This is a genomic window from Rhodococcus sp. 3258, assembly GCF_031456475.1.
In the GTDB taxonomy this organism is placed as follows: domain Bacteria; phylum Actinomycetota; class Actinomycetes; order Mycobacteriales; family Mycobacteriaceae; genus Rhodococcoides; species Rhodococcoides fascians.
On record NZ_JAVDUT010000006.1, the window covers coordinates 1 to 230,686 of the forward strand.

The window sequence follows — 230,686 nt, forward strand, 5'->3', positions numbered from 1 at the left end:
CTCACGCCGTTGCTGCGCGATCGGGTGCAGGCGCTGCTCGAGTTGGACTACTCGCCCGAGCAGATCTCGGCGACACTGAGGAAGGAATTTCCTCACTCGCCGGAGATGCATGTGTCGCACGAAACGATCTATCAGACCCTCTACGTTCAGAGCAAAGGTGGCCTGACCAAGGAGCTGACCAGGCATCTTCGGACGGGCCGGCCGGTGCGTCTCGCGCATCGCCGTACCACCGAACGGCGATCGAAAATCCGCGGGATGATCAACATCTCCGAACGCCCCGCCGAGGTCGCCGACCGCAACGTTCCCGGCCATTGGGAGGGTGATCTGATCATCGGCACCAAGGGCGGGTCGGCGATCGGGACACTGGTCGAGCGGACCTCGCGGTTGGTGATGCTGCTGCATCTGCCCATCGATCATTCGGCGGCGTCGGTGGCCGAGGCGATGACGGCGAAGATCGCGGAACTGCCTGCGGCACTGATGCGTTCGATCACCTGGGATCAAGGTGGCGAGATGGCCAAGCATGCCGAGATCACCGTCGCCACAGGGGTGCAGATCTACTTCTGTGATCCGCACTCCCCGTGGCAGCGGGGCACCAACGAGAACACCAACGGTCTGCTCCGTCAGTACTTCAAGAAGGGCACCGACTTGTCGGTGCACGGTCCCGAACGGCTCGACGAGGTCGCCGCTCTACTGAACAACCGCCCCAGAAAAACCCTGGGATGGGATACTCCACTCGAGGAGTACAACAAACGACTGCTCGTTGCGACGACCACGTGAACCCGTCACGAAGTTCCGCTCACATGCGGCGCAGCCGCTCAGATTGTCAGGTTCGCACCCGACGCCTGGTCGAACACCGAGATCTTGCCCGGGTCGAACCACAATTCCACCTGACCACCCTCGGCGGCCTTGGATTCGGCTGCCAGACGCGCAACCACCTGTGCGCCACCGAGATCGCCGATGCCGGCATCGGCGGCCAGCTCCTGGAGTTCGCTGGACTCGACCTTGGCACCCTTCAGCGTGAAGTAGACGTACTTGTCGCTGCCCATGGACTCGAGCACGTCGACGGTTGCGGTGAAGGTGGCACCGCTCATCTTCTGGTAGCCGTCGATCAGTGCCGCGTCCTCGAAGTGCTCGGGACGGATACCGACGACCACCTCGCGGCCCGGGTTCTTGGCCTTGATCGCGTCCATTCGCTCGAGCGGGATCTCGATGTCGCCGAGGGCCGTGGACACTCCGTTCGAGGTGAGCTGTCCCGGAACGAAATTCATCGAGGGCGATCCTATGAAGCCGCCCACGAACAGGTTTCGCGGCTTGTCGTAGAGCTCCTGCGGAGAACCGATCTGCTGCACCAGCCCGCCGCGCAACACCACGACGCGGTCGCCGAGGGTCATGGCCTCGGTCTGATCGTGCGTGACGTAGACGGTGGTGGTGCCCAGACGCTTCTGCAGCCGCGAGATCTCGGCGCGCGTCTGGACTCGCAGCTTGGCGTCGAGGTTGGACAGCGGCTCGTCCATCAGGAAGGCCTTGGGGGTGCGAACGATGGCGCGTCCCATCGCAACTCGCTGTCGCTGACCACCGGAGAGGTTGGCGGGCTTCCGGTCGAGGTGCTGACTGAGATCTAGGATCTTGGCAGCCTCTTCGACCTTGTCGTTGATCTCGGTCTTGGAGAGCTTGGCGAGCGTCAGCGGGAAGGCGATGTTCTGCCGGACCGTCATGTGCGGGTACAGCGCGTAGGACTGGAACACCATCGCGATGTCGCGATCCTTCGGCGCCTTCTCGTTGACGCGCTCCCCCGCGATCCGCAGCTCACCGGACGAGATGTCCTCCAGCCCGGCGATCATGTTGAGCGTGGTGGACTTTCCGCAGCCGGACGGTCCGACGAGGATGATGAATTCGCCGTCGGCGATGGTGATGTCGACGTCGCTGACGGCAGCGGCGCCGTCCGGGTAGAGCTTGGTGACTTTGTCGAGAACGATTTCGGCCATGACGGTTATCCCTTCACTGCGCCGGACGTCAAGCCCGCCACGATACGTCGTTGGAAGAAGAGCACAAAAATGATGATCGGGATCGTGATGACGACGGCGGCTGCCGCGATCGATCCCGTGGGCTCCTCGAACTGAGAGCTACCGGTGAACTGCGAGATGGCCGCCGGGACGGTGACCGAACGTTCCGTCGCCGTCAGCGAGATGGCGAGCAGGAGGTCGTTCCAGGCGAAGATGAACACCAGGATCGACGCGGTGACGATGCCGGGTGCTGCCAGCGGGGCGATGACCTTGCGGAAAGCCTGTGCGGGCGTCGCTCCGTCCATCTTCGCTGCCTTCTCCAGCTCCCACGGGATCTCGCGGAAGAACGCGGAGAGGGTGTAGATCGCCAATGGCAACGCGAAGGTGATGTACGGGATGATCAGACCCGGCCAGGTGTCGAACAGCCCGAGCGAGCGCGAGATGTCGAACAGCGGTGTCACCAACGAGATCTGGGGGAACATCGCGATCAGCAGAGCCGCACCGACCAGGAGCTTCTTGCCCGGAAAGTCCAGCCGGGCAACGGCATACGCGGCCATGGTGCCGATCACGACGGCGATCACAGTGGTGATCAACCCGATTCCGATGGAGTTCACCAGCGCCGAGGTGAACTGGTTGGTGGAGAAGATGCCCTTGTAGTTCTCCAGAGTGAACGACTGCGGGATGAACTTTCCGTCGGCGATCGTGGCCGTCGATTTGAACGACAGGCTGATGATCCACGCCAACGGAACGAGCGCGTAGAGGAGGACGAGGACGTTGACGACCGTCCAACCGACCTTCTTGCGAGGCGTAACAGTGGTCATTACTTGCGGCCTCCGTCGTCGGATCCCGGTGCCGAGGCACCGAACAACTTGATGAACACGAACGCGATGATCGCGACGCAGAAGAAGATCAGGATGCTGATCGCCGACCCGAGTCCGAGGTTGAACGCGCCGAACAGGTTGTTGTAACCGAGAATCGACACCGATCCTGTCTCGTTGCTCCCTCGGGTGAGGACGTAGATGTTGTCGAAGATGCGGAACGCGTCGAGCGTGCGGAAGAGCACCGCGACGAGAATTGCCGGCTTCATCAACGGAATGGTGATCCGCATCAGCCGCGTCCAACCACCCGCTCCGTCCACCTCGGCGGCCTTGAGCAGATCGTCGGGCACCAGAGCCAGGCCTGCCAGCAGCAGCAGAGCCATGAACGGGGTCGTCTTCCACACCTCGGCCAGAACCACGATCGCGAGCGACGGGAACTGCTCGGTGAGCGGCGCGCTGCCGTCGGGCAACAGGTTGGCGAGATAGCCGGTGCCCGGGGTCCAGGCGTAGTACCAGCTGTACGCGGCAGCGACGGTCACGATGCCGTACGGAATGAGCACCACGGTGCGGACGAGTCCGCGGCCGAAGATGGTGCGGTGCATGACCAGAGCCACTGCCAGACCGAGGATGAACTCGATGATCACCGAGATGATCGTGATGCCGGCGGTGACGCCGAATGCCGTCCACCAGTAGCCGTCGGACAGCACGGTCACGTAGTTGGAGATGCCGACGAATTGGCGATCCTCGGGGAACGCGAGGTTGTACTTCTGCAGACTGAGCCAGAAGGCGTACACGATCGGGTAGCCGGTGACCGCGAGCATCAGGATCGCCGCGGGTGCGACGAGGAGCAATCCCAGGCGTCGTTCGGCTTTCTTACCGTCGGAGATGTTCTTCAGAGCCGCCTGCCGATCGGCGGGCTGCGGCTGCGATTCGGTGGGATCGCTCATGGAATCAACCCTTCGGAATTGACGGCCTTGCTGACCAGTTCTGCGAGCTTGTCCACGTCGGCAACCGGATCGATGTTCTGCGGCGGGTTGAGGGCATCGGTCAACAGAATCGAAATGCTCTGGTAGGCAGGCGAAACGGGCCGCACTGCCGCGGACTCGATGGAACCGAGCACCCCTTCCCATGCGGGATAGACGGCCTGGAACTCCGGATCGGAGTACAGCGACTTCAGCACCGGGGGCACGCCGCCGTTGACGGCGTTGTTGCGCTGATTCTCCTGGTTGGTGAGGCACTCGACGGCTTCCCAGGCGAGGTCCTCGTGCTGAGTGGTCTTCGCGACGCCGATGTTGAAGCCGCCGATGGTGACCTTGGCGGGCTCCCCCGCGTTCACCTCGGGGTACGGAGCACTGCGGAAGACCTCGGCGATGCGTGCATCCTGCTGATCGGCAGGCACATTCGCCAGATCGAGGAACGACACTGCCCCGGCGACGGCGTTCTCCTTCAGGCCGGGAAGCACGAACGGGTAGTTGACCTGGAAGGCCATCCGCCCCGACTCCATCCCGAGTCGAGCTGTCGCCTCGTCGCTCTGCGAGACCGATGGATCGCGGCCGTCGGCCGTGGCCACCCGCTTGATGATCTCGAGGGCCTTCTCGGTGGCGGCGCGGTGCTCGGGAGTGTCGTTGAGGGTCACCGTCGTTCCGTCTTCGGCGACCACCGACCCACCCGCGCTCTCGAGCAGCGAGTTGAACCAGACCATGAAGCCCTCGTACTGCTTGGCCTGCACACCGATCTGAGCGGGCTTACCGGCGGCCGCGTTGGCCTCGGCCACGTCGATCAGCTGATCCCACGTCTGCGGCGGGGTGCCGCCCGGCACCTCGTCGGGCCGGTACCAGAGCAACTGGGTGTTGGAGTTGAGCGGAACGGCGTAGAGCTGGTCCTGCCATTCCGCAGTGGCGAGCGGACCTTCCAGGGTCGACCCGTCGCGCAGCTTCGCCGACAGGTCGTCCGGGACGGGCAATGCCCATCCCGCCTCGGCGAATTCGGCGGTCCAGACGACGTCGAGCGTCATCAGATCCAACGTCTTGTCGTTTCCGGCGAGACGCCTCGCGAGCTGCAGGCGCTGATCGTTGGCACTCTTGGGCAGTGTTCGCTGCTCCACTCGATACCGGCCGTTGGAGGCGTCCGAACACACCTGTGCCGCAGCGGCGTACTGCTCTGCGCCGTCTGCGGCAGTGTAGAAACTCAGAACCGGAACCGAACTGTCCGACGAACCACACGCTGCGAGCAACGGACTCGTCACCAGAGCCGCTGCCGCCAACACCCCTATCCTCGTTGCTTTCCCACGCCTACGACCACGATGTCTCGGCACTGTCCCGCCTCCGTACGTTCGGTTACTCGCGCAGCCCTTGTGTCGGCACTGCCGTGCACGAGAGAAACGTAACCGAACTCACTGGCCTCGAGGGCGATTTGGGGCTATTCCGTTACCTGTCGGTTGCCTGGTCGTCCAACCGGTGTGATCAAATCGACAGTTTGGCGAGCAGGTCCCGTGCTTTCTCCGCCGTCCGAGGCTCGCAGATGACGTCGTAACGTCCGGCGACCAACTGCATGCTCGACGCGAAATCACGCTGCCCCTTGGTGGCCGCGTACGGAATGGACGCCGAGATCAAACCGAAGATGATGCCGCCGCCGACGCCGATGAGCAGAGCGCCGAAGATGTTCTCGCTGAAGATGCCGAGGACCAGGCCGAGGAAAACCCCGAGCCACGCTCCCGAAACAATGCCTCCACCAATGACTTTAGGCCAGGTGAGGCGGCCGAGGACGCGTTCGACCTGCATCAGATCGACGCCGACGATGGTGACGTCCTGTACCGAGAATTCCTCGTCGGAGAGGAAGTCGACGGCGCGCTGCGCCTCGGCGTAGGTGGGGTAGGAACCGATGGGCCAACCGGACGGCGGCGTCGGCAGTCCTTGCCCTGGGCGGCCCGGCTGTGAGAGGGGATTGGTCATGACTCCATTGTGCCCCGAAACGGACTTTTCCGGTCGCTTCTGCAGGCTCCGCTCCGGCACCGTCACACCCATTGTTCTGTCGCGAACACGGGTTGGATCAGGAGGTGGGCGGCTCGAACGTCGTCGTGCGTGTCAGACCGGCCGCGCGGCCTTTCGCCGAGACGACCAGCGCCATCTTGCGGCTCGCCTCGTCGATCATCTCGTCGCCGAGCATCACCGCACCGCGAGCGCCGCCCGCCGCCGAGGTATGGAACTCGTAGGCGTCGAGAATCATCTCGGCCTTGTCGTAATCGTCCTGTCGTGGCGCGAAGATCTCGTTGGCCGCCTCGATCTGCGTCGGGTGCAGCACCCACTTGCCGTCGAACCCGAGGCCGGCCGTCCGTCCCGCGGCCCGGCGAAACGCGTCGAGATCGCGAATCTGCAGGTACGGGCCATCGATCGCCTGCAATCCGTGCGTCCGAGCCGCAAGCAGGATCGTCATCAGAATGTGGTGATAGGCGTCGCCGGTGTCGTATCCCACCGGCTGTTCTCCGACGACGAGGGTGCGCATGTTGACGCTCGCCATCAGGTCGGCCGGCCCGAACACCAACGTCTGCACCCGGGGGCTCGCGGTTGCGATCTCGTCGATGTTGCGCAGGCTGCGTGCGCTCTCGATCTGCGGTTCGATGCCGATGGCCCCGACGTCGAGACCGTGCTCCTTCTCGAGTTGAGTGAGAAGAAGATCCAATGCCTGCACGTGCGCCGCGCACTCGACCTTCGGCAACAGGATGGCGTCGAGATTTCCACCCGCCCCGGAAACGACGTCGATGACGTCGCCGTACGTCCACTGCGTCGTCCAGTCGTTCACGCGCACGACCTTGAGCTGATCGCCCCACCCGTCGGAGTTCAACGCGTCGACGATGCGTGCGCGGGCCTCGACCTTGGCGATCGGCGCGACGGCATCCTCGAGATCGAGGAAGATCGCGTCGGCAGGCAGGCCCTTGGCCTTGGCGATCATCTTGTCCGAACTGCCCGGAACGGCCAGTACCGATCGACGCAATCCCGAAGCACCCATCGAAAGCACTACCCCTGTCTGATTCACCCGCTGTATTGCCCTGCCTCTAACCTTGCCATCATGGCAGCACTGAGCAAGGTATTCGCGGCCAGGCTCGCCGGCCTCGGCGTCCTGGGCCCCGACGGCGAATCGATCGGGCGAGTGCGCGACGTGGTGGTCTCCATGCGCGTGGGCAGGGCACAGCCGCGAGTCCTCGGACTCGTGGTCGAATTGGCAACGCGCCGAAGAATTTTCGTCCCGATGCTGCGAGTGACCAGCATCGAGCCCAACTCCGTTCAGCTCACCACCGGAAACGTCAGTCTGCGCCGATTCACTCAGCGCGCGAACGAGATTCTGGTGTTCGCGCAGATACTCGACTCCAAGGTGCGCGTCGACGATCCCGAGCTCGACGAGTTGCACGACACCGATTCCGTCGTCGTCGATCTCGGCATCGAGCTCACCCGAACTCGAGACTGGAAGGTCGCACGCGTGGCGGTGCGTAAGCAGCGCCAACGCCTTGCGCGACGCGGTGCCATCCACGTCGTCGACTGGCAGCACGTGCAGGGGCTCACGCAGAACGAACTGTCGATGCCCGACCAGGGTGTGGCGCAGCTGTTGATGCAGTTCGAGGACCTGCGCGCCGCCGACGTGGCGAATGCGATGCGCGAGCTGCCCGTCAAGCGCCGCATGGAGGTGGCGCGGGCCCTCGACGACGAGCGCCTCGCCGACGTCGTCCAGGAATTGCCCGACGACGATCAGGTGGAGCTGATGCACTACCTCGGAGTCGACCGTGGTGCCGACGTGCTCGAGGCCATGGACCCCGACGACGCCGCCGACCTCCTCGGCGAGCTACCCGAGACCGAAGCGGAATCGCTTCTGCGACTGATGGATCCAGAGGACTCCGCGCCGGTCCGCCGCCTGCTCGAGCACTCCCCCGACACCGCCGGCGGTCTGATGACGCCCGAGCCCGTGATCCTCACCGCGTCGACGACGGTGGCCGAGGCCCTCGCTCGGGTACGCAACCCCGACCTGACGCCTGCGCTGGCCTCACTGGTGTTCGTGGTGCGGCCGCCGACCGCAACACCGACCGGCCCATATCTGGGCTGTGTTCACCTGCAGCAACTGTTGCGAGAACCCCCGGCGAGTCTGGTGGGCGGAGTCGTGGACAGCGCACTCCCGCGGCTGTCCCCCGAGGACAGCCTGACCGCGGTGACGCGGTACTTCGCGACGTACAACCTCGTCTGCGGCCCGGTGGTCGACGACGAGGACCACCTGGTCGGGGCCGTGACCGTGGACGACGTCCTCGATCACCTGCTGCCCGAGGACTGGCGAGATCAGGAAGTGGCCGGACAGTGAAAGAAACAGCACGCCAAAGAATGGACACGCCGCGCGGTTCGCGGCTGTTCAACGTCAACTTCGACTTCGATCTCGGCAAGTCGGGTGAGAAAGCCGCCAGGTTCTTGGGCACCGGACGCTATCTGGCGATTCAGACCGGCATCGTCATCGTCTGGATCTTCCTCAACGTCGTGGCCGTCAATCTGCAGTGGGACCCGTATCCCTTCATCCTTCTCAACCTCGCCTTCTCGACGCAGGCCGCGTACGCCGCGCCGTTGATCCTGCTCGCCCAGAATCGGCAGGACGATCGCGACCGCGTCTCTCTCGAAGAGGATCGGTCGCGGGCTCAGCAGACCAAGGCCGACACCGAGTTCCTCGCGCGGGAGCTCGCAGCTCTGCGTATCGCCGTCGGTGAAGTCGCCACCCGTGACTATCTGCGCCGCGAACTCGACGACATCAGGGCGTTGCTGGAACAAGCGACGGGTCAACCCGCCAACGCACCGAAGAAGGCGCGCAAGAAAGCGGCCGCACGCCTGGCCGACGACGCGTCGGGCGAGACCGACCCGCAATAAACCGCGCACCCCTCCGCGCCTGGTAACGGCCCGATAACGGAACAGTCTCGAATCAGGTACCCTCGATCCCGGTCATCAGGTCGGGCCCCGGAGATCATCCGGGGAAATCAGGAGGTAGAGCGCGCGTGGGTCGTCACAGAAAAGCATCGAATTCCAAGGTTCGACGGAACTCGGTGATTGCTCTGGCAGGCCTCGTCCCCGCAGGACTCGTCACGGCCGCGACCAGCGCCGGAGCCACCGAATACATCCCGTTCGTCACCGCCAAGACGGCCCCGGCCGCACAGGAATCGAACTCCGTGGTCGAGACCCCGCAGGCGATCGCCCAGGACCAGCAGGCGCAGCCGGTGGCTCAGGCCGAGCTGCCGACACCCGCCCCGGTCCCCGCGCCCGCCCCGGCTCCCGAGATCCCGCCCACACCCGAGCTGCCCACCAACCTTGCGGTCAGCCCGATCGCGATCCCGGTCGTCAACGTCTCTGCATACAAGAACGCCGAACGCATCCTGGCCCAGCAGCAGCCCGGCTGCGGCATCAGCTGGACCGTCATCGCCGGCATCGGCCGCGTCGAATCCACCCACGCCAACAACGGCAAGGTCGACGACTCGGGCGAACTGCACGAGCCCATTCTCGGACCGGTTCTCAACGGCACCCTCGCCGGCAATCAGGTGATTCGCGACACCGACGGCGGCGCGCTCGACGGCGACACCCAGTACGACCGCGCAGTCGGCCCGATGCAGTTCCTGCCCTCTACGTGGAACCTCTACCACGCCGACGGCAACGGCGACGGAGTCTCCGACCCACAGAACCTGTACGACGCGGCCCTGGCCACCGGCATGTACCTGTGCGACGACGGCACCAACGCCCGCGACCTGGCCTCGACCACCCGGGCAATCCTGCGCTACAACAATTCGATGGCCTACGTGGCGAACGTGCTCGCATGGTCGGCCGGTTACGCCACCGGCATCGTGCCCTCCTCGGACCAGCTGCCGCGGATTCACTGAATTCAACGCAGCACTAGATCGAGCTGCCCTGCTGTTCATCGGGACTCGGTGCACCGCATAGCATGAAGCAATGGCTGTACTGACCGAATCCGACGTTCGGACCGCGCTGACGAAGGTCATCGACCCCGAGATCCGTAAACCCATCACCGACCTCGGCATGGTCAAGAGCATCGACATCGCCCCCGACGGAGCCGTCGGCGTCGGCATCTACTTGACGACCTCCGGTTGCCCGATGAAGACCGAGATCAGCGATCGCGTGAAGAACGCCGTCGCCGACGTCGCCGGAGTCGGCACCGTGACGGTCGAACTCGACGTGATGAACGACGAGCAACGCACCGCACTGCGCAAGTCCCTGCGCGGCGATTCCGCCGAGCCGGTCATTCCCTTTGCGCAACCCGGATCGCTGACGCGCGTGTACGCGGTGGCGTCGGGCAAGGGCGGCGTGGGCAAGTCCAGCGTGACGGTCAACCTTGCCGCGTCCCTTTCCGCCCGCGGCCTGTCGGTGGGTGTGCTCGACGCCGACATCTACGGCCATTCCGTTCCCCGCATGCTCGGCAACGACGCGCGACCCACGCAGGTGGAGAAGATGATCATGCCGCCGCAGGCGCACGGCGTGAAGTTCATCTCGATCGCTCAGTTCACCGAGGGCAACACCCCGGTCGTCTGGCGCGGACCCATGCTGCACCGGGCCTTGCAGCAATTCCTCGCCGACGTGTTCTGGGGCGACCTGGACGTGCTGCTCCTCGACCTTCCGCCCGGCACCGGCGACGTGGCAATCTCTGTCGCACAACTGATTCCGAACGCAGAGATCCTCGTGGTCACCACCCCGCAGCAAGCCGCTGCCGAGGTCGCCGAGCGCGCCGGAGCGATCGCACTGCAGACGCGTCAGCGCGTCGCGGGCGTCGTGGAGAACATGTCATGGCTCGAGCTGCCCGACGGTACCCGGATGGATATCTTCGGATCCGGTGGCGGACAGGACGTATCGGATCGCCTCACCAAGGCCGTGGGTGCCAAGGTGCCTCTGCTGGGCCAGATTCCGCTCGACACCGCCGTCCGTGAAGGCGGCGACGCCGGCACTCCGATCGTGTTGGGCCACCCGGATTCGCCTGCGGCACAAGCGCTCGAGGCCGTCGCCGGAAAACTTGCGGTGCGCGAGCGCGGACTGGTGGGAATGTCGCTGGGAATCGACACCACTCGGAAACTGTAAGCAGGCGCTTATACCCGACAAACGACGCGGGGAACAGGGTTGGAGCCTTATGATTTGCCTTCAATCCTACTGTCGATAGAGAGTGGCCTTCATGAAGAAGCCGCATCGGGTCAGGCCGGTCGTCGTTCCGGTACTGATCGCACTGCTGATGACCCTGCTGGGATCCGTACTCGGTCCCGCGCTGGCGTCGGCACAACCTGCCCCGCCTGCCCAGAATTATTCGATCGCGACAGACACCACGTTCGCGCCCTTCGAATTCCAGGACGAGACAGGCAAACTCGTCGGAATCGACATGGACCTGCTCGCGGCCATCGCCGTCGACCAGGGCTTCGACTACACCGTCGAGCAGGTCGGATTCGACACCGCACTCCAGGGCGTCACGAGCGGCCAGTTCAACGGAATGATCGCCGGCATGTCGATCACCGACGAGCGCAAGGCCACCTTCGACTTCTCCGATCCGTACTTCGATTCCGGTGTCCAGATGGCAATTCTGGATTCGAACGACGAGATCAAGGGCTACGAAGACCTGCGCGGTAAGTCCGTCGCGGTCAAGAACGGCACCGAGGGTGCAACGTTCGCGACGTCGATCGCCGATCAGTACGGCTTCACCATCCGCAGCTTCGACGACTCCGCGACCATGTTCGAGGAAGTGCGTACCGGAAACTCCGCAGCGGCCTTCGAGGACTACCCGGTGCTCGCCTACGGCATCACCCAGGGCAACGGCTTCAAAACGGTCACCGAGAAAGAAGCCGGTGCCAGTTACGGATTCGCCGTCGCCAAGGGCACCAACGCCCAGTTGCTCGACCAGTTCAACACCGGCCTCGAAAACCTGCGCGCCAACGGCCAGTACGACGAAATTCTCGACACCTACCTCAACGCCGACGCGTCCACCGCCGACACCTCGATCCCCGGCCTGATCGCCAGCAGCTGGCAGTTGCTGCTCAAGGGTCTGTGGCTCACGATCGTGCTGACCGTCATCTCCATCGCCATCGCGTTGGTACTCGGCGGAATCTTCGGCCTGTTCCGCGTCTCGACCAACATCGTGCTCCGCGGCATCGGAACCACCTACGTCGACATCTTCCGTGGCACACCACTTCTGGTGCAGGCATTCTTCATCTACTTCGGCGTACCCGCGGCACTGAACTTTCAGATGTCGGCGTTCACCGCAGGCATCATCACACTCTCGCTCAACGCCGGTGCTTACATGGCCGAGATCGTCCGCGGCGGCATCCTCGCCGTCGACAAGGGCCAGATGGAGGCGTCGCGCAGCCTCGGCATCAGCTACCTCAAGTCGATGCGAAAAGTGGTGATGCCACAGGCAATTCGCACGATGATCCCGTCGTACATCAATCAGTTCGTCATCACGCTCAAGGACACGTCGCTGCTCTCGGTCATCGGCCTCGCCGAGCTGACGCAGACCGGTCGTCTGATCATCGCCCGCAACTTCGAGTCGTTCAACATGTGGCTGATCGTCGGCGTCCTGTACTTCATCATCATCATGGCTCTCACCAAGCTGTCGAACCGGCTCGAGAAGAGGATCAACAAATGAGCACCGAACTGACCAAGGACCTGCCGGTCGACAAAGGTCCGGGAACGAAGATCTCGATCAAGGCCCTGCAGAAGGCGTTCGGCGACAACACGGTTCTCAAGGGCATCGACGCCGAGATCGCCAACGGTGAAGTGGTCTGCGTGATCGGACCGTCCGGCTCCGGCAAGAGCACGTTCCTGCGCTGCTTGAACAAGCTGGAAGACATCACCGCCGGGTCGGTCGTCGTCGACGGAACCGACCTGACGGCGAAGAACGTGGACCTGGACAAGGTGCGCCAGAACATCGGCATGGTGTTCCAGCACTTCAACCTCTTCCCGCACATGACAGCCCTCGAGAACGTCATGCTTGCACCCGTCGAAACCAAGAAGATGACGAAGTCGCAGGCCAAGGACGCGGCCCTGCAGCTGCTCGAACAGGTAGGACTGTCCGAGCGGGCCGACTACAAGCCCGCCAACCTATCCGGTGGACAGAAGCAGCGCGTCGCCATCGCGCGAGCACTGGCCATGAACCCGTCGATCATGCTGTTCGACGAAGCCACCAGCGCCCTGGACCCCGAAATGGTCGGCGAAGTTCTGCAGGTACTGCGCGACCTCGCCAAGGGCGGCATGACGATGGTGGTCGTCACCCACGAAATGGGCTTCGCGCGTGAAGTCGCGGATCGAGTGATCTTCATGGCCGAGGGCGTCATCGTCGAAGAGGGAACACCCGACGAGTTGTTCGGGAACCCGCAGAACCCACGCACCCAGGACTTCTTGAACAAGGTGCTCTAGCCCCTGGCCCGCCCGCTCCTGCCGCCCGCCCCGCCGCGGATCAATGCGCCTTTGTTGCACTCAGAGCGACTGAATCCCACATTCATCCGACGGGGGGCGCAGCGGTCGGGCGGGCGCAGCCTGCAGACTGGGTGGTTCGTCGGGCCGGTTGGGGCTATGCCTACGTGGCGTCCGCGTCGATGGGCGGGGTATCGCCCGCCGCGAGTTTCGGTTCGTTCTTGCTCATCGACACGGCTCCCCCGGATGTACTGCCCGAGGACACGCCGTTCTGCGGCGTCGGTCCGCCCATGTTCTTGGGCTTGGTGTCGAAGGGCTTGCCCTTGAAGGTGTCGTCCAGCGGGTTCTTGAAGACCGAGTCGTCGCCGTCGAGCAGGTGTTTGGTGATCACGGCTCGGGGTGTCATGCCGCGGAGTTGGTTGAGGTCGGCGAGGGGCTTACGCAGGTCCTCGAAGTCGGTGCCGAGCTCGTCCTTGAGTTGTTGGCTCGCGCCGTTGGCGTAGTCCTTGACCTGGCGGAGCGATTTCGACACCCAGCTGATGGCACCGGGGAGACGATCCGGGCCGAGGATGACCAGAGCTGCTACGAGGAGAATGACGAGCTCTCCCCAACCGATGTTGCCGAACACGGGTGCCAGCCTACGTCGTCAGTCGGAAACCGGCGTGACGGACAGGTCCACCAGCCGTCCGGAGCGGACGAGTTGCACCGGCACCGCCTGGCCGATCGTGGTTTCCTGCACCGCGACGACGAGCTCGTCCGCGTCCCCCACCGAGCGGTCGCCGACCTTGGTGATGACGTCCCCTTCGACGATTCCGGCTTGCTGGGCCGGCCCACCGGCCCGGACGTTGGCAACTTCTGCGCCGGCCGAGGTTTCGTTGATCACCGAACGCGCGTTGATCCCGAAATCCGGGTGCCGCATGACGCCGTCCCGAATCAGGGCCTGCGCTACTTCGGTGACCTCGTCGACGGGTATCGCGAAGCCCAGTCCCACCGATCCGCCGCTCTCGCTTCGGATGGCGGAGTTGATGCCGATGACGCGACCTTCGAAGTCGATGAGGGGGCCACCGGAGTTACCCGGGTTGATGGCTGCGTCGGTCTGTACCGCGTCGATGACGGCGTTGGTGTCGGTGCCCTCCCCCGACAGCGCGACGGGGCGGTCGAGCGCACTGACGATGCCCGAGGTGACCGTCTTGTTCAGGCCGAGCGGCGACCCGACGGCGATGACGTCCTGGCCGACGCGGACGTCGTCGGAGCGTCCGAGCTGAGCCTCGGTGAGGTTGCCGACGTCGGTCTTGAGCACGGCGAGGTCGGTCTTGGTGTCGCGGCCGACGATGCGTCCGGGCACTTTGGTGCCGTCGGAGAAGGTGACTTCGAGGGTCGACTTGTCCTCGTCGGATGCGGCGAGCGAGATCACGTGGTTGTTCGTCACGATGTAGCCCTCGTCGGCGTCGATCACGACGCCCGAGCCGGTGCCTCCGGTCTCGCCGAGGGTCACCTGAATGGAGACGACCGACGGCAGGACCGCGTCGGCCACCTTGCTGATCTGGCCGCGTGGGACGTCGTCGCCACTGGACTGAGTCAGTGTCACTTTCTGACTGGTCAGAGCGCCGGTCACTTCGGCGGTCAGCCGGCCGAACAGACCACCGACCAAGCCGATGACGAGGGCCAGGATACCGAGTACGACGAGCGCCCGCACGGATACCGATCGCCCGAACAAGACGTCGCGCACGCCGAGCTTGGTTCCAGGAGGGAGTACAGGAGGTGGTGGGGTGTCGAGGGCCGCGCCGCCCAGCGACACTCGGGACGCGGGATCACGCCACGGATCGGCCGGAACCTGGGGGCCGGCGTCGGACTCGTCGACGGCGTCGGGGTCGCGCTGTAATGACTCGGTGGCGTCGTCGGGACGTCCGAAGGCCTCGGCCAAGACGGGGTCCGGCGGCCGGACCGACAGCCGGGAAGGCAGTTGTTCGTCGGGGCGACGTGGGGAGAACGAACCGCCGACGTCATCGGGACGTCCGAACACCGAGGCCGACACCGGATCGACGGTGGGTCGATGGACCGGACGCGGCGGCAACCGTGGACCTTCGTCTGCTGTGCCTGTGGTCTCGGTGCTGGTCGAATTCGATGTCACGCGTCCGGTTACCCCTCGCATACGTCGGTGTGAGAGTTCAGTATCACTCGAGCGGTCGGGGCAGCTCGATGCAGGTGAGGACTCGTCGGGCAGAAAACGCGGCGGTCAGCGTCGACGACGGCGCACGGCCTCGACGGACGCCATGAACGACCGCTTGGATCGAGCGGGCCCGTCTTCGCCTGCACAGGACGGAATCTGGCTCAGCAAACCGAGGAGCGAATGTGGCATCGACATCTCGCCTGCTCCGCGGAGCGCTCGACGCGCCTGCTGCTGCGCCTCGACCTCGGCCGAGCATTCCGGGCATTCGGAGAGGTGGTGAGCGGCGCGGAGGTGAGCGGGCATTCGTAGTTCACCATCGACGTAGGCTGCGACGGCTTCACTGGCCAGATGTTCGGTGGAGCTGAATTGCCGAGGCTTGCGTGCCTGCGTCATCCAACCCTCCTCGTAGCTAGTGGACACTTGCGTGACCCGAGTCGACCTTCCCGTGCACTCGAAGGTACTCCCGTAGCGCGTGACGGCCACGGTGAATGCGACTACGAACCGTTCCGAGCTTGACGCCCAGTGTCGCACCGATCTCTTCGTACGACAGTCCTTCGATGTCGCACAACACGATTGCGGCGCGAAACTCGGGTGCCAGCGAATCGAGCGCAGACTGCAGATCCGGGTCGAGGCGAGCGTCGTGGTAGATCTGCTCGGGGTTGGGCCGGTCCGACGGAACGCGGTCGTAGTCCTCGGGCAGTGCTTCCATGCGGATACGGCTGCGGCGACGAACCATGTCGAGGAACAGGTTGGTCGTGATGCGGTGCAGCCAGCCCTCGAACGTTCCCGGCTGGTAGTTCGACAGGGAGCGGAACACGCGGATGAAGGTGTCCTGAGTCAGATCCTCTGCGTCCTGGGCATTACCGGAGAGACGGTACGCGAGTCGGTAGACGCGGTCGCCGTGTTCGCGAACGAGCTCGTCCCAGGACGGCATGGTGGAGTTCTCGCCGGTCGCATCGAACACTGCGGTGCCGCTGAGGTCGTCGGGGGTGGGCACGGACTCGGGTAGACGAGCGATGTCGCGATCGCCGTTGATCTTGTAAATAGTTGGATCCTCCTGCTCAGGACTGCGTACGTCCTTCTGATGCAACCGACGACTACCCTCGGATGTTCCAGCTCACACTTCGCAATCGAGACGGACCTGCGATTCCTCCATAGCCTGACCGACCCGCGTGTGGGTCCGGTATGAATCACCTGAGGCCCACCTGAGAATGTGTGCGTGAGATCGAGCCCCGGGCACGATAACCTCGGGACGTGCCGACCAACGCCGAGAAGATGCTCGCTTATGCCGAAGACTCCGCTCAGGAGGACGAGGTTCTGATCGCAGCCAGAGAGCGAGCCGTCGACCTCGGTGCCGCTCCGGTGCCACCGTCCGTCGGTGCCATCCTGAGCATCTTCACTCAGATGCTCGGCGCGAAGACGGTCGTCGAAATCGGAACGGGCGCGGGAATCAGCGGCCTGTGGTTGCTCGACGGGATGCGAGCGGACGGTGTGCTGACCACCATCGACACCGAGCCCGAACACCAGCGGGCAGCGCGAGAAGCATTCCGGGCAGGGGGAATCGCGCCGTCCCGCACTCGGCTGATCAACGGCTGGGCGTTGGACGTACTCCCCCGATTGGCCGACGACACCTACGATCTGGTGTTCATCGACGCCAGCCCTGCGGACCATCCGCACTTCGTCGCCGAGAGTGTGCGGTTGCTACGCCCCGGCGGAGTTCTGGTGCTGCACAACGCATTGCTCGGTGGACGGGTTGCAGATCCGACTCAACGAGACGCAACTGCGGTGGCCGTTCGATCGGCCGCGCGAGCCATCGCCGAGGACGAGCGCCTGACGACGGTGCTGCTCCCTCTGGGCGACGGGTTGATCTGCGCGTCGCGGGCGTGACCATGTGAGTGGAAATCCGTAGCACGCTACGAACTTCCACTCACATGCCGCAGGCTCTGCTCTAGATCCAGACGCCCTTACCGACGGAGACGACTCCCCCGGCACTGACGTTGAAGCGTTCCCGATCGCGTTCGAGATCGACTCCGACGATTTCGCCGTCACCGACGACGACGTTCTTGTCCAGGATCGCGTGCCGAACGACGGCACCCTTGCCGATCCGGACTCCGGGCATCAGGACGCTGCCTTCGACGGTCGCGCCGCTGTCGATCATGACGTTCGAGCTCAGTACCGAGTTGCGGACGGTGGCGGCGCTGAGAATGCAGCCGGCACCGACGACGGATTCCTGAGCGAGGCCGCCTTGCACGAACTTGGCGGGCGGCAGATTCTCGGCCGATCCGCGGATGGGCCAGCGGCGGTTGTAGAGATTGAAGATGGGATGCACCGACACGAGGTCCATGTGGGCGTCGTAGAAGGCGTCGATGGTGCCGACGTCTCGCCAGTAGCCGCGATCGCGTTCGGTGGCACCGGGAACGACGTTGTCGTTGAAGTCGTAGACCGAGGCCACGCCTGCTTCGACGAGCGCCGGGATGATGTCGCCGCCCATGTCGTGGTCGGAGTCGGAGTTCTCGGAGTCCGCCTTGATGGCATCGACGAGCACCTTGGTGGTGAACACGTAGTTGCCCATCGACGCATACGTGACGTCCGGGTCGTCGGGGGTCCCGGGCGGCTGCGCCGGCTTCTCCAGGAACTGGGTGATCTTGCCGTTCTCGTCCGAGTCGATGCAGCCGAACGCGAATGCCTCGCTACGCGGAACCCGGATACCTGCGACGGTGACGCCCGCGCCGGAGTCGATGTGCTGCTGCACCATCTGCTCCGGATCCATTCGGTACACGTGGTCGGCACCGAAGACCACGATGTACTCGGGGTCCTCGTCGTACACCAGGTTCAGCGACTGGAAGATGGCGTCGGCGCTGCCGGTGTACCACCGGGGGCCGAGACGCTGCTGTGCCGGGACCGGAGTGATGTACTCCCCGGCGAAACCCGACAGTCGCCACGTCTGCGAGATGTGGCGGTCCAGGGAATGGGACTTGTACTGAGTCAGCACGCAGAGCCGGAGGTAACCGGCATTCACGAGATTGCTCAGCACGAAGTCGATGAGTCGGTAGGCGCCCCCGAAGGGAACGGCTGGCTTGGCTCGGTCCGCGGTCATCGGGTAAAGGCGCTTACCCTCTCCGCCGGCAAGCACAATCCCTAGTACGTGCGGTTGTGTCCTCACCCACCCAACCTATCCGCACCGAGAGAACCTTGCTACCAGTACACGCACAACTGCCGGGGAATGTAGGTTCGTTCACGTGCGAGTAGCGATGATGACCAAGGAATACCCGCCGGAGATCTACGGTGGCGCAGGAGTTCATGTCACGGAGTTGACTGCGCAGCTGAAGTCGCTGTGCGAGGTGGACATCCACTGCATGGGAGCTCCGCGCGACACCGCACAGGTGCACGATCCCGATCCGGCACTCGCCGGAGCCAACGCAGCACTGACGACGTTGTCGGCGGAACTGCGCATGGCCAACGCGGCAGCGGGAGCGGACGTGGTGCATTCGCACACCTGGTACACCGGCCTCGCCGGTCACCTCGCCGCCGAGCTGTACGGCGTACCGCACATCCTCACCGCGCACTCTCTCGAGCCCCGGCGGCCGTGGAAGGCCGAACAGCTGGGCGGCGGTTACCGCATCTCGTCGTGGTCGGAAAAGAACGCGGTGGAATACGCCGACGCCGTCATCGCCGTCAGCGAGGGCATGGCCAAGGACGTGCTCGACGCTTATCCGCGCCTCGACCCGAGTCGAGTCCACGTGGTGCGCAACGGGATCGACACCGAGCGGTGGTACGCCGATCACGGCACGTCGACTCTCGACGAGATCGGGGTGGATCCCAGCAAGCCGATCGTCGCGTTCGTCGGCCGCATCACTCGGCAGAAGGGCGTGGGTCACCTCATCGCCGCGGCACACTATTTCGATCCGTCGATTCAGCTCGTCCTATGCGCGGGCGCGCCCGACACTCCGGCGATCGCCGCAGAAACCGAACGCGCAGTGGCGTTATTGGCCGAGCAACGCAGCGGGGTCTTCTGGGTCAAGGACATGCTCCCCACCGACAAGATTCGCCAAATCCTTTCGGCCGCAGCAGTATTCGTCTGCCCATCGGTGTACGAGCCGCTCGGCATCGTCAACCTCGAGGCGATGGCCTGCGAAACCGCCGTCGTGGCGTCGGACGTCGGCGGCATCCCCGAGGTCGTCGACGACGGCCGCACCGGACGGCTGGTGCACTACAACTCGTACGAGCCCGACGTCTTCGAGCGAACCCTCGCCGACACAGTCAACGAGGTCGCTCTCGACCCCGCACTGGCGACGGCGATGGGCAAGGACGGCCGCGAGCGGGCCGTTGCCGAATTCTCGTGGGCGTCGATCGCGAAGCAGACCCTCGCCGTCTACAACGACGCGCTGGCGCGTCGGGGCTGAGACACCTTTCGGTAAGTCGACACCGTCACCGACGCCGTGACCGGGACGGTGTCGGGCAAATTCTTCAGCGCCGCGGACCGCGCGTCGGGGTCACCGTGCCGAATCGACGGCCCCATACAGATGAGTTCCTCGATGTCGTTGTGCGAGAGCATCATCGAGTACTCGAGCGGGGTCTCGGCCACCGACTCGAACAGACCCGACAGCGACTCACCGAGCCGACGGGTCTTGTCCTCTTCGACGCCGATCAGCCCCAGCGGCCCGCGCAGTTCTCGCTGATGCCGCGACGTCGGCGTGACGACCACCAACGTGCCGTCGTCGCCGAGAACCCGATGCAGTTCACCGGCATTGCGCGGCGAGAACACACACGTCACCGCAGACACGGCACCCGCCCGAATCGGTAGCCCGCTCCAGATGTCCGCGACGACGCACCCGAGCCGCGGATGCGACCGCGCGGCTCGGCGCGCCGCGAACTTGGACACGTCCACCCCGACCCCCAGCGCGGCCGGACGCGCGTCCAGGACACCCGCGAGGTAATACCCGGTGCCGACCCCGACATCGAGGACCACGTCCGACTCGGACGGAACAGCCGCCGACACCGCCGCCGCGATGTGCTCGAAATGACCGCCACCGAGGAACTTCTCACGGGCTGTGACCATCTCGGCCGAATCACCGGTGAACTTGCCGCCGTCGCCGGTCAACAGGCTGACGTACCCCTGCCGGGCCACGTCGAACGAATGACCACGATCGCACCACAAACTTCGATCGGTCTCCCCGAGGCCCAGGCCCGACTCGACCTCACGGACGCGGCACTGTGGGCAGACCAGCAGATCGACGACGTCGGTCAGCATCGAGCACCTCTTTCGTATCGAGACAGATTCTTCGGCACTCCCCCGGAAACGACCTGCCGATCACAACATCGCTGAAAACAACACCGCTGATGACAACACAAAGCCCCGCTGGCCGGTGCGGCGAGCGGGGCTGAGCGATGATCGATCGACGTGGCGATCAGCCGGTGACGCCCTTCAGTTCGTCACCGAGTGCCGCGGCCTCGTCGGGGGTCAATTCGACGACCAAACGGCCGCCCCCCTCGAGCGGGACACGCATGACGATTCCTCGTCCCTCTTTGGTTGCTTCGAGGGGACCGTCCCCGGTCCGGGGCTTCATCGCCGCCATCCTCTGCTCCCTCCAGATCTGCGCCCACCTGCTCGGCGCCTCGGCCTAAAAGATAAATTCGTCGCGGGGCGACGGAGTGTCCTGTGCCATTCTTCCCTATCGCCGTCGATGGGGGGAACCTGAGTCGGTATTCGTGACCTGCACCCAACACCTCGACAGGTGATCGTCGACCATTCCGGTGGCCTGCATCAATGCGTAGGCGGTAGTCGGACCGACGAACCGTAGCCCGCGGCGTTTGAGCTCTTTGGCCAACGCCGTCGATTCGGGTGTCGACGCGGGCACGTCGGTGGACTCCGTGGGCCGCTGTGACCTGGGCTCCGGCGCGAAAGACCACAGCAGAGTGTCGAGATCGGTGTCGTCGAGGTCGACGATCGCGCGAGCGTTGCTCACCGCCGCCTCGATCTTGAGCCGATTCCGCACGATCGACGCGTCGCTCATCAATCGCTCCACATCGGCGTCGTCGAAGCGGGCCACTGCGTCGGGATCGAATCCGGCGAAAGCAGTGCGGAAGCTTTCCCGCTTGCGCAGGATCGTGATCCACGCCAGGCCCGACTGAAACGCTTCCAGACACAGGCGCTCGTAGAGCTCATTGCGGCCGTGCAGCGGCTGCCCCCACTCCGTGTCGTGATAGGTGCGATACAGCTCGTCGTCGGTGGCACCCCACGGGCAGCGCAGCTTGCCGTCCGGCCCCGCGACTGCGCTCACCGTTCGTCCGACTCGACCGTGCCTGTGACGCCCGAACTATCCGTGAGGCCGGCACTGTCGGTGAGGCCAGAACTATCCGTGAAGCCCGCACTGCCGGGCTGCCCCGACAGCGGGGATCGAGAACCTGACTCCTGCGCCGCGGACAGCCGTGACCGCAGCATGTCTATCTCGCCGCCCAGGCGCTCGAGAGCCCAGTCGACTTCGCTGGGCTTGTAACCCCGCAACGTCTGCTGGAACTTCAACGCGCGCACATCGGCACCAGTGACTCCTTCGGCCGGCAGCACTGTTGCGGTGGTTCCCTCGGGCAACGGCCCCAGCTCTTCACCGCGACCGAACACCGCTGCGGCGATGAAGAACAACGCCGCAGCGACGACTGCAATGACGATGATGTAGATCAACAGCGTCAACATGCCACGATCTTGTCACGGCTGTCCGACACGTCGGCCGGACGCACCTGGTGGTCGGTCAGATCAGCGAGTTCATCGCCGGTCGATCGGCCAACGACACTTCGGTCGAGAACGGCTCGAACGAATCCCCTGCCACGCGGAACTGCATCAGTCCGGCACCGGAATCGACCATGCCGCACCGGTTCAGCATCGTTCCGACGATCTGCCGACTCATTGCCCCGAGTTCGACCAGCGGCCGATTGCGATGCTTTCGCACTCCCAGGTTCACCTGTCCGATGGCCTGCAGACCGAGCCGGTCGTACGTGTCGAGAAGCAGGCCGATCTCGACGCCGTAACCGGGCGCGAAGGGCACCGCGGACAACAACTCACGAGTGCCCGCGTACTCCCCGCCCAGCGGCTGAATCACGCCGGTCAACTCCGGGCGCAGCGCCGCGAGCAAGGGTCGAGCCACCAACTCGGTGACGCGTCCACCGCCGTTGGCGTCCTCGGTGCCACTGACTCGAAGTGGACGTCGGTAGTAGCCCTTGACGAGATGGATACCGTCGCCCATCAGTAGTGGTCCGAGCAGTTTCGGCACGAACGCGGGGTCGGGATTGATCAGATCGGAATCGACGAAGGCGATGAGATCACCCGTCGACGCCGCGACCGATCGCCACAGCACCTCGCCCTTGCCCGGTACCGGATCGAGCCCTGGTACTGCCTCCTCGCGACTGATGACACGGGCACCGGCCGCTCTCGCGCGCACTGCCGTCTCGTCCGTCGAGCCCGAGTCGAGCACGATCAGTTCGTCGACGAGGCCACCGAGCAACGGGTGGATGGTGTCGATGACGGCGGCCACCGTCTGTTCCTCGTTCAGCGCCGGAAGCACCACCGACACCGTGCGGCCCGCCTTGGCGGCCTCGAGCTCGGCGATGGTCCATTCGGGGGTGTCCCAGCTGTTGGTCTCGGACCACATTCGGGTCACGTCCGTTCGATCGGCCAGTGTCATGCCAGCCCCCTGACCGTCCGCGCCGGGGTTCGTCGTCCCTGGATCGCTGCCACCATGTCGACGACTCTTCTGGTCGACGCAACCTCGTGCACCCGGAACATCCGGGCTCCGCCTGCTGCGGCCAATGCTGTCGCTGCCAATGTTCCCTCCAACCGGTCGGCGAGCTCTACCCCTAGAGTCTCGCCTACGAAGTCCTTGTTGCTCAGCGCCATGAGCACAGGCCACCCGGTGTTTACAAGAACGTCCACGCGACGCAACAACTCGAGCCCGTGATAGGTGTTTTTCCCGAAATCGTGGGTCGGATCGATCAGAATCGAATCCTTCTTCACCCCCTCCGCGACGGCATTGTCGGCAGCTGCGGTGACTTCCGCGACCACATCGGCCACGACGTCGGTGTACCGAACCCGGTGCGGACGGGTCCGCGGAACGGCACCGCCGGTGTGCGAGCAGACGATCCCGACTCCCTCGGCAGCGGCGACGCGCACCAACTCGGGATCGGCTCCGGCCCAGGTGTCGTTGATCAGATCGGCTCCCACACCGCAGGCCAGGCGAGCAACCTCGCTACGCCAGGTATCGACACTGATCAGCAGATCCGGATACGCACCCCGGATCGCTTCGACGAACGGCACGACGCGGCGGATCTCCTCCGCCGCGTCGACGAGATCACCGGGGCCTGCTTTGACGCCGCCGATATCGACCATGTCGGCACCCTCGGCAACAGCCCTGTGCACGGACGCCATCGCTGCATCGTCGGAGAAATTCGCGCCCCCGTCGTAGAACGAGTCGGGGGTGCGATTGACGATCGCCATGACCAGAGCTCGATCGTCGGCGACCGGCTTACCGCACAGAGTGCTCATTCATCCATAGTGGCATTTCGGCGGAGGTGCCCGAGCGCGATGGTGTCGGCACCCACATTCGCCCAGTGCCGGGCACCACGTCCGTCGGCGTCGAGCTCGATGACGTGGAACTGTTCGAGCGCAACGGGCAGCCCCGAGGATGGCACGCCGAACAGAGGCGAGCCCGTGTGGGTTCCCTCCATCTCGACCCGCGCGGCGATTCGGTCTCCTTCCCCGAAAAGATCACCGATCGTCACGCGCAGGTCCGGCATCGCAGAACGGAACATCGCGATCGCACCTTTGAGGTGTGCCGCCATATCCGGTTCGTCCTGTCCGAAAGCGTGCCGGTCGACAGCGCTCGCTGCGAGTGCTGCATCCACCGTCGAGAGATCACCCCGCCCGAATCCGTCCTCGAAGACCCGTCCCACTCGATCTTTCGCCTGTTGGATATCCATGACGCCCCGATTCGTTCAAGTGGCACTCGGATCAATATGCATATACTCGACCCGATGACCGAAAACGTCAAGAGGACCTACAACTCCGCCGTGCGGCAACAGCAGGCCGAAGGCACCCGACTCCGCATCATCGAGGCCGCGCGCGGACTCTTCCTCGCCCACGGATACGGCACAACCTCGGTCCCGTCGATCGCCGCCGCGGCAGGTGTCTCGGCGGACACCGTCTTCCACGTCTTCAAGAACAAGCGCACGCTGCTCAGAGAAATGGTGGATCTGGACATCGGCGGAGACACCGACCCGACGCCGATCATGCAGCGCTCATCAGCATCGGCCGTGCGCGACGAACTCGATCAACGCACGCAGCTCCGCATGTTCGCGTCAGGAATCGCCGAACAGGTCGCGCGAATCAGAGCGGTCGACGACATCTTGCTCAGCGCGGCTGCCGTCGACGAGGACATCGCAGCACTACGACGCGATATCCAGGACCGACAACGCAGATCGGCGATGATGCAGATCGCCGAGTGGATCGGGGCACGTGGAGATCTGGCCGTTGACCTCGAAACGGCAGGAACCACCATCTGGGCCCTGACCAGCCCCGAAATGCACCGAATGTTGTGCGAGCGGTCGGGTTGGACGACCGACCGCTACGCACGATGGCTCGAGGCCACCCTCGCCTCGAGCTTGCTGGTTACCCCTTAGGGGCCTTGCCGGCGGCAACCTCGTCGACGTAGCCGTCGTAGAACTTCTCGTAGCCACCGGACTTGCCGCGCAGCACGTGGAGTTCGCTGTCACCGTCTTCCTGGAACCCCAGCTTGCGTAGAGCGACCTTCTGGCTCTTGAACGTCGAGGTTTGCTCGAGGCTGTCGACGATGCGTACGAACAGCGGCACCGCGTAGGTCGGCAGCTTGTCGTAGAGGTGCTCGGCGAACGACTTGCCGTCGAAGGACTCACCGTCGCGCAGGGTCACCGCAGCCATACCGGCCTTGCCGTCGGCACCCTCGATATCGACGCCGTAGACGACGGCACCGTCCACTGCCGGGTGGCTACCGAGTGCACCCTCGACCTGGGTCGTGGCGACGTTCTCGCCCTTCCAGCGGAAAGTGTCTCCCAGTCGGTCGACGAATGCGACGTGCATCCAGCCCTGCTTGCGAACGAGGTCGCCGGTGTCGAACCACGCGTCACCGTCCTTGAACCCGTCGCGCACCATCTTCTTCTCGGTGGCCTTGTCGTCGGAATACCCGTCGAACGGAGCCCGGTCGGTGATCTTGGACAGCAGCAGGCCCACTTCACCGTTACCGACCTTGCGGAGCTTGCCGTCGTGGCCGCGCTTGGCCTTGCCCGACTCTTCGTCGTACTGCACCACGGCATACGGCAACGGGCAGATTCCGGCAGTCTTCTTCATGTTCAGTGCGTTGATGAAGGCGATGTTGCATTCGCTGGCACCGTAGAACTCCGCGACGCGGGAGATACCGAATCGCTCGGTGAACTCCTCCCAGATCTCCGGTCGCAGTCCGTTGCCGACGATCAGCTTGACCGAGTTGTCCCGGTCGGAATCCTTCTTCGGCTGCGTGAGCAGGTACCGGCAGAGCTCACCGATGTAGGTGAACGCCGTGGCCTTGTTGACGCGAATGTCTTCCCAGAAGTTGCTCACCGAGAACTGCTTACCGATGGCCATCGTCGCGCCGCCGGCGAGCACCGAGGACAGCGTCACCGTCAGCGCGTTGTTGTGATAAAGCGGAAGGCAGCAGTAGATGACGTCGTCGCCGCGCAGTCGCACGCCCATGTTGCCCAGGCCCGACATCGACTTGAGCCAACGGAAGTGGCTCATCAGGCTGGCCTTGGGCATGCCCGTCGTTCCCGAGGTGAAGATGTAGAACGCCTTCTCCTTGGCCTGGATCTCCGCGGTGACCGACGGGTTGGCCGTCGACGCCTTCGCGGCTAGCTCGCCGAGCTCCTTCAGCGGCAACACCGACCCGACCTTGGGCTCGCCGTCCAGAGAATCCAGCGCTTCCTGCGCGTTCTCGTCTAGGACCAGCACCTTCGCTTCGAGAATTCCGAGGCTGTGCTCGAGCACGTCGCCGCGCTGGTTGTAGTTGAGCATGCCTGCGGTGGCACCGAGCTTCACGGCAGCCAGCGCCGCGAACAGCGCCTCGGGGCGGTTCTTGCTCAGCACACCGACGACGTCGCCGCGTACGACACCCCGGTCGGTGAACACTGCGGCGTACTGATTGACCAGCGCGTTCGCATCCTTGTAGGAGATCGACTCACCCTCGAAACGGACGAACGGTCGAGTGCTGTTCTTGGCTGCCGCGTCCTGGAAAATCAGTCCGATGGAGACCTTGTGGTCGGGCTTGCGGGTGAAGCCCGCCAGCCCCTTGAGCAGGCTCGGCACCTCCGTCACCATTTTCGGCAACGCGACCGCGAGGTCGGTCACTCCGATTTTCTGACGGGCATCGACAGCCATGAGCTCCCCTTTGAGACGATGTGAGATAACTAACCCTACTAGAGAGTAACAACTTCCAGCACTTCGTCAGGCGGGCTCGGTTGGTGAACTTTCACAACGCGCCGCACACGTCCAGGGCCTCGTCGACAGAAGTGGTGCGCACGAGCGCGTCGAGGGCTCGTTGCTGCACGAACCCGGTGGAGCTCAGACCGTCGATCCACTGCATCAGGCCGTCGAAGTGCCCGAACGGATCGAGCATCACCATCGGCTTGCTGTGCATGCCCAGATAGCCGGCCGTCCACGTCTCGAACAGTTCTTCGAGCGTTCCGATGCCGCCGGGCAACGTGATGAACGCGTCGGCTCGGTCCTCCATGATCTTCTTCCGCTCACGCATCGTGTCGGTGACGATCAACTCGTCGGCATCGACGTCGGCGACCTCGCGGTGCACGAGCGCTTTCGGGATGACACCGACGGTGTTGCCTCCGGCTGCGCGTGTCGCCGCGGCCACCGCGCCCATCATCGAGACGTTGCCGCCGCCCGACACCAGCTGCCAACCACGTCGACCGATCTCGGTACCGACCTCACGCGCCAGATCGATGAACGACGCGTCGACCGGTCCCGATGCGCAGTAGACACACACGCTGATCCCCGAAACGCCGACCGGCTGCACGCTCACTGCTGGGCCTCCCGGACGATGCGGACGGCCTCGTCGACGCTGTCGGTGCAATGGATGAGGTCGAGGTCCTTCTCGGACACCTTGCCTTCTTTCACGAGAGTGGTCTTGATCCAGTCGAGCAATCCCGACCAGAAGTCCTTGCCCAGCAACACGATCGGGAATCGTGTGACCTTCGCGGTCTGCACGAGTGTGAGCGCCTCGAAGAGTTCGTCGAGAGTACCGAAGCCTCCGGGCAGGCACACGAACGCTTGGGAGTACTTGACGAACATGGTCTTGCGCACGAAGAAGTATCGAAAATTGACACCGAGATCGACCCAGTCGTTGAGGCCCTGCTCGAACGGCAGCTCGATGCCCAGTCCGATGGAGTACCCGTCGGCCTCGCTCGCGCCGCGGTTCGCGCCCTCCATCACACCGGGACCGCCGCCGGTGATCACGGCGAAGCCTTCACGCGCCAGAGCAGCTCCGAGTTCACGCGCCCGCTCGTATTCGGGATGGTCGACGGGTGTGCGCGCCGAACCGAACACCGTCACCGCTCGCGGCACCTCGGCCAGAGCACCGAAGCCTTCGACGAATTCGCTCTGAATACGCAGCACGCGCCAGGTATCCGAATGAATCCAGTTTCCGGATCCGCGTTCGTCGAGCAGGCGCTGATCCGAGGTGGACGTCTCGGTGTTTCGACTGCGGCGCAGTACGACGGATCCCTTGTGTTTGGCCGGCTTTTCGCTGCCGATCTGTTCGTAACTACCTGGGTCGTCGACACTGTTCATGGCGTTCAGGCTATCCGGCGGAGAGGTAGCTCCGTAGAACCTGTGTGACGTGGGTGATCTGTTCGACCGGGACGCGCTCGTCGCGCTTGTGGGCGAGGTTGGGATCGCCCGGTCCGTAGTTGACTGCGGGTATGCCGAGGGCGGAGAACCGGGAGACGTCGGTCCAGCCGTACTTGGCCCGGAACTGTCCTCCCGCTGCCTCGATGAGGGCAGCGGCAGCAGGCTGGTTCAGACCGGGCAGCGCACCCGGTGACGAGTCGGTCACCTCGAACCCGAGATCGAGTCCGTCGACCACCTCACGGACATGCTCGACGGCCTCGTCGACACTGCGGTCCGGTGCGAAACGGAAATTGACGTCGAGCTCGGCGGCATCGGGGACAACATTGCCCGCCACCCCGCCTGCGATCCGAACTGCTTGCAGCCCTTCGCGATATACACATCCATCGATATCGACGCTGCGAGCGTGGTAGGCCGCCAGCCGATTGAGCACCGCACCGAACTTGTGAATGGCGTTGTCGCCCAGCCAGGATCGGGCACTGTGCGCTCGGGTTCCCGACGCCGTCAGCCGAACACGCAGTGTCCCTTGGCAACCGGCTTCGATGAACCCGCCGGACGGTTCGCCCAGAATCGCGACATCGGCGTTCAGCCATTCGGGTAGCTCACGTTCGATGCGACCGAGACCGTTGCGTGAGGCAGCAATCTCCTCGCAGTCGTAGAACACCAGAGTCAGGTCGTGTGCCGGGTTGTCGATCGTCGCGGCGAGGTGAAGAAACACCGCATCGCCCGACTTCATGTCGACGGTCCCGCAGCCGTGCAGGATGTCCCCCTCGGCGCTCTCGTGCTCGCGCCTCGACGGGACGTTGTCGGCTATCGGCACGGTGTCGAGATGACCGGCAAGCATCACCCGTGAACCCAGCCCGCGGTTGGTTCTGGCCAGGACGGCGTTGCCGCTCCGAATTATCTCGAAGCCCGTGGTCTGCTCGCGAAGTGCCTGCTCCACCTCGTCGGCGATACGCGCCTCGTCCTCACTGACACTGGGGATGTCCACCAGCGCTGCGGTGAGGTCTATCGGGTCGGCATGCAAATCGAGCGTCACGGCGACAACCCTAGGCTTTGGGCCCCGGAATCTCGCGGACCACGCCGTCGAAGCCTGCGCCGAACAATCTTCCGCTCGAAAACCCCTGCTCGGAGCGACCGTAGGAGACGACACTGGTCAACCGAGTGCCGGTACCGATCACGCAGGTGACCCCCGGAGCATCGATGCGGACGACGGAACCGCCTGCATTGAGCGGTACCACCGGACGGCCGGCGGCGTCGAGAGTGAGACCGTCCGGGGCAGCCAACGAATCGAGCCCCTTCAGATCGAGCAGGTCTTCCGGTGCCGACGGATTCGCAATCGGGATTCGACTGACGCCCGCGTTCACGAACGTCCGAGAGACGTAGAGATATTTCCCAGCGGCATCGAGCACCGCGCCGTTGGCGCTCGGCAAGCGCGCCCAGCTCGGGTCGACAGAACCGTCGGGGCTGATGCGACCGATGAGCGAACCGAAGTCGTTGGTGGCGTAGACGGTTCTGTCGGCCGCGACCGCGAGTCCGTTGGCAGCACTGAGTCCCTTCGCAAAGGGAGTGACGGCAAGGGTGTCGATGTCGAGTCGAACGATGCCGGCGGCCTTGACGACGTCTCCGACGAATACACGGGGATCGGCACCGTAACCGACCAGGAGCGTCCCGTCGGGCATCCACGCCAGAGCTCCGCCGCCGCCGCTGGGAACCTTCGCAATGGGGTACGCGGGCTGTCCAGGTGCGTCGATGCGGTACACCCGGCCCGAGACGATATCGGTGACATACGCGCGGCCCGACCCATCGACGGCAAGCCCCTCCAGCGCAGCCCCCGGAATTTTCGCGACCTCTGCCGACTTCCCGCCGACTCCGGCGCAGTTGGGTGCGGCAGCTGCGGTGCCGGAACCGGCAACTACGCCGGTCACCGCCAGGAGTGATGCAGCGACCACCGAGATTATCGAACGCATAGCTATTGACCTGCTCGAACTCACGGAATCCCCCGCCTACGGCGACCCCCTGTCAGCCGATGGGCATTTCTACCACGCCTCGGCGACAACCAAGCCGAAAGCGACTCCGAGAATGATGGTCGAAGCGAAGGTTGCCACCAACCCGGTGAACGACATCCCGTCGGCCATCATCGACACTGCTCCTCTTCCGTGCGAAATCCTGCGGGTGGTCATTGTCGTCACTCTGTCAGCCCACCGGCCCCGGGCCGGTCTCCGCGAATCCCGATGTGGTCACGCTCGTCAGTCGAACGGATAACGAACCGCCGTCGTGACCGAACCGGCGACTACCGCCGGTCGGTATGCCCGGAAATCACCTGGGAACCTGCGGCGCCCAGTCACCGAACCACGCACGACGCACCACCGCGTATTCTTCGAGCCGTGAGTGCACAGGGAGCAACAGCAGTAGGTATTGCCAACATCACGACGTCGGGCGTAGTTCTCGACACCTGGTTTCCGAGCCCGGAGTTCGGGTCGGGACTCGAGGCCGGCACGACTCGACTCGAAGGATCCGACATCCCCGCGGAGCTGGCCGCGCTGGTCGGTGCGGACGAGGCGCGCGGCGTCGAGGTCGTCGCAGTGCGCACCAACATCGCATCTCTGGACGATGCTCCGATCGACGCCCACGACGCGTACCTACGACTGCATCTGCTGTCGCATCGCCTGGTCGAGCCGCACGGTCAGAATCTCGACGGGCTGTTCGGACTGCTCTCCAACGTCGTCTGGACCAACTTCGGACCCGCAGCGGTCGAGGGCTTCGAGACTGTGCGTGCGAAGCTGCGTGCCCGCGGCCAGGTGACGGTGTACGGCGTGGACAAGTTCCCGCGTCTGGTCGATTACGTCGTTCCCACCGGCGTCCGCATCGCCGACGCCGACCGTGTGCGTCTCGGCGCGCACCTCGCGAGTGGAACGACGGTCATGCACGAGGGCTTCGTCAACTTCAATGCAGGCACGCTCGGTAACTCGATGGTCGAGGGACGCATCTCCGCGGGCGTCGTGGTGGGTGACGGTTCCGACGTGGGCGGCGGTGCGTCGATCATGGGCACGCTGTCCGGTGGCGGCAAGAACGTCATCTCCGTCGGCAAGAGCTGCCTGCTCGGTGCCAACTCCGGACTCGGCATTTCACTCGGTGACGACTGCGTCGTCGAGGCGGGGCTGTACATCACCGCCGGAACGAAGGTCAGTGGACCGGATGGAACTGTGGTGAAGGCGGCGACGCTGAGCGGCAAGTCCAACCTCCTGTTCCGTCGTAACTCGCTCTCGGGTGCGGTCGAGGTTGTGCCGTGGAAGGGCACCGGCGTCGAGCTGAACGCTGCGCTGCACGCCAACGACTGAGAGCCTGATCGACTCCAATCGATCAGACGGACAATCTCTCCAGCCCCGCACCGTGTTCTCGGTGCGGGGCTGGTGTATTTGTGTGGGGCTGGTGCGTGTTAGCGCGGACTTATGCGATGTGGGGGCCGGCTCGGGCGTGGGATGGCCTGGGTTGTCGGTAGGGGTCGACGGTGGCCGGGGGTACGAACCAGGGGTGTTGATCGCTGCCGATGAACACTTCCCAATCGGAGTGGTGGATGAGTCGGTGATGAAATCCGCACAGGAGGACGAGGTTGTTCATGTCGGTGGGGCCACCATCGGCCCAGTGCCAGATGTGGTGACCTTCGGTCCAGGCGGCGGGTTTGCCGCAGCCGGGGAACGCACAGCCGTGATCGCGGGCCGTCAAGGCGTGTTTCTGTTTCGCGGTGACGGTACGAGCGGTGCGGGCGAGGTTGAGTGGGTTGCCGTTCTCGTCCATGACGATGGCGGTGAGAAGGCAATCGCAGGCCAGTTGGCGAGAGGTGTTGCGGGAGAGCGGGCCCATCCACGGCAGCCAGCCGACGGTGGTGCCGTCGCCGAACAGGTCCCGATATGCGCCACGATCCGCAGTCACTGAACCGGCCTCGTTGTTGGTTTCTGCTGTGGTGTCGATGTCGACCGGGTCGACCAGGTCCGAGTCGAATTCTGTTGTAGCGCGGGTGGTTTCGTCGTCGGTGATGTCGTCACTGCTCTGGCCGCTCAGGCTCTGGAGGTCCTGCAACCGGATGTGGAGGTTGACGTGGGGTCTCTCTCCGCCTTCGGTGGGGCGATCCTTCGAGGCGAGGAAGTGGTCGAGGATCTGCTCGAATGCGTCGGCGCGTCGCCTCGCAGGACTGCGTTCGTCGGGGGTGCCGTCGGCTGCGGGCCGAGGTTCGGTCAGCGGTGAGAGTGCGGTGAAGAGCTTTTCCGCGGTGACGGCATCGAAGTCGGCCTTGAGGCACAGGCGTTGATTGAGCATCTTCGATGCGAACAGTTCGTTGCGGTCGGTGTCCTCAGGGGGCGGCTTGTCGCTGCCGTAGGTGTCTTCGAGTTTGGTGATCGCTTCTCGGATGTTGTCGGTGCGTGCCCCAGGCCCGGTTGCTGCGGTGATCATGGCTTTGCGGGCGATGTCGCGGCCCTCTTGCGGGAGGTTCTTCGGTGGTGTTTCAGCGAAGGTGAGGATCAGGGCGGCGTTGTCGACGGACATGACGCCGGTGTCCACTGCGTCGGCGATGTCGGGGAAGTTCTTCAGTCCGCGGGCGAGGGCAACGATCTTGGTGGCTTTGCTGGGGGTGAGGAGGGTGGTGGAGGTCAGCCACCCGGCGGGCCCGGGGAAGCCGAGTTTCTCCCGGCTGACGCGGGTGTCGATGTCGGCGACGAGGGCGATCCGCCGGGCCTCCAACAGTTGGATCTTGTGGGAGACATCAGCAGCGTCGGCGAGGAGTTCTGCCTCGCTCAGTTGCCAAATCTCCGTCGTCATGGACCAAGTGTATCGAACAAGTGTTCGACTGGCAACCATAGTGCAATCGAAAACTATTGCTGTGCATAAGGATTCGCGAGCCGGAACCTGTCGGTGGTACATGCTAAGAGGATGACCTACTGCACGAGGGACCCCTGGTGATACAGAATCGTCCACTCCCCTGCCTGTCGCTGCCAGAGTGTCGCTCGCCGGGTGCGTCTGTCCATCTGCAGCAGCGAGTACGTCAACAGGTACGTGTCCGAGGCGATCTCACGGACCTCGAAATCGCTGGTTTCCCAGTCGACGTCGTGGTCTCCTGACGGGTCCTGTCGATAGCGCTTCTCGAGAACGGCCCACACCTCGTCACGGTCGTATCGGGTACCGGACGCACCGACCTCCCAGAAATCGACATCGGTCAGACGATCGAAATCGTCACGCGTGATGCCGTACTCACGGCGGTGAAAGATCGGTTCCCGCCGTTCGAGCTCCGCGAGCACGGATCGCACGTCGACCACCGATCTGCCTGCGGCAGCGTCAGCCGATGGTTCCGAGCGAAGCCAGTGTCTTCACCACGGCGCGCGCGGCCTCGGCACCCTTGGTTTCGAGGTGCGCGGTGAAGAAGGCGTTGTGATCGGCGTGTTCGTGGAAGTGATGAGGAGTCAGAACCACCGAGAACACGGGGACGTCGGTGTCGAGCTGCACCCGCATCAGCCCGTCGATCACCGCCGTTTCGACGAAGTCGTGTCGGTAGATTCCGCCGTCCACGACGAGCGCTGCGGCGACGATCGCCGCATACTTTCCGGTTCTGGCGAGCCGCTGCGCGTGCAGCGGGATCTCGAATGCTCCGGGCACCTCGAAGACGTCGACCGCGGTGTCGGCATGGCCCAACTGCTCGAGTTCGGCGGAGAAACCCACCCGCGCACGATCGACGATGTCCAGGTGCCAGGTGGCATGGACGAAGGCAATGGATCCGGCGAGTGGAGTGGTCATGGATGCGATGCTAGCGGTATCGCTCGTCGAGCAAGTCGAGTGTTGCGCCATCGAATTCGCCGGAGAAATACTTCTGCAACACTTCGACGAAAACGGACTGCCCCTTGGTAGCTTCGGCGAAAAGCGTCATGGAGGACTGCAGCTTCTGATTGTCCGGGTAACCGAAGATCTCGTCGACCGTGCTGCCCTCGACCGCAAGAGTGAGCTGCGCGGCTTTCTTCAGGCGTGGCCCGAGAACTTCGTGGGACAGGTACAGTTCGGCCTCGGTCAGGTCTGCGATGCCGAAGTGCTGAGCGGTGGCACTACGGCCCAGGCCGGCCAACTGCGGAAACACGAACCACATCCAGTGCGTCTGCTTCCGACCTGCCTTCAACTCCTTGACCACGACGTTCCAGACGGGATCCTGGGCGTCGACGAAGCGTTGCAGGTCGTATTCGGTCATACCGACAACTTAGCGACACAGGAGTGGAGCCCGCGGAATGACCCGATGGTGGGAGTGGAGCCCGCGGAATGCCCCGATGGCAGGAGTGGAGCCTGCGGAACGACTCGGACGGGTGGGAGTGGAGCCTGCGGAACGACCCGATGGCAAGAGTGGAGCCTGCGGAACGACCCGGTCAGGTGAATCCGCGGAGCAGGGTGTCGACCGTGGCGTCGAGTAGGTCATCGGCAGGCATGCCGTCGAGGAGGTCGCCGGCGGCGAGCACGGCGAGTCCGTGGACGCTCGCGAACGCGACGCGGGCGAGGACGGCAGGCGATGCTTCGGTGATGACTCCCGCGTCCATCGCAGCGTGCAGCAAGGATTCCGTCGCCGCCATGCTTTCGTGCGCAACGTCTTTGAGTTGTTCGCTGGCCTCGGGGTGATGCTTGGTGCTGTACATGACGTCCAGTAGCTGTGGATGTTCGACGGCAAAACCCAGGTAGGCGCGGGCGACACCACGAAACTTGGCCAGCAGCTCTCCCGGACCGGTGGCCGCGTCGACCATTCGCCGATTCATTTCCTGAAAGCCGTGCAGCGCCAACGCATCCAGCAGTGCTTGCTTGTCGCGAAAGTGGCGCGCAGGGGCTGCGTGACTGACACCCACGTCTCGGGCCAACTGCCGCAGCGACAGCGCATCCACGCCGTCGCGGGCGATGCTCTGCTCGGCCTCCTCCAGGAGCACCGCGCGCAGATCACCGTGGTGGTAGCGCTCCGTTGCCATGGACTCACCCTAGGCGATGTTGGCGTTGACAACAATGCTGACAGTGCCTACATTTGCTCGCATGACATCCACAGCACTCATCACCGGGGCGAGCTCCGGCCTCGGCGAGGAATTCGCACATCGCTTTGCCGCACGCGGCGAGAACGTCGTCCTCGTGGCACGACGGGCGGACCGACTCGAGACACTTGCCCGCCGCATCGAAGCAGACCATGGCGTCACCGCGACCGCCGTCGCCATGGACCTGGGCGTACCGGGCATCGGCGAGTCACTACGAAAGAACTTGGCCGACAAAGGGATAACACCCACTACGCTGGTCAACAATGCAGGATTCGGGACCCACGGGCGCTTTCGCGACGAGGATCCGGCGCGGGTGGCGTCGGAAATCGCATTGAACGTCAGCGCGCTGGTGGATCTGACACATGCGTTTCTGCCGAATCTGACCGGCGCGTTGATCAACATCGCGAGTACCGCTGCGTATCAGCCCACTCCGAACATGGCGGTATACGGGGCGACGAAGGCGTTCGTACTGAACTTCACCGAGGCGCTCGCCTACGAGTACCGCACGTCACCGCTGAAGATCCTCGCTCTCTCCCCCGGCCCGACGCGCACCGAGTTCTTCGACGTCGTCGGATCCGAGGATGCCGCAGTGGGCAACTTCCAGACCTCCGAGCAGGTGGTCTCGACGGCCATGCGCGCCTTGGACTCTCGCCGTACCCCTGCCAGCGTCGTGTCCGGTCTTTCCAACAAGATCAGCGCCGGCAGTGTGCGTCTCGCGCCACGATCGTTGGCCGCGATAATCAGCGGTCGCCTACTGAAGGCCTGACCCCTAACCCCGCGGTCGACGCGAATCGATCACTCCCGTGTCGAATCCGGCCAAGTGCAGCCCGCCGTGGAAGCGGGCGTGTTCGATCTTGAGGCACCGGTCCATGACGACGTTCAGTCCCGCCGCCTCGGCGTCGTGGGCAACCTGCTCGTGCCACAACCCGAGCTGCAACCAGATCGTCTTCGCCTGCGCAGCAATGGTTTCGCTCAACACATCCGGGAGATCGTCGTACTTGCGAAAGACGTCGACCAGGTCCGGACTTTTCGGTAGATCCGCGAGAGTCGAATAGACGGTCGTTCCTTCGATGTCCGAGACCGTCGGATTGACGAGAAATATTTCGTAGTTGCTTGTCGAGGACAGATACCGATTGACGAAATAGCTTGCTCGCGACGGGTTCTTGGACGCACCGACGATCGCGACGGTTTTCGTCTCACGCAGGATCCGCTGACGGTCCTGAGCGGAGGGTCCCTGCCAGGTTCGTTCGCTCATGACCGCGCCTTCCCGGTTGCCAGCGTCAAGGCCTGATCGAGATCCCACAGCAGGTCCTCGCCGTCTTCGAGGCCGACACTGATCCGAATGAGTTCGGGCCCCACCCCCGCGCCGGCCAGTTGATCATCGCTGAGCTGTCGGTGGGTGGTGCTGGCCGGGTGGATGACCAGGGTGCGTACGTCGCCGATGTTCGCGACGTGACTGGCCACCTGGACGCTCTCGACGAACGTTCGGCCGGCGTCGCGACCACCTTCGATGCCGAATGCGAACACCGCGCCCGGACCCGAGGGCAGATATTTCGCGGCGCGATCGTGGTGCGAATGACTCTGCAATCCAGCCCATCTCACGTACTCGATGCGTGGGTCCGACTCGAGCCACTCGGCGACGACGCGCGCATTGGCCACGTGCGCGTCCATGCGCTGCGGCAACGTCTCGACGCCCTGGATCAGCGTGAAGGCAGAGTGCGGAGCCAGTGCTGCACCGATGTCGCGCAGTTGCTCACTGCGCAATTTGGTGAGAAATCCGTACTCCCCGAAGTTGCCCCACCACGACAGGCCCCCGTACGAGGCCACCGGCTCGGTCATCTGCGGGAACTTGCCCCGGCCCCAATCGAATCGACCGGACTCCACCACGACGCCGCCGAGCGTGGAGCCGTGACCGCCGAGAAACTTCGTTGCCGAGTGAATGACGATGTCGGCTCCGAACTCGATCGGCCGGCTCAACCACGGTGTCGCCATCGTCGCGTCGACCACCAGCGGGATCCCATGATCGTGCGCGACCGCGGCGAGACCCTCGAGATCGGCGATCTCACCGGAGGGGTTACCGATGACCTCCGCGTAGATCAACTTGGTCGAATCTGTTACCGCCGCCGCATAATCGGCCGGGTCCGTGCCGGGAACGAAGGTGGTCTCGACGCCGAAGCGCCGCAGTGTGACGTCGAGTTGCGTCACGGTTCCGCCGTAGAGTCCGGCTGCCGCGACGATGTGATCACCGGTGCCGGCCAGCGCGGCGAACACCGCGAACTCGGCCGCGAGCCCGCTGGCGAACGCGACCGCCCCGATGCCGCCTTCGAGGCTCGCGATGCGCTCCTCGAAGGCGGCGACCGTCGGGTTACCGATGCGGCTGTAGACGTTGCCGTACTTCTGCAGAGCGAACAGATCCCCTGCGTCAGCAGAATCCTCGAACACGTAGCTCGCCGTTTGATAGATCGGCACCGCACGCGAACCGGTTGCCGAGTCGGGCCGCGCGCCGGCGTGAATTGCTCTGGTACGCAGGCCGAATGTTCGCTCGCTCATGACGTCAGGCCGTTTCGAGGACGGTGTGGATCGGCGTGGGGTTACGCGTGAGATCCAGTACCGGGCAGTGATCGTCCACGGCCTGCTGCAATTCCTCGTACCGCTCACGGGTCTCGGGCCCGGTGACCGTCACGACGACGCGCACCTCACCGAATCCCGGCCGCACGTCGTCGTCGAACCCGAAGAAGCCACGTACGTCGAGGTCGCCCTCGGCCTTCGCCTTGATGTCGTCGACGACGATACCGAGCTTCTCGGCCCAGACGCGGTAGGTGACCACCTGGCAGGACAGCAGCGACGCGAGGTAGTACTCCACGGGATTGGCGGCCGTGTTCTCTCCGCCGAGGGCCGGCGGCTCGTCGACCTCGACGCTGAACTTGCCGAGTGTGACGGTGCTGGCGACGGCATCGTGCGCGGTGGCGGAGGCACGGAATACAGCGTGAGCGTTCTTCGCGTCCGCGCGTACTGCGTCGTCGGTGGCAGCGATGACGCCGCCGAGATGGGAGACAGATGTGGTCATGAGTGATCCTGTTCGTAGAAAGAGGTTGCCGGAACGACCCGAGGAGCGTGTGGAACTCGTCGGGGCTGGGTTCGATCGACAGTTACGAACAGGAAGAAGTGCAGACCAGGCACAGATCGATGGTGCGACGACGCACGAGCCTTCTGCCCGCGTCGGTCACATGTGTCTCGGTCACGGTGCCGACAATAGCCTAAGAGAACTGGTCTGCGCCGACGTCGGTTTCGTCGTCGGTGATCGCGGCAACGATCCGTGAGGCCACTGCCTCCGGCGTCAGGCCCTGCGGTAGTTTCGGTGCCTGCCCGGCGATCGGCCGCGTCGCCAGCCCCGTCTCGGTGTGCGGAGGCCGCACGTCGACGATACGGATCTTCGACTTCCGTGCCTCTGTGCGAACACTTTTCAGCAGCGCACTCGCCGCGGCCTTGCTCGCCGAGTAGGCACCCATGTTGGGCATCGGCTTGTCTGCGACCACCGCACTGATGTTGAGCACGAATCCACCCTGATCCAGAGTGGTCAGCGCTTCACGCATGATGCGCAGCGGTGCCAGGTAGTTGAGCAACAGCAGCTCGTCGACGGTGTCGTCGTCCACCTCGGCGACCGAACCGAAGGCCACCACACCCGCGGCGATCACGATCCCGTCGAGACCGCCGTGGTGTTCGACGGCCTCCGCGACTACCGAGCGAGCCGAATCCGGCAGCGTCAGATCGGCATTCACCGTGTGATGCTCCGCGGACTCGAGGCTGCGTCCGCTGATGGTAAGCCGCGCGCCGGCCTGGGCGAGTTGCTCGACGATCGGGCCGCCGAGTCCGCCACTGGCACCGAATACGAGAATGCGTGCGCCGTCGAGGTTCATGACTCGAAGCTAGCGCGTTGCACCCGACCCGCGCTCACAACGCGGAGTCAGCCGAGGAGCTTCTTCTGCACCTTGCCCATCGCATTGCGCGGCAGCGAGTCGACGACGCGAATCTCCCGGGGCCGCTTGTGGATCGACAATTCGGTGGCCACCAGGTCGATGAGCACTCGATCCTCGACCTCGGTACCGACGACGAACGCCACGATGCGTTGACCCAGATCGTCGTCGGGCAGGCCGACGACAGCTACTTCGTCCACGCTCGGGTGGCCCAGCAACACCGTCTCGATCTCCCCCGCGCCGACGCGATAGCCGCCGGACTTGATCAGGTCGGTCGAGGCTCGCCCGACGATGCGATGGAACCCGTCGGGCTCGATGAGGGCGACGTCTCCGGTGTCGAACCACCCGTCCTCGGTGTAGGTCTTCGCCGTCGCCTCGGGGTTGTTCAGGTAACCGTCGAACAGCATGGGGCAGCGGATCTGCAAGGCACCGATGGATTCGCCGTCGTGGGGCAGAATTTCGCCCTTCTCGCCCAGCAGTCGGGTTTCGACGCCTGCGACGGGCAGTCCTACCGATCCTGGTCGACGTTCACCGTCGGCGCGAGTGCTGATGGTGATGAGGGTTTCGCTCATGCCGTACCGCTCGATGGGAGCCTGACCGGTGAACTCACGCAGCTTCTCGAACACCGGAACCGGGAGCGGCGCACTGCCGGACACCAATAGTCGGGCGTGGGCCAGGGCGCGGGCGGACGTCTCATCCGCGGCGACGCGCGACCATACGGTCGGCACCCCGAAATACAGAGAACCCCGCGCTGCCGCATAGAGCTCGGGAGTCGGTTTGCCGGTGTGGATCAACGGGCTTCCGACTCGCAGTGGGCCGAGCAACCCGAGAATAAGTCCGTGCACGTGAAACAGCGGAAGACCGTGCACCAGAGTGTCTTTCCACGTCCAGCTCCAGGCCTGCGCCAACGCGTCGAGCCCGGCCGCGATGGCGCTGCGAGAAATCAGCACACCTTTCGGTGGGCCTGTGGTGCCGGAGGTGTAGAGCACGAACGCGATCGACGACGGCTGCGGCTCGGGGTAGCTGTGCCACGACCGTGCGTGCTGACGCACCGGCAGAACCGTCAGACCCGCGGTGTCCGGCGGCGCTTCGCCGAGCCACGCCTGCGCACCCGAATCGCGGAGGATGTGCTCACGTTCGGCCGAGCCTGCATCCGGTGGGACGGGAACAACGGTGACACCGGCAATCATCGCACCGACGACGGCGAGCACCGTTTTCACCGATGGCGTCGCGTGGATGGCGAGCCGATCTGCCCGGCCGATGCGCTCGGCTACGGAAGTCGCCGCTCCCAGGATGTCGGCACGAGAGAGCGAGATGCCGTCGATGGTGACGGCGTCGGGAATATCGTCTCCCCGCGCAACGGCGAGTGGGTTCAGTGAACGAAGCAGCACATGGCTACCGTACAGACATGGACGTGGACGGAATCGACACCGGCGACTACGCCGAGTACATGACGGTCGCCGCCGGTGACCTGCAGGCGGGTGTCTATCTGATCGGAACCGACGCCGAACAGGACGTCGATTCCGAAGACGACCTCGACCTGGACCTCGAGGACGAGGACTCCGACGACGAGGACATCGACCTCGCGCACGTCAGTGACGGAGCGCCGCGACTGGTCTACTCGGTGCAGTCCGACGATTTCTGGACGCGAGTGGAGTTGGCCGACCTCCGAGCGACTCAGCTCTACGAGGAGGCGCACGCGCGCAACCCCGAGGTCAACGCCGAACCGAAGCGGTTCACCACCGTCGAAGCCTTCGGCAGCAACGAATTGGTCTACATCCTCCGCATCAGGCGCGGCGGATGGGACGTCGGCGAGCCGGACCTCGACTGACGGTCCACCGCAACTAGGCCGAAGACGCCACCGTTCCGATTCCGAGGGCGACGAGGAATCCAGCGCTGATGCGGTCCAGCCAGTCGGTCACGGCCGGTTTACGCAGCAGCGTCACAGCGCGTGAGGCGAGAACGGAGAACACTCCCATCACCACGGCCGCGACAACCACCTCGACCAGCCCGAGCGTCATGGCACCGGTGAACGTGACCACAGTGAGGAACTGCGGCACCACCGCTAGGTAGAACAGTCCGACCTTCGGGTTGAGCGCGCACGAGAGAACTCCGGCACCGAACGCCGACCATGCGGATGCCGCCACCGGGACCAACGGCTCGCCTGCCACCTTGTTCTTCCGGCGGGCTCGAAAAGCCCTCACTCCTAGGTACAGCAGGTACAACCCACCGAGAACTTTGACGACGCGGTACGCCGTCGCGGATTGCTCGACGATCGCCGCCAACCCGACGGCCACCAGCACGGCCCAGAACAGTCCGCCGATCGCGACACCCATCGCCGCAGCGACGCCTGGCTTGAGGCCGCCGATGCTGTAGCGGAGCACCAGAAACGAATCCGGCCCGGGCAGAATCGCCAGCAGAAAGCACACACCGGCGAAGCTGAGCAGCAGGCTGAGGGTCATGGGTACATGAGAACACTCACGATGCGAGCCGTTCAAGTCAGCGTGGTAAGGCTCCATCGGCCCTGAACCTTATCCGCGGTAGACCCCATCGGAGTCGAGATGGTCCGCAAAATCGGCAAAGTCCAAGTTGGCGATGGACAAGTTGTTCTCCACGGAAGGCAACCTTTCCGGAGTCACGCGGAAACTTCGCACCCTTTCGGCCACATGCTCATCGGCCACATCCTCATCGTCGACGTCCTCATCGTGAGATTCCTCGTCGTCGACCATGTCCAACACGAGAATTGGATATTCCGGATTGTGGATGGTCACCGAGTCCGCAACGAACAAGTAGTGACTGTCGACGTCTAGGGCGAGCAGTTCCTCTGTGGTCCGATTTTCGAATCTGCGGTCGTCGACTGGGGTGAGTACCGCCTGCATATCGAACCCGCCGGGGTGACGATGAATGGCTTGCGCGTCGCGCACGACCGTGTGCCAGGCATCATCATCACTGAAGTCGGTGCGGACCAGAATGGACTGTCCGTGAGGGAGATCGAGAGCCATACCCGAACTCTAGCGACGCTGGCCTCCCTGCGGTGAGACTGCGAACAACGGACCGTCTTTCGCGGCGCAGCGTCGCCTCCGAGACAGAAATCGTCTTCGAGGGCGACCGGCTGAGTTCATCCTCGAAGTTGTCGAACATTTATGGACCGGATCGCGGGCGAACGTGTGGTGTGCGCCCAGGCGAGATTTGGCGCAGCGGTTGGTTCGTCCCTGGAACGGATGCTTCCGATGCCTCGTCACGGCGGGTAGTGTCCAGGGCACGGTGACCTGACGCCCGCAACGCCTCGTCGTGCGGACTCCCCTATTGCGTCGGGAATGTCATGACAGTGTCGACCCCCCGCTCCATTCGTGTTTTCGTTGCCGCTTGGGTTATCGAGGACGGCTCGTTTCCCAGAGCTTCCGTGGGCGACATCGCAGACGTCGTCCTCGAATACCATTCATCGGATGTTCGCTCGGTCTGCGACGAAAGCGTCACGGCCATAGCAAGACCCGCGTACGGGAGAGCCCCCGTCCAGTATCGAAACGGCCTGCGGTGGCTTCACCTCGTCTACGGCGACGGCTGGAGCAGCAGATGGTGGTCGACAGAATCCACCAACGGTCCGGTCACACTGACCGGGTTGTTCAGCGCCTGCCTCGACGACAGGGGGATCGACGATCCGCCTCATGCCCGCGGACGCATTCTCCGAATGCATCTGGTACACAAGCAAGTCCGACCGACCGACAACGGCTGGGACGGTGTCGACGGCACCGATCGACTCACCGAGACAGACAGAGTGCCGATCTCGATCGATTGGTGGCCGACCCAGGCCACGAAAGCGGGTGACCTCCTCGTATCGGGCATCTTGGTCGAACTCGATCTCGACGACGCACCGATACTGCCGACGCGGTTCGTCGCCGGAGCCGTGACGACCGACGGCGACACCGTCTGGGTGATGCACTCGTCGGACCCGGTCCTACTGCGCGTCGATACCGCCGGATCACCAACAATCACCAGGTACGTGCTGCCACTGACGATCGAGCCCCCGATCGACAGATGGGGTCGACGCGTCCATGCTGTGAATGATGGCTGCTGGATCACCTCCGAGCACGACATTTACCGGTGCATTCTGGATCCGAACGGCGTTCTGAGTATCGACCGGTTGTCCACCGAGGGCGGCGGAATCACCGCAGTCCACAAAGGTCGGCTGTACCTCCTGGGATCGACTCGGTCGTTCATGCGGGGCGACCGTCGACACGGGACCATCCGCACCTACCCCGATTCGCAACGACTGCGGGTGTTGAACGAGACGGACCGGCGCATCGAGCCGGTGGATGGGCCCGCGGACGTCAAAGCCACGCGCGCTGATCGAGCAACCGGAGCCGATGGCAATCGATGGTGCGTCGATGGAACGAACATCCTGCGTCGCATCGACGTCGACGGCTCGACGACAACTGTCGACCTGTCGGACGTAAGCGACACCGGCGTGGTCCGACAGACGACACCGGATGTGTTCACCGACCCCGCCAACGCGGACGTGGTAGGCCCGATCACGGTCGACGTCTCGCGACTTGTCCGGAAAGCGGACTAGAGGCAACAGTGGGGCCGAAGCCAACTGAGGTGAGTGTCCACAATTCGCATCGAGAAGCGGGATCCCGTCAGCGGAGGGAAATAGCGGACGCTCAGCGCACTACAACACTCAGCGCACTGAAACACTCAGCGCACCACGAAGCTCGGCTAACCGCGCAGGCGAGCCGCCGCAGCCTCGATTCGCTCGTCCGTGGCGGTCAGTGCGATGCGGACGTGTTTGCCACCGTTCGGTCCGTAGAACTCTCCCGGTGCGGCGAGGATCCCGCGTTCGGCGAGCCAGTCGACGGTGTCGCGGCATGGCTCGTCGCGCGTGGCCCACAGGTAGAGCCCGGCCTCCGAGTGGTCGACGCGGAATCCGGCTGCCTCGACGGCCCCCTTCAGTACCGTTCGGCGAGCGCGGTATCGCTCTCGCTGGATGTTTTCGTGCTCGTCGTCGGCCAGAGCCGCGGTCATCGCGGCCTGAATGGGGAGCGGCACCATCATGCCTGCGTGCTTGCGAACCTCGAGCAACTCGGCGATCAGGGCCACGTCGCCGGTGACGAAACCGGCGCGGTAGCTGGCCAGATTCGAGGTCTTCGAGAGTGAGTGCACTGCAAGGAGATTGGTGTGATCGCCGTCGCAGACGCGCGGGTCGAGCACCGAGACCGCGTCGGCTTCCCAGGTCAGCCCCAGGTAGCACTCGTCGGAGACGACGATGGCGTCGCGCTCGCGGGCCCACTCGACGACCTTGCGCAGGTGCTCGACTCCGAGCACCTTGCCGGTCGGGTTCGACGGCGAGTTGACGAAGATCAGCGAGGCGCGTTCGGGGCCGAGACGATTCAGTCCGTCTGCACGAAGAATTCGTGCACCGGCGAGCAGCGCACCCACTTCGTATGTGGGATACGCCAATTCGGGGATGACGACAAGATCATCGGCACCCAGACCCAGCAGACTCGGCAACCAGGCGATCATTTCCTTGGTACCGATGGCCGGAAGCACTGCGTCGGTCGAGATACCGGTGATCGAGTAGCGACGTTCGAGCGACGCCACCGCGGCCTCCCGCAGCGCGGCGGTACCGACGGTCGTCGGGTAACCGGGCTCGTCGGCCACCGAGTTCAACGCGACCCGAATCACCTCGGCGACCGAATCGACGGGCGTGCCGACCGACAGATTCACGATGCCGTCCGGGTGCGCCGACGCCTTCTCCTTGGCAGCGGTCAGCGAGTCCCACGGAAAGTCGGGCAGCGTCGCTGCCACCGCTCTGCGTGCCAAGGCGTCAGTTCTCGCCCATGGGAGGCAGAGCCTTGATGAACGGCGGGTCGTAGTCGGTCTTGCCGAGTTTCGCTGCGCCACCCGGAGATCCGAGATCGTCGAAGAAATCGACGTTGGCGCTGACGTATGCACTCCACTGCTCGGGCACGTCGTCTTCGTAGAAGATGGCCTCGACGGGGCACACGGGTTCGCAGGCTCCGCAGTCGACGCATTCGTCGGGGTGGATGTACAGCATTCGGTTACCCTCGTAGATGCAATCCACCGGGCACTCTTCGATGCACGCTTTGTCCAGTACATCTACGCACGGTTCTGCAATCGAGTAGGTCACTGCTGCTCTCCCCTCCTTGTATAGATCGTGGGCGCTCTCGCGCCCTCAGCATCCTAGTATCGCGGTCCGAACCTGGGGCAATCCGACCAGGGTGACCTCACCTGCTCCGGCCTGCTATCGCCGGAGCTGCTTCGCGGGCGGGGCCACCGAAGCCGACGCCGTCTTGTGGGCGGCGAGCCACTTGCGTCCCTGCTTGGCAGCGCGCGACAGTGCGCCCCGCTCACCGAGATATCCGGCGACGCCACCGACGAGCGGGATGGCTCCGAGTACCCGATAGAACCCGCGTGGATGCGGGCGCTTCTCCAACTCGCCTGCCACGTCGCGCAGCACGTTGGCGATCTGCCACATTCCGCGCAGCAGTGCGAACGGTCCGGATTTCGGCGATTCTTCCTTCTTCGCAGGAGCACTGTCGGCCAAGGACGTCAGATCACGCTTGCACAGCACCGACCCGAGCAGCGCCACATGCGTCTCGCGGTCGGTCACTCCGGATTCGCGAGCCACGGCGACGAGCACCATCGCCTGGTTGGCGAACCCGAGCAGATCCTGGATCGGCAGACGGTTGACCAGGATGCCGAAGACGCCGGGGAAGGCCACCGCGACAGTGTTGAGAGCTCCGATGCGATTGACCCACCACTGCGAACGAGCATCGCTGTCGAGCTTCTCCCAGCCGGCGGTGCCCGGGAAGTCGGTGGTGTCGAACGCCTTGGCCAGGAAGTCGATGACGTTGTCGAGGGTCGAATCGTCCGCGGAGGACTCGCGGAACGTCCGTCCCTTCAGTCCGATCGGGTCACGCGTAGCCAGGATGTCGAGCACGGGATGAATGATGGCGACGGCACTGCTCAGTACCGCGGCGACTCGACGGTCGTCCATGTCGGGCAAACTCCGTTTCGGGTAAAGACCTGAAGGTCAGATCAGGCCGGCGACCGACACCGCCGGTGCCGGGCCGTACGTGGTGGTGCGCTGACGAACCGGTCGTCCGATGCCGTCGGCGATCTCGTGCAGTTCCGCGACGGTCTTCTCCGAACCGTTCTGCGAACCCGCCATCCGCGAGATCGTCTCTTCCATCAGGGTCCCGCCCAGATCGTTCGCGCCCCCGTTCAGCATCGCCTGTGTACCCGTGATTCCCAATTTCACCCATGACGTCTGAATGTTGTCGATACGGCCGTGCAGCATGATCCTGGCCAGAGCATGCACCGCGCGGTTGTCCCGATTGGTCGGGCCGGGCCGCGAGGCACCCGCCAGATACAGCGGCGACGACTGGTGCACGAACGGCAGCGGCACGAACTCGGTGAACCCGCCGGTCTTGTCCTGGATCTTCTTGAGTACGTTCAGGTGCCCGACCCAGTGCGAGGGATTGTCGACGTGCCCGTACATCATCGTCGAGCTCGATCGCAGCCCCACCTCGTGCGCGGTGGTGATCACTTCGATCCATTCGGCTGCGGGGAGCTTGCCCTTGGTGAGCACCCACCGCACCTCGTCGTCGAGGATCTCTGCAGCAGTACCCGGAATCGAGTCCAGGCCGGCGGCCCGCAGCTCGGTGAGCCACTCGCGGATCGACTGGCCGCCGCGTGAGGCCCCGTTGACGATCTCCATCGGCGAGAACGCGTGCACGTGCATCGACGGCACTTTCGCCTTGACCGCACGGACCAGATCGGCGTATCCCGTCACCGGCAGTTCGGGGTCGATGCCGCCCTGCATGCACACCTCGGTGGCCCCGACGACGTGCGCTTCCCACGCACGGTCGGCGACTTCGGCGGTGGACAGCGTGAACGCGTCGGCGTCGCCCTTGCGCTGCGCGAACGCGCAGAAACGGCATCCGGTGTAGCAGATGTTGGTGAAGTTGATATTCCGGTTCACCACGTAGGTGACGGTGTCCCCGTTGACCTGCTTACGCAGATCGTCGGCGAGCGCGGCAACGGCGTCCATGCCGGGGCCCTCGGCCGTCGCCAGCGCGAGGTACTGCTCGTCCGACAGACCGGCCGGGTCCTTCTCAGCCGCCGTCAACGCCGACACGAGGTCGCGATCCACCCGCTCCAGCCCGGCGAGATCACGCACCTGCTCACGAATGGAATCCCAGTCGCCGAACGCATTCGCCAGATCCGAGCGCGTCTCGGTGTTGCGGCCCTCGGTGTCGATCTCGGTGTTCAGATCCACCCGTCCCGAGGACTCCCATTCCTCGTCCGGCTCCTGCCACGGCAGACCGGTCGGGTTGACGCCCTCGCGTGCCATCCCGGTCTCCGGGTCGGCCACTGCCCGCACGTGTGCCGAGATTCGCGGGTCGATCCACGGTGCACCGGCCAACACGTACTGCGGCTGCGCGGCAGTACGTTCCACGAGCGTGTAACCGGCGGCCGCCGACAACTCGGCGAGAGTGTCGAGGTTCGGCCAGGGCCGCTCGGGATTGACGTGGTCAGGAGTCAGCGGCGAGACACCGCCCCAATCGTCGACGCCTGCGCCGAGCAACGCGGCGGTCTCCTCCGCTGCGACGAGGTTCGGCGGGGCCTGAATTCGCATCGACGGACCGACCACCATGCGCGTCACCGCGATGGTCGCCAGGAATTCTTCGAGACCGGCGTCGGGCACCGACCGCATCGCGGTATCGGACTTGGCCAGGAAGTTCTGCACGATGATCTCTTGCACATGACCGAAAGACTTGTGCACCTTACGAATTGCCATGATGGACTCGGCCCTGTCCCGCAACGTCTCACCGATACCGACGAGGATGCCCGTCGTGAAGGGAATGTTGAGCCGGCCCGCGTCGGTCAGCGTGCGCAGCCGAACCTCGGGATCCTTGTCGGGACTGCCGTAATGCGCCTGCCCCTTCTCCTCGAACAGCCGACGCGAGGTGGTCTCGAGCATCATGCCCATCGAGGGGGCCACCGGCTTGAGGCGCGAGAGTTCCTGCCATGACATCACTCCGGGATTGAGATGCGGCAGCAGGCCGGTCTCCTCGAGCACCCGGATCGACATCGCGCGCACGTAGTCCAGAGTCGAGTCGTAGCCGCGTGAATCGAGCCACGCCTTGGCCTCGGGCCACCGCTCCTCCGGCCTGTCGCCGAGCGTGAACAGCGCCTCCTTGCAGCCCAACTCGGCACCCTTGCGGGCGACGTCGATTATTTCGTCGGGATCCATGAACATCCCGCGCCCGGCCGCATTGAGCTTGCCCGGCACCGTGACGAACGTGCAGTAGTGGCACTTGTCGCGGCACAACCGAGTGATGGGCACGAACACCTTGCGCGAATACGACACGGTCTTCGGCCGGCCCGCCGACTCCAACCCGGCATCGCGAACCCGGGACGCCGACGTCATCAGATCCACCAGGTCGTCACCGCGAGCGTGCAGCAACACCGTGGCTTCGTCGACGTTGAGCGACACCCCGTCGCGGGCGCGACGCAGGACGCGGCGCATGGCGGAGGCGGCTGGAGCGGTATCAGGCTGCGAAGTCACCAGTCGATCATGCGCCTTCTTGGTACGCACGTGCCACCCGCGGGTGGGCCTGCGGCCCTTGTGCGCGTTTTGCGTACCCGGAAGGGCGCACAACGCGCACGACGGGGCAGCGCTAGGTTTGTACCGTGACAACGATGACAGACCCACAGTGGCAGCCTTCTCCCCGTGCGCGTCTGCTCTGGACCCTGAGCGCCGGACTGCTGTGGCTACCGGTCTTCATCGCTCAGATCGTCTGGTTTTTCGTCGACTCGAACCGGACGTCGTGGCTGCACGTCACCGTCCTCGTCGTATCGGTCGCGCTGACCGCACTGCACCTCGCGATCGTGCCGCAGTGGCGCTACCGGGTGCACCGCTGGGAGATCAGCGATACCGCCGTGTACACCCGCACCGGTTGGCTCAGCCAAGAACGACGCATCGCCCCCATCTCGCGGGTGCAAACCGTCGACACCGAGCGCGGACCACTCGATCGTCTGCTCGGGTTGGCGACGGTCACCGTGACGACGGCATCGTCGGCGGGCGCGGTGAAGATCACCGCACTCGATCAGGCCGTTGCGGACGAGACCGTCACGCGACTGACCGATATCGCCGGCCGCACCGTCGGAGATGCCACATGACCGATCAGGCGGAGTTGCTGGCAGTCGAAGAGGAGCAGCCGTGGTTGCGCCTGGACAAGCGAATGTTGTTGGTGCATCCGGTGAACGAGGGCATCAAGATCCTGCCGGTACTGCTGATCTCGTTCTTCGTCGGCAGTCAGAGCGGTAATCACTACTGGAGTCTGGGCATCCTCGCGGTCGTCGTCGTGTTCGCGATTGCGCGCTGGTTCACCACCAGCTACCGGATCGGGCCGGTGCACGTACAACTGCGCACCGGCGTACTGCAGAAGAAAGTACTGTCCATTCCGCGCAACAGGATTCGGTCGGTCGACGTGGAAGCGAATGTACTGCACCGGGTGCTCGGCCTGTCCATTCTCCGCATCGGGACCGGACAGCAGGCGGGCAAAGGCGAGGCTTTCGAGCTCAACGCCCTCGACACGTCACTGGTGCCGGAGCTTCGCGGCGAACTGCTGCAGCGAGTGTCGGGCCGAACAACGCCGAGCGACGGAATGCCCGTTGCCGCAGCCGATCCCGGGGTCGAGATTGCACACTGGCAATTCTCGTGGGTGCGGTTCGCGCCGTTCTCCATCACCGGCATCGTCACCATCGCCGCGGCAGTGGGCGTGCTGTTCCAGTACGGCATCGGACAAACGTTGGCGGAGACGTCGGTGGTCTCGAACAGCGTCGAATCGGCGCAACGGTTCGGCATCGCCCTGTTCGTCGTCCTCGCACTGATTGTGCTCCTCGTGGTGTCCAGCATCTTCGCCTGCGTTCGATACCTGATCACCTACGGCAACCTGACCGTCACCGACCAGGGTCGCACGTTGCACGTCAGCCACGGGCTGCTCCGCACCCGTCAGTCGACCCTCGACCGCAAGAGACTGCGCGGCACTTCTCTGTCGCAACCACTACTACTGAGGTCGGTCGGCGGGGCGCGACTCGACGCCATCATGACCGGAGTGAGCGCTGAGAAGAAGGAATCTTCGCTACTGCTCCCCCAGGCTCCGCAGGCCGAGGCCCTGCGCATGATGACCACGGTGCTCGGCGACGCAGGCATGCACGGCAATGCCGACCGCCCGCTGCTGCGGCACGGCTCCGCCGCGCGCCGACGCCGCTACACCCGAGCTGCCGTACCGGTGCTGGTTCTCGCCGCGGGCATGGCGATCGCCACATATCTCGGAGCACCCGTTCCGATCCTCGCGTGGATCGCCGTGGCCGTGCTGTTCGTGGCCGCCGTCGGACTCGCTCACGACCGCTACCGCGGCCTCGGGCACGCCGTCCTGCCCGGCTGGCTGATCACCCAGCACGGATCGCTCGACCGCACCCGGCACAGCCTCGAAGCCGGCGGCATCATCGGTTGGACGGTGCGGCAGACGTTCTTCCAACGTCGCGCCGGCGTGGCCACCGTCGTGGCAGCGACACCGGCGGGCGTCGGGCACTACGAGGTGGTCGACATACCCATCGAGAACGCGTGGACCATGATCGACGCCGTCACACCGGGTGCCGGAGACATCTGGCTTCGACGCAGCACGTGAAGACGTAGCACGTGAAAACGTAGCCGATAAGGAAGGAGCCGATGAAGAAGGAGCGCCCGCAGACCATCGCGCAGCTCGACCTGGCGGTGTCGCAGTGTCGCGCCTGCCCACGGCTGGTGCGGTGGCGCGAACAGGTCGCTGCCGAGAAGCGCGCCGCGTTCGCCAACGAAACGTATTGGGGGCGAGCCGTTCCCAGTTTCGGCCCGGCCGATGCGTCGATGTTGATCGTCGGGCTCGCCCCGGCCGCCCACGGCGGCAATCGCACCGGACGGATGTTCACCGGGGACCGCAGCGGAGACGTGCTGTACCGAGCCATGCATGCCGTCGGGCTCGCCAGCCAACCGACCGCGACGCACATCGGCGACGGGCTGACGCTCAACGGAGTTCGTATTGCAGCCCCCGTGCACTGCGCTCCGCCGCAGAACAAGCCGACTCCCGCCGAGCGCGATCGGTGTCGCCCCTGGCTCGACGACGAATTGCGCTTGCTGCGTCCGCGACTGAAGTCGATTCTCGTGCTCGGGGCGTTCGGTTGGCAGTCGCTGCTACCGATTCTCGCCGCGAACGGGTGGGAAATACCCAGGCCTGCACCGAAATTCGGTCACGGCGCGCAGCTCGATCTGGGCTCGATCACCGTGTTCGCCAGCTACCACGTAAGTCAGCGAAACACGTTCACCGGACTGCTGACTCCGACGATGATCGAGGACGTGCTCCGGAATGCGGGTCGGCACGCACGCTTGCTGTGATGGCTTTCATTCGGAACATGAACAGCAGCACACCGGCCGGCCCGGCACCGGCCACGATGAGCAGCATCGTGCGCCAGTCGGCCAGCAGCAGAACATCGTTGCCGGGGCCGCCGAACATGCACAGCACTACTGCGACGAACCATCCGAGCAGCGGCGACGCCACCCAGATCGGCCGTTCGGCGACCTTACGCGCGGCCAGAACCAGAGCGACGTTCGCGATGCCCCCGAGCAACGCGCTGATGGGAAACTGCACCGACCCCACGTAGGTCGGGAGAAAGAAGACCGACAGGATTCCGGACAGGAAGCCGTCGAACACCAGTACTGCGACCGTCGCCCACGACACCAGGGCGACAGTATTGGATGCGGCCTTCGAGATCATGCGCCCAATACTGCCTTGGCCCGGGTCGTTTCAGTGCACCGCATTCGAAAACCGGGCATCGCATTCGAAAAACCGGGCACCGGCACTCAGGAAACCGGCGGATAGCCCAGCGAGGTGAGCAAGTTGCTCGCACCCATGGCGATCTGACCCAGAACGTACTGGTACAGATCTGCCTGTGCGCCGAACTGCGGCTTGAGAGAATCGACGAACGCGACGATTGCGTCCTGCACTACCCAGTTGTACATGTGTGTTCCGCCCCTGTTGTCATGAGATCAGTGATTCGGAACACAGCCTAGTACGCCCGCGAACAAGTCGTTCTCCCTGCCCGCCCCGTCGGAGCCGAGCACGCCCCGCACGAGTACGTACTGCTCGTCGAGCAGGATCGGCTGAACGATGTCGTTGGAGAGTGCGTACTCGGCACCCGAGGGCGCAACCGTCACCTGAGTTGCGTGCGCACGCAACGCGTCGGTCTTCGCGTCGAGCACACCGCGGACATCGATGCTGGTGGTGATCATGTCCTCGGCCACACTCGGCAACTCGCCGTCGAGGGGCATGCGCCACCCCTCGGGGATATCGGCGATCGCCCGGAGTCCCGCGTCCAGTTGATCGCGGCCGGTGACGGTCCAGTAGAACTTCGCCACCTCCCACGGAGCTCCGGCCGCGGGATGGGCGTCCGTTCCACAGACCTCGACCGCCTCGGTCACCAGGGAGTGGACCTGCTGATGATCGGGGTGTCCGTAGCCACCCTCGGGGTCGTAACCGACGACGACCTGAGGCCTGAGTTCGCGGATCACCGACACGAGCGCCCCGAGCGCCTCCTGCCGGTCTGCGTTGACGAATGCGCGCGGTTTGAGAGCAGCCGGGGTTCCGGCCATTCCAGAATCTCGCCAGCGGCCGGCACCACCGAGGAAGCGGGGCGGGTTGCAGCCCAACGCCGCGAGTGCGCGATGTAGCTCCAGAATTCGGTAGCCACCGAGCTGATCGGCTCGGTCGACCACGAGATCGGCCCACGTATCGCCGATCACTTCACCCTCTTCACCGAGCGAGCACGTGAGCACGGTGACGTCCACGCCCGCGCGCACGTAATGGGCGATGGTCCCGCCGGTGGTGATGCTCTCGTCGTCCGGGTGCGCATGGACCAGCAGCAACCGCTGCGGCTGCGTCATCGCTTGTTCTGTCACAACCTGCTCTGTCACAACCTGTTCCGTCATGCCTCGTCGCTCGCTACTCGCTGTGTCATCGTTTGTCTCGGTCTCTGGGTCGGGCAGCCGTTCATTGCTCGCCGCGTCGCACGCCGAGCATTCGCGCCACATCCGGTAACGACTGCGCTGTCACATCGGCAGGCACGAAATGGTCGGGATAGGGACGGTTCTCGCGATCGAGCCACGCCGTCGACAGGCCTGCCCGGTGCGCACCGTCGATATCCCAGGGGTGCACGGCCACCAGCATCGCGTCGCCGGGTTCGACACCGCACTGCTCCAACGCGTAGCGGTAGGCATCGGCGTGCGGCTTCCACCGTCCGGCGTCCTCGACCGACAGCAGCAACTCGAAAGCACTCCGCACGCCGGCTCGTTCGAGCAGAGACTGCGCGAGCGACGCGGACCCGTTACTGAGGGTGATCATCCGAATACCAAGCGCTGCAAGCGCATTCACTCCGGCGACCACATCGGGATGCACCTCGAGCTCGGCGAAACCGGCCATGATGTGGTCCACTGCATCGTCCAACCGGCGATCGATCGCGGCATCGGACAGCAACGCCTCGAGCACACCGGAACCGACCTCGGCGAACGGCCGAGCGGTACCTGCGACCGCGAGCGCGAACCCGTCCCGCAGCACTCCTGCGAACCACGTCGGGAACAGGTGCTCGGGCGCTCCGACGTCAGCGAATCGCGCCGCCATGGGAGCCATGTCGGACAGGGTCTCGTTCACGTCGAAGATGATCACCCGAGGCAAGCGCACGGTGTTCACCGGACCGTCCGGATCCACTTCGCGGCATCGGCGAAGATGCCGACCTCCACCGGCCCGGTCAACGAGACGCCGGTGATACCCGGCACCGCAGCCACCACGGACTGGTCCTGCATGATCGGCAGCGTCGACGCCAGAGACCACAGCTTGGGCTCGATCTCCTCGGCAATGATCGTCGCGTCGACGCCGGTTATCAGGGCGCGGTCGATCGTCGGCTGCAATTCCGGAACACACAGACCGGACAGATTGCGCGGGGCGTCCACGCTGCCGCTGCTCCCCGGAGCCGGCTCGACAACACAGCCGAAGCGCGAGGCCAGGGCCGTTGCCGGGTCCACGCCCGCACTGGTCCACCCGACCACGGCGTCGACGCCGCCGTCGGTCAGCGCCGTCGAGTACAACTCGTCCGCGGGCAGCGGAGTGACGGTCGCGTCGATACCCGCACTGACGAGCTCGTCCGCGGCGGTGCCGGCCACGGCCAGTGCGATGTCGTCGTTCTCGACGGCACCGATGACGAATCGCAGCGCGGTACCGCCGGCGTCTGCGAGTCGGGGCACTCCGGGAGCCGGCGCGCTCGTGGTCGGCGCGCTGGTGGTCGGCGGCGCAGCAGAGGTCGTGGATGCGCTCGCGCTCGGCGTCGAGGTCACGATCGCGTCGGGTGTCGGAACGAAGCCGGCGCGGCGAAGCAGGTCGAGGGCCGCGGTTCTGCCGATCGGGGCGGGTGCGGTCGCGGTGTAACCGGGGTCCGACGGCGACGACAACTGCGCTGCGGCTCGGCGATCCGTCGCCCCTCCTCCGGCCCCGACCGTGGCCAGCAGGTTCGGGTCCAGCAGACCCATGATCCCCTGCCGCACAAGCGACTCCGACATGTTCGGTGCCCGGCCGTTCACGGTCATCGACAACACTCGCGACTGGTGGATCGTGTCGGTGCGGACCCCGGGAATTGCCGACAGTTGAGCGCGCGTCGCAGACCCACCCCGAACCTGTGCGATCTGCGCATCACTCGACCGCAACGAATCGGCCAACTGTGCGGGGGTGCCTCCGCGCCGAATCAGGATCTGGTCGGGCGATGCGGGTTGGTCCCAGAAGCGATCGTTGCGTTCCAGCAGAATCTCGTCCCGGCCCTGGTCGACGGTCTTGATGTTGAACCGTGAACCGGAGACCGGCACGTTGTCGGTGAGGCCACCCTCGAAGCCGCCGGGCGAATCCTTGAGCAGGTGGGAGGGCACGAGGTCGGCGAACAATCGCTGCCACGCCGGATACGGCGACTCGAGGGTGACGTCGACGGTCTTGCCGCCGCCCGAAGAGGCAACATCGCTGATCAGTGCGTAGCCGGCCGGATCGACGACGCCCGGCTGCGTGATCATCTGCTGCCAGAGGTACCGAAAGTCCTCGGCCGCGATCGGTGCGCTGTCGGACCACTGGGCCTCGTTGCGTAGCTGGTACCGGATGGTGAACGGAGACTGAGACGTCACTTCGGCGGAGATCAACAGCGACAGGTCCGGCTCCCACGTGGTCACGCCGGTGTCGGGGTTCAGGGTGGGGCGGAACGGGCTGGGCAGCACGAGCGAACTGACCGCGGCGGTGGCGGGCGACTGGTCGGCCAGCAGGTGTGGGTTGAACCCGATGCCCACGTCGTCGATCGCCACGACTACGGGGTCGCCGGTCTTCGACGGCACGGTCGTCGTGGTGACCGGAGTTTCGACGCTCTCGATCGGTGGCGGTGGATCCGCGGTGCATGCGGTGAGTACCAGGGCAGTGGCGGAGGCCAGAACCACCGGCATCAGTACGTTACGCAACGAGGATCTCCTTCGTGATCGGCTACAGGTACGGCAGAAGCGACGTCCCACGATGGTGACACGTCGCTTCTGCCGTACAGGATCTGTCTTACAGAGCAGCCTTGTCGCGCGTCTTGCTGCGCGAACGCTCACGGGCGCGCTCGTTGGAATCGAGGTGCACCTTGCGGACGCGGACGACCTCCGGGGTCACCTCGACGCACTCGTCGCCTGCACAGAACTCCATGGCCATTTCCAGGTCCAGCTTCTTCGGCTTGGCCAGGGTCTCCATGACGTCGGCGGAGGACTGACGCATGTTGGTCAGCTTCTTCTCGCGAGTGACGTTGATGTCGAGGTCTTCCTGACGCGGGTTGATGCCCACGACCATGCCCTCGTACGTGTCTGCGCCCGGCTCGACGAAGAACGTGCCGCGGTCGGCCAGCTGGATCATCGCGAACGGGGTCACGGTGCCGTGACGGTCCGAGACGAGCGAGCCGGTGTGGCGGGCGCGGATCTCGCCGGCCCACGGCGCGTAACCGTGGAAGACGGCGTTGGCGATGCCGGTGCCGCGAGTGTCCGTGAGGAACTCGGTGCGGAAACCGATCAGGCCACGCGAGGGAACGATGAATTCCATGCGAACCCAGCCTGCGCCGTGGTTCGTCATCTGGACCATCTTGCCCTTGCGTGCGGCGAGCAGCTGAGTCACTGCACCGAGGTATTCCTCCGGTGTGTCGACCATCAGCTCTTCGAAGGGCTCGTGCAGCTTGCCGTCGACCTGCTGGGTGACCACCTGGGGCTTGCCGACGGTGAGCTCGAAGCCTTCACGACGCATCTGCTCGACGAGGATGGCGAGCGCGAGCTCTCCACGACCTTGGACCTCCCAGGCATCGGGGCGACCGATGTCGAGGACCTTGAGCGAGACGTTACCGATGAGCTCCTGGTCGAGGCGGCTCTTGACCATGCGCGAGGTGAGCTTGTGGCCGCTGACGCGTCCGACGAGCGGGCTCGTGTTGGTGCCGATGGTGACCGAGATGGCCGGCTGGTCGACGGTGATGCGAGGCAGCGCGACCGGGTTCTCCAGATCGGCGAGGGTGTCGCCGATCATGATGTCCGGGAAGCCCGCGACGGCGACGATGTCTCCTGCGACACCCTTCTCGCCGGGAACGCGCTCGACGCCGATGGTGTTGAGCAGCTCGGTGATCTTTGCCTTCTGGACGACGGGCTCGCCGTCGACCTCACGCATCCAGCTGACGGTCTGGCCCTTGGAGAGCTGGCCGTTGTGGATACGAACCAGGGCGAGGCGGCCGAGGAAGGCCGACGCGTCGAGGTTGGTGACGTGTGCCTGCAGCGGCGCGTCGACGTTGCCCTTGGGCGCGGGGACGTAGCTGAGCAGAACCTCGAACAGCTCGTCGAGGTTCTCGGCGTCGGGAGCGTGTCCGTTCTGGGGCTGGACCTTCGAGGCCTTGCCCTCACGGCCGGAGGCGTAGAGAACGGGGAGGTCGAGGGCGAGCTCGGCTGCCTCGGACGCTTCGTCGTCGAGATCGGACGCGAGGTCGAGCAGCAGATCGTGGCTCTCCGAGACGACCTCTTCGATACGCGCGTCGGGACGGTCGGTCTTGTTGACGACCAGGATCACCGGCAACGACGCGGCGAGCGCCTTGCGCAGCACGAAACGGGTCTGCGGCAGCGGGCCCTCGGAAGCGTCGACGAGGAGCACGACGCCGTCGACCATGGACAGGCCGCGCTCGACCTCTCCGCCGAAGTCGGCGTGGCCGGGGGTGTCGATCACGTTGATGACGGTGATGGTGCCGTCGGCATTGCGCTTGTGAACGGCCGTGTTCTTGGCCAGGATCGTGATGCCTTTTTCTTTTTCGAGGTCACCCGAGTCCATGACGCGGTCGATCGCTTCGGCACGTTCCTCGAACGCGCCGGACTGCCGAAGCATGGCGTCGACCAGGGTGGTCTTGCCATGGTCGACGTGTGCAACGATGGCGACGTTGCGAAAAGTAGTGGTGCTGTCGATGTTGTCTGCACTGCTTGGGGCGCTCACGCGAAAAATTCTCCTGGAGTCGAATGCGGGCTCTTGTTCGCTAGCGGGCTTATGTCGCTAGAGAAGCGCGCTGCACCGCGAGGTTCTCGCGACTGATCGAGTTTACCCGTAGTCCGGCAGTGCCCCGCGCCACCCTCAGGTCTGTGACCTGCGCCACCCATTAGTCTTGGTGCCCATGGGCAAGATAAAGGCCGCAGATGTCTCGGGGATGAAGCCCAAGAAAAAATGCTGCCGCAAGAAAGTTCGTTGCATCAAATGCCCCGTCGTGATCATGCGAATGAAGAAGTTGGAATCCGCGGGCGCGACCAAGAAAGACCTCAAGAAAGGTCTGAAGACCGCTCGGGCGAAGTGAGCAGAATTTCCTGTAGGTCCGGCAGCCAGAGTCGGTCCGCATCAACCAGATCCACCGTCGGCAGCGTCGCGGCATCGACCCACCGTAGAGCCGAATGCTCCAGCGGCGCAGGGGTTCCCGAGACGATCGAGGCTCGGTAGGCCCGCAACACCATGCCACCGGAAAGCTCGACGTCTCCACTGAGCGCGGCACCGATCGAACACTCGACCCCCAGTTCCTCGCGCAGTTCGCGAGCCAGTGCGGCGTCCTCGGACTCCCCCGGCTCGACCTTGCCGCCGGGCAGCTCCCACCGACCGGCCAACTCCGGCGGACGAGTTCGTTGCGCGAGCAGCAGACGACCGTCGTCGATCAACGCGGCCGCGACAACCACAGCGGTAGGGGTACCGGACATGCCACCATCTTTCTATGACCGAATTGCTGACCGACCGCGATATCGAGGACGCACAGCTCACCCACTGGACGGTGACGGAGAAATCTCTGACCCGCACCGTCGAGCTGACGTCGTTTCCCGCCGCGATCGAGGTGGTGAACCGCGTGGCCGACGCCGCGGAGGCGGCGGACCATCACCCCGACATCGACATCAGGTGGCGGACGCTCACGTTCACGCTGTCCACGCACAGCGCCGGCGGTCTCACGCAGAAGGACGTGGATCTGGCGCGTCGGATCGATGCACTGATCGCGCCTTCCTGACACGTCCTGCGTAGACGACCCAGCCGAGGAACAGAGCCGATCCGATCACGTCGACGGCACCGGCCCAGGCCTCGAGGCCGGGACGGGGAATGGTCCAGATCGATTCCTGGAAGAAGCTCAGCAACCAGGGCACCCCCACCGTGACCGTCACCAGCCAGTAGCCGGCGACGATCTTGGCTCCGGCGATATCGCGCAACGGCCCGTGCAGCAGCCAGATCACAATCGGAATCACCCAGATCCAGTGGTGCGACCACGAGATAGGCGACACCAACAGGCCCAGGAGTTGGACGATGACCAGGGTTCCCAGGTGGTCGCGGCGATCGAGTGCTCGCCATGCCAGCACAGCGAGGACCACGGCGATCACTGCGGCGGCGATCCACAGCGGTCCCTGGCCGACGTCCTCGCCCACGATCCGGCTCAGAGCTCCGCGCAGAGACTGATTCCAGACCGAGCCGACGGGTCCGATGCGGTCGGCATCGCCGAGCAACGTGGTGAAGTACGTGGCCGCCTGACGCCCCAAGACCGCGTAGCTGACCGCGACACTGAGCGCGAATGCCACCGCCGAGAATGCTGCAGCTTTCCACCGCCGAGTGGCGAGGAAGTACAGGCCCGTGATGGCCGGGGTCAGCTTGATGCCCGCGGCGAAGCCCACGAGTCCGCCCGCCACCCACCAGCGCGAGCTGCGTACTGCGAGTAGCGCGAGCAGCACCAGGAACACGTTGACCTGGCCGTAATCGAGGGTGGTGCGTACGGGTTCTGACCACAGCCCCAGCGCGGTCCACAGCATGGCGATTCTCACCCAGTGGTTCTCGGCGGCCCGGTCGTCGCCGAGAACGATCGACAGGGCGAGCCGGACCACTGCGAACAGCGCGATCATCGTCGCGGCCTGCCAGACGACGCCGACCACCGTGAACGGCAGATAGTGCAGCGGGAAGAACACCAGGGCGGCGAACGGTGGGTACGTGAACGGCAGTGGGAAGTCCGGGGTCTGCACCGAGTACGTGTAGTCGTACAGGTTGTCGCCGAGCAGCGCAGCGGAGCCTTCGACGTAGACGTGCAGGTCGACGAGGTTCATACCGTTGGGGGTGACGAACGCCCAGACGAATCGGCTGATCACCGAAACTGCCAGCAGAACGGGGGCCAGCCGAACAAGTCGGTTCACGGTGCGTGTGGTTCCGTTCGGTATCGATGCCGTTTATCGACAGCCGAGCTTATAGGGCGATCGATACCCACCCTAACCGTGCCGATCCGCTCGTAACATTTACATCACCTTTCACACTGGTCACTCGTGTAACACGCTATTGTTCGATTCTGCGGAGAATTCGCAGCGCGTGGCCCATAGAATCCTCGATAGAGTTCAGCCGGGGAGGACTGGACCTACTACGGCTGTACATCCGGGATCGCTCTACATAGAGTGACCCCTCGGGCACCGGCTGTCGCCGTGGACCTGCGTCATGATCAGAATGGGGAATATCACCGTGCTTCGTACTCGCGGAACGCGTCGCGTCGTCACAGCTCTGGCTGTGGCCGCAGCCGCCGCACTCGTTGTGCCGACCAGCGCATCCGCTCAGCCTCTGGTGCCCATGGCTCCGGCAGATCTGCCGGCTGCTCCGGCCGATCCCGCAGCGCTGATCGCCCAGTTCCTGCCCGCTCCCGGTGAACCCCTGCCCAACCTCTCCGACATCGAGGCACTCGCGTCCTTCGCGCCTGCCATCGTCGGTGCAGCTGCAGGACCGGCCGATGTGGGTGCCGCTCCCGCAGCAGATCTCCTCGGCCAGGCTCGCGCCCTTCTCGAAACCGCGCAGCTTCCGGACCAGGTCAAGTCGCTGCTGGAATCGGTCATCACCTTCCTGGACGGATCCGGCGGCGGCGGGCCCGAACTGCCCGCCGACGGCCCCGTCATCGCACAGTTCCTGTACCCGACCCTGGGCAAGGGCTGCATCTCCGACACCGCAGATTCCGTCGGAACCGCCTTGGCCGTTCCCGGACCGGCCACGTTGCCGCCCCCCGGACCGGCTGCAGGCCAGGCCGGTTTCGTGTTCACCGCCCTCGGCACCGCGCCTCTCGCCGCGCAGCAGTCTGCTCCGCTCACCGTGACGTGGCTCAACATCGACAACCGCCGATCGGGAACCCAGGACTTGACCGGCGCAGCCAAGATCAACGCCGACGGCCCCGCGACGTTGTCGGCAATCGCCGACACCGGCCCCGGTCGCGTGCTGTCCGTGGTGTCCGGATCGATCACCACTCAGTCCAAGGAAGACGCCGCAGCGCCGCCGCGCAGCTGCAACTTCCTGCCGACGATCGGCACGGTCTACGTTCCGTAGCTCACGAGACCACAGCAATTCGCCCCCGGCTTCCTCGAAGCCGGGGGCGAATTGTTTTCGTGCTTATTGGCCGGAGAAAAGACCACCGAATTACACGGATGGTATTCAGACGATGTCGGCACCGGATTTCGACCACTGGCCGTAATCGGACTTCAAGACATTGTTGATATCCACTTTCACTCCACCCACCGTGTCCTTGTCGATACGAATCTGGTGAATGTGCGCTTCGGGATGTACGAACCCCTTCGGGGTCCCCCAATTGTGCTGCCAATACCACTGGCCCAGTCCTGCGACGGACGCCAATTCGATGGTCGGAGAATTTGCGTAGATACCGGTGTTCTCCGCTCCGATCACCGACTGCCAGCCCAAGATGTACGGCGCGATGAGGGTGGCGAACTCGACGGCTGTCGGGTTGTCGTCGATCGATGCGTAGATCGGCCGATCGGACGGGCCACCGGCCGCCAGATGGAGCTCGAGTCCACGTTTCGCATGCTTGACGCCCGCAACGTACCCGCCTCGCCAATCCGCGGTGGCACCCTTACCGAACTGGTAGTTCGAGACCACCTCCAGGCCGGCATCGGTGAGGGACTGCGCCTCCGACGCGGTCATCGGCTTGCCGACCATCCAGGTCGCGTCGGGACGCCGATCCGACACGTAGCGGACAGCTCCGAGATGGCCTGCGCTCTTGATGGCCGACGCCGACGGCACGCCTCCCGCGTAGTCGACGAGCGTTCCCAGCCCCGCGTCGGCATGAGCGGTGGCCGAACCCCACGCAGCCAGGCCGACGGCGGCTGCGGAGCCGGCCGCGGCGTACTTGAACAGTTCACGTCGCGAAACCTGCACAAAATCTCCCATGCCGTTCGATTGCCACGGCGCGCCTACGTAACGAAACGCGCCGTCACTGCTACTTTTCGATGTTTTGTCGTATCCCATCACAAACACATGTGCACCGCCAGCCCCACTGCTCACACCCCACCCGCGTGGCTCGTCGTTCACACATGCAACTCGAGCACCGCGCCCGCAGTCATGAATAGGGTGGGGAGGACGAAGCACGAACGACGCGTGAAGGAGTGGTTGGATATGGGCGTAACACTCGCCAAGGGCGGAAATGTCTCGCTGACGAAGGAAGCACCGAACTTGACCGCGGTCACCGTCGGTCTGGGCTGGGACGTTCGCTCCACCACCGGCGGAGACTTCGACCTCGACGCGAGCGCGATCGGCCTCGGTACCGACAAGAAGGCGCTCAGTGACAACTACTTCGTCTTCTACAACAACCTGCGCTCCCCCGACGGCGCGATCGAGCACACCGGAGACAACCGCACCGGCGAGGGCGAAGGAGACGACGAGAGCATCGACGTGGACCTTGCAGCACTGACACCCGAGGTGGATTCCATTGCATTTCCGGTATCGATTCACAACGCGGACGCGCTGGGGCAGAACTTCGGTCAGGTCGTCAACGCCTTCATTCGTGTGGTCGACAAGTCCGACGGCCGCGAACTCGCGCGCTTCGATCTGAGCGAGGACGCGTCGACCGAGACTGCGATGGTCTTCGGCGAGTTGTACCGCCGCGGTGCCGAATGGAAGTTTCGCGCAATCGGTCAGGGCTACGCGTCCGGCCTGGAGGGCATCGTGCGCGATTTCGGCATCGACGTCGGCTGACGCAGGGTGCGCGAGTCCGTCTCGATTGCACAACGGTCTACAGCTGAGCTTGTGACGCCAAGATGATGTGTGGTGATATCAGCGCACACGCAACATCAGCCACATAAGTCACAGGAGTCACACATGTCTCGTCGCCTCAGCCGTCTGGCGGGCGCGCTCGCGCTCTCCTGCGCGGCATTGCTCGCCGTTCCCGCCACTGCGGCAGCGGATCCGGCTCCCGCCGATCCGCTCGCCCGGGCGATCGCCGCATTGCAGGGGCAAGACGGTGCTTCGCTCGCCGCAGCGAATGCCATCGCCGACTCACGCACCCCGGTCGCCGAGAACACCTCCGCAGACCCCTTCGCGGCCCTCGACGCGGCCAACAAGGCTCTCACCGACTTCGGCATCACGCCGTTCTTCTACCCGACCGCTGCGATCAACTGCGCCGCCACACCGGGCGCGCCGCTCGGAATCGTGCCGGGCGTCGCCGGTGGTGCCGGCGGACCGTGGCCGCAACTGAAGGCACCCGCCATCCCCACAATCCCAGGTGTGCCGTCCTTGCAGATTCCCGATCTCAATGCCGTCGACAAGGGCGAGACGATGTTCGCATTCGTTCCGGCCGGCATCGTCAACGACTCGGCCGACAAGTCCGGCATGCAGGTGGCGTGGTTCAACGTCAACACCCTGCAGGGCGGCTTCGCCGACTTCGGCGGCCTGGTCACCACCATGGCCCAGTCGATCCTCGACAACTCCGGAATTCCGGCGGAGTTCAAGGACTTGGCCCGGCCCCTCGTGGTCAACGCACTCAATGCGTTGCCCGCTGCCGGTGCGCGCGCTGTCCCCGTGCAGACCGGATCGGGAACCGTTCTGGCCGCGGTGTTCGGCACCGTGAACCACAAGGCAGTCGACGGCTCGGACAAGAGTTGCTTCTTCTTCCCGACGGTCGGCCTGGTGAACGTCGCCTGACTCAGGTCCAATCGAACGATCGAAAAGCCGTGTAGCTCTGCGCTGCACGGCTTTTCGCTGCATCAGGAGCGATCGATGCGGCCGAGCCGACCCAGAACCGCCTGCATCTCGGTGCGCCGCGCGCGTGCGGCCCAGGGACGCAAGCGGTTCCGCCCGCGCATCTGCATGACCGCTCCGGTCACGAGATCTCCGTTGGGCGCGAACCGGACCCGCACCATCTCGTCGAGAGATCGCCTGAAAACGGAGCCGGGGAAACCTCGACGGAACCCGTACGGAAACAGCGGAGCATCGGGTTCGTTGTACTTTCCACCGACGAAAACCGGTCCTGCAGTGCGGAAGTCGCGACTCTGCGCGATGAACCCGTGGAACGCGCGGCCGGCCTCACGCCCGTAATACGAAATTCCGACGCGCCCCGATCCGGTGGCGGTGATCGCACCGAACCGCGCACCTCGCACTCCAGGAGCGGACACCACGACGGGTCTCGACCAGCTGTTCGCGCCGTCGGAAGACCACGAAGCGTGCAGCAATCCGTCCCGGTCCGGCCACAGGGCGTACAGGGCGCCGTCGCAGTCGACAGCGACCGACTCCGGCAGTAGGTATCGGGAAGCGAGCAGCAGAAGGTGCAACGGGTTGTGATATTTGGCGAGCGCCGATCCGGGGACTATGCGGACATCCCAGGTCAAACCCTCGTCGCGGCTGACCGCGACCGCGAAACGACGGCCGTATCGGCCGCCGATATAGACCGTGCCGTCCGGGCCGACGACACCGGTGCCGAATGCGACGTAGTCCGTACCGGGAAGTCCCGGAATGTTTTTCGGGTCGATGTCGAACCCGCCGGCTACCTCCCATTTGGTCCCGCCGTCGTACGAACGCCAGATCACCTGGCGAGTGGCGTTGATCAAAGGTCGCACGCGGAGGGCGAACGGCGTGGGAGCGGACAGGTACGTCACGCGAGCAGAAGACGGAGACGACGCGTCCGGTGCGGACACCCGCGGTCCGGCGAATACCTTGGCACCTGTCCTCGCCTTGGATGCCACCCTCCGGAAGCGCCACGTTCGACCTCGGTCGTCGCTGATTCCGAGGTCGAAACCCGATCGAAACATACGCGTCGGTGTCGAGTCGACGCGACCGGCGGTGAGAAACAGCCGGTCGTCGGCATCGTCGAAATACATGTGCGCTCGGCGGCCGGTGTTCACCGTGCCGTCCGGCACCGATGCTCGCCAGGATTGTCCGAAATCGGAGGACTGCAGAACTCCGACGCCGTCGACGGTGTATGCCGGGGCGAGAAAGACGGTGTTGTCCGCGGCTGTTCCGAGGGTGCACGCGGACGACCCGTATTCGGTGTAGGAGATATCGGTGGCGTAGTCGGCCGATGCTGCCGCGTTGGTCGAAAAGCGAAGCCCTGCTCGATATCCCGACGCGACCCGCGGTGTCACGACACCCGCCCGCGGCGGCGCGGGCGTCGTGTTATCGGGGCGCGGTGGTGCATTGGATCAGGCTAGCGTCGATTCACGCCGAAAACGCCGAGGCCGATGCAGAAGTCCTGGGCCGAACGTCGTGACAGCTCACAGAACGAAACCGGTCTGTTTCGAGACCGTCGACCGGCGATGCACGCCCTAAGCTTCTGGTGTGCCCTCTGCGATCGCCGAAACTCTGTTGTCGGGCTCTGCGCGTCTCCACCCGGTCGATGCGCAGGCGTACTGGATGGCGTCGAAGGTCCCCAGTGACCAGTTTCTGCTGTACTGCTTCGAGGGAGCGTGCGAACCTCTGGAGTCCACGGTGCGGCGGCTGCGCGTTCGCAGTGCAGCCATCGAGGTGCTGAGTCTGCGAATCACAGAGGTTCCGTTCGGTCTCGAGCGTCCGCACTGGACTGCGATGGACCCCGCCACGGACACGATCAGCGTTCACCCCGAACCCCGGACGTGGCAGGAGTGTCTCGACGCCGTCGCGTCGTCGTTCGAGCGTCAGGTCGACCCGCGACACACGGTATGGCATCTGCACCTGTATCCGAACGTATCGGGTGCTCCTGCGTGTGACGGGCCGAGTCTTGTTGCTGTTCTGCAACTGTCGCACGCAGCCGCGGACGGAACACTGGCCGCCCGAACTGCTCGCGAGCTGTTCGGTACACATTCCGTGCCCTCTCGGCCCGTTACACCGACTGCGGCACCCGCACCCCTGACCGCCGCCGTCGCCGCTCTGACTCTGCCTGTGCGAGTAGTGCGCATGGCTCGCGCCGGCATTCGGGCGCGACGCGACGCACTGCGATTGGAGGAACACACCGCGTCCGGTTCGGTCCCTCCTCCTGCACGTTCTCGCGCGTTGACGACTCTCGACGTTGCGCCTACGGACCGGACGGATCTGCGAACGATCGTGCTGCCCAAGTCGGCTCTCCAGTTCGCCGACACCTCGATCACCGTCACTGCTCTGACCGCCATTTCCGTTGCACTCCAACGGTTCCTCGGCGATTCGGACGATGCTTCGGCCGATCTCGCAGCCGAGGTCACCGTCGCACGGACGGCTGCAGTGGGCGCACGCAACAACTTCGGCAACGTCGGCGTCGGCTTGTTTTCGGCCGAACCGGACCTGCGGACTCGCAGCCGACTCGTGGCCGCAGACCTGGCCGAGCGCAGAGCGCGAGCAGGTCACCCGGTGACGTTGACAGCCCGCGCATCTCAGAACGAGACAGAACGCCATGTCCCGGCATTCCTGGCGGCGTGGGGAGTCGCACAGTTCGATCCGACTGCGGTGCCACCGACCGTCACGGGCAACACGGTCGTATCCAGTGTCTCGCGCGGTACAGCAGACCTCACGCTCGGCGGCGGGCCCGTTCGGTTCACGGCAGGGTTCCCTGCCCTCTCCCCTGCCATGAGCCTCACGCACGGCGTGCACGGTATCGGCGACACCGTCGCGATCAGCGTGACGTCCAACCGAGCGGCCGTACCGGATCCGGATCGCTACGAGACACTTCTGCGCGATGGCCTCGACGACGTACGTGCCGCGCTGAGTTGAACGCGTCAATGCCAGACAGTTCTCAGCATTTGTCGGGCGTTCGGCTCAGGTTCGTCGGCCACACTCGGTAACCATGAACCAGGAGCAGGTAACCGTACTCGCGGTCGGCGGCACCGGCGAATCGCGTCCGGCCGACCATCGGACCCGCGTCACCGGTCTCCTGTCGTGTGTCGTCGGCGCACTCGACGATCGCTTCGTCGGCCGCTGGGTGGGCTACCCGGCGTCGTACGGGCCCGTTGCATTCGGCGGGCTGAGCTACCGGCACAGCACCGAACTCGGAGTTCGTCGCCTGCGTCGCGCGATCGAGAACACCACTGGGCCTCTCGCTCTGATCGGATATTCGCAGGGAGCAACGGTCGTTCGCGAAGTACTGGGCCTCGTTCACGACGGAATCGTCGACGGCAGCCGCATCGTCGCGGCCGGTCTGGTCTCGGACCCACAGCAGCCGGCCGGTGCGGTGCCCGGCTGCACCGGCCGCGGGGTCGCCGGCATCGGGCCGGCTCTGCCGGAGTCGATTCCGACCCACTGGATAGCTCTCGCGTCGGACATGATCTGCAATGCCAGCGACGACAGCCTCGTTCGCGACATCGCCGACCTGACGCGCTGGATGTCGTTTCGCACGCCCAAGACCTGGTTGCGCGAGCTCTGGCTACTCGTGCGCAGCAACAGCTTTCAGAACGCGACTCGCACTCGCCTACGACCGGCCCAGTGGGCGAAGGATGTTCGACGCCTCCGCACCGCGGCCACCGAGGTGGCCGGGTACCTGCCCACGTCGCTCGGCTGGAGACGATGGGTGTGGACCAACTCGGGTGGCGGTCGGCACATCGCCTACGCGTCGGAGCCGTACGCAGACGGCCTCACCGGATGCCAGGTTCTCGCCCGCTGGCTCGGCGAGCAAGAGGATCATCGGCTCGGCCGAACATTGCCGGCCGCGCAGGTCGCGTAACGCAGATCAGTCTCGCTTGCAGAGACAGAAGATGTGGCCGACCGGGTCTCGGTACACCCAGAACGACTCGTGCGCGTCGTCGATCAACGTCGCTCCGGCATCGACGACGAAGTCGCGGGCCTGTTCCATCTCGTCGACGACAAAGTCGAGGTGAATCTTGATGCCGTCGTTCGGCCAGTCCACCGGGGTGAAGTCGGGGGCCTTCTGGAAGGCCAACCGCAGTTCGCCCGGACCGTGGACGACCACCCAATCTCCGTCGTCGCGCACCGGTTCCCAGCCGAGGATCGTGCTGTAGAACCGGGCGAGCGCTGCCGGATCGGGACAGTCGAGAACCGTGTAGTCCACGGCGATGACGGGTGCATTCATGTCGGAATCGTAGCGAGAATCACCCGGGTCGGACTATCGATTACTCGCTGTCGATCAACCGCCGACTGCCGGGGCAATGGTCTCGAACCACGCCTCGTGCAGATGCTGCTGCCAGTGGTTCCACCAGTGCACGCCGGTGCCGGTGATCTTGACGTTGGGTCGACCGCCTGCGGCCTGCAACAACGGAACGAATGCCCGACTGCTCATGCCTGCGGCGGTTTCGAGCGGCACCATCTGCGCGAACTTGACGGGGTCGAAGCGGCTGCTGGCCGGGTTGAACACCGGGTCCGTCGCCGGTGAGCCGCTACCCGAAGAGACGAAGACTGCCGTGTTGCGCAACGCGCCGACATTGAGCGACGGATCGTTGCGGATCCAGTCTGCCGACGGCCAGGTGCCCCACATGTTGCGCGCGTTGCCGCCCATCTCGCCGACGGCGACCGAGATGCCCTGAGCGAATCCGGGGCTGCTGGCCGTCGGGTAGCCACTGAACGACGCCACCGCCTTGTAGAAGTCCGGCCGGTGAGCCGCCAGGTTCAGTGCCGAGGTGCCGCTCATCGACAGGCCGGCCACGGCGTTGTTGACGTTGTCGCTACCGAAACGATCGGCCATGAAGGGCGGCAATTCCTGGGTGAGGAACGTTTCCCACTTCACCCGTCCGAGCTTGGGGTCGTCGCGCTGCCAGTCCGAGTAGAAGGTGCCGCCGCCGCCGAACGGAATGACCACGTTGACGTGCTTGTCGGCGAAGAAGCTCTCGACGTCGGTTTCGATGAGCCAACCGCTGTTGTCCTCGGGTGCACGCAGCCCGTCGAGCAGATACAGCGTGGGTGCAGGGCCGCCACCAGCAGCTCGGAGCACCTTGATCGGGATGTTCTTGTCCATCGACGGCGAGTAGACGTGGACCAGCTCGGAGTCGGCTTTCGCCACGCCGGTCCCCATCAGCACCGTTGCCATCGTGGCGACCATGACCGCTACCAGAGCGAGCACCGTACTTCGTAACCGACCGCGCATCGAGATTGTCCCCTTGTTCGTATCCAGCCCCACCGTCCCGGGGAGGGTAACAGCTCGGTCACGGTAATGCGTCCTCTAGCGCGACGGGCTGTCGACGATCCACCAGGCCGCGTACGGCGGCAGCCATACCGATCCGTTGTCGTCGACCGCCAGGTCGTGCTGCGATAGCACCTCGGTGGGGGCCGGGATGCCGAGCTCGATCAACTGCGCATGGGGGAACGGGCGGTGCTCAGAAGTGACGTTGTAGAGCCCCACCAGGGTGCCGCTGGGATGACGTCTGCGCACCACGAGCAGGCCGTCGTCGGATTCGGTCTGGACGTCGACCGGCGCCTCGGCGTGCAACATCGGTAGACCGGAGCGCACCTTCGCGATGCGAGCGATGCCGTCGAACACTCGTTGGGCGTCGCTCCCCTGCTGGAATCGGCCGGCGCGGTCGGCGTCGGTGACGCGGGGTCGATGCACCCACCTGTTGTCCTCGGCATGAGCCGGTTCGTCTGCCCAGTTCGGGTCTCCCGGGGAGCCGAGCTCGTCACCGCTCCACACGACGGGAATGCCGCCCCATCCGGCAATGATGGCGTGCGACAGAAAGATTCGCCCGAACGCGCCGTCGGGATCCAGGCGGGCCGGGCCCAGACCGGTGAGCGCTGCTGCGGTTCCACTGATCCGGCGATCCCCGGTGTCCGGATTGTACTGGAACACAAGCCCTTCGGCCCAGGAACCGTCGAATTCGCCGGAGTACCAGTCGGCCAGAAAATGCCGATGGCCTGCACCCGACAGTCCGAGCGACGCCGCGTCGCCGTCGTCGATGGCCCAGCCGATGTCGTCGTGGCATCGCACGTAGGTCACCCAGGTGCCACTCGGTGGCGTGGGCGGTAACGACGCCAAGGCATGACGCGCCAAAGCCGTACTGCCCGTGGCCAACATCGACCAGACCTGCACCATCAGCGAGTTGTGGTAGGCGATGTCCGATACTCGCCCGGTGTGCCTGCCCTGCCCCAGATACGGCAACAGATCGCGTGGGCCGACGATTGCTTCGGCCTTGAAGAGCGTTGCCGGAGCGGCAAGGCGAGCGGTCGCTCGGAGAGCCTGGGTGATCGCATGCACTTCGGGCTGGTTCTGGCAGTTGGTGCCGAGCCGCTTCCACAGAAATGCGATCGCATCGAGGCGGAGCACTTCCACCCCGAGATTGGCCAGGTGCAGCACGATGCTCGCGAACTCTTGCAGCACAGCCGGATTGGCCCAGTTCAGATCCCACTGCCACTCGTTGAACGTGGTCCACACCCACTCGCCGAGTTCGTCGTCGAACGTGAAGCTGCCCGGCGCGAAGTCCGGAAATACCTCGGGGAGGGTGCGCTCGTAGGAATTCGGGGTCGTCCGATCGGGGTAGATCAAGAAATAGTCGCGGTACACGGGATCGCCGGCTCGCGCCTTGACAGCCCATTCATGTTCGCGAGCAACGTGATTGAGGACCAGGTCGACCACCATGCTGATACCACGTCCGCGCAAAGTCTCGGCGAGAGTACGCAGATCCTCGTTGGTGCCCAGATCTTCTCGCACCGCGCGATAGTCCATCACTGCGTAGCCGCCGTCGTTGTCGCCCGGCCGCGGTCGAAGCAACGGCATCAGATGCAGGTAGGTGACACCCAGATCGGTCAGATGATCCAGTCGTTCACCGACTCCGCGCAGCGTCTCGCCGTAACGGTCCACATAGCAGGCGTAGCCGAACATGTCCGGCTGCTGAAACCAATCGGGTTCGAGCAGTCGACGCTGATCGAGTCTGTGCAGATCCTCGGACCGTTCCGCGTACGCACGGGTGGCGATCTCCACGAGCGTGGCAGCCACTGCATCAGGGTCGGGGTAGACAGCCGTGACGGCGTCGTGCAGATCGGGAAACCACTGTTCGAGGCGGAGCTCGAACGTCTCGCGTCGATGGGCGGGCAGTTCGGCGAGGATGTCGCGGGTGACGTCTGAGACCGTGGTGTGCGCCATGGACTCATCATGGCATCGAGCAGTCGCTGCCGACGCGCATACATCCCGACTCCCTGGGGTACTGCCGCAGCATGTCATTGCTGAGCCGCACGGTGGACACGATTCTCGACAGAGCCGTCGTTCCCGGCTACTCCCGAATCGGTGCCAGGGTGCGTCGGCGATTCTGGGCCGCCGATCCGTTACCGTTCGCCTCCCCCATCGACATGGTGGTGACCGGCGCATCCTCGGGGTTGGGAGCAGCTACCGCGAAGCAGCTCGCCCGCCTCGGAGCGCGGGTGCACCTGGTCGGACGATCGGCCGAGCGACTCGACGCCGCCGCTGCTGCCATCCGAACCGAAGTGCCCGACGCCTCTCTCGTGGTGCGTGAGTGCGATATCAGCGATCTCGATTCGGTGGCGGCCCTGATCGCGGCATTGGCGTCCGAACTGACATCGGTGCATGCACTCGTGCACTGCGCCGGGGTGATGCCGGACGAGCGGCGGTTGTCGGCACAGGGACACGAATCCGCTTTCGCCACCCATGTTCTCGGACCGGTAGCACTGACGGTGGGACTGAGAGAATTGTTCGACGCCGGATCGCGGGTGGTGTTCGTATCGAGCGGCGGCATGTATGCGGTGCCGCTGCAGAACCCGGACTTCGAGTACGAGAACGGCAAGTACTCCGGCATGACGGCGTACGCCAGAACGAAACGAATGCAGGTGGTGGTGGCCGAGCAACTGGCCGAACGCTTTTCACTCGAGGACGATCCGGTGGTGCACAGCATGCACCCGGGCTGGGCGTCCACGCCGGGCGTCACCGGCTCCATGCCACTGTTCGATTCGGTGATGAAGCCCATTCTGCGCAGCGCCGACGACGGTGCCGACACCATCGTCTGGCTCGTGGCCGCCGATCCCGCGTTGACCAGCACCGGCACATTCTGGCACGACCGAGCGCCGCGGCCGACGCACTATCCCTCCTGGCGCGGAGATTCCGCGCGGGTGCGAGATGCATTGTGGGCGAATGTGGTCGAGGCAACGGGAATCGAGATCTGACGTCAGTTACGGCTCGACTGCCGGCCGCTTTCGCCCACCGACCACGTTCCGAACGAGTATCAGCAGTGTCAAGCTGGTACCCCAGCCCAGCATGCACAGGATGACGCCCACACCTGACTGCCCGGTGACGTCGGTGCTCGCGTCGATGCAGAACGCCGTCGAGAACCCAGCGGTCGTACCCAGCGCAGCGACGTGTCCGCCGGTATTCGCCCATCGCGACAGATGCGCGGCAAGCAGGCACAGCAACACCACCGTCGCCCCGCACGCGGCCACTTGCCAGGACGGGAACGCGTTCGGGGCCGGGAGACCCGGTCCACGGAACTCGCCCCGGTAGTCGGCAGACCAGCTCAGCCACCCTGCACACGCGACGAAACCCGCTGCGACAGCAATCGATCCGGTGGCCCACAGCCCCATAGATCCCTTCCCCGGCCCCTCTCTCAGTCTCGAGAACAGAGCCCACAGAAGGAGCGCCCAGAAGGTCGACGGCACGCCGACGAAAACGAAGACTATCCACAGAAACTGAGACCACGAAAAGTCGACTGCCATGACCCGACGCTATCCGACTCACCGCGAGCCTGGCCCCGATCCGAAGAGCCCGATCGACGTCACAGACCCAGCAGGTCGGCCGATCTGCGCAGCCGCATAAGGACCTGAAGATCGAGAGCATTGTCCGGGTCGCGCCAGTGCGTTCCGATCAGACGGTCGATGGCGTCGAGTCGTTGATAGAGCGTGTTGACATGCACCCCGAGAGCCGACGCGGTTGCCGAATGATGGCGTCCACGCGCCAGATAGGTCGAGAGTGTCTCCATCAGCGGAACCCCGCGCTTGTTCTGCTCGGCCAACAGCGGACCCAACTTTTCCTGCGTGAGTTCGTCGAGATGTTCACGCGCCAAGTGGCTGAGCAGAATTCGATAGATTCCCAGCCCCCGCGCCGAACATGCTTCCCCCTCGCGGCCGAGGGTGAACAACACGTCGACGGTCTGCCGAGCTTCCCGATAGCCCTTTGCCAGCGCCTCGGGTCCGGTGCTCGGCTCAGAGATTCCGACGGTGGTGCCGGCGAGGAACATCGGTGTGACCGTCGCCGAATCGCGCGCGGGCACCACCACGATCAGGCTCGAACCTTGCTCCGCGACAACAGATCCTGTCGGGAATCGGCCGAGCTTGGTTCTCGACGCACCCTGCGCGACGGCTACACAGTAGGACATGTCGGGGGCAAGTCCGGCCAAATGGAGTTGTCGCCGTTCGGCATCCGGAGTGGACGCCGGGTGCGAGAGCAGGTCCACCAGGAACGCATCCTGGGCGCGCCGCGCGGAATCGGCGGCGGCTCGCTCCTCGGCAAGTGACAGGGCAACTGCAGGCGCGGCTCGGTCGAGCAGCAGACGCGTCCTGGCATCGTCCGGTCCGATCGAGATCAGCGCGCCGAGGAATTGACCGGCTGCGGCCACCCGATGAGCCGTCATCGACGGCGTCGACACGGTGTCCTTGCCGTCGCCACACATGCGTAGCAGTTCGTCGACCTCCGCCGAGTGGACCGCCAGTGCCGCGGGAACCGCAGCGGCATCCGGAACGAAGTACGCCGGACGCTCGGTCAATACAGCAATCTCGCGCACCAGTGTTCGTACGCCGCCGCCGCGCAGGACCACCTGGGTCAACGTTCGGTCCCACTGCAGTGTCTGTTCGAGTTCGGCTGTGCGTTCGGATAATTCGGCATTCAGCGTCTCGAGCCGGTCGATGGTCCGAACGTTCTCGATGGCGATGGCCGCGTGCGCGGCCAGCGCCGAGAGCAGGGCGATCTCACTGTCTGCGAAGTCGCGTTCCTGGCGCTTGCATGCAAACAGTGCGCCGATCACTCGATCGCCCACCCGCAACGGCACGCCGAGCAGACCGCGCATGTTCTCCGAGCGGGCCGCGCTGTCCGCACCAGTAATGTGCTGGAACGCCGGCTCGCTCTGGTAGTCGGGGGTCCACGACGGCGACGCACTGCGCACGATGAGTCCGACGAGCCCTGCATCCTGTTCGAGCCGAAGACCGACGAGCCTAGGAGTCAGGGCTCCGCTGGTGACGTCGATGACGAACTCGTCTCCCTGTACGGACCCCATGTAGGCGAGGTCGACACCGAGAAGCCTGCGTGCCTGATCGACGACCTCTTGGAGAAGAGCACGGTTGTCGCGCACCGTCGTCAGTCGCACCGCGATGTCGTTGAGTGCCGCCAACTCCGTGCTGCGTTGACGTCGCTGATCCAGCAGGGCGCGTAGCCGGAGAGCTGCGTGCGCTTCGGCACCTGGAAATGCCTTCCGGTGCTCCTCGAGACGATCGATCGACGCGTCGTCGAGCAGAAGTTCCATCCATGACTTCTCCGCGGACATAGAGAGAACCTACATTGGCCGAGACCCAGCTCACAGCTAGAGTCGAGAACATGACCCTCGTCGAACAACTGTCCGAGGCCTTGCCCACCGATCGCATCGTGGTCGACCCGGACGTCATCGCCTCCTACCAGCACGACGAGGCGGAGTGGGCCCCGTATTCGCTGCCCGTTGCCGTCGTGCGTCCTCGTACCGCCGAGGAGGTGCAGACCGTCGTACGAGCCTGTCTCGCCCACGGAACGCCGATCGTCACTCGCGGGGCGGGCACCGGCTTGTCCGGCGGAGCCAACGCCACCGAAGGCTGCGTCGTGCTCGCGCTCGACGGGATGGACACCATCAAGGAGATCGACGTACTCGAGCGTTATGCCGTCGTCGAACCCGGAGTCGTCAACGATCACCTCAGAGCAGCCGTCGCAGAGCAGGGCCTGTGGTATCCGCCGGATCCAGCCAGTGCGCCGTGGTCGACGATCGGCGGCAACGTGGCCACCAACGCCGGTGGGCTGTGCTGCGTCAAGTACGGCGTCACCCGCGACTACGTCATGGGAATGCAGATCGTCACCGGTACCGGAGAATTGGTACGACTCGGGCGTAAGACCGCGAAAGGCGTTGCTGGATACGATCTTGCGGGTCTGATGGTCGGATCCGAAGGAACTCTCGGAATCATCACCGAGATCACGGTCAAGTTGCGCCCGCTGCAGGATCCACAACGCACCGTCGCCGGCTACTTCGACAGCATCGTCGATGCCGGACGTGCCGTGGCCGCAGTGGCCGCCGCCGGATTGACGCCGTCCGCGCTCGAGCTGATCGACAAGCAGTGCCTCATCGCCGTCGACGCCTGGAAGAACATGGGCCTGTCGGTCGAGGCCAATGTGGTGTTGCTCGGTCGGATCGACGATCCAGGGCTCATCGGAGACCAGCAGGCCGAGAAGATGCTGACGTGCTTCGACGAGGCCGGAGCCACCTGGTCTGCGGTATCGACCGATCAGGAGGAGGCCGACGCCCTGTTCTCTGCTCGGCGGTTGGCGTATCCCGCGATGGAGCGACTCGGACCGGTGTTGACCGAGGACGTCTGTGTGCCGAAGAAGCATGTGCCCGAGATGCTGTCGCGTATCGAACAGATCGGCCTGCGATACGAGACGACGATCGCCAACATCGCCCATGCGGGCGACGGAAACCTGCATCCGCTGCTCATCACGCCGCACGACGACATCCCGGCCCGCGAGCGCGCTCAGGCCGCCTTCGCCGAGATCATCGACGCTGCACTGGAACTCGGAGGCACTGTCACCGGCGAACACGGCGTGGGGTTGCTCAAGATGGACGGATTGGCACAGGAGCTGGACCCAGTTGTGCTGGACATGCACCGCGCAGTGAAAAAAGCACTCGATCCGCACGGAATCCTGAACCCGGGCAAGGTATTCGCGTCCTGAAAGCGCAGGCGACTGCTTCGCGCTCCGAGTTGCCTTCCCGGACGGTCGATGTCCGGCGGCTATGCTGCGGGAATGGTGCGATCGGTGTGGTGGGCCATGGCCGTCGCCGCGTTGGCTTTGACCGCGTGGAACGGGTTGTCGCTGACAATGCTCGACGTGTCCATGTCGTGCGCCAAGACCGCCGCGGGTGTTTCCTACCAGTGCAGTGACCGAGCCGTCGACGTGCTCGGAGTGTGGCCTTTGGTTGTCGTGGGCCTGTTGCTCGCGTCGCCACCTGCGATAGCAGCAATTGCAATGCGCAAGCTGGTCTCGTGGATCGCCGTCGGTGCCCTCGTCGTTTTGTTCATAGCCGGGGTCATGCTCGTGACGTACGACTCCTACTCGGACTTGCTAATTCTGGCTCTTCCTATGACGGTCGTCGGATCCGTGACCGCAATGTTGCAGCGAACTCGCTCGGACGGTGGACCGTGAGACGGCCCCGCTGCCCCCGAACCGGATCCACGCGGTCGTCAGTGCGAGACCGGCGCCCCCATATCACTGCTCGTGCTGTTTCCCACCGTGCGACGGTGCAGCGCCAATACCAACCCGACGGCCAACATCATGACCCCGCCGACGACCCACAAACCCGCCTTCGCGTTCCCGGTGGCGTCGAGCAGCCAGCCTGTCACGTACGGCGCGCCGAAGCCGGACAGGTTGCCCACCGAGTTGATGATCGCGATGCCAGCGGCCGCGCCTGCCCCGGTGAGGAATGCACTGGGCAGGTACCAGAACACCGGCAGCGCGCAGAACACTCCGACTGCGTTGACCGTCACGGCGATCATCGTGGTGAACGGCGAATCCATGTACAGCGCAAATGGTATGGAGACCGCGCCGATCAACGTGGGGATCGCGACATGCCAGGTGCGCTCACCCGTCCGGTCCGAATGCCTGCTCCACAACACCATGGCGAGGGCACCCACCGCGAACGGAACCGCGACGATCAGCCCAGTTGTCACGAGGGAGAAGTTGGTATCGAACGTCTTCTTGAAACCGGCGACGATGCTGGGTAGGAAGAAGCTCAGCGAATACAGGCCGTAGGTGATCCCGAAGTACACCAGTCCGAGCATCCATACCCGTGCGTCGGTGAGAGCCCGCTTGACCGAGCCGGTGACGTGCGCGCTCTTCGACGACCCCTCGGACTCCAATTCCGCTGTCAGCCAATTCTTCTCGTCGTCGTCCAGCCATGTGGCCTGTGACGGCCGATCGGTCAGGTAGAACCAGGTGATCACACCGAGAACGATTGCGGGCAGGCCCTCGAACAAGAACATCACGCGCCAACCGGAGAGTCCGAACAGTCCGTCCCAGTACTGAATGATGGCACTCGACAGAGGCGCACCCAGTGCCGAGGAGACCGGCAGTGCCAGCATGAACAGGCCCATCAGTCGAACTCGGTACGCGCGAGGGAACCACATCGTCATGTACAGCAGAACACCGGGGAAGAAGCCCGCTTCGGCGATGCCGAGAACGATGCGGAGTCCGTACAGCCAGCCCGCTGTGGGTACGAATGCCATGGCGGCGGCCACGATTCCCCACGAGACCATGATGCGTGCAATCCAGCGGCGCGCGCCGAACTTGTGCAGGGCCAGGTTGCTCGGCACCTCGAACAGCAAATAGCCGATGAAGAACAGCCCGGACGCCAATCCGAACATCGTCTCGGTCAGCCCCAGCTCGTCGCTCATGGTCAGCTTGGCGAGACCGATGTTGGTGCGATCGAGATAGTTGACGAAGTAGGCCACCCCGAGGAACGGAATGATGCGTCGAGCGACCTTCTTGACCACCCTGGTTTCGATCTCGGGCTTCGTCGTGACTGCAGGCATGGGCTCGGCTTTCCATCGAACGGAAGTGACTTGGACCACACTAGGGACCCATCAGGCAGGGGTCTATGGAGAAATCACCCATCGGAGACGGAGATCCGAGGGCGAAGTCTCCAACGCTCGACGAGGGTTGCCGTGTTGCAGTCGAATGCCCACGCTGCGATCCTGTGCTTGTGCGAGTAGCTCTCATTGCCGATATTCACGGCAACATCGCGGCGCTCGACGCCGTCCTCGAAGACATCGAACGGCAATGCGTCGACTCCGTGGTGAACCTCGGCGATCTGCTCTCCGGCGGACTGCATCCGCGCCGAACTGCGGATCGATTGATGGCACTGGGTTTCCCCACCATCGCCGGCAATCATGATCGCTACCTCCTCGAGCAGGAGCCCGATTCCATGGGCAGTTGGGATCGGCATGCCCACGATCGACTCGACGACGAGCATCGACGTTGGCTGGGTTCGCTCCCGTTCTCGCTGGAGCTGGGCAACGGAATCCTCGCAGTACACGGAACACCCACCGATGATCAGCAGTACTTCCTGCACTCGGTGTACCCTCACGGCTCTCGCGAGGCAACCGAGGTCGAAATCATCGAAAGGGCAGCAGGTTTCACGGACCGATCTGTCATCGCCTGCGGCCACACCCACCTGCAACGCCACTGGACTCTCCCCAGCGGCACGCTCGTAGTCAATCCGGGCAGCGTCGGCGCGCCCGCATACGACGACGATCAGCCCTACCCCCACGTCATGGAATCGGGGTCTCCACACGCCCGATACGCAGTGCTCGACGATCACGGCACAGGCAGCTGGACGGTGTCGTTCGAGCGCGTCGAGTACGACCACGTCGGAGCCGCCGACGATGCCCGCGCGCACGGAATGGCCGATATCGCCGACGCGCTTCTCACCGGTTTCGTCGGTCCTGCTCCCCGCGAGCAGTCACACTGAGCCCGTGAAGATCACCGACGCCCAGCGGCGACAGCGGCTCGTCGCGCAGCACTTGTCCGACGCCCCGAGCGCCGAATCCGTGGTGTCGTCGTTGCTCGCGCTGCATGCCACCGATCCGGCTACGGTGTATCTTTCCGTGCTGGCACGCGCCCGCTCGCTGGGATTGTCGGACGTTCGTGACGCGATGTACGAACGCCGTAGCTTGGTTCGCTTGATGGCGATGCGTCGCACGATGTTCGTCGTCGCGCACGACGACGTTCCGATGATCCACGCTGCCGCCAGCCTCGGAGTTGCCCGCACGATGCGAACCCGGTTGATCAAGCAGGTGTCGACGCTGCCGACCGAACCGGTGATCGACGACGTCGAATCCTGGCTCGCAGCAACCGAAGCCGAGACCGATTCCGTCTTGCGCTCGATGGGTACGGCGACCGGGGCGGAGCTGTCCGCAGCAGTACCCGGACTCAAGACCGCTCTGCTGCCGACCACGGACAAGGTGTACGACGTCAAACGCTATGTGACCTCCGAAGTGTTGGTGATGATGGCCGCGGAGGGAAAGCTGGTGCGGGTCGAGCCGCGCGGCGCGTGGACGTCGCGCCGACATGCCTGGGCACCGATCGATCAGTGGTGGCCCAACGGGATTCCCGAGTTGGACGAGACTTCCGCCCGAGCCAACATGGCCCGGCGCTGGCTCGACCTGTTCGGACCGGCGACCTTGGACGACCTGCAATGGTGGACGGGATGGAACAAGACGCAGACCCGTGGGGCGGTCGCCGAACTCGACACCGTGGCCGTCGAACTGGCCGAGGGTGACGGAATCATGTTGACCGACACAGTGTTCCAGGATCCCCCGCCTCGGGCGATGCTGCTTCCCGCCCTGGACCCCACGCCGATGGGGTGGAAGCACCGACACTGGTATCTCGGCGAACACAAGGCCCCGCTGTTCGATACCTTCGGAAATATCGGTCCGACCATCTGGTGGGAGGGGCGCATCGTCGGCGGATGGGCCGTGGATTCCAATGGTTCGGTGGTCACGGAAGTACTCGAGGACGTCGGGCCTGCGGCGTCGAAAGAGGTTGCAGCAGAGGCTGACCGGATCACCGCCCTGCTCGACGGTACCGCGGTGGTCCCGTCGTTTCCGACGCCGTTGGAGAAGAGACTGCGCGGAAAGTCGTAGCCATATCGGTCCGAGGTGACAGTCGAACTGTGTGTGTAAATGGCGGTGCCACACAACCCTTCGAGCTATGTGATCCCCACTCCTACGGTTGGGATGCCTAACCAAACAGCACCCGGATTTCGTTGTAGGGTCACAACGTGCCTATCAGTCTGGTTTCCATCGTCCTCCCCGTGTACAACGGTTTGCCCGAACTGAACGAGCAGCTCCACGCGCTTGCTGCGCAGGACTACACAGGCGATGTCGAGCTCATCGTCAGCGACAACGGCTCGACCGACGGCCTCCGCTCACATCTCGAAGAACTGTCTCTACCTCTGACGATGCGCATCGTCGACGCCTCCGCCAAGCGTGGCGTCTCCTACGCCCGCAACCTTGGCGTGGAAGCCGCGCGGGGCGACATCATCGCCTTCGTCGACCACGACGACGTCGCTTCTCCGACGTGGCTGACTTCCATGGTGCGCGCACTCGACAGCTACGACGCCGTGGGCGGCGCAATCGAACACGATTCCCTCAATCCGCCCGAGGTGACGGCGTGGCGAGACAACCCGCCGAACGGCACCCTGTTTCCCACCGCCTACCTGCCGTATGCCCCGGGAAGCAATTTCGCGCTCAGGAGGCGCGTCTTCGACGAGGTCGGAGGCTTCGACGAAGACCTCGTGGGCGGTGCCGAAGACGTCGACTACTCGTGGAGGCTTCAGCAAGCAGGATTCACTCTCGGACATGCCGCGGATGCGTCGGTCGCCTACCGCATCAGAACTACGGTTCGTCGATCGTTCTTGCAAGGCCGCGCGTACGGACGCACGTCGTACCAACTGTCGACCAAGCACCGTGCTGCGGGCTGCCCTCATCCGTCGTCCCTTGCCCGGATTCCCGCGCACACTGCGGCGATCTTGTATCTCGCGACAATTCGCAATCCGTGGTTGCCGAAGGTACTACGACCGATGCCCAGCGGTCTGTGGGCCCACTACATCGGAATCCACTACGGCGCTCTGCGGATTCGAGTGGCTGCGCTCGGCCGCGGCCTGCGACGGAGTCCCCGATGACATACGAGATAGTCGACGCGATACGCGAAGAGACCATGGCCGTCCTGCGGCAACATGCGTCACCCGGAGATCGGGTGGCTCACTTGGACTTTCCGAATCACTTCAATGCCGGTGACTCGCTCATCTACGCCGGTGAGGTCGAGTACCTGAAGCAGTTGAACGTGCACGTCGGCTACGTGTCCGATCCGTTCACCCACAACCACGATCTGCTCGAACAACGAGTCGGTGATGGGACCCTGTTTCTGCAGGGCGGAGGAAATTTCGGTGACCGCTGGCCGATGGACCAGAAATTTCGTGAAGCAATCGTTGCGGGGTTTCCTCGCAACAAGATCGTGTGCCTCCCCCAAAGCATCGACTACTCCGACGCCGACGCCATGCACAGGACCGCGGCCCTCTACGCACAGCACCCGGACCTCACCCTCATGCTGCGTGAACAGCGTTCGTACGAGCTGGCGCTCGCCCATTTCCCGAACAACCGCGTCGAATACTGTCCGGACATGGCTTTCGGTGCCGAGATCGCACACAGCGCCGAAGGCTCTGCAGTGGACGTCGTGAAACTCGTGCGCGACGATTCCGAAAGCCTCGGTCATGCTTCGGTGAACGTCGACGCGTCGTCCGTCCAGTACGACTGGGGTCTGCACGGAAGGGATCTGGCGATCTCGACGGTGGTGACGCTGCCGACCCGAATCGCATACAACTTCCCCAAAGCGAATCGCCTGCTGTACCCCGCTCTCGTTCGCTCGTACGAGCAGACAGCGAAGCTCAACCTCCGTGTGGCGCAGCGCATTCTGAATCTCGCACCCGTCGTGCTCACCGATCGGCTGCATGCGGCCGTATTGGCCGCGATGATGGGAAAGCGCGTCGTGGCGATGGACAACGCGAACAGGAAAGTATCCGGCATCTACGACGCCTACCTGCACCGGTTCGACAACGTTCAGTTCGCAGCGACACCCGACGCGGCCGCCGACATGGTTCGGCAGGCCGTGTCCGACAGTCGACGATGAACAGTGGTCGACACCCCGTCCGTTTTCAGAAGGGGTAACGACCCTCGGCCCAGGCACGCGCGGCGGGAGGAGTCACCGCGTCGACGGGTTCGCCGTCGCGAAAGTAGTTGGTGTGCAGGATCCGACCCGCGTCGACGGCCTCTTGCCAGGCCTGCGTCGGACCTTCGCCGAACCAGAGCCACGGCGTGATGTCGTCCATGATGACAACCGATTCCGGGGTGGCGAGCGCACGAAGATCGTCGAGGTCTGCGCGGGCACCTTCCACAGAATGGTCACCGTCGATGAAGATGACATCGAAGCGCGCGTCCGGGTGTTGCTCGGCATAAGCCTTGATGGTGGTGTGGGAATCTCCCTGGATCAAAGTGTGTCGGCCCGGGAAGTGTTTGTCGACATGGGCTTTCGCGGCGTCGCTGTAGGCATACGCGGCCAGATCGAAGGATACGACGGTCACGTCGGGAGAGGCTTCGAGGAACGCCCAGCTCGAGAAGCCGGCATTGAACCCGACCTCGCAGATCGACTTCGTGCCGGGCCTCGCGGCCAGTGCGGACAGGTATCCGAGTTCCGACTCGTCGGCTCCACGCTCGAAAGGCTCCCCCGCTGTGGCAGTTCGATGCACCAACGACTCGAGGTATTCCAGGCCCATCCATGTCCTCCTGTTCGACTGCTTCGGAGCGTAGCCGACGGTCGATCGTGCGCGCAGACGACAACTGCCACCTGGCCGACACCGATGCCTGTAGCGTTCGCACCGAATGACCTTCCGCACCCTCTTTTTCACACCGTGAACGGGGAACGAGTCGATGACCGTAGATCTCACCAAAGGTGACAACCGCGCAACCGAACCGGTCAACCCGTACGCTGTGATCTCACTGGTTGCAGCTCTCCTGGGACTGTTTCCCGTCGCGATAGTGTTCGGAATCCTGGCTTTCTGGCGACCTGCCGGTCGTGGAATTGCCGTCGCGGGCTTGGCAATCGGAGTGATCGAACTGCTCGTGGTCGCAACTGTCGTATACGGCTTCGGTTCCCTCACGCCGAGAACGTCGGCATCCGTCGAAACACTTGTCCCGTACTCCTTACCGGCTACCGCACTGTTCACAGTTCCTTCCACTACGGAGCCACCGGCTCCGGTCGAGACCACTGTGGACGCGACCGAGGCCCCCTCGGCCTCACTGCCCGAGGTGGACGGACCATGCGATCCGGGCGTCGACAATCACGGAACCTCCGCCGATGGCACGTTCCTGAAGTGCACCTATGCAGGGTCGACTCGCGCGCATTGGGTGCAGTCGGTACCGATCATCGACGGCAATGCGGAGCCAGGGTCGGAATGCGACCCCGCAGCGAGAGGGATTGCGGTCTCGCCGGACGGATTCGACATGTTCTGCGTCTCCGACGGCGCGAACGGTGGCGGCTATTGGTCACCCGGACCGTAGGCGATCTGCGGATCGACGGCCGTCAGACGTTGAAGCGGAACTCCACCACGTCGCCGTCGGACATCACGTAGTCCTTGCCCTCGATGCGCACCTTGCCCGCAGCTTTGGCCGAGGCCATCGAACCTGCGGCGACGAGGTCGTCGAAGGACACGATTTCGGCCTTGATGAAGCCGCGCTCGAAGTCGGTGTGAATGACGCCTGCGGCCTGGGGTGCGGTGTCACCCTGGTGAATTGTCCACGCGCGGGCCTCTTTCGGGCCTGCGGTGAGGTAGGTCTGCAAGCCCAGAGTGTGGAAGCCGGCGCGGGCGAGCGCGTCGAGACCGGGCTCGGTCTGACCGACGGATTCGAGCAGCTCGGCCGCCGACTCCTTGTCCAGTTCGAGCAACTCCGACTCGATTTTCGCGTCGAGGAACACCGCATCGGCGGGTGCGACCAGGCGAGCCAGTTCGCCGATCTTCGCGTCGTCGGTCAGCACCGACTCGTCAGCGTTGAAGACGTATAGGAACGGCTTGGTGGTGAGCAGCTGGAATTCACTGAGCAGCTCGAAATCGAGCTTCGCCTTCGCCGAGAACAGCGTCTTGCCGTCGTTCAGAACGGCCTGCGCAGCCAGAGCCGCGTCGAGCGCCGGCTTGCGGTCCTTCTTGATCCGCACCTCTTTCTCGAGGCGCGGGATCGCCTTCTCGAGAGTCTGCAGATCGGCGATCGCGAGTTCGGTCTCGATGACCTCGATGTCTGCGGTCGGGTCGACGCGACCGTCGACGTGCACCACGTCGTCGTCGGCGAAGACGCGCACGACCTGACAGATGGCGTCGGCCTCACGGATGTTGGCGAGGAACTTGTTGCCCAGGCCTGCGCCCTCGGACGCACCCTTGACGATGCCGGCGATGTCGACGAACGACACCAGCGCGGGCACGAGCTTCTCCGAACCGAACACCTCGGCCAGCTTCTCGAGCCGGGGATCTGGCAGCGCGACCACGCCGACATTGGGCTCGATGGTCGCGAACGGATAGTTCGCGGCCAGCACATCGTTGTTGGTCAGTGCATTGAAGAGGGTGGACTTGCCGACGTTGGGCAGTCCGACGATTCCGAGGGTGAGGCTCACGGTCTATGGAGTCTACTTTGACGACACGGCCAGCTCGGACAGTGCCCGGCCAGCCTCGATACTCGATGCGCCGAGTGGCGCCAGAACTACGTGATCCGCGCCGGCAGCGTGGTGAGCGGCCACCCGCTCGGCGATGTCCTCGACACTCCCCCACACCACCAGGTCGTCGACCAGACGGTTGCTGAGATCCTCGACATCCGCGTCGGTGAACCCCATGCGGAGGAAATTCTGCCGATAACCGGGAACGGTTGCGAGGAAGCTCAGCGGCTCCCGAGCTGCAGCGCGTGCTCGATCCGGATCGGACTCGACCACGACGAACTGGTCGACCACCAACGTCGACACACCGAGCGCACCGCGCGCCTGCGACGTCCACTCGGGCGTCACGAGCAACCCGATCGCGCCGGCCGCGCGGTCGCGAGCCATCTCCAACTTCTTCGGCCCGAGCGCCGCGAGCAGCGTCTGATCCACTGGTACGGCGAGTTCGTCGAGGTACCTATGCAACTCAGCGAGAGGTCGAGCACTCTGCGGCCCACCGAGACCGAGGACGAATCGACCGGTGTCCGAGAGCTCGTCGAACAGTGTTCCGGTCTGTGCAGGTGAGTACACATCGACCGGCACGATCCCCGGAACGACGGTGGCGGTCTCGGTCGCGTGGATCAGATCGGCCAGCCTGCCGAGCCGATCGAGCTGCCCGCCCGGCAGCCAGAACGAGGTGAAACCGAGTGTCTCCAACTCCCGCGCGTCGTCGAGGTAGGACGGTGCCACGTCGATGGAAATGCCGATTGAGCCGAGCCCCAGTGTGTCCATGGCTGCGACGCTAAGACCTCTAGCAAGGTTCAGGTCAAGTGGTGATCGCCGAATTCGGGTCCCAGCTGGCCAGGATCGGCAGGACGTGTGCCGTACTGGAATTCTCCTCGACCGTGTAGACGATCAGACTTTGATCCTGCGCGCTCGGCGAGGTCAGAAACTCGATTCCGAATTGCAGGGTGCCCGCCGCCGGGTGCTGGATGATCTTGGTTGCACCTGCGAATTCGGCGACCTCGTGATCTCTCCACCATTGCTCGAAACAAGGCTCGGTCGAACGCAATTCGTCGATCAGCGCAGTCAGGGACGGATCGCCCGGTCGACGAGCAAGATCGCGGCGCAGCGCCGCGACCGAGGCCGCCGCGAACTGCGACCAATTGACGATTCGCTCGCGCGCGATGGGATTGCGGAACAGATAGTGGAACAGCGAATCCTCTGCGGACGACTGCAGACTCAACACCGCACGAACCAGCGCATTGCTGGCCAGGATGGTTCCCGAGCGCCCGAGCAGTAACACCGGCACGTGATCGAGCGCCCGCATCACCTGGAGTAATCCCGGATCCGGTCGCTCCGGGGCGCTGCCGACCGGCACAGCCGGAGATGCGAGATCGAGCAGGTGCGCAGACTCCACCTGGTCGAGTTTCAACGCCCGAGCAATTGCCCGCAGCACCTCGGGTGAGACGTTGGCCTGGCGACCCTGTTCGAGCTTGCTGTAGTAATCCGGGCTCACTCCGGCCAGCGCTGCGAGCTCTTCGCGCCGCAGGCCCGGGACCCGTCGCGCACCGGGATAGATCGATACTCCCGCCTCGGCTGGAGTGATGCGGTCGCGTCGATCACGCAGAAATGCGCTCAGCGCCGACCTGTCGTTGTTCACGAAATCCACAGTAGCCACGCGAGCGATGGCCAACCTGGTCATGACAGACCTAGGTCGAACGACGCCTGGTCCGCTCGATTCCGCGACCGTAGACATGGCGTCATGACATCTTCCAGTTCCACACAACTCCATGGACGCACCGCCGTCGTCACCGGATCGACCAGTGGGATCGGTGCGGCCATCGCGCTCACCCTCGCCGACCACGGGGCAAAGGTGGTCGTCAGCGGCCGCGACGCCGAGCGCGGCAAAGCCCTGGCGGCCCGCATCTCGGAAGCCGGCGGCACAGCGGCATTCGTCGACGTCGATCTCGCCGGCAGCTACGAAGAACTTCGCGAGTTCGCCGCCCGCACTACCGACACCCTCGGCGGCCGCGTCGACATTCTCGTCAACAACGCCGGTATCTATCCGGCCACCGCGACAGCCGATCTTCCCGACGACCAGCTCGATGCCATGCTCGCCGTCAACGTCCGAGCGCCGCACGTGCTCGTCGGTGAGCTCGCACCGGCCATGGCCGAGCGCGGCAGCGGAGTCATCGTGAACATCGGGTCGTGGATGGCCACGATGGGCAGTCCGTTCGCTGCGATGTATTCCGCCACCAAAGCCGCCGACGAGCAGCTCACTCGCAGCTGGGCCGCCGAGTTCGGCCCACGCGGTGTGCGAGTGAACGCCCTCGCGCCCGGAGCGACTCTGACTCCGGGCAACAAGGATGCACGCCAGGTACTCGACGCCATGACGGCCGGAACCCCGGCAGGCACGGTGCTGTCGCCGCAGAACATCGCCGACGGTGTGCTGTTCCTGGTCTCGGACGATGCCGCGATGGTGCACGGAACCACGCTCTACGTCGACGGCGGTATTTCGGTCACCCGCGGGTGATCAGCACACCGCCGTCGACCCGTCACATGTTCGAGACGACCAAGCCGATGAACGCCAGGTAGAGAACGATGAAGACGCCGAAGATGATGAGGGACAGCTTGCCGAAGAACGCCGCGCGCTGCGACGAGTACTGCGCGCCTTGGACATCGCCCATCGACCACAGTGGATGGACTTTCAACGCATGATTGAACGCGGGGATGGCCAGTGGCCAGAAGAAGATGACTGCCACCACTGCCCACCCTGCGTTCGACGCCGGCAGCACCGGCGCGAAGGGCTGCGCCGCGGGAAAGTTCTGCTGATGAGTTTGCTCGTACGGTCCCGACATGTGGTGTTCCCCCCGAATGAATGAAGTGATGACACCCGCTACGACGCAGCCCAGCACCATCCGGTTCCAGGCCGCCGCCACTCGGCGCACACGAGTGACCGCCGGGCGCATCGCGAAGTGTCGATTCGAGGACGTGCAAGTGCGTCACGCATAGGGTGATCGCAGTCACACCTGCGACCATGGAGACCCCACACATGTCACTGAAAGCGGCCGACGATCCACACGTCGAATTGCTGAAGACAGACCCCGACCTACCACCTGTCGGAGTCGTCGATTCCCATCCCATGACGCCGATCAAGCGTCTGATGCTCGTCGTTATCGGCCTGCTCGGCGGCGTCGCCTGGACGATCATCGCCATCGTCCGCGGCGAGAATCCCAACGCAGTCTGGTTCGTCATCGCCGCGGTGTGTACCTACATCTTCGCGTTTCGCTTCTACGCCAGACTGATCGAACGCAAGATCGTCTTTCCTCGCGACGACCGAGCCACGCCCGCCGAGATCTTGGAGAACGGCAAGGACTACATGCCGACGGACCGTCGGGTGCTGTTCGGCCATCACTTCGCCGCAATCGCGGGAGCGGGCCCCCTCGTCGGACCGGTTCTGGCTGCCCAGATGGGCTACCTGCCCGGCACCATGTGGATCATCATCGGCGTCGTGTTCGCCGGGGCCGTCCAGGATTTCCTGGTGCTGTGGATCTCGACGCGCCGCAACGGCCGCAGCCTTGGCCAGATGGCCCGTGACGAACTCGGAGTAGTCGGCGGAACCGCCGCGCTGATCGCGGTGTTCGTCATCATGATCATCCTGATCGCGGTTCTTGCTCTCGTCGTCGTCAACGCGCTCGCCGAAAGTCCGTGGGGCGTGTTCTCCATCGCGCTGACCATCCCCATCGCCCTGTTCATGGGTGTGTACCTGCGCTACCTGCGGCCGGGCAACGTCACCGAGGTCTCGCTCATCGGTGTCGTCCTACTTCTGCTCGCCATCGTCGCCGGCGGCTGGGTCGCCGAAACCGAATGGGGCACAGACTGGTTCACCCTCTCCAAGGTGACGGTCGCCTGGCTGCTCATCGGCTACGGTCTGCTCGCCTGCATCCTGCCGGTGTGGCTGCTGCTCGCCCCGCGCGACTACCTGTCGACATTCATGAAGGTCGGCACCATCGCGCTGCTGGCCGTCGGCATTCTGATCGCGCGCCCCGAGATTCAGATGCCCGCCATGACGAGCTTCGCCACCGAGGGCAATGGACCGGCATTCGCTGGATCGCTGTTCCCGTTCTTGTTCATCACCATCGCCTGCGGCGCGCTTTCGGGTTTCCACGCTCTGATCTCCTCCGGCACCACGCCGAAGTTGCTCGAGAAGGAAAAGCAGATGCGCATGATCGGCTACGGCGGCATGCTCACCGAGTCGTTCGTCGCCATCATGGCGCTCATCACCGCCTGCGTTCTCGATCAGCACATCTACTTCGCGCTGAACGCACCGGCGACGCTGACCGGCGGTACTCCCGAGACCGCGGCGGAGTACGTCAACGGATTACCGCTGAGCGGCGGCGACATCACCCCGGCCGAATTGAGCCAGGCCGCAGCCGATGTGGGCGAGGAGTCGATCATCTCCCGTACCGGCGGCGCTCCGACGCTGGCGTTCGGTATGTCCGAGGTTCTGCATCAGGTGTTCGGCGGAGAATCGCTCAAGTCGTTCTGGTACCACTTCGCGATCATGTTCGAGGCACTGTTCATCCTCACCACGGTCGATGCAGGCACCCGCGTCGCCCGCTTCATGCTCTCCGACAGCATCGGCAACCTGCCCGGAGCCTCGGCCAAGAAGTTCAAGGACCCGTCGTGGCGTCCCGGTGCATGGATCTGCTCGCTCATCGTCGTCGCAGCCTGGGGCGCAATCCTTCTCATGGGAGTCACCGACCCGCTCGGCGGCATCAATACCCTGTTCCCGCTGTTCGGTATCGCCAATCAGTTGCTCGCCGCCATCGCCCTGACGGTGGTCATGGTGATCGTCGTCAAACGAGGGCTCTACAAATGGGCGTGGATCCCCGGCATTCCGCTCGCCTGGGACCTCATCGTCACGATGACGGCCTCGTACCAGAAGATCTTCTCCTCCACCCCGGCCATCGGTTACTGGACGCAGCATTCTCAGTTCCGTGACGCGAAGGAGCAGGGCCTGAGCAGCTTCGGCAGCGCGAAGACCCCCGAGGCCATCGATGCCGTCATCCGCAACACGTTCATCCAGGGCACCCTCTCGATCATCTTCGCGGTGCTCGTCCTGGTCGTCGTCATCGCCGGAGTCATCGTGTGCGTCAGGGCCGTTCGCGGAGCAGACCTCCCGGACAACGAGGAGCCGGAGGTGCCGTCGAAGATCTTCGGTCCCGCCGGATTCGTCCTCACCCCCGCCGAGAAGCAGATTCAGGCCGAGTGGGACGAACTGATCGATGCGGGCACCGTTCGACGCCCCGGGTCGGCGCACTAGATGCGCGGGCTGTGGTGGTGGATTACCTCGGTGATGGGTGATCACGATTACGACCGCTACGTCGCGCATCTGGCCCGGCACCACCCGGGCCAGGAGCCACCGACCGTGCGGCAGTACTGGAAGGACCGGCACGCGGAAGCGGACCGAAACCCAGGGGCTCGATGCTGTTAGGGCCTCGCCCTCGTGCGCGTTTTGCGCCCCTCCCGGTACGCAAAACGCGCACGACCGCAGCCGCGTCCGATTTCCGCTAGCACTGGCGGGATCGCGCTGACACAGTAGGAGCATGAGCAGCGAACGGCAGGTGCAAGAACTGGACTTCGATCGGTGTTATCGCGCGGTCTCCTCGCGTGACGCACGGTTCGACGGCCAGTTCTTCACCGCCGTCTCCACCACCGGCATCTACTGCCGACCCTCCTGCCCGGCGCGCACCCCCAAGCCCGGCAACGTCTCGTTTTTGGCCACGGCAGCAGCGGCCCAACAATCCGGCTACCGCGCCTGCCGCCGTTGCCAGCCCGACGCCACCCCCGGTTCCCCACGATGGAACATCCACTCGGATCTCAGTTCTCGTGCGATGCGGCTGATCTCCGACGGAGCCGTCGAGCGCGGGGGCGTCGACGGCCTCGCCAGCACCCTCGGCTACTCGAGCCGGCAATTGACCCGCGTTCTGACGGCAGAAGTGGGTGCCGGCCCCCTCGCGTTGGCTCGCGCCCATCGCGCGCATACCGCCCGCACGTTGATCCAGACCACCGATATGTCGATGGCCGACATCGCCTTCGCCGCCGGCTTCTCGAGCGTTCGCCAATTCAACGACACCATCAAAGAGGTCTTTTCCGTCGATCCGACGACCCTGCGACGAGAAGCGCACCGCTCGGCCGTAGCGACTGCGGGTGGCACCGTCACGTTGCGACTGCCCTACCGCCCGCCGCTGGACCGCGGCTGGGTCGAGTGGTTCCTGCGAGGACATGTGGTCGAGGGAATCGAATCGTTTTCCGACGACGGCGAATACGTGCGTTCACTGCAGTTACCGCACGCTGCCGGACTGGTGGCACTGCGCATCCTGGACGGATTCGTCAGCGCCGCACTGACTCTGCAGGACATGCGCGACCTCGCTCCGGCCGTGGCCAGGATTCGACACCTGCTCGATCTCGACGCCGATCCGCTTGCCGTCGACGAAGCCCTACGCGCCGACCCCCAACTCGCGCCGAGCGTCGACGCCCATCCGGGTATCAGGGCCCTCGGGGTCGTCGACGGGGCGGAGATGTTGCTGCGCACCGTCATCGGGCAACAGATCTCGCTGAAGGCAGCGGCCACCCACACCGCCAGGCTCGTCGACGCGCTCGGGGCACCACTGGATTTCGGCGACGGACGCGTCGGACGGCTGTTCCCCGACGCTGCCGTCATCGCCGAACGCGGCCACGAGGTCCTCACCGGCCCGGCGGCTCGGGTCCAGACCGTCATCCGCGTCGCCGACGCCATCGCGTCGGGAACGGTGACATTGCACCCCGCGCGGGAGGGCCCGGATCTGGAACGAGAACTGCTCGAGCTCAAGGGAATCGGGCCGTGGACGGCCCGCTATGTCGTCATGCGACTGCTGGGCGACCCCGACGTTCTGCTCGACACCGACCTCGTCGTCCGGCAAGGCGCGCAGGCGCTGGACATCTCGCTGAAGAAATCCCAACGCTGGGCACCGTGGCGCTCCTACGTCTCGATGCACCTGTGGATCACCGCACTGGAAAGAAGACAGGCATGATGGCCACCTCCGCAACACAGGACACCCCTATCGGCCCGTTCACCACCATCGTCGACGCCGATCAGCGCGTGCTGGCGTCGGGCTGGACCGCCGATGTCGAGGAACTCCGAGTGTTGATCCATCCGACGTTGCGACCCACCGACGTCCGCTCGGCCACCGACCTCGGTGCCGTCACCGCAGCTGTCGACTCCTATCACCGCGGCGACGTCGACCGCATCGACGACATCGACGTCGCACAACGATCGGGCGAATTCCTGATGCACGCCTGGGACGTGCTGCGCACTGTCGAACCTGGAGCGCCGGTGACGTACTCCGCGTTCGCGGAATTGTCCGGACGGCCGACGGCGATTCGCGGTGCCGCGTCGGCGTGCGCGCGCAATGCCGCCGCCCTGTTCGTACCGTGCCACCGAGTGGTTCGGATCGGCGGTGCGCTCGGTGGATTCCGTTGGGGACTGCCGACGAAGAAGTGGCTGTTGGCCCACGAGGCGCTCTGACCGACACCGCGTCGGAGTGGGACGTTAAGGTTCTTCACGAACCGCCACCCGCCGAATGTGAGGACCCACCGTGACCGAATCGGCAGTTCCCGGCAGTACTGCGAAGCCCGCGAAGTCCGGACGAGATCGCGGGGACCTCATCGGAACCGGTGGCCTCTGGCTGGCGAAATGGTCGCTCATCCTGATCTCCATCGCGGCCGGCGCGTGGGTGTTCGGTTGGCTGATCGGTCATCTCTGGGTGATTCTGCTACCGGTTCTACTCGCAGTGATCGTGGCCACGGTTCTGTGGCCACCTGCGAAATTGATGATGCGCCTTGGTTTTCCGCCTGCGTTGGCATCGTCCGTGTCGCTCGTGGTGTTCTTCGTCGTGATCGGCGGGGTCATCACTCTGATCATTCCGTCGGTGGCCGAGCAGGCTCCCGAGTTGGTCGATCAGGCGTCGGGTGGCATCGGTCAGGTGCAGGACTGGCTCAAGGGACCTCCGCTCAACATCGGCGACGACCAGATCGACAATGCGGTATCGGCAATCGTCTCGCGGCTGCAAGACAGCGGCGACGTCATCGCGACCGGCGTGTTCAGCGGCGTCTCGGCAGCCGGTTCCATCCTCGTGACCCTTGCCCTGGTGCTCGTGCTGTCGTTCTTCTTCGTCAAGGACGGCCCGAAGTTCCTGCCGTGGCTGCACGGATTCTCCGGCGGCCGCGCGGGACGCCATCTCGGCGAAGTCCTCTCCCGCATGTGGGTGACGCTGGGCGGTTTCATCCGGACCCAGGCCATCGTCAGCTTCATCGACGCGTTCTTCATCGGGCTCGGATTGGTGATCCTCGGTGTCCCGCTGGCATTGGTGCTCGCCACCCTGACGTTCCTCGGTGGCTTCATCCCCATCGTCGGTGCGTTCGTCGCGGGCGCTCTCGCTGTGCTCGTCGCATTGGTGGCCAACGGCTTGACGACCGCGTTGATCGTGCTCGCGATCATCCTCGCAGTGCAGCAGCTCGAAGGCAACGTGCTGCAGCCGATCCTGCAGAGCCGCAGCATGAATCTGCATCCAGCGATCGTGCTGCTGGCCGTCACCGGAGGCAGCTCGCTGTTCGGGATCATCGGCGCGTTCCTCGCCGTGCCCGCTGCCGCGGTGGCTGCTGTGCTGATTCGCTACGTCTCCGAACAGATCGACGAGCGATCGAACGAGCCCGATCAGGACGAGCTCGAGGATCAGATCCCCGCACCCGAGGGACTGACCGACGAACAGGCCGGCCTCGAGGACGAGGAAGAGGACGACAGGGCTGCGCCGGGGAAGAAGTAGCCCCGATCAGGACGCAACGACCTGCAATGTCGAGCCCGCGCGTCCACGCTTGACGTAGAGGCGGCTCGGAATGCGCTGACGCATTTCGTCGACGTGACTGACGACTCCGACGACGCGGCCGCCCGCACGTAATTCGTCGAGCACGGCCATCACCGATTCCAGCGTGTCCGCATCCAGCGTGCCGAACCCCTCGTCGATGAACATGGTGTCGAGAACGACCCCGCCGGATTCGGCGGCCACGACATCGGCGAGACCCAGCGCGAGCGAGAGCGACGCCAGAAACGCCTCACCGCCCGACAACGTCTTGGCCGAACGCACCACACCGGTGTAGTCGTCGCGGATGTCGAGACCGAGTCCACCCCGCTTTCCGCGAACGCCGGCCTCGTCGGAGTGCACGAATTCGTATCGACCCGAGGACATCCGACGCAAGCGTGCCGATGCCGACTCTGCGACGTCCTCGAGACGGGACGCAAGCACGTAGGACCGCAGCGACATCTTGCGTGCATTCTGCCCACGCCCGGCGACCACATCCGCCAAGTTGGCGAGCTCGTCGAACTCGGCGCGTTGCGGCGCGATGGCCGCAGCCGCCACGAACAGTTCGGCGACTAACCGCTCGAGCTCGTCCGCGCGTCGGCGACACTCGGCCACCTCCCCCGCGGCAATCTTCGCCTCGCCGTCCAGTTCGGCGAACCGGGCACGCAGCGGATCCAGGTCGATCGGCGGTTGCCCGCTCTGGGCGACAATGCCGGGTTCGAGCAGCACGTGTTCGGCGTGTGCCCGACGCTCCTCCGCGAGACGAAGTTCGGTCTCGATCTGCTCGACGCGGTCTTCGGTGAGAACGGCATCTGCTGCTGCATCGGCGGAATCGAAGTTCGATGCCGATACCCGTCGATCCAGTTCGCCGCGCAGCGCGGCGTGCTGCTCGCTGGCGTCGAGCCAGGCGATTCGCGCTTCCTGCAGTCGGCGGGCACCGTCGATCAGCTTCTCGCACTGGGCAATTCGCTCGGTCAACGATGCGCCTTCGGCAATTTCCTCGGCTACCGACGCTCGCATCTGCGCCACCGATCGCTCGGTGGCTGCGATGCGTTCGTCCAGCGCGCTGCGCCTGGCGACGAGATCCTGCAGCGTGACCGCCAGCGCATCCGACTCGGCGCGCAGCCGGCGCAGCTCGGTCGTCGCCGGGTCGAGGTCGGCGGCCCTCGCTCGGGCGTCTCGGACGGCAGTCGTCGCCGCATCGAGGGTGTGAGCAAGCTCCGCGGCGGAGGCTCCGCCCGTCCGGTCGTGCAGCAGATCGACCGCACGACTGGCGTCGGCGACGGCCGCGATCGACCGTTCCAGCTCGGCAGCGCACTTTCGCTCCGCGGCAGCGGCCTTGTCCTCCTGCGCTTTCGTGACCGTCGACGTCGCGGCAGCCGCCGGATTCGGGTGTTCGGCCGACCCGCATACGACACACGGCGCACCGGGCTCGAGGCGGGCAGCCAGCTCTGCGGCCATGCCGTCGATGCGGCGTTCGCGCAGCTCGAGCAAGTGTTCCCAGGCGCTGTTGCGCGCGGTTGCAGCACGGTCCCTGACGCGTTCTGCCTCGACGAGAACAGCTCGGGTCCGCACCAATTCGAGGGCCGACTCAGCGGCCGCCTGAGCGCGGGCGCACCGCTCGTCCAGTCCCGGAAGCTCGGCAGCGGCCGCGGCTGCGCGGGCCACCCGCGCTTCCACAGCGGCGAGGGTCTCGGGAAGTGTCGCCTGTTTCGTCGTCGTGCGTTCGATGGCAGCAACGGTCTCGGCACGCTGTCTGCGCTGTTCTGCGAGCTCGGCGTCCAGCCGGTCGGCCTCACGGGCTGTTCCGAGCAGCGACTGCAGCCGTGCGACATCGGTGGTCCATGCTCGTACGAACTCGGCAACCACTGCTCGCTCGTCGGCCGGATCGGTTCGTAGCGGCGGCCACTGCAGTGCGTCGTGGAAGCGCCTGCCCTCTGCGGACGTCGGCAGTGCCTGTTCCGCGGCGGTCAGCGCTGTGGTGGCCGCATCTGCGGTGGTGGCGGCAAGGCGCAGATCGGCGACAGCGTCGGCGATGGGACCCGCAGCAGCAGAGTCGGCCAGTTCCGCGCGTCGCGCTGCTCGGGCGGCTTCGCCGTCCCGGTACTGCGCGAGTTGCTCTTCGGCGATGGCGCGTCGGCGCTGCAGGTCCAGGGCGCTGGTGGCCTCGGCCAGCGCGGCGGACGCACGCCCGGCCGCCGCGTCGACCAGCACCGCACGACCCTGGGCGAGAGTTCTGTTCTGCCGTGCACCGTCCAGAACCCGTGCCGCCCATTCGAGGGGATCCTGGGCCTGCTCACCGGGCGCGGCGTCGTCGGTGGACGGCTCGGGTACGCCCGCGGCCTGGGACACTCTGCCCAGCATGATGTCGATGGCCTGGTCGGCGTCGGCAAGACCGGCGGCCAATTCTCGACGCCGCTCGGCGAACCACTCCTCCACGTCGCCGAATCTGCCTGTGTCGAAGAGTCTTTCGAGTAGGTTTCCGCGCTCGTCGCTGTCTGCTCGCAGAAACTTCGCGAACTCGCCCTGCGGCAACAACACCACTTGAAAGAACTGATCGGCACTCATTCCGAGCAACCCGTTGACCGCGTCGCCGATCTCGTTGAGCCGCGTCAGGTTCTGCCCACGCCCATCGAGCCACGTGAGACTCGCCTTGGCATGCTGCTTGGTGGTGCCGGCAGTCCTGAGCTTGGGGCGCAGAAACTCCGGACTGCGCACGATCCTGATTCGTCGCCCACCGAGCGTTGCTTCGAGGGTCACCTGCGGGACGGCACCTCTCGCGGCGTGGTCGGACAGCAGCCTCTTGCCCTCCCGCCGCGCTCCGGGAACGGTGCCGTAGAGCGCAAAGGCAACGGCGTCGAGCACTGTCGTCTTCCCGGCTCCGGTCTGACCGTGCAACAGAAACAACCCGTCGGCCCCCAGCGCGTCGAAATCGACCGTCTCCGTTCCCGCGAAGGGACCGAAGGCGGTGATCTCGAGTGAGTGCAGCCTCATGCAGCGCCGCGGTCGACGGTGCTCGCCGGTGTGCGCGTGGATTCGGCCTCGCGCTGCACGGAAGCAAGTGCGCGCTCGAAGAGTGCGGACTCGGCTGCGGTGGGCGCGCTACGCATGTCCGTCAGGAACGACGTCGCGATCTCGAGGTCGCTGCGGCCGCGGACACGATCGCGATACCGAAGCCCCCCGTCGTCTTCGGGTCGACGCCACTCGAGATGGATCGCGTGCCGAAAACGCTGTTGCAGCAACCGCATTGCATCGACGGGACGTACCTCGTCGGTCAGCACCGCCGAGACGTAGTGGTCCTCGTATTCGGAAAAGGCTGCGTGAGTGGTCAATTCCTCGACCGTGCCCTCGATGCGGGCGAGACCGCGAACCACCGGTAAGTCCACTCGATCGACGCTGCCGAGCCCGTCGGCGTCGAGTTCGAGAATCCACACGGCCTTACGGTGCGAGCGTTCGCCGAACGAGTAGGGCAACGGGGAGCCGGAGTAGCGGACCCGCTCGGTGAGTGTCTGCGGAGAATGCAGATGACCCAGGGCCACGTAGTCGACGCCGTCGAATGCCGATGCCGGTGCGGTTTCGATTCCCCCGGACGAAATCGATCGCTCCGAACCTGTCGCTTCGCCGCCGACGATGAACGCATGCGCGAGGACGACGGACCGAACATGTTGCCCTGCTTCGTCTCTCGCTGCGAGGTCGGCGCGCACCAGGTCCATGGCAGCATCGAGCACCTCGGCGTGCGTCCGTGCCGCCGGAACGTCGAGTTCGACTCGGGTGGTCTCGGGCTCGAGGTACGGAATGCCGTAGAACGCAACCGATCCGTGCTCGTCGTCGACGACCACCGGGGTCGCGACGTTGCCGACCTTGGTCATCAGATGCAGTCCACCGGCCGAGGCGAACGCAGCTCCGGCACCCAACCGAGCGGGTGAATCGTGGTTACCCGACGTCGCGACGATGACGGCTCCGGCGGCTCTGATCGCTTCGAGTCCGCGATTGCACACCACTACGGCATCCGCGCTCGGCACGGCGCGGTCGTAGATGTCACCCGGGACGACGACCACGTCGATCGACTGTGCGGCAACCAGTTCCGCGATGGACTCGAGCACTGCGCCCTGATCGGCCAACAGGTCGACACCGTGAAAGGTGCGACCTACGTGCCAGTCCGAGGTGTGCAGGATTCTCATGTCCACGACGCTATCGGCAACCACCGACAAACTATTCGAGGCTCGTCGGCCTGTCGGGCGTGAGCATCGACCCACAGCTCGTCTCGCCCGAACTTGTCGGTGGCGTGCTGCATCATCGGCACCATGAACATTCTCACCGCGCTCGGCCTGCTCGTCGCCCTCGCCATCGGCGGCGTGGTGGGGTGGCTGTTGCATGCCTCTCGGGTGGGTGATCGGGCCGTACGAGCGGAGGCACAGCTGGCGGCTCTACGCCAGAACGAGGCGCTGCTACGCCAGTCGCTGAGCGCGGTGAACGAGGATTCCGCGCGGCGCAATTCGACGGTCATCGGCCAACAGGTGTCCCATCTGGTGGAGCCACTGCACGACGCCGTCGACGCCCTGGCCGAGCACGTGCGAGAAGTCGAGCACCACCGCATCAGGGCGTACGCGGGGCTGTCGGAACAGGTCACCGGAATGCATCGCGCGTCGATGCAGCTCTCCATGCAGACCGGACAACTGGTCACCGCGCTGCGCGCACCGCAGATCCGAGGTCGGTGGGGCGAGATCCAGCTCGAACGGGTCGTCGAACTCGCCGGAATGGTCAAGCACTGCGACTTCGACACTCAGGTGAGCAAGGACGGCTTTCGACCCGACATGATCGTTCGCCTCGCCGGCGATCGGCAGATCGTCGTCGACGCCAAGGTGCCGTTCGCGGCCTACCTCGACGCCGCGCAGGACGAAGAACCCGGTGCTCGCGACAAGCATCTGCGCCGCCACGCCAAGCAGTTGCGCACCCACATCGATCAACTGGCAGACAAGGCCTACTGGGAGGCATTCGAGCCGACGCCGGAGTTCGTCGTCCTGTTCGTTCCCGGCGACCCGTTTCTCGACGCCGCGCTGACGTCGGATACGAGCCTGCTGGAGTACGCCTTCGGCCGGAACGTGATTCTTGCCACCCCGACCACTCTGGTCGCTCTGCTGCGCACCGTCGCGTACACCTGGAAGCAGGAGTCGATCGCCGAGGACGCTGCGCGGATCCACCAGCTGGGCCGCGAACTGTACGGCCGCATCGGAATCGTCTCGACACATCTCGACAAGCTCGGAGCCCACCTCGGCAAGGCCGTGGAGTCCTTCAACTCCACCGTCGGGTCGGTCGACAGCAGGGTGGGTGTCACCGCACGCAAGCTGCACGAGCTCGAGCTGTTCGATGCCGAACCGGTGGAGATTTCACGCGTGGACGAGCGTCCCAAGCTGTCCGATTCGTCCCGCTACCGGCACGACTTCGGTCATGTCAGCGATGCAGTGGGCTGAACTACGGCTAACCTCGAGGGGTGTCTACCTCCCAACGTGCCCGATCCGGGGTACCGCTGGATCACCGATCCATCCTCGCGACCCTGCCCGGCGTACCAGCGTGGGGTGCCGTTGCGATCGCCGCAGGGCTGGCCTTTCTCGGGTTTCTCATCGACGCCGCGCGTGGAACCGAGCTGACCGGTGCGTTCGCGTTCCTCTACATCCTCGGCTGCATCGCGGCGGTATTGCTGGTCCGCTACCGCGGCCTGTTCACCGCGATGGTCCAAGCCCCGTTGATTCTGTTCGTGGCAGTGCCGCTGTCGTACCAGTACTTCACCGACAACGCGGGCACCAGCCTCAAGGACATCATCCTGAACGTGGCGATTCCGCTGGTCAACCGATTTCCGCTGATGCTGCTCGGCACCCTCGTGGCCGTCGGCCTCGGTGCCGTACGCATCGTGCTGAAGCGGCAGAACACGCACGCGCCCGCAGTTCGACGCAGCACGAAGACCGCCGACACCGCTCGGCGTCGCACGAAACCGGAAGACGCCCCTCGTCGAAGCACCAAGGCCGGAGACTCCGCTCGCCGGAGCCCGACCTCCGAGGACGACACACTCACCCGGGCACAGCGGCGAGCACAGGAAGATCGTCCGTCACGCGCACGTAGCCGTCGAGCTGCGGCGGACCGTGACGACGTGTCCGCGGTCGAGGCCACCGACATCGTGCCCGAGCCGTACGTGGGCCGCCGAGGAACCTCTCGCGCCGCAACCGACTCCGGTGCCGCGCCACGACGGTCGGCAACAACCCCCGGGGCGACGCCCGGATACGCACGTCAGGCGAGTCCGCAGCCCGAGTACCAGCGGCCCTCCCGCTCCCACGCCCAGTACCCGCAGGATCGCACGCCCCCACCCGGCGTAGCGCGCCCATCGCGGCCGCAGCCGTCCGAGGCACCGTATTCGACGGAACCTCGCCGGGAGCGTTCACCTCGGGTTCAGCCGCCGCGGGACGCCGTCGATCCGTACTCCAGCAGCGCTCGGCACACAGTCGAACCGGTTGTGAACGACGCGCCGCCGAACGTGCGCCGTGACGACATTCCTCCGCATCCGGTGCCGCAGGTTCGGTACCGCGACCGCCACGCCGACGACTGACCCCACCGATACCGGCCGGTCATGGACCGGTCAGCGTGCGGGGCGCAGCTCGCGGGGCAAGGAGAAGACCAGGGTCTCGTTCGCGGTGGTGACGGGCTGCACGTCCGCGTATCCGTGCTCGGCGAACAGGTCGATGACGCCCTGAACCAGGATCTCCGGCACGGACGCTCCCGACGTGATGCCGATGGTCTCGACGCCGTCGAGCCACGCCAGGTCGATCTCTTTCGCGTAGTCCACCAGGTAGCTGGCCCGTGCGCCGGCACCGAGGGCGACCTCGACCAGACGCACCGAGTTCGACGAGTTCTTCGAGCCGACGACGATCACCAGATCGCACTCCGGTGCCATCGCCTTCACCGCGACCTGACGGTTCTGCGTGGCGTAGCAGATGTCGTCGCTCGGCGGATCCTGCAAGGTCGGAAAGCGCTCCCGCAGCTTCGCGACCGTCATCATGGTCTCGTCGACGCTCAGCGTCGTCTGCGAAAGCCAGATGACTTTGTTCTCGTCGCGCACCGTGACGCTGTCCACCGACTCCGGGCCGTCCACGAGCTGGATGTGCTCGGGTGCCTCACCCGCGGTGCCCTCGACCTCCTCGTGGCCCTCGTGGCCGATGAGCAGAATGTCGTAGTCGTCTCGGGCGAACCGCTTGGCTTCCTGGTGCACCTTGGTCACCAGCGGGCAGGTCGCGTCGATCGTCCGCAGGTTCCGCTCGGCGGCAGAAGTGTGCACCGCAGGCGAGACACCGTGCGCCGAGAACACCAGCAGCGAACCCTCGGGCACCTCGTCGGTCTCCTCGACGAACACCGCACCGCGATCGGACAGCGTCTCGACCACGTGCTTGTTGTGCACGATCTCCTTGCGCACGTACACCGGCGCACCGTGCTGTTCGAGTGCCTTCTCGACGGTCTCGACGGCGCGATCCACGCCCGCGCAGTAGCCGCGCGGCTCGGCGAGAAGCACTCGCTTACCCCCGGCATGCGCGGTCGTGTGCGAGCCGGCGGAGTGTGCGATACCAAGATTCAAAGGAACGGCCGAAGACATACCTCCCAGGATACGTGTATCGCAGCAACCGGGTCATTCCGCAGGCCCTGGCCTGTCGGCTACCCAAAGACGACGACTTCGGGCAGTCTGGTGTGCATGACTCGACTCCCCTTTGCGGCGCGGGTGGCTGCAGGCGTCGCCGTGACCGTCGTGGAAGAGGCCCGCAAGCTTCCCGGTTCCGCGTTGATGTTGCCGATGACCGTCGTCAGCGAGGCGTTGGCGCGCGGCATGCGGCTGCAGCAGCAGGTGACAGCCCTCGCCATCAAGGGCGATCTGGTCATTTCGGCTCTGCCGGTGATCGGAACTCCGCGCGAGGAGCAGCCGTCGTGGGCGAGTTTCGACGAGGACGACGACGACGCGTTCCCGGCCACGTCGAGGTTCGACTCCGCAGCAGTCACCGATGATGTCGATGTTCCCGACGCACCGGTGGCCGAGCCCATCGCCGCGAACGGACGATTCGCCCTGTACTCGACGCCTCCGCTGGACGAACCGGTGCAGGACACGTCGGCGAAGCCCGCAGCGTCTGCGACGAAGCCCGAGATCGTCGAGATGATCGACTTCGACACTCTTGCCCTGGCTCAGTTGCGCGCACGGCTGCGCACGCTGTCCATCGAGGATCTGGAGACCCTGCTCGAGTACGAGAACGCGACGTCGGCTCGCGCACCGTTCCAGACCATGCTCGCCAACCGAATCACCACCGCCAAGGCGAAGTGAGCACTCCCCCCACTCAGTCCGGCCCCGCCCCATCCGGTGCGAGCACCGCCGAACAACCATGGCCGGTGCGCACCGTTGCAATGAAGGTCGCCGGGTGGATCGACAAACTCGGCAGCATCTGGGTCGAGGGGCAGCTGACGCAGATCAGCGCCCGCCCCGGCACGCGCACGGCATTTCTGACTCTGCGTGATCCGTCGGCGGACATGTCGTTGTCGGTGACCTGCTCGCCGCAGCTGCTGGATCGTTCGCCCGTTCCGCTGACCGAAGGCGCGCGCGTCATCCTCTACGGCAAGCTGTCGTTCTTCACCGGCCGCGGCACCATTTCGCTGCGCGCCACCGATATTCGCGCTGTGGGTGTCGGCGAACTACTGGCCCGCATCGAACGGCTCCGGGCTCTGCTGGCGGCCGAAGGACTGTTCGACCCGCGGCTCAAGCGTCCGCTGCCGTTCCTGCCCGGCACCATCGGGCTCATCACCGCTCGCGCCAGCGCAGCCGAGAAGGACGTCCTCACCGTCGCGCAGAGGCGTTGGCCCGCAGTGCGATTCGAGGTACGGAACACTCCGGTCCAGGGTCCACAAGCGGTGCCGGCAATCCTGGACGCGTTGAAGGATCTGAACGACGACCCGCGCGTCGACGTCATCGTTCTCGCCCGCGGCGGCGGTAGCGTCGAGGACCTGTTGCCGTTCTCCGACGAGGCACTGTGCCGAGCCATCTCACGGGCGACGACGCCGACCGTCAGCGCCATCGGACACGAACCCGACAGTCCCCTCAGCGATCACGTCGCCGATCTGCGCGCCGCCACCCCCACCGATGCCGCCAAGCTCGTGGTGCCCGACGCCGTCGCCGAACAAGCGTTGGTCGCGGAGCTGAAGGCCAGAAGCGCTGCAGCGCTCCGCAATTGGGTGGAACGGGAGGCACGCGGGCTGGAGATGCTGCGGCATCGACCCGTGTTGGCCGATCCATTGGCGGCCCTCGAACAGCGTCGCGAGGAAGTTCGGCGACTCGCCGATGCTGCTCGACGCGACGTGCAGCGCGAGCTGACCACCCAGGACACGCTCGTCGAACATCTGCGGGCGAGGCTGTCGACGCTGGGGCCTGCTGCCACACTTGCCCGGGGCTATGCCGTCGTACAGCGGGTGGTGCCGGGTGCAGATCCCGAGGTACTACGTTCGGTCGAGGACGCGCCGCCGGGTACACAGATCAGGGTGCGGGTGGCCGACGGTGCCGTCACCGCAGCAGTAATGGGCCGAGTGAAATGACGCCGAGTGAAAAGACAGAGGGAGATTCGATGAGCGAGAACGAAGACAAGCCGGTGTCCGAACTGGGCTACGAGGAAGCCCGCGACGAGCTGGTCGGCGTGGTGAAGATCCTCGAGCAGGGCGGGCTCGATCTCGACGCATCCCTCGCTCTGTGGGAGCGCGGCGAACAACTGGCGACGCGCTGCGAAGAACAACTGGCGGGCGCACGCAAGCGCATCGAGACCGCGCTGGCGAGCACCGAGAACGACAGCTAGGGCGCGAGCGGTTCGGTGGCCTCGACCGCAGCCGCGAGAGTGGTGAATTCCTCGGTGTTCGCCGTGCCGCCCAATAGGATTCGCACGTCACCGAAGTCCGAGACCCAGTAGGTGCGCGAGCCTTCCTCGCCGTACACGACCCAGTCTCGACCCGAGACGTTCTGCGCGCCCGACGCGTACACCGTCTCCCCGGCCACGAACGGCACCACCAGTTCCTCGGACGCGGCTGTCTGAGTCAGTTGCAGGTACGCACCCGATCCGGTGATGTATCCGACAGTCGACGCCGCTCCACCGCTGTCACCGGAAATGGTCGCGCGGCTGCCCGAATTGGGCGTCCATTCCTCGGGAACGACCGGATTGCGCACCGGGAACCCTATTTCGGCCGCGTCGTACTGCAGTGCCGAGTTCACGTCGAAGTTGGGAATGGGTCCCTGCTTGGGTCCACCCGGGCTCAACGAGCACTGACTGGCCACGCCTGCGATCAACAAACACGCAATGACCAGCGGAATCAGCGACCAGACCATGTCGCGGTTGTTGTTGAGAATCCGAGGTTTGCTGTTTGCCACATCTCCAGTATCCCCTCTGTGCGGCAGTGCTCGGTCGGCGCGTACCTCACAGTCGACCCGACCCCACCGCGGGCATCACAGAAGTGAGATAATCCTGCCTGGGTAACACCCCACCAACCAGGAGGCTACAAACCGATGACGGCCAGCACCGAGTCCACTCGCGCCATGGCGCCAGATCGCAACCTCGCACTCGAACTCGTCCGCGTCACCGAGGCCGGTGCGCTCGCCTCGGGTCGCTGGGTCGGTCGGGGCGACAAGGAAGGTGGCGACGGAGCAGCCGTCGACGCGATGCGTCAGTTGGTCAGCTCGGTCTCCATGCGCGGCGTCGTCGTCATCGGCGAAGGCGAGAAGGACGAAGCGCCGATGCTCTACAACGGCGAGCAGGTCGGCAACGGAAACGGACCCGAGGTGGACTTCGCCGTCGACCCCGTCGACGGAACCACCCTGATGGCCAAGGGCATGCCCAACGCCATCTCGGTACTGGCCGTCGCCGAACGCGGCGCGATGTTCGATCCCTCGGCCGTGTTCTACATGGAGAAGATCGCCGTCGGACCCGATTACGCCGACGTCATCGACATCACCGTCCCCGTCGCCGAGAACATCGCCCGCATCGCCAAGATCAAGAAGGGTTCCGCCTCCGACGTGACGGTGTGCATCCTCGACCGCCCCAGGCATGCCGAACTGATCCAGCAGGTGCGCGACGCCGGATCACGCATCCGGTTGATCTCCGACGGTGACGTCGCCGGTGCCATCGCCGCCGCTCGTCCCGACTCCGGCACCGACATGCTCATCGGCACCGGCGGAACGCCCGAGGGCATCATCGCGGCCGCCGCGATGCGCTGCATGGACGGCGCGATCCTGGGCCGTCTGGCACCCACGGACGACACCGAGAAGCAGAAGGCCATCGACGCGGGCCACGACCTCGATCGCGTCCTCGACACCAAGGACCTCGTCTCGGGTGAGAACGTCTTCTTCACCGCCACCGGCGTCACCGACGGCGACCTGCTGCGCGGCGTCCGCTACGCGGGCGGCGGAGCCCACACCCAGTCCATCGTCATGCGTTCGAAGTCCGGCACCGTGCGCATGATCGACGCCTACCACCGCCTCGAGAAGCTGCGCGAGTACTCCTCGGTGGACTTCGACGCCGACGAATCCGGCCAGGCACCGTCCTTCTGATCCCCGAAACCACGACTGGCAAAGTAAGGCTCATGACGCAGACAGACGAACAGCAGTTCCGGATCGAACACGACACCATGGGAGAGGTTCGCGTCCCCATCGACGCGCTCTGGCGCGCCCAGACGCAGCGTGCGGTGGAGAATTTCCCCATCTCGGGCCGCCCGCTCGAGCGCACCCAGATCCGCGCGATGGGCCTGCTCAAAGCAGCCTGCGCGCAGGTCAACAAGGATCTCGGTCTGCTCGACGGCGCATTGGCCGACGCGATCATCGCGGCAGCCAACGAGATCGCCGAGGGCAAGCACGACGATCAGTTCCCGATCGACGTCTTCCAGACCGGCTCGGGCACCAGCTCCAACATGAACGCCAACGAGGTCATCGCTTCGATCGCCAAGGCCAACGGCGTCGAGGTGCACCCCAACGACCACGTGAACATGTCGCAGTCCTCCAACGACACGTTCCCGACGGCAACGCACGTCGCCGCCACCGAAGCAGCCGTCACCTCACTGGTGCCCGCGCTGCGGCACCTGCACGAGGCTCTGGTGACCAAGGCCACCGAGTGGAAGCACGTCGTCAAGTCCGGACGCACCCACCTGATGGATGCCGTCCCCGTCACTCTCGGTCAGGAATTCGGCGGCTACGCCCGGCAGATCGAGGCCGGCATCGAGCGCGTCGAAGCCACCCTGCCGCGTCTGGGTGAACTGCCCATCGGCGGCACCGCCGTCGGCACCGGCCTCAATGCACCCGACGGCTTCGGCCCGAAAGTTGTTGCTGCTCTGGTGAAGTCGACGGGCATCGACGCCCTCACCGCTGCCAAGGATTCGTTCGAGGCGCAGGCCGCTCGCGACGGACTGGTCGAGGCATCCGGCGCACTGCGCACCATCGCAGTGTCACTGACCAAGATCGCCAACGACATTCGCTGGATGGGATCGGGACCGCTCACCGGACTCGGCGAGATCGCACTCCCCGACCTGCAGCCCGGCAGCTCGATCATGCCCGGCAAGGTCAATCCCGTTCTCCCCGAGGCTGTTACCCAGGTCGCCGCACAGGTCATCGGTAACGACGCGGCAGTGGCCTTCGGCGGCGCATCGGGTGCCTTCGAGCTCAACGTGTACATCCCGATGATGGCCCGCAACGTACTCGAATCCTTCAAGTTGCTCGCCAACGTCTCGGTGCTCTTCGCCGACAAGTGCGTCGTCGGTCTCGAAGCCAACGTCGAGCACCTCAAGACCCTCGCCGAGTCCTCGCCGTCCATCGTGACGCCGCTGAACTCCGCAATCGGCTACGAGGAAGCGGCCGCAGTCGCCAAGCAGGCACTGAAAGAAAAGAAGACCATCCGCCAGACCGTCATCGACCGCGGACTGATCGGCGACAAGCTCAGCGAAGCAGAACTGGACAAGCGCCTCGACGTCCTCGCCATGGCGAAGGTCAAGGACTAGTTTCGCTGCTCTACCCGCCGGACCCGCAGGACCCGCTGCACCCTTGAACGCGCCCGCCCCCGGTTGGATCAATGTGGGTTTCAGTCACTCTGACTGCAACAAAGTCGCATTGATCCGACCGGGGGCGGGTCGCTTTCGAAAGGGGCCGAAACCTCAGGCCAGGTGCGCGAGTTCTTCGCGTGCCTTCAGGCCGTCCTCACCCAGATCGGTGCGGTCGAAGATCTTCCAGCCTGCGAGCAACGGCTTGAACACCTTGTCGCGTTCCTGGTCGGCGTCGTAGATGCCGGCTTCGGCGAGGGCGGCGATGCTGCTGCCGCGGTCCGGAAGCTCGATCTCGGGGATCTTGAAGCCGTTGATACGGTCGGCCACTGCGCGCGCAGCCTGATCGGGTACGACAGCGAATGCCTCGTCGAGGATGCTGGCGAAGAATGCCGACTGCAGCTCGTCGTCGTCGGCAATTTTGCCGAGGATGGTGGCCAGCACCGGATCCTTGCCCAAAGCGATGGTGTTGCGGTTACGCAGGGCGGCGGCAGCTTCTTCGATGGCGAAGTGCGCCAGGATGTCGAGCAGCCGCTGGCTGGGCGCGTCGAATCCGAGTGTCATGTGTTCCATCCGGACTCGCTCGAGGGCGACCGGATCGACAGCGCGGGTGAGCACCAGGAAGTTGCGCAGCACGATCGACTGTCGGTTCTCTTCCGACGTCCAGCGGCCCGTCCACTTCCACCAGGCACCGAGGCCGGTGAGGGCGTGGGCCAGTTCCCGGTGGTAGGCGGGGAGGTTGTCGGCCACCAACACGCCCACCGTGGCGGACAGAATTTCGACGTCGCTCAGGTGCGACTGCTCGGGCGACCAATCCTCGCCGCCGAGGAACGCGAAGTTCTTGCCGTCGTCGAACGGCGCGAGCTCATGGGGGTGCCAATCACTCGCTGCCTCGATATGGCGTCGTAGATTCTCTTCGACCGCGGGCTCCAAACGGACCAGCAGATCACCGTCGGACAGGTTCGTAGACATGCGGTAACCGTAGCGCCTGCCGCCGAGCGTCCGACGTCGCGCCCCTGACCTCTGTGAATTCTCCTAACGCCAGGTCGTTGCGGGTCTATCCTCAGGTGCATCCAATCATCGACGTGAGGACTCCTCATGATGCGGTCGGGTCGAAATTTTCTGTGTCTTTCTGTCGTGTGCTCTCTGGTTCTGTTGGCCGGGTGCTCCGAAGACGCACCCACCGCAGACAGTCCACCGGCGTCCGAGCCGGTGCCGACCGAGGATCTGTCGCCCGGCCAGGTTGCCGGCGTCGACGTTCCGGCCGGTCGCGTCGACGATGCGGTCGGCAAGCTCGACGGTATCGCCGACGAGCTGATGGCGTCGTCGAACATTCCGGGTATGGCCATTGCCGTCGTGCACGGTTCGGACGTCGTCTACTCGAAAGGCTTCGGCGTTCGCGAAATGGTCAAGGACGACCCGATCGACGGCGACACCGTGTTCCAGCTGGCCTCGCTGTCCAAGTCGGTGGGTGCGACGGTGGTCGCGTCACAGGTGGGAGCGGGTGTCATCGACTGGTCGACGCCGGTGGTCTCCGAGCTGCCGTGGTTCGCGCTGGACGACCCGTGGGTGACCCAGAACATCACGGTCGGCGACTTCTACGCGCATCGAAGCGGACTCCCCGAGCACGAAGGCGATCTACTCGAAGACCTCGGCTACGACCGCAGACAGATCCTCGAGCGCCTTCGGGAGGTGCCCCTCGATCCGTTCCGTTCCACGTATCACTACACCAACTTCGGGATCACAGCCGCGGCCGAGGCCGTCGCTGCCGCCTCGGGCAAGGACTGGGACACCCTCAGCGAGGACACGATCTACGGTCCGCTCGGCATGACCTCGACAAGCTCGTCGTTCTCCGACTACATCGGCCGCGCCGACCGAGCGGTACCTCACGTCCTCGTGGACGGCGAGTATCAGGCCCGATACCAACGCGAACCCGATCCGCAGACGCCGGCCGGTGGCGTCAGCTCCTCGGTGAACGATCTCGCCAGGTGGCTGGCGATGCTCATCGCCGACGGCGCCCACGACGGGAAGCAGATCGTCGATCCCGACGCCCTCCTTCCTGCCATCAGCGCGCAGATCGTCTCGAGCCCGTCGACGACGGCGGATTCGCGCGCGGGCTACTACGGGTACGGATTCAACGTCTCCACCAGTGCAGCCGGCCGCACGACCGTCAGCCATTCCGGAGCGTTCGCGCTCGGGGCGGGCACGAACTTTCTCTGGATCCCGTCGCTCGACGTCGCCATCGTCGTACTGACCAACGCCGCGCCACTCGGCATCGCAGAAACGGTCACGGCCGAGTTCGCCGACCTCGTGCAGTTCGGCGAGGTACGCGAGGACTGGCGAACGCTGTACAAGAATGCCTTCGCCGGTATGAGCGAGCCGGAGGGCGAGCTCGCGGGAAAGACCGCTCCGACGAATGCCGCTGCGCCACAACCGCTCACGTCGTACACCGGGGTGTACCAGAACGCCTACTGGGGGCCGGCGACCGTCGCGGAGGTCGACGGGAGGCTGGTGTTGACCCTCGGACCGAACTCGACTTCCTACGAGTTGTCGCACTGGGACGGTGATACCTTCGCGTTCGAGCCGACCGGTGAGAACGCACCGGACGGAACGATTTCTCAGGCGACATTCGAGGGGAACACGGTCACACTCGAGTTCTTCGACGGCGATGGATTAGGACGGTTCACCAAGTGACTGATACCCGACAAGCAACCGATATCGTGCAAAACCTGTTCGACGCGTTGAGGCTTCGCGAGACCGATCGCGCGCTGGCCCTTCTCGACGAGAAGATCGTGTGGCACAACGTCGGGCTTCCGAAGGTACGCGGAATCTCGAACGTCGGCAGATTTCTGACGCTGCTGGCCAAGCCGGGTTACGGCTTCGACGTCGTCGTGCACAACATCGCGGCCGACGGAGATGTCGTGCTCACCGAGCGCACCGACGTCCTGATCTGGCGTCGGCTTCGTGTCGAGTTCTGGGTGTGCGGAACATTCGAGCTGCGCGACGGCAAAGTAGCTGTGTGGCGCGACTATTTCGACAACGTCGATTTCGTCAAAGGCGTTGTGCGAGGAGTGCTACGGGCTGCACTCGGCCGGTGACCCATGTGAGTGGGACTTCGTAGCAGGCTACGAAGTTCCACTCACGAGGGGCGTCAGGCCCCTGACGGACCGAATTCCTCGAGCATTTCGGTCACCAGTGCAGCGATCGGTGAACGCTCACTGCGAGTGAGGGTGATGTGCGCGAAAAGCGGGTGCCCCTTGAGCTTTTCGATGACGGCAGCGACGCCGTCGTGTCGTCCGACCCGCAGGTTGTCTCGTTGCGCGACGTCGTGGGTGAGCACGACGCGTGAGCCCGACCCCAGTCGTGACAGGACCGTGAGCAGCACATTGCGCTCGAGTGACTGCGCCTCGTCGACGATCACGAACGAATCGTGGAGCGATCGGCCACGAATGTGCGTCAGCGGCAACACTTCCAGCATTCCGCGGGCGATGACTTCTTCCATCACCTCGGGGCTCGCGAGTCCTTCGAGGGTGTCGAAGACAGCCTGGCCCCACGGGCCCATCTTCTCACTCTCACTGCCGGGGAGGTAGCCGAGTTCCTGCCCACCGACGGCGTATAGAGGCCGGAAGACAACAACTTTCCGATGTGAGCGACGTTCGAGGACGGCCTCGAGTCCGGCAGTGAGAGCCAGTGCGGACTTACCGGTGCCGGCCTTGCCGCCGAGCGAGACGATGCCGATGCTCTCGTCGAGCAGAAGATCGAGCGCCACACGCTGTTCCGCCGAACGACCGTGCAGGCCGAACGCCTCACGCTCGCCGCGCACGAGCTGAAGCTGCTTGTCGGGCGTGACGCGCCCCAGCGCACTCTGCCGTCCGGCAAGCAGTCGAACTCCGGTGTGACACGGCAGGTCTCGGGCCTCGACGAGATCGATGACACCGTCGTTGAACAGGGTGTCCACGGCATCGGAGGGCACCTCGAGCTCCGTCATACCGGTCCATCCGGACGGCACGACGTCGTGAGCGTGGTACTCGTCGGCGGGGAGCCCGACTGCACCGGCCTTGACGCGCAGCGGGATATCCTTGCTGACCAACACCACATCTTTACCCTCGGCCGCCAGATTCAGGGCGCAGGCGAGGATTCGAGAATCGTTGGAGTCGGTACGGAATCCGACGGGAAGCACCGACGGATCGGTGTGATTGAGCTCGACTTGCAGTGTGCCGCCGGATGTTCCGATGGGGACCGGCTGATCGAGTCGGCCGAATTCTACGCGAAGGTCATCGAGCATGCGCAAGGATTCCCGCGCGAACCATCCCAGTTCGTGATGGTGGCGTTTGCCCTCCAACTCGCTGATCACGATCAACGGAAGTACCACATTGTGCTCGGCGAACCGGATGACTGCCCACGGATCCGACAGCAGGACCGAGGTATCGAGCACGAATGTCCGAAGAGGGGCGGAAACGGAGCGTGAAGTGGTCACGTGGGGCTCCTACGTTTGCGCGGCACCGCGCAAACTCTGTCGCTCGGCCGGTCGGGTCCGATGTGTCAGGTGACACGAGGACCGGGTACCGGCCCTCTCGCGCTCACTAGCTCAGTCACGTATCAGAACCTCCCGCACAGGCAGCTTCCCCGCTGCCTGTTACTGCCGACGGTACCGCCGAAACTACTTGGGGGCGCGCTGGAAGTCTGGCGTGTCGGTGAACAACGCGTTACGGCCGATTCGCCCCAGGTCGGCGGGACGTTCGGTGCCGAGACCGCCCTCCCCCGTCGGATCAATGTGGCTTTGTTGCACTCAGATCGACTGATAGCCACATTGATCCGACCGGGGGCCAGCGTGAATGAACCACTGCAGACGTCCGAACGCTGCAATGGTCCATTGACGCGACCGGGGTGGGCAGGAAAGCCAGGGTCAGCCCAGCAATCCCCAGTCTTCGAGGCCCTCGTACAGCGGCTTGCTCTGTGCCAGTTTCACGACGCGTTCTTTCAGGGCGTCGGTGGCCTGCCCGGTGGCCAGGGCAGTTGCGATGATGTCGGCGACCTCGGTGAACTCGGCTTCGCCGAATCCGCGGGTGGCGAGTGCCCCGGTGCCGATGCGCAGGCCGGAGGTGACCATGGGCGGGCGTGGGTCGAATGGCACGGCGTTGCGGTTCACGGTGATGCCGACCTCGTGCAAGAGGTCTTCTGCCTGCTGGCCGTCGAGCTCGGAGTTGCGGAGGTCGACGAGGACGAGGTGCACGTCGGTACCGCCGGTGAGGACGGAGACGCCCTTGTCGGCGACGTCGGCACCGGTGAGGCGCTCGGCGAGCAGCGACGCGCCGAGGAGGGTGCGTTCCTGACGTTCCTTGAACTCCGGCGTCGCAGCGATCTTGAAGGCGACGGCCTTCGCGGCGATGGCGTGCATCAGCGGCCCACCCTGCTGGCCGGGGAACACGGCGGAGTTGAGCTTCTTGGCCCATTCCTTCTTGGCGAGGATGATGCCGGAGCGGGGTCCGCCGAGGGTCTTGTGCACCGTGGAGGACACGACGTCTGCGTAGGGCACGGGTGAGGGGTGCACGCCTGCGGCGACCAGTCCGGCGAAGTGTGCCATGTCGACCCAGAGCAGTGCGCCCACTTCGTCGGCGATGGAACGGAACGCAGCGAAGTCCTGGTGGCGCGGGTAGGCCGACCAGCCGGCGATCAGCACCTGGGGCTTGGCGGCGATGGCCTGCTTGCGCACCTCGTCCATGTCGATGCGGTGATCTTCTTTCGACACCCCGTAGGACTCGACCTCGTAGAGCTTGCCCGAGAAGTTGAGCTTCATGCCGTGGGTGAGGTGGCCGCCGTGGGCCAGGTCGAGGCCCATGATCTTGTCGCCCGGGTTGATCAGTGCCATCAGTACCGCGGCGTTGGCCTGCGCACCGGCGTGCGGCTGCACGTTGGCGAACTCGGCACCGAAGAGTTCCTTGGCCCGATTGCGGGCGAGGTCCTCGACGATGTCGACGTGCTCGCAGCCGCCGTAGTAGCGGCGTCCGGGGTAGCCCTCGGCGTACTTGTTGGTCAGGACGCTGCCCTGGGCCTGCAGAACCGCGCGGGGCACGAAGTTCTCCGAGGCGATCATCTCGAGGGTGTCGCGCTGACGTCCCAGTTCACCTGCCATCGCCGCGGCGACCTCGGGATCGAGCTCGGCCAGTGACAGGTTGTTGACGTCAGTCATAACAGGAGTCTCCAAGGGACAGCAGAGTAAGGGGGCATCAATAAACAACGGACCTGGGCCAGTTTACGAGACGCGTACTGCGCCCGGTGTCAGTGGCTCGTCGAGCAGTCTGCCGAACAGCTGTGCCCGCTCACTGGCGGTCTCACCCTGGTCCAACCAGCCGGCGAGAAGCTTGTAGCCCTCGACGTAGGTACTGATGTACGCCCGCCACAGCGGCGAGGACAGAAAGCGCAGACTGTGCCGTGCGCGCTGCGGCGAGGCAAGTGACCATCGCTCCAGGTAGGCGGCCACATCGTCCTCGCTCCTGTGCTGATCGTGCAGCAACAGAGCGGCGTCCTGGCGAACCCCCAGCAGTTGGCTCGACGCCGCCGAGAGTCGCTCGGCCTTGTCGCCGTCGAATCGCAGTCCGAGGTCGGCGTAGATTTCCTGCGCCCATGCGCCCCAGCCTTCGCCGACGATCGCCCCGAGAGCGTGGTCGGCGAGCCCCTCGGCCATCAGGCACTGCGGGGTGTTGACCACGAACAATGTCTGCTCGAGTTGTCCTGCACCGACGAGCCCCGTCTCCTTGCGGCAGTGCTCGGTGTGGTGGCCGGGGTAGGACTCGTGCGCGATCAGGTGGGGCAGGTTGGCCATCTGCTGTTCGATGTCTGAGTTGATCGCGACGGTGGACTGAAAGTTGCCGAGGTAGTAGTTGAAGCCGGACCACGGCTTGTCGCCGACTACCTCGTACGTCACCTTCTCGTTCTCGGGCAACGAGTATTCGGCGCGGACACGGTCGCGCAGCGCGGACGAGAACGCCTCGACGCAGTCCTGCAGTCGATCCGCTGGAATGACGTCGGCGCGGCGGTGGGCGATCAACCGTTCGCTCAGCGAGCCGGGTCCGGGGAGCACCTCGTCCATCTTGCGATGCGCCTGCAGGTACTGGTCCTGATCCCCCGGTGCGATTCGAACGTCGAAGTAGGCGTGGACCTCGTCGACGAAGCCGATGTTCTCGCCTGCGAACTTGCGCGCGGAGCATTCCAACGCCCGCAGGTGGACGTCGAGAAACGTCCGGCGTTCCGCTGTCAGTTCGACGTTGCCGAGCTCGGCGCGCAGTGTCTGCGCTCGACGGACGAGCTCACGCGGCTCCGGCACCGGGGCGTTCTCGGTGATTCGACGCAGTTCGGGATCACCGGTGTACGCGTCGACGAAACCGTCTTCGAGTCGGTCGAAACTCAGGCCCAGCAACAGGTATTCGCGAACCAGGGAAGCAGCATCCATATCCGAACCCTAGTACGGCGAACGACCCCGCCCGTGCGCGGTGGACAGGCACCGAGCACAATCTGGAACCATGCGACTCGCGCCCGACAGGAGCACCGCCGAATCCTCAGCAGCTCCGATGCTCAGGTGGCGTGCGTGAGCGAGTCCAGTCCGTACGTCGAGTTCGACCGTGTGCAGTGGCGCACGCTGCGTCAATCCACACCGCTGGTACTCACCGAGGAAGAACTGGTCGGCCTGCGCGGCCTCGGTGAGCAGATCGATCTGGACGAGGTGGCCGAGGTCTATCTGCCGCTGGCCCGGCTGATTCATCTCCAGGTGGCCGCGCGCCAGCGGTTGTTCGCGGCAACGGCCACGTTCCTCGGTGAGAAACATCCCGATCGACAGGTTCCGTTCGTCATCGGCGTAGCGGGCAGCGTCGCGGTCGGTAAATCCACCACTGCCCGTGTGCTGCAAGCACTCCTGGCCCGGTGGGATCACCATCCCCGCGTGGACCTCGTCACCACGGACGGTTTCCTGTATCCGACGGCCGAGCTCATGCGCCGAGGGATCTTGCACCGCAAGGGCTTTCCCGAAAGTTACGACCGACGCAAGCTGCTCAGGTTCGTCACCGAGGTCAAGTCCGGAACCGAAGAGGTGGGCGCGCCGGTCTATTCGCACGTGTCGTACGACATCGTCAAAGGCCAGTACCACATGGTTCGCCAGCCCGACATCCTGATCGTGGAGGGGCTCAACGTACTCCAGACCGGACCTAGGCTGATGGTCTCGGATCTGTTCGACTTCTCGATCTACGTCGACGCTCGGATCGAGGACATCGAGAGCTGGTACGTCAAACGATTTCTGGCGCTACGCAAGACCTCGTTCACCGACCCGTCCTCCCATTTCCATCACTATGCAGGATTGTCCGACGATCACGCGCAGATCGCGGCCGAGGATCTGTGGCATTCGATCAACCTGCCGAACCTGGTGGAGAACATTCTGCCGACGCGTCCGCGAGCAACCATGGTGCTGCGCAAGGACAACGACCACGCGATCAACCGGCTGCGCCTGCGAAAGTTGTAGGTCCAGGTCGTGAGTGGAAGTTCGTAGCAGGCTACGAAGTACCGTGCACGTCAGATACCGAACCGGCGGTGCCGTGCGGCGAAGTCGCGGAGTGCGCGCAAGAAGTCGACGCGGCGAAATTCCGGCCAATAGGCCTCGGTGAACCAGATCTCCGAATATGCGCTCTGCCACAGTAGGAAACCGGACAGGCGTTGCTCTCCCGAGGTGCGGATGACGAGATCCGGATCGGGCTGCCCCGAGGTGTACAGGTGACTGTCGATACCGTCGACGTTGATCGAGGCCACCAACTCGTCCCCGGTGATGCCCTCGGCGATCTTCTCGGTGACCAGCGACTGCACAGCGTCGGCGATTTCCTGACGACCGCCGTATCCGACGGCGACGTTGACGTGCGTTCCGGTTCGGCCCTCGGTGCGCGCAGCCGCCTCCTTGAGCCGGCGTGAGGTCGAAGCAGGCAGCAGATCGAGAGTGCCGACGAGTTTGACACCCCAGTTCATCTCGGGTCCGCAGATCTCCTCGACGACGTCGGTGATGATGTCGAGCAGCGAATCGAGTTCGTCGGCATCCCGTCGGAGGTTCTCGGTCGAGAGCAGATAGATGGTGGCCATCTCGATTCCGGCAGCGTCGCACCAGCCGAGCATCTCGGCGATCTTGAGCGCCCCCATTCGGTGGCCGTGCGCGACGTCGGTGAACCCGTTCTCCCGTGCCCACCGCCGGTTGCCGTCACACATCACCGCGACGTGCCGCGGGTGCTGCACACCCTCGAGCTGACTCAACAAACGCCGCTCGTACACGTTGTAGAGAACGCCGCGCACCTTCTGCGGAATGATCACCACTACTTCGTCACCGCTGCTCTCATCACCACGGAGGATCACCTTACGCCGACGTCTTCGAGCGGGCGGCCGGTACAGTAGCGTCCGAACCTACGGTTGCGTAGGTTCACTACGGCGGAACGGGAGGTCATCTTTCATGACGATGTTTGGACTGGACGAGATACCCGTCAAACCACGCATGCGTGGCTGGATTCACCTGTACGCCTTCGGCGTCGCGGTGGTGTGCGCGATCACCCTCGTCACCATGGCGTTCAGCCTGGTGTCGGTCAGCGCAGGCATCGCGACGGGTATCTATTCGATCACCGTGTGCGGGGTGTTCGGCGTCAGCGCCACCTATCACCGCGTGCACTGGAAGACCACCGCGTCGCAGATCTGGATGAAACGCGCCGACCACTCCATGATCTTCCTGTTCATCGCCGGTAGCTACACCCCGTTCGCCGTACTGGGTCTGCCGGCCGCGACGGGACGAACCCTGTTGATCGTCGTCTGGATCGGAGCGATCTGCGGGGTGGCTCTGAAGATGCTGTGGCCCACCGCTCCCCGCTGGGTCGGGGTACCGCTGTATCTCGTGCTCGGCTGGGCGATCGTGCCGGTCGCTCCCACCCTGATCGAGCACGTCGGCTTCGCACCGTTCGTGTTGCTCTTGGTGGGCGGCATCTTCTACAGCGTCGGGGCGATCCTCTACGCCACCAAGTGGCCGAATCCGTGGCCCACGACATTCGGCCATCACGAATTCTTCCACGCGGCAACGGTGTTGGCAGCAATTTGCCACCTCGTGGCAGTGTGGCTCGTCCTGTTCTGACGACGCGTCGGACCGCTCGGAACACCGCGTCGGCGACGTCACTTCCGCAGGGCGGCCGCCAGATCCTCGACCGACGTCACAGGCCGGTCGCAGACGAATCCGCGACACACGTACGCCGTTTCCTGCCCGTCGACGGGCGGTCGGCCCGTCAGCAGCGCAGACGAGTCGGCCGATCCTGCGACCACCACGGAACCTCCGGGTGCCAGCGATCGCGCGGCGGCGAGCAACTCACCGTCCGGTGCGAGCGATACGGCGATCTGAATCGGGCCGCGCACTGCTGCCTCGGCCACGGCCAGCCAGTGACCACCCGACCTCGGGGCGCGTTCGAGGATGGCCGCCGCTCGTGCGAGCGAGGCAGCGGCCAGTTCGGCGTACCGTGCGGACGATTCGTGATCGACGAGGGCGGCCGCGGTGAGCAGCGCCTCGGCCATCGTCGACGCTCCCGACGGAGTCGCACCGTCGATCGGATCCCGCGGCCGGGTTACCAGGGTCTCGGCATCGTCGGCCGTGTCGAACCAGCTGCCGGCGTCGTCGGGATCGGCGAAGTGCTCGATCGCAGCGTCGAGGATCGTCGTCATCCGCCGGGTCCAGACCGCGTCGCCGGTGGCCTGGAACAGCGTGGCCGCGGCCACGGCGAGGCAGGCGTAGTCCTCGAGCACTCCGGTGGCCTCACCCACTGCGCTACCGAGGGACGCCCGCCGGACACGTCCCGATTCGACGTGAGTGGCGAACAGTTGCTCGCCGCATTCGACGGCGGCGTCGACCCAGGTCGGTTCGCTCGCGCCGGTTCCGGCCTCGGCCAACGCGGTGATGGCCAGTGCGTTCCACGCGGTGACCACCTTGTCGTCTCGACCGGGTTGCGGCCGCGACGCTCGAGCCGCCGACAACGCGTTCCGGATGCGGGCGAACCGGTCGTAGTCCTCGGGCTCGGCGGGTAGTTGCAGCACCGACATACCGGCCTCGAACGTGCCGGCGGAATTCACCGCGAACAGACCCGCAGCCCATACACCGTCCTCGAAACCGAGGGTGTCGACCAGCTGCTCGGGGGTCCACACGTAGGTCAGACCCTCGACTCCTTCGGTGTCGGCATCGAGCGCCGACGCGAAACAGCCGTTGGCCGTGCGCAATTCACCGAGCATGAATCGTGCGGTATCCGACGCCACCCGACGCACCAGCGGATCATCGTCGACCCGGGCGGCGTGCGCGTAGAACCGCAGCAGCAGCGCATTGTCGTAGAGCATCTTCTCGAAGTGCGGAACGATCCATTCGGCGTCGACCGAATACCGTGCGAAGCCGCCGGCGAGTTGGTCGTACATGCCTCCACGCGCCATTGCCGACGCGGTACGTCGAACGACGTCGAGAACCTCACCGTTGCCGGTGCGCTCGTAGTGCCGGAGCAGACCCTCGAGCAGTGCACCCGGTGGAAACTTCGGTGCCCGGCCGAAGCCGCCGTAGGTGGTGTCCTCGTCGGCGCAGACCGCCGCGACGGACGCGGCCAGAAAATCGGCGTCCAGCGATCGTCCGCCGGCCGGAATTCCGGAGCTCTGTTTGCGCAGTTCGGTGACGATGGCCGCGGACGCGTCGAACACCTCCTGTCGCCGGGTGGACCAGGTATCGGCGATTGCGGTCAGTAATTGTTCGAAGGAGGGCATCCCCTGGCGCGGGGCCGGTGGGTAGTACGTCCCGCAGTAGAAAGGTTCGGTCTCGGGTGTGAGGAAACAGGTCATCGGCCAACCGCCCTGACCGGTCATCGCGACAGTGGCGTTCATGTACACCGCATCGAGGTCGGGGCGTTCTTCCCGATCGACCTTGATGCACACGAAGTGCTCGTTCATCAGGGCCGCGATGGCCTCGTCCTCGAACGATTCGTGTGCCATGACATGACACCAGTGGCACGCCGAGTACCCGATGGACAACAGGATCGGGACGTCGCGATCACGCGCGGACTGCAGTGCCTGCGGTCCCCACTGCTGCCAGTGCACCGGATTGTCGGCGTGCTGACGCAGATACGGACTGGTGGATTCGCCCAGCGTGTTCGCGTCGAGCATCAGGGTTCGTCGGAGACAGCTGGTTTGTCGGAGACAGCGGGTTTGTCGGATACAGCGGGTTTCGGACGGCTGGTGTCCGGTTGTGGGCTCGGCGTGATGCCCCCACGATCGGTGCCCTCGTCGAGCGCCTGATCCAGCGTGGGATCTTCTTTCTCGAACGTCGCGGGCAGACGCTTGATCTTCTTGTTCATGGACCAGATCAGCAGCGCCGTTCCGACCAGCAACGCCACGAGGATCACCAGACCGATCGGCGACGACTTGCCGAACTCGGGCCCCGTGGGCTGCTGGGCGAGGATCGACACGATCATTGTTCGGTCTCTTCTATTCCCGCGAACAGGTCGGTCTCGGGCAGTGACGTGGTCACGCGGGTGCGGGCGAGCTCGAACTCCTCGGTGGGCCACAACTTGCGTTGGACGTCCACCGGCACCGCGAAGAACGCTCCGTTGGGATCGATCTGCGTCGCATGGGCTCGCAGTGCGTCGTCGCGCTGCTCGAACCAGGTGCCCACGTCGACCTGCGTGGTGATGCGCTCCATGATCTCGTCGCGCTGACCGTCCCACCGCTTCAGCCAGTCGACGAACGGGCTTTCCTCGCCGCGGTCGATAAACCAGTCGTGGAAGAGCTGCATGCGCTTACGCAGGAAACCGTGCGAGTAGTAGAGCTTGAGCGGAGTCCACGGCTCACCCGCATCGGGGAAACGCTCGGGATCGCCCGCGGCTTCCCACGCGGCCATCGAGACCTCGTGGCAGCGGATGTGATCGGGATGCGGGTAGCCACCGCGTTCGTCGTAGGTGGTGATGACGTGGGGCTTGAAGTCCCGAACCACCTTCACCAACGCCTCGGTGGACACCTCCAACGGCACCAGCGCGAAGCAGCCCTCGGGCAGCGGCGGCAGCGGATCGCCCTCGGGGAGTCCCGAGTCCTCGAATCCGAGCCACGTCTGCTGTACCCCGAGGATGCGCGCGGCCTCGGCCATCTCCTCGCGTCGAACCTCCCTGATCCGTTGGTGGACGCCCGGAATGTCCATCGCCGGATTGAGGATGTCCCCTCGCTCGCCGCCGGTGAGCGTGACGACCAGAACGTCGTGCCCTTCGGCCGCATAGCGGGCCGTGGTCGCAGCACCTTTGCTGGACTCGTCGTCGGGATGGGCATGCACTGCCATGAGCCGCAGTCCGGACACGTTCTTCCTCACCTCGGATTCGCCTTGTTCTTGCCTGCCCTATAGTTCCACCTGACGCCGACATGCCCCCAGCGGCACCCCCGATTTCACTCCGAGAGCTGACATGACCAACGCACTTCCCGCAGGTAGATACCCGTCGGGTTCCGGTCCGAGCGGCATTCGGCGAGCTCCGAAACGTGCGACGAAGATCGCACTGGTGGCACTGGTCCTGCTGGTCGGGCTCGGCGTGGCCTACTACGCGTACACGAAATTCTCGGTCAAGCCCGTCGAAGGCAGCCAGCTTTCGTTCGACATCGTCGACGAGAGCACGATGTCGATCCGATTCAGCGTCACCCGAGAGAACCCGGAGCAGCCGGCGGTGTGCATCGTCCGCGCTCGTTCTCGCGACGGTTCCGAGACGGGACGGCGCGAGGTGTACATCCCACCGGAGTCCTCCTCGACCACGGTGGAGCTCACCACCGACGTGACGACGTCGTCCCCACCCGCCGTCGGAGACGTGTACGGCTGCAGCCTCGATGTTCCCGAGTATTTACGAGCCCGATAGGCGAAGAGCCTGTTCGTGGTAAGCTCGGGTCGTACACGGCTGCCGCACAGGTGCCGTGTATTGCTGCATTGCGGGCAGGGTTACCTGCGTCAACGATGTCGACGGCTCCAGGATGCGGGCCGACCAAGGGGATCCATCCATTGGAGTCCCCTCTTCGTTGCGTGCCCTACCGCCTAGAAACCGGAATCGAACTCGAGATTCCGACTACGAGGGAGTGATCGAGATGACCGAGACCCAGGTGACCTGGCTTACCCAGGAATCACACGACAGGCTCAAGAGCGAACTCGACCAGCTCATTTCCAATCGCCCCGTCATCGCCGCCGAGATCAACGAGCGTCGCGAAGAGGGCGATCTGAAGGAGAACGGCGGCTACCACGCTGCGCGCGAGGAGCAGGGCCAGCAGGAAGCACGCATTCGTCAGCTGCAGGAACTGCTCAACAACGCGAAGGTCGGCGAGGCGCCCACCCAGTCGGGCGTGGCTCTGCCCGGATCCGTCGTCAAGGTCTACTACGACGGCGACGAGTCCGACACCGAGACCTTCCTGATCGCCACCCGCGAAGAGGGTGCCCGCGACAGCAAGCTCGAGGTGTACTCCCCCGCGTCCCCGCTGGGTGGATCGCTCATCGACGCGAAGGTCGGCGACACCCGCGAGTACACCCTGCCCAACGGCAAGACCATGAAGGTCACGCTGGTCAGCGCAGAGCCGTACCACACCTGATTCGAGCCTTTTCTCGAGCAACACCCCCGGTCGCTCAGCGGCCGGGGGTGTTGTCGTTTCGGACGATCTCAGGCAGTCATCGTCTTCTGGTACTTGCGGACCGACAGCGGCACGAACACCACGAGCATCACCACGACCCAGATCAACGTGTAAAGAACCGGGTTCTGCAACGGCCACACCTCGGGCGGTGGGGCCATCGGATTGGTGTTGCCGAACTGCTCACGCACGGCCAGGGTCACCGACGAGATGGGGTTCCATTCCGCGATGGTCTTGAGCACGCTCGGGAAGTTGTCGATCGGCACGAAGGTGTTCGCGATGAACGTGAGCGGGAAGATCACGATGAACGACGCGTTGTTGAAGATCTCCGGGGAGCGCACGATCAGTCCTACCAGCGCCATCACCCACGAAATCGAGTACGCGAACAACAGCAACAGCACGTAACCGAGCAGAGCGTCGAAGAACGACGACGTGATGCGCCAGCCCACGATGAGTCCGGTGATGGACATGATCGTGATGGTGACGACGTTGTTGCCGACGTCGGCGGCCGTCCGCCCGATGACGACGGCAGATCGCGCCATCGGCAGCGACCGGAAGCGATCCATGACGCCCTTCTGCAGATCCTCGGCCAGTGAGGATCCGGTGATGGACGCACCGAAGATCATCGTCTGAACGAAGATGCCGCCCATCAGGAAGCTCTTGTAGTCGATACCGGGTACGTCGATGGCACTGCCGAAGACATAGGCGAACAACAGCACGAACATGATCGGTGACAGCGTTGCGAAGAACAGCAGATCGGGAACTCGCTTGAGCTTGATCAGGTTTCGCTTGGTGATGATCGCCGAATCCAGGAGAACGTTGCTCATTTCTCTTCCTCCGCAGCCTCGGGCTCGCCGGTGGTCTGACCGGTCAGAGACAGGAACACATCGTCGAGGTTCGGCCGTCGCAGACCGACGTCGACCACCCCGATCCCTGCAGCTTCCAGACGGCTCAACGCCGTGGACAGATCCTTCGATCCACCGTTGACCGGCATGACGATCCGTCCCACCTGTTCGTCCAGGGTGGGCGGCTCGACGCCGATCGGGGTCAGGATCTCCTTGGCGCGATCGGCCTGAGATCGGTCCGTGAGTACGAATTCGATTCGCTCGCCGCCCGTTTGGGCCTTCAGCTCGTCGGCGGTGCCGCGCGCGATGATCTTGCCCTTGTTGAGCACGATGATCGAATCGGCGAGCCGGTCCGCCTCCTCGAGGTACTGCGTCGTCAACAGGATCGTCGTTCCGTCACGGACGAGATCTGCGATGAACTCCCACATCGTGATTCGGCTGCGCGGGTCGAGACCGGTGGTGGGTTCGTCGAGGAACACCACCCGTGGCCTGCCGATCAGACTGGCCGCGATGTCGAGTCGGCGACGCATACCTCCCGAGTACTGCTTGGCGGTGCGGTCGCGTGCATATTCGAGGTCGAATCTGCTCAGCAGCTCGTCGGCGCGTTTCCTCGCTTCGGCCTTGCGCAGCCCGAACAGTCTGCCGACCATCTCCAGATTCTCGTACCCGGTCAGATACTCGTCCACGGCTGCGAACTGGCCCGTCAGGCCGATCGTCCCCCGAACCTCGTTGGCTTGCTTCGCTACATCGAGCCCGAACACCCGCGCCGAACCGGACGTTGCCTGCAGCAGAGTGGCCAGGATCCGCACCGCCGTCGTCTTGCCCGCACCGTTGGGGCCGAGCACACCGAGCACCGTGCCCTCGGGAACCGTGAAATCGATCCCGTCGAGCGCGACGTTCTTCCCGTACCGAAGTACCAGGTTCTCTACTTCTATAGCGTTCGCCATGGCCCTCTCCCCGTTTCTTCCACTGTCGGTATAAGGACTTCCGAACGCGTAGAGATTAACCGGTTTTGATGGGACCGGGCGTCCACAGGCCGGAACGCTGGATCTCGGTGGCTGTGATCTTCGCCGGCTCAGCCGATCGGTCGTACGGTGTGTACTGCTCGATCGATCCCCAGTCGCGATCCCAGTCCCCGTCCAGGTACGACGGGATGGTGCGGGCCGAGGCAACGACATCGATCCATCCGAGCGGGCCGCCGCCGAAATGGTCCTGCCATGCGTTGGTGATGACGGCACCGCTGCGGTCCGGCAACACCCGGTACTGCGGAACTTCGGCAACCCCGAGTCGGTGATCGAACGGATGCTGACACGGAAAGTTGAAGCCCACCTCCCAGTCTAGCAGCACCGGATTCTCCCGCCCGACGACCTCGTTCAACGTCTGGGTACGCGGTACCCGCGGCGGGGTGACCGCGAGCCACTGGTCGGGGTCGCGGTCGGTGTCACTCAGTACCAAACGAATCATGTTGCTGCCGGCGGGAATCAGGTCCATCGGCACCCGCAGGTTGCGCCACGACGGCGTCGGGCCGATGTCGATGGGCGTCACCCGCCCCTGCGCCCGGCCGTCCACTCCGTACTCGAGTTCGAGGTCCTGGCCGTAGGTGACGACTCCGTCGGAGTTCACCGAGCGGATGCGTCCGGCCGCGGCGATCGAGACGAGCTGACCGGGATCGGCGGGCAGCGCGTACCAACCGGTGGTCAGGGTGGCGGGAGTGTCCGATCCGAACGACCCCAGTACCGGCACGGTCGCAGGGTCGAGGCCGTACGGCAGTGCACTGCCCCCGGTTCCGGCTCCGGTGGTCGACGTCGGCTGTTGCTGATCCTCGGTGTCGACGGTGTTCGAGGTGCCCGACGCCGAGGATTCCTTGTCTGCGGTGAGGTCCCGCGCAACCCCGTCCGGGGTGAAACCGTCGTTCTCGGCCCCGAGAGCAGCGAAGGCGTCGCCGCTGACCGGTTGCAGCACATCGGCATTGGGGTTCGTCTCGAGCAGCACGTCGTTCGCAAGTCCACACGTGTTGCCGGCCAGCGCCGACAGGTTCGATTTCGCGACCGAGTACGACGGCCACTGCGCCACCGCGCCCTTGGCCATCGATGCCACGGCCAGCAGCACCATCAGACCTGCGGCCACGGCGATCGGCGGCACCGACCACCATCGCGCCATCGGCTTGTCGGCGCGGACGTACGGCGCACGCAGATGGAACCACACAGCGGCGAGCAACAGCAGTACCGTCAGGCCGAGGAACATCGTCGAGATGCCGAGACCGGCCACCAGAATCGGCTTGTCCCAGAACGGAACTCCCCACGCCGAGACGTACCAGTAGCCGTTGGTTCCGGTGAAGGCGACCGCCGTCAGGAACGACACGGCCGACGCGAACAGCAACCGGTTGCGCCGCGAACGGAGCACCGCTGCGCCGGTTGCCACGGCCGCGAGCACCGCAACCGAGGCCGCGAGCCCGGCGAACACACCGAAGTGATGCGTCCACTTGGTGGGGGTGATCATCATCAATGCCATGGCCCCGACGGTGATGCCGACGATGCGTCGAGCGGGCCCGGTGGCGGTGCCGGGAATCTTGCCGCCCTTGCGCAGCATCGCAATCACCACCGCGATCAGCGAGACGACCATGACGAACACCCCGAAGCGGCGCGCCAGCGAGCCGTCGATGTCCATGTTCATCAGCCACTGATAGCGCAGGTACTCCTCGAACCACGCCTGGCTCGGCCCGGCCGCAGTGTGCACCCGCTGCATCTCGAGCATGCCGGCCACGGTCTGATTCCCGAACGCGAAGACCAGTACCACCGTGCCCGACGCCACCAGCGGGGCGAGCAGTGTTGCCGCGCCGAGTGTAGTGGTGCCGAACGCGCGGGCGCGGGCGCGGGCGACGACGATCTGAATCACCGGCCGGGCACCGGCAATCAGTGGCGCGAAACAGATGAAGCCCGACGGTGCGCACGTGACCGTCAACGCGGCGATCAGAATCGCCGCCGCCGCAGGCAGCAGTCGCCGTGTCGCGATGGACCGCTCCACCGAACACCACGTCAGCAACACGCCCAGAGCCACGAACGGCTCCGGGCGCAGACCGTTGTTGTACGGCAACCAGAACGCCAGCATCACCAGGCCGCCGGTCCACAACGCAGTTTTCGACGCGCGGGCAGCGGCACCGAACCGCGGGATCACCTCACGACTGAGGACGAGCCAGACGACGACGCCGCAGATCAACGTCGGGATCCGCATCCACACACTGGCCGTCGACACGTGCGAGAGGAGGGTGAACATGTCGTACAACGGTGTGCCGAACGGTGTTTCGGGCACCCCGAAGTAACGGAAGTAGTTGGCCATGTATCCGGCGTGGTCGGCCGTGCGTGCCATGCCCAGTTGATAGCCGTCGTCGGAGGTGTTCGCGCCGATGACGTGCCACACCAGCAGCGTCCCGATCACCACCGCGTCGGCCGGCCCGAAGCTCCACCAGCGACGCGGCAGGAACCGTCGGGCGCGACGCCCGTCGGACAGATCGAGGTGGTGCAGGGCCACCAGCGAGATTCCCGTGGCGAGCACTCCGACGATCATCGCGAACCACTTGAGCGCGCTGGGCGTGGACGAGAACCTACTGTCCAGCTCGGCCTGCAGCTGCAGACCGGGAACGTTGCCCTGCAGATCGCTGAACACTCCGACCAGCTGGGGTCGCACGTCGCCCTCGCGGGAGACGGTGTCGTCACCGGTCAGTCCGACCGTTGTCGCGGCGGCGTCGGAGGTGATCGTCAACGAGCAGTCGCCCGCAGTCGATGGGCTCAGTTCCGCGACCGGCTTCTCGAGCAGGACCGAATCGCGCAACGTCACCTTCAGTTGCGACGCCTCGCCGCCGGTCACCTCGGCGACGAGACCGTAGCGATAGGCGTCGGGCGATCCCTTGGGCGAGGTGGACAGCAACAAGCCGCCGTCGGAAAGACCGGCCGCGGCTGCACACGGGACGGTCGCGTCGATGCTGATCGGGGTGTAGCCGACGAGCGGAGCCTCGACATTGCCGACGGTCCCGCTCTGCGGCCAGGTCAACGACGACTGTTGTTGTTCGATCGGCAACAGCGGTATCGAGATCGTCAGCAGGATTCCCACCAGTGCGGAAACGATCGCGACGAGCCGTGCCATGCAAACTTCTCCCACCGATGTCCTGGTCCAGGTCGCTGATCAAGGTACCAGTGCGACCTGTGTGAACCCGGCCGTCAGTTCTCGACCTGCACCGCATATCCCGCTGCGCCCAGGGCGTCGAGAACCGTGCCGCGGTGATCGGGTCCGCGTGTCTCGACGGTCAACATGACGTCGACTTCCTCGAGACCCAGACGTCCCCCGGTGCGGGAATGCACGACGTCGACGACACTCGCACCGGCGTCGCGCACGACGCCCAGGACGCCGGTGAGTCCGCCGGGCTTGTCCGAAATCGTCACCCGCACGGCCAGATAACGTCCACCGGCCCGAAGCCCGTGGGTGATGACATGAGTGAGCAGCAGCGGATCGATGTTTCCGCCCGACAGCACCGCGCACACCGACCCCGTCAGCCCCAATTCCTCGGCCGAGTGCGTCATCAGTGCTGCCACCGCAGCGGCACCGGCCGGTTCGACGATGAGCTTCGCTCGCTCGATGCACAGCACCAAGGCGCGGGACAGCGCGTCCTCACTGACGGTGACGACGTCGTCGACCCAGCCCTGCACATGATCGAACGGCACCGACCCGGGGAGACCGACAGCGATGCCGTCGGCCATCGTCGACATCGACGTCAGCGCGATCGGGTGGCCCGCCTCCAACGACGCCGGCCACGCGGCCGCGCCCTCGGCCTGCACGCCGATGACTCTGACGTCCGGTTTCGTCAGCTTCACCGCAGCAGCGACCCCCGCCAACAGTCCCCCGCCGCCGGTGGGGATCACGATGGTGCCGACGTCCGGCATCTGCTGCAGCAGTTCGGTTCCGAGCGTCGCCTGCCCGGCCACGATATCGAGATGATCGAACGGGTGAATGAGCGTGGCACCGGTACGGTCGGCGAATTCCCGTGCCGACGTCAGAGCCTCGTCGACGGTATTGCCCACCAGATGAACCGTCGCGCCGTACGCCTTGGTGGCGACGAGTTTGGGCAGCGACACTCCGACCGGCATGAACACCGTCGAGGTAATCCCCACCTGCGACGCGGCCCACGCGACACCTTGAGCGTGGTTGCCTGCGCTGGCCGCCACCACACCTCGGGCTCGCTGGTCGGCGTCGAGTCGGGCGATGCGGTTGTACGCCCCACGCGGCTTGAACGATCCGGTGCGCTGCAGGTTCTCGCATTTGAGGCGCACCTCGTGACCGGTCAGGTCGGACAGAATCCGTGACGCGACCACCGGCGTCCGGCGCATGACCGGCTCCAGCAACGCCTCGGCCGAGGCAATATCCGACGTGGTCACCCGAACGATTTCCGACACAACCGCAGTATGCCAGGAAGAATTGCGCCGCCGATCCGGCCGAGGTGCACCGCGTCACTACAGTTGTGGAGTGCAACACCACAGTGCCCACGACGAGTCGCGCGGAAGTCTGGAGATCAAACACCGTGCGCTGTCGAGAACGGCCATCGCGGCGGCATCGAAGGACCCTCGGGTCACCCGCACCACCGGCGGCATGTCGCGTTTGACCGGCCGCGAACTTCCCCGAGCCGACGTCACCCTCGGAGAAGACACCGTCTCGGTCAACCTCTACATCGGAGTGCGCTGGCCGTCGCAGATCACCGACGTGACCGAGTCGGTTCACCGCACCGTCGAGGCCGCACTGGCGACGATGACCGGCGTGCACGTGCATCGGGTGAACGTGCTGGTGTCGGATACCGCGCTGGACCGTTCGGCGCGCGGGCCCGACGTTGCCACCGATGATGTTGCTGCTGCGGTGGTTTCACCTCGACCACCCACGGCCGGTCCCGCGGCGATGCCGGTGGCGCTGGTGTTCGGCTTCGCCCTCCTCGCCGTGGCGTTCGTAGCCGGCCGCGAATTCTTCATCGCTCAGGGACACATCGTCGGCAGTCCATGGATTGCCGATGCCGTGCACTGGGTTTCGCAACTGCACTGGCAGGGGTGGTTGATCGCGCCCGCCGTCGGATCGATCGTCGTCGGTGCACTCTTCGTCTTTGCGGGCGTCAAACCTCGGACGAGAACTCATTCGGGATTGGGCGGCCCGACACCCACCGTCTGGGCCACGCCGACCGACATCGCTCGATTGTGCAGTGCTGCAGCGCAGTCCACCCGCGGAGTCGTGGACGCGCATACCGTCGTCACACGCAGGAAGATCGAGGTCCGGGTGCAGCGAGATCGAGCTGTTTCTCCGGACACTGCCGACGCTGCCGTGCGCGCTGCCCTCGGTCCGGTACTGTCCGTCGCCGCGGGTGGGCGGCGTCTGACGGTGCAGCACTCGGTGTCGCAACCGACACGGGTGTCGTAGTGAAAACCTTTGTCGCCGGACTGGATCGAGTCGTTGCCGTCATCGCGGGAGCCGCTCTCCTCGCCGGTGGAGGCTTCGCACTTGCGTGGCACTACGACGTTCCGTGGGCACGGGAGACGCTCTCTCGCTTCGAGCGTGCTCGTATTGCCGGACTGCCGCAGCAGGGTTGGTGGGTACCGACTCTGGCAATCGTCGTCGCGGTGGCCGTCGTCGCGGCGCTGGTGTTGTTGATCGGCAACTTCTCACCACGCACGACCGGAACGGCGAGCGTCATCGAGGAGCCACACTTCTCGGCGCATGTGGACCTGAGTGCGATCGCGTCGGGCGTGGCCGCGGAGTTGGCGCAGTTCCCTGGTGTCAGACGGGCCAGGGGAACTGCCATCGACGACCGAGGTATGCCCACCATCACCGTATCGGTCCATGCTGCAGCCGATTTCGACGTCGTCGGCTTCATCGCCGAAGCCGAGTCCCGCGCTGCGTTCGTGGCGCGGTCGCTGGGCGGCGCGGATGTGGCGACACGCGTCCAACTGCACATCGACAAACGGACCTGACGTCACGTTACGGTGGATCCATGACGGCATCGACGCTTAGCAGATTCGAGCGATGGTCCGGCGGAATGCCCCTCTCTGTCCCGGTGGCATTCGGAGCAGTACTGGTGATTGCCGCGTTCGCCTCGAAACTCGGTGACAGTTCCCTCTACTTCTATGTCCCCCTGGTGTTCGCGACGACCGGGACGATGATCTGGCTCAACGCCCGTCGTGCCCCCGATCGAACCGGCCTGCTCCACGCCGCGGTCGGATCAGCACTGCTGACCGGATGCGGCATCGTGGTCGCGGTCTGCGGACTTGCCGGCGGTCTGATGCTGGACTCGACCACCTTCTGGGCATCCATAGCGGTGACCGCCGCAATTGCAGCACCCATCGGTGCCGGAATCACTCCGTTTTCATCGCCGCGGGCCTGAGTGCGGCTTCGCCGCAGTGGTGTGGATATGTGCCCCAGATGGCGCATAGCCACACCACTGCCGCAGGCACTTACAACCGCGGGTCCACCGGCTCCGATTCCAGTGCGAGTACCGCGAACACTGCCTGGTGGATGCGATACAACGGTTCACCACGCACCGATCGGTCCAACGCCTCCATGCCGAGCGCGTATTCGCGTAGCGCCATCGACTGCTTGTGTCCCACGTTTCGGTTACGCAGTGCAGTGAGTCGATTAGGGTCGGTGTAATCCGCACCGTAGATCAGCCGCAGGTACTCCCGGCCACGAACCTTCATGCCGGGCTGCATCTTTCCGCGCGGCATGTTGGCCGCCGGTTTGACGACCATTCCCTCACCGCCCTGTGCCGTCAACTCCTCCCACCATGTCACCCCTGCCGCAACCGAATCCGACGACGACAGATCGACCTCGATCCGACGCGTCGTCGTGAACAGCTTCGGCGCAGTGGCCACCAGTCGATCGGCCAGTGCAAGGTGCCATTCGTGCGGGCGGTCCGCATACGTGCCGGCGTCGGAGGCCAACAGCTGGAACGGGGCGAGACTGACGCCTGCCAGTCCATCCGTCGGCCAGCTGTACCGCCGATACGCAGCAGTGAACTCGGCGAGGTTGCGCTGCCGAATCACGTTCCGTTCCTGCAGTTCGGACACGGCCAGGCCGCGCGAGGCCGCCCGAGCGAGCACCGACTCCTCGGCCTCGAGATTCGCCCGGGACACGGCCGCAGGTGCCGCATACTCGGACTTGATCAGGCCCTCCGCCTTGGCGGACCACGGCATCAGTTCGCAGTCGAGAACCAGCCAGTGCGAGGACAATTCGTCCCACACGCCGGCCCCCTCCAGAGCGTCGGCCACCCCAGCGATCAGCACCCCGGTCACGGTCTCGTCGAACACCGGCCGACCGGTCCGCGTGTACGCGGTGCCGAGGACACCGTCGGGAGCGTCGAACTTCGCCCGAGCGGTGTCGGCATCGCGACACACCACGACGACCACCCGCGAGCCCATGTGCTTCTCCTCGCAGATCACCGTCGACGCACCGAGCGCCCGATACGCGTCGAATGCCTCCGTCGGGTACTCGAGATAACCCTCTCGTTCCGAGGTACGACTCGGTGCCATCGTCGGCGGAAGGTAGTGCAGCCACTGCGGAGCCAAGGCGAACCGGCTCATCACTTCCAATGCGCCCGCGGCATTCTCCGGCCGAATCGACACACGCCCACGCAGCGCAGTCTCCACTCCGGTCGGTCCGATGACGTCCGACAGATCCAGCGACGACGACTCCCGAACGAACCCGCCCAGCGGCCGGGTCGGCTCGTACCAGACCTGCTCCGCCGGCACCGAGACGACCTCACGCTCCGGATACCGCAGCGCCGTCAACTTGCCGCCGAAGACACACCCCGTGTCCAGACACGCAGTGTTGTTCTCCCACTGCACCTCCGGCACGGGAGTGTGTCCGTACAGCACAGTCGCCGACCCGCGATAGTCCTGAGCCCACGGATACCTCACCGGCAGCCCGAATTCGTCGGTCTCGCCGGTGGTGTCGCCGTACAGGGCGAAGCTGCGCACTCGGCCCGACGCGCGGTTGTGGTACTTCTCGATCAACCCCGCGTGCGAAACGACGAGTCTTCCGCCGTCGAGCACCAGGTGTGCGACGAGACCATCACAGAATTCGAGCACCTCGCGGCGGAACTCGTCGGTCTCGCCGTCGAGCTGCTCGAGTGTCTCGGCCAAACCGTGTGAGGCAGTGACTTTCCGACCTCGCAGCGCCTTGACGAGCTTGTTCTCGTGATTGCCCGGAACTGCCAGTGCTGCGCCGTTTGCCACCATCCCCATCACGAGCCGCAGCACACCGACCGAATCCGGCCCACGGTCGACGTAGTCCCCGACGAACACCGCCGTTCGACCCTCCGGCGGCGTTGCACCGACTGCCCTACCGTCTGCGTCGCGCTCGAGCGTGTAACCCAAAGTCGTGAGCAGGCTTTCGAGCTCCGACAGACATCCGTGAATGTCGCCGATGACATCGAAAGGCCCGGAAAGCTCCCGGCGGTCGCTACGCAGCGGGGTACGAACGAACGTCGCCGACGCCACCGCGTCGACACCGTCGAGGACATGAACCGAGCGAAAGCCTTCTTCGGACAGCCCTCGCATCGAGCGCTGCAACTGGGACTGCTGGCGGCGCAGCACGTCTCGGCCGAACGTCCTGTCGCTGCGGTCCGCGTTGCGCTGTGCGCAGACCGGTTCCGGCACGTCGAGCACCACGGCAATCGGCAGGACATCGTGCTCACGAGCCAAGGCGATCAGGGCCTTGCGAGCCGCCGGTTGCACGTTGGTGGCGTCGACGACGGTGAGCAGACCGGCCCGCAGCCTGGTTGCGACGAGAAATTCCAGGAGCGCGAACGCGTCCTTCGTGGCGCTCTGCAGGTTGGGGTCGTTGCTGACCATCCCTCGACAGGCATCACTCGACACGGTTTCGTACGGGCCGAACCGGTCTGCAGCGAAGGAGGACTTCCCCGATCCACTGATGCCGACGAGGACGACGAGGGACAGGTCCGGAATCTCGTAGGTACTCACTGGGACTGCTCCTCTCTGGTGAATAGCGCGATCTGGGTAGGGCTGCCGAGCACGTCGTCGACGGGTCCGATGCGGTCGAAGCGAACGGTGTAGGCGTGTGCGTCCGCCACCGACGTTGCCCACTGCTCGAATTGGGCACGGGTGAACTCGAATCGGTGATCGACGTGCCGAAAGGCCCCGGCGTCGAGGCCCGGGTACAGCACGTTGTATTCCGAGTTGGGCGTGGTGACGAGCACCGTCCTCGGACGGGCCTCCCGAAAGACCGAGCGCACCAACGCCGGAAGGCGTTCGAGGTCGATGTGCTCGATGACCTCCATGAGCACCATCGCGTCGAATCCCTGCAACCGCACGTCGCGATAGGTCGCCGACGACTGGACCAGTTCGATGCGTCCACGCTGCCGATCCGACATCTCGTCGAGCCGGAGCCTGCGCTGCGCCTTCGCCAGCGCACGATCACTCACGTCGGCACCGAGTATCCGCTCGATTGTGTTGTGCGCAAGCAACTCACGCAACAGGCGACCCTCGCCGCACCCCATGTCGACGACCGACTTCACACCGGCATCACCGAGTGCAGCCAGCACCGCATGTACTCGCTGCTCGGCCAACGTCGGATCCCGTGGGATGACAACCTCTTCGGGGGCAACCGGGACCAGACGATCCAGTGCGGACTCGACGAGCTCCCGACGGTGCGCCAGATATCGGGAGGCGATCAGCGCCGACTCCGGATGATCACCGAGCCAATCCCCTGCTGCCCGAACGAGTTTGTCCGCCTCGTCCTCACCGACCCAGTAGTGCTTGGTGTCGTCGAGCACTGGCAGCAGTACGTACAGGTGCCGCAGCGCAGCCGACAGAGTGAAGGTGCCGGTGAGTACCAGATCCACGTATTCGGAGTCGCCCCAGTTCGGCTGCGTCGAATCCAGTGGGATCGGGGTGGTCTCTACATTCCATCCGAGGGGTCCGAACAGCCGAGGCGCAAGATCAGTCGCACCGCGCGACGGCGCGGCCGGCATCGTGACGATCAAATCGATTGCTGCAGAGACCAATTCGGGTCTTGTGGTACAGACGCCTGCCAGCGTCTGCTTGAACAGGCGAGACAACGCCACAGCAAGCCCTGATGCAGCCGGACTCTTGCCGTCTGTGGCGTCGAGCAGTACTGCAAGGGTTGTCCGCTCTGCCGAGACCTCGGGATACAACACCGTGGTCTGACCCATGGGCAGGTTGCGAGTCTGTACGCGATCGGGGTGCTTGTGCAACAAATACCCGATATCGGAGGCGTCCGGGAAATCGGTTGTGGCGTTTGCAGTCACGGTCAGTAGCACCGCAGCGACGTTACGGGACAGCCGCGTCCGATGCGTCCCATTTTCCGGTCGTGTATTCCCCTCTACCCGCCGGATCAATGCGACTTTGTTGCAGTCTGAGCGACTGAAACCCACATTGATCCCGACGGGAGGGCCGTCCAACGGGAGGGCCACACAAGGGAGGCCGCACATTGAGGAGGTCGCGTGCACACGCAAAAGCGGCACCCACCAGAAGGTGGGTGCCGCTTTCGTAGAGCTGGGTGAAGCTAGATCACTTGATGATCTTCGTGACGCGACCGGCTCCGACGGTACGACCGCCCTCACGGATTGCGAAACGCAGGCCGACGTCCATGGCGACCGGCTGGATCAGCGTGACGGACATCTCGGTGTTGTCACCGGGCATGACCATCTCGGTGCCCTCGGGAAGGGTCACGACGCCCGTAACGTCCGTGGTACGGAAGTAGAACTGCGGGCGGTAGTTGTTGAAGAACGGCGTGTGGCGGCCGCCCTCGTCCTTCGAGAGGATGTAGGCGTTGCCCTCGAACTCCGTGTGGGGAGTCGTGGTGCCGGGCTTGATGATGACCTGTCCACGCTCGACGTCTTCGCGCTTGATGCCACGAACGAGGAGGCCGACGTTGTCGCCTGCCTGACCCGAGTCGAGCAGCTTGCGGAACATTTCGATGCCGGTGACGGTGGTCTTGGTCGAGCCGGGGCGGATGCCGACGATCTCGACCTCTTCGTTGACGTTGACCGAGCCGCGCTCGATACGTCCGGTGACCACGGTGCCACGACCGGTGATGGTGAAGACGTCCTCGACGGGCATGAGGAACGGCTTGTCGGTCTCACGGACGGGGTCCGGAACCGAGTCGTCGACGGCCTGCATGAGCTCCAGAACCGACTCGCCCCACTTCTCGTCACCCTCGAGTGCCTTGAGTGCGGAGACCTTGATGACCGGTGCGTCCTCGTCGAACTCCTGCGAAGCGAGGAGCTCGCGGACCTCCATCTCGACGAGCTCGATGATCTCGTCGTCGTCGACCATGTCGGCCTTGTTCAGTGCGACCAGGATGTACGGCACGCCGACCTGGCGGGCCAGGAGCACGTGCTCGCGGGTCTGCGGCATCGGGCCATCGGTAGCTGCCACGACCAGGATTGCGCCGTCCATCTGTGCCGCGCCGGTGATCATGTTCTTGATGTAGTCGGCGTGACCCGGTGCATCGACGTGCGCGTAGTGGCGCTTGTCGGTCTGGTACTCGACGTGGGAGATGTTGATCGTGATACCACGAGCCTTCTCCTCCGGAGCCTTGTCGATCTGATCGAAAGCCGAGGCCTCGTTCAGGTCCGGGAACTTGTCGTGCAGAACCTTGGTGATTGCAGCCGTCAGCGTCGTCTTACCGTGGTCAACGTGACCGATGGTGCCGATGTTGACGTGCGGCTTCGTCCGATCGAACTTCGCCTTCGCCACTGTGTGTCCTCCTGGACTGATCTGTGCGGGCCCCGACGGGGCACGCACGCGTATGTGTTGTTACTTATTACAGGTCGAGCGTGGTCCAGCAAACGAAGAGAATTACTCTCCGTTGACCTTCGCGATGATTTCCTTCGCTACGTTCGCGGGAACTTCTGCGTACGAATCGAAGACCATGGAGTAGTTAGCGCGGCCCTGCGTCTTCGACCGAAGGTCTCCGATGTAGCCGAACATCTCCGACAGCGGAACCAGTGCCTTGACGATACGGGCACCGCTGCGTTCCTCCATGGCCTGGATCTGACCACGGCGGGAGTTCAGGTCGCCGATGACCTCACCCATGTAATCCTCGGGCGTGATGACCTCGACGGCCATGACGGGTTCGAGGATGACGGGGCTGGCCTTACGGGCGGCTTCCTTGAACGCTTGTGAGCCGGCGACCTTGAAGGCCATCTCCGACGAGTCGACGTCGTGGTACGCACCGTCGAGCAGTGTGACCTTGACGTTGACCAGCGGGTATCCGGCGAGAACACCGTACTGCATGGCGTCCTGTGCACCGGCGTCGACCGAGGGGATGTACTCCCTGGGCACACGACCACCGCTGACCTTGTTCTCGAACTCGTACGTCGCGCCGTCTTCGCCCTCGAAAGGCTCGAGCTTGATGATGACCTTCGCGAACTGGCCGGAGCCACCGGTCTGCTTCTTGTGCGTGTAGTCGTGCTTCTCGACCGTCTTGCGGATGGTCTCGCGGTACGCAACCTGCGGCTTGCCGACGTTGGCCTCGACCTTGAACTCGCGACGCATACGGTCGACGAGGATGTCGAGGTGGAGCTCGCCCATGCCGCCGATGACGGTCTGGCCGGTGTCCTCGTCCAGCTTCACCGAGAACGTGGGGTCCTCTTCGGCGAGCTTCTGGATGGCTGTTCCCAGCTTCTCCTGGTCGGACTTGGTCTTGGGCTCGATCGAGACCTGGATGACCGGGTCCGGGAAGCTCATGGACTCGAGGATGATCTGGTTCTGCGGATCGCAGAGCGTGTCACCCGTCGTGGTGTCCTTGAGGCCGATGACGGCGTAGATGTGACCGGCAGACGCGGTCGCGATCGCGTTCTCCTTGTTGGAGTGCATCTGGAACAGCTTGCCCAGACGCTCCTTCTTGCCCTTGGTCGAGTTGATGACCTGAGCGCCGGAGTCGACCTTGCCCGAGTACACCCGGACGTAGGTCAGCTTGCCGAAGAAGGGGTGCGTCGCGATCTTGAACGCGAGAGCCGCGAACGGCTCGTCTGCGGACGGCTTGCGAGTGATCTCCTTCTCCTCGTCGCCGACGGCGTGTCCGATGGTCTCGGCAACGTCGAGGGGAGACGGGAGGTAGTCGATGACCGCGTCGAGCATGGGCTGAACGCCCTTGTTCTTGAACGCGGATCCACACAGGATCGGGTACAGCTCGCTGTTGACCGTCATCTTGCGGATGGCGCCCTTGATCTCGTCGATCGTGAGCTCTTCGCCGCCGAAGTGCTTCTCCAGAAGCGCTTCGTCGGACTCGGCCACGGTCTCGAGCAGCTGCGTGCGGTACTCGTCTGCGCGCTCCTTGAGGTTTTCCGGGATCTCCTGGATCTCGTACTTCTCGCCGAGCTTGGTCTCGCCACTCCACACGAGAGCCTTCATCTGCACGAGGTCGATGACGCCCTCGAACTCGTTCTCTGCACCGATGGGCAGCTGGATGACCAGCGGCTTGGCACCGAGACGATCGATGATGGTCTGCACGGTGTAGTAGAAGTCCGCGCCGAGCTTGTCCATCTTGTTGACGAAGCAGATACGCGGCACGTCGTACTTGTCGGCCTGACGCCACACCTGCTCGGACTGCGGCTCGACACCTTCTTTGCCGTCGAACACTGCGACAGCGCCGTCGAGGACGCGGAGCGAGCGCTCCACCTCGACGGTGAAGTCGACGTGACCGGGGGTGTCGATGATGTTGATCTGGTTGTCGTTCCAGAAGCACGTCGTGGCAGCAGAGGTGATCGTGATGCCACGCTCCTGCTCCTGCTCCATCCAGTCCATGGTGGCTGCGCCATCGTGAACTTCACCGATCTTGTAGGAGATACCGGTGTAGAAGAGGATGCGTTCGGTAGTGGTGGTCTTGCCGGCATCGATGTGGGCCATGATGCCGATGTTGCGGACCTTGTTGAGGTCGGTCAGCACGTCCTGTGCCACGAGTTAACCCGCCTTGGTGTTGGAAGAGGTATTGCCTGAGCTGATCAACGCTCCGGCGGCATCGGAAAGTTCCGAATACCGCCCGAGCGAGGAGATCACCAGCGGTAGTGGGCGAACGCCTTGTTGGCTTCGGCCATCTTGTGAGTGTCTTCGCGGCGCTTCACAGCGGCACCGAGGCCGTTGCTGGCGTCGAGCAACTCGTTCGCCAGACGCTCGACCATGGTCTTCTCGCGACGAGCGCGCGAGAACGTGACCAGCCAGCGCAGTGCCAGCGTGGTGGAGCGGCCGGGACGAACCTCGACGGGCACCTGGTAGGTGGCACCGCCGACGCGTCGGCTGCGAACCTCGAGGGCCGGCTTGACGTTGTCGAGTGCACGCTTGAGCGTGACGACGGGGTCGGTGCCGGTCTTCTCGCGAGCCTGCTCGAGCGCCTGGTAGACGATGCGCTCTGCGGTCGACTTCTTGCCGTCGAGAAGGATCTTGTTGACGAGCTGCGTGACCAACGGCGATCCGTAGACCGGGTCGTTGATCAGCGGCCGCTTGGGTGCTGGGCCCTTGCGTGGCATATCAGCTCTTCTCCTTCTTGGCTCCGTAGCGGCTGCGAGCCTGCTTGCGGTTCTTGACACCCTGGGTGTCGAGCGAGCCGCGGATGATCTTGTAACGCACACCCGGGAGGTCCTTCACACGACCGCCGCGAACGAGCACCATCGAGTGCTCCTGCAGGTTGTGGCCCTCACCGGGGATGTATGCGGTGACCTCTACCGAGGTGGTCAGGCGAACACGCGCGACCTTACGGAGAGCGGAGTTCGGCTTCTTGGGGGTGGTGGTGTACACGCGAGTGCACACACCACGGCGCTGGGGACTGCCCTTGAGGGCAGCGGTCTTCAGTTTCGCGACCTTGTCGGTGCGACCCTTACGGACCAGCTGGTTGATCGTTGGCATAAACCGGCTTTCTTCGTGTCGATAAACAGGGATCTAGCAGTTGGAGCAAGAGAACACTGCTCCTCACCCATGACGTCTCCGCGGGTCTCTTGCACCCCGCGGTCGGGTGTGTCGCATACCCCCACACGTCCAGCCGGTTGCGCGCTCTCGAGACGAACGTGCGCACGGCTGTACCTCGCATAGGCACACAAACGGTCCGGCCAGGCCGGACACGACCCATAACGATACCCGGCGGCGCGGCCTCGGGTCAAAACACCCTTCGCTCTGATACGCAACCTATCTGCTCAGGTTGAGTGTGAGGTCTGCCAGCTTCGCTGCGGCCTGGCAGGGATCGGGGTGTGCGACGCCCGGACGGTACTGCACCCACCACCCGAAGATGCCCGCCTGGTCCGCTCCGGCCGACACTCCGCACGAGTCCGGGTCGTTCGGGCGTTGAGCCTGTATTGCCTTGCGGCCCTGCACTGTTGTGTCGCTGACGGTGTACGTCATCTTCTCGTCGGCCGCCCGCTCGGCGGCCAGGGTGCCGGACTCGAACCAGTTGAACGTCACCTTCACAATGCCCGCGGAACCGATCAGATCCCATCGGCAGATCGCTCCGAAGAAGCCACGAGCGATGTCGTCGGCTCCGGTGGCATCGGCGATCTGGTCGTCGGAGACGGCATCGCACTCGGTCAACAACTTGGTGAATTCTTGGTTGCCCGAGCCTGCATAGGACTGGGGCTTGGCCGTGCCCTCGACCGTCAGAGAGCAACCGGCCGCGAGCAGCAGGGTCGCTGCGGCGGCGAAAACCCGTCTCGAAGTACTTGCTCGAGATTTCATTGCTTACGCTCCACGGTCAGCTTCGCCAGTTCGTTCCCGACGTCGCACGGCGGGCGCGCCGGGATCTGTTCGGAGTAGGTGACCGACCAATGGAAGAAGTCGTCGCCGAATTGCACACCGATCTCGCACAACGGGCCCTGCTCGGCTTCGAATCCGGGGTTGCCGTCGATGGCGATGTCCTTGGCCGGACGGCCGATCAGTTCGGACCCGGCGCGTTCGCGGCCGATCGGACTGCCGCGATACCAGGAGAAGCTGACACTCGGTCCGCTGATGGCCACGGTTTCCCATTGACAGCCGACGGAGTTGCGGGTGACTTGGGCAAACGGTCCGGCACCGAACGCGGCCTGCACCTCGGCGTCGCTGATCGATCCGCATTCGCCGAAGAACGGGCCGGGCTCGTACGCGGCCTTGCTCGTCGACGGCTCGGGCGCGGTATCGGCGGCGTCGGTATCCGAGCCACCGCAACCTGCGATCAGCGCGGCGACCGCGGTGATCACCAGTGTCACTCGCTTCATGCCGTCCTTCGCGTGCTGGTCCGATGCTGCAGTTCGCGTCGCACCGAACCTACCAATCGAACAGGGCAGCGGTCATGTGCCGTGCACAGCGCGTCCTTGGACGTACACACCCACGATGGCCGGCTCTCGCATGGCCATCAGCAGGGCGAACAGGGTCTGGTCGCGGGCCAGCTCGGGGTCCTCGGCCCGCACGCCGTGGTCGACGGCCGCGGCCAGCTGCGGCCACGCGTCGGGATCGACGACGACGAAGTCCGCCTCTTTCCCCACGTCGAAGTTGCCGATGCGCTCCTCCATGTCGAGTGCACGTGCCCCGGCGAGCGTCCCGGTGAACAACAGTTCGGCCGGATGCAGCGACAGGCCTGCGTCTCCCGGTTCGGAGATGTGCACCTTGAACGCGTCGGCCAGTACCTGCGGGAGCAGCCACTCGTCACCGCCTCCGAAGTCGGACCCGATGGCGATGTTCACCCCGGCGGCGACGGTTCTCTTCCACGGCATCGTGCCCGAGCCCAGGAACTGCTGCGAGGTGGGACAGTGCGCGATGGACGTACCCGTCTCGGCCAACCTCGTCAGTTCCGCGTCTTCGCAGTGCACCGCGTGCGCCAGAATCGACCGTCGACCCAGCAGGCTCTTGCCGCCTACTTGCGAGCCCGGCAGGAACTTGCCGTCGTAGGTGTCCAGGTAACTCTCGACCTGGTACGCACCCTTGGTGGCGTCGATCTCGCCGGTGCCCGGTCGGTTGTTCTCGTTGAGGTGCGTGTGGAAGTAGACGCCTCTGCCGCGTACGGAGTCGTAGAGCTCGCCGAGGTTCCTCAGCGTTTCCGTCGTCACCGACAGAGAAAAACGCGGTACGACGGCGACGTGCAGCATCGCGGTGTCGACGTCGCCGGTATCGGCGGCGTGCCACTTCTCTATCTCCTCGGACACCAGGCGGATCGCCTCGTCCTCACCGGTGATCAGCGCGTGCGCCGACGCGGGGCCGGTGGTCTGGATCCCGCGGCCACTGACGATGCGCAGTCCGTGCTCGAGCGTCTCGGAGAACAAAGAATCCTGTGCGTGCGGGAATGCCGACCCGAACACCATGGCCTGCGTCGTCCCAGCGCGAATGCGTGCTGCGCAGAAGTCGCGCGCGGCCGCCGCCGCGAATTCCGGATCGGCGAATCGTGCTTCGGACGGAAAGATGCACGTGTTCAGCCATTCGAGCAATTGCCCGCCGCCGTAGGAATCGCCGGCATAGGTCTGTGGGAAGTGGATGTGCGTGTCGACGAATCCCGGCAGTAGGAAGCCGGGCCGATGATCGAACACATCCGAATGGGCGTAGTGCGTTGGTAGAGAATCGAACTCGCCGCAGTACTCGATCCTGCCGTCGCCGCCGACCACGAGGGCACCGTCGGGAATGGACACCAACGCGGTTGCGGCCTCGAGCACCGTGGGCGAGCCGGCGATGTGAAAGATATGGCCACGGTGGACGCGTGCGGAATCGGAAGTCACGAGCCGACTCAAGCACAGGTCGATCGGAACTGCAGATCGTGCGCTTCTAGTGCGCTACCGCTCCTACGGCGGACAGCCGCGCGTTCAGCGAGGCATCGAGCACATCGGCCCAGGCTCGCACGATTTCGACGCGGCGACGCGCGTCGTCGGTCAGGACGTCTGCGAGACCGAGCCCACGCGCCAGGTCGAGCGTCGCCTGAACGAGACGGTGGGTGACGGGATCGTTGTCGTCGACTCCGAGGTTCTCGACGGCCATCGAGTGCGCTCGACGACCGAATCGCTCTTCGAGTGGGACGATCCGATCACGCAGTTCCGGATCGGCCGACGCCGCCGTCCAGACCTGCAGCGCCGCTTTGAACATCGGACCCGTGTAGTACTCGACGAGCCTCTCCACCACCAGTTTCGTTCGGCCGGGTCCGGGCGGAATCTCCTGTGCCTCGCGGCGAGCATGGTCCATCCGAGTGTCGAACATGTACTCGAGTGCCCCGGTGATGAGGTCCTCACGCGTCGGGAAATGGTGTTGGGTGGCACCGCGAGAGACGCCGGCGCGCTCGGCGACGACCCCGACCGTCGTTGCGCTCCAGCCCTGCTCGGCGAGCGAGTCGATCGTCGCCTCGAGCAGTCGCTGACGCGTCACCCTGCTGCGATCCTGCTTGGGTTCGCGCGCCATCACCATCTCCCTAACCTTCGGCAGCCCAGGACGGCGGCCTCTTCTCCAGAAAGGACATCATCCCCTCTCGGGCCTCCTCCGATGCAAACAACCTGGCCGATTGCTCGGCGACGGCCGTTCCGCGCTCGTCGATCTCGCGTCGGATCGCGGCGGTGGTGAGCTGTTTGGACTCGGCCAAGCCCTGCGGCGAGCACTTCCTGAACATGATCATGTAGTCGGCCACCGCGGCCGCGGGAACGGCGTCGGCCACGGTGACCAGACCGATCTCCTGGGCGGTGGCACCGTCGAACGTCTCGCCGGTGAGGAAATATCGACTCGCCGCCCGGGACGACAGTCGCGGCAACACGGCGACGGAGATGACCGACGCCGCCAGTCCGAGGCGAACCTCGGTCAGCGCGAACGAGCTTTCCGGTCCGGCAATGGCGACGTCGCACGCCGCCACGAGCCCCATCCCGCCTGCCCGCACATGTCCATCGATCTGTACGACGACGGGTTTCGGGGTGTCGATGATCAGCCGCATCAGATCCAGCATCTGCCGAGTCCGAAGCTCCGGCGACGCCCCGGCTTCCCGGAGATCTGCACCGGCGCAGAACGTCGTACCGGTGTGACCGAGCACGATCGTTCTGATGTCGTCGTCGTGCGCCGCAGCGATGAGGCCCGCTGTCAGCTCCTCGACCAACACCGACGACAGCGCGTTTCGGTTCTGCGGCGAATCCAACGTCAAATACGCTGTGTCCTTGCCCGACTCGACGAGAACGGCCATCAGTAGCTTCTCGGCAGGCCGAGCGAGTGCTGGCTCACGAAGTTCAGGATCATCTCCCGGCTCACCGGAGCAACGCGGGCGATACGGGCGGCTCCGAGCATCGCAGCCAATCCGTATTCACTGCTCAACCCGGCACCACCGTGGGTTTGGATCGCCTGATCGAGTGCCTTGATACTGGCCTCGGCAGCAGCGTATTTCGCCATGTTCGCGGCCTCGGCGGCACCGAAATCGTCGCCGGAGTCGTAGAGCACCGCGGCCTTCTGCATCATCAATTTCGCCAACTCCAGCTCGATCTTGCACTGCGCCAACGGGTGCGCCAAGCCCTGGTGAGCGCCGATCGGCGTCTTCCAGACCGTCCGCTCGTTGGCGTATTTGACCGCCGCGTCCAGAGCGTATCGACCCATACCGACAGCCATCGCAGCACCGAGAATGCGCTCGGGGTTCAGTCCGGCGAACAACTGCATCAGGGCAGCGTCGGCCTCACCGACGAGTGCCTCGGCAGGCAACCGGACGTCGTCGAGGAACAGCACGAACTGATGATCGGGCTCGACGATGTCCATCTGCATCTGCGTCTTCTGCAGTCCCGGAGCGTCGGTGGGCACGATGAACAGGGCAGGCTTGAGCTTGCCGGTCTTGCTGTCTTCCGTTCTGGCAACGATCAATACGGCGTCGGCCTGATCCACGCCCGAGATATAGATCTTGTTGCCCTTCAAGATCCATTCGTCACCGTCGCGACGCGCCGTGGTGGTGATCTGGTGCGAGTTGGATCCGGCGTCGGGCTCGGTGATGCCGAACACCATGATCTTGGAACCGTCGGCAAGGGCGGTGAGCCACTCCTGCTTCTGGTCCGGCGTGCCGTACTTGCCGATGATGGTGCCGCAGATGGCCGGACTGACGACGACGAGCAGTAGACCGGCACCGTGCGCAGCCAACTCCTCCTGCACGAGCGCAAGTTCGTAGATGCCTGCGCCTCCGCCGCCGTATTCCTCGGGCAGATTGACCCCGAGGAAGCCGAGCTTGCCCGCCTCGTTCCACAGTTCGGTCAGTGGCTCACCTTTACGCGCCTTGGGCAGCACGTAATCGATGTAGTTGTAGCGCTTGCCCAGTGACGAGACTGCGTTGCGCAGACCCTTCTGCTCTTCGGTTTCGATGAAACTCATGGTTGCTCCACTCCGTTATCGGTGACGACTGGCGTGTCGGTGACTACTGCCAAGACCTGTCCTACCTCGACTTGCTGACCCTGCTGCACGTTCAGTTCGGTGAGCACACCATCGGCGGGTGCAGTCACGGTGTGCTCCATCTTCATCGCCTCCAGCCACAGAATGGGCTGGCCCGCGGTGACGGTATCTCCCTGCGCAGCAGCAATTCTGATGACGCTGCCCGGCATCGGCGCGAGCAGTGATCCGGCCGCCACCTCGTCGGTGGGGTCGGTGAACCTCGGTGCCCGAGCCAATCGAACGGGGCCCAGGGAAGAATCCACGAACACGTCGGACCCGTAGGTGCTCACTGCGAAGATACGACGAATACCGTTGTCGTCCAACGTCACCGAGGTCGGTGTGTGCTCCACCAGTTCGACACCCTCCACCGAGGAGGTGAGTCCGCTGCGTCCGATCGAGTATTCGACGGTGATGTCGTTGTACGTCTTGCGCTGCGGTTGCGACCGGAGATTGCGCCAGCCGCCGGGTAGACCCCGGTTCACCCGAGCTCGCGAGACGTTGCTCGCCGCGTCGGCCAAGGCAGCCGCGAGCGCCGACAGTTCCTCGGCCCGGCCCTGCGCAAACGGCTGAGCCAGGACATCGAGGCCGTGCGTGTCGAAGAAGGCTGTATCGGTGTCGCCCGCCAGGAACGCCGGATGGCGCAGAATGTTGACCAGCAGATCGCGATTGGTCTTCAGGCCGTGAATGGTGGCGTTCTGCAGTGCTTTCGCCAACAGAGTCGCCGCTCGGTCCCGCGTCGGGGCGAAGGAGATCACCTTGGCGAGCATGGGGTCGTACTGCGTTCCCACCACACTGCCCGTCTCGACGCCGGAATCGACTCTGATGTATCCAGCTTTGTCCGACACCTCGAACTGCGCACCAGGGATTTCGAATCGGTGCACGGCACCGCTCTGCGGCTGCCAGTCCTGAGCCGGATCCTCGGCGTACAGCCGAACCTCGATCGAGTGTCCCCGTGTCGTGGGCTGTTCGGCCGGTAGCCGCTCCCCCGCCGCAACCTGGATCTGCAGCGCAACGAGATCCAGACCCGTCGTGCATTCGGTGACCGGATGCTCCACCTGCAGGCGGGTGTTCATCTCGAGGAAGAAGAAATTTCCCTTTTCGTCGGCGAGGAATTCGACGGTCCCTGCACCCTCGTAGCCGATGGCCTCGGATGCCAGTGTGGCTGCTTCGAAAAGCTTCTCGCGCATGCCGTCGATGCGTTCGACGAGCGGCGACGGAGCTTCCTCGACGACCTTCTGGTGCCTGCGTTGGATCGAGCATTCACGCTCGCCCACCGTCCACACCGTGCCGAATCGATCGGCCATGACCTGAACTTCGATGTGCCGCCCGGTTTCGATGTACCGCTCGATGAACACCGTTCCATCGCCGAAGGCCGAGAGGGCTTCTCGTCCGGCTGCCTCGAGCTCCGACTGCAGTGCATCGAGACTGCGGACGATGCGCATCCCCCGACCGCCGCCGCCCGCGGAGGCCTTGATCAGTACCGGTAGCTCGTTCTCGGTGACCGACTCGGGATCGAGTCGAGTCAACACCGGCACTCCGGCGTCGGCCATCATCTTCTTGGACTCGACCTTCGAGCCCATCGATTCGATGGCCTTGACGGGCGGTCCGATCCAGGTCAACCCGGCGTCGAGAACTTGCCGGGCGAATTCGGCGTTCTCGGAGAGGAATCCGTATCCCGGATGGACCGCGTCGGCTCCGGCCTGCACCGCGGCGGCGATGATCAATTCTCCGCGCAAGTAGGTCTCGGACGGGCTCTGCCCAGGCAGACGCACAGCGGAGTCCGCCTCACGCACATGGGGAGATGCCGCGTCGGCGTCGGAGAAGACCGCGACGGTATCGATGCCCTCCGCGCGGCAGGTGGTGAAGACGCGTCGGGCGATTTCGCCGCGATTGGCCACGAGGACTTTGTTCAGCATGCGGGCATCACATCCGGAAGACACCGAAGTTCGCGGTGCCTTCGATCGGGGCAGAGGCGATGGCCGACAGGCACATTCCCACTACCGTGCGGGTGTCACGGGGATCGATGACGCCGTCGTCGTAGAGGCGTCCGGACAGGAACATCGGCAACGATTCGGCTTCGATCTGATTCTCGATCATCGCGCGCAGTCCGGCATCGGCCTCCGCGTCGAACGCTTGACCGCGAGCTTCTGCGGCGGCGCGTCCGACGATGGAGATGACGCCGGCCAGCTGTGCGCCACCCATGACGGCGGATTTGCTGGACGGCCAGGCGAAGAGGAAGCGAGGATCGAAGGCGCGGCCGCACATGCCGTAATGGCCGGCTCCGTAGGACGCCCCGAGCAGGATCGAGATGTGCGGCACCTTCGAGTTGGAGACGGCGTTGATCATCATCGATCCGTGCTTGATCATGCCGCCTTCCTCGTATTCCTTGCCGACCATGTAGCCGGTGGTGTTGTGCAGGAACAGCAGTGGCGTGTTCGACCGGTTGGCGAGCTGAATGAACTGCGTCGCCTTCTGCGATTCCTCGCTGAACAGCACGCCGCGTGCGTTGGCGAGGATGCCGATCGGGTAGCCGTGCAACTCTGCCCAACCGGTGACGAGCGAGCCGCCGTACATCGGCTTGAACTCGTCGAAGTCGGAACCGTCGACGATGCGGGCGATGACCTCGCGGGGATCGAATGGGATCTTCAGATCGGTGGGGACGATGCCGAGCAGATCCTCGGGATCGGCGAGTGGCTCGATGACCTCGGTGCGTGGCTCGGGCCCCTTCTTCTTCCAGTTCAACCGGGAGACGATGCTGCGTCCGATACGGATGGCGTCCTGCTCGTCGACGGCGAAGTAGTCTGCGAGACCCGACTTTCGAGCGTGCATCTCGGCTCCGCCGAGCGACTCGTCGTCCGAATCCTCACCGGTGGCCATCTTCACCAGGGGCGGTCCGGCCAGGAACACCTTGGATCGTTCCTTGATCATGACGACGTGATCGGACATGCCGGGAACGTAGGCACCGCCCGCAGTCGAGTTGCCGAACACCAGGGCGATGGTCGGAATACCGGCCGCCGAGAGCTGCGTCAGATCGCGGAACATGCGCCCACCGGGGATGAACACCTCTTTCTGCGTGGGCAGGTCGGCACCGCCCGACTCGACGAGAGAGATCACCGGCAGTCGGTTCTGGGTGGCGATGTCGTTGCCGCGGAACCCCTTCTTCAGGGTCCACGGGTTGCTGGACCCGCCGCGGACCGTGGGATCGTTGGCCACGATGAGACATTCGACCCCGCACACGACACCGATACCCATGACGGTGCTGGCACCGACGGGAAAGTCGCTGCCCCACGCCGCAAGTGGGCACAGTTCGAGGAACGCGGAATCCTCGTCGATCAACAATTCGATGCGCTCACGGGCGAGCAGCTTGCCACGCTTCTTGTGTCGATCGACGTACTTCTGACCGCCACCGAGCAACGCCTTGTCGTGTTCGGCGTCGATCTCGGCCAGTTTGGTGTGCATGGCTTCGGTGGCACCGGTGTACTGCTCCGATGCGGTGTCGAGAGTGGACTTCAGCACGCTCATGCCTGGTACCCCAATCGTTTTGCGGCAAGGCCGGTGAGAATCTCGGTGGTTCCGCCGCCGATACCGAGGATGCGCATGTCGCGGTATTGCCGTTCGACCTCGCTCTCGCGCATGTACCCGAGTCCGCCGAAGAGTTGGACGGCTTGATTGGCCACCCACTCCCCGGACTCGACGGCGGTGTTCTTGGCGAAGCAGACCTCGGCGATGAAGTCACCGTCCTCCTGCATGGACCGCTCGACGAGGGAGCGGGTGTACACGCGAGCGATGTCGATCTTGCGCGCCATCTCGGTGACGGTGTTCTGTACGGATTGCCGTGCGATGAGCGGCTTTCCGAAGGTCTCCCGGTCTCGAACCCACTGCAGCGTCAGATCGAGGCACCGCTGCGCGCTGGCGTAGGCCTGAGCGGCGAGAGCGATACGCTCGGTGAGAAATGCCTGCGCGATCTGGACGAAGCCACTGTTCTCGGCACCGACCAGGTTGGCCACCGGAACCCGTGCGTCGACGAAGGAGAGTTCGGCGGTATCGGAGGCGCGCCAGCCCATCTTGTCCAGCTTGCTGGTGACCTCGAAGCCCGGTGTGCCCCTTTCGACGACGAGGAGCGACACTCCGGCTGCACCCTCGCCTCCCGTCCGGACCGCGGTGACGACGAAGTCCGCACGGCACCCCGAGGTGATGTAGGTCTTCGACCCGTTGACGACGTAATGGTCGCCGTCTCTGACCGCCTTGGTCCGCAGATGACCCACGTCGGAGCCGCCACCCGGCTCGGTGATCGCGAGCGAGCCGATCTTCTCCCCCGCCAGCGTCGGCCGTACCCACTTGTCGATTTGCTCAGGATCTCTCGCGGCAACCAAGTGCGGCAACGCAATTCCACAGGTGAACAGAGAAGCGAACAGTCCGCCCGACGCGCCGGCCTGGTGCATCTCCTCACAGATCAGCACCGCGTCCGCGAGATCACCGCCGTCGCCGCCGACGTCCTCGGGAAACCCTGCGCCGAGCAAACCGAGAGCGGCCGCCTTCTTGTGCAGCTCACGCGGAATCTCGCCCTCGGTCTCCCACTGATTCATGTGCGGCGCAATGTCCTGTTCGACGAAACTGCGAACGGTCTTGCGAAGCTGCTGACGCTCCGGGGTAGTCCAGATGCTCATATGAGTGCTGCTTTCTTGTCGGGTCGTTCCGCAGGCTCCACTCCTGTGAACACGAGTGTTTCGGGGATGTCGATGTGCCGCGACCGCAGCCACTCACCGAGTCCCTTGGCCTGTGGATCGAATCTGGCCTGCGATGCAACGCCCTGGCCGAGAATGCCGTCGATGACGAAGTTCACCGCCCGCAGGTTGGGAAGTACATGCCGAGTGACAGTGAGTTTTTCGGCCTCGGGCAACATCTTCTTCAGGGTCTCGACCGTCAATGCGTGGACGAGCCAGGCGAATTCGTCGTCGGTGCGCACCCACACTCCGACGTTGGCGCTCCCACCTTTGTCTCCGCTGCGGGCGGCGGCGATGGTACCGAGTGGTAGTCGGATGGTGTCCTCGGCGGCTCGCGGTGCCGGCAGCTTCGGTTCGACCAGCGATTCCAGGACTCGCGTCTGCGCCGAGGGTGCAATCCTGCGTTCGGTGCCGTCGGCCAGGTGGGCCGTATGCGGTACGTCGTGTGCGTCGACGAAACCTGCGGTGAACACCCCGTACGGGGCTCCGTTTCCGGGCGGTGCGGTGACCGAGAAGCCCGGGTAGCTGGCAAGTGCGAGTTCGACCGCCACAGCCGAGAACTGGCGTCCCACCGCGTCGGGGTTACCGTCGCGGGCGACGCAGCGCAGCAACGCGCTTGCGGTTTCCTCGGTCTCGGCGTCGGGCTTGTCGGTACGCACCAGAGTCCAGTCCAACTCGGTCGGTCGGGCGGGCAACCACGACTCGAACTGCCGTTGCGCCAGTTCGGCTTTGGCCTCGATGTCCAGGCCGGTCAAGACCATCGTGAATTCGTTGCGGAAGCCGCCGAGTGCGTTGAGCGAGACCTTGTAGGTGGGCGGCGGCGCTTCTCCGGTGACCCCGCTGATCGATACTCGGTTACTGGACTCCTGCGCCAGGACCGCCGTGTCGATGCGCGCGGTGACGTCGGGGTTCGCGTATCGGCCCCCGGTGATCTCGTACAGCAGTTGCGCGGTGACGGTACCGACGCTGACGGCACCGCCGGTGCCCTCGTGCTTGGTGATGACGGAGGATCCGTCGGCTTCGATCTCGGCGATGGGGAACCCGGGACGGGACATGTCGGCGATCTCGGTGAAGAACGAGTAGTTACCGCCGGTCGCTTGAGTACCGCACTCGATGACGTGGCCCGCGATGACCGCGCCGGCCAATGCGTCGTAATCGGTTGTCGACCAGCCGAAGTGAGCGGCAGCCGGGCCGACGATGACACTGGCGTCGGTGACGCGACCGGTCACGACGACGTCGGCACCGGAGTTCAGGCATTCCACGATTCCCCACGCACCGAGGTAGGCGTTTGCCGTCAGCGGGCTGCCGAGGCCGAGTTCGCCTGCCCTGCCGAGGAGGTCGTCGCCGTCCACGTAGCCGATCTTCGCGCCGGAATCCAGCTTCTCCAACGCCTCGACCAGTCCACGCGGATTCAGTCCGCCGGCATTGGCGACGATCTTCACGCCCTTGTCGAGTGCCAGTCCGAGACAGTCCTCGGCCTGCCGCAGAAAGGTTTTGGCGTAGCCACGGGTCGCGTCCTTCATTCGGTCGCGTCCGAGGATGAGCATGGTCAGCTCGGCGAGGTAGTCACCGGTGAGGTAATCGAGGTCTCCTCCTTCGAGCATCTCCCGCATCGCGGACAGTCGATCTCCGTAGAAACCGGAGCAGTTGCCTATACGTACGGTCATGCTTTCTCGCGTCCTGCCTTGTCTCGTCCCTGTCCGGGAGGGCCTGCGAAGGCTTGGGCGATGGTGAGCCAGTGTGCGGCATCGGCCCCGTCGGCTCGAACGTCCAGGTCGTCGCGGTGTGCGCGCTGAGTGACGAGAAGGCAGAAGTCGAGTGCAGATCCGGTGACACGCTGTTCTGCGTCGTCGGGGCCCCACGTCCACACTGCGCCCGAGGGTGCGGTGAGCTCGATTCCGAACGGTTCCGTCGGCGGAGTCTGCTCGTTGACGGCGTAAGCGAAATCCCGTGTCCGGACGCCGATGTGTGCGACTCCGCGGATTCGGTCGGTCGGCACGCGGGTGACGCCCAGCGCGTCGGCGACGTCCTGTCCGTGGGCCCACGTCTCCATGAGACGGGCGGTGGCCATGGACGCGGCACTCATGGGCGGCCCGAACCACTGGATCTTGACGCCCGACGGGACCTGCTTCAGCGCGTCCGTCATGGCGTGGCGGCGGGTTCGCCAGGCGCTCAACAGTTCCGGGTTGCTCGCTTCCTCCTCGGCGGCGTCGTCGACGAACCCGGTGGGGTTCTCCCAGGCCTTTTTCAGCGTGCGGGCGAACTCCTCCTCGGCCGCGGCATCACCGGACGCTGCGGATGTGGTTCGCTCCGCGACGTGATCCGTCCACGACAGGTGCGCGATCTGATGTGCGATCGTCCAGCCCGCCGCCGGAGTAGGTGCCGCCCAGCGTTCGGGTGCCAGCTCGGCCACCAGCGCGTCGAGGTCGTTACCCTCGGCACGGAGATCGCCGACGAGTGAGTCGAGGTCTGCCATGGGACCAGCTTCACAAAGGCACGAGAAAAAAGCAAGCACGCTTGCTTGTTAATTCGTAACCTTACGTTCGCTTACCGTCTCTACGGTCAAAAACGTGAAAACGTCGAGACTTGTGGCCGTCGCCGTTACCCTCGCCGTCATGGCTGTCGGCTGCTCCACCACGGACCCGTCTGCTGCAGACCCGACCCCCGACGAACCGTCGAGCATCCGGGTGGCGACGTTCAACGCCAGTCTCAATCGGTCCGCGGCCGGACAGTTGGTCACCGACCTGAGCGCAGAGAACGCCCAGGCTCGCGCAGTGGCCGACGTGATCTCCGCGAACTCTCCGGATGTGTTGCTGGTCAACGAGTTCGACTATTCGGGGTCCGATGGCCCGACCCTCTTCAACGAGAACTACCTCGACGGGCAGTACCCGTTCTTCTTCACTGCTCCGGTGAACACCGGCGTCGACTCGGGACTCGACCTGGACGGGGACGGCGCACTCGGTGGCCCCGGTGACGCCTGGGGATTCGGACAGTTTCCCGGCCAGTACGGCATGGTGGTGTACTCGAAGTTCCCGATCGACACCGGTTCGGTACGCACGTTCCAGAACTTTCTGTGGAAGGACATGCCGGACTCGCTGTTACCGCGCGACTATTACGGAGAGAACGCGGACGCGCTTCGACTGTCCAGCAAGTCTCATTGGGACGTGCCCGTCGACGTGAACGGGAAGACGCTGCACGTGTTGGCCTCGCATCCCACTCCCCCATCCTTCGACGGACCCGAGGACCGTAACGGTAAGCGCAATCACGACGAGATCCGGTTGAGCGCCGATTACATTTCCGGTGCCGACTACCTCTACGACGACAACGGCGTGCGAGGCGGACTCGACGAGGGAGCGTCGTTCGTGATGATGGGCGACCAGAACAGCGATCCGGTCGACGGCGACTCCGTGGCCGGTGCCATCGCACAGGTTCTGGATCTTCCGCGGGTTCGAGATCCGGCACCCACGTCCGATGGACATGGAACGGACACAGCCGATTTCGCTGATCCGACGCCGGGTGACCTTCGGGTGGACTACGTGCTGCCGTCGGACGATCTGACCGTGCGCGACTCGCAGGTGTATTGGCCCGATCAGGCCGAGCACCCGTCGGACCACAGACTGGTGTGGGTAGACCTCGAAATATGATGCGTGAGTGACCGATCTGCCGATTGTCGAGTTCGCCTACCCGGGCCCACTACGGGACACGCTGGTTGCGGCCGTGCTGTCCGGAGCGAAGACCAGCACGGCAAGCCTGTTGGCTCAGTACACCGACGAGGAGCTGCCGAGGGTCGGTGAACGCGGTGCGGTGGTGAATTCGACGGGTGCCGTGGTCGGGGTCATCGAGACCACGGCCGTCGATGTCGTTGCGCTGAGCGATGTTCCGCTGCAGCATGCGCTCGACGAGGGTGAGGGTTACACCGATGTGGCGCAGTGGCGTGCCGGACACGAACGATTCTGGCAGTCCGTCGAAGTCCGCGAGGAGCTGGGCAATCCGAATTTCACGGTCAACGACGACACTCAGGTGGTGCTGGAGCGATTCGAGCTGGCATGAAGGTCTGCCTGTGCCGCTGTCACCACAGCCTGAAGACCGCGGGCCTGTGGACTCCGGTCATCCTTGCTGATGGCGTCGAATTCTGGGTCTCCAATGCCGGCACCACTGCCGTCACCGTGCCTGCAACAACGCAGCTCGCCGATTGCGGCCACCTACCGACCGTCTACCGCAGACCCCAAGGCGCGGAACAGCAGGCAGATTCATCGACCTCGAACTCGAGCCGGGCTAGGAACGTAGAGCGTCAGACCCGATCCGCGTAGACGACGATGTTGTCCTCGTAACTGGCGACATCCGAATCGAATTGGCCACCGCATGTGATCAGACGCAACCCTGGGTGGTCGAGATCGCCGTACACCTTCTGGGTGGGGAAGGCATCTTTCGGATACTGCTCCACAGCGCTGACGACGAACCGGACCGTACTTCCATCCTCGGCAGTGACGGACACATCGTCTCCCTGCTCCAGTTCGCGGAGTCGGTAGAAGACACCCGGGCTACCGGCCCAATCCACGTGGCCGGCAACGATCGACGGTCCCAGCTGACCCGGGATCGGCGATCCGGTGTACCAGCCTGCGGGAAAACCGCCCGGCGGGACCTCCATTTCTCCATCGGGATTCAACCCGAGGTCCATCACATCGGAATCGACACCGATCGCGTCGATCTCGATACGTTCGGGCGGAGATGCGACACCATCGGCCGAACCACCGCTCTGGGCAGGGATCGAATTGGGTTGAGCGACAACGTCAGCCGATGTCGCCGCTGACGTTCGAGTCGGAGCGGGTTCATCGACGGGTGTCGCACACCCCGACACGAGGGCCACCACCATCAGGCAGGCTGCCGCCGCAGCCCGCACTGCAACCCGGCGGCGGGTCACAGTGCGGGAAACTTCTGCAGCAGTATAGATCTCACTGTTCACGTGTTACTCAGCGACGACGACGGCTGAGCGCCAAGGCCGAAACCCCGCCTGCAGCAAGGACCGCAAGCACACTCAGCATCGATGTCATCGACGATGCATTCGGCCGCACGCTGGTGCTGCCATCGCCCGTTTCGACTCCACCGTTGGGAATCTGGGTGATCTGGCCACCGGGGTTGTACGTACCCGGCTGATCAGGGCCGCCCGGCTGATCGGGAGTGCGCGGCTGATCCGGAGTGCGCGGCTGGTCCGGGGTGTTGGGCTGGTCCGGAGTGCGCGGCTGGTCCGGGGTGTTCGGCTGGTCCGGAGTCCGAGGCTGGTCCGGGGTGTTCGGCTGATCGGGAGTGCGCGGCTGGTCCGGAGTGTTCGGCTGATCCGGCGTGTTCGGGTTGTCCGGCACGTTCGGGATACCCGGAATCGGCGGAAGCGTGATGCCGGGGATCGGCGGCAGACCCGGGATCGGGGGTACTTCGATGACGATCGGCGGCGTTCCGCCACCATCACCCGGCGTACCGCCGCCGCCACCCGGGGCGGTCGTCGTTGTCGTAGGTGCCGGTGTCGTTGTCGTAGGCGCCGGCGGTGTGGTCGTCGTGACCGGAGGCGTCGTGGTCGTGACCGGAGGGTTCGTGGTCGTGACCGGCGGTTCGGTGATCCCACACTCTGCGTTGCTGATCGTGTTCGAGTCGAGGGTGACTGCGCCGGTCAAAGCCAGGAGTCGTCCCCGCACATCGGCATCCGTCGTCGCGGTGATCGACGCCTGCGCCATGACCGTGCCGACGAAATCGGTGCCGGTGCCGAGAGTGGCCGAGCTTCCCACCTGCCAGAACACGTTGCACGGACTGGCCCCGTTGATCAGCGACACACTGCTGTTCGACCCCGTGATGAGAGTGGATCCGGCTTGGAAGATGAAGACCGCAGCGGAATTGCCTTGCGCATCGAGCGTCAGAGGCAGAGATCCGGTCAGTCCGAGCGTGTCGCCCTTGTACAGACCGGCATACCGTGTGGTGCCCCCGAGCTCGACTGGAACCAGTTCGGGACCAGACCTGTTGGCAGCGTTGGTATATGCAACCTGCAGAGCAGCTTTCGCATTCAAGGCCCGTTCGTTCTTGTCATCGATCACGCCGTTGGTAATTTGGCCTTGCAGCAGGCCGCTGACGCTCGAAGGGTTCCCGTCCCCTGGGCTCACACCCACGGAGCCGTTGATCACAGATCCACCCGCATCGGTCACGGTGGAGCCGGCAAGAATTGCGTACGGATCTGCGGCACCGAGACCGACGGTGGGGACGACGACAGCTGGTGATTGAGCGTCGGCCGAAGAGGCGTTGACCAGCATGAGCGCGCTGGTGGCCAGTGCGACGGTACCGACGAGGGGAATCAACGCCGAGCCCTTGCGTCTGGATGTGGACGGCGCAGGACGATGTTGCGGAGAGTACATGGTGTGTACCGATCTGCTCGAGGAGGTGCGTGCGAGGCTTGTTGCCGCACAACGCGTTATGAATATCGATTCCCCCGACGAGATTCGACAGAATTTAAGATGTCACGCGACGGTCGACGATGGTCACTGGAATTCACCAGGGGCGTCGAGGTCTCGCGGAATCCGTAGATCGGTGGCGTCGCCGGCTGGCTGTTCAACTGCGCGACATGAGTAGAGGGGGCGCGGAGGCTCGTGGCCCACTCCGCAACAGCGAGTTTCCCCGTATCTCTACGGTGTAGAACTACAGCACACCATGTGTAAGGTCTGGGGTCAAGCGAAAAGCGTTGGTGAACAATAAGATTGTTTGTCGACCGAAAGCCGATCGGCGTGCCGCTTACTCGAATACCGACATCGGCGGAGCAATGTGATGACCCCCTCGGATCGCAGTAGCCACAACTCTAGGGACAGAATCGACCACGAATTCGTCGTGTCGGCCGCCCTCGCCATCATCGACGACACCGGACTCGACAGCCTGACCATCCGCAGCCTGGCTGTCTCGATCGATCGCGACCCCATGACCGTGTACCGGTACGTCGCCACCAAGGAAGCACTACTCGACGCCGTTGCCGATTCGATTCTCGGAGACCTCGTGTCGGTGGACGGATCGGACACCGATTGGCGACGTCAGCTGACGATCTTCGGCCGGCACTATCGCGAACTCGCCTTGGCACACCCGCGCGCGGCCGTTTTGCTGGCGACTCGGCCCCGGTCCACTCCGCTGGGCCTGGGCACCACCAGGTCCCTGATGTCACTCGAAGGCATATTGAGCCTGTTTGCCACCGCGGGATTTACTGTCCCCGAGGCGCTCTCGGCCTACCGGTTGCTGATGTCGATGCTCCGCGGTCACGTGCTCAGTGAAACGCAGGAGACGACGGACAACCCGGACGAGACCGTCGACAGACTCAGCCTCGCGTTGCGCAGACTCCCGATCGAGGACTTCCCGATCATGTCCGTACTGCCGCCACTCATCACCGCATACGACGGTGCCCGCGAGCTCGATCGCGGATTGAAGGCCCTGTTCGACGGCCTGCGTCACACACCGTGACCACGGATCAGGCTCGGCGAATGGGCGCGAACGTCTGCACTGCATCCCGGGTGAAAAAGTCCAGCAATATCGCATTGGACAACGCGGGCTTCTCGACCAACACACCATGCGAGGTACCCGGGACAATTGCCAGCTCGGCGACCGGCATACTGCGGTAGAACTCGGCAGCATGCTCGATGCTCACCTCGTCGTCGTCACCGATCATCACCAGAGTGCGCACCGACAACGCGGCGAGATCGCTCGCAGTCAGTGCGGGATCTGCACTGTGCATATCGTCGAGCCGGCGTACGAAATCGCTACGGTCGGCGTCGCCGAGTCCGGACAGCCCGCCGCCCCAACCGTCGCGATGAAAGACACTCGCGACGCAGGCGAGACGATCCACCAGATCCGGGCGTTGCAGTGCGACCAGTAGCGCTACGACACCGCCGTCGCTGCACCCGGCCAACCGCGTCCGTCGCCCGACGACCTGCTCGATGAACGCAATGGTGTCGTCGACCATGTCCGAGAACGTCAACTCGGAGGAGAGACCAGGCCCGGAAACATCCGGGGTGCGGCCATGCCCTCGAAGTTCGGGGGTGAATACCCGAAACGCCGAGGACAACCCGGCGACGGTGACATCCAGCGCTCGCGCATCAGCGCCCCCAGGATGGAGAAGGACCAGCGGTTCCCCGTCGCCCACCTCGGCGTACCAGGTGTCCACCGAGCCGAGCCGAACCCAGTTCTCCGAATTCACGCCATCAATGTAGACCCGTGCCCACGTCGTTCGCTCGCTCTTCGTCGCGCTCCTGCTGAGCTGCCGCCAGACCCGACATCGTGCGCAGCGGCACCTCCTTGAGGAACAGCACCAGGACGAATCCGATGAGCATCAGGATCGACACGGCCAGGAACACGTAGTCCATCGCGTCGGAGAAGCCGATGCGGAACGGCTCGGCGAGCGCGGGATCGAGCTTCTGGATGAACGAACTGTCCTGCAAGGCACTACCGGCAACGGATGCATCACCCGAGGCGATGGCCTTCGCGAACCCGGACTCCAACGGATCGGCACTGGTGGCCGCGCTCTGTACGGCCTGCTGGAACGCGGGCGTCGAACCGGCGGCGACCAACGCATCGCCGGTCTTGGGCGTCAGCTGAGTGAACAGCATCGACAGGAACACCGCCACGCCGACCGTCGCACCGATCTGACGGAAGAACGTTGCCGCCGAGGTGGAGACACCCATATCCTTGGGCGGCATCGCATTCTGGATGGCCAACGTGAGCGGCTGCATCATCGAACCGAGACCGAGACCGAACACACCCATCACGACCATCGTCTGCCACAACGGAGTGTCGGCGTGCACGTAGTGGAACGTGAACATGGCGATCGCCATCAGCGCAGTGCCGACGATCGGAAAGATCTTGTACCGCCCCGTCTTCGAGATGATCGAACCCGACACGATGGACGCGATCATCAGTGCGCCGACGAGCGGCAAGGTCTGATAACCGGCGAGAGTCGGCGAGGAACCCTTGACCACCTGCAGGTACTGCGGCAGCAACGAGATACCGCCGAACATGGCTGCGCCTGCGATGACACTGACGGCAATACACAACGAGAACAACGGGTTTCGGAAGAACCGCATGGGGATCAGGGCGTCGTCGCCCATCTTGATCTCGGCGAGAACGAACGCGATGACGCCCACGATGCCGATCCCGAAGCACAGCAGTGCCCGCGGCGAACTCCATCCCCAGACGCGGCCCTGCTCGGCGATGATCAGCAGCGGCACGAGCCCGACGCTGAGAAGCACTGCGCCCCACCAGTCGACGCGGGCCTCGCGGCGGTAGACCGGCAGGTTCAGCACCCGCCAGACGACGACGAGCGCGATGATGCCGAGCGGAACGTTGATGTAGAAGACCCAGCGCCAGCCGGTGATGCCGAGAATGGACGACTGTCCGGCCAGCAGACCGCCGATGACCGGCCCGAGCACACTGGACGTACCGAACACCGCCAGGAAGTAGCCCTGATACTTGGCGCGCTCACGCGGGGGCACGATGTCGCCGATGATCGCCAACGCCATCGACATCAAGCCACCTGCACCCAACCCCTGGACGGCCCGGAAAGCTGCGAGCTCGTACATCGATGTCGCGATGCCGCACAGCATGGACCCGACGACGAAGATCGAGATGGCCGTCATGAAGAACGGCTTGCGCCCGTAGAGATCGGAGAGTTTGCCGTACAACGGAGTCGAGACAGTGGACGTGATCAAATATGCCGTTGTCACCCAGGCGAGAACGGAGAACCCGTTCAGGTCGTCGGCGATGGTACGTACCGACGTGGACACGATCGTCTGGTCGAGAGCCGCCAGGAACATACCCATCATCAGACCCGACAGAATCGTCATGATCTCGCGGTGCGAGTACTCGCCACTCACCGCACTCGCTTCACGCTCGGCGGTCGCTTCAGGCTCGCTTACCATCTCTTTGTTTCACCTTTACGTAACGTTTGCTTGTGTCCTACAACGATATTCGGACCACCAGCATGCTCGTACAAAGCCGACTAAGCAAAGGTTTATTTGCGGCGCATCCGGTCTCGGACCTCGCGCATCGTGTGCGGGTGGATGCCGTCGGCCGCGAGCACCTTGCGCGTCTTGCGCCGCGTCGCCAGCACCCCGATGATCGCGATGATCCACACGGGAAACTGCACCAGCATCGCGACCCGGAAACTGTCGAAGTCGTAACCACCCATCGCGTCGAGAATCCACCCGATCGCCGCGATGACCAACAGCGATGCCAGGAAGCCGCCGATGTTGACCATCCCCTGAGCCGTCCCCAGATTGGCACTCGGATTGAACGTGCGGGCGAGGTCGAATCCGATCACCGACCCGGGCCCACCCACGGAAATCACCACGACGAGAAGAACGAGCAGCCACAGCGGCGCAGGTCCGGGCAGCGACAGCACGATGGCCCACATCGTGGCGTTGCTGACCATGATCGCCAGCACCAGCCAGGACCGACGCATCGGGTAGCGCCCGGTGAGCAAACCGAGCACGATGCCCGACGCCACCGCCGACAGCACCGACAACGTCAGCAGCGCTCCGGCCGTCGACGCCGACAATCCCTGAGCGGTGGTCATGTACGGCACACCCCACAACAGGGCAAACGTGGTGATCGAGAACTGGGTCCCCATGTGCGAGAAGAATCCGAGCCGGGTCCCCGGTCGTCGCCACACCTCGCCGATGGAGTCCAGCGTCTGCCGCAACGACGTCGGCTCCGGTTCCGGAGCAGTGTTGTCGTCGGGACGATCTCGAATCAGAGCGAGTGAGAGGACGAGTGCGAGCAAACCCAGTGCCGCCGCGCTACCGAAAGCGAACGTCCACCCCGGCCCGTTCAACAGAATCAGAAACGGCACGGCCGAGAGCACCTGCCCGAGCTGACCCAGCAGGCCGGTCAACTGGGACACGATCGGCACCCGCCGCGGCGAGAACCAACGCGGCACCAGACGCAGGACCGAGATGAACGTCAGCGCGTCGCCGATGCCCACGAATGCACGTGCCGCCACCGCGACCGGCAGCGATTCGGTGAGCGCCAACGTGATCTGCGCCGACGCCATGACCAGCGCACCGGCAGCAATCATCTTGCGCGAACCGATCCGATCCAGCAGCACTCCGGCCGGAATCTGCATCGCCGCGTACACGACCACCTGCAGCACCACGAACGAGGACAACAGAGACGGGGAAATCGAGAACCGGTCCGCAGCGCTCAGCCCGGCGACCCCGAAGGCCGTCCGATGCAGCACCCCGATGACATAAGCGAAGACACCGATGCCCCACACCACCCAGACTGTCTTGCCAGTACTCACCGTCTTCCCAATGCTCACGGGGCAATTGTGTCAACCACGCTGTGGAATGATCGGACCCGGTAGTTCGTAGAGCAGGAAAGCGAGTGACGTCATGGCCAAGCAAGTGCTGGTGCTCAACGGTCCGAACCTGAACATGCTCGGCACCCGTCAGCCCGAGGTGTACGGCAGCGCCACCCTCGCCGACGTCGTCGCCCTGTGCGAGAAGACCGCCGCCACACACGGACTCGACGTGAAAGCAGAGCAGTCCAACCACGAGGGACAGTTGATCGATTGGATCCACGAGGCACGCGGGGTGGCGTCGGGCATCGTCATCAACCCCGGCGGACTGACCCACACGTCGGTGGCGCTGCGTGACGCACTCGTCATCCCCGAGGTCCCGATCATCGAGGTGCACATCTCCAACGTGCACGCCCGCGAGGAGTTCCGGCACCACTCCTACGTCTCTCCGATCGCCAGCGGAGTCATCGCCGGACTCGGCATCGATGGATACCGATTCGCAATCGAAAGACTCGCTGCTCTTATTTGATACTGCTCTTATCTGATACTGCACTTGTTCGACCTTGCTCTCATCTGACACTCAGGTTGTCCTGCATAAACTGGTCGCCGTGAACACCAGCAACAAGGCATCGAGAGACGGCAGAGCGTCCAAGGACATCCGGGCAATGCAGAACGGCGACAAGAATCGTCGAACGTTGATCCAGATCGTCGTCGCGGTAGTTCTCATCGCACTCGTTGCAGCCATTGCTCTGTTCATCGTCAACAAGGATTCGACGTCGGGTGAGGCATCTCCCGACGCGAGTTCCACATCGGGCCCGCAGCTGACGCCCACGTCGCTCACCGCGAACGGTGCCATTCGTTTCGGCAACCCCGATGCCACCACTGTCGTCAGCGTCGTCGAGGACTTCCAGTGCCCGGCCTGCAAGGCATTCGAGTCGGTCAGCGGATCGACTCTGCAGCAGCTGGCCGACGCAGGCAACGTCGCCGTCGATTACCGTCCCATCTCCATTCTCGATCGCTTCTCGAACGGCACGATGTACTCCACCCGTGCTGCGAGTGCGTCGATCTGCGTCGCCGAGAACGATCGGGACAGTTGGATGAACTGGCACAACTCGATGTTCGCCGAGCAGCCCGCCGAGAACGGCAACGGTCTGCCCGACGACAAGCTCGTCGAGATCGCCGCCGCAGCCGGTGCCGACTCCCCCGCCACCGCGTCGTGCATCACCGACGGCAGTTACACGGACTGGGTCACCACCCAGACGCAGACCGTCATCGGCGAGGGCATCAACGGAACGCCGAGCGTCCGCGTCAACGGCACCGACGTCGCCACCCCGACACCCGAGAACATCCTCGCTGCCGCCGCGGCAGCCGGAAACTGAGCAGCAACCGGTAACCGACCATGAGAACTCGCGCCGGCGCTGCAGTCTTCACACTCTTCACCGCACTGGGGCTCCTCGCCGCACTGACCCTGACGATCGAACGATTCAAGCTCCTCGAAGACGCGTCCTACGTTCCGTCGTGCAGCCTGAATCCGGTGCTCTCGTGCGGGTCGGTGATGGTCACGAAGCAAGCTGCGCTGTTCGGATTCCCCAATCCGATCCTCGGAATCGTGGCGTTCTCCGTCGCTCTCGTCGCCGGTATCCTGTGGCTCGGCCGCGTCGAACTCCCGCACTGGTTCTGGCTCGGACTCAGTGCCGGGCTGCTGCTCGGCGAAGTGTTCGTGCACTGGCTGATCTTCGAGAGTCTCTACGAGATCGGTGCCCTGTGCCCGTACTGCATGGTGGTGTGGGCGGTGACGATGCCACTGTTCGTACTGGCGCTGAGCCGGCTGATCAGTACCGGCTCCAGTAATCCGGACGAACGCCCGGGCACAGTCGGCCGTCTTTTCCTCGAATGGCGGTGGACGCTGCTCGCCGTGTGGTACGCAATCGTCGTCGCGCTCATCGGAATCCGGTTCTCGGACTACTGGGCCTCGTTGCTCTGACAGTTTCGCAAAACTCATGAGTCGATCGGCTGCACCGTGCATGATGGTTGCAGCACCCGGGTGAGTCTGATCACAGCTCCTGGCTCGGGGAAGAACGATCGAGTAACAGGAGTCGAAGCATGGCAGGCGATCCCTTCGCAGTCATCGTTGCCGTCATCGTGTCTGCCGCAGGCGCAGTCGCCGGAACGGACGCCCCAGCTCCACTGCAGAATCAGGCGGTGAAGGATCAGGCAGCCGCGGTCGCTGCCGCTGCCGAGGACCAGGGCAAAACGATGTCCGACCAATGGGCAGACCTGATGGGCACCATGCCCGAACCCGCCGCTGACGTCGCAGACCGGACCCTGAACGACGCCGCCGAGGGACTGCACACCGCCGTCGAACCGATGCTTCCGGACATGCCCACGGTTGCCGAGATCGAGACGCCGGAAGCGCCCACAGCAGTGACGCCCACAGCAGCCTCGCCCGCAGTGGGAATGGCTGCGGGTCTCACACCGGCGGCGATCACGCCGAGCGCCCCGCTACCCTTCAGTGTTTTTTCGTCGAATGCGGCATCCAGCGCCGTCGCCGGGCTCGCCACCGGCGCTCTGCAATTCGCCGGCCGCACGTACACCGCCGCCGACATCGCGACCCAGACGGCGTTCATGGCGTCGGCCGAAGCCATTCGGCGAGCACTCTTTCCCGGTCTACCCATCACGTTCACCGGCATCAATGTCGGTCCTATCGGTTTGGGTGCAGTGGGAGCGATCACCGCGTTCGTTCCGTGGTTGCAGAAGGCGGGCAACATCTGCGGCGGCGTCAAGGCCACAACGATCGCCGCGCTCTATGCCGCAGAGAACGGATTTCGATACGGTCCGACAGCTCCGGTATCGAGCACCGGTGCACAGGGACCCGGCCAGTTCATGCCGGGAACCTGGGCAACCTACGGCAAGGACTACGACGGCAACGGCGTGGTCGACGTCAACAGCATCGGCGACTCGGTCATGGCGTCGGGAACGATGCTGTGCGACATCTACGGACAGGTCGACGGCTGGAAGCGCGACGGCAAGGTCTCGGGCGACACGACGGACCTGACCCTCGCCGGATACAACGCCGGAGCGGGCGCAGTGTTGCGCTCGGGCGGAATGCCTTCGGGGTCGGTCGATTACGAGACTCAGACCAAGCCCTACGTAGCGCGCATCCGGGCCACCGAGGCCCAGTTCGCGGCCATCCTCACTCCGTTCGCCGGGCTCGATCTCACCGGAATGGGCGGGCGGGCAGTGCAATTGGCGATGGATTACCTGGGCCTGCCGTACGTGTGGGGCGGCGGAAACATCAACGGACCGTCCGGCGGCGGATTCGACTGCTCGGGCCTGACGTCCTACGCACTGTTCAAGGCCTCGGGCGGAAAGGTCACCCTGCCGCGTACGTCGGAGACGCAGTGGAACGTGGGCACCGAGGTGCCGATGGAGCTCGCCCAGCCGGGCGATCTACTGTTCGGCAACTGGGGCGCGGCGGGCCCGGGACACGTGGCGATCTACATGGGCAACGGGCAAATGGTGCATGCGCCCACCACCGGTGACGTGGTGCGGGTGGCACCGGTGTTCGACGGGATGCGAGCTCGCCACATCCTCTGACGGGTATCACGTGGGTCCACCCGCGTACAGTGCGGACGTGACCAATGCACGCGTGGAACCGGCCGGCTTCGACGACGAACTGGCACCCGAGCCGCCGCCCGGTGAAGGCTTCGAGACGAGCTGGCCAGTACGTACCGGCGACATCGACCCCAACAACCGACTGCGGTTCGACGGTGTCGCGCGCTACCTCCAGGACATCGGCACCGACAATCTCGACGCCACCCCTCTGGGTAAGACCGACCCGATGTGGATCGTGCGACGCACCGTCATCGACGTCTTCGAGCCCATCCACTTTCCCGACCGCGTGCACCTGCGGCGCTGGTGTTCCTCGATGTCGACGCGGTGGTCCAACATGCGGGTGGCGGTGACGACCCCCAAGGGTGGTCGCATCGAAACCGAGGGCTTCTGGATCAACATCAGCAAGGACACCGGCATGCCGACGCGCATCAGCGACGGGGCACTGGAGATGCTGGCCAAGACCACCGATCAGCACCGCTTGCGCTGGAAGGCGTGGCTGACCGAACCGGTACCGTCGCAGTCCCAGAGCGACATCGAATTCCCTTTGCGCGCAACCGATATCGATCCTTTCAACCACCTCAACAACGCGGCGTACTGGCACGCTGTCGAAGAACTGCTGGTGGACTTGCCGCACCTGGCCGCAGCGCCCCACCGCGCCGTCATCGAATACCTCACGCCCGTACTGGCGAACGAACGCGTGACGCTACGTCACCGCTACGAGGGCGGAGCGCTGACCGTCTGGTTCGTCGTCACCGGAGCCTCGGGCGAACCGACGGTCCGGACCGTCGCCAAGGTTGCACCCAAGGCCTGACGATCGAGCTTGCCGCGCGGGGTGCGCGGCAAACCGTCGACGATCGCGATGACGACGGGAAGACTCGGGTCGGGTAGCAACGAACGCAGGTGGCGCCGTATCTGCGCCACCGTCGGTGAATCATTCTGTGCTACAACCACTCCGGCGACCGGTATCTCCCCTGCTCGGTCATCGGGCAGGCCCAGAACTCCGGCATCGAGAACACCGGGGACCGACAACAGCGCCGCCTCGATCGGGGGCAACTCGACCGTGAGGCCGGCTCGAACGATCGTCTCGCTGCCGCGGCCGAGCAAGGTCAACCGGCCCTGGTCGACGCTGCCGCGATCACCGACCGTCATCCACCCGTCGACCGGTCCGTCCGTCAGGGTGGTGTGCTCACCCACCCGACTCAGATAGCCGTCGAACAGCATGTCGCTGCGCACGTGCAGCAGTTCTCCCCTGGTCTCCACCTCGACGCCGTCGAACAGCGCTCCCTCGATCCCCGCCCCCTCGGACGTTCGACGGTCGTAGGAGACGAAGCTCAATTCCGACGCGCCGTAGAAGTGGGTCATGGTCGCGTTCGGTAGCACCGTGGCAAGTGCCGCCCGACCCGACTGCGGCCATCGCGCCGCAGACGACAGCACCTCGCGGACGCTGGGGTACTGCACGTGCGACCGCGCGATGTCCCAGGCGATAGTCGGTACCGAATATAGATGTGTCGGAGCATTTTCGAGAGCGGCCGCCGCCGTGCGCAGGTCCACCGTCGCGCCGCGAGTAAGCCCGTGCAACGCACCGTAGAGAAAGTGCGTGTGATCGAGAGTTCCCGATGCAGACACTCTGTCGCCCGGACCGAGATCGAACAGAGAATCGGAACGGTCGAGCGTGGCCGCCCAGGACGCCTGATCACGAACGAACAATTTCGGTGGGCCGGTGGTTCCGGAGGTGATGCCCACGAGCAGTTCGGCGCTGCGTGCCGGCGGATCGACGCGCGCAACACGGTCGCCGGCGAGCTGCTCGGGTGCCAGCACCACGTCGGCACCCCACCTGTGCAATCGTGCGTGCTGACGCGGATGCGCCACGATGAGCGACGGTGCAGTGACCGACATCGCGTCGACGAATTCGCCGGGTAGCAGATGCCGATGCAGCAGAACGACACTCACGCCGGCATGCATCGCGGCCGCGACGACGACCAGCGAGTCGATGTCCGACGTCGGCAAGACCGCGATTCGATGCATCCCGGCGATCGAAGCGGCCGCACGTTCCACCCGACGCCACAGATCCCGGTACGTGATCCGACCGGTCGCGTCGACGATCGCGATGTCTGCCCGATCGCAGTGCTGCGCTATCCGCGCGGTGAGAAGATCACTCGTCATCTGCACCGTCGTCATCCACACCGTCGTCGTCCACACCGTCGTCGTCAACACCGCGCGCAACGAGGGCATCGCCCATCGCATCGGCAGTACGGAGCGCACGCACCAACACCGGTGTGGCCAGGGCCGTCATCGACCACTGCAGGCCGCGGGCCTTTCGGGCCTGCGACACTTCCTGCACGATCGACGCCAACAACGGTATGCAGCGAATGGCAAGGGCGAGAAGCAAACCGATTCGATCCGGGTCGACGCCGAAGCGGCGGACGGGACCGAGGGCTCGGGTGACGGTATCGAGCATGTCGGTGACCCGGGTGGTCAGCGTGACCAACGCGGCCAACGCGACGGAGACGATCAGCACTCCGCAGACCACCACTGCGCGTTGCCAGGTGGTGATGATCACCTGGAACACGCCAATGATCAGCAGCATCCACAGCACCGGACGTAGTTGCGCCAGAGCTACTTTCGCAGGGATGCGGGCGACCGCGAACAGTACTGCGACCATTACGGCAACCACGCCGACCTCGAGCGGTGTGCGTGCGAGAATCACCGTCGCCAGAATGGCAACGATCAGCGCCAGCAGTTTCGATCCCGGACTCATCCGATGCAGCAACGAATCACCGGGGCGGTAGAGACCGATCATCCGATCAACTCGCGGTAGGCCGGGACCGCGGCAGCCGGGGTGCCGTCGAATGCAATTCGCCCGTCGTCGATGACGATGACGCGCTCGAAGCCGTCCAGCAACGCCAGCTGATGAGTCACGACGATGACCTGCTGGTCCATCGAATTCAGGGCGTCTGCGACGACGCGGCCGTTACGCAGATCGAGCAACGTCGTCGGCTCGTCCGCGACGATCACCTCCGGCCGCCGGATGAGGACGGCCCCGATGGCGAGCAACTGCTTCTGTCCACCGGACAGCAGGTGAGCAGGGTGGTCGCGGTGCCGATCGAGTCGAAACCTGACAAGCATCTCGTCGACACGCTCGGCCACCTCGGTCTTGCTGAGCCCGGACCTCCGTAGCGAGAACGCGAGATCCTCTGCGACGGTGGGCATGACGATCTGAGAGTCGGGATCGGTGAAGACGAAGCCGACCTTCTTGCGGACCTGCGCGCCCTTCTTGGCCGCGTCGATTCCGTCGACCGTGACCCGGCCGGTATCGGGCTTGATCAACCCGTTGATCATGCGGGCCAGCGTGGATTTTCCCGATCCATTGGACCCGATGATGCCGATGCGGCGTTCGTCGAATTCGAGATCGATACCGCGCAACACTTGCCGCTCGCCGAATGCGTGAGAGATGTTCTCGAAGGCGACCGTACTCATGACACTCTCTCCACCAGCATTGCTATTCCCTGCCCGCCGCCGATAGCGCAGGCCGCCAGCCCCAGCGCAGGGCCTCCGGGCTGCAGCATACGAGAGAGCAACCGCACCAACAATATTGCGCCCGACGCTCCCCACGGATGCCCCATTGCGATGGCACCACCGTCCGGGCAGATGCGGTCCTCGTCGATGCCGAGCTCGTCTGCGACGGCAAGCACGACCGACGCGAAGGCCTCGGTGATCTCGACTGTTTCGATGTCGCTCAGCGCCACCCCGGTGCGGGCGAGCAGTTTGTCGATCGCGGGTACCGGTCCGAGCCCGGGAAGGGCAGGATCGGACCCGGCAACAGCGCTGCCGAGAATGCGCAGCGCCGGCATGCCTGCGGCTCGCTCGAGGCTGGTGACCGCCAGAACGGCTGCGCCGTCGGAGATTCCACACGAATTACCGGCGGTCACGGTCCCGTCCGTGCTGAACGTGGGGCGCAACCTGCTCAGGCGCTGCGCCGTCATGTTGGGCCGAATGCGCTCGTCGGTAGCCATGTTGTTCACAGCCACGATTTCCGCGGAGAAGTCGTACGCTGCCGCTCGGGCGAAAGACCGTGCGGCATAGGAATCCTGGCGTTCGCGACCGATCCCACGACGCCGCGCGAGATCATCCGCCGCAGCACCCATGTCCGGGTCGTCGAAACCGTCGGGCGCGAACGGCGCTCGAGTGTAGCGGACCGGCTCCGCGTCGCCGACGGGCGGCCAGAACCGCCACGGGCTGGTACTCGCAGATTCGACTCCCCCAGCCAGAATCATCGTCTCGTCGCCGCTCCGGATGCGCGACGCGGCCTGGGCCAACGCGTCCAACCCGGATCCACACTGGCGATCGACGGTGACCCCGGGGACGGCGAACCCGAGCCCGGCACCCAACGCCGCCACTCGGGCGACGTCACCGCCCGGGCCGAGGCAGTTGCCGAGAATCACGTCGTCGATCCGAACACCGAGCGGATCAATCTCTGCAGCAACAGCTTTCAGAACCGGTAAGGCCAAGTGAGGTGCCGTGACATCGGCGAACCCGTGCCCTGCAATACCGATCGCGGTGCGTTTACCCGCGACAACAACGGGTGTGGGCGTCACGCCAGTGCTCCTCTATCTAGCAGTGCCCGGCGTGCGATTTTTCCGCTGGCGGTGCGGGGCAACTGCTGTACCACCGTCCACCGCCTCGGTAGTGCCTCTTTGGTCATGATCGCTCGGGCATCGGCGCGCACCACGTCCAGATCGCGTGAACCGTCGAGTTCGATGACGGCAGAGACAGTTTCGCCGAGAATGGAGTGCGGGGTCCCGATCGCCGCGGCGGCGAGGACGCCGTCGAGCGAGACCAGAATCCGCTCGACGTCCTCGGCGATCACGGTGGTGCCGCCGACGTTGATCGCCGCATCTCCGCGCCCGTGGACGACGAGTTCCCGGCCACGCACGTCGGCCAGGTCTCCCACGGCGAACCAATCACGTGCACTCGAGGCGGCATAGGGGGACCGCACGAACAGGTATCCGTCGTCGGTGCGTACCTCGACGTCGCGAAGCAGTACCAATGACGGCTGCTCACCCACCACCCTCGCTGCGATCAAGGACAACTCGGCGGCCCCATAATATTCGACCAGTCTCACGCTGTCCGGAACAGACTGAGCTGCAACGGAGTCCAGCATCGTTCCAGCAACGACCGCAATCCGAAGGTGCGGCATCCGCGGAGCGACGTCCCGCAACACAGCGGGGACCGCATGTACCACCGTGGCCCGCGCACGGTCGTCGGTGATACAGGCACCGAGCCACAGCGCGTGCAAGGCCGCGAACAGATGCATCGTGGCGTGCAGGGGTCCGGTGATCGCTACCGAATCGGTGGGACGGATGCCGGTGATGTCGGTGAACTCGGCGAAGCTGTCGACCCACGACGCCGCGGTCCGCGCGAGCGGCTTGGGCCTGCCGGTGGAACCGGAGGTTGCAACAAGCAGGAAGGCGTCGGGATCGGGGTCGCCGCTGCGTTCGGGCCTGGCGGCCGGGTCCTCGACTCGCACCGCGCACCCCTGCCGAGCCGCCGCGACAACACAGACCAACGCGTCCGGCAGATCCAGTGCTGACGCGTCGTGTGATTGGGCGTGTGCCGGGAGGTGAGGCCACTGCTCGACGGCGGCGTCGAGTTCGGCGTAGGTGAGACTGCGACCGCGCCAGACGATGGCGGTGTCCTGGCCTCGACCTCCCAGCGTAAAGGTCACCTCTTGATCAGTCCCGGGTAAGCGCGGTGCACGCTCTTGGCGACGACCGTGGCGACGACGACCTTCGCGATGTCGCCGGGCAGGAACGGTCCGTTGGTGGTGATCGCGGCCCAGAGCCCGACGTCGGTGCGGAGCAGCAATCCGATGGTGCCGAAGATGTAGATGACGAGGATCCCGCCGACGGCGTTGATCAGCAGTCCGAGCACGATCGAGTACTTCGGCAGGATGCGGGCGGTGAGCCAACCGATGATCAGCGCTGCGGGAATCCAGCCGATCAGGTATCCGACGGTGGGGCCGGCCATCGCCGCGAGGCCGGTGCGTCCGCCCGCCAACAGCGGCAGGCCGATCATTGTCAGGGCGAGGAACACGAGTACTGCGGCCGTGCCCTTGCGTGGTCCCAGAACTGCGCCGGCCAGGATGATGCCGAGGGTCTGCAGGGTGATCGGGACTCCGGAGAAGCCCACCGTGATCGATCCCGGCAGTCCGAGCGCGGCGATGAGCGCCGCGAACACCGCGATCTGCGCCATGTCGCGGGCGGAGACGTTCATTCGACCGACCTTACGGCTCGGCGGGCGAGTACTGCTGTCGATACCTGACACGGTGGCTCCTCGAGGAAGGGGCGATCACCTGCCCCAGATACTTGAACGGCGTTCAAGGTAGCAGGTGCGTGGCCCTGACCACCTATCGGGCACCGGCAGCCCCGGCGTCAGAAGGGCGCGGGATCGTATCGACTCCAGTCCTGTCGTATGCGTGCGTGTACAACGCGGCAATGTTCGAGATAGGCCCGCCTCTTCTCGGCGAGCCGCTTCCTCGCCATGTCCGTCGAGGCAGCACGGAAGTCCGCGAGCGTTGGGGCTGCGGACCCGCTGTAGTCGAGTTCCCATCGGGTGGGTTCGGACAGGGACGTCTCCTTCCCTGAAGACCGCTTCGGACGTCGGCTGCGACCCGCGTGCGATCCGATCGAGAAGTCCGGCAACGTGATCGAGCGCAACCCGAGCGAGTTCGACCACAGAATCACCCCTCCGGCCACCATCGCCGCCGACCACGTTTTCGAGGTCTTCGCCTGATGATGGAACACGCACACCGGTTGAAGATTGGTCACGATGGTCCAACCTCCCCGCCGCGGATCGTCTTTGTCGAACGGCACCAGATGATCGATCTGGCACCGCGCCGACGGCACGTCGCAACGGGGGAACGTGCACGTGCGATACGCGGCCCGAACGACAGCAGCGACGCGGGCACTGGGTCGATAGGTCACCGCAGCCTGAGATGGACTGCGCTCCCCGCCGTGGCCGTCGGGAAAGATGCCCCGAGCACGCTCGGGCTTCTCGGCAATCCATGCGAGCCACCGCGCGACCAGCCCATCGCGGACAGACTCCTCCCCTAGCACAGGGACGGCGGGTGAATTCGCGCAGTCACCTGACCCGCGTATCGACGGAAGCTCGCCGGCAGCGCGCACGCGCCCGATGCCCACCACTCGACGTAGCAACAAACCGGTCGACAACCGCAAGCCTGGGTCGTGCCCGCTGTCCGGGTACTTACTGCTGCCCGGGTCTCGACCGCTGCACTCACCGCGCTGCGAGCCTCCAGCGCCGTCCGGGCCTCTTCCGCGACGGTCGTCCTGGTCGCCGGCGCCTGGACCCGCGTCGCCGTCGGAATCGCCGTCGGGACCGGAATCGCCGTCAGGGCCGGACTTGCCATCAGGATTCACGTCGTTCGGGTCACCGTCATCCGGCCCTCTGCCAGACGGTCCTCCACCTTTCGGGTTACCGCCCTCAGGGCCGTCGTCGCCCTCGTCGTCGTCGCCGCACTCACCGCCCTCAGGGCCGTCGCCGCCCTCACCGCCCTCGCCGTCGTCGCCGTCGTCGCCGTCGTCGTCGTCGGAACTGTTTCCGTCGGGTTTGAGCATGTCGACCAACTCGGTCAGCATGGCCTGCCATTTCGCGTCGGTGGCGACGATGCGCGCCACCTCCGGATCGATGGGCGTCCCGTCCGCCAAGGACGCGGGATCCGAGGACAGTCCCAGCAGCGTCTCCACCGCCACCACGATCTGAAGGAGATGCCCGCGCCGAGGAGGGAGATCATCGGTGCCACCCGCAACCGGGCAGTCGTCGCCCAGATCGCACTGACAGGCCAGCGAATGTTCGCCGTGTAGCAACGCCATCAGTCCCGCCGCCCGCAGCATCCCCGTCGACCGCGGATCGTCCTTGCAGACAGTCCCCACAATCTCGACGATGAGCGCATCCGCTTCGGCCGCCTCGAGATGCGTGATTTTCGCGATGAGCGACGAAATACCGCCGGGACCGGTGCGGTCGATCCGCACTCCGACTTCCTCCGACTTCGCGGTCTCGCGAGCCTGCGCAGCGCCGTCCGGATCGGCCCTCATCCACAACCGCCAGATTCGGTTCCGCAAGGCCTGCGGACGCATTCGGCCCCCTGCGGCGCAGACCTCGTATTCGATTGTCGAGATGGTCTCGTCACTGGCGCGATGCAACACCGAGGTGATGGTGACCACCGTCGACCAGTCGAAGCTGCCGGTCACGAAACGCAAGGCCGTCAACGGCATTCGATGTAAACGCTCGGCGACATCGTGCATCACCGACGCATCGCGACGCGTGCCGGTCATCGTCACGGCCAAGTCGCACAAAGCGCCGCGAACGGTCTCGCCAGGGTCCCCACCGTCGGATTCGGCAGCCTCCAACCGCATTTCGAGCACGTCGCAGTACGCCAGGACGGTCCCCGCCCGGGCAAGATTCTCCTGGACACGGCTGAGCGCGATGACATCGAGAAACCCCGCAATACAGTCATCGACCGACGGCGTCTCCACCGCTCCCCACCCCCCGGTATCGAACATGTATTCGATAGTACGAGAGGGGTCCGACAAGAAAATTCGATTCGGTCACCGAGTTCGGGCCGGTATAACGGCACCATGCGCAGCTACTCGATTCGTGACATCCGGCCCGGCGACGAGCAGCAGATCGGTACAGCACACGTTGCGATCTGGAAGGCAACGTATGCGGGAATGATCAACGGTGCGAAGTTGGATGCGATGAGGCCCGCGCAACGCATCGAACGGTGGCAGCAGATCATCGCCCATCGCGACGAGTCGTCGGCGCGTGGAGTTCGCACCCGATGTGCAGTCGACGTTGGCGACTCACGCATTGTCGGCTTCGCGACCGGAGGACCCCCGCGCGACGAAAATCCGCCTGCACACAGGGAATTGTGGTCGTTGAACGTTCTGCCCGAACACCACGGCACCGGCATTGCACTGGCGTTGATGAACGACGCACTAGGTGAGGACACTCCCGCTGCGTATCTGTGGGTGGCCGCCGCCAACGAGCGCGCGATCGCCTTCTATCGCAAGAACGGGTTCGAGCTGGACGGCGAAGCCCGCTTCGACCCGACGTGGGAATGCCACGAGGCGCGCATGGTCAGGGCTTGACGGGTGGTTCGTTTCTGGATCGGTCGGAGTTCGCGTTCTCGGGATTCAGCACGACGTCGGTCACCACAGGCGTCGTGTCGACAGCCCGATCGTTGGAACGGACAGCCACCGTGTTCGGCAGGAACGCATCGAGGGCGCGGGGCGTGATCCACCACAGCAGGGCCGCGAACAGGATCAAAATGTTGATCCACTGCAGCACCGTCGCCGAATTGTCGGACGGAATCACCCGGTCGAAGACCTGGATGTTCATCACGAATCCATGAATGAGGATCAGCACCCACAATCGCCGATATCGGTAATACACCCACACCGCCGCCGCGCCCCATATGGCTGCCCACAGGAATCCGCCGCCGCCGAAATACAGGTACAGGAAGCCCCGCAACGTTGCCGACAACCCCATGATCGCCCAGATCGGCATCCTGCCCACCAACAGCAGAACCGGCAGAGCCACCAGAATCGGCTCCTCCCTCAGACCGACAGCGAGCGCGGAAACGACTGCAAGCCAATCCGATTCGACAGAGGCAGGGATAGAGAACCCGAACCGGACGATATTCAGTCGCGACAATACGAGCACTATCGCCGACGCCGCGCCGATCGCAGCACACCAAGTCAACGCAGCCTCGCGCGCGGAGCCATGCCGCAGAGGCAGCACCGCCGGCAAAGTCCGTCGCCGCGCGAGATGCACCGCGCCGATCGCGATCGCCCCCACAACGACCTGCAGTGCGCCGACCGCGAGATCGGTCCACTGATCGTGCATCGTGAGGATCGGTGCCGGCGCATGCGGCTCACGAAAACGCCACAGCGCACCCACCAAGCCGATGAAATACACGACGACCCACCCGACCACCAGAGCCGCAACCATCACGGCGGTACCGGCAGCGGTCAGACCACGCCGAGGCGAGCGAGCACGAAGACCCGCGTCGACACCGGTCGTCACCAGACCACCACCATTCCGCTCGATACAGATCGCCGAACAGCTTGTTTATCACGCCTCGGCCGAGAAATCAGTATGGTCCCGGCGATACGAACCGGCGGTGCCACTCACGGCCGGGTGTCACGGTCGGACTCATCGCTCGAATCTTTCGTGCCGACGATGTCGTCTCGCAGTTCCGCGAGCAGCCCCTTCCTCGGGGTGCCGCGACGCGATTCCCATACGTCGACCATCGCGAGCACCACCAGAACACAGCCGATCGGGCCGCCCTGGAACCAGGAGAACTGCAGGTCCCAGAAGAACAGCGCCAGCACAGCTCCGACGACGATCACGACGATGCTGCCCGCCTCTCGTACCTTCATCGCTTCCCTTTCATCGATTCGGACCACAACCAGGTCAGACCAGATTCAGTTCGATCGCCGCATTCGCGGCCAGTAGCGCGCCCACCACGATCGACACCGTTGCCGCTACGTCGCCGGTCCAACGGTCCACGCGCCGCACCAGCGGTCGCGTGACCGACGAAATACGCTCCTGCGCAACCACTCCGACAGCCAGCAGGACGAGGGCAGGCGACAGCATCACAAGCACGTAGGCCGCCAGAATCGACACCGAGGACAACCGCCCCAGGTCCGCATCTCCCACGATGGCAACTGCCGAAAAGTAGGGCAGCATCGTCGCCACCTCCACCGCGCCCACAGCGACCGCGAGCAGAACAACCCCGCGAACACTTCCCGGGGGCCGCGTCCACCACGCACTGCTGGGGACTCGACGCCGACGGTCGCAGACCACCCCCACGAGCAGGACTACAACACCCACCGCCAACCGAATCCACGCGTCACCAGGAATCGCCACCCTCAGGCCGTCGGAGGCCGCCCAGACGGCGATACCGACCCCGAGGTACAGCAGCCCCAACACACACAGATGGAGCAGAACGACACCTGCCCGAAACGACGGCCGCAGCATCATCCACAACGGAACTGCAAGTGTCCCGACTCCGATGCTGTCCACCAGCGCAAGCCCGGCGAGCTTAAATAACACAGCTGTACCGTAACACGGTTTCAGCACAGTCGTGTCGAAAAAACGCTCTCGTGCTAGAACAGACCGATGCCGAAGATCGTCGACCACGACGCACGCCGAGCGGAGATCGTCGCCGCCGTGTGGCGCGTCATCGAACGAGCAGGAATGAACGGGGCGACGGTACGCAGCGTCGCTGCCGAAGCCGGCGTCTCCCCTGGATCACTGCGGTACTACTTCTCCGATCAAGGAGAACTTGTCCTCTTCGCGGCCGAGGCCATGACGCAACGCGTCGTACATCGGTTGGAGGAACATCCGGCCGGCGGTGACGGCCTGGTTCGCGCGATCCGAGTCCTCGAGGAATTACTGCCACTCGACGAGGACCGCCGCGCCGAGGCATCGGTGTGGCTGGAAGCGCTCGTGCGTGCCAGATTCGACGAGCGACTAGCCGCCCTCAAGACGGCCGGGTGGTTCGGCAGCCGTTACCTCTGTCGGCTCGCGTGGGCGCACCTGCACGATCTCGATCGACCGAACTCCCCCGCATTCACATTCGACAGCACCGTCGACGAATATGCCGCGGCCGAACTGCATACCTACATCGACGGACTGACATTGCAGGCGGTGACGTATCCCGAGCAACTCACGGCCGACGAGGTACGTCGGTTGTTGCGCACTTATCTGGAGCCGCAGTCCTGAACCGAGTCCACGGGAAATTTGCGGCCGTAGAGCCACCCGATCACGGCGACCACGACGCCCGCGGCAGCGATCGCGGCCAATACCGACCCGAAGCCCGATGCCTCGACGACCCGCCCGACCACCAACGGTGCCAGCAGAAATCCGGCACGCGAGATCAGCGAGACGGTCGAGATCGCCGCAGCCGACGAGACGCCGGGAAGCCGTCCGGCCAGGCTGAACACGATGGGAAACAGCGGACTCGACCCCAGGCCGGCGACCGCGAACGCGGCAATGACCAGAACAGGCACGTCGACGGCGAGCACCGACAGCCCCGCGATGCCCGCAAATGCGACCGCAACCAGCGCTGCGCCACCCGTCAGTACCGACGACGGTCCGAACCGATCTACGATCCGGTCACCCACCAGGCGTCCCACCAACATGGCCACCGAGAACGCGACGAACGCCAGACCGGCAGCGCCAGGACCGGCCCCCTGCTCGGTCGTCATGTACACCGCGCTCCAGGACTGCGGGAAATCCTCCATCAGGCCGGCCAGCAGAACTACCGCGCCGAGCATGGCCAGCGCCGCAATCGGACGGCCGACGGCCGGCTGAGGAGTTGGGCCGTCGGCGGACTCATCCGGCCGCGCATCCGGACCCAACAGACCCCGGCCGACCGCCGCGAGCGCAAGAACCAGCACCACGGCGACGCAGGCGAAGTGCACTGCGACCGGAAGGCGAGCACCCGCGGCCGCAGAACCCGCCACTCCGCCCACCACCGCCCCGACGCTCCACGCGGCATGAAAGCCACTGAGCAGAGATCGACCCGCACGCTCCTCGACCAGCACTCCCTGAGCATTCATGGAAATATCCATCACCGCGTCGGCCCCGCCGAGCAGGACCAGAGCTGCCAGCAGCGTCCACCACGACACCGCCACAGCGGGGAGCACGAACGCACCGCACAACAAGAGTCCCGACGCGAGAACAGCCCACCGACTGCCGAATCGGTGAACCAGCACGGCGGCAACGGGTGCTGCGGCAAGCCCGCCGACACCGACCCCTGCAAGTGCGAGACCTAGCGTGGCAACATCGATGGACAACGAGTTCTGGATCTCGGGAATGCGGGGTGCCCAGTTGGCGAACACCGCGCCGTTGACGAAGAAGACGATCAGAACGGACAAGCGAGCACTGGTTTTCGGGCGGCCCATAGTGCCGCGAGCCTATCGTTGATGGGACTACCCAACCCGTTACTCGAGGTAACGTCGATGGGATGCATGTGTCCGACCGCCTCACCGACCACGTTCCCGAGAGTTGGCTCGCGCCCCTCGTCAAGCACGCCGAGGCTCTGAAGTTCCTCATCGTCGGAGCAATCACCTTCGTCGTCACCGTCGTGCTGTTCTTCGGCTTGAAGTGGACGATCCTGCAGGACAAGCCGGTGACAGCCAATGTTCTGGCTGTGCTGATAGCGACGATCGTGTCGTACGTTCTCAACCGGGAATGGTCGTTCACTGCCCGCGGCGGACGACGTCGCCATCACGAAGCAGCGCTGTTCTTCGCCGTCGCCGGGACCGGTCTGGCCATCAACCAATTGCCGCTCTGGGTGTCGAGTTACGTGCTGGATCTGCGCGCTCCCAACGTGTCTTTCATCACCGAGAACATCGCGGACTTCGTCAGTGGCTCCATTGTCGGCACCCTGCTCGCCACCGCCTTCCGGTGGTGGGCAATGCGGAAGTTCGTTTTCCCCGAGCCGGTGAACGTCGTTCAAGACGAGGTTGCCCTGACCGTTTACGGTGGACGGCATGGCGACCACTAGGACCCTCGTGCTGATGCGGCACGGCAAATCCGGCTACCCCGACGGCGTGCCCGACCACGAGCGGCCACTGGCTCCACGCGGCCAACGGGAAGCAGGACTGGCAGGAGCCTGGATCACCGAGCACGTCGGCTCCGTCGACGCCGTGTTGTGCTCGACGGCTCTGCGGACTCGCGAGACCTTGGCCGCCACCGGCCTCGGCGATGCACCCACCCGCTTCGAGCGAGACATCTACGGTGGTTCGGCCGACGAAATCATCGACGAAATCAAACTGGCGGACACCTACTTCGACGACGTGACTGTCTCGACACTGTTGGTCGTCGGACACGAGCCCGGAATTCCGTGGACGGCACTCGAACTGGCCGTCGACGACGACACCGACGTGGCCCGCGAAGTGCGACACCGCTTTCCCACCTCGGCGATCGCTGTGCTGACCACCGAATGCAGCTGGGCCGAGCTGGCAGCAAGTACCGCCACGATCACCGAATTCTGCATCCCCCGCGCCGATTCCGACGGCGCGTAGACCCGACTAACGGTTCCGGAGATACAGGTAGCCGGCACCGCCTGCGGCGATCAGAAGAATCAGCGCGGCGGGAAACCCGAGAAGCCACCACACCACCGCGAGCACCACCAATGCAGGTGCGGCGGCAATCAATGCAATACCGGGATTCTCGCGAACCGTTTCCAGCGCGGACTGTGCATGGACTCTGTCGATCTTCTTGCCTGCCATCGTCGACTCCCTTTTCGTGTCCCGTATGCGTAATTTCCACACTAGCGCGGCCTACTACGACTTTCGGTGGACCGCCGCGTCGTACGTCGGTAGGAATCACCAGCTACGACGCCTCGGCAGGGTGTCGCATCAGAGTCGACTCGCGTGAGATCGGCCCATGGACAATCCAATTCTGCTCACCATCGCCGTCTGCGAAGTCGGGTTCTGGGTGCTGGTCCTCGGCGGCCTGTGCGTGCGCTACCTGGCTCGGATGCGGCGAGCCAGCACCGTCGTGCTGGCTCTGCTTCCGATCCTCGACCTCGTCCTCGTCGCTGCCGTCGCCGTCGACTTGCATCGCGGCGGGGAGGTCGAGTTCGCTCACCGTCTCGCCGGTATCTACCTCGGTTGGACCCTCGTGTTCGCACACTCCACTGTGGCCTGGCTGGACGTGCGCTTCGCCCACCGGTTTGCGGGAGGACCGGCACCGTCCACGCCACCCAAGACCGGACCGCAGGCCTACCGCAACGAGATCCGAGGATTCGTGAAATGGCTGTGCGCTGCGGCAATAGCACTGGCTATCACCTACGTGCTGGCGGCCACCGTGGCAGACTCGGATCAGGCAGCAGCGTTGAAAACAGTGGTGCAACCGCTCGGCGTCATCACGTTCTTCTGGTTCGTCACCGGACCGCTGTGGGTGCTGGGAACCAAGAGCCCTGGGCGCTCGAAAGATACTGCAGTAGTCTCGAAAGACACTGCAGGAGAACGGAGTCGACGCTGATGATGGGCAGGTCCCGGATACCGAACACGTTCCGCCCTTCCTGGCGGCCCCGTAATCCGGTGGTCCTGCCCGTCGAGATGCTGCTGGCCACCGTCGTCTACGCCGCATTCCAACTCTCGACGGGCATGGTCGGCGACACCAGAGACGAACTCGTCGAGAGCCCGGCCCTGATCACGGTAAGTGTCGTCGCAGTACTGGCGATGACAGCGGCGACCTGCGTCCGCCGGACCTACCCTGTCTTCTCGTACTCGGCTGTGGTCGCGATCAGCGTCGCACTCATCCTCGTATTACCCGAGCGCACTTTGGGTTTCACTCCCCTGTACTGGTTCGCCATCGCCGCGTTGGCAATTCGCGTGAGCGGCCCTCGACTATTCGTTCCCCTCGGCGCAGGATTGATACTGGAGATCCTGGTCAGCGTCGATACACGCCTGTCCTTTCCCGACGCCGCAGCCGGACCTGGCGGCACCGTCGGAGTGGTGGCCGAACAGATCGCCAACCTGGCCATCAACTACACGGTGCTCATCGCGCTGGGTAAATACATCGCACGTGGCCGGGCCCAGGAACTGGAGAGCGAGGCGGCACTGGGGCGGGCCGAATCGGCGCACCGGGAACGCCTGGAGACAGCTCTGGACAACGAGCGGCGCACCATGGCGCGCGAATTGCACGACGTCGCAGCCCATCACCTCACCGGCATGCTCATCCAGGCCAAGGCTTCGAGGACTCTCATCACGAGCGACCCCGAGCAGGCACGCGAACTACTCACCGGCGCAATCGGACACGGTCAACGCACCCTCGACAGTCTCCGCCAAATTGTCGGCATCCTGCGCCCGACCGACAATGACGGCGGCGCACCACAGCCCATGATCTCCGATATCACCGACCTCGTCGAACAGTCTCGAATGTCGTTCGCCTCCATCGACTTCGAGGTCACCGGCGACGCAGCCCGGATGGACAGCGCGGTGCAGTTGACGTGCTTTCGCATCGTGCAGGAGTCCTTGTCCAATGCTCGACGCCACGCGCCCGGTTGCGCCGCGCTGGTCCAGGTCAGCACTGGAGCCGCGAATGTCGAGGTGACCGTTTCCAACACGATTGCTTCCCCCACCTCCGGTCATGACGATTCCTCGGGTCAGGGATTCGGTATTCCCGGCATGCGGGAGCGAGCAGCCCTCTTCGGCGGGACGCTGGAGGCCGGGCCGAACGAGCTCGCCGAAGGCAGAGGCTGGGTGGTGCGCGCGCAACTACCGGTCGACGGCAAGATCTCTCGCCCCGACGGGGTACCGGCATGATCAGAGTACTGATCGTCGATGATCAACCCGTGGTTCGGCAGGGATTCGAGCTGTTCCTGGCCGGCAACTCCACCATCGAGGTCGTCGGACACGCCTCGTCGGGACGTCATGCCGTTCAACAGGTCTCGGCGCTGCAGCCCGACGTCGTACTGATGGACATTCGGATGCCGAACGGCGACGGACTCACCGCGACACGGGAAATCCTGGCGCGATTCGACGATGTTCGCGTCATCGTCGTCACCACCTTCGATCTCGACGAGTACGTGTTCGCCGCACTCGACAGCGGTGCATCCGGATTTCTGCTCAAAGACGCAGATCCGGACGAGCTCATCGACGCCGTGACGACCGTCGCCGCCGGCGGAGCGGCCCTGTCGCCGCGCGTCACCCCGCGGTTGATGGCGGAGTTCGCGCGACGCGGGGCACCACAGCGATCGGCGAGAAGCACTGCCCCACAACATGACCTGAGTCTCCGGGAGATGGAGGTGGTGCAATTGCTCGCGACAGGGCTGGGCAACAGCGAGATCGCCCGATCACTGCGACTCGAGCAGAGTACGGTCAAGACCCACATCGGGAACATCTGCCGCAAGCTCGAGGTCAGCACCCGAGTGCACGTGGTGATCTGGGCCTACCGCAACGGTCTGGTGAGCAGCTAGGCCTATCCGAACCCTAAGCCGCTGAACGTTCCTCGTCGTCAGATGTCTCGCTGTCCGATGTCTCGTCGGCAAGTTCCAGCATCGACCCGGATTTGTCGGTGTACTGAAAGTGCGGTCGCTTGTCGCCGATGTACGACGTCATCCACGACACCACTGCAACGTAACGATTGCGGAAGCCCACCAGGTACATCAGGTGCACCGCGAGCCACATCAACCAAGCGATCGGTCCGGACATGTCGACCTTGCCGAACAGTCGAGCCACCGCACTGAATCGGCCCACGATCGACATGCTGCCCTTGTCGACATACTTGAACGGCGTTCCCGCGTCGACCTTCCCGATGATCGTCTTGGCTACGTGGCGGCCCTGCTGCATCGCGACCGGCGACTGTCCCGGCAGCTTGTGCAGCGAGGTCACGTCGCCGATCGCGTAGATGTCCTTCGCGGTACCGACGGTGAGGTCGTCGTGCACGAGCAACCGACCGGCCCGATCGGTCTCGCACCCGGTGCGATCGGCGATCGTCGCCGCCAGCTCACTGGCCTGAACGCCGGCCGACCAGATCACGGTCTTGGCCGGGTAGGTGCGCGAGGTCTTCGAGTCGACGTCCTGCACAGTCACGACGTCGTCGGCGATATCGGTCACCATGGCGCCGGTGACGACGTCGACGCCCGACTTCTCCAGCTTGGTGCGGGCATAGGCACTGAGCTTGCCGCCGAAAGCGGGGAGTACTTCTTTCACACCGTCGACGAGGGTGACCGTGACGTCGTCGGGTCCGATATCGGGGAACGAGCCGGCGAAGTACCGGTGCGCGAGATCCCTGATCTGGCCGGCCAGTTCGACGCCGGTCGCGCCTGCACCGACGACCACGAAGCTGAGCAGCTCCTTGCGTACGTCGAGATCGGTGGTCTGGTGCGCCTTTTCGTAGCAGCTCAGAATCTGCTCACGCAGGGCGATTGCGTCGTCGACTGTCTTGAGCGCGAAGGTGCGGTCCTTGAACTCGTCGCGGCCGAAGTAGGCCTGAGTGGCTCCGGTGGCGACGATCAGGCGACCGAAACCGATGGTGTGGCGTTCGCCGCCACCGACGTAGGTGACCTGATGGCTTTCGGGATCGACGTCGACCACTCGGCCCAGACGCACGTCGGCGGAGTCGTACTGCGCGAGAATGCGCCGGATCGGCGGGGCGATCTCGCCCGTCGAGATCATCCCGGTTGCTGCCTGGTAGAGGAGCGGCTGGAACAGGTGCTCGGTGGTGCTGGAGATCAGAGAGAACGTCACACCGGCCTTGCCCAGAGCCTTGGCCGCGGCCAACGCTCCGAATCCCGAACCCACGATGACGACGTCGTACGTTTTCACAGCACTTCCCTTTCCGAGCACACATTTCTTGTAGATCGCAGAACTACCTCCATGAAACTCCGCCGTTCCTGCGCTATCAACGCGAAAGTTGAAATAGCATCCATGAGCAGAACTCATGAATGGAGGTCGCCGTGGAGCTGCGGCAACTGAAGTACTTCCTCGCGGTCGGGGAAGAACTCAACTTCTCCCGTGCCGCCGAGCGGTGCTACGTCTCGCAATCGGCGATCAGTCTGCAGATCTCCAAGCTCGAACGCGAGATCGGTGAGCCGCTGTTCGAGCGCACCTCACGCACAGTCCGATTGACCGTCGTCGGAGCACAATTGGTGTCCATCGCCCGCCACATGGTGGAGCTCGAACAGGCAGCGTTGGCGCTGACGACCAGGCGTCGAAACCAACTCCGCCTCACCGGAAACATGACGTTCGCCGCGAACGCCATCTCGGCAATCGTCGCGGTACGCGAACGCCATCCCGACGCCGAGATCGACTTCGTTCTCAAACGATTCGCAGAACAGATCGAAGCGGTGACGTCGGGTGACTGCCAGGTGGCACTGATCCGCGGCAGCGTCGAACGCTCCGGTCTGCACGTCACCGAACTGTGGACCGAGGACCTCGTCGTCGTCCTCGCAGAGGGCCATCCCCTGGCCGGGGAACCCAACCCGAGCCTGAGCCAACTCGCCGAATACCCACTGCTGCTACCCAAACGAAGCGAGCAGATTCTGTTGCACCGCGTCATCGAACGCGAGATGAAACGCAGTGGGCTTCCACTGACCTTCGGCCCGCCGGTGGCGTCCGATCACACCGCGAGCGCCGAACTGCTCAACCACCCGCAATGTTGGTCGATCCTCTACGCCAGCACGGCCGAGAGCACACCCAAAACCGGCCTCGTCTTTCGCACCGAGGCCGACCGTCGGCTGCGACTACCCGTCTCGGCAGTGGTCGACGCGACCGTGCCGGCCACCGACATTCAACGCGATCTGGTTGCCGCGCTGGCAGATACGGCACCGGCCCAGCCGACAGCTCCGGTTCAGCCCACAGCTCCGGTTCAAGAAACAGCGGCGGAGAGCTGAGCGAAAGCGGCGTCCGCGGCGAACAGTTCGGCCCGGTCGAACGTCGACGTGGAGGCCATGATCTCGTCCGCTCCGGTGCGCTCGATCAGCTCGTCGAGCCGGGGCCGAACCTGCTCGGCCGTGCCGAGGATGGTTGCGTCCAACGAGGATTTGATCCGATCTCGGGTGCGCGGCGTCCACCGCGTTTCGTCGATCGACGAGGCGGGTTCGAGCGCCGGAAATTCACCCTCGCGCCGCGATCGCGCCATCGCCCATGCCTCCGGGAGTGCGAGACGGCGCGCGTCTGCCGCGTCCGCGGCGATCGTCACATCGAGCGAGACGATCACGTACGGCTCCGACAGTTGCGAACTCGGCCGAAAGTGCTTGCGATACAGCGCCAATGGGTCGTCCCCGCGCAATACCGGACCACCGACGACCACCGGCAGCCCGGCGCGGGCAGCGACCTCGAGACCGGCACCGGTCGCGAGCACGAACATCGGCGGCGGCGCGGTTGCCGGCCGCGCAGTCACAGGACCGGACCCGTCCAGATACGACCGCAGTTCGGCGATGTCGGCCTCGAACGTATCCGGGGCGTCACGGTCTCGACGCAGGGCAGCGCGCACCGGCTCGGTGAACCCGAGCGACCGCCCGACGCCCAGGTCTACCCGACCCGGAAACAGCGACTCCAGCATCAGAAACTGCTCGGCCACGATCAGCGGTTGATGGTTGGGCAGCATCACCCCGCCGGATCCGACGCGAATGCGCGAAGTCTGCGACGCCACCGCCGCTGCGAGAACCGCGGGCGCGCCCGAGGCGATGCCGGGTACCGCATGATGCTCGGCCACCCAGAACCGGTGCAGCCCGAGCTTTTCGGCGTGCACGCCGCGTTCGACGGTGTGACGGAGCGCTGCGGCGTCGTCGACGCCTGCCCTCGTGCGGGATCGGTCGAGCAGTGAGAAGAACACATCTGCTGCAACCGGCGGGGCGTCGGGCATATTTCTCGGAACGACCTGCTCATCGCGGACTGAATGTGTCCGCAATGGGGCTCATCATTGCTTCATGACTCTCACCATGAAGATCGAACTCATCACCGTCCCTGTCACCGACGTCGACCGCGCCAAGGAGTTCTACACCTCGATCGGGTTCGATGCCGACCACGACGCACGCCCATGGGAAGGCATTCGGTACGTCCAACTCACTCCCCCGGGATCGGCGTGCTCCATCGCCATCGGCGAGGGCATCACCGACGCCGAACCCGGTGCCGGCGCAGGCATTCTGATGGTTGTCGACAGTGCCCAGGAGGCCTACGACCACCTCACCGCGGTGGGCCTGACCGTCGAGGAGCCGAAGGACGAGGGCTGGGGAACATTCGTGTATTTCGCGGACCCCGACGGCAACAAGTGGTCGCTGCAGCAGTTGCCGGCCCAGCCCTAGTTCGGAAAGCCCTGGTTCGGTAAGAAAGCCAATCGCGCCAGGATGCCGCGGTGGTCGGAGCCGGGGACGGTCACGGCCTCGACCGAACGAACCCCCATGTCTGCCACCAGAACATGGTCGATGGCAATGACCGGCGGGTGCCAGGTGTGCGCCGGATACGTCCTGAGCATGCCTGCTCCCGTGGCCACCGCGGCGTCGACGAATCGGCCGTCCTGCAGGTCGCGGTAGCGCCGGTGGTCCTGCGTGGCGTTGAAGTCCCCGGCCACCACGACGGGTCCGTCGTCGGCGGGGATCTTGGCCAGCAGCTGCCGAAGCAGCCCGAGCTCACGTACCCATTCGGACGGCTCCCGCGGCCACGGAGGAACAGGATGCACCGCGAACACCAGCGGCCGACCCGGCATCTGCACCCGAGCCGACAGCAGTTCGGTCACGAAGCCGTCGTGCCGCTGCTCGTCGGCGAGAGGAAATCGGCTGTAGATGCCGGTTCCGTTGCCTCCGGGTCCGGCGCTGACGTGGGCGTGCGGTAACAGCTCGGACAGCCTGGGTCGAAGACTCGCATCTGCCTCGGGCGTGAGCTCGACGAGAGTGAGCACATCCGGCCGATGGTGTTCGACGAGCGCGATCAACGCATCCGGATCGGCCTGGCCCAGCCAGATGTTGGCGTGCAACACCGTCAGGTCCGACTCGCTCGGCCTCCGGGCGACGCGGCGGTAGCCGAGCCGGAACTGGGTCGCGACCGCCGCGGCAGAGACCGCCGATCCTGCCGTCAGCCCCCACCCACCGAAGGCCACACCAGCCAACACAGTTCCGGGGACGGCCGCGAGCATGAGGACATGTGCCAAAGCCGCAGCGACCGCCATCGGCTGCGCACGTCCGTCGACCAGGTGCGCGACGACCCCGATAACCGCCACGACGAGCAGTAATACAGCCACCGATGCCGACACCATGAGCGGAGTCTGGCAGGCAAACCTGAGGCCGAGCTGGGAGCCGTCCCGAAATACGACCGGACCGTTGGCTTTCTTGTCGCAAACACGACAGAATCGGGAGCGCTGTCCGCGAGGTGTCCGAGGGGGAAGTACTGCCGTGAATAGAAGGCAACTGTTGCGGTTGGCCGCTGCCGGAATGCTCGGTGCCGCTGCAGCCCCGGTCCTGAGTTCGACCGGACTGGCCGGATCCCCCGTCGCCGGCGCTCTGCCGATCGGAGCAGACCGCATCCGGTCGCTGGTACCCGAACTCTTCGCCGACCCTCCCCGGCCACCGGACCACTCGCCCGTCATCGTCATCGGTTCCGGCTTCGGAGCGAGCGCCGCCGCCCTACGCATGGCCCAGGCCGGCACCGCGGTGACCGTCCTCGAGCGCGGACTGCGCTGGCCGCGCGACCCCTGGCGCGAAATCTTCACGGCGGACATGACGGCCGACGGCCGCGGACTGTGGCAGCAGAACTCGTTCACCAACATCACCGGTCTCCCCGTCGGACCGGTCGATCTCTTCGGCGGTGTCCTCGACACCACCCGCTACGAGAACCTCTCGGTCTGGCGCGGCGCGGCCGTCGGCGGCGGATCCGTTGTGTACACCGGCGTCACCATCGCACCGAACAAAAAATTCTTCGACCTCTCGTTCGGCGGACGCCTGAACTACGACGAGATGGCAGCCACCTGGTATCCCAAGGCCCGTTCCATGCTCCGGCCGTCGGCGATGCCCGAGGACGTCTACAACAGCCCCAACTTCGCTCACTCACGAACCTGGGACGATCACGCCCGCCGTGCAGGCTTCCGCCCCGAAGCAGTCGACGGCAACTGGAACTGGAACGTCGTGCGCGACGAGATCGCCGGCCGCTCCCGGCCGTCCGCGACCGTCGGGGAAAGCACTTTCGGTAACTCCAACGGTGCCAAGCACGACCTGACCCAGAACTACATCCCCCAAGCCGAAGCCACCGGTAACGCGACGGTGTGCCACAGCCACCGCGTCGCAGCGATCGGCAGCGAATCCGGCGGCCGCTACCGCGTCGACATCGAACGCCTCGACCCGTTCGGCAACATCGTCGAGACCCGGACACTCACGTGCGACACCCTCGTCCTCGGGGCCGGATCCATCGGTACCACCGAACTGTTGATGCGCGCACGCACCACCGGAGCATTGTCGAACCTCAACGAATTCGTCGGCACCGGCTGGGGCACCAACGGCGACGCCTCGATGACGAGATCCCTCGGACCGATGTCTGCCGGACCGCAGGCTGCGCCCTGCGCATCCCGCATCGTCGACGACTCCGGACTGCCCCTGACCGTCGAGAACTGGTACACCCCAGGCGTTCCCGTGAACATGGGCTTCCTCGGCTCACTCGGTATGACCATCGACCCGCTTCGGGGGAACTTCGGATTCGATTCCGCCGCAAACAGATTGACCCTCAACTGGCCCAAGGGTGGCAGCCGAGACACCGTCGAAGCCCTACGCGCCGTGCAGAATCGCATGGCGCAGGCCGGCGGCACCATCGTCGCCGCCGAACCGTTCACCCGCGATGTCGACGACACCTTCACCGCGCACCCCCTGGGCGGCGCAGTACTCGGCGACGCCACCGACGATTACGGTCGCGTCAAGGGCCACCCCGGGCTCTACGTCGTCGACGGTGCCCTGATCCCGGGCAGCACCGGTGCCGCCAACCCGTCACTGACCATTACCGCACTCGCCGAACGCAACGTCGCACAGATCATCGCCGACGGTCGCTGAGCCGTCTTTCCAGAGGTATACCCATGCACCATCCCGCCACCAGACTTGCCGAAAATCACGATCTGGCACCTGCGGCCGACACACTGCGCGACGCATTTGCCGACTACCCATGGACGCGATGGGTGATCCCGGCCGAGGACTACCTGGCCACGCTGCAGGAACTCCAGCAGCTGTACCTACAACATGCACATCGACACGGAATCGTATTGCTCACCGCCGACTACGCCGGGGTCGCTGCACTACTGCCCGTAGATGCCCCTCCACCCGGTGACGAATCCATCGCGCGGATCATCGAGCTACACGGAGATCGGATCGACCGACTGTCCTCCAGCGACGCAGCACCGGGGTCATGGACACTGGAAACGCTCGGCGTGCAACCGCATCGGCAAGGGCACGGGATCGGCGGCCTACTGCTCGAGAAGGCCGTCGAGGAAGCACAGCAACGTGGTGCCTCCGGGTTGGCTTTGGACACATCGGATCTGCGCAACGTGCGCCTGTACGAGCGGGCCGGGTTCCGTGTTTCGAGCCACGCCACACCGAGTGAGGGGCCCGAGGTGTGGTCCATGATCCGAACATTCGGCACGGGATGAGCCTGCGGCACCAGGCGCTACCCCAGCTGGATCTCCGGCCGCCCCTCGGGAACGGTGACCGTCATGGCCGTGCGAACCGGCTTACCCGGCGTCGACACGGCGTCGAGAACCCTTACCTCCGAACGCCATTCGGTGGGTGTCAGGGTGCTGCGCAGGTAGCCGCGACGGGCGTTTCCGTACTTGACGTGGGGTGAACCGTCGGCGATCGCAGCACCGGTCTTGTCGATGACGGCACCGTCCTTGCCCGACGCGATGGACGTGGTGGCGATCTCGACTCCCTGCAACGGCGAGACCTGATCCTGGTAGTCGCGTCGCAACTCCGAGACGATCGTCCGGTGGATGTCGCCGACGATCGACGCCACGTTCTTCGTGCCACGATCCCTGGCTCCGTCGAGAATTCGATGCCGGGACGCTTCGTAGCCGCTCCACGGATCCATGCCGACCTTCCGGTCGTTGCCCTGTCCCTGCGCGAGATCGGACATGACGGTCTGATGCGCCAGGAAGTTCCACCTCGACGGCGACGCGAATCCGTCGAGGATCCATTGTTCCTGTGCCGCACCGGTGATGGTGCGCGCCGGATCCGCCGTCTCGGCGTCCTGCGCGTGCTCACCGTCTCCATGAGCCTGATCGCTGCGGTACTGCCGGGTGTCGAGCACCGAGAAGTCCACCAGATCACCGAACGAGAACCGGCGATAGACCTTCATGTCCGGGCCGACGGGCCGCAGGTTCGCGCGCACCGGAGTGTTCTCCCACCACGCCTTGAACGCATCGGCCCTGCGTAGCAGGAACTCTCGTGGATCGTCGTTGTCCTGGCTGATCTGCGAGGCCCAGTTGTTGTCCACCTCGTGGTCGTCGAACGTCGAGACGAACGGTGCCGACGCATGTGCGGCAGCCAAGTTCTCGTCTGCCTTGTACAGGGCGTACCTATCGCGATAATCGGCCAGCACCATGGTTTCTCGGGCCGCCGACTCGGTGCGCGGCTCGCCCGCCCGCGCACCCTCGTTCTTGATCGCGTACTCGTAGATGTAGTCGCCCAGAAAGAACACCACATCGAGATTCGAGGCCGCCAGGTCCTGGTACGCGCCGAAAAACCCGTCCTCCCACTTCTGGCACGAAGCCCAGGCGAAATCGAGCGTGCTCAGCGGCTGCCCAAGTGCGGGTGCAGTTTTGGTGCGACCGACGGGACTCGCATGTGGGCCGACCAGGAAACGGTAGAAATACTCGCGCGCCGGCTCGAGCCCGCGCACATCGACGTGAACGGACCAACCGTCGAATTCGGTTGCCAGCTCGACCCCCTGCGCTGCGATACGCCCGAACTTTTCATCGGCAGCGATCTGCCACTGGACCGGCACCACACCGGGCGTCATGCCGCCCAGCGGGGCGAACGGATCGGTGGCGAGTCTGGTCCACAGCACCACCGAATCGGGCAACGGATCGCCGGAGGCAACACCGAGACGGAAGGGATAGTCGGGGGTGATCACCGACTGCGCACCTGCAGTCGCGGATGTCCTCGCAAGCTCGGGCGTGAAGGCCAGCGCCCCCACCAACGCACTCCACGTCAGAAACTGTCGACGTGTGGCCCCGGCCCGCAGAGAAATGTCGCGACCGATCCTGACGTCGCTACCTCGGTTCACCATTGCCCGAGACTCTCGTGCCCGGGCAAACTACATCCGTCATCGATTCGACGCAGAAATGAACACGGTAGATCCATTCGATTCAGGACCGTAACCGTCCGCGATCTCGGGAATCGTCAGGGCATGACGAACATCGACCGCACAGGATCCCAGATCGACCACCTCAATATCGGCGTCGCCGATCTCGCCGCCAGTGCCGAGTTCTACGGTGCCGCTCTGGCACCGCTCGGCATCACCGAGATCATGCGCGTGCCGCACACACCCGAAGCGAACCAGCTCGCCATGGTCGCATTCGGCTGGGCGCAGGTGAAGCCCTTCTTCTGGATCGTCGACGCGCCGGGGTCGGCGATCGGCCCCCACACCCATCTCGCGTTCAGCGCACCGGACCGCACCACAGTCGACGCATTCCACGCGGCAGCACTGTCGGCGGGCGCGACCGAACTCCGGCCTCCAGGACTACAGCCGGAATACCACGCGACCTACTTCGGATCCTTCGTGCGGGACCTCAACGGCATCGACCTCGAGGCCGTGTGTCACCACGGATGAACGCCCGGTCGTCATCCGAGGTGGAGGTGTCTCACTGCGGCCGCGGCAGTGTCCCGTTGGCTCGCACGTGGTCTCGCAGACGAGTGAGAAGCGGTTCGAGAGTGGCGACGTCCTCGGGTGCGAGCGCGTCGAAGAACAGGCGACGCACGACGTCGACGTGCCCCGCCGCCGATGCGTTCAGAGCGGCCCTGCCTGCCTCGGTGAGCACTGCATCCGTGGCCCGTCCGTCGGTAGTCGAGACAGCGCGATCGGTGAGCCCTCGCGTGGACATCCGCGCGAGGTGATGGGAGGCCCTGCTGCGCTCCCAGCCGATCTCGGCGGCCAGTTCGGTCACCCGGCGACGACCGTCGGGACTGTCCGCCAGTGCGACCAGCACCGAATAGTCGGCCAGGGACAGACCGTGCTCTTCGGTCAGCTGCCGGTTCATCTCGAACGTCATCTGCAGCGACAAACCCATGTAGGCGCGCCACGCCGATTCCTCGATGGGCGTCAACCACGGAGTGCTTTCGGGGTTACTGGGTGACATGTCACGTACTTTCTGCGATGCTGGGTCCGGGGGCACCGGCGCACCGAACCCCGACCACCAACCCTAGGGGCACACCATGAATCGCAGCACTCCCGCAGAGCTGGCACGCCGCAACGTCGTCGAAGTATTCAACACGAACGACGACGCGAAACGACGCGAACTCATCGAGTCCATGTATCACCCGGACGCGGTGTTCTACGACGCCGAGAACACCGCCACCGGGAGAGAGCCGGTCATCGAGGCTATTCGAGCGCTGGTCGGGCCCTCCGAGGGTCTGACATTCGCCGTCACTGCCGAGCCCACCGCCCTGGGTGACGTCGCCCGAATCTCCTGGGCACTGTCGCCGCCCGACGCCCCCGCCGTAGTCTCGGGCCAGGACTTCGTCGTCGTGAAGGACAACCTGATCACCGAGCTGTACACGTTCATCGACCAGCCATAGCCGGCCACCCACAAGACTCGACACCGCCGACGTACGCGTCAGATGAGCCGCGCCCCGGGGCCCGCCTTGCCCAGCTCGTCGCCTGGATTGAGCAGACTGCATTTGTTGAGGGAGAGACATCCGCAGCCGATGCAGCCGGTGAGTTGCTCCTGCATCCGCGCAATCGACTGCTTCCGATCCTCCAACCGCTGGTTCCATGCAACCGAAATCTTGGCCCAGTCGCGCTTGTTCGGGGTGCGCCCCGACGGTAGGGACGCAAAGACCTCGGCCACCTCGGCAAGCGGTATTCCGAACCGCACCGCGACCTGAATCAGGGAGATCCGCCGAATGGCATGACGGGGAAACTTTCGGACGTTGCCCGCCGTCCGCTCGGCGGGAACGAGCCCGAGAGTCTCGTAATACCGGACCGCGGACACTGCGGCCCCGGTTCTGGCCGCGACCTCCCCGATAGACAACAGTTCGTCACTGATACGGATCATGCTGCCTCCCAGCCGACACGACGAGTTGATCTCAAGTGCACTCGAGATCCTAGCCTTACACACCATGCACTCCCCCACCCAATCCACGACCGGAACCTGGCGACAGCTGCTCGGCGCTCGCTACCTCGGCACCGCTACCGTTCTCGCCGGCGGCGTCGCGCTGTACGCCACGAACGTCTACCTGACGACCAGCCTGCTCCCCACAGCCATCGACGAGATCGGCGGCCAGCGCTACTACGCCTGGACTGCAACGGTTTTCCTCGTTGCGTCCGTCATCTCCTCGATGCTGGTCAGCAAAGTTCTGGCCGCCCGCGGACCTCGCGGTGCCTACCTGATCGGCCTGACGGCCTTCGCTCTCGGCACCGTCGTGTGTGCCGTCAGCCCCACGATGGAACTCTTACTGGTGGGCCGCACAATTCAGGGCGCAGGAGGTGGCCTACTGGCCGGACTCGGCTACGCCGTCATCAATGCCGCACTGCCGCAACATCTCTGGACGCGAGGTGCGGCTCTGGTCTCGGCCATGTGGGGTGTGGGAACGTTCGCCGGACCGGCCGTCGGCGGCATCTTCGCGCAATTCGGAGCCTGGCGAATGGCCTTCGGTGTGCTCGTTCTCGCAGCTCTGGCCATGGCTGCCCTCGTCCCGCGAGCACTGCCCGCCCACACCGCTGAAGCCACCGAACCCAGCCCGGTACCGACACTGTCGCTGACCCTGCTCACCACAGCTGCCCTGCTGGTGAGTATCGCCGGCGTGGTCTCCAACCTCGCGATCACCGCGGCAATGGTCCTGGGAGGAGTACTCCTGCTGATCGCCTTCGTGGCCGCCGACCGTCGCGCAGCGCACGGCGTACTCCCCCCGTCGACCTTCGGCGCGTCCGCGCTGAAATGGATATACCTGACCATCGTCGTCCTCGCCGTCGCGTCCACGGTGGAGACCTTCATCCCACTGTTCGGCCAACGTCTCGCCGGATTGGCACCGCTGGCCGCCGGATTCCTCGGAGCCGCACTGGCGCTCGGGTGGACCCTCGGCGAGATACCGAGCGCATCGGCCACCGCTCCACGCGTCGTGCGACGCATCGTCATCGCAGGCCCGATCCTCGTCGCCGCCGGATTGTGCATCGTGGCAACGTGTCTCGCCGACCAAGCAGGTCCCGGTTCCATCACCACGTGGGTAGTGGGTCTGCTCGTCGCGGGCGTCGGAATCGGAATCGCGTGGCCACACTTGGCCGTCGGTGCCATGACCTCCGTTGCCGAACCCGGCGAAGGCGCACGAGCCTCAGCCGCCATCAACACTGTTCAGCTGATCGCCAACGCCTTCGGAGCAGCTCTGGCGGGTGTCCTGGTGAACCTCGGGGAACCGTCGACGCTGCGATCGGCGCAGTTGCTGCTGTTCACCTTTGCGGCGCTGGCATTCGTCAGTGTTGCAGCGGCGGCGCGATCGCAGCGCGCGTAGGTCGTCGGCTGCCCGGATCAGGTCTGGACGACCCAGATCGAATTGCCGTCGGGATCTCGCAAGGCGAACATCGGCGGCACGCCGTCCACCTCTTCCATGAAGTCGTCGAGATCGACGCCGCCGAGAGCGCTGAGCCGCTTGTGCTCGGCCGCGACGTCAGCTGTCTCGACACCGATGGACCCGCCACCGGGCGTACCTCCCATCGGCGGGTTGAGGGCGAGCCGCGCCGTCGAACCCGGCGGGGCCACTTCCAACCACCGGTATTCACTCTCGGGACCGAAGCGCAGATCACCGCGAATCTCGAACCCGAGAACGCGGGAGTAGAAATCGAGGGCTGCGTCCTGATCGGCGACGGTGAACATGGCCACGCCGATGTTCACGATGGTGCTGGGTGTTTGCTCGGTCATACCGGTACCGACCCGAGTGCCGCGGGAAACTCACCGCGCCCCCTCCACATAGAACAAAGCCCCGCACCGACCGAAGTCGATGCGGGGCTTTGTTGGTCACGCCCTGTCGTCGTGAGTGGAAACTCGTAGTGGGCTACGAAGTTCCGTGCACGTGCGACGGAGTCGCTCTAGCGGTATTCGTTGGAGAAACCGTAGTCGTCGAGCGGCACTGCAGCACCGGTTCCCTGGCCGAAGCCGTCCGGGCTGTAGTACTGATCGTCGTACGACGGCACCGCGTATGCCGCGGCACGTGCCTCTTCGGTCGGCTGCACCGTGATGTTCCGGTACCGGTTGATGCCGGTACCAGCCGGGATGAGCTTACCGATGATGACGTTCTCCTTGAGACCTATGAGCTTGTCGCTACGGCAGTTGATCGCCGCGTCGGTGAGCACACGAGTGGTCTCCTGGAAGGACGCTGCCGACAGCCACGAATCGGTGGCCAGCGACGCCTTGGTGATACCCATCAGGACCGGACGTCCGGCTGCGGGCTCGCCACCCTCGGAGACCACGCGACGGTTGCTCGACTCGAATTCGCTGCGCTCGGTGAGTGAACCGGGCAGGAATTCGGTGGAGCCGCTGTCGATGATCGTCACGCGACGGAGCATCTGGCGCACGATGGTCTCGATGTGCTTGTCGTGAATCGACACACCCTGCGACCTGTACACCTCCTGGACCTCGTTGACCAAGTGGATCTGAACCTGGCGAGGACCCATCACGCGCAGCACCTCGTGCGGATCGGCAGCACCTTCCATGAGCTGCTGGCCGACCTCGACGTGGTCACCGTCCGCCAGAAGGCGCTCGGTGCCGTCGTCATGCTTGAAGACGCGCAGACGCTGACGCTTGGAGAGCTTGTCGTAGACAACCTCTTCGCCGCCGTCGTCCGGGACGATGGTGATCTTGTAGAAACGATCGCCGTCCTCGAGCTGGATGCGTCCCGACACGTCCGCGATCGGAGCCTTGCCCTTCGGCACACGTGCCTCGAACAGCTCCTGCACGCGAGGCAGACCGCCGGTGATGTCATCTCCGGCGACACCACCCTGGTGGAAGGTACGCATGGTCAGCTGGGTACCGGGCTCACCGATGGACTGTGCGGCAACGATACCGACGGCCTCACCGATGTCGACCAGCTTGCCGGTGGCCATCGAGCGGCCGTAGCAGGTGGCGCAAACGCCGGTTCCGGTGGTGCAGGTGAGCACCGAGCGAACCTTGACCGAAGTGATGCCCGCAGCGAGCAGCGCGTCGATGGCCGGGTCACCGAGATCGTGTCCGCGAGCGACGATGACCGTGCCGTTCTCGTCGACAGCGTCGTTAGCCAACGTGCGGGCGTACGTGCTGGTCTCGACGTGAGCGTCGCGGATCATCTTGCCGTCGGCGGTCTTCTCGGCGATCGTCGTGACGATGCCGCGCTCGGTGCCACAGTCGGTTTCCCGAACGATGACGTCCTGCGAGACGTCGACCAGACGACGCGTCAGGTAGCCCGAGTCGGCGGTACGAAGCGCGGTATCGGCCAGACCCTTACGAGCGCCGTGCGTGTTGATGAAGTACTCGAGGACCGTCAGGCCTTCCTTGAAGGAAGACTTGATCGGACGCGGGATGAACTCACCCTTCGGGTTCGTCACCAAGCCCTTCATGCCGGCGAGCGAGCGAACCTGAGTCATGTTTCCGGCTGCGCCGGACTTCACGATCATCGGGATCGGGTTGTCGTCGGGGAAGTGAGCCTCCATGGCCTTACCGACCTGCTCGGTCGCGTCCTGCCAGATCTTGACCAGTGCGGAGTTGCGCTCGACCTTGTCGAGTGCGCCGCGCTGGTACTTCTTCTCGATCTGATCGGCCTGAGCCTCGAAGGTCTCCATGATCTGCGGCTTCTCCGGCGGCACGAGAACGTCGGAGATCGAGATCGTGACACCCGAACGCGTGGCCCAGTAGAAGCCTGCGTCCTTGAGCTTGTCGACGGTCTGAGCGACGACGATCATCGGGTAACGCTCGGCGAGATCGTTGATGATGGTCGACTGACGCTTCTTCGGCATCTGCTCGTTGACGAACGGGTAGTCCGCCGGAAGCAGCTCGTTGAAGAGCACGCGTCCCAGAGTGGTCTCCGCGGTCCATGCATCGCCGCGGTTCCAGCCCTCGGGGAACAGCTCGTTCTCGATGTCACGCGGCGGGCGCTGCGTGGTGAGACGAACCCGAATCTGCGACTGCACGGTCAGCGATCCACGATCGACGGCCATCTGAGCCTCGGCCGGGGAGGAGTACGCCCCGAACTCGGCCTGATCGGTCGATGCGTCGACGCGCTCGCCGACAGCACCGGCATCGAGCCGCGTCAGGTGGTACAGACCCGTCACCATGTCCAGACGCGGCATGGCGAGCGGACGGCCCGATGCCGGCGAGAGGATGTTGTTCGACGACAGCATCAGCACGCGTGCCTCGGCCTGAGCCTCGGCGGACAGCGGGAGGTGGACAGCCATCTGGTCACCGTCGAAGTCGGCGTTGAACGCCTCACAGACGAGCGGGTGCAGCTGGATGGCCTTGCCCTCGACGAGCTGCGGCTCGAACGCCTGGATGCCCAACCGGTGCAGGGTGGGTGCACGGTTCAGCAGCACGGGGTGCTCGGCGATGACCTCTTCGAGAACGTCCCACACCTGCGGACGCTGACGCTCGACCATGCGCTTGGCCGACTTGATGTTCTGCGCGTGGTTCAGATCCACCAGACGCTTCATCACGAACGGCTTGAACAGCTCGAGTGCCATCAGCTTCGGCAGACCACACTGGTGCAGCTTGAGCTGCGGGCCGACGACGATGACCGAACGGCCCGAGTAGTCGACGCGCTTGCCGAGGAGGTTCTGACGGAATCGTCCCTGCTTGCCCTTGAGCAAGTCGGACAGCGACTTCAGCGGGCGGTTACCCGGTCCGGTGACCGGACGTCCACGACGGCCGTTGTCGAACAGGGCGTCGACCGACTCCTGCAGCATCCGCTTCTCGTTGTTGACGATGATCTCGGGAGCACCGAGATCGATCAGACGCTTGAGGCGGTTGTTGCGGTTGATGACGCGGCGGTACAGGTCGTTGAGGTCGGACGTCGCGAAACGGCCACCGTCGAGCTGCACCATCGGACGAAGCTCCGGCGGGATGACCGGGACAGCGTCGAGAACCATGCCCATCGGCGAGTTACGGCCGGCCTGGAACGCAGCGACGACCTTCAGACGCTTGAGCGCGCGCAGCTTCTTCTGACCCTTGCCACTGCGGATGGTCTCGCGAAGAGACTCCGCCTCGGCATCGATGTCGAAGGTCTGCATGAGCTTCTGGATCGACTCGGCACCCATGGCACCGGTGAAGTACTCGCCGTACCGGTCGATGAGCTCGCGGTAGATGAGCTCGTCGACGATGAGCTGCTTGGGAGCGAGCTTGGTGAACGTGGTCCAGATCTCTTCGAGACGATCGAGCTCACGCTGCGCGCGGTCACGGAGCTGACGCATCTCGCGCTCGCCGCCGTCCTTGACCTTGCGGCGCACGTCGGACTTGGCACCCTCGGCTTCGAGCTCGGCGATGTCGGCTTCGAGCTTCTGCGCACGAGCCTCGAGATCGGCGTCGCGCTGATCTGCGACGGCCTTCTTCTCGACCTCCATCTCGGCCTCGAGCGTCGAGAGCTCGTTGTGACGGAGCTCGTCGTCGACCGTGGTGATGACGTATGCAGCGAAGTAGATGATCTTCTCGAGATCCTTCGGAGCCAGGTCGAGCAGGTAGCCCAGACGCGACGGCACACCCTTGAAGTACCAGATGTGCGTGACCGGAGCGGCCAGTTCGATGTGGCCCATGCGCTCACGACGAACCTTGGCGCGAGTGACCTCGACGCCACAGCGCTCACAGATGATGCCCTTGAAGCGGACGCGCTTGTACTTGCCGCAGTAGCACTCCCAGTCCCGAGTGGGGCCGAAGATCTTCTCGCAGAAGAGGCCGTCCTTCTCGGGCTTGAGCGTGCGGTAGTTGATGGTCTCCGGCTTCTTGACCTCGCCGTAGGACCACTGACGGATGTCGTCCGCAGTGGCAAGGCCAATGCGAAGTTCATCGAAGAAGTTGACGTCGAGCACGTAACTTCCTTTCCCCGTTATGGGTGTTGTGCTGGAAGAGCAAATGAGAGAAACGCCTGCCGGATCCGCTTGGGGCGGATCCGGCAGACCGTTGAACTACTGAGCTGGCTGCATGACCGCGTTCACTGCGTTCACTGCGCTAGGTCGTCGACCGTGGCAGCTTCGTTGCGGGAGAGGTTGATTCCCAGGTTGGCTGCGGCACGCTCGAGGTCTTCGTCGTCACCGTCGGCCATCGTGATGGCAGCGCCGTCCGAGGACAGCACCTCCACGTTGAGGCACAGCGACTGGAGCTCCTTGAGGAGCACCTTGAAGGACTCGGGGATACCGGGCTCGGGAATGTTCTCGCCCTTGACGATCGCCTCGTACACCTTCACGCGGCCGACAACGTCGTCCGACTTGATGGTGAGAAGCTCCTGCAGCGTGTACGCGGCACCGTAGGCCTGCATGGCCCAGCACTCCATCTCACCGAAGCGCTGTCCACCGAACTGAGCCTTACCACCGAGGGGCTGCTGCGTGATCATCGAGTACGGCCCGGTCGAACGAGCGTGGATCTTGTCGTCGACCAAGTGGTGCAGCTTGATGATGTACATGTAGCCCACCGACACCGGGTACGGGAACGGCTCGCCGGAGCGGCCGTCGAACAACGTGGCCTTTCCGTCGGATCCGACCATCTGCTCGCCGTCGCGGTTGGGGATCGTGCTCTCCAGCAGGCCGGCGAGCTGATTCTCCTTGGCACCGTCGAACACCGGGGTGGCGATGTTGCTGTCGGCCGGAGCCGCCAGCATCTCCTCGGGCAGGCGTTCGGCCCAATCGGGCTTGCTGCCGTCCGCGGCGATCTGCACGTTCCAACCGGTCTTGCCGATCCAACCCAGGTGGGTTTCGAGGACCTGACCGATGTTCATACGACGCGGAACACCGTGGGTGTTGAGGATGATGTCGATCGGGGTGCCGTCGGGCAGGAACGGCATGTCCTCCTGCGGGAGGATCTTGCCGATGACGCCCTTGTTGCCGTGACGGCCGGCGAGCTTGTCGCCGTCCTGGATCTTGCGCTTCTGAGCCACGTAGACGCGGACCAGCTCGTTGACGCCGGGAGGCAGATCGTCGTCGTCGTCGCGCGAGAAGACGCGGATGCCGATGACCTTTCCGTTCTCGCCGTGCGGAACCTTGAGCGAGGTGTCGCGAACTTCGCGAGCCTTCTCACCGAAGATGGCGCGCAGCAGGCGCTCTTCGGGGGTCAGCTCGGTCTCGCCCTTCGGCGTGACCTTTCCGACCAGCACGTCGCCGTCACGAACCTCGGCACCGATACGGATGATGCCGCGCTCGTCGAGGTCTGCGAGGACCTCGTCGGAGACGTTCGGGATGTCGCGAGTGATCTCTTCGGCACCGAGCTTGGTGTCGCGAGCATCGATCTCGTGCTCCTCGATGTGGATCGAGGTGAGAACGTCCTCTTCCACGAGGCGCTGCGACAGAATGATCGCGTCCTCGTAGTTGTGGCCCTCCCACGGCATGATCGCCAGCAGCAGGTTCTTGCCGAGAGCCATCTCACCGTTCTCGGTGCAGGGGCCGTCGGCGAGGACCTGGCCGGACTCGACGCGCTGTCCCTCGTCCACGATCGGACGCTGGTTGGCGCAGGTGCCCTGGTTGGAACGCGCGAACTTGCGCATCCGGTAGGTCTTGCGCGATCCGTCGTCGGCCATGACCGTGACGTAGTCGGCGGAGACCTCTTCGACGACACCGGTCTTCTCGGTGATGACGACGTCACCGGCGTCGACAGCGGCACGCAGCTCCATGCCGGTACCGACGATCGGAGCCTCGCTGCGGACCAGCGGGACAGCCTGACGCTGCATGTTCGCGCCCATCAGGGCACGGTTGGCATCGTCGTGCTCGAGGAACGGAATCATCGCGGTCGCGACGGACACCATCTGACGAGGCGAGACGTCCATGTAATCGATGTCGTCGGACGAGACGAACTCGACCTCTCCACCCTTACGACGAACGAGAATCTTGTCCTCGATGAAGTGACCCGAATCGTCGACCGGGGAGTTCGCCTGCGCGAGCGTGTGGCGATCCTCCTCGTCGGCGGTCAGGTAATCGACCTCGTCGGTGACCTTGCCGTCGACGACCTTGCGGTACGGGGTCTCGATGAAGCCGAACGGGTTGACGCGTGCGTACACCGAGAGCGAACCGATCAGGCCGATGTTCGGGCCTTCCGGGGTCTCGATGGGGCACATGCGGCCGTAGTGCGAGGGGTGCACGTCGCGGACCTCGAGGCCGGCGCGCTCACGAGAGAGACCGCCGGGTCCCAGTGCCGACAGGCGACGCTTGTGCGTCAGACCCGACAGCGGGTTGTTCTGGTCCATGAACTGCGAGAGCTGGGAGGTTCCGAAGAACTCCTTGATCGCAGCGACGACGGGACGGATGTTGATCAGGGTCTGCGGCGTGATCGCCTCGACGTCCTGAGTCGTCATACGCTCGCGCACGACGCGCTCCATGCGGGACAGACCCACGCGGATCTGGTTCTGGATGAGCTCGCCAACGGTGCGCAGACGACGGTTGCCGAAGTGGTCGATGTCGTCGACCTCGACCGGAACCTCGACGCCGTCGGGTGCGGTCATCGAGGTCTCACCTGCGTGCAGACGCACGAGGTACTCGATGGTCGCGACGATGTCTTCCTCGGTGAGGGTCGACGCCACGATGGGCTGACCCGAGTTGAGGCCGAGCTTCTTGTTGATCTTGTAGCGACCCACGCGAGCGAGGTCGTAGCGCTTGTCCTTGAAGAACAGGTTCTCCAGCAGGGTCTGCGCCGACTCCTTGGTCGGCGGCTCGCCCGGACGCAGCTTGCGGTAGATGTCGAGAAGAGCCTCGTCGGTACCGGCGGTGTTGTCCTTCTCCAGCGTGGCCATGAGGATCTCGGAGAAGCCGAAGCGCTCCGTGATCTGCTCGGTGGACCAGCCGAGAGCCTTCAGCAGCACCGTGACGGGCTGACGACGCTTGCGGTCGATACGGACACCGACGGTGTCGCGCTTGTCGACGTCGAACTCGAGCCAAGCACCGCGGCCGGGGATGACCTTGACGCTGTGCAGGTCCTTCTCGGTGGTCTTGTCGATCGAGTGATCGAAGTAGACGCCCGGAGAACGCACCAGCTGCGAGACGACGACGCGCTCGGTGCCGTTGATGATGAAGGTGCCCTTGTCGGTCATCATCGGGAAATCACCCATGAAGACCGTCTGGCTCTTGATCTCGCCGGTGTTGTTGTTGATGAACTCGGCGGTGACGAACAGCGGAGCCGCGTACGTCATGTCCTTGTCCTTGCACTCATCGGTCGAGGCCTTGACCTCGTCGAATCGTGGGTCGGAGAAGGAGAGCGACATCGAGCCCGAGAAGTCCTCGATCGGAGAGAGCTCGGTCAGGATGTCCTCGAGTCCGCCGGAGACACCACTGTCTCCACGGGCGGCGGCACGGTCGCGCCAACTCTGCGCACCTACCAGCCACTCGAACGAGTCCGTCTGTACATCGAGGAGACCGGGTACCTCCAACGGCTCGCGAATGTTCGCGAACGAAACCCTCCTCGGGGCTCCCGGTGTTCCGACAACTGCCTTGGTCTGGCTAGAGACTGCCAAGATGCGTCCTTCCAGCACCTCACGCGGGTCGCGCCGTTCTGTCAACCGAAACGACATGGCGACCGCCGCTGTATCTGTTTGCTATATGTGGGGCGAATTTCGGCTGGTCGCAACCAGACCGAATCCCCATCACAGCGGCCCGAAAACGTGCTTTCGGGTAACAGCGATCGAGAGGTGGACAGGAGGCAGCCAGCGCAACGTCCAAAGGTACCCCAAATGTGCGCGCAGCGCAACGGGGGCATCAAAAGTAACACCCGAGGTCCGTTCTCGCACCGAGTCGAGGAAAGCGTGTCGCCACGCCGCCTCGAACAGGTGTGCGCCCGATACCGCAAGGGGGTGCTCCTGACGACAAGAGTGAACCTTGCGCCTCCCTTCGTCAAGAGGTCCGCGAGAAACCGACGCATCGACCCGGCCCGAGGCGACCGATGTGACGACTGGCACAAACGCGATTCTGTCGGCCCTCCCAGACCGACACGGAAGCGGATCAGCCCTGCCGTTCACTCCAGCTGTTCGCTTCAGCCGTTCATCCCGCCGATCGCGGCGACCCGGACGAATCGCTACCGAGGGATCTGCCGATCGACATTCGTTGGATCGGGGCTCCGGTGACTACGGCCTGAGCCGGGTTGCGGACCGCGATTCCCGCGTGAGCTGTCAGATCCTTCGCGACAATCACGAAAGATATTGGTGGAACACGCATTTCATTTGCAACGACAACGGTCGAGCCGTGATCGACCATGCAGACCGACCCGATCGACGCAACCCCTCGGTTGCTATAGAAATCCGGCCCGCGGTCTGATTGTATTCACTTTGTCGCAACGGGGGTCGTCGACGAGGGGGTTCGATTGGTCGACGCGCGTCTTTTCTTTTGCGCAACAAACGCATTCGCACAACACAACTCTTTGTCTCTCGGGGGGACAGCATGGTCGCGGTGGCAGTGGTCGGAATCGGATGCAGATTCCCAGGCGGGGTACACGATGGCCCCAGCTTCTGGAAGTTCATGCTCGACAAGGGCGACGGCATCGTCGACATACCCGCGGATCGGTGGAACGCCGATCGCTTCTACGACCCCAATCCCGACGCGCCGGGACGCGCCTACACCCGACGCGGCGGATTCCTGACCCAGTCGCTGTGGGACTTCGACCCCGAATTCTTCGGAATGTCGCCTCGCGAGGCCTCGGTGACCGACCCTCAGCAACGTCTCCTACTCGAAGTCGCCTGGGAAGCGCTCGACGACGCCGGGCACGCAGGCCGGGTCAGCGGGCAACTGATCGGAGTGTTCGTCGGCGGATTCACCAACGATTCGGCCGGGCTGCGCGCATCCAGTTCCGCACGTGCCCAAATCAATTCGCACAGCGCCACCAGTTCCTCGCATACGTTGCTCTCCAACCGCATCTCGTTCGCGCTCGATCTCGTCGGACCGTCCATGACGATCGACACCGCATGCTCGTCGTCCCTCGTCGCCGTTCACCAGGCCGTCCGCGCACTCGAGCGCGGCGAATGCACCATGGCCCTGGTCGGCGGAGCCAATGCGATGTTCCGCCCCGAGACGTTCGTCTCGATGTGCAAGGGCAGGTTTCTCTCGTTCGACGGCCGATCGAAGTCCTTCGACGCCGCCGCCGACGGATACGGCCGCGGCGAAGGCGCGGGCATGGTGCTGCTCCGCCCCCTGGCGGATGCGATCGCGGACGGGGACCGGATCTATTCGGTGATTCGAGGTTCCGGCGTGAACCAGGACGGGCGCACCATCGCCATTCCCGTCCCCAATCCCGTCTCGCAACACGCACTCGCCACCCGAGTGTGCGCGGAAGCAGGAATCGAACCCGGACGGGTCGGCTACGTCGAAGCGCACGGCACGGGAACCGCAGTAGGAGACCCACTCGAACTCGAGGCGCTCGGCGGAGCCTACGGCGTGGTCGGCGGACGCGAGAGCCCGCTGGTGGTCGGTTCCATCAAAGCCGCGATCGGGCATACGGAAGCGGCCGCGGGCATCGCCGGCCTCATCAAATCGGCATTGACGCTGCACCATCGGACCATCGTGCCGCAGGCGTGGCTGCACACGCTCAATCCGGCAATCCCGTTCGACGAGCTGAACATTCGCATTCCGGTGGCCGTGGAACCCTTCGCCGATGCAGACCCGTACGTGGCCATCAACGGCTTCGGATACGGCGGTACCAACGCGCACGTCGTGATGTCTGCGGCACCGGCCCAGCCCGACGCGCCGGCCACCGGACCTGCGAACGACACCGTCGAACTTCGGCTGTTCCCCGTCTCCGGACGGACCGACACGGCCGCACGTGCGTCCGCCGCGGCATTCGGAACCACGGTGCAGGATCTGATCGATTCCGGCCGCGCGGACGAACTACCTGCGCTCACCTCGGCCGCGTGGTCGCGTCGAGCCCACCACCCTGTCCGGGCCGCACTCCCCTACACCGATGCAGACGACTTGCTCGGCGCCCTGGTCTCGTTCGCGGGCGGCAGTGGGTCGACCGCCCACACCGTCGTCGGCCACAGCGCGGCGCCGGTGTTCGTCTTCAGCGGCATGGGCCCGCAGTGGTGGGCCATGGCCCGCGAACTGCTGCTCGCGGACGGCGAATTCGCCCGTGTCGCACGGCTCGTCGATGCTGCGTTCGTCGACATCGCCGGTTGGTCGATCATCGAGGAACTGACCCGGGACGAGGACGTATCCCGGGTCACCGATACCTCGATCGCGCAACCGGCGAACTTCCTCGTCCAGGTCGCTCTCGTCGCCGAGCTCGGTTCCCTCGGGATAGCACCGACCACGGTCGTCGGACACAGCGTCGGCGAGGTCAGCGCCGCCTACATCAGCGGAGCACTGAGCCTGCACGACGCCCTGCTCGTCAGCTACCACCGCGCCCGATTGCAGGCCACCACCGCAGGCTCCGGCGGCATGCTGGCCGTCGGATTGTCCGAGAACGATGCCATGGCCCGGATCCAGGAGCACGGCGTGTCCGCGGAGATCTCGGTGGCCGCGATCAACAGCCCGACCGCGGTCACGTTGGCAGGCGACACGGCAACCTTGGCAGCATTCGCCGAGACACTCACCGGCAGCGGCGTTTTTGCCAAGATGCTGCACGTCGAGGTGCCGTACCACAGCCACCTCATGGATCCCATTCTGGCGCAGATCGATTCGGCCCTGCACACCATAGATGCACAGGTCCCTGGTCTCGCGCTGTACTCGACGGTCACGGCAGAGGGAGTCACCGGCGCAGAATGGAACTCGAGCTACTGGTGCGACAACGTTCGACGCCCAGTGCGTTTCGCCGACACGATGGCCGCTCTCATCGCCGACGGCCACCGCGTCTTCCTCGAAGTCGGCCCCCATCCGGTGCTCTCGGGCAACATCAGGGAAATCCTGATCCGAGCCGGCGAGACCGGAACATCGATCGGAACGTTGGTCCGTGGGGCGGACGACCGATCGAGCCTGACGTCCGCAATCCAGGGTCTCTACGCGAGCGGTTCCTTCGACGGACCGGCAGCCGTATCGCCGCACACAGAGCTGCCCGCATACCCGTGGCAACGCACACGCTGCTGGTCCGAGCCCGAATCCTCGATTCTCGACAGGTTCGGTGCCCCCGACACCTACCCCCTGCTCGGCGAACGTTCCGACGAGGCCGGTTCCCACTGGAGCGTCGAACTGGCCGTTGCCCAACTGCCGTGGCTGCACGACCACGTCGTCGACGGTCTCGTGCTGCTACCCGGTACCGCATACCTCGACGCCGCACTGAGCGCCGCGGCCGCGCGGACCGGACATCCAGAGGTCGCAGCCGAGAACGTGGAGTTCGTCGCCCCGTTGGTGATCGACGCCGACGACGTTCCCGTTCTGCAGATCTCGGTGGAGGACTCGACGAGAAGATTCGTGCTGCGCTCGCGGCCGGCGGCCGACACCCAATGGACCGTCAACGCCACGGGCCGCCTCGTGGAGGGGCGATTCGACGCCCCGTTCGTCGCCGCTGAGATCTCCGATGCCGCCGTCGAGATCACCGGAGACGCGCTGTATCCGCTGCTCGCCGCGGCCGGGTTGCACTACGGACCGGCCTTCCAGGGCATCGTCTCCGCCCGAATTGACACCGACACAGTCGTCGCCGTCATCGACGCCGGCCGTCACTCCGGCTCCCGTCACCTGGTGCATCCCGCGGTACTGGACACCGCGCTGCAATGCGTCGCTGCGCTGGCTGGAACTGCTGCACTGGCCGGCACAGCTGCACTGGCTGGAACAGCGCTGGGTTCGGCGGCTGCCGCCGGGGACCGCAGCGGCGCAGTGGTTCCGGCCACCATCGCGTCCGTCCGCAGGTACGGACCGATTCCCGACCATGCCGTCGTCGTGGTGCGGCGCACGGGAACCGACCCGATGCGAGCCGACATCACCGTGACCGACGACGAGGGCCGGGCCGCGGTCGCGTTGGGCGGCGTCGAGTTCAAACCGATTGCGCCGCCGCAGTCGCGGCACACCGAACTGGACCGGTTGTTCTACGAACCGGTGTGGGAATTGCGGGACAACCGCGATGCTCCGATGCCCGCAGCAGACACCGATCACGACTTCGCTCTGGTCGTCGTGCTGGGCGACGCCGCAGCCGACAGCCGAGCACACACGCGCGCCGAGGCCATCGCCCGCGCCCGCCGAACATCGGTGGTGTTGGCGCAGAACACCTTCGACGCCACCGACCTGACCAGAATCCTGCGTACCGGCCTCGAGGCCGACGGTGTCGACCGCGCCACCGTCGTCGCCGTCGCCGGCGAGTTCGCAGACCCGGCGTCGGCCGTGCACGCCCTGACCACCATCGCACGCACCGTGCAGAACGCGCTGTACGGCGACTCGATCGGGCCGGCCTCCGAGCCGGGGTCCGTCACCGCGGTGATCGTGACCGAGAAGGCCTTCTGCATGCCGGGCGATCCCGCCGGCGCGCACCTGACCCACTCCGGCCTCGTCGGTGCCCGACGGTCACTGCGCAACGAACAATCCCCTGCGGCGTGGCGTCTGGTGGACACCGAAGCCGACACCGACCTCGAGCAGGTGGTGACCGAGACGATCGCGTTCGGGCCCTATGCAGGCGACGATGCCGACGAGGTGGCTCTGCGCCAGGGTTCTCGATGGGCGGTGAGACTGCGCAGCAATTTGCGTGACCACCTGGCGCTACGCGATACACCCGCCCCGCTACTGGACCGGGAGGCATCCTTCGTGATCGAGGCTCCGGCATCGAAGATGTTGTCCGATATCGCTTTTCGCGCGACAGCGCGCATGGAGCCCGGCCCCGGCCAGATCGAGGTTCAGGTCCGCGCAATCGACATCAACTACAAGGATCCGCTCAAGGTCATGGGAGTGCTGACCGAGCGCGAACTCGCGGGTACCTACTTCGGCACGACACTCGGGCTCGGCGGACTCGGTGTCGTGACTCGCGTCGGACCGAATGTGGACGGCATCGCACCGGGCGATCACATCGGTTTGTGCTCACGAAACATCATGGCGCGCTTCGTCACCCTCGACGCCGACGAAGGGGGCTCGGCGAAGGTACCGTCCGACTGGGAGTTCGGGTGGTGCTCGTCGATCCTGCCGCTGATGTGCGCGCGATTCGGCCTACTCGATCTCGCCCGAGTTCGACCCGGCGAGACCGTCCTGATCCACGGTGCCGCGGGCGGACTGGGATTGGCCGCAATCCAGGTCGCCCGCGGGCTCGGAGCAGTGGTGATCGCGACCGCAGGAACCGAGGAGCGGCGGGCAGTCGCAACCGAGGCCGGTGCTCACCACGTGCTCGCGTCCAGATCACTGAACTTCGCCGACGACATTCGTGTGCTAACCGACGGACGAGGCGTCGACGTCGTCTACAACTCCTCGCCGGGTGAGATCATGGCCCAGAACCTGCATGTGGCAGCGGAATTCGGCCGCATCGTCGAGCTGGGGAAAGCCGACATCTACTTCGGCGGCGTGCTGGACCTCGCCCCGTTCGATCGCAATCTCACCTTCTTCGCCGTCGACATGGACCGAATGTTCGAGTTCAAGCCGGCTCTGGCGCGGCAGGTCACCGAGGCCGTCATCGCGGGGTTGGTGGACCGCACGTACACACCGCTGCCGTACACGACGTACCCGCTCGCTCGCGTCGCCGACGCGTTCGACGCTGTCGTGCGCTCCACTCACACCGGCCGCGTCGTACTGTCCTTCGACGACGACATGCCCTCGGTCCGCCCCGAGGTCCCGACCGTACGCATCGATCCCACGGCCGCCTACATCGTCACCGGCGGATTCGGCGCGTTCGGAATGGCGATCGCGCGCTGGCTCGTCGCAGAGGGCGCACGACACCTCGTACTCGTCGGGCGCAGCGGAGCAACCACCGAGACCGCCATCGCGGGAGTCGCCGCATTCGAGGCAGCCGGAGTACGAGTGGTCGCCGAACGCGTGGACATCTCGCACTACGACGCAGTGGCCGAACTGATCGGACGCACCGTCGCCGACGCCCCGCTCGGCGGGGTGTTCCACACCGCAGGGGTGGTGGACAACCTGCCGGTCGCAAACATCACCGAACAGTCCGTTCGAGAAGTGTTCGCGCCCAAAGTAACCGGCGCACTGAATCTCGATCGCGCACTCGACGTCGCCGGAATCGATCCTGCGATCTTCGTCCTGTTCTCCTCGATGAGCAGCCTCAGCGGTGGCACCCCGCAGGTGTCCTATTCCGCCGCCAACTCGGTACTCGATGCACTCGCCTGGTCCCGGCGTGCCCGCGGTAAGTCGGCATTGACGGTCAGTTGGGGCGCGATGAGCGGAGGGGGCATGGCCGAAACTGCGGAGGAGGTGGTGCGATACCTCGACATGCTCGGCTTCCGCAATGTCGACATGGACGCAGCAGCCCGCTATCTGGGCGAATGCCTGACGCTGGACCTTCCGCACGTGGCCGTCGTCGGAATCGACTGGGAACAATGGGGTATCGCCAACCCCGCGTCCGCGCACATCCCACGCTTCGCAGCGCACATCGCCGCAGCGAGTACCGGCGGGTCGGGCGTCACCGCACTGCACGCCGAAATACTTGCGCTGCCCGAGGACCAACGCGCGGACGTGTTGACGTTCGTTCTGGCCGAGCAGCTCGCAGCCGTCATGGGCATCGATCCGGATGCAGTCGACACCTCGACACCGTTACCGGAACTGGGCCTCGACTCACTGATGGCGGTCGAATTCGCCGCTCGGGTCGGCAAATCCGTGGGTCTCGAAATGTCGGTGCTCGAGTTCGGGCGTGGTCAAGGCCTTGCCGCGATCGGAGCGAAACTCGCTGCGAGCATCACCAGGAATGCCGCCGCGGGTAACGCCGCATCCACCGTGCCCCCGTCCGCCCCTCTGGAAGCGGTCGCACCATGAGCGTCGATTCACGAGAGATCGCTCGCAGGCTGCTCGCCCGCGGCGGGTACTCCACGGTGAACGTGGACACCGGCCCCGAGTCGATCGGCCGTGGACCCACAGCCGCCGCACCTGCCGCCGCCGGGCACGGTAAGGGGCAGCGAAGCGGGTCTCTGGCCGACCATCCCGACGTCGCGGCGACCACCGCGCAATTCGACGGAGTCGATCGAATGTTCGCGGAACTCGGTGTGCCCAACCCGCTCTACCTGCCGCACGACGGCACGGCCGGCGCGACCATCCGACAGCTCGACCGCGACATGATCAACTTCGGCAGCTTCAACTACCTGGGCCTGAGCTCGGACCGGCGCGTCATGGACGCAGCCAAGGACGCGATCGATCGTTACGGAACCTCGGTGTCCGGCAGCCGCATCGTGAGCGGCCAGATTCCGCTCTACGAGGAGTTCGAGTCGGCGCTCGCCCGCATCTACGACGTCGACGACACGGTGATCACCGCAAGCGGGTACCTCACCAACGCCGCCGCGGTCGGCTACCTGCTGGGCAAAGGTGACCTGGCAGTGTGCGACACCCTGGTCCACAGCAGCATCGTCTCGGGGACCGAATGGGCAGGGTGTCGACGAGTGTTGTTCCGTCACAACGACCCCGATGCACTCGAGGCGATACTGAAGATGTCGCGCGGTAGTTTCGCACGCGCGATGGTGATCCTCGAAAGCCACTACAGCATGGACGGCGACGTCGCCGTACTCCCCGAGTTGATCGCCGTGGCCCGGCGTTACGACTGCGCCGTGATGGTCGACGAAGCACACGCGTTCGGCGTACTGGGTCAGCGCGGCCTCGGCATCCGCGAACTCTACGACCTGCCCGGCGACGCCGTCGACCTGTGGATGGGAACCATGTCCAAGGCCCTCGGCAGCGTCGGCGGGTTCCTGGCCGGCTCCCGCGAGCTGATCCGCGGATTCAAGTACTCCGCACCGGGATTGAGCATGTTCACCGCCGGACCCGCGCCGTCCGCAGTGGCAGCGGCGAACATGGCGCTGAACGTGCTCACCGCCGAACCGGACCGTGTCGAACGCCTGCGCGAGAACGGCCGCTATGCGTTCACCCGCGCACGCTCTCACGGGTTCGACACCGGGACCGCCGAGGGCACGTCCATTCTGCCGATCGTCATCGGCGACACCCAAGGAACCGTACTGGCCTGCGTCGCACTGTTGCACCAGGGCATCAACGTCAACGCCATCACCTATCCCTCGGTACCGGTGGGCCAGGAACGGCTTCGGTTCTTCCTCTCGAGCGAACACACGCACGCACAGATCGACGCCGCGTTGACCGCACTGGCGTCCTTCGTCGACGGCGTCGGCGCCCCGGGTGCGTCGTGACCACCGGCACCGGACCGGTCGACTTCGTCGTCGAACGTGCGCGGTGGGTACTGGTCACCGTGGTCGCGCTCGTGTTGGCCGCGGGTGCGTGGGGCATCGGTGTCGTCGACGAACTGAGCCTGGGCGGGTACACCGACCCGGCCAGTGAATCGGCCGAAGTGGACGCGTTGGTCGAATCGCGTTTCGGCCGAAAGGTTCCCGACGTCGCGGTGGTCTACACCCCGACGGACGGACGCTCGATCGACGACATCGGCAACACCGTTCTCGGTCGCCTCGACGACATCGACGACGGACTGCTCGCCCGCGCTCCCATCACCTACTGGACCGTGCCGGACGCGTTCGCGTCGGGTCTGCGATCGTTCGACGGCCGGTCCGCACTCGCGGTCCTGACGCTGACCGGCGACGAGGACCGACGCGTCAAGACCTACCGGGACCTTCGCGCGGAGTTGACGATCGACGGCGCGACCGTGCAGTTCGGCGGCTTCTCGGCCATCGCCGACGCCTACAACGAGCAGGCGCGAGCGGATCTGGTGCGGGCCGAGACAATCACGTTCCCGATTCTGCTCGTCCTGCTGCTTTTGATATTCGGCGGACTCGTCGCTGCCGCAACGCCGTTGGTCATCGGCGGCATGAGCGTCGTGGCATCGCTCGCCGTACTGCGTGCACTGAACGAGGTCACCGAAGTATCGGTGTTCGCCACCAATATCGCCTCGCTCGTCGGACTCGGGATGGCCGTCGACTACAGCCTGTTCGTCATCACGCGTTTCCGCGAGGAACTACGCGACGGCCGAGACCCGGCAGATGCGGTGCGCCGCACGATGTTCACCGCAGGCCGCACCGTGGCGTTCTCGGCCCTGTTGCTCGTCTGTGGGTTCGTGGGCATGCTGATCTTCCCGCAGTCGATGATTCGATCTCTCGGCTTCGGCGGCATGGCCGCGGTGGCCGTTGCTGCCGTCATCTCACTGACCGCACTGCCCGCAGCGCTCGCGATCCTCGGACACCGTATCGACTCGTGGAGTTGGCGCAGAGGCGCTATCGACCGAGGCGACGCACGCGCCCAACGGTTCTGGGGCACGGTCGCAGACCGCGTCATGCGCAGGCCGGTGCTCGTCGTCGTAGCCATTTTCGCGATACTTGCACTGCTCAGTGCGCCGATTCTCGGTGCCCGGTTGGGCGATCTCGACCACACGGGCCTCCCTTCCGACGCGTCCGCGAAAATCGCCACCGAGAAGCTGTTCACCGAATTCCCGCTCGCGAACACCGGTGTCACCGTCCTCGTCGAATCCGACACCGACTCCCCACCGAGTCCCGCAGCGGTCGACGAAGTGACCAGAGCGGTCGACGCGTCACTCGGTGTCGTTGCAGCAGTCCCCGGCGGAACCGTGGACAACCTGACCGTCGTCGACGCCATCATGAGCTCACCCGATCGCACGTCAGGTGCCCTGGAGACACTGGACTCCATCCGGTCGATCCCGGCCCCGACCGGGACGACACTGCGCGTGGGCGGCGGCACCGCGCAGAGCCAGGACGGCATGGACGCCATCTACGCGACGCTTCCGTGGATGCTGACCATCATGGTTCTCGCCACGTTCGTGATGACGACGGTGGCGTTCCGGTCGATCGTGCTCAGCGTCAAGGCAATTGCGATGGCATCGATCAGCCTCGGTGCCACCTTCGGAGTGCTCACCTGGATCTTCGTCGACGGTCACGGTGCCGAGTGGATCGGCGTCACCCCGGGGCCGTTGCAGTCGACGATGAGCATCCTCATCATGGCCGTGGTGTTCGGCCTGTCCACCGACTACGAGATCTTCCTGCTCTCCCGCATCGTCGAAGCACACGATTCAGGAGCCACCACCCGGGACGCCGTCCGCATCGGTGCCGCCCACACCGGACGCGTCGTCACGGCCGCCGCGCTACTGCTCATCACCGTCACCGCATTCTTCTCGCTGTCCGAACTCGCCATGATGCGGCTCGTGGGTATCGGCATCATCGTCGGTCTCGTCATCGACGCCACCATCGTGCGCATGATGCTGGTGCCCGCGCTCGTCGCATCGATGGGCAACGCCAACTGGTGGCTGCGCCCCACCCCAAAGCGACCGCAGGCCACACCACGTCCGCACTCGCCCGCAGAGGAGACCAGCCGTGCCCATTGAGATCCGAACGGCCACCACAGCAGACATCACGGAGATGTCCACGATGATGGCACGCGCCTTCCAGGACGACGACCCGGTCAGTGAATACTTCTTCCCGGACGCGTCCAGCCGCCCGAGCAAACAGCGGCGCATGATGGCCGCACTGATCCGCCACCGCTACATTCCCGCAGGTGGGGCCGACCTCGCCGTCGAGAACGGCCGCATCGTCGGAGTGTCACTGTGGCATCCACACGACGCCCCCGCGACACCGCGGTGGCGGCAGCTGGTGTCCGGTCCACATCTGTTGTGGGCCATGGGTTCCGGCACCCGGGCCGGCATCGAGATGGATCGGCTCCTGACCGAGAACTCCCCCGCCCCCGACGCTGTGCTGTGGGTCTACCTCGGCGTCGAACCGTCCACACACCGATCCGGCGTCGGTGCTGCGCTGTCGGCCCACGTGCAGGCGCGCACCGATCGCGAGGGCCGACCTCTGTACGGAATCTGCAAGGAGGGCAACCTCGGATTCTGGACCGCGATGGGCTTTGTGCCATGGGGAACCGCCCGCATCGGCGCGGCGGGACCGGAGGTCCACCTGCTCTCGAGACCTCCGGCCCGGTCACCTAGTGAGCGTCCTGACGCCACCGGGTGGCCTCGGCGAGCGTGAAGCCGTGAACGTCGGCCAGCGCACCCAACCGTTCGACATTCTCACCGTCCAGAGTGGTGCCGATGCTGCGGAGGTCGAATTCGCCCGACAATGCGATCAGCATCGTCTCGGCCATGCACGCGTACGTCAACCCCGGAGCCAACCCGTACGTCAAACCGAAATCCGAGCCCGACGGCACCCGCACGATTCCTCCGTCGAACACCGTCACGTCCGGCCGTTCACCGCGGACGTCCCGGCCGATGTTCGGTGGCTGCGCCACGTCGCAGACGATGGCACCCTGCATCAGGTCCGTCGGATCGATCAACGACTGCGGAGCCGATGTCGCCGCGATGACGATCAACGAATCACGCACAGCAGCAACAGGATCGGTGAAGAATTCGATGTGTCGCGATCGGATCAGATCGTCGAGATCGCCGTCGACCTCGGCGGCAGCCACCGCCAGGTCACCCGAACCCCCACCGGCACTCGCCACCATCTCCTGCGCCGCAGCCCACAACTTCGGCGCGATCACCGAGTTCTCGCCGCGCCTGCCCACCAACGCGATACTGCCGACCTCACCGGCCAATTGCTTACCGATGGTCCGTCCGATCGCCCCACCCGCACCGAGAATCGTCACCCGCGCGCGAGCGACATCGATACCCCGTTCCTGGCATACACGTCGGACGGCCCGCAGACTCGCGGCCGCGGTGAAGGTGTTGCCCGTCGTGATCGGCCGAGATGTCGCACCGAGACCCAGCCCGTTTCCGGTGATCACCGACGAGTACCCGCCGAGTCCGACCACGGTTGCCCCGCGCGAGATCGCGAGTTCGACGGCTCCGCCCACCACTGCCAGCGCACGCTCGGTCGGCAGCTGCAGCAGCTGCTGGGAGGTGTACGGCAGCCCGATCAGGTCGCCGTGCGCAGTTGCGTCTCCGAATCCGGACACCCGCCCGCTGCCGATGACGAACGAGGCCGGATCGAGCTCGGACGTCGACGCGGCGAATCGCTCCAGCAAGTCCTGTCTCTCGGCATTGTCGAACACCTCGAGCGCAGGATCGAACGCAGCGAAGAAGCCGAGATCGAGAGGATGGGCGATGAAGGCGAAGCGTCGATCGCCCGGCCGTACCGCAATGTCGGGAGTACGGCCCGGACGCAATGCCGTGAGCGCCGCGGGAGTGGCGACAGTCGGACGCCCGAGCAGATGCCCGAACAATCCGTCCATGTCCCCTTCGGCCGCGTAGCCGAGCGCGCGATCGAGGGCCGCGACCAGACGCGAGCATGCCGACGAGGAAACCGTCAACGGTGGTTCGATACGAATCACTTTGTTGCCGAACAGAGTCGGAGCCACGCGAATGCCCTCGACGTTGAGCAGATACGAGCAGATCACCGCGGACAGGTTGTGCTGATCCGCGATCGAACCGAGCAGAGACTGCCGTCCGACGAAGTTCACATCCGCGGTGAGTTCGATTCCCAGCAGTAATCCGCGACCACGTACCTCGGTGACCACCGAGGGATACTTCTCGGCCAGGCCGGCCAGATCGTTCTTCAACTGTCGTCCGAGCGCGGCAGCTCCGGTGACCACCGCGCAGTCGTCTCGGGTCAACTCCTCGAGGACGGCCAGACCGACCCGTGCGGCCAAGGCGTTGCCCGCGAACGTCGACGTGTGGCGAAGAGCGAAACTCTCCCCCACCAACTCCGGGCGGCACAGCACCGCGCCCACCGGCACGATCCCGCCGCCGAGCGCCTTCGCGAGAGTCAGAATGTCGGGAATCACGCCCTCGTGCTCCGCCGCGAACATCCGGCCGGTCCGGCCCAGTCCCGTCTGCACCTCGTCGAGCGCGAGCAACACACCGTGGCGGTTGCAGATCTCCTGGACCTGCCGCAAGTAGCCGTCGGGCGGGCACACCACGCCGCCCTCACCCTGAATCGGCTCGACGAGGAACACCGCATAGTGATCCGGCGCAGCCGCCAGAGCTGCCTCGAGTGCCTCTGCATCGCCGAAAGCGATGTGGTCGAATCCCGATACCGGGGCCCCGAATCCACTCTGGTACTTGATATTTCCCGTCGCCGACAGCGCCCCCAACGTCTTGCCGTGAAAACTGTTCCCGGTCGTCAGCACCCCGAGGCGGCCGGTATGGGCCCGCGCGATCTTCAGCGCCACCTCGGTCGCTTCGGTGCCACTGTTGACGAACGTCGTACGCGTCAATCCCTCGGGTGCGATTCTCCCCAGACGATCGGCCAGTTCACCTGCGGCGGTGAGCACCGAGGGCTGCACGAAGATGGGCTCGCCGCTGCACCGAACATCGTTGATCGCCTGCCAGATCGGCGTCGGCCCGTGCCCGAACGGCAGCGCCCCGTAGGCACCCGCGAAGTCCAGATACCGACGGCCCGCAGAATCGAACAGCACGGTGCCGTCGCCGCGGACGTACTCGCGATCGAGATTCAGTGCAGTCAGCAGTCGGTACAACTCGGGATTGACGCTGCCCGCAAATCCCGAGCGACCCGACCGCTCGGGTACTACAGATACATCGATTGTCGTGTCAGTCATGACCAGCATGCTCCGTTTTCATCGGATCCATCCCTGGCCGTCGAGCATCGAATGGTTGTCCCGAACAACCAGGGCTCGCCCCAAGCCAGGACGCAAACGCGATGGTAGACCTGGCCAGGGACACCGACGGAGACCGTGAAAACAACGAAAAGCCCCGTCCGAGCAGCGCTGACGCTGCATCGGACGGGGCCGAAGTATCGACCAGCCGGGGTCTACTGGTCGTCGATCGCCGACAACTTCCAGGTGCCGTCGATCTTCTCCATGTTGACCGTCAGAGGGCCTTCCGCACTGCCGGAGGCAACGCCGTTCTGAGTAGCGCTGATGTTGACGTTCGCGATCAGTTCGGCCTTGTCGTCCTCGAGTCGCGAGACGCCGATATCGGTGACCATTGCCTCGGTGCCGGTATCGGTTTGCACCACAGCAGATTTGGTGGTGTCGGCGGTGGAGTTGAACTCGTCGAGCATCGACTGATTGAGCACCGCCCGCGCCGCATCGAAATCTGCATCGATGGTCTCGGCCTTGTACGTGTACAGGGTCTGCAGAGCGTCGGTAGCTGCCGACGTCACCTCTTGCGTCGCCGAAGAATCCACCCACGCCTTGTTGTCGATCGTCGCGAACGGCTTGAATGCAGCGACGGCTGCGAAAGCACCGAGAACCACGGCGATGACCGCGACCACGATCACGTGCTTGAACCCGATACCCGACGCCGACTTCGGCGATTCGGTCGTCTCGGTCGTCTCGGTCGAGGTCGAGGTGGGCGCGACCGGTTTCTTCAGCCCGGCCCTGGACGGGCGCGACTTGTCCTGCTGCGTGTCGACGGGCTGCGTCTCGGCCGGTTGTGTCGTGACCGTATCCGTCTCGACCGGATCTGTCTTGTCCAGTCTGGGCTTTTCCGACGCGGGTGTGGTGCCGACGGCTGTCTCGGCAGCCGTGGTGTCGGGTGCCGCTGTCTCGGGTCCCGTTGTGTCGGGTGCCGTTGTCTCAGGTGCCGGTGCGTCGGTCTCGGCCGACGTCGGCTTGGCGGTGCCGGCTACCTTTCGACGTACCTTGCTGGTGGTCGTGGGGGGAACGATCTTGCGACGCTGGGGAGGCACTGCAGAACTCCTTCGAGGCTTACTTCTGTACAGATGGACGACGGCGCTGCCGGCAAACTCAGTTGCCGCCGGTGTTCGGCTGGGGGGCCGGCGTCGCTTCCGTACTGGGGTCGACCGCGTTGGGGTCGGTGGGACCACCCGGTTCCGTCGGAATGACGGGATTGGTGTTCGGGTTGTCGAGAGAGATCCGCGAACCGATCGGATCGACCTTGTTGGTCTTCCACACCCCGTCTACGTCTTCCATGGCCATCCGCATGGTCAGCTTGCTGCGCTCCACCCGGTCGGGCCAGGTGGTGGTCGTGGCGATGACGACGAGCGCCGTTGCGGTGTTCTCGTCGGTGCTCAGCTCGGTGAGGGTGCCGTGCAGCACCTCGGCCTCGCTCTTGGCACCGGACTGACGAACCTGATCGGTGATTCCCGAACGGGTCTGCTCCAGATCGTTGAGCATCAGATCACCGGTGATCGAGGACTTCATGTTGTCGAACGACTGATCGATGTTGGCTGCATCCACAGTGTTCAGGTTGACCGCAGCCTGCTGAGCGCCGGTGAGCGCCGCATCGCGGGTGTCGGCGGTGGGCTTCTCACTCAACAGCGCCGTGCCCCAGCCGTATCCGAAGAACACGGCTGCTGCGAGCGCCGCCACGGCAATCACCGTGACGACGGCCAACAGAATCTTTGCTGTCTTGCTTGACCCTGGAGTCGCGGGCGACTCCAGGGTTTCGGTGCTCGAGTTCACACTGTCACCCTACTACTCGGTAATATCCGGCCGAACCGCTCTCGGCCCGATAGTAGTGCTGAGCAGCAGTTCCTTCGGTCCCGCTACTTCGGCGTGACGCCGAGGAGCGGTGCCAACTGGGTGGCGATGGGGTTGAGGTTGAGCTTCTCGGGATCGACCTTGGGCTTGAGGTCCCACGGCTGCGGCACGTCCGGATCGGCGAACACGATTCGGTTCGCGCTACGGACACCGGTGACGCTGCCCTGCGGCGTCGCGCAGTTCGCGTCGAGGTTCAGTGGGTAGTTCTCCCGAGTCTCGTCGAAGTTCGGATTCTTCCGCTTCTCCTCGTCCAGGATGGCCTGGCTGCCCTCGTAGCCGACGGTGCACGGCGGCGGGTTGTTGGTTTCGAGCAACAGACCCTGATGGATAGTGCCGTCGTTCGGGACGATGGTCGAGATACCGGCACCGAGTGCAGGCAGGAACGTCAGGAACGGACGGAGCGCGACCGTACGCGGCTCGGCCTGAGCCGCGACCAGGGCCAGATTGTTGATATCGGTCGTCAACGCCGGGCCTGCATCGGTGATGAGACCACCGACCTGGTCTCCGGCAGCAGTTCCGGTATCGATGAGACGACGGATATCGGGATCGCTCGACTTCAGCTGAGCCGTCACCTGATCCAGGCTCGTGCTGAATTCGCGGATGAGATCCGACTGCTCGGACTGTGTGTCGAGCACCGGCACCGCGTCACGCACCAGCGACAGAGTCTGCGGTAGAGCCTCGTTGGCCGACTCGGAGATGTTCCCGAGTGAATCGACCAGAGACTGCAGGTCGTTGCCCTTGCCGTCGAACGCGACACCGAGCTCGTTGACCACATTGGTCAACGTGTCCAGCGGCACCGACCTGACCAAGGTGTTCGTGTTCGCGAGCACGTCCTCCACCGGAACCGGCGTGGCGGTGTCGGCCTGTGCGATCTCCGAACCGTCCACCAGGAACGGACCCTGATCGGACTGCGGCTGCAGGTCGACGAACTGCTCGCCGATCGCGGAACGGTTCGCCACGACGGCCTTGGTGTCGGCCGGGATGTCGGGTCCACCGTTGTCGAGTTTGAGTGCCACCCGGACACCGTCCGACGTCAACTGCAGATCGCCGACGGTTCCGACCGGCACACCGCGGTACGTCACCTCGGCATTGGAGAAGATGCCGCCGGAGTCGGCCAGGTTGAGTGCGACCTCGTACTGCCCGAACCCGAGCATGTTGTCCAGGCGGACGTACTTGCCACCGACGTAGATCAGCCCGAGCAGGGCGACCACGACGAACGCGACCAACTGAAAGCGAACGAGCTTCGATCTCACTGTCCAACTCCGAATCGTTCGAGCAGATCGGTCACGGGAGCCAACGGGTCGAACGGTGCAGGCTCGGCAGCACCGGCGGCCTCACCCGCAGGCGCACCCGGTCCGGGAACCGGCGACGGAATGATGGGCGGCAACGGCAGCAGCGAGATCGTCGGCCAGCCCGGACGCGGGCCGTTTCCGTTGTAGTACGGATTCGACGGATCCACGACCGGCAGCGTGTTGCCGTACTTCGGCTGGATGTAGACCGGATCGCCCTCTCCCACACCGAAGTTCCGCAGCGCCGTACCGATCGAGAGATCCAGCGAGAGGAACAGGTTGGCCGAGTTGCCCTCGATGATCTTCTCGGTGCCGTCCGCGAACGGCAGTGTCGGGATCACCGCGAGGGAGGTGACGACGTCGTCCGCGGAATCGGCCAGGGCCTGCAGCGTCGGACGCAGTGCACGCAGATCTGCGATCAGGTCGTCCTTGGAGCGATCGATGACATCGGTGCCGACGGCCCCGAGTCGATCGAGTGCCCCGAGCATCTCGGTGAGCTGCGGGCGTTGCTTCTCGAGAACTTCCGTCGCGATCGGCAGGTCTTTGAGAACTGCGTCGATCTTGTCGGTCTGCGAGTTGACGCGACCACTGAGAGTGTCGAGACCGTCGATGGCGCGGGTGATGTCGTCGCGCTGCTGATTGAGACCGTCGATCAACGTATTGGCCTGCTGCAGAAGCTCTTTGGTCTTGCCTTCGCGACCGTCGAACGCCGTGCTCAGCTCTTTGACGATCGGCGAGAGCTGCCCGACGCCGCCGCCGTTGAGCAGCAGCGACAGGGCACCGAGTACCTGCTCGATGTCGGTTGCATGGCGGGTGCGATCGAGCGGGATCGTGGCACCGTCCTGCAGACGTGCAGCCTCTTCGTCACCGGGAGGTGCGGAGAGCTGCACGAACTTCTCACCGAGCAGGTTGGTCTGCTGCACCGACGCGATCGCGTTGGCCGGCAGATCCACGTCGGAGTTCAGGATGACGTTGACATCGGCGGTCCACCCGTCGTTCGGCACCGAGATGGAGTCGACGCGACCGACGGGAACACCGTCGACCTTGACGGTCGACTGCGGCACCAGGTCCAACACATCGTCGAACTGCACCGTCAGATTGAACGGGTTGTCGCCGACGTCGGCACCACCGGGCAGCGGGATGGCATAGATGCCGGCCGACGAGCACGCGCCGGCAGACAGCGCCACCACGCACAACCCGGCTCCGAGGGTCAACGAACGTTTCACGCGAGCTCGATTCCGATTCACAGAGGTCATCACTGTCCTCCCCCGATGAGCGACCTGTCGAGACCTGGCATGGTGGTGGACCCCAGTCTCGGCGAGACGTTGCCCGGCACGGTGCCCGGCACGGACACGTTCTGCTCGATGTCGTTGGTGAGAACCCCGAACGGCAACACAAGCCGATTCTGGTCGGCAAGAGGAGCCTGGATCATGGTGGTGATGTTGGCGCACTGATCGATGATCGGCTGAATCTGCGCACCGAGCGCCTCGAAACGCGGGTCACCGGGTACCAGCTTGCCGAGGTCGAGCAATCGGCAGACGGTTCCGAGCGGATCCTGGGTCTCGTTCTGCAGATTGGCACGCGAGGCCAGCGTGCCCGATTCTGCGTCGTAGGCGTTGACCAGGTTGCTGATGGCCAACGGCAGCAGCGTCAGAGTTTGCACGAGCTGCTCACGGTTGTCGGCGAGGGTCTGAGTGGGGACCACCAGACCGTTCGCTGCGGTGGTCAGCTCGGTCCGGTTGTCCGCCACGAACGTCGCCACGTCACCGAGGGACACCGAGAGCTGCTGCAGGGCGGCTCCCAGGTCCTCGCGCTGGCCCGACAGGAAGCCCGTCAGATCGGCGAGCTGACTGTTGAAGTTACGAACCTGCTGATCGTTGACGGCCAGCGCACTGACGAAGGTCTGCAGATTCTTGATCGTGTCGAAGACATCGGAGCGCGAGTCGCTCAACGTACGGCCGGCAGCCGAGAGCTGAGTGATGCTGTTGCCCAACGCTTCGCCGTTGCCGTCGAGGTTCGCCGCACCGGTGTTCACGAGGTCGGTGAGAGCGCCGTCCTTGTTCGCGCCGTCCGGACCGAGAGCAGTGGACAGATCGTTGATCGACTTGTACAGCTCGTCGACCTCGACGGGAGTGGCAGTGCGATCACGGCCGATGGTCGTGCCGCTGGCCATGGTGTCGCCGCCGGTGTAGACGGGCGAGAGCTGGACGTAACGGTCGGCGACGAGCGACGGGGTGACCTGAACGGCCTTCGCGTCGGCCGGAATGTCGATGCCGCGATCGACTCGCATGACGACCTCGACGTCCTCACCCAACGGCGTGACCGATTCGACGGTACCCACCTTGACGCCGAGAACTCTGACCTCGGATCCCGAGTAGATGCCGATCGACTTGTCGAAGTAGGCGGTGATCTTGGTCGAACCGGCCCTGGTGAACAGCCACCAGCCGGCGACGGCCAGAACCAGCGCCACGATCACGACGACCGCGATCAGTGCGAGCTTGTTCTTGTTCCTCGGTGCTGCCTGAGTCTCTGTCATCAGTTCCCCGCCAACGTATCGAGCGCGGGCTGGCGGTAACCAGGTATCAACGGAACTCCGGGTGGGGTGAGGTTGGCCAGAACGATGTCGAGCCATCGTCCGTTACCGGTCACGTTGGTGTAGAGCCGGATGAACGGCTCGTACAGCTTCAGCGCCCGGTCGAGATTGTCGTTGTTGCGTTGCAGGATGTCGATGACGCCGTTGAGCTGTTGCAACATCGGGTTGATGGTTGCCTCGTTGTCACGGACCAGACCGGTCAACTCCTGCGACACACGTTGTGTGCCGGTGAGCAGCTGGGAGATGGCCTGCTGCCGATTGTTGAGCTCCTCGAGCAGTGGACCCGCATCGGTGATCAGTTTGTTGAACTGCTCGTTGCGGTCGGCCAGCACCTTGGAGGTCTCGCCGGTGGCTGCGAACAACTTCTTGAGTTCCTCGTCGCGGCTGGCCACTGTCTGCGACAACCGAGTCACGCCGTCGAGCGAGGCTCTGATGTTGGCCGGGGTCTCGGAGAACGCGTCGGACAACGTCCGCATGCTGGTGGCGAGCTGGTCGGTGTCGATGTCGTTGATCGTCGACGCCGCCGCCGAGAACGCGTCGATGACGTCGTACGGAGAGGTGGTGCGCGCCAACGGAATCGGATCTTTCGGGCTCAGGGTGTCCGAGCCACTCGGATCCAGTGCCAGGTACTTCTGCCCCAGCAGAGTCTTGATGGCGATGGCCGCTCGCGACTCGTTGCCGACCCAGGCGTCCTGCACCGTGAAGTCCACGAGCACCCGGTCGCCGTCGAGCCGCACGTCGGTGACCTTGCCGACCTTGACCCCCGCGATACGGACTTCGTTGGACGGCTTCAGACCTGCGGCTTCACTGAACTCCGCGGTGTACACCGAACCTGCACCGATGATCGGGAGACGGTCGAGGAAGAAGACCGACATCGTGGCGAGCAGGATGATCGCGATTCCCAGTGCCCCGATGGTGGCCGGACTACGTCGAGATGTCATTGCTTGATCCCCCCAGCTTTGCAGCGCTCTGCCGAGTTCGTGTACAGGGGCTGATTGACGGTCGGAAGCCCGGTCGGCAAATTCAGGTTCGGCGAATACCCCGGTCCGGCGACGATGTCGATACCGCAGAGGTAGAACGTGAACCAGGATCCCTGCTGAGCCGTACGAATCAGCTTGTCGAGCTTGACCGGCAGATTTCCGAGGACCGCGTCCACGTCGGCGCTGCGTCGATTGATGGTCTCCGACAACGTGTTCAGCGCTGTGACCGAACCCTGGATCGACGGCCGTGTCGGCTCGAGCAGGTCCGCGGTGGCGTTGGTCAGTCCGGCCAGCGAGGTCACGGCCGAGCCGACGACGTCGCGGTCGGCCGACAGGCCCGACACGAGCTGCTGAGTGTTGACGATGAGGCTGTCGAGCTGCCCGTCGTTCTGGTTGACCGTGGCGAGCACGTTGTTGAGGTTGGTGATGACCTGACCGATGACCTGATCCTTGTCGGCCACGGTGTTGGTCAGACTCGCAGTGTTCTTGACCAGTTCGTTGATGGTGCCCGATTCCCCCTGGAACACCTGGATGATCTGGTACGAGAGCTTGTTGACGTCATCTGCGCTGAGCGTGGTGAACAGCGGGCGGAATCCGTCGAACAGAGTCGTCAGGTTCACCGCGGGCTTGGTGCGCTCGAGAGGAATGGTCGCTCCCCCGGTGATCTTCTTGCCCTGATCGCCCGAACCCTGCTCGATGGCGATGTAGCGCTGACCGACCAGGTTGCGGAAGCGAATGGTGGCAGTCGAACTCGCCGGCAGCCAGTCGCGACTGCTCAGCGTGAAGTCGACCTTCGCCTCTCGTTCGTTGGCGATCTCGATCTTGTCGACCTGCCCGACGCGAACGCCGGCGATTCGGATCTCGTCACCCTCGTTGAGCGAGGTGACATCGGTGAACAAGGCCGAGAACTTGGTGCCGCCACCACCGCTCGAGTTCGCGATGGTGAAGGCCAGGGTGGCCGTGGCGATGATCGTGATCACGGCGAACACGACCAACTTGATGATCGGCGCGAGAAGGCCTCTCATGGCACGGTCACCTCCACTCCTCTCAATGCCGGTGCGCCGAGTGCGGCGGCCCACGACGGAACAGTCTCTGGTGCAACACCACTCGCTTGTCCGTAGATGACGGCAAGAGTGTCACGCTCGAAGTCCGAGCCCTCGTAGCTCGCGGGCTGCGCAGACGCGGAGACAGCGGGAACGATGGAACTCTGAGCCGACTTCGGTGGGCCCTGCCCGGGGATCTCCTGCGGGCCGGGATTACGGGTCGGTACCTGGTAGGACCCGTCGTTGACCGAACCTCCCGGGTACTGCGGGAAGAACTCTCCCGGTGCTGCCGGCTCGAAGCAGGTGGCTCCGCGGTCGTCGAACAGCCGTGGCTCGTCCTGGTTCGGCAAGTAACGGCCCTTCGGGTTGACGAACGATGCGGACACGTTGATTCCGGGGTACTCGTCGCCCTCACCGAGGACGATCTTGCCGCGCCTGGCACCTTCGGCGAACTGACTGAAGGTGCAGCCGAACGTCGGCGAGAACTCGGCCAGCAAATCGAGGGCCTCTCGCGAGTTCGAGGCGAGACCGATCAGATTCTCGGAGTTGACCTGCAAGAAATCGGCGGTCGTGTTCGATGCCGACGTCAGCGAGCCGTAGAGCGTCTCGAGGCTCGACTGCCGCTCGACGACCGTATTACCCGTCGTACGCAGGTTGTCCAGCGCCGAGATCAGCTCCGGTGCCGCGTCTGCGTAGGTCTGGGAGAAGTCGGCGAGACCCACCAGCGTCTGCTGGATGTTCGGCAGTTCGGTGTTGAGACCGGAAACGACATCGGTGAGGTCGTCGATGGTCTGTCCGAGCTGCTCGCCGCGTCCGCTCAGGCCCTGCGCCAGTGACCCGAGGGTATTGGCGAGGTCCTGCGGCGGGATGGCTTGCAGCAACGGCAGCAACCCGTCGAGCAGCTGCCCGACCTCGATCGCGTTGCCGCTGGTGTCCTGTCGAAGAACGGTGCCGTCGGAGATCGGCGACGCCGAATCGTTCTCGGGCACGATCAGCGACACGTAGCGCTCGCCGAACAGGGTCTTCGGCAGCAGCCGCGCAGTGGCATTCGACGGGATCAGCGGAGCCTTGTCCGGATCGATGGCGAGCTGCGAGGTGACGACGCCGTCGACGGTCGACGCCGAGCGCACCTCGCCGACGATCATGCCGCGCACCTTCACATCTGCGTTCATCGGCAGAGCGTTGCCGACCGAGTCGGTTTCAAGGCTGACGTTGACGACCGATTTGAACGTCTTGTTGTAGGAGGTGATGCTCCACCCGAGAAACAGGATGAGTACCAAGAAGAACGCAAGTCCGAGCAGTACTCGCTTCAGTCGCGACGGCGAGTCGATCATCCGGCAACCCTCACTGTGGTGGTCGTGCCCCAGATGGCGAGGCTCAGGAAGAAGTCCAGTACCGCGATCGTGACGATCGCCGTACGTACTGCGCGACCCACCGCGACGCCGACGCCTGCCGGTCCGCCGGAGGCGTGGTAGCCGTAGTAGCAGTGGATCATGATCAGCACGAACGCGAAGATGAGCACCTTGAGGAAGGAATACAGCACATCTTCTGGAGGTAGGAACAAGTTGAAGTAGTGGTCGTACGAGCCGGACGACTGCCCGTTGAAGATCGTGCTGATTCCGCGGGAAGCGACGTACGAGGCAAGCAGACCGACGATGTAGAGCGGGATCACCGCGACGAATCCGGCGATCATGCGGGTGGTGACGAGGAACGGCACGCTGGGCACTGCCATGACTTCGAGTGCGTCGATCTCCTCCGAGATACGCATCGCGCCGAGCTGGGCGGTGAAACCACAACCGACGGTGGCGGACAGTGCAAGCCCGGCCACGATCGGTGCAATTTCACGGGTATTGACGTAGGCGGACAGGAAGCCGGTCAACACCGAGCTGCCGAGCTGTTCCAGGGCGGCGTAACCCTGCAGACCGACGACGATGCCGGTGAAGCCGGACATCATCACGATGACACCGATGGTGCCGCCGATGACGGCGAGCGCGCCGCTACCGAAGGTGACCTCCGCCAGCAGGCGGAGAACCTCCTTCTTGTAATGGACTGCGGTCTTGGGTATCCACCCGATGGCCCGCAGGTAGAACGACATCTGCTCGCCTGCGCGATCGAGCACGTTGAGCGGGGCATTGCCGACGCGCTTGACGCGCATCAGCGTGCGGTCACCGCGACCTCTGGCGATCGTCATCGCGGTTACGCTCCCTTCGCTGGTACGACCTGGAGGTAGACCAGGGTGAGAATGAGGTTGGCGAAGAACAGCAACAGGAACGTGATGACAACCGTCTGGTTCACAGCTTCACCGACACCCTTGGGGCCGGGGTTGGGATTCAGGCCCTTGTACGACGCGATGATGCCGGCGATGAGACCGAAGATCGCCGCTTTCGCTTCTGCGACATACAGATCGGGTAGCTGAGCCAACGCAGAGAACGACGCGAGGTAGGCACCGGGGGTACCACCCTGCAGGATCACGTTGAAGAAGTAGCCACCGACGATGCCGACGACCGAGACGAGTCCGTTGAGCAGCAGCGCCACGAGGATCATGGCCAGCACTCGCGGAACGACGAGGCGGTGAACCGGATCGATTCCCAGTACCCGCATCGCGTCGATCTCCTCGCGAATGGTGCGAGAACCGAGGTCGGCGGTGACGGCAGAACCGGCCGCACCGGCCACCAAGAGGGCGGTCACGATCGGACTGCCCTGCTGGATGACGGCGAGCACGCTGGCAGCACCGGTGAACGATTCGGCACCGAGCTGCTTGATCAGTGAACCGGTCTGCAGCGATACGACCGCGCCGAACGGAATGGCGACCAGAGCCGTCGGCAGAATCGTCACGCTGGCGATGAACCAGGCCTGCTCGATGAACTCGCGGAACTGGAACGGCCTACGAAAGGTGTTTCGGACCACCTCGACGAACAGTTCGACGATATTGCCCGCTTGTGTCAGAGCGGCGTTCGCGGGCGCGAACGCGGACTTCTTCGATCCCCCCATGTCTGCTATTGACCCCGACCTTGTGTTGGAGCTTGGTAGCCCTGCTGATCATGTCCTTGGTCGTAGCCTTGTTGGCTGTACCCCTGTTGGTCGTAGCCATGCTGGCTGTAACCCTGTTGGTCGTAGCCCTGCTGGTCGTAACCCTGCTGGTCGTAGCCCTGCTGGTCTGCGTACGCCGGGTAACGCTGCCCCGAGTCGGTGCTGTCGAGGCTCTCCTGGATCGCGACCTGAGCGCTGTGCGGCAGGGTGTGCATGATCTGGCGCACCCGCTCCTGCCTGCGTCCGACGGCTTGGCGCACCGGCGTACCCGGGGTGGCCTTCATCTGCGGCACGATGCCTTCGACGTCGTCGACGCCACCGGCGTGGTGACCGGCGTCGACCATGGCCTGCTCCTGCGCCATCTGCGCCTCGTCCTTCTCTTCCGACATTCCGATCGGCCCGATCATCGTGCCGTTCAGGAATTGCTTGACCACCGGCTCGTCACTGGTGAGCAGCACCTCACGGGGGCCGAACATGACCAGCTGACGACGGAACAGCATGCCGATGTTGTCGGGGACCGTTCGAGCCAGGTTGATGTTGTGCGAGACGATGAGGATCGTGGCATCGATGTTGGCGTTGATGTCGATCAGTGTCTGCGAAATGTACGTCGTACGAACAGGATCGAGGCCGGAGTCCGGCTCGTCGACGAGAATGATCTCCGGGTCCAGCACCAGTGCGCGGGCGAGGCCGGCACGCTTGCGCATACCACCGGAGATCTCACCGGGCAGCTTGTCCTCGGCACCGAGCAGACCCGTCAGTTCGAGCTTCTCCATGACGATCTTGCGGATGTCGGATTCGGACTTCTTGGTGTGCTCACGAAGCGGGAAGGCGACGTTGTCGTAGAGGTTCATCGAGCCGAACAGGGCACCGTCCTGGAAGAGCACTCCGAACAGCTTGCGGATCTCGTAGAGCTCACGCGAGGAGCACTGCAGGATGTCGGTTCCGTCGATGAAAATCTTGCCCTGCTCGGGGCGAAGGAGACCGATCAGCGACTTGAGAAAGACCGACTTACCGGTACCGGAAGGACCGAGCAATGCACTGACTTCACCCTTCGGCAGAGTCAACGTCACGTCCTGCCAAATCTTCTGTACACCGAAAGACTTGGTCAATCCTTCGACCGAAACCTCGACTCCCACGCTGACCTCCACAATTCATACACATCGACCCGGATGTGGGTTGCGTCACTGTATCCCATGCACGTGTCCGCTCCGACACAGGAGCTTACCGCCCAGTAAGAACTTCCCCGAGTCAGGCTGTAGAGCTTGCATCAGTGTGGCTCATCTCACGCGAGCCGGTCGGGAAGTCGCCCGAACTGTGACAAGTCCCTGCCGTCGAATTCTGTGACAAGACACAACCACACCCGGCCGAGACCGTTCGGAAAGCTTCGGACTTCGGCGTTCACGAGTAAACAGTGACGCGTTGCCGATGTCGCGGGATCGAGAAGACTCCGTGATCGGTCACAACACAGCGCGGTGCGATCCGCATCGAACACAGGAGCAGGCTCCATCGAACGCACGAGAAGGCTCCCCCGAACACAGAAAAGGGCCGCCCTCACCGAAGTGAGGACGGCCCCTTCTGTGCGCTCGATGTTGACGAGCGCGAAGTACGACTGCAGTGAAGCGGTCTTACTTGACGGAGATCTTTGCGCCGGCAGCTTCCAGCTTCTCCTTGGCAGCCTCGGCTGCATCCTTGGCGACCTTCTCCAGGATTGCCTTCGGAGCGCTCTCGACGAGGTCCTTGGCTTCCTTCAGGCCCAGGCCGGAGACGACCTCACGGACGACCTTGATGACCTGGATCTTCTTGTCGCCGGCCGACTCGAGAACGACGTCGAACTCGTCCTGCTCTTCGGCTGCCTCAGCCGGAGCGCCTGCTCCGCCTGCTGCTGCAACTGCGACGGGGGCAGCTGCGGTGACCTCGAAGGTCTCCTCGAATGCCTTCACGAACTCGCTGAGCTCGAGGAGGGTGAGCTCCTTGAACTGGTCGAGCAATTCTTCGGTGCTGAGCTTCGCCATGGTGGCGGTCCTTCCTGTAAGTACCTGGCCGCTGATCCGCGACATGGTGTTGGTGTGGAGCTGTTCGCTAATGCCAGCGGATCAGCTTTCGGCGGGAGCTTCCGCCGGTGCTTCTGCTTCTGCAGGGGCCTCGGGTGCGGCAGGTTCGCCGGCAGCCTTCTTCTCCTGCAACGCGAACGCCAAGCGGGCGAACTGCGATGCGGGAGCGTTGAACAGGCCTGCAGCCTTCGACAAGTTGCCCTTCATGGCGCCGGCGAGCTTGGCCAACAGGATCTCGCGAGACTCGAGGTCCGCGATCTTGTTGATCTCGTCCACGGACAGCGTTGCGCCGTCCATGTAGCCGCCCTTGATGATCAAGGCCTTGTTGTCCTTCGCGAAGGCCTTGATGGCCTTCGCAGCGTCGACCGGCTCGCCCTTGATGAATGCAATGGCGGTCGGTCCGACGAACAAGTCGTCGAGGCCGGTGATGCCGGCATCGGCAGCTGCGCGCTTGACCAGGGTGTTCTTGGCGACGGAGTACGTGGCACCTTCGCCGAGCGCACGCCGGAGCTGAGTCAGACCGGAAACCGACAGGCCACGGTATTCCGTGACGACGGCAGCCGTCGAACCCTTGAACTGGTCGGTGATCTCCGAAACTGCGGAGACCTTTTCGGGCTTTGCCATACTTCGCCTCCTCTCGTGGGAAGTTGTGTCGATCGCGAGAGGGCCGGGAAACGACGAACGCCCCGGTGCAGGAAGCACACGGGGCGTGAACAAGTGGCAGCCGAAGCTGCACGACAGGTTCCCTACCGCGTTCTCCTGCGTGGGCCGTCCGAAGCGATCTCGGACCTTCAACCGCACACCTGTCAGGAAATTTCCCTCGAGAAGGCGGTGACCAACGGTCTTGGGTAGAACTTGATTGGGCGGAACGAAAGAAATGCACGCACTGCGAGCACATTCCTTCTGGACCGTCGACCAGGCTACAACACCTCGGGGGTCAACTCCAAAACGATCGGCTACAGCCGCACCCCGTAGACGACCAGGTTGCGTTCGTAACTGCCCACGGTCGCATCGAAATCGCCCGAACAGGTGATCAACCGGATCTCGTCGCCGGGCACCGCGCCGAACACCGACGCCGTCGGGAAGTCCGCCTTGCCGTGGTCGCCGATGCGCTCGATCCGATAGTCCGCGCTGCCCCCTGCTTCGTCGCCGACCGTGACGATGTCGCCCAGGTTCAGATCCGACAGCCGATCGAACACCGCAGGTCCGGTAGTCGAGTCGACATGCCCGGCGAACACCGTCGGACTGCCGATCCCACCGGGTCGGCCGCCCCCGGTGAACCACCCGACATCGTCGTAGTCGGTGGGCACCTCCATCTCGCCACTGTCGGCGATACCCAGGCCGACGAGCCCCTCGTCAAGTGCGATGGCAGGAATGCTCAGGCGCATCGGGATCGGCCGATCCCCCACTACGCCGGACAGTTCGGGCGAGGGCACGGGCACGGGCACGGGCACGGGCGAAGACGAGGACACCGTCGGGGCCGGCTCCGACGGTGGCGACGGCGTCTGCGCACCACATCCCGTCACCACCGCCGTCAGAACCGCAGCCGTCAGAACCGCGGCCGCGAGTGCAGCCCGCGTGGGGAGCTTCAGCTCTGCACCCCGCGGGTGCGCCGTGCCACCAACGTCACGCCCGCGACAGCCATCGCGCCGAGGGCGACCGCGCCGACGACGGGAGCTGCGGAACCGGTCGCCGAATCGGATGCCGCGGCGAGCGCCGCGCCGCCACCTCCGGTTGCTACCGATCCGACCGGAATCCGGGTCAGCTGTCCTCGGACCGCTCCGGCCGAGAAGTCGACGGTGTGGGTGTCGGCCGCGAAGCCTGCTGGGTCGGCTTCGATCCGGTCCAACGTGAATCCGGTACCGCTGTCTGCATCGGCACCGGCCGGGGTCAGACCGGTGGTGAACGGACCCTGCATGCAGCCGTTGCTGTTGCGCGGGCCGTCCCCGACGGGGGTCGGGTTCGGGAACGCAAGGCGCGGCGGTCCCGCTGCACCTGCTGCGGCCTGGTGAATATGGGTAGCTGTCTTGGCCGGGCTCATGTAGTCACCTGTCACACCGTTCAGCGAGATGTCGTAGCAGATGATGTCGAGGTCGGAATTGATCCGCAGCGTGAAGGTGCCCATCGCGCCCGGCTGACCCGGAGCGGTCACGCCGTCACCGTTCAGAACCTGATCGGGCGTGGCCATTACGGTGAATGCGCTGGTGAAACTGTCCGGTTCGGCGACCGGGGTGTCGGCAGCGGCCGGGCCCGCCGAGAACAGCAGCAGCGCCGCCGCGGTGGCCGTACCGCCGACGAGTGCCGTGGCGGATCTACGAACGGACTCCGCCGGGCGTGTAGTGGAACGTGTGATCATCTCGTGTGCCTTCCGTGAAAGTATCGGGCAGGCGAGCCCGTACACGGTGTACGACGGTCGGCGCGTAGATGTTCAAATATCGGTAAAGAAATATTCCAGTCTTGGATATGAACGCCTGCGGGGCCGCAGACGTAATCACTGTCATGAGCATCGGGAGCGTGGTCGAGTGGACTTCGATGTCGCGGCCGCATACGACCAGCACGCGTCGGAGATGCTCGGTTACGCCGTCAATGCCCTCCGCGATCGAGCCCTCGCCGAGGATTGTGTGCAGGAGACGTTCCTGCGGGCCTGGCGGGCCAGAGCGCGATTCGACCCGAGCCGAGGTTCGCTTCGCACGTGGCTCTTCGCGATCGAGCGAAACGTCATCGTCGATCTCGTTCGGTCCCAGGCGAGAGTGCCTGCGACGACGACGGACCGACCCGACGAGCACGAACGCGGACCGAGCGCCGTCACTCGCGACACCACCGCCGACACCGACGAGCGGCTCCGCATCATCGCAGCACTGGCACAGCTCTCGCCCGACCACCGCGAGGTCGTCGTGGCCGTGCACGTATCCGGAAGCAGCTACGCCGAGCTGTCGGAATCGACCGGAGTGCCGGTACGCACGCTCCGCACCCGCGCCTTCTACGCCCTGAAGGCACTACGCAGAAACCTCGACAGAAAGGAGGACCGATGACAGCCTCACCCGATCGGCGAGCAGAGTTGATCGCGGCAGCAGTCGGCGACGATCTCGACGATGCCGAAGCCGACGAACTTCGCGCGCTGGCCGCGTCGGACCCCACGGTCGACATCGAGATCGCTGAACTACGCGCGACGACGGAGCAGCTCGAACGCCGGG

217 protein-coding genes (1 of these 217 cut by a window edge) are annotated in these 230,686 nt (G+C 64.8%); 81 read left to right on the plus strand and 136 right to left on the minus strand.

Annotated elements, in window-relative coordinates:
* Positions 1-777, plus strand: a 777-nt coding sequence (locus tag J2X62_RS18595) for an IS30 family transposase (protein ID WP_310182490.1), incomplete at its 5' end; no start/stop codon positions are given.
* A 38-nt stretch (positions 778-815) separates the two neighbouring features.
* Here the strand turns inward: J2X62_RS18595 and J2X62_RS18600 are convergent.
* From J2X62_RS18600 to J2X62_RS18625, 6 genes are all read right to left on the minus strand, one after another.
* On the minus strand, positions 816-1,985 hold the full coding sequence (locus tag J2X62_RS18600; RefSeq protein WP_310182492.1) for a sn-glycerol-3-phosphate ABC transporter ATP-binding protein UgpC: 1,170 nt from the start codon (positions 1,983-1,985) through the stop codon (positions 816-818).
* A 5-nt stretch (positions 1,986-1,990) separates the two neighbouring features.
* Entirely contained in the window at positions 1,991-2,824 is an 834-nt protein-coding gene (locus tag J2X62_RS18605) for a carbohydrate ABC transporter permease (protein ID WP_027498037.1), read from the minus strand.
* Positions 2,824-3,768, minus strand: a complete 945-nt coding sequence (locus tag J2X62_RS18610; protein WP_027498038.1) for a carbohydrate ABC transporter permease — start codon at positions 3,766-3,768, stop codon at positions 2,824-2,826. Before J2X62_RS18610 ends, J2X62_RS18605 begins: the two co-directional genes overlap by 1 nt.
* Positions 3,765-5,087, minus strand: coding sequence for an ABC transporter substrate-binding protein (locus J2X62_RS18615; RefSeq protein WP_027498039.1), 1,323 nt, complete (start codon positions 5,085-5,087; stop codon positions 3,765-3,767). Before J2X62_RS18615 ends, J2X62_RS18610 begins: the two co-directional genes overlap by 4 nt.
* A 196-nt stretch (positions 5,088-5,283) precedes the next feature.
* Positions 5,284-5,772, minus strand: a complete 489-nt coding sequence (locus tag J2X62_RS18620) for a general stress protein (protein ID WP_027498040.1) — start codon at positions 5,770-5,772, stop codon at positions 5,284-5,286.
* A gap of 97 nt (positions 5,773-5,869) precedes the next feature.
* Positions 5,870-6,826, minus strand: coding sequence for a CoA ester lyase (locus tag J2X62_RS18625; RefSeq protein WP_032390318.1), 957 nt, complete (start codon positions 6,824-6,826; stop codon positions 5,870-5,872).
* 60 nt (positions 6,827-6,886) lie between these two features.
* Here J2X62_RS18625 and J2X62_RS18630 point away from each other — a divergent pair, with 60 nt between their 5' ends.
* The 6 genes from J2X62_RS18630 (at position 6,887) to J2X62_RS18655 (ending at position 13,236) form a co-directional block, all read left to right on the plus strand.
* Positions 6,887-8,161, plus strand: a complete 1,275-nt coding sequence (locus tag J2X62_RS18630) for a magnesium transporter MgtE N-terminal domain-containing protein (protein ID WP_027498042.1) — start codon at positions 6,887-6,889, stop codon at positions 8,159-8,161.
* 20 nt (positions 8,162-8,181) lie between these two features.
* Positions 8,182-8,712, plus strand: coding sequence for a DUF1003 domain-containing protein (locus J2X62_RS18635; RefSeq protein ID WP_045840756.1), 531 nt, complete (start codon positions 8,182-8,184; stop codon positions 8,710-8,712).
* Between the two features lie 125 nt (positions 8,713-8,837).
* Complete coding sequence (locus J2X62_RS18640) at positions 8,838-9,710, plus strand: lytic transglycosylase domain-containing protein (protein ID WP_032365384.1); 873 nt, start codon at positions 8,838-8,840, stop codon at positions 9,708-9,710.
* A 70-nt stretch (positions 9,711-9,780) separates the two neighbouring features.
* Positions 9,781-10,917, plus strand: a complete 1,137-nt coding sequence (locus J2X62_RS18645; protein ID WP_032365383.1) for an Mrp/NBP35 family ATP-binding protein — start codon at positions 9,781-9,783, stop codon at positions 10,915-10,917.
* Positions 10,918-11,008: 91 nt separating this feature from the next.
* On the plus strand, positions 11,009-12,466 hold the full coding sequence (locus tag J2X62_RS18650; protein WP_027498046.1) for an amino acid ABC transporter substrate-binding protein/permease: 1,458 nt from the start codon (positions 11,009-11,011) through the stop codon (positions 12,464-12,466).
* A complete protein-coding gene (locus tag J2X62_RS18655; RefSeq protein WP_051365249.1) occupies positions 12,463-13,236 on the plus strand; it encodes an amino acid ABC transporter ATP-binding protein in 774 nt (257 codons plus the stop codon). Before J2X62_RS18650 ends, J2X62_RS18655 begins: the two co-directional genes overlap by 4 nt.
* Before the next feature lie 160 nt (positions 13,237-13,396).
* On the opposite strand, the gene tatB is transcribed toward J2X62_RS18655, so the two are convergent.
* The 4 genes from tatB to sigE all read right to left on the minus strand — a co-directional run bounded on the left by tatB (position 13,397) and on the right by sigE (position 16,439).
* The gene (tatB, locus tag J2X62_RS18660) at positions 13,397-13,861 is read right to left on the minus strand and encodes a Sec-independent protein translocase protein TatB (RefSeq protein ID WP_167327612.1); all 465 of its coding nucleotides are present in this window, start codon (positions 13,859-13,861) and stop codon (positions 13,397-13,399) included.
* Between the two features lie 18 nt (positions 13,862-13,879).
* On the minus strand, positions 13,880-15,385 hold the full coding sequence (locus J2X62_RS18665) for a trypsin-like peptidase domain-containing protein (RefSeq protein WP_310182512.1): 1,506 nt from the start codon (positions 15,383-15,385) through the stop codon (positions 13,880-13,882).
* Positions 15,386-15,469: 84 nt separating this feature from the next.
* Positions 15,470-15,796, minus strand: coding sequence for a hypothetical protein (locus J2X62_RS18670; RefSeq protein WP_032365497.1), 327 nt, complete (start codon positions 15,794-15,796; stop codon positions 15,470-15,472).
* 16 nt (positions 15,797-15,812) lie between these two features.
* On the minus strand, positions 15,813-16,439 hold the full coding sequence (sigE, locus tag J2X62_RS18675; protein ID WP_045840779.1) for an RNA polymerase sigma factor SigE: 627 nt from the start codon (positions 16,437-16,439) through the stop codon (positions 15,813-15,815).
* 239 nt (positions 16,440-16,678) lie between these two features.
* On the opposite strand from sigE, the gene J2X62_RS18680 reads away from it, so the two are divergent.
* On the plus strand, positions 16,679-17,290 hold the full coding sequence (locus J2X62_RS18680; RefSeq protein ID WP_032365496.1) for an O-methyltransferase: 612 nt from the start codon (positions 16,679-16,681) through the stop codon (positions 17,288-17,290).
* Positions 17,291-17,351: 61 nt separating this feature from the next.
* On the opposite strand, the gene glgC is transcribed toward J2X62_RS18680, so the two are convergent.
* A complete protein-coding gene (gene glgC / locus J2X62_RS18685) occupies positions 17,352-18,566 on the minus strand; it encodes a glucose-1-phosphate adenylyltransferase (protein ID WP_027498053.1) in 1,215 nt (404 codons plus the stop codon).
* A 76-nt stretch (positions 18,567-18,642) separates the two neighbouring features.
* Between glgC and glgA the strand changes: the two genes are divergently transcribed.
* On the plus strand, positions 18,643-19,806 hold the full coding sequence (gene glgA, locus J2X62_RS18690; protein ID WP_032369634.1) for a glycogen synthase: 1,164 nt from the start codon (positions 18,643-18,645) through the stop codon (positions 19,804-19,806).
* Here glgA and J2X62_RS18695 read toward each other — a convergent pair.
* From J2X62_RS18695 to J2X62_RS18725, 7 genes are all read right to left on the minus strand, one after another.
* Positions 19,776-20,654: a putative RNA methyltransferase gene (locus J2X62_RS18695; protein WP_310182516.1), complete on the minus strand. Its 879-nt coding sequence runs from the start codon at positions 20,652-20,654 to the stop codon at positions 19,776-19,778. The two genes, glgA and J2X62_RS18695, sit on opposite strands and share 31 nt — an antisense overlap.
* A 157-nt stretch (positions 20,655-20,811) precedes the next feature.
* A complete protein-coding gene (locus J2X62_RS18700; protein WP_008714277.1) occupies positions 20,812-20,979 on the minus strand; it encodes a DUF3117 domain-containing protein in 168 nt (55 codons plus the stop codon).
* A 96-nt stretch (positions 20,980-21,075) separates the two neighbouring features.
* On the minus strand, positions 21,076-21,684 hold the full coding sequence (locus tag J2X62_RS18705; RefSeq protein WP_371832748.1) for a DNA-3-methyladenine glycosylase I: 609 nt from the start codon (positions 21,682-21,684) through the stop codon (positions 21,076-21,078).
* Positions 21,681-22,094: a DivIVA domain-containing protein gene (locus J2X62_RS18710; protein ID WP_052055088.1), complete on the minus strand. Its 414-nt coding sequence runs from the start codon at positions 22,092-22,094 to the stop codon at positions 21,681-21,683. Before J2X62_RS18710 ends, J2X62_RS18705 begins: the two co-directional genes overlap by 4 nt.
* Positions 22,095-22,149: 55 nt before the next feature.
* Entirely contained in the window at positions 22,150-23,079 is a 930-nt protein-coding gene (locus J2X62_RS18715) for a glucosyl-3-phosphoglycerate synthase (protein ID WP_027498057.1), read from the minus strand.
* A complete protein-coding gene (gene folP, locus J2X62_RS18720) occupies positions 23,076-23,936 on the minus strand; it encodes a dihydropteroate synthase (RefSeq protein WP_032375486.1) in 861 nt (286 codons plus the stop codon). Before folP ends, J2X62_RS18715 begins: the two co-directional genes overlap by 4 nt.
* Entirely contained in the window at positions 23,933-24,370 is a 438-nt protein-coding gene (locus J2X62_RS18725) for an ester cyclase (RefSeq protein WP_045840750.1), read from the minus strand. Before J2X62_RS18725 ends, folP begins: the two co-directional genes overlap by 4 nt.
* 54 nt (positions 24,371-24,424) lie before the next feature.
* On the opposite strand from J2X62_RS18725, the gene J2X62_RS18730 reads away from it, so the two are divergent.
* Positions 24,425-25,069: a TetR/AcrR family transcriptional regulator gene (locus tag J2X62_RS18730; protein WP_051365251.1), complete on the plus strand. Its 645-nt coding sequence runs from the start codon at positions 24,425-24,427 to the stop codon at positions 25,067-25,069.
* Here J2X62_RS18730 and J2X62_RS18735 read toward each other — a convergent pair.
* From J2X62_RS18735 to J2X62_RS18760, 6 genes are all read right to left on the minus strand, one after another.
* Complete coding sequence (locus J2X62_RS18735; RefSeq protein ID WP_094718718.1) at positions 25,059-26,834, minus strand: long-chain-acyl-CoA synthetase; 1,776 nt, start codon at positions 26,832-26,834, stop codon at positions 25,059-25,061. The genes J2X62_RS18730 and J2X62_RS18735 overlap by 11 nt on opposite strands.
* A gap of 91 nt (positions 26,835-26,925) precedes the next feature.
* Positions 26,926-27,489, minus strand: coding sequence for a TIGR00730 family Rossman fold protein (locus J2X62_RS18740; protein ID WP_230074810.1), 564 nt, complete (start codon positions 27,487-27,489; stop codon positions 26,926-26,928).
* Positions 27,486-28,256 carry a TIGR00730 family Rossman fold protein gene (locus J2X62_RS18745; RefSeq protein WP_222061508.1) on the minus strand — a complete coding sequence of 257 codons (771 nt, stop codon included), beginning with the start codon at positions 28,254-28,256 and terminating at the stop codon, positions 27,486-27,488. Before J2X62_RS18745 ends, J2X62_RS18740 begins: the two co-directional genes overlap by 4 nt.
* Positions 28,257-28,266: 10 nt before the next feature.
* The gene (dapE, locus tag J2X62_RS18750; protein WP_032365377.1) at positions 28,267-29,352 is read right to left on the minus strand and encodes a succinyl-diaminopimelate desuccinylase; all 1,086 of its coding nucleotides are present in this window, start codon (positions 29,350-29,352) and stop codon (positions 28,267-28,269) included.
* 10 nt (positions 29,353-29,362) lie between these two features.
* Positions 29,363-30,283: a hypothetical protein gene (locus J2X62_RS18755; protein WP_310182537.1), complete on the minus strand. Its 921-nt coding sequence runs from the start codon at positions 30,281-30,283 to the stop codon at positions 29,363-29,365.
* Between the two features lie 69 nt (positions 30,284-30,352).
* The gene (locus J2X62_RS18760; RefSeq protein ID WP_179275110.1) at positions 30,353-30,496 is read right to left on the minus strand and encodes a hypothetical protein; all 144 of its coding nucleotides are present in this window, start codon (positions 30,494-30,496) and stop codon (positions 30,353-30,355) included.
* A 204-nt stretch (positions 30,497-30,700) separates the two neighbouring features.
* On the opposite strand from J2X62_RS18760, the gene dapD reads away from it, so the two are divergent.
* Entirely contained in the window at positions 30,701-31,654 is a 954-nt protein-coding gene (gene dapD / locus J2X62_RS18765) for a 2,3,4,5-tetrahydropyridine-2,6-dicarboxylate N-succinyltransferase (protein WP_094718716.1), read from the plus strand.
* 109 nt (positions 31,655-31,763) lie between these two features.
* Here dapD and J2X62_RS18770 read toward each other — a convergent pair whose 3' ends face one another.
* The 5 genes from J2X62_RS18770 to J2X62_RS18790 all read right to left on the minus strand — a co-directional run bounded on the left by J2X62_RS18770 (position 31,764) and on the right by J2X62_RS18790 (position 35,299).
* Positions 31,764-33,131, minus strand: a complete 1,368-nt coding sequence (locus tag J2X62_RS18770; RefSeq protein ID WP_310182539.1) for a DUF222 domain-containing protein — start codon at positions 33,129-33,131, stop codon at positions 31,764-31,766.
* 116 nt (positions 33,132-33,247) lie between these two features.
* A complete protein-coding gene (locus J2X62_RS18775; protein WP_310182541.1) occupies positions 33,248-33,616 on the minus strand; it encodes a DUF4440 domain-containing protein in 369 nt (122 codons plus the stop codon).
* A 28-nt stretch (positions 33,617-33,644) separates the two neighbouring features.
* Positions 33,645-34,100 (minus strand): 6,7-dimethyl-8-ribityllumazine synthase, encoded by a 456-nt coding sequence (locus J2X62_RS18780; protein WP_032383855.1) that lies wholly within the window; start codon positions 34,098-34,100, stop codon positions 33,645-33,647.
* Between the two features lie 10 nt (positions 34,101-34,110).
* Entirely contained in the window at positions 34,111-34,542 is a 432-nt protein-coding gene (locus J2X62_RS18785; protein ID WP_310182543.1) for a DUF1810 domain-containing protein, read from the minus strand.
* Between the two features lie 172 nt (positions 34,543-34,714).
* A complete protein-coding gene (locus tag J2X62_RS18790) occupies positions 34,715-35,299 on the minus strand; it encodes a TetR/AcrR family transcriptional regulator (RefSeq protein ID WP_032369641.1) in 585 nt (194 codons plus the stop codon).
* A 61-nt stretch (positions 35,300-35,360) separates the two neighbouring features.
* Between J2X62_RS18790 and J2X62_RS18795 the strand changes: the two genes are divergently transcribed.
* Positions 35,361-36,122 carry an SDR family oxidoreductase gene (locus tag J2X62_RS18795; protein WP_032390520.1) on the plus strand — a complete coding sequence of 254 codons (762 nt, stop codon included), beginning with the start codon at positions 35,361-35,363 and terminating at the stop codon, positions 36,120-36,122.
* 3 nt (positions 36,123-36,125) lie between these two features.
* Here J2X62_RS18795 and J2X62_RS18800 read toward each other — a convergent pair whose 3' ends face one another.
* From J2X62_RS18800 to J2X62_RS18820, 5 genes are all read right to left on the minus strand, one after another.
* The gene (locus J2X62_RS18800) at positions 36,126-36,611 is read right to left on the minus strand and encodes a CoA-binding protein (protein WP_057472841.1); all 486 of its coding nucleotides are present in this window, start codon (positions 36,609-36,611) and stop codon (positions 36,126-36,128) included.
* Positions 36,608-37,906, minus strand: a complete 1,299-nt coding sequence (locus J2X62_RS18805; RefSeq protein ID WP_027498073.1) for an O-acetylhomoserine aminocarboxypropyltransferase/cysteine synthase family protein — start codon at positions 37,904-37,906, stop codon at positions 36,608-36,610. Before J2X62_RS18805 ends, J2X62_RS18800 begins: the two co-directional genes overlap by 4 nt.
* A gap of 4 nt (positions 37,907-37,910) precedes the next feature.
* Positions 37,911-38,423, minus strand: coding sequence for an OsmC family protein (locus J2X62_RS18810; RefSeq protein ID WP_027498074.1), 513 nt, complete (start codon positions 38,421-38,423; stop codon positions 37,911-37,913).
* Positions 38,424-38,613: 190 nt separating this feature from the next.
* On the minus strand, positions 38,614-39,273 hold the full coding sequence (locus J2X62_RS18815) for an SDR family oxidoreductase (RefSeq protein ID WP_201011203.1): 660 nt from the start codon (positions 39,271-39,273) through the stop codon (positions 38,614-38,616).
* A gap of 47 nt (positions 39,274-39,320) precedes the next feature.
* Positions 39,321-40,721, minus strand: coding sequence for an acyl-CoA synthetase (locus tag J2X62_RS18820; protein WP_222061501.1), 1,401 nt, complete (start codon positions 40,719-40,721; stop codon positions 39,321-39,323).
* A 17-nt stretch (positions 40,722-40,738) separates the two neighbouring features.
* Between J2X62_RS18820 and J2X62_RS18825 the strand changes: the two genes are divergently transcribed.
* Positions 40,739-41,161 (plus strand): hypothetical protein, encoded by a 423-nt coding sequence (locus J2X62_RS18825; RefSeq protein WP_027498077.1) that lies wholly within the window; start codon positions 40,739-40,741, stop codon positions 41,159-41,161.
* Between the two features lie 13 nt (positions 41,162-41,174).
* Here the strand turns inward: J2X62_RS18825 and J2X62_RS18830 are convergent, their stop codons facing one another.
* Entirely contained in the window at positions 41,175-41,792 is a 618-nt protein-coding gene (locus tag J2X62_RS18830) for a LysE family translocator (RefSeq protein ID WP_032365362.1), read from the minus strand.
* A gap of 69 nt (positions 41,793-41,861) precedes the next feature.
* Positions 41,862-42,332, minus strand: coding sequence for a DUF6924 domain-containing protein (locus J2X62_RS18835; RefSeq protein ID WP_204846869.1), 471 nt, complete (start codon positions 42,330-42,332; stop codon positions 41,862-41,864).
* 401 nt (positions 42,333-42,733) lie between these two features.
* On the opposite strand from J2X62_RS18835, the gene J2X62_RS18840 reads away from it, so the two are divergent.
* Positions 42,734-43,900, plus strand: a complete 1,167-nt coding sequence (locus tag J2X62_RS18840; RefSeq protein ID WP_310182550.1) for a hypothetical protein — start codon at positions 42,734-42,736, stop codon at positions 43,898-43,900.
* Between the two features lie 146 nt (positions 43,901-44,046).
* Here J2X62_RS18840 and dapC read toward each other — a convergent pair whose 3' ends face one another.
* The 4 genes from dapC to J2X62_RS18860 form a co-directional block, all read right to left on the minus strand.
* Entirely contained in the window at positions 44,047-45,150 is a 1,104-nt protein-coding gene (dapC, locus tag J2X62_RS18845; RefSeq protein WP_032365360.1) for a succinyldiaminopimelate transaminase, read from the minus strand.
* A gap of 4 nt (positions 45,151-45,154) precedes the next feature.
* Positions 45,155-45,478 (minus strand): ferredoxin, encoded by a 324-nt coding sequence (fdxA, locus tag J2X62_RS18850; protein ID WP_027498080.1) that lies wholly within the window; start codon positions 45,476-45,478, stop codon positions 45,155-45,157.
* A 114-nt stretch (positions 45,479-45,592) separates the two neighbouring features.
* The gene (locus J2X62_RS18855) at positions 45,593-46,348 is read right to left on the minus strand and encodes a hypothetical protein (protein WP_032365359.1); all 756 of its coding nucleotides are present in this window, start codon (positions 46,346-46,348) and stop codon (positions 45,593-45,595) included.
* 36 nt (positions 46,349-46,384) lie between these two features.
* Positions 46,385-48,925 carry a bifunctional FO biosynthesis protein CofGH gene (locus J2X62_RS18860; RefSeq protein ID WP_268987816.1) on the minus strand — a complete coding sequence of 847 codons (2,541 nt, stop codon included), beginning with the start codon at positions 48,923-48,925 and terminating at the stop codon, positions 46,385-46,387.
* 134 nt (positions 48,926-49,059) lie between these two features.
* On the opposite strand from J2X62_RS18860, the gene J2X62_RS18865 reads away from it, so the two are divergent.
* The 3 genes from J2X62_RS18865 to J2X62_RS18875 are packed head-to-tail and all read left to right on the plus strand — an operon-like array spanning position 49,060 to position 51,796.
* Entirely contained in the window at positions 49,060-49,539 is a 480-nt protein-coding gene (locus tag J2X62_RS18865; RefSeq protein ID WP_032365358.1) for a PH domain-containing protein, read from the plus strand.
* Positions 49,536-51,053 carry a PH domain-containing protein gene (locus J2X62_RS18870; RefSeq protein WP_310182556.1) on the plus strand — a complete coding sequence of 506 codons (1,518 nt, stop codon included), beginning with the start codon at positions 49,536-49,538 and terminating at the stop codon, positions 51,051-51,053. The genes J2X62_RS18865 and J2X62_RS18870 overlap by 4 nt, the downstream gene beginning before the upstream one ends.
* A 41-nt stretch (positions 51,054-51,094) precedes the next feature.
* The gene (locus J2X62_RS18875) at positions 51,095-51,796 is read left to right on the plus strand and encodes a uracil-DNA glycosylase (RefSeq protein WP_032365356.1); all 702 of its coding nucleotides are present in this window, start codon (positions 51,095-51,097) and stop codon (positions 51,794-51,796) included.
* On the opposite strand, the gene J2X62_RS18880 is transcribed toward J2X62_RS18875, so the two are convergent.
* The 7 genes from J2X62_RS18880 to J2X62_RS18910 form a co-directional block, all read right to left on the minus strand.
* Positions 51,723-52,175 (minus strand): hypothetical protein, encoded by a 453-nt coding sequence (locus tag J2X62_RS18880; RefSeq protein ID WP_027498086.1) that lies wholly within the window; start codon positions 52,173-52,175, stop codon positions 51,723-51,725. The two genes, J2X62_RS18875 and J2X62_RS18880, sit on opposite strands and share 74 nt — an antisense overlap.
* Before the next feature lie 86 nt (positions 52,176-52,261).
* Positions 52,262-52,420, minus strand: a complete 159-nt coding sequence (locus J2X62_RS18885; protein ID WP_008714214.1) for a hypothetical protein — start codon at positions 52,418-52,420, stop codon at positions 52,262-52,264.
* 27 nt (positions 52,421-52,447) lie between these two features.
* The gene (gene mshB / locus J2X62_RS18890) at positions 52,448-53,341 is read right to left on the minus strand and encodes an N-acetyl-1-D-myo-inositol-2-amino-2-deoxy-alpha-D-glucopyranoside deacetylase (RefSeq protein WP_032381415.1); all 894 of its coding nucleotides are present in this window, start codon (positions 53,339-53,341) and stop codon (positions 52,448-52,450) included.
* 106 nt (positions 53,342-53,447) lie between these two features.
* Positions 53,448-54,143 (minus strand): haloacid dehalogenase type II, encoded by a 696-nt coding sequence (locus tag J2X62_RS18895; protein ID WP_057472945.1) that lies wholly within the window; start codon positions 54,141-54,143, stop codon positions 53,448-53,450.
* Positions 54,140-55,921 carry an ABC transporter family substrate-binding protein gene (locus J2X62_RS18900; RefSeq protein WP_310182779.1) on the minus strand — a complete coding sequence of 594 codons (1,782 nt, stop codon included), beginning with the start codon at positions 55,919-55,921 and terminating at the stop codon, positions 54,140-54,142. The genes J2X62_RS18895 and J2X62_RS18900 overlap by 4 nt, the downstream gene beginning before the upstream one ends.
* Positions 55,922-56,024: 103 nt before the next feature.
* Positions 56,025-57,962, minus strand: a complete 1,938-nt coding sequence (gene typA, locus J2X62_RS18905) for a translational GTPase TypA (RefSeq protein WP_032365354.1) — start codon at positions 57,960-57,962, stop codon at positions 56,025-56,027.
* 317 nt (positions 57,963-58,279) lie between these two features.
* Positions 58,280-58,705, minus strand: coding sequence for a (deoxy)nucleoside triphosphate pyrophosphohydrolase (locus J2X62_RS18910; protein ID WP_032381364.1), 426 nt, complete (start codon positions 58,703-58,705; stop codon positions 58,280-58,282).
* 14 nt (positions 58,706-58,719) lie between these two features.
* On the opposite strand from J2X62_RS18910, the gene J2X62_RS18915 reads away from it, so the two are divergent.
* Complete coding sequence (locus tag J2X62_RS18915; protein ID WP_310182564.1) at positions 58,720-59,004, plus strand: 4a-hydroxytetrahydrobiopterin dehydratase; 285 nt, start codon at positions 58,720-58,722, stop codon at positions 59,002-59,004.
* Here the strand turns inward: J2X62_RS18915 and J2X62_RS18920 are convergent.
* Positions 58,946-60,166 (minus strand): mannosyltransferase, encoded by a 1,221-nt coding sequence (locus tag J2X62_RS18920; protein ID WP_310182565.1) that lies wholly within the window; start codon positions 60,164-60,166, stop codon positions 58,946-58,948. The genes J2X62_RS18915 and J2X62_RS18920 overlap by 59 nt on opposite strands.
* A gap of 301 nt (positions 60,167-60,467) precedes the next feature.
* Here J2X62_RS18920 and J2X62_RS18925 point away from each other — a divergent pair, with 301 nt between their 5' ends.
* Positions 60,468-61,328, plus strand: coding sequence for a hypothetical protein (locus tag J2X62_RS18925; RefSeq protein WP_048317156.1), 861 nt, complete (start codon positions 60,468-60,470; stop codon positions 61,326-61,328).
* A 105-nt stretch (positions 61,329-61,433) separates the two neighbouring features.
* On the opposite strand, the gene J2X62_RS18930 is transcribed toward J2X62_RS18925, so the two are convergent.
* Positions 61,434-62,183: a DUF1906 domain-containing protein gene (locus J2X62_RS18930; RefSeq protein WP_057472831.1), complete on the minus strand. Its 750-nt coding sequence runs from the start codon at positions 62,181-62,183 to the stop codon at positions 61,434-61,436.
* Positions 62,184-62,408: 225 nt separating this feature from the next.
* On the opposite strand from J2X62_RS18930, the gene J2X62_RS18935 reads away from it, so the two are divergent.
* Positions 62,409-62,987, plus strand: a complete 579-nt coding sequence (locus J2X62_RS18935) for a TerD family protein (protein WP_032390340.1) — start codon at positions 62,409-62,411, stop codon at positions 62,985-62,987.
* 123 nt (positions 62,988-63,110) lie between these two features.
* On the plus strand, positions 63,111-63,932 hold the full coding sequence (locus J2X62_RS18940; RefSeq protein WP_032369660.1) for a hypothetical protein: 822 nt from the start codon (positions 63,111-63,113) through the stop codon (positions 63,930-63,932).
* A 62-nt stretch (positions 63,933-63,994) separates the two neighbouring features.
* Here the strand turns inward: J2X62_RS18940 and J2X62_RS18945 are convergent, their stop codons facing one another.
* On the minus strand, positions 63,995-65,368 hold the full coding sequence (locus tag J2X62_RS18945) for a sialidase family protein (protein ID WP_310182570.1): 1,374 nt from the start codon (positions 65,366-65,368) through the stop codon (positions 63,995-63,997).
* Between the two features lie 193 nt (positions 65,369-65,561).
* On the opposite strand from J2X62_RS18945, the gene J2X62_RS18950 reads away from it, so the two are divergent.
* Complete coding sequence (locus J2X62_RS18950) at positions 65,562-66,941, plus strand: WS/DGAT domain-containing protein (RefSeq protein ID WP_310182571.1); 1,380 nt, start codon at positions 65,562-65,564, stop codon at positions 66,939-66,941.
* 73 nt (positions 66,942-67,014) lie between these two features.
* Positions 67,015-67,887, plus strand: a complete 873-nt coding sequence (locus tag J2X62_RS18955; protein ID WP_310182572.1) for a PE-PPE domain-containing protein — start codon at positions 67,015-67,017, stop codon at positions 67,885-67,887.
* A 6-nt stretch (positions 67,888-67,893) separates the two neighbouring features.
* On the opposite strand, the gene J2X62_RS18960 is transcribed toward J2X62_RS18955, so the two are convergent.
* The 3 genes from J2X62_RS18960 to J2X62_RS18970 all read right to left on the minus strand — a co-directional run bounded on the left by J2X62_RS18960 (position 67,894) and on the right by J2X62_RS18970 (position 71,250).
* Complete coding sequence (locus J2X62_RS18960; protein WP_027498102.1) at positions 67,894-68,253, minus strand: VOC family protein; 360 nt, start codon at positions 68,251-68,253, stop codon at positions 67,894-67,896.
* A gap of 54 nt (positions 68,254-68,307) precedes the next feature.
* The gene (locus J2X62_RS18965) at positions 68,308-69,261 is read right to left on the minus strand and encodes an alpha/beta hydrolase family protein (protein ID WP_032365345.1); all 954 of its coding nucleotides are present in this window, start codon (positions 69,259-69,261) and stop codon (positions 68,308-68,310) included.
* 75 nt (positions 69,262-69,336) lie between these two features.
* Positions 69,337-71,250: an alpha-amylase family protein gene (locus J2X62_RS18970; protein WP_310182576.1), complete on the minus strand. Its 1,914-nt coding sequence runs from the start codon at positions 71,248-71,250 to the stop codon at positions 69,337-69,339.
* Positions 71,251-71,321: 71 nt separating this feature from the next.
* Between J2X62_RS18970 and J2X62_RS18975 the strand changes: the two genes are divergently transcribed.
* Positions 71,322-72,281, plus strand: a complete 960-nt coding sequence (locus J2X62_RS18975; RefSeq protein ID WP_057472824.1) for an SDR family NAD(P)-dependent oxidoreductase — start codon at positions 71,322-71,324, stop codon at positions 72,279-72,281.
* 6 nt (positions 72,282-72,287) lie between these two features.
* Here the strand turns inward: J2X62_RS18975 and J2X62_RS18980 are convergent, their stop codons facing one another.
* Complete coding sequence (locus J2X62_RS18980; protein WP_057472823.1) at positions 72,288-72,827, minus strand: hypothetical protein; 540 nt, start codon at positions 72,825-72,827, stop codon at positions 72,288-72,290.
* 59 nt (positions 72,828-72,886) lie between these two features.
* The gene (locus J2X62_RS18985) at positions 72,887-74,626 is read right to left on the minus strand and encodes a GAF domain-containing protein (RefSeq protein ID WP_310182782.1); all 1,740 of its coding nucleotides are present in this window, start codon (positions 74,624-74,626) and stop codon (positions 72,887-72,889) included.
* A 71-nt stretch (positions 74,627-74,697) separates the two neighbouring features.
* On the opposite strand from J2X62_RS18985, the gene J2X62_RS18990 reads away from it, so the two are divergent.
* Positions 74,698-76,071, plus strand: coding sequence for an FAD-linked oxidase C-terminal domain-containing protein (locus J2X62_RS18990; RefSeq protein ID WP_310182578.1), 1,374 nt, complete (start codon positions 74,698-74,700; stop codon positions 76,069-76,071).
* Positions 76,072-76,143: 72 nt separating this feature from the next.
* Entirely contained in the window at positions 76,144-76,542 is a 399-nt protein-coding gene (locus tag J2X62_RS18995) for a hypothetical protein (protein WP_052067158.1), read from the plus strand.
* Positions 76,543-76,580: 38 nt separating this feature from the next.
* Here J2X62_RS18995 and J2X62_RS19000 read toward each other — a convergent pair whose 3' ends face one another.
* Positions 76,581-77,927, minus strand: coding sequence for an MFS transporter (locus J2X62_RS19000; RefSeq protein ID WP_310182581.1), 1,347 nt, complete (start codon positions 77,925-77,927; stop codon positions 76,581-76,583).
* Between the two features lie 170 nt (positions 77,928-78,097).
* On the opposite strand from J2X62_RS19000, the gene J2X62_RS19005 reads away from it, so the two are divergent.
* The 4 genes from J2X62_RS19005 (at position 78,098) to J2X62_RS19020 (ending at position 82,083) form a co-directional block, all read left to right on the plus strand.
* Positions 78,098-78,865 carry a metallophosphoesterase gene (locus J2X62_RS19005; RefSeq protein WP_032407297.1) on the plus strand — a complete coding sequence of 256 codons (768 nt, stop codon included), beginning with the start codon at positions 78,098-78,100 and terminating at the stop codon, positions 78,863-78,865.
* A 4-nt stretch (positions 78,866-78,869) separates the two neighbouring features.
* The gene (locus J2X62_RS19010; RefSeq protein WP_310182582.1) at positions 78,870-80,039 is read left to right on the plus strand and encodes a winged helix DNA-binding domain-containing protein; all 1,170 of its coding nucleotides are present in this window, start codon (positions 78,870-78,872) and stop codon (positions 80,037-80,039) included.
* Positions 80,040-80,176: 137 nt separating this feature from the next.
* Positions 80,177-81,079: a glycosyltransferase family 2 protein gene (locus J2X62_RS19015; RefSeq protein ID WP_094715023.1), complete on the plus strand. Its 903-nt coding sequence runs from the start codon at positions 80,177-80,179 to the stop codon at positions 81,077-81,079.
* Positions 81,076-82,083, plus strand: coding sequence for a polysaccharide pyruvyl transferase family protein (locus J2X62_RS19020; RefSeq protein WP_310182584.1), 1,008 nt, complete (start codon positions 81,076-81,078; stop codon positions 82,081-82,083). The genes J2X62_RS19015 and J2X62_RS19020 overlap by 4 nt, the downstream gene beginning before the upstream one ends.
* A gap of 25 nt (positions 82,084-82,108) precedes the next feature.
* Here the strand turns inward: J2X62_RS19020 and J2X62_RS19025 are convergent, their stop codons facing one another.
* A complete protein-coding gene (locus tag J2X62_RS19025) occupies positions 82,109-82,726 on the minus strand; it encodes an O-methyltransferase (RefSeq protein ID WP_094715025.1) in 618 nt (205 codons plus the stop codon).
* 154 nt (positions 82,727-82,880) lie between these two features.
* On the opposite strand from J2X62_RS19025, the gene J2X62_RS19030 reads away from it, so the two are divergent.
* Positions 82,881-83,510, plus strand: a complete 630-nt coding sequence (locus J2X62_RS19030; RefSeq protein WP_283548996.1) for a DUF4190 domain-containing protein — start codon at positions 82,881-82,883, stop codon at positions 83,508-83,510.
* Between the two features lie 22 nt (positions 83,511-83,532).
* On the opposite strand, the gene ychF is transcribed toward J2X62_RS19030, so the two are convergent.
* Genes ychF through J2X62_RS19045 form a run of 3 tightly spaced genes read right to left on the minus strand, consistent with a single transcriptional unit; the run spans position 83,533 to position 86,290 of the window.
* The gene (ychF, locus tag J2X62_RS19035) at positions 83,533-84,612 is read right to left on the minus strand and encodes a redox-regulated ATPase YchF (protein ID WP_032369673.1); all 1,080 of its coding nucleotides are present in this window, start codon (positions 84,610-84,612) and stop codon (positions 83,533-83,535) included.
* A 12-nt stretch (positions 84,613-84,624) separates the two neighbouring features.
* A complete protein-coding gene (locus J2X62_RS19040) occupies positions 84,625-85,419 on the minus strand; it encodes a TIGR03620 family F420-dependent LLM class oxidoreductase (protein WP_032381342.1) in 795 nt (264 codons plus the stop codon).
* Between the two features lie 34 nt (positions 85,420-85,453).
* Positions 85,454-86,290, minus strand: a complete 837-nt coding sequence (locus J2X62_RS19045) for a helix-turn-helix transcriptional regulator (RefSeq protein WP_283548995.1) — start codon at positions 86,288-86,290, stop codon at positions 85,454-85,456.
* A gap of 102 nt (positions 86,291-86,392) precedes the next feature.
* Between J2X62_RS19045 and J2X62_RS19050 the strand changes: the two genes are divergently transcribed.
* Entirely contained in the window at positions 86,393-87,163 is a 771-nt protein-coding gene (locus J2X62_RS19050; protein WP_032365335.1) for an SDR family NAD(P)-dependent oxidoreductase, read from the plus strand.
* A gap of 22 nt (positions 87,164-87,185) precedes the next feature.
* Here J2X62_RS19050 and J2X62_RS19055 read toward each other — a convergent pair whose 3' ends face one another.
* Complete coding sequence (locus J2X62_RS19055; protein WP_158514267.1) at positions 87,186-87,488, minus strand: CD225/dispanin family protein; 303 nt, start codon at positions 87,486-87,488, stop codon at positions 87,186-87,188.
* Positions 87,489-87,682: 194 nt separating this feature from the next.
* Between J2X62_RS19055 and J2X62_RS19060 the strand changes: the two genes are divergently transcribed.
* The 5 genes from J2X62_RS19060 to J2X62_RS19080 all read left to right on the plus strand — a co-directional run bounded on the left by J2X62_RS19060 (position 87,683) and on the right by J2X62_RS19080 (position 93,497).
* Complete coding sequence (locus J2X62_RS19060; RefSeq protein ID WP_094622906.1) at positions 87,683-89,956, plus strand: carbon starvation CstA family protein; 2,274 nt, start codon at positions 87,683-87,685, stop codon at positions 89,954-89,956.
* Positions 89,957-90,127, plus strand: coding sequence for a YbdD/YjiX family protein (locus J2X62_RS19065; RefSeq protein WP_072692145.1), 171 nt, complete (start codon positions 89,957-89,959; stop codon positions 90,125-90,127).
* Positions 90,128-90,239: 112 nt separating this feature from the next.
* Positions 90,240-91,706 carry an AlkA N-terminal domain-containing protein gene (locus tag J2X62_RS19070; protein ID WP_222061452.1) on the plus strand — a complete coding sequence of 489 codons (1,467 nt, stop codon included), beginning with the start codon at positions 90,240-90,242 and terminating at the stop codon, positions 91,704-91,706.
* Positions 91,706-92,200, plus strand: coding sequence for a methylated-DNA--[protein]-cysteine S-methyltransferase (locus J2X62_RS19075; RefSeq protein ID WP_174557298.1), 495 nt, complete (start codon positions 91,706-91,708; stop codon positions 92,198-92,200). The genes J2X62_RS19070 and J2X62_RS19075 overlap by 1 nt, the downstream gene beginning before the upstream one ends.
* A gap of 70 nt (positions 92,201-92,270) precedes the next feature.
* On the plus strand, positions 92,271-93,497 hold the full coding sequence (locus J2X62_RS19080; protein WP_222061450.1) for an AI-2E family transporter: 1,227 nt from the start codon (positions 92,271-92,273) through the stop codon (positions 93,495-93,497).
* A gap of 6 nt (positions 93,498-93,503) precedes the next feature.
* Here J2X62_RS19080 and J2X62_RS19085 read toward each other — a convergent pair whose 3' ends face one another.
* Together J2X62_RS19085 and J2X62_RS19090 are read right to left on the minus strand one after the other, a co-directional pair.
* A complete protein-coding gene (locus tag J2X62_RS19085) occupies positions 93,504-96,524 on the minus strand; it encodes an SMC family ATPase (RefSeq protein WP_310182598.1) in 3,021 nt (1,006 codons plus the stop codon).
* A complete protein-coding gene (locus tag J2X62_RS19090) occupies positions 96,521-97,711 on the minus strand; it encodes an exonuclease SbcCD subunit D (RefSeq protein WP_094692918.1) in 1,191 nt (396 codons plus the stop codon). The genes J2X62_RS19085 and J2X62_RS19090 overlap by 4 nt, the downstream gene beginning before the upstream one ends.
* 123 nt (positions 97,712-97,834) lie before the next feature.
* Here J2X62_RS19090 and J2X62_RS19095 point away from each other — a divergent pair, with 123 nt between their 5' ends.
* Positions 97,835-99,001, plus strand: a complete 1,167-nt coding sequence (locus J2X62_RS19095) for a DNA recombination protein RmuC (RefSeq protein WP_310182601.1) — start codon at positions 97,835-97,837, stop codon at positions 98,999-99,001.
* Positions 99,002-99,021: 20 nt separating this feature from the next.
* Complete coding sequence (locus J2X62_RS19100; protein WP_179274086.1) at positions 99,022-100,128, plus strand: DUF6542 domain-containing protein; 1,107 nt, start codon at positions 99,022-99,024, stop codon at positions 100,126-100,128.
* A 30-nt stretch (positions 100,129-100,158) separates the two neighbouring features.
* On the opposite strand, the gene J2X62_RS19105 is transcribed toward J2X62_RS19100, so the two are convergent.
* Complete coding sequence (locus J2X62_RS19105) at positions 100,159-101,166, minus strand: 4-hydroxy-3-methylbut-2-enyl diphosphate reductase (RefSeq protein WP_027498130.1); 1,008 nt, start codon at positions 101,164-101,166, stop codon at positions 100,159-100,161.
* Positions 101,167-101,262: 96 nt separating this feature from the next.
* Here J2X62_RS19105 and J2X62_RS19110 point away from each other — a divergent pair, with 96 nt between their 5' ends.
* The 3 genes from J2X62_RS19110 to J2X62_RS19120 are packed head-to-tail and all read left to right on the plus strand — an operon-like array spanning position 101,263 to position 103,393.
* The gene (locus J2X62_RS19110; protein ID WP_222058112.1) at positions 101,263-101,880 is read left to right on the plus strand and encodes a lipid droplet-associated protein; all 618 of its coding nucleotides are present in this window, start codon (positions 101,263-101,265) and stop codon (positions 101,878-101,880) included.
* On the plus strand, positions 101,877-103,139 hold the full coding sequence (gene xseA, locus J2X62_RS19115; RefSeq protein WP_310182604.1) for an exodeoxyribonuclease VII large subunit: 1,263 nt from the start codon (positions 101,877-101,879) through the stop codon (positions 103,137-103,139). The genes J2X62_RS19110 and xseA overlap by 4 nt, the downstream gene beginning before the upstream one ends.
* A gap of 29 nt (positions 103,140-103,168) precedes the next feature.
* Positions 103,169-103,393, plus strand: a complete 225-nt coding sequence (locus tag J2X62_RS19120) for an exodeoxyribonuclease VII small subunit (protein ID WP_027498133.1) — start codon at positions 103,169-103,171, stop codon at positions 103,391-103,393.
* On the opposite strand, the gene J2X62_RS19125 is transcribed toward J2X62_RS19120, so the two are convergent.
* Positions 103,390-103,959 (minus strand): DUF4245 domain-containing protein, encoded by a 570-nt coding sequence (locus tag J2X62_RS19125; protein WP_027498134.1) that lies wholly within the window; start codon positions 103,957-103,959, stop codon positions 103,390-103,392. The two genes, J2X62_RS19120 and J2X62_RS19125, sit on opposite strands and share 4 nt — an antisense overlap.
* Before the next feature lie 135 nt (positions 103,960-104,094).
* Between J2X62_RS19125 and glpX the strand changes: the two genes are divergently transcribed.
* Both glpX and J2X62_RS19135 read left to right on the plus strand, forming a co-directional pair.
* Positions 104,095-105,135: a class II fructose-bisphosphatase gene (gene glpX, locus J2X62_RS19130; RefSeq protein ID WP_027498135.1), complete on the plus strand. Its 1,041-nt coding sequence runs from the start codon at positions 104,095-104,097 to the stop codon at positions 105,133-105,135.
* A 32-nt stretch (positions 105,136-105,167) separates the two neighbouring features.
* Positions 105,168-106,571, plus strand: coding sequence for a class II fumarate hydratase (locus J2X62_RS19135; protein ID WP_027498136.1), 1,404 nt, complete (start codon positions 105,168-105,170; stop codon positions 106,569-106,571).
* 153 nt (positions 106,572-106,724) lie between these two features.
* Here J2X62_RS19135 and J2X62_RS19140 read toward each other — a convergent pair whose 3' ends face one another.
* On the minus strand, positions 106,725-107,582 hold the full coding sequence (locus tag J2X62_RS19140; protein WP_032365327.1) for an acyl-ACP desaturase: 858 nt from the start codon (positions 107,580-107,582) through the stop codon (positions 106,725-106,727).
* Between the two features lie 129 nt (positions 107,583-107,711).
* Here J2X62_RS19140 and J2X62_RS19145 point away from each other — a divergent pair, with 129 nt between their 5' ends.
* Both J2X62_RS19145 and J2X62_RS19150 read left to right on the plus strand, forming a co-directional pair.
* The gene (locus J2X62_RS19145) at positions 107,712-109,304 is read left to right on the plus strand and encodes a serine hydrolase (protein ID WP_310182784.1); all 1,593 of its coding nucleotides are present in this window, start codon (positions 107,712-107,714) and stop codon (positions 109,302-109,304) included.
* Complete coding sequence (locus tag J2X62_RS19150; protein ID WP_283548989.1) at positions 109,301-109,708, plus strand: limonene-1,2-epoxide hydrolase family protein; 408 nt, start codon at positions 109,301-109,303, stop codon at positions 109,706-109,708. Before J2X62_RS19145 ends, J2X62_RS19150 begins: the two co-directional genes overlap by 4 nt.
* A 53-nt stretch (positions 109,709-109,761) precedes the next feature.
* Here J2X62_RS19150 and J2X62_RS19155 read toward each other — a convergent pair whose 3' ends face one another.
* From J2X62_RS19155 to J2X62_RS19165, 3 genes are all read right to left on the minus strand, one after another.
* Positions 109,762-111,087: a PhoH family protein gene (locus J2X62_RS19155; protein WP_027498140.1), complete on the minus strand. Its 1,326-nt coding sequence runs from the start codon at positions 111,085-111,087 to the stop codon at positions 109,762-109,764.
* Between the two features lie 429 nt (positions 111,088-111,516).
* On the minus strand, positions 111,517-112,800 hold the full coding sequence (gene glyA, locus J2X62_RS19160; RefSeq protein ID WP_027498141.1) for a serine hydroxymethyltransferase: 1,284 nt from the start codon (positions 112,798-112,800) through the stop codon (positions 111,517-111,519).
* A 63-nt stretch (positions 112,801-112,863) separates the two neighbouring features.
* Complete coding sequence (locus tag J2X62_RS19165) at positions 112,864-114,060, minus strand: DUF885 domain-containing protein (RefSeq protein ID WP_310182617.1); 1,197 nt, start codon at positions 114,058-114,060, stop codon at positions 112,864-112,866.
* Positions 114,061-114,186: 126 nt separating this feature from the next.
* On the opposite strand from J2X62_RS19165, the gene coaA reads away from it, so the two are divergent.
* On the plus strand, positions 114,187-115,119 hold the full coding sequence (gene coaA / locus J2X62_RS19170) for a type I pantothenate kinase (protein WP_027498143.1): 933 nt from the start codon (positions 114,187-114,189) through the stop codon (positions 115,117-115,119).
* A gap of 50 nt (positions 115,120-115,169) precedes the next feature.
* On the opposite strand, the gene J2X62_RS19175 is transcribed toward coaA, so the two are convergent.
* The gene (locus tag J2X62_RS19175; RefSeq protein WP_027498144.1) at positions 115,170-115,952 is read right to left on the minus strand and encodes an isoprenyl transferase; all 783 of its coding nucleotides are present in this window, start codon (positions 115,950-115,952) and stop codon (positions 115,170-115,172) included.
* 133 nt (positions 115,953-116,085) lie between these two features.
* Between J2X62_RS19175 and J2X62_RS19180 the strand changes: the two genes are divergently transcribed.
* Positions 116,086-116,751 (plus strand): hemolysin III family protein, encoded by a 666-nt coding sequence (locus J2X62_RS19180; protein WP_310182619.1) that lies wholly within the window; start codon positions 116,086-116,088, stop codon positions 116,749-116,751.
* Positions 116,752-116,789: 38 nt separating this feature from the next.
* Here the strand turns inward: J2X62_RS19180 and J2X62_RS19185 are convergent, their stop codons facing one another.
* Genes J2X62_RS19185 through mca form a run of 3 tightly spaced genes read right to left on the minus strand, consistent with a single transcriptional unit; the run spans position 116,790 to position 119,979 of the window.
* Positions 116,790-118,799 carry a thioredoxin domain-containing protein gene (locus tag J2X62_RS19185; RefSeq protein WP_310182621.1) on the minus strand — a complete coding sequence of 670 codons (2,010 nt, stop codon included), beginning with the start codon at positions 118,797-118,799 and terminating at the stop codon, positions 116,790-116,792.
* Positions 118,799-119,107 (minus strand): hypothetical protein, encoded by a 309-nt coding sequence (locus J2X62_RS19190; protein ID WP_052057007.1) that lies wholly within the window; start codon positions 119,105-119,107, stop codon positions 118,799-118,801. Before J2X62_RS19190 ends, J2X62_RS19185 begins: the two co-directional genes overlap by 1 nt.
* Positions 119,104-119,979, minus strand: coding sequence for a mycothiol conjugate amidase Mca (mca, locus tag J2X62_RS19195; protein ID WP_027498148.1), 876 nt, complete (start codon positions 119,977-119,979; stop codon positions 119,104-119,106). The genes J2X62_RS19190 and mca overlap by 4 nt, the downstream gene beginning before the upstream one ends.
* A 103-nt stretch (positions 119,980-120,082) precedes the next feature.
* Between mca and J2X62_RS19200 the strand changes: the two genes are divergently transcribed.
* Positions 120,083-120,523: a DUF4307 domain-containing protein gene (locus J2X62_RS19200; RefSeq protein WP_027498149.1), complete on the plus strand. Its 441-nt coding sequence runs from the start codon at positions 120,083-120,085 to the stop codon at positions 120,521-120,523.
* 223 nt (positions 120,524-120,746) lie between these two features.
* The gene (greA, locus tag J2X62_RS19205) at positions 120,747-121,241 is read left to right on the plus strand and encodes a transcription elongation factor GreA (RefSeq protein WP_027498150.1); all 495 of its coding nucleotides are present in this window, start codon (positions 120,747-120,749) and stop codon (positions 121,239-121,241) included.
* Between the two features lie 68 nt (positions 121,242-121,309).
* Here the strand turns inward: greA and J2X62_RS19210 are convergent, their stop codons facing one another.
* From J2X62_RS19210 to ilvA, 4 genes are all read right to left on the minus strand, one after another.
* Positions 121,310-122,104: an ABC transporter permease gene (locus J2X62_RS19210; RefSeq protein ID WP_027498151.1), complete on the minus strand. Its 795-nt coding sequence runs from the start codon at positions 122,102-122,104 to the stop codon at positions 121,310-121,312.
* Positions 122,101-123,069: a daunorubicin resistance protein DrrA family ABC transporter ATP-binding protein gene (locus tag J2X62_RS19215; RefSeq protein ID WP_027498152.1), complete on the minus strand. Its 969-nt coding sequence runs from the start codon at positions 123,067-123,069 to the stop codon at positions 122,101-122,103. The genes J2X62_RS19210 and J2X62_RS19215 overlap by 4 nt, the downstream gene beginning before the upstream one ends.
* A gap of 55 nt (positions 123,070-123,124) precedes the next feature.
* Complete coding sequence (locus tag J2X62_RS19220; protein WP_310182625.1) at positions 123,125-126,262, minus strand: arabinosyltransferase domain-containing protein; 3,138 nt, start codon at positions 126,260-126,262, stop codon at positions 123,125-123,127.
* Between the two features lie 74 nt (positions 126,263-126,336).
* Complete coding sequence (gene ilvA, locus J2X62_RS19225) at positions 126,337-127,500, minus strand: threonine ammonia-lyase (protein WP_218017706.1); 1,164 nt, start codon at positions 127,498-127,500, stop codon at positions 126,337-126,339.
* A gap of 136 nt (positions 127,501-127,636) precedes the next feature.
* On the opposite strand from ilvA, the gene J2X62_RS19230 reads away from it, so the two are divergent.
* The 3 genes from J2X62_RS19230 to J2X62_RS19240 are packed head-to-tail and all read left to right on the plus strand — an operon-like array spanning position 127,637 to position 129,530.
* Entirely contained in the window at positions 127,637-128,569 is a 933-nt protein-coding gene (locus J2X62_RS19230; RefSeq protein ID WP_310182626.1) for an Asp23/Gls24 family envelope stress response protein, read from the plus strand.
* Entirely contained in the window at positions 128,569-129,120 is a 552-nt protein-coding gene (locus J2X62_RS19235; protein WP_310182627.1) for a hypothetical protein, read from the plus strand. The genes J2X62_RS19230 and J2X62_RS19235 overlap by 1 nt, the downstream gene beginning before the upstream one ends.
* 20 nt (positions 129,121-129,140) lie before the next feature.
* Complete coding sequence (locus J2X62_RS19240) at positions 129,141-129,530, plus strand: hypothetical protein (RefSeq protein WP_310182629.1); 390 nt, start codon at positions 129,141-129,143, stop codon at positions 129,528-129,530.
* Positions 129,531-129,600: 70 nt separating this feature from the next.
* Here J2X62_RS19240 and J2X62_RS19245 read toward each other — a convergent pair whose 3' ends face one another.
* From J2X62_RS19245 to J2X62_RS19325, 17 genes are all read right to left on the minus strand, one after another.
* On the minus strand, positions 129,601-132,126 hold the full coding sequence (locus J2X62_RS19245; protein ID WP_310182630.1) for a polynucleotide kinase-phosphatase: 2,526 nt from the start codon (positions 132,124-132,126) through the stop codon (positions 129,601-129,603).
* Positions 132,123-133,433 (minus strand): 3' terminal RNA ribose 2'-O-methyltransferase Hen1, encoded by a 1,311-nt coding sequence (locus J2X62_RS19250; protein ID WP_310182632.1) that lies wholly within the window; start codon positions 133,431-133,433, stop codon positions 132,123-132,125. Before J2X62_RS19250 ends, J2X62_RS19245 begins: the two co-directional genes overlap by 4 nt.
* A 262-nt stretch (positions 133,434-133,695) precedes the next feature.
* Complete coding sequence (gene tuf / locus J2X62_RS19255) at positions 133,696-134,886, minus strand: elongation factor Tu (protein ID WP_032365471.1); 1,191 nt, start codon at positions 134,884-134,886, stop codon at positions 133,696-133,698.
* 102 nt (positions 134,887-134,988) lie between these two features.
* Complete coding sequence (fusA, locus tag J2X62_RS19260) at positions 134,989-137,091, minus strand: elongation factor G (protein WP_027498159.1); 2,103 nt, start codon at positions 137,089-137,091, stop codon at positions 134,989-134,991.
* Between the two features lie 95 nt (positions 137,092-137,186).
* Positions 137,187-137,657 (minus strand): 30S ribosomal protein S7, encoded by a 471-nt coding sequence (gene rpsG / locus J2X62_RS19265; protein WP_003941856.1) that lies wholly within the window; start codon positions 137,655-137,657, stop codon positions 137,187-137,189.
* A 1-nt stretch (position 137,658) separates the two neighbouring features.
* The gene (gene rpsL, locus J2X62_RS19270) at positions 137,659-138,033 is read right to left on the minus strand and encodes a 30S ribosomal protein S12 (RefSeq protein ID WP_027498160.1); all 375 of its coding nucleotides are present in this window, start codon (positions 138,031-138,033) and stop codon (positions 137,659-137,661) included.
* 276 nt (positions 138,034-138,309) lie between these two features.
* Positions 138,310-138,852 carry a DUF3558 domain-containing protein gene (locus J2X62_RS19275; RefSeq protein WP_057472799.1) on the minus strand — a complete coding sequence of 181 codons (543 nt, stop codon included), beginning with the start codon at positions 138,850-138,852 and terminating at the stop codon, positions 138,310-138,312.
* Positions 138,849-139,367 (minus strand): DUF3558 domain-containing protein, encoded by a 519-nt coding sequence (locus J2X62_RS19280; RefSeq protein ID WP_027498162.1) that lies wholly within the window; start codon positions 139,365-139,367, stop codon positions 138,849-138,851. Before J2X62_RS19280 ends, J2X62_RS19275 begins: the two co-directional genes overlap by 4 nt.
* Positions 139,368-139,439: 72 nt before the next feature.
* Positions 139,440-140,855 (minus strand): guanine deaminase, encoded by a 1,416-nt coding sequence (locus J2X62_RS19285; RefSeq protein ID WP_310182639.1) that lies wholly within the window; start codon positions 140,853-140,855, stop codon positions 139,440-139,442.
* 46 nt (positions 140,856-140,901) lie between these two features.
* A complete protein-coding gene (locus tag J2X62_RS19290; protein WP_032375521.1) occupies positions 140,902-141,525 on the minus strand; it encodes a TetR/AcrR family transcriptional regulator in 624 nt (207 codons plus the stop codon).
* A gap of 10 nt (positions 141,526-141,535) precedes the next feature.
* Positions 141,536-142,288, minus strand: coding sequence for an enoyl-CoA hydratase family protein (locus tag J2X62_RS19295; RefSeq protein ID WP_310182642.1), 753 nt, complete (start codon positions 142,286-142,288; stop codon positions 141,536-141,538).
* The gene (locus tag J2X62_RS19300) at positions 142,288-143,448 is read right to left on the minus strand and encodes an acyl-CoA dehydrogenase family protein (protein ID WP_027498166.1); all 1,161 of its coding nucleotides are present in this window, start codon (positions 143,446-143,448) and stop codon (positions 142,288-142,290) included. Before J2X62_RS19300 ends, J2X62_RS19295 begins: the two co-directional genes overlap by 1 nt.
* Positions 143,445-145,421: a biotin carboxylase N-terminal domain-containing protein gene (locus tag J2X62_RS19305; protein WP_027498167.1), complete on the minus strand. Its 1,977-nt coding sequence runs from the start codon at positions 145,419-145,421 to the stop codon at positions 143,445-143,447. Before J2X62_RS19305 ends, J2X62_RS19300 begins: the two co-directional genes overlap by 4 nt.
* A gap of 7 nt (positions 145,422-145,428) precedes the next feature.
* A complete protein-coding gene (locus tag J2X62_RS19310) occupies positions 145,429-147,027 on the minus strand; it encodes an acyl-CoA carboxylase subunit beta (protein WP_027498168.1) in 1,599 nt (532 codons plus the stop codon).
* Complete coding sequence (locus J2X62_RS19315; RefSeq protein WP_032381318.1) at positions 147,024-148,172, minus strand: acyl-CoA dehydrogenase family protein; 1,149 nt, start codon at positions 148,170-148,172, stop codon at positions 147,024-147,026. The genes J2X62_RS19310 and J2X62_RS19315 overlap by 4 nt, the downstream gene beginning before the upstream one ends.
* Positions 148,169-149,896 (minus strand): acyclic terpene utilization AtuA family protein, encoded by a 1,728-nt coding sequence (locus J2X62_RS19320; RefSeq protein ID WP_310182647.1) that lies wholly within the window; start codon positions 149,894-149,896, stop codon positions 148,169-148,171. Before J2X62_RS19320 ends, J2X62_RS19315 begins: the two co-directional genes overlap by 4 nt.
* Positions 149,893-150,705: a TIGR03084 family metal-binding protein gene (locus J2X62_RS19325; protein WP_032390559.1), complete on the minus strand. Its 813-nt coding sequence runs from the start codon at positions 150,703-150,705 to the stop codon at positions 149,893-149,895. Before J2X62_RS19325 ends, J2X62_RS19320 begins: the two co-directional genes overlap by 4 nt.
* A 94-nt stretch (positions 150,706-150,799) precedes the next feature.
* Here J2X62_RS19325 and J2X62_RS19330 point away from each other — a divergent pair, with 94 nt between their 5' ends.
* Both J2X62_RS19330 and J2X62_RS19335 read left to right on the plus strand, forming a co-directional pair.
* Positions 150,800-151,873, plus strand: a complete 1,074-nt coding sequence (locus tag J2X62_RS19330; protein WP_094715046.1) for an endonuclease/exonuclease/phosphatase family protein — start codon at positions 150,800-150,802, stop codon at positions 151,871-151,873.
* Positions 151,874-151,880: 7 nt separating this feature from the next.
* A complete protein-coding gene (locus J2X62_RS19335) occupies positions 151,881-152,279 on the plus strand; it encodes an ASCH domain-containing protein (RefSeq protein WP_032386257.1) in 399 nt (132 codons plus the stop codon).
* 241 nt (positions 152,280-152,520) lie between these two features.
* Here J2X62_RS19335 and J2X62_RS19340 read toward each other — a convergent pair whose 3' ends face one another.
* Together J2X62_RS19340 and J2X62_RS19345 are read right to left on the minus strand one after the other, a co-directional pair.
* Positions 152,521-153,150, minus strand: coding sequence for a class F sortase (locus J2X62_RS19340; protein ID WP_032399456.1), 630 nt, complete (start codon positions 153,148-153,150; stop codon positions 152,521-152,523).
* Positions 153,151-153,199: 49 nt separating this feature from the next.
* Positions 153,200-154,624 carry an ice-binding family protein gene (locus J2X62_RS19345; protein ID WP_310182651.1) on the minus strand — a complete coding sequence of 475 codons (1,425 nt, stop codon included), beginning with the start codon at positions 154,622-154,624 and terminating at the stop codon, positions 153,200-153,202.
* Between the two features lie 466 nt (positions 154,625-155,090).
* On the opposite strand from J2X62_RS19345, the gene J2X62_RS19350 reads away from it, so the two are divergent.
* Positions 155,091-155,708, plus strand: coding sequence for a TetR/AcrR family transcriptional regulator C-terminal domain-containing protein (locus tag J2X62_RS19350; protein WP_230593364.1), 618 nt, complete (start codon positions 155,091-155,093; stop codon positions 155,706-155,708).
* Between the two features lie 7 nt (positions 155,709-155,715).
* On the opposite strand, the gene J2X62_RS19355 is transcribed toward J2X62_RS19350, so the two are convergent.
* From J2X62_RS19355 to J2X62_RS19365, 3 genes are all read right to left on the minus strand, one after another.
* On the minus strand, positions 155,716-156,441 hold the full coding sequence (locus J2X62_RS19355; RefSeq protein WP_310182654.1) for an alpha/beta hydrolase: 726 nt from the start codon (positions 156,439-156,441) through the stop codon (positions 155,716-155,718).
* A 4-nt stretch (positions 156,442-156,445) separates the two neighbouring features.
* Positions 156,446-158,158 carry an MDR family MFS transporter gene (locus tag J2X62_RS19360; protein ID WP_222061420.1) on the minus strand — a complete coding sequence of 571 codons (1,713 nt, stop codon included), beginning with the start codon at positions 158,156-158,158 and terminating at the stop codon, positions 156,446-156,448.
* 92 nt (positions 158,159-158,250) lie between these two features.
* Positions 158,251-159,558 carry a nitrate/nitrite transporter gene (locus tag J2X62_RS19365; RefSeq protein ID WP_371832747.1) on the minus strand — a complete coding sequence of 436 codons (1,308 nt, stop codon included), beginning with the start codon at positions 159,556-159,558 and terminating at the stop codon, positions 158,251-158,253.
* 73 nt (positions 159,559-159,631) lie between these two features.
* Between J2X62_RS19365 and aroQ the strand changes: the two genes are divergently transcribed.
* The 5 genes from aroQ to J2X62_RS19390 all read left to right on the plus strand — a co-directional run bounded on the left by aroQ (position 159,632) and on the right by J2X62_RS19390 (position 163,963).
* Positions 159,632-160,066 carry a type II 3-dehydroquinate dehydratase gene (gene aroQ / locus J2X62_RS19370; RefSeq protein ID WP_045840697.1) on the plus strand — a complete coding sequence of 145 codons (435 nt, stop codon included), beginning with the start codon at positions 159,632-159,634 and terminating at the stop codon, positions 160,064-160,066.
* A 79-nt stretch (positions 160,067-160,145) separates the two neighbouring features.
* A complete protein-coding gene (locus J2X62_RS19375; protein ID WP_027498181.1) occupies positions 160,146-160,916 on the plus strand; it encodes a thioredoxin domain-containing protein in 771 nt (256 codons plus the stop codon).
* A gap of 20 nt (positions 160,917-160,936) precedes the next feature.
* Positions 160,937-161,521 carry a vitamin K epoxide reductase family protein gene (locus J2X62_RS19380; RefSeq protein WP_310182659.1) on the plus strand — a complete coding sequence of 195 codons (585 nt, stop codon included), beginning with the start codon at positions 160,937-160,939 and terminating at the stop codon, positions 161,519-161,521.
* A gap of 119 nt (positions 161,522-161,640) precedes the next feature.
* A complete protein-coding gene (locus J2X62_RS19385; protein WP_310182661.1) occupies positions 161,641-163,134 on the plus strand; it encodes an NlpC/P60 family protein in 1,494 nt (497 codons plus the stop codon).
* Between the two features lie 37 nt (positions 163,135-163,171).
* Positions 163,172-163,963: an acyl-[acyl-carrier-protein] thioesterase gene (locus J2X62_RS19390; protein ID WP_081701724.1), complete on the plus strand. Its 792-nt coding sequence runs from the start codon at positions 163,172-163,174 to the stop codon at positions 163,961-163,963.
* On the opposite strand, the gene J2X62_RS19395 is transcribed toward J2X62_RS19390, so the two are convergent.
* The 7 genes from J2X62_RS19395 to J2X62_RS19425 form a co-directional block, all read right to left on the minus strand.
* The gene (locus tag J2X62_RS19395; RefSeq protein WP_310182664.1) at positions 163,867-165,414 is read right to left on the minus strand and encodes an AMP-binding protein; all 1,548 of its coding nucleotides are present in this window, start codon (positions 165,412-165,414) and stop codon (positions 163,867-163,869) included. The two genes, J2X62_RS19390 and J2X62_RS19395, sit on opposite strands and share 97 nt — an antisense overlap.
* On the minus strand, positions 165,305-165,952 hold the full coding sequence (locus J2X62_RS19400; RefSeq protein ID WP_027498186.1) for an energy-coupling factor transporter transmembrane protein EcfT: 648 nt from the start codon (positions 165,950-165,952) through the stop codon (positions 165,305-165,307). The genes J2X62_RS19395 and J2X62_RS19400 overlap by 110 nt, the downstream gene beginning before the upstream one ends.
* Positions 165,949-166,629 (minus strand): energy-coupling factor ABC transporter ATP-binding protein, encoded by a 681-nt coding sequence (locus J2X62_RS19405; protein ID WP_027498187.1) that lies wholly within the window; start codon positions 166,627-166,629, stop codon positions 165,949-165,951. The genes J2X62_RS19400 and J2X62_RS19405 overlap by 4 nt, the downstream gene beginning before the upstream one ends.
* The gene (locus J2X62_RS19410; protein ID WP_310182668.1) at positions 166,626-167,747 is read right to left on the minus strand and encodes a thiolase family protein; all 1,122 of its coding nucleotides are present in this window, start codon (positions 167,745-167,747) and stop codon (positions 166,626-166,628) included. Before J2X62_RS19410 ends, J2X62_RS19405 begins: the two co-directional genes overlap by 4 nt.
* Positions 167,744-168,877, minus strand: coding sequence for an AMP-binding protein (locus tag J2X62_RS19415; RefSeq protein WP_310182670.1), 1,134 nt, complete (start codon positions 168,875-168,877; stop codon positions 167,744-167,746). Before J2X62_RS19415 ends, J2X62_RS19410 begins: the two co-directional genes overlap by 4 nt.
* On the minus strand, positions 168,874-169,425 hold the full coding sequence (locus J2X62_RS19420; protein ID WP_239535631.1) for a biotin transporter BioY: 552 nt from the start codon (positions 169,423-169,425) through the stop codon (positions 168,874-168,876). The genes J2X62_RS19415 and J2X62_RS19420 overlap by 4 nt, the downstream gene beginning before the upstream one ends.
* A 158-nt stretch (positions 169,426-169,583) precedes the next feature.
* Complete coding sequence (locus J2X62_RS19425; protein WP_310182672.1) at positions 169,584-171,731, minus strand: DUF222 domain-containing protein; 2,148 nt, start codon at positions 171,729-171,731, stop codon at positions 169,584-169,586.
* Between the two features lie 75 nt (positions 171,732-171,806).
* Between J2X62_RS19425 and J2X62_RS19430 the strand changes: the two genes are divergently transcribed.
* Positions 171,807-172,319: a GNAT family N-acetyltransferase gene (locus tag J2X62_RS19430; RefSeq protein WP_032365296.1), complete on the plus strand. Its 513-nt coding sequence runs from the start codon at positions 171,807-171,809 to the stop codon at positions 172,317-172,319.
* Here the strand turns inward: J2X62_RS19430 and J2X62_RS19435 are convergent.
* The 3 genes from J2X62_RS19435 to J2X62_RS19445 all read right to left on the minus strand — a co-directional run bounded on the left by J2X62_RS19435 (position 172,309) and on the right by J2X62_RS19445 (position 174,288).
* A complete protein-coding gene (locus tag J2X62_RS19435; RefSeq protein ID WP_051365264.1) occupies positions 172,309-173,256 on the minus strand; it encodes a CPBP family intramembrane glutamic endopeptidase in 948 nt (315 codons plus the stop codon). The two genes, J2X62_RS19430 and J2X62_RS19435, sit on opposite strands and share 11 nt — an antisense overlap.
* A gap of 104 nt (positions 173,257-173,360) precedes the next feature.
* Positions 173,361-173,612, minus strand: coding sequence for a hypothetical protein (locus J2X62_RS19440; RefSeq protein ID WP_027498194.1), 252 nt, complete (start codon positions 173,610-173,612; stop codon positions 173,361-173,363).
* A 34-nt stretch (positions 173,613-173,646) separates the two neighbouring features.
* On the minus strand, positions 173,647-174,288 hold the full coding sequence (locus J2X62_RS19445; RefSeq protein ID WP_161631823.1) for a GAP family protein: 642 nt from the start codon (positions 174,286-174,288) through the stop codon (positions 173,647-173,649).
* A 66-nt stretch (positions 174,289-174,354) separates the two neighbouring features.
* On the opposite strand from J2X62_RS19445, the gene J2X62_RS19450 reads away from it, so the two are divergent.
* Positions 174,355-174,960 (plus strand): TetR/AcrR family transcriptional regulator, encoded by a 606-nt coding sequence (locus J2X62_RS19450; RefSeq protein ID WP_027498196.1) that lies wholly within the window; start codon positions 174,355-174,357, stop codon positions 174,958-174,960.
* Here the strand turns inward: J2X62_RS19450 and J2X62_RS19455 are convergent.
* Entirely contained in the window at positions 174,939-176,144 is a 1,206-nt protein-coding gene (locus tag J2X62_RS19455) for an MFS transporter (RefSeq protein ID WP_057472787.1), read from the minus strand. The genes J2X62_RS19450 and J2X62_RS19455 overlap by 22 nt on opposite strands.
* A gap of 62 nt (positions 176,145-176,206) precedes the next feature.
* On the opposite strand from J2X62_RS19455, the gene J2X62_RS19460 reads away from it, so the two are divergent.
* Together J2X62_RS19460 and J2X62_RS19465 are read left to right on the plus strand one after the other, a co-directional pair.
* Complete coding sequence (locus J2X62_RS19460) at positions 176,207-176,749, plus strand: GtrA family protein (RefSeq protein ID WP_057472786.1); 543 nt, start codon at positions 176,207-176,209, stop codon at positions 176,747-176,749.
* Positions 176,736-177,269, plus strand: a complete 534-nt coding sequence (locus J2X62_RS19465; protein ID WP_032390682.1) for a histidine phosphatase family protein — start codon at positions 176,736-176,738, stop codon at positions 177,267-177,269. The genes J2X62_RS19460 and J2X62_RS19465 overlap by 14 nt, the downstream gene beginning before the upstream one ends.
* 6 nt (positions 177,270-177,275) lie before the next feature.
* On the opposite strand, the gene J2X62_RS19470 is transcribed toward J2X62_RS19465, so the two are convergent.
* Positions 177,276-177,476 carry a membrane protein gene (locus J2X62_RS19470; protein WP_027498199.1) on the minus strand — a complete coding sequence of 67 codons (201 nt, stop codon included), beginning with the start codon at positions 177,474-177,476 and terminating at the stop codon, positions 177,276-177,278.
* 157 nt (positions 177,477-177,633) lie between these two features.
* Here J2X62_RS19470 and J2X62_RS19475 point away from each other — a divergent pair, with 157 nt between their 5' ends.
* From J2X62_RS19475 to J2X62_RS19485, 3 genes are read left to right on the plus strand one after another with little or no spacing between them, the layout of a single operon-like run.
* Positions 177,634-178,233, plus strand: coding sequence for a hypothetical protein (locus J2X62_RS19475; protein WP_235579919.1), 600 nt, complete (start codon positions 177,634-177,636; stop codon positions 178,231-178,233).
* Positions 178,233-179,519 carry a histidine kinase gene (locus tag J2X62_RS19480; protein ID WP_310182679.1) on the plus strand — a complete coding sequence of 429 codons (1,287 nt, stop codon included), beginning with the start codon at positions 178,233-178,235 and terminating at the stop codon, positions 179,517-179,519. Before J2X62_RS19475 ends, J2X62_RS19480 begins: the two co-directional genes overlap by 1 nt.
* Entirely contained in the window at positions 179,516-180,172 is a 657-nt protein-coding gene (locus J2X62_RS19485) for a response regulator transcription factor (RefSeq protein ID WP_032365291.1), read from the plus strand. The genes J2X62_RS19480 and J2X62_RS19485 overlap by 4 nt, the downstream gene beginning before the upstream one ends.
* A gap of 13 nt (positions 180,173-180,185) precedes the next feature.
* On the opposite strand, the gene J2X62_RS19490 is transcribed toward J2X62_RS19485, so the two are convergent.
* On the minus strand, positions 180,186-181,523 hold the full coding sequence (locus J2X62_RS19490) for an NAD(P)/FAD-dependent oxidoreductase (protein WP_032381392.1): 1,338 nt from the start codon (positions 181,521-181,523) through the stop codon (positions 180,186-180,188).
* A 131-nt stretch (positions 181,524-181,654) separates the two neighbouring features.
* On the opposite strand from J2X62_RS19490, the gene J2X62_RS19495 reads away from it, so the two are divergent.
* Positions 181,655-182,590, plus strand: coding sequence for a LysR substrate-binding domain-containing protein (locus J2X62_RS19495; RefSeq protein ID WP_032365455.1), 936 nt, complete (start codon positions 181,655-181,657; stop codon positions 182,588-182,590).
* Here the strand turns inward: J2X62_RS19495 and J2X62_RS19500 are convergent.
* Positions 182,566-183,564, minus strand: coding sequence for an MsnO8 family LLM class oxidoreductase (locus J2X62_RS19500; RefSeq protein ID WP_032365290.1), 999 nt, complete (start codon positions 183,562-183,564; stop codon positions 182,566-182,568). The two genes, J2X62_RS19495 and J2X62_RS19500, sit on opposite strands and share 25 nt — an antisense overlap.
* Before the next feature lie 64 nt (positions 183,565-183,628).
* Here J2X62_RS19500 and J2X62_RS19505 point away from each other — a divergent pair, with 64 nt between their 5' ends.
* Positions 183,629-184,003: a VOC family protein gene (locus J2X62_RS19505; RefSeq protein ID WP_027498203.1), complete on the plus strand. Its 375-nt coding sequence runs from the start codon at positions 183,629-183,631 to the stop codon at positions 184,001-184,003.
* On the opposite strand, the gene J2X62_RS19510 is transcribed toward J2X62_RS19505, so the two are convergent.
* Positions 184,000-184,950, minus strand: a complete 951-nt coding sequence (locus tag J2X62_RS19510) for an endonuclease/exonuclease/phosphatase family protein (RefSeq protein WP_032390570.1) — start codon at positions 184,948-184,950, stop codon at positions 184,000-184,002. The two genes, J2X62_RS19505 and J2X62_RS19510, sit on opposite strands and share 4 nt — an antisense overlap.
* Positions 184,951-185,086: 136 nt before the next feature.
* On the opposite strand from J2X62_RS19510, the gene J2X62_RS19515 reads away from it, so the two are divergent.
* Both J2X62_RS19515 and J2X62_RS19520 read left to right on the plus strand, forming a co-directional pair.
* Complete coding sequence (locus J2X62_RS19515; protein ID WP_032390571.1) at positions 185,087-186,727, plus strand: GMC oxidoreductase; 1,641 nt, start codon at positions 185,087-185,089, stop codon at positions 186,725-186,727.
* Between the two features lie 23 nt (positions 186,728-186,750).
* Positions 186,751-187,317: an N-acetyltransferase gene (locus J2X62_RS19520; protein ID WP_094622710.1), complete on the plus strand. Its 567-nt coding sequence runs from the start codon at positions 186,751-186,753 to the stop codon at positions 187,315-187,317.
* 17 nt (positions 187,318-187,334) lie between these two features.
* Here the strand turns inward: J2X62_RS19520 and J2X62_RS19525 are convergent, their stop codons facing one another.
* The gene (locus tag J2X62_RS19525; protein ID WP_032390572.1) at positions 187,335-188,954 is read right to left on the minus strand and encodes an alkaline phosphatase; all 1,620 of its coding nucleotides are present in this window, start codon (positions 188,952-188,954) and stop codon (positions 187,335-187,337) included.
* A 120-nt stretch (positions 188,955-189,074) separates the two neighbouring features.
* On the opposite strand from J2X62_RS19525, the gene J2X62_RS19530 reads away from it, so the two are divergent.
* Positions 189,075-189,497, plus strand: coding sequence for a VOC family protein (locus J2X62_RS19530; RefSeq protein WP_032390573.1), 423 nt, complete (start codon positions 189,075-189,077; stop codon positions 189,495-189,497).
* A 31-nt stretch (positions 189,498-189,528) separates the two neighbouring features.
* Here J2X62_RS19530 and J2X62_RS19535 read toward each other — a convergent pair whose 3' ends face one another.
* Entirely contained in the window at positions 189,529-190,023 is a 495-nt protein-coding gene (locus J2X62_RS19535; protein WP_032390574.1) for a MarR family winged helix-turn-helix transcriptional regulator, read from the minus strand.
* 76 nt (positions 190,024-190,099) lie between these two features.
* On the opposite strand from J2X62_RS19535, the gene J2X62_RS19540 reads away from it, so the two are divergent.
* On the plus strand, positions 190,100-190,462 hold the full coding sequence (locus J2X62_RS19540) for a nuclear transport factor 2 family protein (protein WP_310182688.1): 363 nt from the start codon (positions 190,100-190,102) through the stop codon (positions 190,460-190,462).
* A 38-nt stretch (positions 190,463-190,500) separates the two neighbouring features.
* On the opposite strand, the gene soxR is transcribed toward J2X62_RS19540, so the two are convergent.
* Positions 190,501-190,938, minus strand: a complete 438-nt coding sequence (gene soxR, locus J2X62_RS19545; RefSeq protein WP_174557295.1) for a redox-sensitive transcriptional activator SoxR — start codon at positions 190,936-190,938, stop codon at positions 190,501-190,503.
* 67 nt (positions 190,939-191,005) lie between these two features.
* On the opposite strand from soxR, the gene J2X62_RS19550 reads away from it, so the two are divergent.
* Entirely contained in the window at positions 191,006-192,391 is a 1,386-nt protein-coding gene (locus tag J2X62_RS19550) for an MFS transporter (RefSeq protein ID WP_310182690.1), read from the plus strand.
* Between the two features lie 17 nt (positions 192,392-192,408).
* On the opposite strand, the gene J2X62_RS19555 is transcribed toward J2X62_RS19550, so the two are convergent.
* The 3 genes from J2X62_RS19555 to rpoB all read right to left on the minus strand — a co-directional run bounded on the left by J2X62_RS19555 (position 192,409) and on the right by rpoB (position 200,560).
* Positions 192,409-192,798: a VOC family protein gene (locus J2X62_RS19555; protein ID WP_045840689.1), complete on the minus strand. Its 390-nt coding sequence runs from the start codon at positions 192,796-192,798 to the stop codon at positions 192,409-192,411.
* A gap of 167 nt (positions 192,799-192,965) precedes the next feature.
* Positions 192,966-196,922, minus strand: a complete 3,957-nt coding sequence (locus tag J2X62_RS19560; protein WP_027498213.1) for a DNA-directed RNA polymerase subunit beta' — start codon at positions 196,920-196,922, stop codon at positions 192,966-192,968.
* A 131-nt stretch (positions 196,923-197,053) separates the two neighbouring features.
* Positions 197,054-200,560: a DNA-directed RNA polymerase subunit beta gene (gene rpoB, locus J2X62_RS19565; protein ID WP_032365281.1), complete on the minus strand. Its 3,507-nt coding sequence runs from the start codon at positions 200,558-200,560 to the stop codon at positions 197,054-197,056.
* Positions 200,561-201,461: 901 nt separating this feature from the next.
* Here rpoB and J2X62_RS19570 point away from each other — a divergent pair.
* Genes J2X62_RS19570 through J2X62_RS19585 form a run of 4 tightly spaced genes read left to right on the plus strand, consistent with a single transcriptional unit; the run spans position 201,462 to position 212,071 of the window.
* Entirely contained in the window at positions 201,462-207,902 is a 6,441-nt protein-coding gene (locus J2X62_RS19570; protein ID WP_310182693.1) for an SDR family NAD(P)-dependent oxidoreductase, read from the plus strand.
* On the plus strand, positions 207,899-209,275 hold the full coding sequence (locus J2X62_RS19575) for an aminotransferase class I/II-fold pyridoxal phosphate-dependent enzyme (RefSeq protein WP_032365279.1): 1,377 nt from the start codon (positions 207,899-207,901) through the stop codon (positions 209,273-209,275). The genes J2X62_RS19570 and J2X62_RS19575 overlap by 4 nt, the downstream gene beginning before the upstream one ends.
* On the plus strand, positions 209,272-211,428 hold the full coding sequence (locus J2X62_RS19580) for an MMPL family transporter (protein ID WP_080735505.1): 2,157 nt from the start codon (positions 209,272-209,274) through the stop codon (positions 211,426-211,428). Before J2X62_RS19575 ends, J2X62_RS19580 begins: the two co-directional genes overlap by 4 nt.
* Complete coding sequence (locus tag J2X62_RS19585) at positions 211,418-212,071, plus strand: N-acetyltransferase (RefSeq protein ID WP_230591916.1); 654 nt, start codon at positions 211,418-211,420, stop codon at positions 212,069-212,071. Before J2X62_RS19580 ends, J2X62_RS19585 begins: the two co-directional genes overlap by 11 nt.
* Here the strand turns inward: J2X62_RS19585 and J2X62_RS19590 are convergent.
* The 16 genes from J2X62_RS19590 to J2X62_RS19665 all read right to left on the minus strand — a co-directional run bounded on the left by J2X62_RS19590 (position 212,028) and on the right by J2X62_RS19665 (position 229,848).
* Entirely contained in the window at positions 212,028-214,598 is a 2,571-nt protein-coding gene (locus J2X62_RS19590; RefSeq protein WP_032365450.1) for an aminotransferase class III-fold pyridoxal phosphate-dependent enzyme, read from the minus strand. The genes J2X62_RS19585 and J2X62_RS19590 overlap by 44 nt on opposite strands.
* Positions 214,599-214,810: 212 nt before the next feature.
* Positions 214,811-215,692, minus strand: coding sequence for a hypothetical protein (locus J2X62_RS19595; RefSeq protein WP_032386233.1), 882 nt, complete (start codon positions 215,690-215,692; stop codon positions 214,811-214,813).
* Between the two features lie 58 nt (positions 215,693-215,750).
* A complete protein-coding gene (locus tag J2X62_RS19600; RefSeq protein WP_032365277.1) occupies positions 215,751-216,428 on the minus strand; it encodes a hypothetical protein in 678 nt (225 codons plus the stop codon).
* Positions 216,429-216,511: 83 nt separating this feature from the next.
* The gene (locus tag J2X62_RS19605; protein WP_032365276.1) at positions 216,512-217,759 is read right to left on the minus strand and encodes an MCE family protein; all 1,248 of its coding nucleotides are present in this window, start codon (positions 217,757-217,759) and stop codon (positions 216,512-216,514) included.
* Entirely contained in the window at positions 217,756-219,021 is a 1,266-nt protein-coding gene (locus tag J2X62_RS19610; RefSeq protein ID WP_094622919.1) for an MCE family protein, read from the minus strand. Before J2X62_RS19610 ends, J2X62_RS19605 begins: the two co-directional genes overlap by 4 nt.
* 29 nt (positions 219,022-219,050) lie before the next feature.
* Positions 219,051-220,331, minus strand: a complete 1,281-nt coding sequence (locus J2X62_RS19615; RefSeq protein ID WP_032365274.1) for an MCE family protein — start codon at positions 220,329-220,331, stop codon at positions 219,051-219,053.
* Positions 220,331-221,329: an MCE family protein gene (locus tag J2X62_RS19620; protein WP_032365273.1), complete on the minus strand. Its 999-nt coding sequence runs from the start codon at positions 221,327-221,329 to the stop codon at positions 220,331-220,333. The genes J2X62_RS19615 and J2X62_RS19620 overlap by 1 nt, the downstream gene beginning before the upstream one ends.
* Positions 221,326-222,393 carry an MCE family protein gene (locus J2X62_RS19625; protein ID WP_032369723.1) on the minus strand — a complete coding sequence of 356 codons (1,068 nt, stop codon included), beginning with the start codon at positions 222,391-222,393 and terminating at the stop codon, positions 221,326-221,328. The genes J2X62_RS19620 and J2X62_RS19625 overlap by 4 nt, the downstream gene beginning before the upstream one ends.
* Complete coding sequence (locus tag J2X62_RS19630) at positions 222,390-223,745, minus strand: MCE family protein (RefSeq protein ID WP_032369724.1); 1,356 nt, start codon at positions 223,743-223,745, stop codon at positions 222,390-222,392. The genes J2X62_RS19625 and J2X62_RS19630 overlap by 4 nt, the downstream gene beginning before the upstream one ends.
* Positions 223,742-224,602, minus strand: coding sequence for an ABC transporter permease (locus tag J2X62_RS19635; RefSeq protein WP_032365270.1), 861 nt, complete (start codon positions 224,600-224,602; stop codon positions 223,742-223,744). Before J2X62_RS19635 ends, J2X62_RS19630 begins: the two co-directional genes overlap by 4 nt.
* A gap of 5 nt (positions 224,603-224,607) precedes the next feature.
* Positions 224,608-225,402, minus strand: coding sequence for an ABC transporter permease (locus J2X62_RS19640; protein ID WP_032365269.1), 795 nt, complete (start codon positions 225,400-225,402; stop codon positions 224,608-224,610).
* 5 nt (positions 225,403-225,407) lie between these two features.
* Positions 225,408-226,577 carry an ATP-binding cassette domain-containing protein gene (locus J2X62_RS19645; protein WP_310182704.1) on the minus strand — a complete coding sequence of 390 codons (1,170 nt, stop codon included), beginning with the start codon at positions 226,575-226,577 and terminating at the stop codon, positions 225,408-225,410.
* A 489-nt stretch (positions 226,578-227,066) separates the two neighbouring features.
* Positions 227,067-227,453: a 50S ribosomal protein L7/L12 gene (gene rplL, locus J2X62_RS19650; RefSeq protein ID WP_032365267.1), complete on the minus strand. Its 387-nt coding sequence runs from the start codon at positions 227,451-227,453 to the stop codon at positions 227,067-227,069.
* An 81-nt stretch (positions 227,454-227,534) separates the two neighbouring features.
* Positions 227,535-228,116: a 50S ribosomal protein L10 gene (rplJ, locus tag J2X62_RS19655; RefSeq protein ID WP_310182706.1), complete on the minus strand. Its 582-nt coding sequence runs from the start codon at positions 228,114-228,116 to the stop codon at positions 227,535-227,537.
* A gap of 332 nt (positions 228,117-228,448) precedes the next feature.
* Entirely contained in the window at positions 228,449-228,946 is a 498-nt protein-coding gene (locus tag J2X62_RS19660; protein ID WP_310182707.1) for a class F sortase, read from the minus strand.
* 134 nt (positions 228,947-229,080) lie between these two features.
* Positions 229,081-229,848, minus strand: coding sequence for a CHRD domain-containing protein (locus tag J2X62_RS19665; RefSeq protein ID WP_310182709.1), 768 nt, complete (start codon positions 229,846-229,848; stop codon positions 229,081-229,083).
* Positions 229,849-230,014: 166 nt separating this feature from the next.
* Between J2X62_RS19665 and J2X62_RS19670 the strand changes: the two genes are divergently transcribed.
* Complete coding sequence (locus tag J2X62_RS19670; RefSeq protein ID WP_310182712.1) at positions 230,015-230,524, plus strand: sigma-70 family RNA polymerase sigma factor; 510 nt, start codon at positions 230,015-230,017, stop codon at positions 230,522-230,524.
* Positions 230,521-230,686, plus strand: partial view of a hypothetical protein gene (locus J2X62_RS19675; protein ID WP_310182714.1) — the 5' portion only. It continues 605 nt past the right edge of the window; 166 of the gene's 771 nt are visible here — the first part of the coding sequence; its start codon is at positions 230,521-230,523; its stop codon lies off the right edge, out of view. Before J2X62_RS19670 ends, J2X62_RS19675 begins: the two co-directional genes overlap by 4 nt.

Coding starts and splice junctions, on each gene's coding strand:
- J2X62_RS18735 (WP_094718718.1), bottom strand. CDS start 26,834: ATGGCTGTCGATGCCCGTCAGAAAATCGGAGTGACCGACCTCGCGGTC.
- J2X62_RS19105 (WP_027498130.1), bottom strand. CDS start 101,166: ATGTCTTCGGCCGTTCCTTTGAATCTTGGTATCGCACACTCCGCCGGC.
- J2X62_RS19320 (WP_310182647.1), bottom strand. CDS start 149,896: ATGACCGTACGTATAGGCAACTGCTCCGGTTTCTACGGAGATCGACTG.
- J2X62_RS19120 (WP_027498133.1), top strand. CDS start 103,169: ATGAGCGAGAACGAAGACAAGCCGGTGTCCGAACTGGGCTACGAGGAA.
- J2X62_RS19075 (WP_174557298.1), top strand. CDS start 91,706: ATGGCCACCTCCGCAACACAGGACACCCCTATCGGCCCGTTCACCACC.
- J2X62_RS19135 (WP_027498136.1), top strand. CDS start 105,168: ATGACGCAGACAGACGAACAGCAGTTCCGGATCGAACACGACACCATG.
- J2X62_RS19290 (WP_032375521.1), bottom strand. CDS start 141,525: ATGGCGCGCGAACCCAAGCAGGATCGCAGCAGGGTGACGCGTCAGCGA.
- J2X62_RS18930 (WP_057472831.1), bottom strand. CDS start 62,183: ATGGGAGATTTTGTGCAGGTTTCGCGACGTGAACTGTTCAAGTACGCC.
- J2X62_RS18780 (WP_032383855.1), bottom strand. CDS start 34,100: ATGACCACTCCACTCGCCGGATCCATTGCCTTCGTCCATGCCACCTGG.
- J2X62_RS19530 (WP_032390573.1), top strand. CDS start 189,075: ATGACGAACATCGACCGCACAGGATCCCAGATCGACCACCTCAATATC.
- J2X62_RS18755 (WP_310182537.1), bottom strand. CDS start 30,283: ATGCGTTCGATAATCTCGGTGGTCGCTGCATCACTCCTGGCGGTGACC.
- J2X62_RS19555 (WP_045840689.1), bottom strand. CDS start 192,798: ATGACCGAGCAAACACCCAGCACCATCGTGAACATCGGCGTGGCCATG.
- J2X62_RS19210 (WP_027498151.1), bottom strand. CDS start 122,104: ATGAGCAACGTTCTCCTGGATTCGGCGATCATCACCAAGCGAAACCTG.
- J2X62_RS18695 (WP_310182516.1), bottom strand. CDS start 20,654: ATGCTGACCGACGTCGTCGATCTGCTGGTCTGCCCACAGTGCCGCGTC.
- J2X62_RS18715 (WP_027498057.1), bottom strand. CDS start 23,079: ATGACACTGGCCGATCGAACGGACGTGACCCGAATGTGGTCCGAGACC.
- J2X62_RS19220 (WP_310182625.1), bottom strand. CDS start 126,262: ATGGCACGGCTCGTCGCGATCGTTTCCGCACTGGTGGGAATCCTGCTG.
- J2X62_RS18610 (WP_027498038.1), bottom strand. CDS start 3,768: ATGAGCGATCCCACCGAATCGCAGCCGCAGCCCGCCGATCGGCAGGCG.
- J2X62_RS18830 (WP_032365362.1), bottom strand. CDS start 41,792: ATGACCCTCAGCCTGCTGCTCAGCTTCGCCGGTGTGTGCTTTCTGCTG.
- J2X62_RS19590 (WP_032365450.1), bottom strand. CDS start 214,598: ATGACTGACACGACAATCGATGTATCTGTAGTACCCGAGCGGTCGGGT.
- J2X62_RS18960 (WP_027498102.1), bottom strand. CDS start 68,253: ATGAATGCACCCGTCATCGCCGTGGACTACACGGTTCTCGACTGTCCC.
- J2X62_RS19535 (WP_032390574.1), bottom strand. CDS start 190,023: ATGTCACCCAGTAACCCCGAAAGCACTCCGTGGTTGACGCCCATCGAG.
- J2X62_RS19275 (WP_057472799.1), bottom strand. CDS start 138,852: ATGAAATCTCGAGCAAGTACTTCGAGACGGGTTTTCGCCGCCGCAGCG.
- rpsL (WP_027498160.1), bottom strand. CDS start 138,033: ATGCCAACGATCAACCAGCTGGTCCGTAAGGGTCGCACCGACAAGGTC.
- J2X62_RS18630 (WP_027498042.1), top strand. CDS start 6,887: ATGGCAGCACTGAGCAAGGTATTCGCGGCCAGGCTCGCCGGCCTCGGC.
- J2X62_RS18635 (WP_045840756.1), top strand. CDS start 8,182: ATGGACACGCCGCGCGGTTCGCGGCTGTTCAACGTCAACTTCGACTTC.
- J2X62_RS19240 (WP_310182629.1), top strand. CDS start 129,141: ATGACGGCATCGACGCTTAGCAGATTCGAGCGATGGTCCGGCGGAATG.
- J2X62_RS19575 (WP_032365279.1), top strand. CDS start 207,899: ATGAGCGTCGATTCACGAGAGATCGCTCGCAGGCTGCTCGCCCGCGGC.
- J2X62_RS18680 (WP_032365496.1), top strand. CDS start 16,679: ATGCTCGCTTATGCCGAAGACTCCGCTCAGGAGGACGAGGTTCTGATC.
- J2X62_RS19200 (WP_027498149.1), top strand. CDS start 120,083: ATGACCAACGCACTTCCCGCAGGTAGATACCCGTCGGGTTCCGGTCCG.
- J2X62_RS18785 (WP_310182543.1), bottom strand. CDS start 34,542: ATGACCGAATACGACCTGCAACGCTTCGTCGACGCCCAGGATCCCGTC.
- J2X62_RS18910 (WP_032381364.1), bottom strand. CDS start 58,705: ATGTCCGGTACCCCTACCGCTGTGGTTGTCGCGGCCGCGTTGATCGAC.
- J2X62_RS19620 (WP_032365273.1), bottom strand. CDS start 221,329: ATGACATCTCGACGTAGTCCGGCCACCATCGGGGCACTGGGAATCGCG.
- J2X62_RS19040 (WP_032381342.1), bottom strand. CDS start 85,419: ATGGACACACTGGGGCTCGGCTCAATCGGCATTTCCATCGACGTGGCA.
- J2X62_RS18995 (WP_052067158.1), top strand. CDS start 76,144: ATGGTGCGATCGGTGTGGTGGGCCATGGCCGTCGCCGCGTTGGCTTTG.
- J2X62_RS19185 (WP_310182621.1), bottom strand. CDS start 118,799: ATGCTCGACGCGAACACGCTGGGCGAATCCACCAGTCCGTATCTGCGT.
- J2X62_RS19055 (WP_158514267.1), bottom strand. CDS start 87,488: ATGTCGGGACCGTACGAGCAAACTCATCAGCAGAACTTTCCCGCGGCG.
- J2X62_RS18600 (WP_310182492.1), bottom strand. CDS start 1,985: ATGGCCGAAATCGTTCTCGACAAAGTCACCAAGCTCTACCCGGACGGC.
- J2X62_RS18900 (WP_310182779.1), bottom strand. CDS start 55,921: ATGCCGGTGGTTCTGGCCTCCGCCACTGCCCTGGTACTCACCGCATGC.
- J2X62_RS19510 (WP_032390570.1), bottom strand. CDS start 184,950: ATGGTGTCGGCATCGGTGGCTGTATTACTGCTCGTCGTGGCGGTTATC.
- J2X62_RS19550 (WP_310182690.1), top strand. CDS start 191,006: ATGCACTCCCCCACCCAATCCACGACCGGAACCTGGCGACAGCTGCTC.
- J2X62_RS19385 (WP_310182661.1), top strand. CDS start 161,641: ATGGCAGGCGATCCCTTCGCAGTCATCGTTGCCGTCATCGTGTCTGCC.
- J2X62_RS19295 (WP_310182642.1), bottom strand. CDS start 142,288: ATGGCCGTTCTCGTCGAGTCGGGCAAGGACACAGCGTATTTGACGTTG.
- J2X62_RS18880 (WP_027498086.1), bottom strand. CDS start 52,175: ATGATCTCGAAGGCCGCATCCAATACTGTCGCCCTGGTGTCGTGGGCG.
- J2X62_RS19090 (WP_094692918.1), bottom strand. CDS start 97,711: ATGAGAATCCTGCACACCTCGGACTGGCACGTAGGTCGCACCTTTCAC.
- aroQ (WP_045840697.1), top strand. CDS start 159,632: ATGGCCAAGCAAGTGCTGGTGCTCAACGGTCCGAACCTGAACATGCTC.
- J2X62_RS19630 (WP_032369724.1), bottom strand. CDS start 223,745: ATGATCGACTCGCCGTCGCGACTGAAGCGAGTACTGCTCGGACTTGCG.
- J2X62_RS19540 (WP_310182688.1), top strand. CDS start 190,100: ATGAATCGCAGCACTCCCGCAGAGCTGGCACGCCGCAACGTCGTCGAA.
- J2X62_RS19070 (WP_222061452.1), top strand. CDS start 90,240: ATGAGCAGCGAACGGCAGGTGCAAGAACTGGACTTCGATCGGTGTTAT.
- J2X62_RS19440 (WP_027498194.1), bottom strand. CDS start 173,612: ATGAAGGTACGAGAGGCGGGCAGCATCGTCGTGATCGTCGTCGGAGCT.
- glyA (WP_027498141.1), bottom strand. CDS start 112,800: ATGACTGACGTCAACAACCTGTCACTGGCCGAGCTCGATCCCGAGGTC.
- ilvA (WP_218017706.1), bottom strand. CDS start 127,500: ATGCGCCGGACGCCGGTGGTCGCGTCACGGATTCTGTCCGACCTGACC.
- J2X62_RS18805 (WP_027498073.1), bottom strand. CDS start 37,906: ATGAGCGAGCGAACATTCGGCCTGCGTACCAGAGCAATTCACGCCGGC.
- J2X62_RS19505 (WP_027498203.1), top strand. CDS start 183,629: ATGACTCTCACCATGAAGATCGAACTCATCACCGTCCCTGTCACCGAC.
- J2X62_RS19405 (WP_027498187.1), bottom strand. CDS start 166,629: ATGAGTACGGTCGCCTTCGAGAACATCTCTCACGCATTCGGCGAGCGG.
- J2X62_RS18935 (WP_032390340.1), top strand. CDS start 62,409: ATGGGCGTAACACTCGCCAAGGGCGGAAATGTCTCGCTGACGAAGGAA.
- J2X62_RS19665 (WP_310182709.1), bottom strand. CDS start 229,848: ATGATCACACGTTCCACTACACGCCCGGCGGAGTCCGTTCGTAGATCC.
- J2X62_RS18835 (WP_204846869.1), bottom strand. CDS start 42,332: ATGGCTCTCGATCTCCCTCACGGACAGTCCATTCTGGTCCGCACCGAC.
- J2X62_RS18730 (WP_051365251.1), top strand. CDS start 24,425: ATGACCGAAAACGTCAAGAGGACCTACAACTCCGCCGTGCGGCAACAG.
- J2X62_RS19110 (WP_222058112.1), top strand. CDS start 101,263: ATGACTCGACTCCCCTTTGCGGCGCGGGTGGCTGCAGGCGTCGCCGTG.
- J2X62_RS18650 (WP_027498046.1), top strand. CDS start 11,009: ATGAAGAAGCCGCATCGGGTCAGGCCGGTCGTCGTTCCGGTACTGATC.
- folP (WP_032375486.1), bottom strand. CDS start 23,936: ATGAGCACTCTGTGCGGTAAGCCGGTCGCCGACGATCGAGCTCTGGTC.
- J2X62_RS19060 (WP_094622906.1), top strand. CDS start 87,683: ATGTCACTGAAAGCGGCCGACGATCCACACGTCGAATTGCTGAAGACA.
- rplJ (WP_310182706.1), bottom strand. CDS start 228,116: ATGGCAAAGCCCGAAAAGGTCTCCGCAGTTTCGGAGATCACCGACCAG.
- J2X62_RS19065 (WP_072692145.1), top strand. CDS start 89,957: ATGCGCGGGCTGTGGTGGTGGATTACCTCGGTGATGGGTGATCACGAT.
- J2X62_RS19635 (WP_032365270.1), bottom strand. CDS start 224,602: ATGACGATCGCCAGAGGTCGCGGTGACCGCACGCTGATGCGCGTCAAG.
- mshB (WP_032381415.1), bottom strand. CDS start 53,341: ATGACGCAGCCGCAGCGGTTGCTGCTGGTCCATGCGCACCCGGACGAC.
- J2X62_RS19085 (WP_310182598.1), bottom strand. CDS start 96,524: ATGAGGCTGCACTCACTCGAGATCACCGCCTTCGGTCCCTTCGCGGGA.
- J2X62_RS19625 (WP_032369723.1), bottom strand. CDS start 222,393: ATGAGAGGCCTTCTCGCGCCGATCATCAAGTTGGTCGTGTTCGCCGTG.
- rpsG (WP_003941856.1), bottom strand. CDS start 137,657: ATGCCACGCAAGGGCCCAGCACCCAAGCGGCCGCTGATCAACGACCCG.
- greA (WP_027498150.1), top strand. CDS start 120,747: ATGACCGAGACCCAGGTGACCTGGCTTACCCAGGAATCACACGACAGG.
- J2X62_RS19190 (WP_052057007.1), bottom strand. CDS start 119,107: ATGATCGTGTCGATCCTCGCCCAGCAGCCCACGGGGCCCGAGTTCGGC.
- J2X62_RS18925 (WP_048317156.1), top strand. CDS start 60,468: ATGGGGAATATCACCGTGCTTCGTACTCGCGGAACGCGTCGCGTCGTC.
- J2X62_RS19465 (WP_032390682.1), top strand. CDS start 176,736: ATGGCGACCACTAGGACCCTCGTGCTGATGCGGCACGGCAAATCCGGC.
- J2X62_RS18700 (WP_008714277.1), bottom strand. CDS start 20,979: ATGGCGGCGATGAAGCCCCGGACCGGGGACGGTCCCCTCGAAGCAACC.
- J2X62_RS18770 (WP_310182539.1), bottom strand. CDS start 33,131: ATGACGACGGAGATTTGGCAACTGAGCGAGGCAGAACTCCTCGCCGAC.
- J2X62_RS19140 (WP_032365327.1), bottom strand. CDS start 107,582: ATGTCTACGAACCTGTCCGACGGTGATCTGCTGGTCCGTTTGGAGCCC.
- J2X62_RS18985 (WP_310182782.1), bottom strand. CDS start 74,626: ATGGAACTTCTGCTCGACGACGCGTCGATCGATCGTCTCGAGGAGCAC.
- J2X62_RS18940 (WP_032369660.1), top strand. CDS start 63,111: ATGTCTCGTCGCCTCAGCCGTCTGGCGGGCGCGCTCGCGCTCTCCTGC.
- J2X62_RS19525 (WP_032390572.1), bottom strand. CDS start 188,954: ATGGTGAACCGAGGTAGCGACGTCAGGATCGGTCGCGACATTTCTCTG.
- J2X62_RS19145 (WP_310182784.1), top strand. CDS start 107,712: ATGCGGTCGGGTCGAAATTTTCTGTGTCTTTCTGTCGTGTGCTCTCTG.
- J2X62_RS18745 (WP_222061508.1), bottom strand. CDS start 28,256: ATGAACAGTGTCGACGACCCAGGTAGTTACGAACAGATCGGCAGCGAA.
- J2X62_RS18815 (WP_201011203.1), bottom strand. CDS start 39,273: ATGAACCTCGACGGCGCACGCATTCTCGTATTCGGTGCCAGTGGCGGA.
- J2X62_RS18885 (WP_008714214.1), bottom strand. CDS start 52,420: ATGTACAACTGGGTAGTGCAGGACGCAATCGTCGCGTTCGTCGATTCT.
- J2X62_RS18865 (WP_032365358.1), top strand. CDS start 49,060: ATGACAGACCCACAGTGGCAGCCTTCTCCCCGTGCGCGTCTGCTCTGG.
- J2X62_RS19615 (WP_032365274.1), bottom strand. CDS start 220,331: ATGACAGAGACTCAGGCAGCACCGAGGAACAAGAACAAGCTCGCACTG.
- J2X62_RS18795 (WP_032390520.1), top strand. CDS start 35,361: ATGACATCCACAGCACTCATCACCGGGGCGAGCTCCGGCCTCGGCGAG.
- J2X62_RS18655 (WP_051365249.1), top strand. CDS start 12,463: ATGAGCACCGAACTGACCAAGGACCTGCCGGTCGACAAAGGTCCGGGA.
- J2X62_RS19475 (WP_235579919.1), top strand. CDS start 177,634: ATGGACAATCCAATTCTGCTCACCATCGCCGTCTGCGAAGTCGGGTTC.
- J2X62_RS18970 (WP_310182576.1), bottom strand. CDS start 71,250: ATGGCGCACACCACGGTCTCAGACGTCACCCGCGACATCCTCGCCGAA.
- J2X62_RS18965 (WP_032365345.1), bottom strand. CDS start 69,261: ATGCGCGGTCGGTTACGAAGTACGGTGCTCGCTCTGGTAGCGGTCATG.
- J2X62_RS18710 (WP_052055088.1), bottom strand. CDS start 22,094: ATGTTGACGCTGTTGATCTACATCATCGTCATTGCAGTCGTCGCTGCG.
- J2X62_RS18875 (WP_032365356.1), top strand. CDS start 51,095: ATGAAGAAGGAGCGCCCGCAGACCATCGCGCAGCTCGACCTGGCGGTG.
- J2X62_RS19165 (WP_310182617.1), bottom strand. CDS start 114,060: ATGGATGCTGCTTCCCTGGTTCGCGAATACCTGTTGCTGGGCCTGAGT.
- J2X62_RS19345 (WP_310182651.1), bottom strand. CDS start 154,624: ATGTACTCTCCGCAACATCGTCCTGCGCCGTCCACATCCAGACGCAAG.
- J2X62_RS18725 (WP_045840750.1), bottom strand. CDS start 24,370: ATGGATATCCAACAGGCGAAAGATCGAGTGGGACGGGTCTTCGAGGAC.
- J2X62_RS19430 (WP_032365296.1), top strand. CDS start 171,807: ATGCGCAGCTACTCGATTCGTGACATCCGGCCCGGCGACGAGCAGCAG.
- J2X62_RS18990 (WP_310182578.1), top strand. CDS start 74,698: ATGACCCTCGTCGAACAACTGTCCGAGGCCTTGCCCACCGATCGCATC.
- J2X62_RS19570 (WP_310182693.1), top strand. CDS start 201,462: ATGGTCGCGGTGGCAGTGGTCGGAATCGGATGCAGATTCCCAGGCGGG.
- J2X62_RS19305 (WP_027498167.1), bottom strand. CDS start 145,421: ATGCTGAACAAAGTCCTCGTGGCCAATCGCGGCGAAATCGCCCGACGC.
- J2X62_RS18825 (WP_027498077.1), top strand. CDS start 40,739: ATGGACGTGGACGGAATCGACACCGGCGACTACGCCGAGTACATGACG.
- J2X62_RS19360 (WP_222061420.1), bottom strand. CDS start 158,158: ATGGTAAGCGAGCCTGAAGCGACCGCCGAGCGTGAAGCGAGTGCGGTG.
- J2X62_RS19485 (WP_032365291.1), top strand. CDS start 179,516: ATGATCAGAGTACTGATCGTCGATGATCAACCCGTGGTTCGGCAGGGA.
- J2X62_RS19450 (WP_027498196.1), top strand. CDS start 174,355: ATGCCGAAGATCGTCGACCACGACGCACGCCGAGCGGAGATCGTCGCC.
- J2X62_RS18855 (WP_032365359.1), bottom strand. CDS start 46,348: ATGGACGACCGTCGAGTCGCCGCGGTACTGAGCAGTGCCGTCGCCATC.
- J2X62_RS19480 (WP_310182679.1), top strand. CDS start 178,233: ATGATGGGCAGGTCCCGGATACCGAACACGTTCCGCCCTTCCTGGCGG.
- J2X62_RS19300 (WP_027498166.1), bottom strand. CDS start 143,448: ATGAGTTTCATCGAAACCGAAGAGCAGAAGGGTCTGCGCAACGCAGTC.
- J2X62_RS19180 (WP_310182619.1), top strand. CDS start 116,086: ATGACGATGTTTGGACTGGACGAGATACCCGTCAAACCACGCATGCGT.
- J2X62_RS18800 (WP_057472841.1), bottom strand. CDS start 36,611: ATGAGCGAACGAACCTGGCAGGGACCCTCCGCTCAGGACCGTCAGCGG.
- J2X62_RS19425 (WP_310182672.1), bottom strand. CDS start 171,731: ATGTTCGATACCGGGGGGTGGGGAGCGGTGGAGACGCCGTCGGTCGAT.
- J2X62_RS19520 (WP_094622710.1), top strand. CDS start 186,751: ATGCACCATCCCGCCACCAGACTTGCCGAAAATCACGATCTGGCACCT.
- J2X62_RS18605 (WP_027498037.1), bottom strand. CDS start 2,824: ATGACCACTGTTACGCCTCGCAAGAAGGTCGGTTGGACGGTCGTCAAC.
- J2X62_RS19050 (WP_032365335.1), top strand. CDS start 86,393: ATGACATCTTCCAGTTCCACACAACTCCATGGACGCACCGCCGTCGTC.
- J2X62_RS19420 (WP_239535631.1), bottom strand. CDS start 169,425: ATGAACGTCTCCGCCCGCGACATGGCGCAGATCGCGGTGTTCGCGGCG.
- J2X62_RS19380 (WP_310182659.1), top strand. CDS start 160,937: ATGAGAACTCGCGCCGGCGCTGCAGTCTTCACACTCTTCACCGCACTG.
- J2X62_RS18975 (WP_057472824.1), top strand. CDS start 71,322: ATGTCATTGCTGAGCCGCACGGTGGACACGATTCTCGACAGAGCCGTC.
- J2X62_RS19215 (WP_027498152.1), bottom strand. CDS start 123,069: ATGGCGAACGCTATAGAAGTAGAGAACCTGGTACTTCGGTACGGGAAG.
- J2X62_RS18625 (WP_032390318.1), bottom strand. CDS start 6,826: ATGGGTGCTTCGGGATTGCGTCGATCGGTACTGGCCGTTCCGGGCAGT.
- J2X62_RS19310 (WP_027498168.1), bottom strand. CDS start 147,027: ATGAGCGTGCTGAAGTCCACTCTCGACACCGCATCGGAGCAGTACACC.
- glpX (WP_027498135.1), top strand. CDS start 104,095: ATGACGGCCAGCACCGAGTCCACTCGCGCCATGGCGCCAGATCGCAAC.
- J2X62_RS19325 (WP_032390559.1), bottom strand. CDS start 150,705: ATGGCAGACCTCGACTCACTCGTCGGCGATCTCCGTGCCGAGGGTAAC.
- J2X62_RS19030 (WP_283548996.1), top strand. CDS start 82,881: ATGACCGTAGATCTCACCAAAGGTGACAACCGCGCAACCGAACCGGTC.
- J2X62_RS18645 (WP_032365383.1), top strand. CDS start 9,781: ATGGCTGTACTGACCGAATCCGACGTTCGGACCGCGCTGACGAAGGTC.
- J2X62_RS18665 (WP_310182512.1), bottom strand. CDS start 15,385: ATGCGAGGGGTAACCGGACGCGTGACATCGAATTCGACCAGCACCGAG.
- J2X62_RS18670 (WP_032365497.1), bottom strand. CDS start 15,796: ATGACGCAGGCACGCAAGCCTCGGCAATTCAGCTCCACCGAACATCTG.
- J2X62_RS19000 (WP_310182581.1), bottom strand. CDS start 77,927: ATGCCTGCAGTCACGACGAAGCCCGAGATCGAAACCAGGGTGGTCAAG.
- J2X62_RS19470 (WP_027498199.1), bottom strand. CDS start 177,476: ATGGCAGGCAAGAAGATCGACAGAGTCCATGCACAGTCCGCGCTGGAA.
- J2X62_RS18870 (WP_310182556.1), top strand. CDS start 49,536: ATGACCGATCAGGCGGAGTTGCTGGCAGTCGAAGAGGAGCAGCCGTGG.
- J2X62_RS18810 (WP_027498074.1), bottom strand. CDS start 38,423: ATGACCACATCTGTCTCCCATCTCGGCGGCGTCATCGCTGCCACCGAC.
- J2X62_RS19020 (WP_310182584.1), top strand. CDS start 81,076: ATGACATACGAGATAGTCGACGCGATACGCGAAGAGACCATGGCCGTC.
- J2X62_RS19315 (WP_032381318.1), bottom strand. CDS start 148,172: ATGAGCATCTGGACTACCCCGGAGCGTCAGCAGCTTCGCAAGACCGTT.
- J2X62_RS19025 (WP_094715025.1), bottom strand. CDS start 82,726: ATGGGCCTGGAATACCTCGAGTCGTTGGTGCATCGAACTGCCACAGCG.
- J2X62_RS19640 (WP_032365269.1), bottom strand. CDS start 225,402: ATGGGGGGATCGAAGAAGTCCGCGTTCGCGCCCGCGAACGCCGCTCTG.
- rplL (WP_032365267.1), bottom strand. CDS start 227,453: ATGGCGAAGCTCAGCACCGAAGAATTGCTCGACCAGTTCAAGGAGCTC.
- J2X62_RS18980 (WP_057472823.1), bottom strand. CDS start 72,827: ATGGCAGTCGACTTTTCGTGGTCTCAGTTTCTGTGGATAGTCTTCGTT.
- J2X62_RS18790 (WP_032369641.1), bottom strand. CDS start 35,299: ATGGCAACGGAGCGCTACCACCACGGTGATCTGCGCGCGGTGCTCCTG.
- J2X62_RS19455 (WP_057472787.1), bottom strand. CDS start 176,144: ATGGGCCGCCCGAAAACCAGTGCTCGCTTGTCCGTTCTGATCGTCTTC.
- J2X62_RS18915 (WP_310182564.1), top strand. CDS start 58,720: ATGACCGAATTGCTGACCGACCGCGATATCGAGGACGCACAGCTCACC.
- J2X62_RS19500 (WP_032365290.1), bottom strand. CDS start 183,564: ATGCCCGACGCCCCGCCGGTTGCAGCAGATGTGTTCTTCTCACTGCTC.
- J2X62_RS18760 (WP_179275110.1), bottom strand. CDS start 30,496: ATGACCACCCGCAGGATTTCGCACGGAAGAGGAGCAGTGTCGATGATG.
- J2X62_RS18955 (WP_310182572.1), top strand. CDS start 67,015: ATGAACCAGGAGCAGGTAACCGTACTCGCGGTCGGCGGCACCGGCGAA.
- J2X62_RS18620 (WP_027498040.1), bottom strand. CDS start 5,772: ATGACCAATCCCCTCTCACAGCCGGGCCGCCCAGGGCAAGGACTGCCG.
- J2X62_RS19460 (WP_057472786.1), top strand. CDS start 176,207: ATGCATGTGTCCGACCGCCTCACCGACCACGTTCCCGAGAGTTGGCTC.
- J2X62_RS19280 (WP_027498162.1), bottom strand. CDS start 139,367: ATGAAGCGAGTGACACTGGTGATCACCGCGGTCGCCGCGCTGATCGCA.
- J2X62_RS19400 (WP_027498186.1), bottom strand. CDS start 165,952: ATGATCGGTCTCTACCGCCCCGGTGATTCGTTGCTGCATCGGATGAGT.
- J2X62_RS19095 (WP_310182601.1), top strand. CDS start 97,835: ATGAACATTCTCACCGCGCTCGGCCTGCTCGTCGCCCTCGCCATCGGC.